This is a genomic window from Piscinibacter sp. PDB1-1 (genome assembly GCF_056675995.1).
Map to the genome: position 1 here is coordinate 1,807,566 of NZ_JBWVZJ010000001.1, position 222,676 is coordinate 2,030,241.

The 222,676-nt window shown below is 67.8% G+C and carries 210 protein-coding genes, 1 pseudogene and 1 riboswitch (2 of these 212 only partly in view); of the genes and pseudogenes, 101 read left to right on the forward strand and 110 right to left on the reverse strand.

What is annotated here, in order from left to right:
- Positions 1-402: the 5' portion of a ferric iron uptake transcriptional regulator gene (gene fur / locus AC1KAR_RS08355; RefSeq protein ID WP_480316398.1), read on the reverse strand. It extends 24 nt beyond the left edge of the window; the window shows 402 of its 426 coding nt (coding positions 1-402); it begins with the start codon at positions 400-402; its stop codon lies beyond the left edge, outside the window.
- Between the two features lie 107 nt (positions 403-509).
- Between fur and AC1KAR_RS08360 the strand changes: the two genes are divergently transcribed.
- The 4 genes from AC1KAR_RS08360 to AC1KAR_RS08375 are packed head-to-tail and all read left to right on the forward strand — an operon-like array spanning position 510 to position 2,969.
- Positions 510-1,046 (forward strand): outer membrane protein assembly factor BamE, encoded by a 537-nt coding sequence (locus AC1KAR_RS08360; RefSeq protein ID WP_480316400.1) that lies wholly within the window; start codon positions 510-512, stop codon positions 1,044-1,046.
- The gene (dapB, locus tag AC1KAR_RS08365; protein ID WP_480316402.1) at positions 1,043-1,858 is read left to right on the forward strand and encodes a 4-hydroxy-tetrahydrodipicolinate reductase; all 816 of its coding nucleotides are present in this window, start codon (positions 1,043-1,045) and stop codon (positions 1,856-1,858) included. Before AC1KAR_RS08360 ends, dapB begins: the two co-directional genes overlap by 4 nt.
- A 4-nt stretch (positions 1,859-1,862) precedes the next feature.
- Complete coding sequence (locus AC1KAR_RS08370; RefSeq protein ID WP_480316404.1) at positions 1,863-2,537, forward strand: MotA/TolQ/ExbB proton channel family protein; 675 nt, start codon at positions 1,863-1,865, stop codon at positions 2,535-2,537.
- A 3-nt stretch (positions 2,538-2,540) separates the two neighbouring features.
- On the forward strand, positions 2,541-2,969 hold the full coding sequence (locus AC1KAR_RS08375; RefSeq protein WP_480316406.1) for an ExbD/TolR family protein: 429 nt from the start codon (positions 2,541-2,543) through the stop codon (positions 2,967-2,969).
- 1 nt (position 2,970) lies between these two features.
- On the opposite strand, the gene thiE is transcribed toward AC1KAR_RS08375, so the two are convergent.
- The 5 genes from thiE to thiC are packed head-to-tail and all read right to left on the reverse strand — an operon-like array spanning position 2,971 to position 8,300.
- On the reverse strand, positions 2,971-4,437 hold the full coding sequence (gene thiE, locus AC1KAR_RS08380) for a thiamine phosphate synthase (protein ID WP_480316408.1): 1,467 nt from the start codon (positions 4,435-4,437) through the stop codon (positions 2,971-2,973).
- Positions 4,438-4,453: 16 nt separating this feature from the next.
- On the reverse strand, positions 4,454-5,248 hold the full coding sequence (locus tag AC1KAR_RS08385; RefSeq protein ID WP_480316410.1) for a thiazole synthase: 795 nt from the start codon (positions 5,246-5,248) through the stop codon (positions 4,454-4,456).
- 2 nt (positions 5,249-5,250) lie between these two features.
- Positions 5,251-5,487 carry a sulfur carrier protein ThiS gene (thiS, locus tag AC1KAR_RS08390; protein ID WP_480316412.1) on the reverse strand — a complete coding sequence of 79 codons (237 nt, stop codon included), beginning with the start codon at positions 5,485-5,487 and terminating at the stop codon, positions 5,251-5,253.
- A 3-nt stretch (positions 5,488-5,490) separates the two neighbouring features.
- Complete coding sequence (gene thiO, locus AC1KAR_RS08395; RefSeq protein ID WP_480316414.1) at positions 5,491-6,510, reverse strand: glycine oxidase ThiO; 1,020 nt, start codon at positions 6,508-6,510, stop codon at positions 5,491-5,493.
- Between the two features lie 11 nt (positions 6,511-6,521).
- Entirely contained in the window at positions 6,522-8,300 is a 1,779-nt protein-coding gene (gene thiC / locus AC1KAR_RS08400; RefSeq protein WP_480316416.1) for a phosphomethylpyrimidine synthase ThiC, read from the reverse strand.
- A 76-nt stretch (positions 8,301-8,376) separates the two neighbouring features.
- Positions 8,377-8,492: riboswitch (TPP riboswitch) on the reverse strand.
- Between the two features lie 301 nt (positions 8,493-8,793).
- On the opposite strand from thiC, the gene AC1KAR_RS08405 reads away from it, so the two are divergent.
- Positions 8,794-10,947, forward strand: a complete 2,154-nt coding sequence (locus AC1KAR_RS08405) for a TonB-dependent siderophore receptor (protein ID WP_480316418.1) — start codon at positions 8,794-8,796, stop codon at positions 10,945-10,947.
- A 111-nt stretch (positions 10,948-11,058) separates the two neighbouring features.
- Here the strand turns inward: AC1KAR_RS08405 and AC1KAR_RS08410 are convergent, their stop codons facing one another.
- The 9 genes from AC1KAR_RS08410 to phnG all read right to left on the reverse strand — a co-directional run bounded on the left by AC1KAR_RS08410 (position 11,059) and on the right by phnG (position 19,364).
- Positions 11,059-11,790, reverse strand: coding sequence for an alpha/beta fold hydrolase (locus tag AC1KAR_RS08410; protein ID WP_480316420.1), 732 nt, complete (start codon positions 11,788-11,790; stop codon positions 11,059-11,061).
- A gap of 366 nt (positions 11,791-12,156) precedes the next feature.
- Entirely contained in the window at positions 12,157-13,302 is a 1,146-nt protein-coding gene (locus tag AC1KAR_RS08415) for an alpha-D-ribose 1-methylphosphonate 5-triphosphate diphosphatase (RefSeq protein ID WP_480316422.1), read from the reverse strand.
- Between the two features lie 11 nt (positions 13,303-13,313).
- A complete protein-coding gene (phnL, locus tag AC1KAR_RS08420; protein WP_480316424.1) occupies positions 13,314-14,003 on the reverse strand; it encodes a phosphonate C-P lyase system protein PhnL in 690 nt (229 codons plus the stop codon).
- A gap of 148 nt (positions 14,004-14,151) precedes the next feature.
- Positions 14,152-14,931: a phosphonate C-P lyase system protein PhnK gene (gene phnK / locus AC1KAR_RS08425; protein ID WP_480316426.1), complete on the reverse strand. Its 780-nt coding sequence runs from the start codon at positions 14,929-14,931 to the stop codon at positions 14,152-14,154.
- Between the two features lie 859 nt (positions 14,932-15,790).
- Complete coding sequence (locus AC1KAR_RS08430; RefSeq protein ID WP_480316428.1) at positions 15,791-16,243, reverse strand: GNAT family N-acetyltransferase; 453 nt, start codon at positions 16,241-16,243, stop codon at positions 15,791-15,793.
- A complete protein-coding gene (locus tag AC1KAR_RS08435; RefSeq protein WP_480316430.1) occupies positions 16,233-17,078 on the reverse strand; it encodes an alpha-D-ribose 1-methylphosphonate 5-phosphate C-P-lyase PhnJ in 846 nt (281 codons plus the stop codon). Before AC1KAR_RS08435 ends, AC1KAR_RS08430 begins: the two co-directional genes overlap by 11 nt.
- Positions 17,075-18,250, reverse strand: coding sequence for a carbon-phosphorus lyase complex subunit (locus AC1KAR_RS08440; RefSeq protein ID WP_480316432.1), 1,176 nt, complete (start codon positions 18,248-18,250; stop codon positions 17,075-17,077). The genes AC1KAR_RS08435 and AC1KAR_RS08440 overlap by 4 nt, the downstream gene beginning before the upstream one ends.
- Positions 18,250-18,870, reverse strand: coding sequence for a phosphonate C-P lyase system protein PhnH (phnH, locus tag AC1KAR_RS08445; protein WP_480316434.1), 621 nt, complete (start codon positions 18,868-18,870; stop codon positions 18,250-18,252). The genes AC1KAR_RS08440 and phnH overlap by 1 nt, the downstream gene beginning before the upstream one ends.
- The gene (gene phnG / locus AC1KAR_RS08450) at positions 18,867-19,364 is read right to left on the reverse strand and encodes a phosphonate C-P lyase system protein PhnG (RefSeq protein WP_480316436.1); all 498 of its coding nucleotides are present in this window, start codon (positions 19,362-19,364) and stop codon (positions 18,867-18,869) included. The genes phnH and phnG overlap by 4 nt, the downstream gene beginning before the upstream one ends.
- 66 nt (positions 19,365-19,430) lie before the next feature.
- Between phnG and phnF the strand changes: the two genes are divergently transcribed.
- The 6 genes from phnF (at position 19,431) to AC1KAR_RS08480 (ending at position 25,315) form a co-directional block, all read left to right on the forward strand.
- Positions 19,431-20,201, forward strand: coding sequence for a phosphonate metabolism transcriptional regulator PhnF (gene phnF, locus AC1KAR_RS08455; RefSeq protein WP_480316438.1), 771 nt, complete (start codon positions 19,431-19,433; stop codon positions 20,199-20,201).
- Positions 20,198-20,899, forward strand: a complete 702-nt coding sequence (locus tag AC1KAR_RS08460) for a DUF1045 domain-containing protein (protein ID WP_480316440.1) — start codon at positions 20,198-20,200, stop codon at positions 20,897-20,899. The genes phnF and AC1KAR_RS08460 overlap by 4 nt, the downstream gene beginning before the upstream one ends.
- Positions 20,896-21,477, forward strand: coding sequence for a phosphonate metabolism protein/1,5-bisphosphokinase (PRPP-forming) PhnN (locus AC1KAR_RS08465; RefSeq protein ID WP_480316442.1), 582 nt, complete (start codon positions 20,896-20,898; stop codon positions 21,475-21,477). The genes AC1KAR_RS08460 and AC1KAR_RS08465 overlap by 4 nt, the downstream gene beginning before the upstream one ends.
- Before the next feature lie 408 nt (positions 21,478-21,885).
- Positions 21,886-23,160: a GTP cyclohydrolase II gene (locus AC1KAR_RS08470; RefSeq protein WP_480316444.1), complete on the forward strand. Its 1,275-nt coding sequence runs from the start codon at positions 21,886-21,888 to the stop codon at positions 23,158-23,160.
- 13 nt (positions 23,161-23,173) lie between these two features.
- Positions 23,174-24,394 carry a URC4/urg3 family protein gene (locus tag AC1KAR_RS08475; protein WP_480317801.1) on the forward strand — a complete coding sequence of 407 codons (1,221 nt, stop codon included), beginning with the start codon at positions 23,174-23,176 and terminating at the stop codon, positions 24,392-24,394.
- A 21-nt stretch (positions 24,395-24,415) separates the two neighbouring features.
- Positions 24,416-25,315, forward strand: coding sequence for an alpha/beta fold hydrolase (locus AC1KAR_RS08480; RefSeq protein ID WP_480316445.1), 900 nt, complete (start codon positions 24,416-24,418; stop codon positions 25,313-25,315).
- Here AC1KAR_RS08480 and AC1KAR_RS08485 read toward each other — a convergent pair.
- On the reverse strand, positions 25,312-26,469 hold the full coding sequence (locus AC1KAR_RS08485; RefSeq protein WP_480316447.1) for an ABC transporter substrate-binding protein: 1,158 nt from the start codon (positions 26,467-26,469) through the stop codon (positions 25,312-25,314). The genes AC1KAR_RS08480 and AC1KAR_RS08485 overlap by 4 nt on opposite strands.
- A 226-nt stretch (positions 26,470-26,695) precedes the next feature.
- Here AC1KAR_RS08485 and AC1KAR_RS08490 point away from each other — a divergent pair, with 226 nt between their 5' ends.
- Positions 26,696-28,330: an FMN-binding glutamate synthase family protein gene (locus AC1KAR_RS08490; RefSeq protein WP_480316449.1), complete on the forward strand. Its 1,635-nt coding sequence runs from the start codon at positions 26,696-26,698 to the stop codon at positions 28,328-28,330.
- Positions 28,331-28,430: 100 nt separating this feature from the next.
- The gene (locus tag AC1KAR_RS08495; RefSeq protein ID WP_480316451.1) at positions 28,431-29,078 is read left to right on the forward strand and encodes a LuxR C-terminal-related transcriptional regulator; all 648 of its coding nucleotides are present in this window, start codon (positions 28,431-28,433) and stop codon (positions 29,076-29,078) included.
- Between the two features lie 92 nt (positions 29,079-29,170).
- Here the strand turns inward: AC1KAR_RS08495 and AC1KAR_RS08500 are convergent, their stop codons facing one another.
- Both AC1KAR_RS08500 and AC1KAR_RS08505 read right to left on the reverse strand, forming a co-directional pair.
- Complete coding sequence (locus AC1KAR_RS08500) at positions 29,171-29,788, reverse strand: glutathione S-transferase N-terminal domain-containing protein (protein ID WP_480316453.1); 618 nt, start codon at positions 29,786-29,788, stop codon at positions 29,171-29,173.
- Positions 29,789-29,863: 75 nt separating this feature from the next.
- Positions 29,864-31,141, reverse strand: coding sequence for an amidohydrolase family protein (locus tag AC1KAR_RS08505; protein ID WP_480316455.1), 1,278 nt, complete (start codon positions 31,139-31,141; stop codon positions 29,864-29,866).
- Positions 31,142-31,206: 65 nt separating this feature from the next.
- Between AC1KAR_RS08505 and AC1KAR_RS08510 the strand changes: the two genes are divergently transcribed.
- On the forward strand, positions 31,207-32,181 hold the full coding sequence (locus AC1KAR_RS08510; RefSeq protein WP_480316457.1) for a Bug family tripartite tricarboxylate transporter substrate binding protein: 975 nt from the start codon (positions 31,207-31,209) through the stop codon (positions 32,179-32,181).
- 22 nt (positions 32,182-32,203) lie between these two features.
- Here AC1KAR_RS08510 and AC1KAR_RS08515 read toward each other — a convergent pair whose 3' ends face one another.
- Positions 32,204-33,796 carry an alkaline phosphatase D family protein gene (locus AC1KAR_RS08515; RefSeq protein ID WP_480316458.1) on the reverse strand — a complete coding sequence of 531 codons (1,593 nt, stop codon included), beginning with the start codon at positions 33,794-33,796 and terminating at the stop codon, positions 32,204-32,206.
- 193 nt (positions 33,797-33,989) lie between these two features.
- On the opposite strand from AC1KAR_RS08515, the gene AC1KAR_RS08520 reads away from it, so the two are divergent.
- Positions 33,990-36,203, forward strand: coding sequence for an acyl-CoA dehydrogenase (locus AC1KAR_RS08520; protein WP_480316460.1), 2,214 nt, complete (start codon positions 33,990-33,992; stop codon positions 36,201-36,203).
- Here AC1KAR_RS08520 and AC1KAR_RS08525 read toward each other — a convergent pair.
- The gene (locus AC1KAR_RS08525) at positions 36,157-37,086 is read right to left on the reverse strand and encodes a cation diffusion facilitator family transporter (protein ID WP_480316462.1); all 930 of its coding nucleotides are present in this window, start codon (positions 37,084-37,086) and stop codon (positions 36,157-36,159) included. The two genes, AC1KAR_RS08520 and AC1KAR_RS08525, sit on opposite strands and share 47 nt — an antisense overlap.
- Before the next feature lie 189 nt (positions 37,087-37,275).
- On the opposite strand from AC1KAR_RS08525, the gene AC1KAR_RS08530 reads away from it, so the two are divergent.
- The 3 genes from AC1KAR_RS08530 (at position 37,276) to AC1KAR_RS08540 (ending at position 39,546) form a co-directional block, all read left to right on the forward strand.
- The gene (locus AC1KAR_RS08530) at positions 37,276-37,935 is read left to right on the forward strand and encodes a hypothetical protein (RefSeq protein ID WP_480316464.1); all 660 of its coding nucleotides are present in this window, start codon (positions 37,276-37,278) and stop codon (positions 37,933-37,935) included.
- Between the two features lie 373 nt (positions 37,936-38,308).
- Positions 38,309-39,163 (forward strand): hypothetical protein, encoded by an 855-nt coding sequence (locus AC1KAR_RS08535; protein ID WP_480316466.1) that lies wholly within the window; start codon positions 38,309-38,311, stop codon positions 39,161-39,163.
- A gap of 86 nt (positions 39,164-39,249) precedes the next feature.
- On the forward strand, positions 39,250-39,546 hold the full coding sequence (locus AC1KAR_RS08540; protein ID WP_480316468.1) for a hypothetical protein: 297 nt from the start codon (positions 39,250-39,252) through the stop codon (positions 39,544-39,546).
- Between the two features lie 11 nt (positions 39,547-39,557).
- Here the strand turns inward: AC1KAR_RS08540 and upp are convergent, their stop codons facing one another.
- From upp to nikR, 3 genes are all read right to left on the reverse strand, one after another.
- Positions 39,558-40,193: a uracil phosphoribosyltransferase gene (gene upp / locus AC1KAR_RS08545; protein WP_480316469.1), complete on the reverse strand. Its 636-nt coding sequence runs from the start codon at positions 40,191-40,193 to the stop codon at positions 39,558-39,560.
- Positions 40,194-40,233: 40 nt separating this feature from the next.
- Complete coding sequence (locus AC1KAR_RS08550) at positions 40,234-42,339, reverse strand: TonB-dependent receptor (protein WP_480316471.1); 2,106 nt, start codon at positions 42,337-42,339, stop codon at positions 40,234-40,236.
- Positions 42,340-42,423: 84 nt separating this feature from the next.
- Positions 42,424-42,852: a nickel-responsive transcriptional regulator NikR gene (gene nikR, locus AC1KAR_RS08555; protein WP_480316473.1), complete on the reverse strand. Its 429-nt coding sequence runs from the start codon at positions 42,850-42,852 to the stop codon at positions 42,424-42,426.
- Positions 42,853-42,986: 134 nt separating this feature from the next.
- On the opposite strand from nikR, the gene AC1KAR_RS08560 reads away from it, so the two are divergent.
- Positions 42,987-43,154 carry an oxidoreductase-like domain-containing protein gene (locus AC1KAR_RS08560; RefSeq protein ID WP_480317803.1) on the forward strand — a complete coding sequence of 56 codons (168 nt, stop codon included), beginning with the start codon at positions 42,987-42,989 and terminating at the stop codon, positions 43,152-43,154.
- 12 nt (positions 43,155-43,166) lie between these two features.
- On the opposite strand, the gene AC1KAR_RS08565 is transcribed toward AC1KAR_RS08560, so the two are convergent.
- The 9 genes from AC1KAR_RS08565 to AC1KAR_RS08605 form a co-directional block, all read right to left on the reverse strand.
- Positions 43,167-43,391, reverse strand: coding sequence for a hypothetical protein (locus tag AC1KAR_RS08565; RefSeq protein ID WP_480316475.1), 225 nt, complete (start codon positions 43,389-43,391; stop codon positions 43,167-43,169).
- Positions 43,392-43,522: 131 nt separating this feature from the next.
- Positions 43,523-43,882: a DUF1428 domain-containing protein gene (locus tag AC1KAR_RS08570; RefSeq protein ID WP_480316477.1), complete on the reverse strand. Its 360-nt coding sequence runs from the start codon at positions 43,880-43,882 to the stop codon at positions 43,523-43,525.
- A gap of 89 nt (positions 43,883-43,971) precedes the next feature.
- Positions 43,972-44,400 (reverse strand): hypothetical protein, encoded by a 429-nt coding sequence (locus AC1KAR_RS08575; RefSeq protein ID WP_480316478.1) that lies wholly within the window; start codon positions 44,398-44,400, stop codon positions 43,972-43,974.
- A gap of 141 nt (positions 44,401-44,541) precedes the next feature.
- Entirely contained in the window at positions 44,542-45,321 is a 780-nt protein-coding gene (gene soxA / locus AC1KAR_RS08580) for a sulfur oxidation c-type cytochrome SoxA (protein ID WP_480316480.1), read from the reverse strand.
- Positions 45,322-45,323: 2 nt separating this feature from the next.
- Complete coding sequence (gene soxZ / locus AC1KAR_RS08585) at positions 45,324-45,647, reverse strand: thiosulfate oxidation carrier complex protein SoxZ (protein WP_480316482.1); 324 nt, start codon at positions 45,645-45,647, stop codon at positions 45,324-45,326.
- A 127-nt stretch (positions 45,648-45,774) separates the two neighbouring features.
- The gene (locus AC1KAR_RS08590; protein ID WP_480316484.1) at positions 45,775-46,224 is read right to left on the reverse strand and encodes a SoxY-related AACIE arm protein; all 450 of its coding nucleotides are present in this window, start codon (positions 46,222-46,224) and stop codon (positions 45,775-45,777) included.
- Positions 46,221-46,640 (reverse strand): sulfur oxidation c-type cytochrome SoxX, encoded by a 420-nt coding sequence (gene soxX / locus AC1KAR_RS08595; RefSeq protein ID WP_480316485.1) that lies wholly within the window; start codon positions 46,638-46,640, stop codon positions 46,221-46,223. Before soxX ends, AC1KAR_RS08590 begins: the two co-directional genes overlap by 4 nt.
- A complete protein-coding gene (locus tag AC1KAR_RS08600) occupies positions 46,640-48,868 on the reverse strand; it encodes a xanthine dehydrogenase family protein molybdopterin-binding subunit (RefSeq protein WP_480316486.1) in 2,229 nt (742 codons plus the stop codon). Before AC1KAR_RS08600 ends, soxX begins: the two co-directional genes overlap by 1 nt.
- The gene (locus AC1KAR_RS08605; protein ID WP_480316487.1) at positions 48,865-49,368 is read right to left on the reverse strand and encodes a (2Fe-2S)-binding protein; all 504 of its coding nucleotides are present in this window, start codon (positions 49,366-49,368) and stop codon (positions 48,865-48,867) included. Before AC1KAR_RS08605 ends, AC1KAR_RS08600 begins: the two co-directional genes overlap by 4 nt.
- 135 nt (positions 49,369-49,503) lie before the next feature.
- Between AC1KAR_RS08605 and AC1KAR_RS08610 the strand changes: the two genes are divergently transcribed.
- On the forward strand, positions 49,504-49,845 hold the full coding sequence (locus tag AC1KAR_RS08610) for a c-type cytochrome (protein WP_480316488.1): 342 nt from the start codon (positions 49,504-49,506) through the stop codon (positions 49,843-49,845).
- On the forward strand, positions 49,842-51,101 hold the full coding sequence (locus tag AC1KAR_RS08615) for an NAD(P)/FAD-dependent oxidoreductase (protein WP_480316489.1): 1,260 nt from the start codon (positions 49,842-49,844) through the stop codon (positions 51,099-51,101). Before AC1KAR_RS08610 ends, AC1KAR_RS08615 begins: the two co-directional genes overlap by 4 nt.
- Here AC1KAR_RS08615 and AC1KAR_RS08620 read toward each other — a convergent pair.
- The 13 genes from AC1KAR_RS08620 to AC1KAR_RS08680 form a co-directional block, all read right to left on the reverse strand.
- Positions 51,053-51,736: a PEP-CTERM sorting domain-containing protein gene (locus tag AC1KAR_RS08620; RefSeq protein WP_480316491.1), complete on the reverse strand. Its 684-nt coding sequence runs from the start codon at positions 51,734-51,736 to the stop codon at positions 51,053-51,055. The genes AC1KAR_RS08615 and AC1KAR_RS08620 overlap by 49 nt on opposite strands.
- A 34-nt stretch (positions 51,737-51,770) precedes the next feature.
- Positions 51,771-52,382, reverse strand: a complete 612-nt coding sequence (locus AC1KAR_RS08625) for a PEP-CTERM sorting domain-containing protein (RefSeq protein ID WP_480316493.1) — start codon at positions 52,380-52,382, stop codon at positions 51,771-51,773.
- A 90-nt stretch (positions 52,383-52,472) separates the two neighbouring features.
- Positions 52,473-53,129, reverse strand: coding sequence for a PEP-CTERM sorting domain-containing protein (locus AC1KAR_RS08630; protein WP_480316495.1), 657 nt, complete (start codon positions 53,127-53,129; stop codon positions 52,473-52,475).
- A 92-nt stretch (positions 53,130-53,221) separates the two neighbouring features.
- A complete protein-coding gene (locus AC1KAR_RS08635; RefSeq protein WP_480316497.1) occupies positions 53,222-53,857 on the reverse strand; it encodes a glutathione S-transferase family protein in 636 nt (211 codons plus the stop codon).
- Between the two features lie 59 nt (positions 53,858-53,916).
- A complete protein-coding gene (locus tag AC1KAR_RS08640; RefSeq protein WP_480316499.1) occupies positions 53,917-54,495 on the reverse strand; it encodes a flavin reductase family protein in 579 nt (192 codons plus the stop codon).
- A 108-nt stretch (positions 54,496-54,603) separates the two neighbouring features.
- Positions 54,604-55,245 (reverse strand): PEP-CTERM sorting domain-containing protein, encoded by a 642-nt coding sequence (locus AC1KAR_RS08645; RefSeq protein WP_480316501.1) that lies wholly within the window; start codon positions 55,243-55,245, stop codon positions 54,604-54,606.
- A 93-nt stretch (positions 55,246-55,338) separates the two neighbouring features.
- Positions 55,339-55,797, reverse strand: coding sequence for a protein tyrosine phosphatase family protein (locus AC1KAR_RS08650; RefSeq protein WP_480316503.1), 459 nt, complete (start codon positions 55,795-55,797; stop codon positions 55,339-55,341).
- Between the two features lie 94 nt (positions 55,798-55,891).
- On the reverse strand, positions 55,892-56,308 hold the full coding sequence (locus tag AC1KAR_RS08655) for a PaaI family thioesterase (RefSeq protein ID WP_480316505.1): 417 nt from the start codon (positions 56,306-56,308) through the stop codon (positions 55,892-55,894).
- 99 nt (positions 56,309-56,407) lie between these two features.
- Positions 56,408-56,599 carry a hypothetical protein gene (locus AC1KAR_RS08660; RefSeq protein WP_480316506.1) on the reverse strand — a complete coding sequence of 64 codons (192 nt, stop codon included), beginning with the start codon at positions 56,597-56,599 and terminating at the stop codon, positions 56,408-56,410.
- Between the two features lie 136 nt (positions 56,600-56,735).
- On the reverse strand, positions 56,736-57,275 hold the full coding sequence (locus tag AC1KAR_RS08665; protein WP_480316508.1) for a GNAT family N-acetyltransferase: 540 nt from the start codon (positions 57,273-57,275) through the stop codon (positions 56,736-56,738).
- A 135-nt stretch (positions 57,276-57,410) separates the two neighbouring features.
- On the reverse strand, positions 57,411-57,623 hold the full coding sequence (locus AC1KAR_RS08670; RefSeq protein WP_480316510.1) for a hypothetical protein: 213 nt from the start codon (positions 57,621-57,623) through the stop codon (positions 57,411-57,413).
- Positions 57,620-58,321, reverse strand: coding sequence for a hypothetical protein (locus AC1KAR_RS08675; RefSeq protein WP_480316512.1), 702 nt, complete (start codon positions 58,319-58,321; stop codon positions 57,620-57,622). The genes AC1KAR_RS08670 and AC1KAR_RS08675 overlap by 4 nt, the downstream gene beginning before the upstream one ends.
- A 58-nt stretch (positions 58,322-58,379) precedes the next feature.
- On the reverse strand, positions 58,380-58,895 hold the full coding sequence (locus AC1KAR_RS08680; RefSeq protein WP_480316513.1) for a DUF1697 domain-containing protein: 516 nt from the start codon (positions 58,893-58,895) through the stop codon (positions 58,380-58,382).
- 205 nt (positions 58,896-59,100) lie between these two features.
- Here AC1KAR_RS08680 and ggt point away from each other — a divergent pair, with 205 nt between their 5' ends.
- On the forward strand, positions 59,101-60,771 hold the full coding sequence (gene ggt / locus AC1KAR_RS08685) for a gamma-glutamyltransferase (protein WP_480317805.1): 1,671 nt from the start codon (positions 59,101-59,103) through the stop codon (positions 60,769-60,771).
- 86 nt (positions 60,772-60,857) lie between these two features.
- On the opposite strand, the gene AC1KAR_RS08690 is transcribed toward ggt, so the two are convergent.
- On the reverse strand, positions 60,858-61,007 hold the full coding sequence (locus AC1KAR_RS08690) for a hypothetical protein (RefSeq protein ID WP_480316515.1): 150 nt from the start codon (positions 61,005-61,007) through the stop codon (positions 60,858-60,860).
- A gap of 185 nt (positions 61,008-61,192) precedes the next feature.
- On the opposite strand from AC1KAR_RS08690, the gene AC1KAR_RS08695 reads away from it, so the two are divergent.
- The 5 genes from AC1KAR_RS08695 (at position 61,193) to AC1KAR_RS08715 (ending at position 63,647) form a co-directional block, all read left to right on the forward strand.
- Entirely contained in the window at positions 61,193-61,561 is a 369-nt protein-coding gene (locus AC1KAR_RS08695; RefSeq protein ID WP_480316517.1) for a DUF1428 domain-containing protein, read from the forward strand.
- Positions 61,562-61,749: 188 nt separating this feature from the next.
- Positions 61,750-62,109 (forward strand): hypothetical protein, encoded by a 360-nt coding sequence (locus tag AC1KAR_RS08700; RefSeq protein ID WP_480316519.1) that lies wholly within the window; start codon positions 61,750-61,752, stop codon positions 62,107-62,109.
- Positions 62,110-62,201: 92 nt separating this feature from the next.
- Positions 62,202-62,603, forward strand: coding sequence for a GFA family protein (locus AC1KAR_RS08705; protein ID WP_480316521.1), 402 nt, complete (start codon positions 62,202-62,204; stop codon positions 62,601-62,603).
- A gap of 6 nt (positions 62,604-62,609) precedes the next feature.
- Positions 62,610-63,185, forward strand: coding sequence for a dihydrofolate reductase family protein (locus tag AC1KAR_RS08710; protein WP_480316523.1), 576 nt, complete (start codon positions 62,610-62,612; stop codon positions 63,183-63,185).
- Between the two features lie 3 nt (positions 63,186-63,188).
- The gene (locus tag AC1KAR_RS08715; protein ID WP_480316525.1) at positions 63,189-63,647 is read left to right on the forward strand and encodes a GNAT family N-acetyltransferase; all 459 of its coding nucleotides are present in this window, start codon (positions 63,189-63,191) and stop codon (positions 63,645-63,647) included.
- A gap of 55 nt (positions 63,648-63,702) precedes the next feature.
- Here the strand turns inward: AC1KAR_RS08715 and AC1KAR_RS08720 are convergent, their stop codons facing one another.
- On the reverse strand, positions 63,703-64,485 hold the full coding sequence (locus tag AC1KAR_RS08720; RefSeq protein ID WP_480316527.1) for an IclR family transcriptional regulator: 783 nt from the start codon (positions 64,483-64,485) through the stop codon (positions 63,703-63,705).
- 89 nt (positions 64,486-64,574) lie between these two features.
- Here AC1KAR_RS08720 and AC1KAR_RS08725 point away from each other — a divergent pair, with 89 nt between their 5' ends.
- From AC1KAR_RS08725 to AC1KAR_RS08745, 5 genes are read left to right on the forward strand one after another with little or no spacing between them, the layout of a single operon-like run.
- Positions 64,575-65,444 carry an SDR family oxidoreductase gene (locus tag AC1KAR_RS08725; protein WP_480316529.1) on the forward strand — a complete coding sequence of 290 codons (870 nt, stop codon included), beginning with the start codon at positions 64,575-64,577 and terminating at the stop codon, positions 65,442-65,444.
- Positions 65,441-66,811, forward strand: a complete 1,371-nt coding sequence (locus AC1KAR_RS08730; protein WP_480316531.1) for a flavin-containing monooxygenase — start codon at positions 65,441-65,443, stop codon at positions 66,809-66,811. The genes AC1KAR_RS08725 and AC1KAR_RS08730 overlap by 4 nt, the downstream gene beginning before the upstream one ends.
- A complete protein-coding gene (locus AC1KAR_RS08735) occupies positions 66,811-67,737 on the forward strand; it encodes a bile acid:sodium symporter family protein (RefSeq protein ID WP_480316533.1) in 927 nt (308 codons plus the stop codon). The genes AC1KAR_RS08730 and AC1KAR_RS08735 overlap by 1 nt, the downstream gene beginning before the upstream one ends.
- Positions 67,737-68,732, forward strand: coding sequence for an SDR family oxidoreductase (locus AC1KAR_RS08740; RefSeq protein ID WP_480316535.1), 996 nt, complete (start codon positions 67,737-67,739; stop codon positions 68,730-68,732). The genes AC1KAR_RS08735 and AC1KAR_RS08740 overlap by 1 nt, the downstream gene beginning before the upstream one ends.
- Positions 68,729-69,694 (forward strand): EamA family transporter, encoded by a 966-nt coding sequence (locus AC1KAR_RS08745; protein WP_480316537.1) that lies wholly within the window; start codon positions 68,729-68,731, stop codon positions 69,692-69,694. Before AC1KAR_RS08740 ends, AC1KAR_RS08745 begins: the two co-directional genes overlap by 4 nt.
- Before the next feature lie 165 nt (positions 69,695-69,859).
- On the opposite strand, the gene AC1KAR_RS08750 is transcribed toward AC1KAR_RS08745, so the two are convergent.
- From AC1KAR_RS08750 to AC1KAR_RS08785, 8 genes and pseudogenes are all read right to left on the reverse strand, one after another.
- Positions 69,860-71,266, reverse strand: a complete 1,407-nt coding sequence (locus tag AC1KAR_RS08750; protein WP_480316539.1) for an ATP-binding protein — start codon at positions 71,264-71,266, stop codon at positions 69,860-69,862.
- Positions 71,263-72,933 (reverse strand): restriction endonuclease subunit S, encoded by a 1,671-nt coding sequence (locus AC1KAR_RS08755; protein WP_480316541.1) that lies wholly within the window; start codon positions 72,931-72,933, stop codon positions 71,263-71,265. The genes AC1KAR_RS08750 and AC1KAR_RS08755 overlap by 4 nt, the downstream gene beginning before the upstream one ends.
- A 44-nt stretch (positions 72,934-72,977) precedes the next feature.
- Positions 72,978-74,447: a type I restriction-modification system subunit M gene (locus AC1KAR_RS08760; RefSeq protein ID WP_480316543.1), complete on the reverse strand. Its 1,470-nt coding sequence runs from the start codon at positions 74,445-74,447 to the stop codon at positions 72,978-72,980.
- A gap of 25 nt (positions 74,448-74,472) precedes the next feature.
- On the reverse strand, positions 74,473-76,929 hold the full coding sequence (hsdR, locus tag AC1KAR_RS08765) for an EcoAI/FtnUII family type I restriction enzme subunit R (RefSeq protein WP_480316545.1): 2,457 nt from the start codon (positions 76,927-76,929) through the stop codon (positions 74,473-74,475).
- A gap of 136 nt (positions 76,930-77,065) precedes the next feature.
- Positions 77,066-77,404, reverse strand: a complete 339-nt coding sequence (locus AC1KAR_RS08770) for a translation initiation factor Sui1 (RefSeq protein ID WP_480316547.1) — start codon at positions 77,402-77,404, stop codon at positions 77,066-77,068.
- A pseudogene (locus AC1KAR_RS08775) lies at positions 77,401-77,993 on the reverse strand (3-deoxy-7-phosphoheptulonate synthase); the annotation flags it as partial. The pseudogene AC1KAR_RS08775 and the gene AC1KAR_RS08770, both read right to left, overlap by 4 nt.
- 128 nt (positions 77,994-78,121) lie before the next feature.
- The gene (locus AC1KAR_RS08780) at positions 78,122-80,374 is read right to left on the reverse strand and encodes a phosphocholine-specific phospholipase C (protein WP_480317807.1); all 2,253 of its coding nucleotides are present in this window, start codon (positions 80,372-80,374) and stop codon (positions 78,122-78,124) included.
- 46 nt (positions 80,375-80,420) lie between these two features.
- Positions 80,421-80,639 (reverse strand): hypothetical protein, encoded by a 219-nt coding sequence (locus AC1KAR_RS08785; RefSeq protein WP_480316549.1) that lies wholly within the window; start codon positions 80,637-80,639, stop codon positions 80,421-80,423.
- 204 nt (positions 80,640-80,843) lie between these two features.
- Between AC1KAR_RS08785 and AC1KAR_RS08790 the strand changes: the two genes are divergently transcribed.
- A complete protein-coding gene (locus AC1KAR_RS08790) occupies positions 80,844-81,650 on the forward strand; it encodes an HAD-IIA family hydrolase (RefSeq protein ID WP_480316551.1) in 807 nt (268 codons plus the stop codon).
- Here the strand turns inward: AC1KAR_RS08790 and AC1KAR_RS08795 are convergent.
- Complete coding sequence (locus AC1KAR_RS08795) at positions 81,587-82,420, reverse strand: MurR/RpiR family transcriptional regulator (RefSeq protein ID WP_480317809.1); 834 nt, start codon at positions 82,418-82,420, stop codon at positions 81,587-81,589. The two genes, AC1KAR_RS08790 and AC1KAR_RS08795, sit on opposite strands and share 64 nt — an antisense overlap.
- A gap of 388 nt (positions 82,421-82,808) precedes the next feature.
- On the opposite strand from AC1KAR_RS08795, the gene AC1KAR_RS08800 reads away from it, so the two are divergent.
- Complete coding sequence (locus tag AC1KAR_RS08800; RefSeq protein ID WP_480316553.1) at positions 82,809-83,906, forward strand: OmpA family protein; 1,098 nt, start codon at positions 82,809-82,811, stop codon at positions 83,904-83,906.
- Positions 83,907-83,987: 81 nt separating this feature from the next.
- Here the strand turns inward: AC1KAR_RS08800 and AC1KAR_RS08805 are convergent, their stop codons facing one another.
- Complete coding sequence (locus tag AC1KAR_RS08805) at positions 83,988-84,326, reverse strand: translation initiation factor Sui1 (RefSeq protein ID WP_480316555.1); 339 nt, start codon at positions 84,324-84,326, stop codon at positions 83,988-83,990.
- A 71-nt stretch (positions 84,327-84,397) separates the two neighbouring features.
- Here AC1KAR_RS08805 and AC1KAR_RS08810 point away from each other — a divergent pair, with 71 nt between their 5' ends.
- The 3 genes from AC1KAR_RS08810 to AC1KAR_RS08820 all read left to right on the forward strand — a co-directional run bounded on the left by AC1KAR_RS08810 (position 84,398) and on the right by AC1KAR_RS08820 (position 88,343).
- A complete protein-coding gene (locus tag AC1KAR_RS08810) occupies positions 84,398-85,060 on the forward strand; it encodes an ion channel (protein WP_480316557.1) in 663 nt (220 codons plus the stop codon).
- A gap of 74 nt (positions 85,061-85,134) precedes the next feature.
- Complete coding sequence (locus AC1KAR_RS08815) at positions 85,135-87,501, forward strand: fatty acid cis/trans isomerase (protein ID WP_480316559.1); 2,367 nt, start codon at positions 85,135-85,137, stop codon at positions 87,499-87,501.
- Between the two features lie 104 nt (positions 87,502-87,605).
- Positions 87,606-88,343, forward strand: coding sequence for a hypothetical protein (locus AC1KAR_RS08820; RefSeq protein ID WP_480316561.1), 738 nt, complete (start codon positions 87,606-87,608; stop codon positions 88,341-88,343).
- A 143-nt stretch (positions 88,344-88,486) separates the two neighbouring features.
- On the opposite strand, the gene AC1KAR_RS08825 is transcribed toward AC1KAR_RS08820, so the two are convergent.
- Positions 88,487-88,666: a hypothetical protein gene (locus tag AC1KAR_RS08825; RefSeq protein ID WP_480316563.1), complete on the reverse strand. Its 180-nt coding sequence runs from the start codon at positions 88,664-88,666 to the stop codon at positions 88,487-88,489.
- An 80-nt stretch (positions 88,667-88,746) separates the two neighbouring features.
- Positions 88,747-89,088, reverse strand: coding sequence for a PRC-barrel domain-containing protein (locus tag AC1KAR_RS08830; RefSeq protein WP_480316565.1), 342 nt, complete (start codon positions 89,086-89,088; stop codon positions 88,747-88,749).
- Between the two features lie 272 nt (positions 89,089-89,360).
- Here AC1KAR_RS08830 and metX point away from each other — a divergent pair, with 272 nt between their 5' ends.
- Together metX and metW are read left to right on the forward strand one after the other, a co-directional pair.
- Entirely contained in the window at positions 89,361-90,530 is a 1,170-nt protein-coding gene (gene metX / locus AC1KAR_RS08835) for a homoserine O-succinyltransferase MetX (protein ID WP_480316567.1), read from the forward strand.
- Between the two features lie 175 nt (positions 90,531-90,705).
- Positions 90,706-91,290, forward strand: a complete 585-nt coding sequence (gene metW / locus AC1KAR_RS08840; RefSeq protein WP_480316569.1) for a methionine biosynthesis protein MetW — start codon at positions 90,706-90,708, stop codon at positions 91,288-91,290.
- Between the two features lie 42 nt (positions 91,291-91,332).
- Here the strand turns inward: metW and AC1KAR_RS08845 are convergent, their stop codons facing one another.
- The 4 genes from AC1KAR_RS08845 to AC1KAR_RS08860 all read right to left on the reverse strand — a co-directional run bounded on the left by AC1KAR_RS08845 (position 91,333) and on the right by AC1KAR_RS08860 (position 94,016).
- Positions 91,333-92,532, reverse strand: a complete 1,200-nt coding sequence (locus AC1KAR_RS08845; protein WP_480316571.1) for an MnmA/TRMU family protein — start codon at positions 92,530-92,532, stop codon at positions 91,333-91,335.
- A 66-nt stretch (positions 92,533-92,598) separates the two neighbouring features.
- Complete coding sequence (locus tag AC1KAR_RS08850; RefSeq protein WP_480316573.1) at positions 92,599-93,036, reverse strand: PaaI family thioesterase; 438 nt, start codon at positions 93,034-93,036, stop codon at positions 92,599-92,601.
- Positions 93,033-93,449, reverse strand: a complete 417-nt coding sequence (locus tag AC1KAR_RS08855; protein WP_480316575.1) for a MerR family transcriptional regulator — start codon at positions 93,447-93,449, stop codon at positions 93,033-93,035. The genes AC1KAR_RS08850 and AC1KAR_RS08855 overlap by 4 nt, the downstream gene beginning before the upstream one ends.
- Positions 93,450-93,512: 63 nt before the next feature.
- Positions 93,513-94,016 carry an NUDIX hydrolase gene (locus tag AC1KAR_RS08860; protein WP_480316577.1) on the reverse strand — a complete coding sequence of 168 codons (504 nt, stop codon included), beginning with the start codon at positions 94,014-94,016 and terminating at the stop codon, positions 93,513-93,515.
- A 128-nt stretch (positions 94,017-94,144) separates the two neighbouring features.
- Between AC1KAR_RS08860 and AC1KAR_RS08865 the strand changes: the two genes are divergently transcribed.
- From AC1KAR_RS08865 to AC1KAR_RS08895, 7 genes are all read left to right on the forward strand, one after another.
- Positions 94,145-95,260 carry a Re/Si-specific NAD(P)(+) transhydrogenase subunit alpha gene (locus tag AC1KAR_RS08865; protein ID WP_480316579.1) on the forward strand — a complete coding sequence of 372 codons (1,116 nt, stop codon included), beginning with the start codon at positions 94,145-94,147 and terminating at the stop codon, positions 95,258-95,260.
- A 12-nt stretch (positions 95,261-95,272) separates the two neighbouring features.
- Positions 95,273-95,638 carry an aspartate 1-decarboxylase gene (gene panD, locus AC1KAR_RS08870; protein WP_480316582.1) on the forward strand — a complete coding sequence of 122 codons (366 nt, stop codon included), beginning with the start codon at positions 95,273-95,275 and terminating at the stop codon, positions 95,636-95,638.
- 33 nt (positions 95,639-95,671) lie between these two features.
- The gene (locus AC1KAR_RS08875; protein WP_480316584.1) at positions 95,672-95,992 is read left to right on the forward strand and encodes an NAD(P) transhydrogenase subunit alpha part 2; all 321 of its coding nucleotides are present in this window, start codon (positions 95,672-95,674) and stop codon (positions 95,990-95,992) included.
- Positions 95,989-97,410 (forward strand): NAD(P)(+) transhydrogenase (Re/Si-specific) subunit beta, encoded by a 1,422-nt coding sequence (locus tag AC1KAR_RS08880; RefSeq protein ID WP_480316586.1) that lies wholly within the window; start codon positions 95,989-95,991, stop codon positions 97,408-97,410. Before AC1KAR_RS08875 ends, AC1KAR_RS08880 begins: the two co-directional genes overlap by 4 nt.
- 165 nt (positions 97,411-97,575) lie before the next feature.
- Positions 97,576-99,249: a long-chain-fatty-acid--CoA ligase gene (locus tag AC1KAR_RS08885; RefSeq protein ID WP_480316588.1), complete on the forward strand. Its 1,674-nt coding sequence runs from the start codon at positions 97,576-97,578 to the stop codon at positions 99,247-99,249.
- Between the two features lie 177 nt (positions 99,250-99,426).
- Positions 99,427-99,921, forward strand: coding sequence for a hypothetical protein (locus AC1KAR_RS08890; protein ID WP_480316590.1), 495 nt, complete (start codon positions 99,427-99,429; stop codon positions 99,919-99,921).
- A 58-nt stretch (positions 99,922-99,979) separates the two neighbouring features.
- Positions 99,980-100,702: a 16S rRNA (uracil(1498)-N(3))-methyltransferase gene (locus tag AC1KAR_RS08895; protein ID WP_480316592.1), complete on the forward strand. Its 723-nt coding sequence runs from the start codon at positions 99,980-99,982 to the stop codon at positions 100,700-100,702.
- Positions 100,703-100,704: 2 nt separating this feature from the next.
- Here AC1KAR_RS08895 and AC1KAR_RS08900 read toward each other — a convergent pair whose 3' ends face one another.
- The 7 genes from AC1KAR_RS08900 to argS form a co-directional block, all read right to left on the reverse strand.
- A complete protein-coding gene (locus AC1KAR_RS08900) occupies positions 100,705-101,946 on the reverse strand; it encodes a THUMP domain-containing class I SAM-dependent RNA methyltransferase (protein ID WP_480316594.1) in 1,242 nt (413 codons plus the stop codon).
- Positions 101,946-103,472: an RNA polymerase factor sigma-54 gene (locus tag AC1KAR_RS08905; RefSeq protein ID WP_480316596.1), complete on the reverse strand. Its 1,527-nt coding sequence runs from the start codon at positions 103,470-103,472 to the stop codon at positions 101,946-101,948. The genes AC1KAR_RS08900 and AC1KAR_RS08905 overlap by 1 nt, the downstream gene beginning before the upstream one ends.
- Positions 103,473-103,493: 21 nt before the next feature.
- Positions 103,494-104,270 (reverse strand): LPS export ABC transporter ATP-binding protein, encoded by a 777-nt coding sequence (gene lptB, locus AC1KAR_RS08910; RefSeq protein ID WP_480316598.1) that lies wholly within the window; start codon positions 104,268-104,270, stop codon positions 103,494-103,496.
- Positions 104,267-104,890, reverse strand: coding sequence for a lipopolysaccharide transport periplasmic protein LptA (gene lptA, locus AC1KAR_RS08915; RefSeq protein ID WP_480316600.1), 624 nt, complete (start codon positions 104,888-104,890; stop codon positions 104,267-104,269). Before lptA ends, lptB begins: the two co-directional genes overlap by 4 nt.
- A gap of 89 nt (positions 104,891-104,979) precedes the next feature.
- The gene (locus AC1KAR_RS08920) at positions 104,980-105,630 is read right to left on the reverse strand and encodes a thiol:disulfide interchange protein DsbA/DsbL (protein WP_480316602.1); all 651 of its coding nucleotides are present in this window, start codon (positions 105,628-105,630) and stop codon (positions 104,980-104,982) included.
- Between the two features lie 69 nt (positions 105,631-105,699).
- Positions 105,700-106,371: an SPOR domain-containing protein gene (locus AC1KAR_RS08925; protein WP_480316604.1), complete on the reverse strand. Its 672-nt coding sequence runs from the start codon at positions 106,369-106,371 to the stop codon at positions 105,700-105,702.
- A 10-nt stretch (positions 106,372-106,381) separates the two neighbouring features.
- On the reverse strand, positions 106,382-108,070 hold the full coding sequence (gene argS, locus AC1KAR_RS08930) for an arginine--tRNA ligase (RefSeq protein ID WP_480316606.1): 1,689 nt from the start codon (positions 108,068-108,070) through the stop codon (positions 106,382-106,384).
- A gap of 123 nt (positions 108,071-108,193) precedes the next feature.
- Here argS and AC1KAR_RS08935 point away from each other — a divergent pair, with 123 nt between their 5' ends.
- Both AC1KAR_RS08935 and AC1KAR_RS08940 read left to right on the forward strand, forming a co-directional pair.
- Positions 108,194-109,552 (forward strand): serine/threonine-protein kinase, encoded by a 1,359-nt coding sequence (locus tag AC1KAR_RS08935; RefSeq protein WP_480316608.1) that lies wholly within the window; start codon positions 108,194-108,196, stop codon positions 109,550-109,552.
- A 124-nt stretch (positions 109,553-109,676) separates the two neighbouring features.
- Complete coding sequence (locus AC1KAR_RS08940) at positions 109,677-109,985, forward strand: PsiF family protein (RefSeq protein WP_480316610.1); 309 nt, start codon at positions 109,677-109,679, stop codon at positions 109,983-109,985.
- 124 nt (positions 109,986-110,109) lie between these two features.
- Here the strand turns inward: AC1KAR_RS08940 and AC1KAR_RS08945 are convergent, their stop codons facing one another.
- Complete coding sequence (locus tag AC1KAR_RS08945) at positions 110,110-111,021, reverse strand: LysR family transcriptional regulator (protein WP_480316612.1); 912 nt, start codon at positions 111,019-111,021, stop codon at positions 110,110-110,112.
- Between the two features lie 153 nt (positions 111,022-111,174).
- Here AC1KAR_RS08945 and AC1KAR_RS08950 point away from each other — a divergent pair, with 153 nt between their 5' ends.
- Positions 111,175-113,385, forward strand: coding sequence for a malate synthase G (locus AC1KAR_RS08950; protein ID WP_480316614.1), 2,211 nt, complete (start codon positions 111,175-111,177; stop codon positions 113,383-113,385).
- Positions 113,386-113,448: 63 nt separating this feature from the next.
- On the opposite strand, the gene AC1KAR_RS08955 is transcribed toward AC1KAR_RS08950, so the two are convergent.
- Both AC1KAR_RS08955 and AC1KAR_RS08960 read right to left on the reverse strand, forming a co-directional pair.
- The gene (locus AC1KAR_RS08955) at positions 113,449-113,736 is read right to left on the reverse strand and encodes a type II toxin-antitoxin system RelE/ParE family toxin (protein WP_480316616.1); all 288 of its coding nucleotides are present in this window, start codon (positions 113,734-113,736) and stop codon (positions 113,449-113,451) included.
- Positions 113,733-114,035 (reverse strand): CopG family ribbon-helix-helix protein, encoded by a 303-nt coding sequence (locus tag AC1KAR_RS08960; RefSeq protein WP_480316618.1) that lies wholly within the window; start codon positions 114,033-114,035, stop codon positions 113,733-113,735. The genes AC1KAR_RS08955 and AC1KAR_RS08960 overlap by 4 nt, the downstream gene beginning before the upstream one ends.
- Positions 114,036-114,156: 121 nt before the next feature.
- Here AC1KAR_RS08960 and AC1KAR_RS08965 point away from each other — a divergent pair, with 121 nt between their 5' ends.
- The 4 genes from AC1KAR_RS08965 to AC1KAR_RS08980 all read left to right on the forward strand — a co-directional run bounded on the left by AC1KAR_RS08965 (position 114,157) and on the right by AC1KAR_RS08980 (position 119,818).
- Positions 114,157-115,524, forward strand: a complete 1,368-nt coding sequence (locus tag AC1KAR_RS08965) for an 8-oxoguanine deaminase (protein WP_480316620.1) — start codon at positions 114,157-114,159, stop codon at positions 115,522-115,524.
- Between the two features lie 43 nt (positions 115,525-115,567).
- Entirely contained in the window at positions 115,568-117,049 is a 1,482-nt protein-coding gene (locus AC1KAR_RS08970) for a DHA2 family efflux MFS transporter permease subunit (protein ID WP_480316622.1), read from the forward strand.
- Between the two features lie 112 nt (positions 117,050-117,161).
- On the forward strand, positions 117,162-117,626 hold the full coding sequence (locus tag AC1KAR_RS08975) for a (2Fe-2S)-binding protein (RefSeq protein WP_480316624.1): 465 nt from the start codon (positions 117,162-117,164) through the stop codon (positions 117,624-117,626).
- A gap of 14 nt (positions 117,627-117,640) precedes the next feature.
- Complete coding sequence (locus AC1KAR_RS08980; RefSeq protein WP_480316626.1) at positions 117,641-119,818, forward strand: xanthine dehydrogenase family protein molybdopterin-binding subunit; 2,178 nt, start codon at positions 117,641-117,643, stop codon at positions 119,816-119,818.
- A 750-nt stretch (positions 119,819-120,568) separates the two neighbouring features.
- On the opposite strand, the gene AC1KAR_RS08985 is transcribed toward AC1KAR_RS08980, so the two are convergent.
- Positions 120,569-122,680: a PQQ-dependent dehydrogenase, methanol/ethanol family gene (locus tag AC1KAR_RS08985; RefSeq protein WP_480316628.1), complete on the reverse strand. Its 2,112-nt coding sequence runs from the start codon at positions 122,678-122,680 to the stop codon at positions 120,569-120,571.
- Positions 122,681-122,896: 216 nt separating this feature from the next.
- Between AC1KAR_RS08985 and AC1KAR_RS08990 the strand changes: the two genes are divergently transcribed.
- The 3 genes from AC1KAR_RS08990 (at position 122,897) to AC1KAR_RS09000 (ending at position 126,740) form a co-directional block, all read left to right on the forward strand.
- Positions 122,897-124,120, forward strand: coding sequence for an NAD(P)/FAD-dependent oxidoreductase (locus tag AC1KAR_RS08990; RefSeq protein ID WP_480316630.1), 1,224 nt, complete (start codon positions 122,897-122,899; stop codon positions 124,118-124,120).
- Between the two features lie 81 nt (positions 124,121-124,201).
- Positions 124,202-124,963 carry a class II glutamine amidotransferase gene (locus AC1KAR_RS08995; protein WP_480316632.1) on the forward strand — a complete coding sequence of 254 codons (762 nt, stop codon included), beginning with the start codon at positions 124,202-124,204 and terminating at the stop codon, positions 124,961-124,963.
- Between the two features lie 70 nt (positions 124,964-125,033).
- The gene (locus tag AC1KAR_RS09000) at positions 125,034-126,740 is read left to right on the forward strand and encodes a M14 family metallopeptidase (RefSeq protein WP_480316634.1); all 1,707 of its coding nucleotides are present in this window, start codon (positions 125,034-125,036) and stop codon (positions 126,738-126,740) included.
- A 14-nt stretch (positions 126,741-126,754) separates the two neighbouring features.
- On the opposite strand, the gene AC1KAR_RS09005 is transcribed toward AC1KAR_RS09000, so the two are convergent.
- From AC1KAR_RS09005 to AC1KAR_RS09020, 4 genes are all read right to left on the reverse strand, one after another.
- Positions 126,755-127,360 carry a dihydrofolate reductase family protein gene (locus AC1KAR_RS09005; RefSeq protein WP_480316636.1) on the reverse strand — a complete coding sequence of 202 codons (606 nt, stop codon included), beginning with the start codon at positions 127,358-127,360 and terminating at the stop codon, positions 126,755-126,757.
- A 141-nt stretch (positions 127,361-127,501) separates the two neighbouring features.
- Positions 127,502-128,236, reverse strand: coding sequence for an esterase (gene ypfH / locus AC1KAR_RS09010; protein ID WP_480316638.1), 735 nt, complete (start codon positions 128,234-128,236; stop codon positions 127,502-127,504).
- A 26-nt stretch (positions 128,237-128,262) separates the two neighbouring features.
- Positions 128,263-128,739, reverse strand: coding sequence for a VOC family protein (locus tag AC1KAR_RS09015; protein ID WP_480316640.1), 477 nt, complete (start codon positions 128,737-128,739; stop codon positions 128,263-128,265).
- Positions 128,740-128,852: 113 nt separating this feature from the next.
- A complete protein-coding gene (locus tag AC1KAR_RS09020) occupies positions 128,853-129,536 on the reverse strand; it encodes a hypothetical protein (RefSeq protein WP_480316642.1) in 684 nt (227 codons plus the stop codon).
- 427 nt (positions 129,537-129,963) lie between these two features.
- Here AC1KAR_RS09020 and AC1KAR_RS09025 point away from each other — a divergent pair, with 427 nt between their 5' ends.
- Complete coding sequence (locus AC1KAR_RS09025; protein ID WP_480316644.1) at positions 129,964-130,878, forward strand: DUF6929 family protein; 915 nt, start codon at positions 129,964-129,966, stop codon at positions 130,876-130,878.
- A gap of 22 nt (positions 130,879-130,900) precedes the next feature.
- Here AC1KAR_RS09025 and AC1KAR_RS09030 read toward each other — a convergent pair whose 3' ends face one another.
- Complete coding sequence (locus tag AC1KAR_RS09030; protein ID WP_480316646.1) at positions 130,901-131,947, reverse strand: porin; 1,047 nt, start codon at positions 131,945-131,947, stop codon at positions 130,901-130,903.
- A gap of 191 nt (positions 131,948-132,138) precedes the next feature.
- Here AC1KAR_RS09030 and AC1KAR_RS09035 point away from each other — a divergent pair, with 191 nt between their 5' ends.
- Both AC1KAR_RS09035 and AC1KAR_RS09040 read left to right on the forward strand, forming a co-directional pair.
- Complete coding sequence (locus AC1KAR_RS09035; RefSeq protein WP_480316648.1) at positions 132,139-132,630, forward strand: (2Fe-2S)-binding protein; 492 nt, start codon at positions 132,139-132,141, stop codon at positions 132,628-132,630.
- Positions 132,627-134,942 (forward strand): xanthine dehydrogenase family protein molybdopterin-binding subunit, encoded by a 2,316-nt coding sequence (locus tag AC1KAR_RS09040; RefSeq protein WP_480316650.1) that lies wholly within the window; start codon positions 132,627-132,629, stop codon positions 134,940-134,942. The genes AC1KAR_RS09035 and AC1KAR_RS09040 overlap by 4 nt, the downstream gene beginning before the upstream one ends.
- A gap of 39 nt (positions 134,943-134,981) precedes the next feature.
- On the opposite strand, the gene AC1KAR_RS09045 is transcribed toward AC1KAR_RS09040, so the two are convergent.
- The 3 genes from AC1KAR_RS09045 to purB all read right to left on the reverse strand — a co-directional run bounded on the left by AC1KAR_RS09045 (position 134,982) and on the right by purB (position 140,165).
- Positions 134,982-137,876 carry a PAS domain-containing hybrid sensor histidine kinase/response regulator gene (locus tag AC1KAR_RS09045; RefSeq protein WP_480316652.1) on the reverse strand — a complete coding sequence of 965 codons (2,895 nt, stop codon included), beginning with the start codon at positions 137,874-137,876 and terminating at the stop codon, positions 134,982-134,984.
- A gap of 84 nt (positions 137,877-137,960) precedes the next feature.
- On the reverse strand, positions 137,961-138,788 hold the full coding sequence (gene pyrF / locus AC1KAR_RS09050; RefSeq protein WP_480316654.1) for an orotidine-5'-phosphate decarboxylase: 828 nt from the start codon (positions 138,786-138,788) through the stop codon (positions 137,961-137,963).
- Between the two features lie 6 nt (positions 138,789-138,794).
- Positions 138,795-140,165 (reverse strand): adenylosuccinate lyase, encoded by a 1,371-nt coding sequence (gene purB, locus AC1KAR_RS09055; RefSeq protein WP_480316656.1) that lies wholly within the window; start codon positions 140,163-140,165, stop codon positions 138,795-138,797.
- Between the two features lie 243 nt (positions 140,166-140,408).
- Between purB and AC1KAR_RS09060 the strand changes: the two genes are divergently transcribed.
- From AC1KAR_RS09060 to AC1KAR_RS09080, 5 genes are all read left to right on the forward strand, one after another.
- Positions 140,409-142,001 (forward strand): esterase-like activity of phytase family protein, encoded by a 1,593-nt coding sequence (locus AC1KAR_RS09060; RefSeq protein WP_480316658.1) that lies wholly within the window; start codon positions 140,409-140,411, stop codon positions 141,999-142,001.
- A 164-nt stretch (positions 142,002-142,165) separates the two neighbouring features.
- A complete protein-coding gene (gene phnC, locus AC1KAR_RS09065; RefSeq protein ID WP_480316660.1) occupies positions 142,166-143,053 on the forward strand; it encodes a phosphonate ABC transporter ATP-binding protein in 888 nt (295 codons plus the stop codon).
- A gap of 55 nt (positions 143,054-143,108) precedes the next feature.
- Positions 143,109-144,086 (forward strand): phosphonate ABC transporter substrate-binding protein, encoded by a 978-nt coding sequence (gene phnD / locus AC1KAR_RS09070; RefSeq protein WP_480316662.1) that lies wholly within the window; start codon positions 143,109-143,111, stop codon positions 144,084-144,086.
- Between the two features lie 71 nt (positions 144,087-144,157).
- Entirely contained in the window at positions 144,158-144,931 is a 774-nt protein-coding gene (gene phnE / locus AC1KAR_RS09075) for a phosphonate ABC transporter, permease protein PhnE (RefSeq protein WP_480317811.1), read from the forward strand.
- 8 nt (positions 144,932-144,939) lie between these two features.
- Positions 144,940-145,542: an HD domain-containing protein gene (locus tag AC1KAR_RS09080; RefSeq protein WP_480316663.1), complete on the forward strand. Its 603-nt coding sequence runs from the start codon at positions 144,940-144,942 to the stop codon at positions 145,540-145,542.
- Between the two features lie 18 nt (positions 145,543-145,560).
- Here the strand turns inward: AC1KAR_RS09080 and AC1KAR_RS09085 are convergent, their stop codons facing one another.
- Genes AC1KAR_RS09085 through AC1KAR_RS09095 form a run of 3 tightly spaced genes read right to left on the reverse strand, consistent with a single transcriptional unit; the run spans position 145,561 to position 146,929 of the window.
- Entirely contained in the window at positions 145,561-146,058 is a 498-nt protein-coding gene (locus AC1KAR_RS09085; RefSeq protein WP_480316665.1) for a DUF1579 domain-containing protein, read from the reverse strand.
- 51 nt (positions 146,059-146,109) lie between these two features.
- Positions 146,110-146,505 carry a GFA family protein gene (locus AC1KAR_RS09090; RefSeq protein ID WP_480316667.1) on the reverse strand — a complete coding sequence of 132 codons (396 nt, stop codon included), beginning with the start codon at positions 146,503-146,505 and terminating at the stop codon, positions 146,110-146,112.
- 52 nt (positions 146,506-146,557) lie between these two features.
- Positions 146,558-146,929: a hypothetical protein gene (locus tag AC1KAR_RS09095; RefSeq protein WP_480316669.1), complete on the reverse strand. Its 372-nt coding sequence runs from the start codon at positions 146,927-146,929 to the stop codon at positions 146,558-146,560.
- Between the two features lie 149 nt (positions 146,930-147,078).
- Here AC1KAR_RS09095 and AC1KAR_RS09100 point away from each other — a divergent pair, with 149 nt between their 5' ends.
- Entirely contained in the window at positions 147,079-149,757 is a 2,679-nt protein-coding gene (locus tag AC1KAR_RS09100; protein WP_480316671.1) for a mechanosensitive ion channel family protein, read from the forward strand.
- Positions 149,758-149,902: 145 nt separating this feature from the next.
- Here AC1KAR_RS09100 and AC1KAR_RS09105 read toward each other — a convergent pair whose 3' ends face one another.
- From AC1KAR_RS09105 to AC1KAR_RS09120, 4 genes are read right to left on the reverse strand one after another with little or no spacing between them, the layout of a single operon-like run.
- A complete protein-coding gene (locus AC1KAR_RS09105) occupies positions 149,903-150,655 on the reverse strand; it encodes an META domain-containing protein (RefSeq protein ID WP_480316673.1) in 753 nt (250 codons plus the stop codon).
- On the reverse strand, positions 150,652-150,762 hold the full coding sequence (gene cydX / locus AC1KAR_RS09110) for a cytochrome bd-I oxidase subunit CydX (protein ID WP_480316675.1): 111 nt from the start codon (positions 150,760-150,762) through the stop codon (positions 150,652-150,654). Before cydX ends, AC1KAR_RS09105 begins: the two co-directional genes overlap by 4 nt.
- A 46-nt stretch (positions 150,763-150,808) precedes the next feature.
- Positions 150,809-151,954, reverse strand: a complete 1,146-nt coding sequence (cydB, locus tag AC1KAR_RS09115; protein WP_480316677.1) for a cytochrome d ubiquinol oxidase subunit II — start codon at positions 151,952-151,954, stop codon at positions 150,809-150,811.
- 13 nt (positions 151,955-151,967) lie between these two features.
- The gene (locus tag AC1KAR_RS09120; RefSeq protein ID WP_480316679.1) at positions 151,968-153,542 is read right to left on the reverse strand and encodes a cytochrome ubiquinol oxidase subunit I; all 1,575 of its coding nucleotides are present in this window, start codon (positions 153,540-153,542) and stop codon (positions 151,968-151,970) included.
- Between the two features lie 164 nt (positions 153,543-153,706).
- On the opposite strand from AC1KAR_RS09120, the gene cydD reads away from it, so the two are divergent.
- Both cydD and AC1KAR_RS09130 read left to right on the forward strand, forming a co-directional pair.
- Positions 153,707-155,455, forward strand: a complete 1,749-nt coding sequence (cydD, locus tag AC1KAR_RS09125; protein ID WP_480316681.1) for a thiol reductant ABC exporter subunit CydD — start codon at positions 153,707-153,709, stop codon at positions 155,453-155,455.
- Positions 155,452-157,098: an amino acid ABC transporter ATP-binding/permease protein gene (locus AC1KAR_RS09130; RefSeq protein WP_480316683.1), complete on the forward strand. Its 1,647-nt coding sequence runs from the start codon at positions 155,452-155,454 to the stop codon at positions 157,096-157,098. The genes cydD and AC1KAR_RS09130 overlap by 4 nt, the downstream gene beginning before the upstream one ends.
- 37 nt (positions 157,099-157,135) lie before the next feature.
- Here the strand turns inward: AC1KAR_RS09130 and AC1KAR_RS09135 are convergent, their stop codons facing one another.
- Positions 157,136-157,732: a helix-turn-helix domain-containing protein gene (locus AC1KAR_RS09135; RefSeq protein ID WP_480316685.1), complete on the reverse strand. Its 597-nt coding sequence runs from the start codon at positions 157,730-157,732 to the stop codon at positions 157,136-157,138.
- 119 nt (positions 157,733-157,851) lie between these two features.
- Here AC1KAR_RS09135 and AC1KAR_RS09140 point away from each other — a divergent pair, with 119 nt between their 5' ends.
- From AC1KAR_RS09140 to AC1KAR_RS09150, 3 genes are all read left to right on the forward strand, one after another.
- Positions 157,852-158,601, forward strand: a complete 750-nt coding sequence (locus AC1KAR_RS09140; RefSeq protein WP_480316687.1) for an SDR family NAD(P)-dependent oxidoreductase — start codon at positions 157,852-157,854, stop codon at positions 158,599-158,601.
- Entirely contained in the window at positions 158,598-159,683 is a 1,086-nt protein-coding gene (locus AC1KAR_RS09145) for an S-adenosylmethionine:tRNA ribosyltransferase-isomerase (protein ID WP_480316689.1), read from the forward strand. The genes AC1KAR_RS09140 and AC1KAR_RS09145 overlap by 4 nt, the downstream gene beginning before the upstream one ends.
- Positions 159,684-159,804: 121 nt before the next feature.
- Positions 159,805-160,359 carry a chalcone isomerase family protein gene (locus tag AC1KAR_RS09150; protein WP_480316691.1) on the forward strand — a complete coding sequence of 185 codons (555 nt, stop codon included), beginning with the start codon at positions 159,805-159,807 and terminating at the stop codon, positions 160,357-160,359.
- Between the two features lie 12 nt (positions 160,360-160,371).
- Here the strand turns inward: AC1KAR_RS09150 and AC1KAR_RS09155 are convergent, their stop codons facing one another.
- Entirely contained in the window at positions 160,372-161,286 is a 915-nt protein-coding gene (locus AC1KAR_RS09155; RefSeq protein ID WP_480316693.1) for a response regulator, read from the reverse strand.
- Positions 161,283-164,681 (reverse strand): hybrid sensor histidine kinase/response regulator, encoded by a 3,399-nt coding sequence (locus tag AC1KAR_RS09160; RefSeq protein WP_480316695.1) that lies wholly within the window; start codon positions 164,679-164,681, stop codon positions 161,283-161,285. Before AC1KAR_RS09160 ends, AC1KAR_RS09155 begins: the two co-directional genes overlap by 4 nt.
- A gap of 159 nt (positions 164,682-164,840) precedes the next feature.
- On the opposite strand from AC1KAR_RS09160, the gene AC1KAR_RS09165 reads away from it, so the two are divergent.
- The 10 genes from AC1KAR_RS09165 (at position 164,841) to AC1KAR_RS09210 (ending at position 175,205) form a co-directional block, all read left to right on the forward strand.
- Positions 164,841-165,881, forward strand: a complete 1,041-nt coding sequence (locus tag AC1KAR_RS09165) for an aliphatic amidase (protein ID WP_480316697.1) — start codon at positions 164,841-164,843, stop codon at positions 165,879-165,881.
- A 21-nt stretch (positions 165,882-165,902) separates the two neighbouring features.
- Complete coding sequence (locus AC1KAR_RS09170) at positions 165,903-166,712, forward strand: AAA family ATPase (protein WP_480316699.1); 810 nt, start codon at positions 165,903-165,905, stop codon at positions 166,710-166,712.
- Entirely contained in the window at positions 166,681-168,333 is a 1,653-nt protein-coding gene (locus tag AC1KAR_RS09175) for a nitric oxide reductase activation protein NorD (RefSeq protein ID WP_480316701.1), read from the forward strand. Before AC1KAR_RS09170 ends, AC1KAR_RS09175 begins: the two co-directional genes overlap by 32 nt.
- Before the next feature lie 254 nt (positions 168,334-168,587).
- Positions 168,588-169,787, forward strand: coding sequence for an urea ABC transporter substrate-binding protein (urtA, locus tag AC1KAR_RS09180; RefSeq protein WP_480317813.1), 1,200 nt, complete (start codon positions 168,588-168,590; stop codon positions 169,785-169,787).
- A 170-nt stretch (positions 169,788-169,957) separates the two neighbouring features.
- Complete coding sequence (urtB, locus tag AC1KAR_RS09185; RefSeq protein ID WP_480316702.1) at positions 169,958-170,872, forward strand: urea ABC transporter permease subunit UrtB; 915 nt, start codon at positions 169,958-169,960, stop codon at positions 170,870-170,872.
- A 35-nt stretch (positions 170,873-170,907) separates the two neighbouring features.
- Positions 170,908-172,098: an urea ABC transporter permease subunit UrtC gene (gene urtC / locus AC1KAR_RS09190; protein WP_480316704.1), complete on the forward strand. Its 1,191-nt coding sequence runs from the start codon at positions 170,908-170,910 to the stop codon at positions 172,096-172,098.
- A 20-nt stretch (positions 172,099-172,118) separates the two neighbouring features.
- A complete protein-coding gene (gene urtD / locus AC1KAR_RS09195; RefSeq protein WP_480316706.1) occupies positions 172,119-172,871 on the forward strand; it encodes an urea ABC transporter ATP-binding protein UrtD in 753 nt (250 codons plus the stop codon).
- Between the two features lie 28 nt (positions 172,872-172,899).
- Positions 172,900-173,589, forward strand: coding sequence for an urea ABC transporter ATP-binding subunit UrtE (gene urtE, locus AC1KAR_RS09200; RefSeq protein WP_480316708.1), 690 nt, complete (start codon positions 172,900-172,902; stop codon positions 173,587-173,589).
- 31 nt (positions 173,590-173,620) lie between these two features.
- Positions 173,621-174,850, forward strand: coding sequence for a formamidase (gene fmdA, locus AC1KAR_RS09205; protein ID WP_480316710.1), 1,230 nt, complete (start codon positions 173,621-173,623; stop codon positions 174,848-174,850).
- A gap of 13 nt (positions 174,851-174,863) precedes the next feature.
- Positions 174,864-175,205, forward strand: a complete 342-nt coding sequence (locus tag AC1KAR_RS09210) for an FmdB family zinc ribbon protein (RefSeq protein WP_480316712.1) — start codon at positions 174,864-174,866, stop codon at positions 175,203-175,205.
- A 48-nt stretch (positions 175,206-175,253) separates the two neighbouring features.
- Here the strand turns inward: AC1KAR_RS09210 and AC1KAR_RS09215 are convergent, their stop codons facing one another.
- Together AC1KAR_RS09215 and pdxR are read right to left on the reverse strand one after the other, a co-directional pair.
- Positions 175,254-175,691 (reverse strand): N-acetyltransferase family protein, encoded by a 438-nt coding sequence (locus AC1KAR_RS09215; RefSeq protein WP_480316714.1) that lies wholly within the window; start codon positions 175,689-175,691, stop codon positions 175,254-175,256.
- 140 nt (positions 175,692-175,831) lie between these two features.
- On the reverse strand, positions 175,832-177,274 hold the full coding sequence (gene pdxR, locus AC1KAR_RS09220; protein WP_480316716.1) for a MocR-like pyridoxine biosynthesis transcription factor PdxR: 1,443 nt from the start codon (positions 177,272-177,274) through the stop codon (positions 175,832-175,834).
- Between the two features lie 65 nt (positions 177,275-177,339).
- Here pdxR and AC1KAR_RS09225 point away from each other — a divergent pair, with 65 nt between their 5' ends.
- From AC1KAR_RS09225 to AC1KAR_RS09235, 3 genes are read left to right on the forward strand one after another with little or no spacing between them, the layout of a single operon-like run.
- Positions 177,340-177,789, forward strand: a complete 450-nt coding sequence (locus AC1KAR_RS09225) for an N-acetyltransferase family protein (RefSeq protein WP_480316718.1) — start codon at positions 177,340-177,342, stop codon at positions 177,787-177,789.
- The gene (locus AC1KAR_RS09230; RefSeq protein ID WP_480316720.1) at positions 177,786-178,250 is read left to right on the forward strand and encodes an OsmC family protein; all 465 of its coding nucleotides are present in this window, start codon (positions 177,786-177,788) and stop codon (positions 178,248-178,250) included. The genes AC1KAR_RS09225 and AC1KAR_RS09230 overlap by 4 nt, the downstream gene beginning before the upstream one ends.
- A gap of 13 nt (positions 178,251-178,263) precedes the next feature.
- A complete protein-coding gene (locus AC1KAR_RS09235; protein WP_480316722.1) occupies positions 178,264-178,911 on the forward strand; it encodes an FMN-binding negative transcriptional regulator in 648 nt (215 codons plus the stop codon).
- 31 nt (positions 178,912-178,942) lie between these two features.
- Here AC1KAR_RS09235 and AC1KAR_RS09240 read toward each other — a convergent pair whose 3' ends face one another.
- A complete protein-coding gene (locus AC1KAR_RS09240) occupies positions 178,943-179,695 on the reverse strand; it encodes a phosphatase PAP2 family protein (RefSeq protein ID WP_480316724.1) in 753 nt (250 codons plus the stop codon).
- Between the two features lie 90 nt (positions 179,696-179,785).
- Here AC1KAR_RS09240 and AC1KAR_RS09245 point away from each other — a divergent pair, with 90 nt between their 5' ends.
- Complete coding sequence (locus AC1KAR_RS09245) at positions 179,786-180,475, forward strand: response regulator transcription factor (protein WP_480316726.1); 690 nt, start codon at positions 179,786-179,788, stop codon at positions 180,473-180,475.
- Positions 180,472-181,920 carry a histidine kinase dimerization/phospho-acceptor domain-containing protein gene (locus AC1KAR_RS09250; RefSeq protein ID WP_480316728.1) on the forward strand — a complete coding sequence of 483 codons (1,449 nt, stop codon included), beginning with the start codon at positions 180,472-180,474 and terminating at the stop codon, positions 181,918-181,920. The genes AC1KAR_RS09245 and AC1KAR_RS09250 overlap by 4 nt, the downstream gene beginning before the upstream one ends.
- A 35-nt stretch (positions 181,921-181,955) precedes the next feature.
- Here the strand turns inward: AC1KAR_RS09250 and AC1KAR_RS09255 are convergent, their stop codons facing one another.
- Both AC1KAR_RS09255 and AC1KAR_RS09260 read right to left on the reverse strand, forming a co-directional pair.
- Positions 181,956-182,342 (reverse strand): hypothetical protein, encoded by a 387-nt coding sequence (locus tag AC1KAR_RS09255; RefSeq protein ID WP_480316730.1) that lies wholly within the window; start codon positions 182,340-182,342, stop codon positions 181,956-181,958.
- A gap of 74 nt (positions 182,343-182,416) precedes the next feature.
- Positions 182,417-183,238 carry a M90 family metallopeptidase gene (locus tag AC1KAR_RS09260; protein WP_480316732.1) on the reverse strand — a complete coding sequence of 274 codons (822 nt, stop codon included), beginning with the start codon at positions 183,236-183,238 and terminating at the stop codon, positions 182,417-182,419.
- Between the two features lie 289 nt (positions 183,239-183,527).
- Here AC1KAR_RS09260 and AC1KAR_RS09265 point away from each other — a divergent pair, with 289 nt between their 5' ends.
- Positions 183,528-184,337, forward strand: coding sequence for an IclR family transcriptional regulator (locus AC1KAR_RS09265; protein ID WP_480316734.1), 810 nt, complete (start codon positions 183,528-183,530; stop codon positions 184,335-184,337).
- A 30-nt stretch (positions 184,338-184,367) separates the two neighbouring features.
- On the forward strand, positions 184,368-185,153 hold the full coding sequence (locus AC1KAR_RS09270; RefSeq protein WP_480316736.1) for an SDR family NAD(P)-dependent oxidoreductase: 786 nt from the start codon (positions 184,368-184,370) through the stop codon (positions 185,151-185,153).
- Positions 185,154-185,174: 21 nt separating this feature from the next.
- Here AC1KAR_RS09270 and AC1KAR_RS09275 read toward each other — a convergent pair whose 3' ends face one another.
- Positions 185,175-185,939, reverse strand: a complete 765-nt coding sequence (locus tag AC1KAR_RS09275) for an SDR family NAD(P)-dependent oxidoreductase (protein ID WP_480316738.1) — start codon at positions 185,937-185,939, stop codon at positions 185,175-185,177.
- Positions 185,940-186,077: 138 nt separating this feature from the next.
- On the opposite strand from AC1KAR_RS09275, the gene AC1KAR_RS09280 reads away from it, so the two are divergent.
- Positions 186,078-187,025 (forward strand): GAF domain-containing protein, encoded by a 948-nt coding sequence (locus AC1KAR_RS09280; RefSeq protein WP_480316741.1) that lies wholly within the window; start codon positions 186,078-186,080, stop codon positions 187,023-187,025.
- A gap of 73 nt (positions 187,026-187,098) precedes the next feature.
- On the opposite strand, the gene AC1KAR_RS09285 is transcribed toward AC1KAR_RS09280, so the two are convergent.
- The 3 genes from AC1KAR_RS09285 to AC1KAR_RS09295 all read right to left on the reverse strand — a co-directional run bounded on the left by AC1KAR_RS09285 (position 187,099) and on the right by AC1KAR_RS09295 (position 190,311).
- Positions 187,099-187,404: a hypothetical protein gene (locus AC1KAR_RS09285; protein WP_480316743.1), complete on the reverse strand. Its 306-nt coding sequence runs from the start codon at positions 187,402-187,404 to the stop codon at positions 187,099-187,101.
- Positions 187,405-187,564: 160 nt separating this feature from the next.
- Positions 187,565-189,859 (reverse strand): patatin-like phospholipase family protein, encoded by a 2,295-nt coding sequence (locus AC1KAR_RS09290; RefSeq protein WP_480316744.1) that lies wholly within the window; start codon positions 189,857-189,859, stop codon positions 187,565-187,567.
- A gap of 20 nt (positions 189,860-189,879) precedes the next feature.
- Complete coding sequence (locus tag AC1KAR_RS09295; RefSeq protein ID WP_480316746.1) at positions 189,880-190,311, reverse strand: hypothetical protein; 432 nt, start codon at positions 190,309-190,311, stop codon at positions 189,880-189,882.
- Positions 190,312-190,387: 76 nt separating this feature from the next.
- On the opposite strand from AC1KAR_RS09295, the gene AC1KAR_RS09300 reads away from it, so the two are divergent.
- Positions 190,388-190,873, forward strand: coding sequence for an Lrp/AsnC ligand binding domain-containing protein (locus AC1KAR_RS09300; RefSeq protein WP_480316748.1), 486 nt, complete (start codon positions 190,388-190,390; stop codon positions 190,871-190,873).
- Between the two features lie 463 nt (positions 190,874-191,336).
- Here AC1KAR_RS09300 and AC1KAR_RS09305 read toward each other — a convergent pair whose 3' ends face one another.
- The gene (locus tag AC1KAR_RS09305) at positions 191,337-193,739 is read right to left on the reverse strand and encodes a DEAD/DEAH box helicase (protein ID WP_480316750.1); all 2,403 of its coding nucleotides are present in this window, start codon (positions 193,737-193,739) and stop codon (positions 191,337-191,339) included.
- A gap of 130 nt (positions 193,740-193,869) precedes the next feature.
- Here AC1KAR_RS09305 and AC1KAR_RS09310 point away from each other — a divergent pair, with 130 nt between their 5' ends.
- Positions 193,870-196,410: a putative bifunctional diguanylate cyclase/phosphodiesterase gene (locus AC1KAR_RS09310; RefSeq protein WP_480316752.1), complete on the forward strand. Its 2,541-nt coding sequence runs from the start codon at positions 193,870-193,872 to the stop codon at positions 196,408-196,410.
- Positions 196,411-196,599: 189 nt separating this feature from the next.
- Positions 196,600-201,429, forward strand: coding sequence for a putative Ig domain-containing protein (locus tag AC1KAR_RS09315; protein ID WP_480316754.1), 4,830 nt, complete (start codon positions 196,600-196,602; stop codon positions 201,427-201,429).
- Between the two features lie 117 nt (positions 201,430-201,546).
- Here AC1KAR_RS09315 and AC1KAR_RS09320 read toward each other — a convergent pair whose 3' ends face one another.
- From AC1KAR_RS09320 to AC1KAR_RS09330, 3 genes are all read right to left on the reverse strand, one after another.
- Positions 201,547-202,299: a glutathione binding-like protein gene (locus tag AC1KAR_RS09320; protein WP_480316756.1), complete on the reverse strand. Its 753-nt coding sequence runs from the start codon at positions 202,297-202,299 to the stop codon at positions 201,547-201,549.
- Positions 202,300-202,438: 139 nt separating this feature from the next.
- Complete coding sequence (locus tag AC1KAR_RS09325) at positions 202,439-202,708, reverse strand: GlsB/YeaQ/YmgE family stress response membrane protein (RefSeq protein ID WP_480316758.1); 270 nt, start codon at positions 202,706-202,708, stop codon at positions 202,439-202,441.
- A gap of 215 nt (positions 202,709-202,923) precedes the next feature.
- The gene (locus tag AC1KAR_RS09330; protein ID WP_480316760.1) at positions 202,924-203,214 is read right to left on the reverse strand and encodes a hypothetical protein; all 291 of its coding nucleotides are present in this window, start codon (positions 203,212-203,214) and stop codon (positions 202,924-202,926) included.
- 198 nt (positions 203,215-203,412) lie between these two features.
- Here AC1KAR_RS09330 and AC1KAR_RS09335 point away from each other — a divergent pair, with 198 nt between their 5' ends.
- From AC1KAR_RS09335 to AC1KAR_RS09345, 3 genes are all read left to right on the forward strand, one after another.
- Positions 203,413-203,748 carry an SMR family transporter gene (locus AC1KAR_RS09335; protein ID WP_480316762.1) on the forward strand — a complete coding sequence of 112 codons (336 nt, stop codon included), beginning with the start codon at positions 203,413-203,415 and terminating at the stop codon, positions 203,746-203,748.
- A gap of 98 nt (positions 203,749-203,846) precedes the next feature.
- Entirely contained in the window at positions 203,847-204,167 is a 321-nt protein-coding gene (sugE, locus tag AC1KAR_RS09340) for a quaternary ammonium compound efflux SMR transporter SugE (protein ID WP_480316764.1), read from the forward strand.
- Between the two features lie 108 nt (positions 204,168-204,275).
- Positions 204,276-204,971 carry a substrate-binding domain-containing protein gene (locus AC1KAR_RS09345; RefSeq protein ID WP_480316767.1) on the forward strand — a complete coding sequence of 232 codons (696 nt, stop codon included), beginning with the start codon at positions 204,276-204,278 and terminating at the stop codon, positions 204,969-204,971.
- A gap of 29 nt (positions 204,972-205,000) precedes the next feature.
- Here the strand turns inward: AC1KAR_RS09345 and AC1KAR_RS09350 are convergent, their stop codons facing one another.
- From AC1KAR_RS09350 to ssb, 3 genes are all read right to left on the reverse strand, one after another.
- Complete coding sequence (locus AC1KAR_RS09350; protein ID WP_480316769.1) at positions 205,001-207,463, reverse strand: hybrid sensor histidine kinase/response regulator; 2,463 nt, start codon at positions 207,461-207,463, stop codon at positions 205,001-205,003.
- Positions 207,464-207,737: 274 nt separating this feature from the next.
- A complete protein-coding gene (locus tag AC1KAR_RS09355) occupies positions 207,738-208,364 on the reverse strand; it encodes a DUF4136 domain-containing protein (protein ID WP_480316771.1) in 627 nt (208 codons plus the stop codon).
- A 169-nt stretch (positions 208,365-208,533) separates the two neighbouring features.
- Positions 208,534-209,049 (reverse strand): single-stranded DNA-binding protein, encoded by a 516-nt coding sequence (gene ssb / locus AC1KAR_RS09360; protein ID WP_480316773.1) that lies wholly within the window; start codon positions 209,047-209,049, stop codon positions 208,534-208,536.
- Between the two features lie 161 nt (positions 209,050-209,210).
- On the opposite strand from ssb, the gene AC1KAR_RS09365 reads away from it, so the two are divergent.
- Complete coding sequence (locus AC1KAR_RS09365) at positions 209,211-211,178, forward strand: RecQ family ATP-dependent DNA helicase (protein WP_480316775.1); 1,968 nt, start codon at positions 209,211-209,213, stop codon at positions 211,176-211,178.
- A 76-nt stretch (positions 211,179-211,254) separates the two neighbouring features.
- A complete protein-coding gene (locus AC1KAR_RS09370; protein ID WP_480316777.1) occupies positions 211,255-212,220 on the forward strand; it encodes a hypothetical protein in 966 nt (321 codons plus the stop codon).
- 83 nt (positions 212,221-212,303) lie between these two features.
- Here AC1KAR_RS09370 and AC1KAR_RS09375 read toward each other — a convergent pair whose 3' ends face one another.
- On the reverse strand, positions 212,304-212,921 hold the full coding sequence (locus tag AC1KAR_RS09375; protein WP_480316779.1) for a TetR/AcrR family transcriptional regulator: 618 nt from the start codon (positions 212,919-212,921) through the stop codon (positions 212,304-212,306).
- 436 nt (positions 212,922-213,357) lie between these two features.
- On the opposite strand from AC1KAR_RS09375, the gene AC1KAR_RS09380 reads away from it, so the two are divergent.
- A complete protein-coding gene (locus AC1KAR_RS09380) occupies positions 213,358-214,677 on the forward strand; it encodes a glycoside hydrolase family 5 protein (protein ID WP_480316781.1) in 1,320 nt (439 codons plus the stop codon).
- Positions 214,678-214,679: 2 nt separating this feature from the next.
- Here the strand turns inward: AC1KAR_RS09380 and AC1KAR_RS09385 are convergent, their stop codons facing one another.
- Positions 214,680-216,182, reverse strand: a complete 1,503-nt coding sequence (locus AC1KAR_RS09385) for a vWA domain-containing protein (RefSeq protein ID WP_480316783.1) — start codon at positions 216,180-216,182, stop codon at positions 214,680-214,682.
- A 161-nt stretch (positions 216,183-216,343) separates the two neighbouring features.
- On the opposite strand from AC1KAR_RS09385, the gene AC1KAR_RS09390 reads away from it, so the two are divergent.
- The 4 genes from AC1KAR_RS09390 to uvrA all read left to right on the forward strand — a co-directional run.
- Positions 216,344-216,976 (forward strand): sigma-70 family RNA polymerase sigma factor, encoded by a 633-nt coding sequence (locus tag AC1KAR_RS09390; protein WP_480316785.1) that lies wholly within the window; start codon positions 216,344-216,346, stop codon positions 216,974-216,976.
- Positions 216,973-218,151, forward strand: a complete 1,179-nt coding sequence (locus AC1KAR_RS09395; RefSeq protein ID WP_480316787.1) for a hypothetical protein — start codon at positions 216,973-216,975, stop codon at positions 218,149-218,151. The genes AC1KAR_RS09390 and AC1KAR_RS09395 overlap by 4 nt, the downstream gene beginning before the upstream one ends.
- Before the next feature lie 380 nt (positions 218,152-218,531).
- The gene (locus AC1KAR_RS09400) at positions 218,532-220,142 is read left to right on the forward strand and encodes a carboxypeptidase regulatory-like domain-containing protein (protein ID WP_480316789.1); all 1,611 of its coding nucleotides are present in this window, start codon (positions 218,532-218,534) and stop codon (positions 220,140-220,142) included.
- Between the two features lie 158 nt (positions 220,143-220,300).
- Positions 220,301-222,676 carry the 5' portion of an excinuclease ABC subunit UvrA gene (uvrA, locus tag AC1KAR_RS09405; protein ID WP_480316791.1) on the forward strand. It continues 549 nt past the right edge of the window, so the window shows 2,376 of its 2,925 coding nt (coding positions 1-2,376); its start codon is at positions 220,301-220,303; its stop codon lies beyond the right edge, outside the window.

Here is a 222,676-nt window from a genome sequence, read left to right on the forward strand (position 1 = left end):
ATCGCCACAGATCGCATACAGCGACAGCGCGTGGTCGTGCAGCAGGAAGCCGCGTGATTCAGCGATCTCGGATTGTCGGCGCTCGATCTCGGCGTCGTAGAACTCCTCGACACGACCGCAGTTGATGCACACCAGATGGTCGTGGTGCTTGCCTTCGTTCAGCTCGAACACCGCCTTGCCAGCCTCGAAGTGGTTGCGCGACAGGATGCCCGCCTGCTCGAACTGCATCAGCACGCGATAGACAGTGGCCAATCCGATGTCGGCACCTTCGTTCAGCAAGGCCTTGTAGACATCTTCGGCCGTCATGTGGCGCTGCGCGCTGTGCTGGAAGACGTCGAGGATCTTGATGCGCGGCAGGGTGGCCTTCAGGCCACTGCTCTTGAGGTCATCGGCGTTGGACATGGCGGGAGCTTTCGTCGAGGGTTTGCGGGCGGTCACGAGGGGGCCAACCGCTAGAATCGACGAATCATATCGAGGTTGGTGCGCAGTGCGCGCACCCTTCCCCCACCATGCGACACCCCCACTCCACCGCCGCCGCGGCCGGCCTGATCGCCGCCGTTTTGCTGGCCGGCTGCAGCTCCTTGCAATCAAGCGACAGCTCCGTCAGCCTGCTCACGCCCTACCGCGTCGAAGTGGTCCAGGGCAATGTGCTGACCAAAGAACAGGCGGCTCTCGTCAAGACCGGCATGGCCCGCGCCCAGGTGCGCGACATCCTCGGCTCGCCGATGCTCACCGACCCCTTCCACGCCGATCGCTGGGACTACGTCTTCACCATTCGTCGCCAAGGTACCGAGCCGCAGCAGCGCCGGGTGGTTGTGGTCTTCGAAGAGGACAAGCTGAAGACCATCAGCGCGATCGACCTGCCCTCGGAACGCGAATTCATCGATTCGATCGACCCCTACGGCGCCCCCCGCACGGTGCCCACCCTGGCCATGACGCCTGAACAGATCAAGAACCTGCCGCCCGTCGCGCCCCGCCCACCGGCGGCCGCTTCGGCGCCCGAAGGCCCGATCCGGTCGTATCCGCCGCTGGAGCCGCGTTCGTGAGCGCCGGCGCACCGATTCGCGTCGCCGTCACCGGCGCGTCGGGCCGCATGGGCCGCATGCTGATCGAAGCCATCGTGAACTCCGGTGACTGCGAACTGGCCGGTGCGATCGACATGCCGAGCAGCCCCGCCCTTGGCCAGGACGCCGCTGCCTTTCTCGGTGGAAACAGCGGCGTGCACATCACCGCCGACCTGAAGAGCGGCCTTGCAGATGCACAGGCGCTGATCGACTTCACCCGCCCCGAAGGCACGATGACGCACCTCGCGGCCTGCCGCGAGCTGGGCATCAAGCTCGTCATCGGAACGACGGGCTTCAGCGAAGCACAAAGGGCCGAGATCGCTGCGCAGTCCAAGCACATGGCCATCGTGATGTCGCCCAACATGAGCGTCGGCGTGAACGTCGTGCTGCGCTTGCTCGACACCGCCGCGCGCGCTCTCAGCGAGGGTTACGACATCGAGGTGATCGAGGCCCACCACCGCCACAAGGTCGACGCTCCCAGCGGCACCGCACTCGCGATGGGTGAAGTCGTGGCCGACGCACTCGGCCGCGACCTGAAGGAATGCGCCGTCTACGGCCGCGAGGGCGTGACGGGCGAGCGCGACCCCTCCACCATCGGCTTCGCCACGGTGCGCGGCGGCGACATCATCGGCGACCACACGGTGCTCTTTGCCGGCACCGGCGAGCGCATCGAGATCAGCCACAAGGCCAGCAGCCGCGCGGGCTACGCCCAAGGCAGCCTGCGGGCCGTGCGCTTCCTCGCAGGCCGTGACACCGGCCTGTTCAACATGGCCGATGTGCTGGGGCTGAACTGAGGCCATGCAGGGCTTCGCTCAGTTCTGGCATCAGGGTGACGGGGTCACCCGTGGCGTGGCTGGGCTGCTGCTGATTATGTCGATCAGCGCGTGGGTTCTGATCTTCTGGAAGGGATGGCTTCTGCGCCGCGTTCGCAGCGACATCGCGCGCGCCGTGCCGGCGTTTTGGACCGCAACGACGCTCGAATGCGGCCGCCAGGAGCTCAAATCACTCGACCGCGAGGGTGTGCTGCGGCCCTTGCTCGATGCGGCCATGACCAGTCCCCACGAGGGCACACTCGAATCACGCGGCCATATCGCCTCTCAGCTCACGAGGCGCCTGCGCGATGCGCTGCATCGCGTGCTGGCCCAACTGCAGTTCGGCCAAGTGGCACTCGCGTCGATCGGCAGCACCGCTCCGTTCATTGGCCTCTTCGGCACCGTCTGGGGCATCTACCACGCGCTGGCAAGCATCTCGGCGGCGGGCACCATCACCATCGAAAGAGTCTCCGGCCCGGTGGGCGAGGCACTGGTCATGACGGCGGCTGGTCTGGCGGTGGCAATTCCCGCCGTGATGGCATACAACATCTACAACAAGCGGGTAGCGGCCTGCGAGGCCGAGCTCGAAGGCTTTGCGCACGACCTGCGCGAGATGCTGCTCGACAGCAGCGGCCCTCAGCAACCGGCACCCAGCGCCTGAGTCATGGCATTCGGACGCCTCGAACGCAGTTCGGTGCCGCCGCCGATGAGCGACATCAATATGACGCCGCTGATCGACGTGATGCTGGTGTTGCTGGTGATCTTCATCATCACGGCGCCCTTGATGACTTCGAGCCTCAAGCTCGACCTTCCACGAAGCGAAGCGGCTACGTCGAGCGACCTGCCCGACTTCATCGCCGTGGCCATCGACCCGAAGGGGCAGCTCTACATTGCCGAACAGCCAGTGGACACACCCACGTTCGCCGAACGCATCTCCAAGGCGGCCCGAATCAACCCCCAGATCGAGGTTCAATTGCGCGCCGACAAGGCCGTGCCTTACGGACAGGTAGCAGAGTTGATTGGCGTTGTGCAGAAAGCCGGACTCAGCCGCATCGGCTTCGTGGCCGAACCGCAGACAGCCGTCAAACCCTAAGTCATATCACCGCGGGCGCGATCCGCAGAAGCGACTTCGCCGCTGCCCGCGGGTCTGCCGCCTGAGTGATCGCGCTGACCACCGCGACCGAATCGACGCCACACGCCCACACGTCGGTGGCGCGCTCCTGGGTGATGCCGCCGATCGCGACGGTCGGGTACCGCGGCTTCAGGCGCGCGGCCCAATCGCGCAGGCGCTGCAGGCCCAGTGGCTCGTAGCGCATGGCTTTCAATGTGGTGGGGTAGACCGGCCCGAGCGCCACGTAGGACGGCTGCACCGCATGTGCACGCGACATCTCGAGCGGTGTGTGCGTGCTGACGCCAAGCCGCAGGCCCGCCTCGCGCAGCGCGGCCAGGTCAGCGGTGTCGACGTCCTCCTGGCCCAGGTGCACGCCGTAGGCGCCGAGGTCGATGGCGTCGCGCCAGTGGTCGTTGATGAAGAGTTGTGCGCCCGGCACTTCGGCGGCAGCGCGCACCGCCGCGCGCAACTGCGCACGCCGTTCAACACCAGGCATTGCATCGGCCTTGATGCGCAGTTGCAGGCTGCGCACGCCCCAGGCCAACGCGCGCTCGATCCAGTCGGCGCTCGGCAGCACAGCATAAAAGCCGAGCGGTGCGGCCAGCGGCGCAAAGCCACGGGGCAGATCCGCCGCTGCCGCAAGAAGAGGCTCGCGGGCCAGCGGCAGGTGCTCGCTCGTCGTGCGCGCAGACGTGTGCGTGTTGGGCCGCCCAGGCCCCACGCGGCGCGCCTGATCGATGCCGGCAGACACACGCAGCTTGGCCTCGCACGCCGCGTCGAACACATCCCAGCCCTGCGCCAGCATGCCCGCCAGCGCCGAGGAGTACACGCAGCCCGTGCCGTGCGCCGAACCGGGCCATCGGGCGCCGCTCAGCAACACGCTGCGCTGCGCGTCGAAGACGCGGTCGTCGCTGCAAGCGCCCCCGGCGTGACCCCCTTTGAGCACGACCGCCTGCCGGCTCAGCGCCAACAGCGCGGGCAGGTGCGCCAGCACATCGGTCTCATTGCAGCCCACCAGGGCCGCGGCTTCGGGCCAGTTGGGCGTGATCACGTCGGCGTGGCGCATCAGCGACCACAGTGCGGTGAGCCAGGTCACGTTGTGCGTGTTGTACGCGGGCCGGCCGTTGGAACCGGCCAGCACCGGGTCGACGACCACCGGGCAGCGCCGCGCGGCGATGAACTCGCTCACCTCCTGCGCCACCGCCATCGAGCCGAGAATGCCGACCTTGATGGCCGCGGGCTCGCCGTCGGCAACCACCGCTTGCAGCGCGGCACGCAGCACGGCCACATCGACCGGCACAAGTTGATCCAGGCCATGGCTGTTTTGAACGGTCAGCGCCGTGACCACGCTGGCGCCGTGCAGGCCCATGGCCTCCCAGGTGGCGAGGTCGGCGGTGATGCCGGCGCCGTGCACCGGGTCGTGGCCGGCAATTGTCAGCAATCGAATCATCGTGGGAGAGGTCCTCTCATTCGGAATGCCAGAAGGGCATGCCCAGCACCGGCGTGGACGGCTGGGCACTCAACTGCGGCGGCATCGCGCCGGCCCCGAAGGCGGCGCGACCCGCAGCCACGGCGAGCGAAAAGCCTCGGGCCATGCCGACCGGGTCGGCGGCCTGGGCGACGGCGGTGTTGAGCAGCACGGCATCGAAACCCATCTCCATCACCTGTGCCGCATGCGACGGCAGGCCCAGGCCGGCATCGACCACCAGCACCGCATCGGGCAAACGAGCGCGCAGCGTCGCCAGCGCGTAGGGGTTGAGCACGCCGCGGCCGCTGCCAATGGGCGCGGCCCAAGGCATGATGGCCGCACAACCGGCATCACGCAGGCGCTGGGCGAGCACCAGGTCGTCCGTGGTGTAGGCGAAGACGGCGAAGCCCTCGCGCACCAGTTCACGTGCGGCTTCCAGCGTGGCGAAGGGATCGGGCTGCAGCGTGTGCTCATCCCCGATCACTTCGAGCTTGATCCAGTGGGTGCCGAAGATTTCGCGCGCCATGTGTGCGAGCGTGATCGCCTCGCGTGCGCTGTGGCAGCCGGCCGTGTTGGGCAGCACGTGGCAGCCGAGTGCCTTCACACGATCCCAGAATGCATTGCCGCCGCCCTCTTCGGGCGACTGGCGGCGCAGGCCCACGGTGAGCACCTGCGTGCCGCTGGCCGTCACGGCTTCTGTCAATACCTGCGGCGAAGGGTAGCGCGCGGTGCCGAGCATCAAACGGCTGTCCAGCGTGACACCGGCCACCGAGAAGGCTTGTGTGATGCCCATCGTCACCCCCCGGTGATGGGAGCGACCACATCGATATGGTCGTCGGCGCGCAGCGAACGCTGCGGCCATTGCGCGCGTGGCACGAACATCGTGTTGAGGGCACACGCGATGGCTGCGCGCAGGTCGTAGCCGCGTTCGATGAGCAAGTCCTGCAGGGTGGTCGCCGACGACTCGATCGCCTGCCCGTTGAACGAGAGCCGCCGTGGCAGGGGCTGCGGGAGGATGTCTTCGTAGCGCATCAGTCAGTTCAGGCGTTGCATCAGGTCGTCGACCAGCGCCGGCGCGCACAGGTAGCCATGCCGGTACAGGCCATTGAGTTGCCACACGCCCTCGTGCTGGCGCAGCGTGGGGCAGTGGTCGTCGAGCGCCGGGCGCAGCGCGGCGGCCGTGTGCAGCACGCGCGCTTCGCCGAAGGCCGGGTGCAGGCTGTGCAGTGCGCTGCCCAGCTCCAGCATCGAGCGCAGGCTGATCGGGCCGGCGTCTTCCGATTCGATCTCGGTCGCGCCGACCACGAAGCGGTGACCTGGCCGCGGGGCAATATAGAGCGGGTAGCGCGGATGCATCAGACGCACTGGGCGATGCAGGCTCGCCCCACGGCATTCGAGCGTGATGACCTCACCACGCACGCCACGCAGCGCAGGCCAGTCACCGCGGGCGCCCAAGCCGCGTGCATCGATCAGCAGGTCCGCCCCGTCGGCCACTCCGTGCAGCGAGCGCACGGCCTCGCCTTCGTGCCATCGCACCTCGCGGCGCGACAGAGCCACGGCGAGCGCGTGCAGCAGCTCGTCGTTGGCGAGTTGGCCTTCGTCGGCGAGATGGAGCGCGCGCGCGAAGCGGCCTGCCAGCATCGGCTCCATCTCGCCAAGTGCCTCGCCATCGAGCACCTGCACCCGCGCCAGTTCGGCCGGCGGCAGCTTGCATCGCAACTGCTGCTCGAACTGCGTGAGGGTCGTGGCATCCCGCGCGTGTGCAAGCACCAGCGTGCCGGCACGGCGGTGATAAACCTCGCAGCCGCTGTCGTGCTGCAGCTCGTCAATCCAGAGCGGCCACAAGGCCATGGCGCGCTGCGCGAGGTCGAACACCGCCATCTCGCCCGCAGCCAGCTCCGACAGCGGCGCCAGCATGGCTGCCGCCACGGCACTTGCCGAGCGCGCATCGCCGCGGCGTGCGGCGTCGTACAGGCTCACCTGCCACCCGGCGCGCGCGAGCCGCCAGGCGGTCAGTCGCCCGGCGAGACCGGCGCCGGCAATCACGGCTTTCATCGCGGCGCAGCTCAGAGATAGATCTCGCCGCCGCGGGCTCGGAACTCTTCGGCCTTGTTCGCCATGGCCGGCTGAATCGCGATCACCGGTTTCGCGCCCTCTTGCACTCCTCGCTGCGCATAGGCCCGCACCTCCTGCGTGATCTTCATCGAGCAGAACTTCGGCCCGCACATGGAGCAGAAGTGCGCCACCTTGGCGTTCTCCTTCGGCAGCGTCTCGTCGTGGTAGGCCATCGCGGTGTCGGGGTCGATGGCGAGGCGGAACTGATCTTCCCAGCGGAACTCGAAGCGCGCCTTGCTGAGCGCGTTGTCCCACATCTGCGCGCCCGGGAAGCCCTTGCCCAGATCGGCCGCGTGCGCCGCGATCTTGTAGGCGATGAGGCCCTGCTTCACGTCGTCGCGGTTGGGCAGGCCCAGGTGCTCCTTGGGCGTCACGTAGCAGAGCATCGCGGTGCCGTACCAGCCGATCTGCGCTGCGCCCATCGCAGAGGCGATGTGGTCGTAGCCGGGCGAGATGTCGGTCACCAGCGGGCCCAGCGTGTAGAAGGGCGCCTCGTAGCAGGCCTCCAGCTGCTTCTCGACGTTCTCTTTCACGAGCTGCACCGGCACGTGGCCGGGGCCTTCGATCATCACCTGCACGTCGTGCTTCCATGCCACCTGCGTCAGCTCACCCAGCGTGTGCAGCTCGGCGAACTGCGCTTCGTCGTTCGCATCGGCGATGGAGCCGGGACGCAGGCCGTCGCCGAGCGAGAAGCTGATGTCGTAGGCGAGCATGATTTCGCAGATGTCTTCGAAGTGCTCGTACAGGAAGCTCTCGCGGTGGTGCGCCAGGCACCACTTGGCCATGATCGCGCCGCCGCGCGAGACGATGCCGGTGAGCCGGTTGGCGGTGAGCGGCACGTGCGCGAGCCGCACGCCGGCGTGGATGGTGAAGTAGTCCACCCCTTGCTCGGCCTGCTCGATCAGCGTGTCGCGGAACAGCGGCCACGAGAGCTCCTCGGCCTTGCCGTGCACCTTCTCCAGCGCCTGGTAGATCGGCACCGTGCCAATGGGCACCGGCGAGTTGCGGATGATCCATTCGCGCGTGGTGTGGATGTCGTCGCCGGTGGAGAGGTCCATCACCGTGTCGGCGCCCCAGCGCAGCGCCCACACCAGCTTGTCCACCTCTTCTTCGATGCCCGAGCTGACCGCCGAGTTGCCGATGTTGGCGTTGACCTTCACCAGGAAGTTGCGGCCGATGATCATCGGCTCGCTCTCGGGGTGCTTGATGTTGGCCGGGATGATGGCGCGGCCCGCGGCCACCTCGGCACGCACGAACTCGGGCGTGATGTCGCGCGTGAGCCTCGCGCCGAAGGCCTGGCCGGCGTGCACCGGGCGCTCTTGCGCGAGGCGTTCGTGCAATTGCGCGCGCAGCAGGTTCTCGCGCACCGCCACGTACTCCATCTCGGGCGTGACGATGTTTCGCCGCGCGAAGTGCATCTGTGACTGGTTGATGCTGCTGCGGCGCTCGGCGATCCAGGGGGCGCGCAGCGGCGGCAGGCCGCGCGCGATGTCGATCTCGGCCTGCGGGTCGGTGTACGGGCCCGAGCTGTCGTACACCCGCAGCGGCGGGTTGGGCTCGCGCCGGTCCTTGTCGATCAAGGTGTCGGACAGCTCGATCTCGCGGAACGGCACCTGCATGTCCGGCCGCGAACCCTCGAGGTAGACCTTGCGTGAACCGGCGAACGGGGTGCGCGTGATGCGCTGCGACAGCGCGGCGGCATCGATGCCTGCGAGAGGGGTGGCGGCCATGGGAACTCCAGGTGTAAGGACGGGGTGCCTGCCTGGAGACCGCGGGGGCGCGTGCAACGGGTGCACGCACCCGGCGGTGGCCGAGTGCCTTGTTTCCTACGCGGGGATGACCCCAATCAGGTTCAACGGGTTAGGTGCAGAACACCCTCTCAGCCTTGGACGACATGGTCCGCGGCACCCCGACAAGCGGGCGGATTCTAAGCACGCGGCCACGCCACGCACAAGCCGGGACGATCCCGCGCGCTCAGCCGTCGAGCGCGCAGGTGCCGCATGCACCGCTGCACACCGGCGTTGCTCGCACGCCCTGCACCAGCCAATGAAATATGCGACGAATTACTCGATTTGTGCGCTAAGCGGTTGCCGCGCATAAACCATACGAGATAAACGCGAATCATTCTCATAAACTACGCATTGCAGTAGCAGTGCCCGCTTTCCGAAGGCTTGGTGCCACCGCCGCGCGTCATCTCCCTCCCTCTCCTTTCCGGTGACCTCCATGAACCAAAAGAACACCTTCGTGCTGAGCACACTCGCGCTCGCTGCCTGTACCGCCATGGCACAGCAAACCACCCCTCCCACGTCCGCCGCCCCTGCGGCCCCCGCCGCAGCGGCTTCCGCGGCCGACGCCACCTTGCAGCCGGTGGTCGTGACGGCCAAGCGCGCCAACCGCGTCTCGACCGGCGCGACCGGCCTGAACCTGGAGCTGAAGGAAACGCCGCAGTCCATCAGCGTGATCGACGCGCAGACCATCGAGGACTTCGGTTTCACCGGCTCCAACGATGCGCTTTTCCTCGGCACCGGCATCAACGTCGAGCAGTACGAAACCAACCGCGCGGTCTACAACATGCGCGGGTTCCCGGTGCAGAACACGCAGATCGATGGCCTGGGCGTCATCAACAGCTGGGGCACGGTGGTGGGCCAGATGGACACCTACCTGTTCGACCGCATCGAGATCATCCGCGGCGCCAACGGCCTGCTGACCGGCGTAGGCAACGCCTCGGGCACGATCAACTACGTGCGCAAGCGCCCCACCAACACCGACGGCGGCGAGGTGCTCGGCACCGTGGGCTCGTACGACGCCTACCGCGGTGCGGTCGACTACAACAAGCTGTTCACCGAAGACGGCCGCTGGGCTGGCCGCCTGATCGCAGTCTACGAAGACAAGGATTCATACCTGCGTGCGCTGCATGACCGCAACGCCACCATCTACGGCGTGGTCGAAGGCCAGATCGGCGACAACGGCACGCTGACCATGGGCTACACGCACCAGGACAAGAAGCAGAAGTCGCCGATGTGGGGCTCGCTGACGCTGAACTACCTCGACGGCAGCATGGTCGACTTCGACGTGTCCTCGTCGACCTCGCAGGACTGGACCTACTGGAACACCAAGTCCGACACCGTCTTTGCCGAGTACACCCACAGCTTCGGCCCCAATTGGGAAGTGAAGGGCACCTACAGCCACACCCAGACCGACGAGTCGACCAAGCTGCTCTATGCCTACACCTTGGGCGGCGGCCTCAACCCCGACAACACCGGCCTCGTGGGCTGGGCCTACCAGAGCGAAACAGCCACCAAGAGCGACGTGGTGGACGTCAACGTCAACGGCCGCTTCGGTGCCTTCGGCCGCGAACACGAACTCATCGCCGGCCTGAGCTACTCGGTTCAAAAGACCACCGCCGACAGCTATGCCATCACGGCCGGCAACTTCCTGGCGCTGCCCGCTTTCCCCTATGGCGGCAACGTCTACGCCGAGCCCACGTGGGGCGCCCTCGCACCGTACTCCGACGGCGAACAGCAACTGACCCGCTTCTACGGCGCCACGCGCCTGTCGCTGGCCGATGGCCTGAAGGGCATCGTCGGCATGAACGCCGTCAAGCTCTCGCGCAAGGGGGGCTCGCGCTACGGCTCCATCACGCCGCCGATCGAGTACCCCGACACCGACAAGGTAAGCCCCTACGCCGGCCTGACGTACGACTTCACGCCGAACCTCACCGGCTACCTGTCGTACTCCAACATCTACCAGAACCAGGATCAGTACGACGCCAACGGCCGCTTCCTCGACCCGACCGAAGGCGTGAACACCGAGGCCGGCGTCAAGGCCAACTGGCTGGACAAGAAGCTGTTGACCACCTTCGCGGTGTTTCGCAGCGAACAGAAAGGCCTTGCCGTTCAGGCCGGCGTGGACCCCGCCACCCAGCAGTATTTCTACGCTGCGCAGGACGTGAACTCCACGGGGGTCGAGTTCGAAGTCACCGGCCGTGTGGCCGAAGGGGCGCAGATCATCTTCGGTGCCACCCACATGAAGCTGGACGACCCCAGCGGCAACAACGAAACATTCGAGTGGATCCCCCGCACCACGTTCAACCTCGGCTTCGATACCCGCGTGCCCGGCCTGCCGGCGCTCAAACTGGGTGCTGCCGTCCGCTGGCAGTCTGACACCAGCAAGAAGAACGACGCGGGCCAGGTCGTCACGCACCAGGACTCCTTCTTCGTGGCCAACGCCTTCGCCTCGTACGACATCACCCAGCGCGCCACCCTGCGACTGAACATCAACAACATCTTCAACGAGAAGTACATCAACGGCATCCAGTACGGCGCGATCTACGGCGCGCCGACCAATGCCCAGCTGACCTTCAATTACGCGCTCTGATGCGCCCTGGGGCCGGCGCCGGGAGGCGCTGGGCCCATCCGTCTATCCATCCTCGTGGAGCGCGCTGCCGCTGCGCGAGCGCGAGTGCCACTTAGGCAACAACGCCGGCGGCTACTGCGCGGCTGCGTCGTCCACCCGTTTGAGCCAGCGTGCGACGGCCTCGGCCACCGCCGCCGGCTGCTCCAGCGTCGAGAGATGGCCGCTTTGCGGCACGATCACCCGCTCCACCTCGCCGGGCAGCAGGCCGGCCATCTCTTCGTTCAAGGTGGGTGGCGTCACCCGATCCTGCTCACCGCACAGCACCAGCGCCGGCGCGTGCACCGAGCGCAGCACCTCGCGGCGATCGGGCCGCGTCATTGCGGCCGTCTGCTGGCGTATGAACCCGTCTTGCCCGGCCTTGTGCGCCATGTCGAGCAGCAGCGAGAGCAAGGCCTCGTCTTCCGCGTGGTCGGGGTGCAGCAGCTTGGGCGCCATGCCACGCACCACCTTGTCGAAGGTCGCCATGCCGGTGTGGAGCGAGGTGATCATCTCGTGCCGGTTCTGTTGCGACTCTTCGGTGTCGGCTCGCGCGCCGGTGTCGAGCAGCGCCAGGCCGGCGATGCGTCTGGGCGCCTGGCGGCAGACCTCGAGCGCCACGTAGCCGCCCAGCGAGAACCCTGCTACCGCAAAGGGCCCGGGCGGCATCAGCTTGATCGCCGCAGCGGCGATCGCCGAGGTCGAATCCTGAAGATGCGTCTTGGCCACCACCACCTTGCGCTCGGCCACCAGAGGCTCGAGCGGCCGCCACACGCGGGCATCGTTCAGGATGCCGGGGAGGAGGAGCAGAGGCGTGGTGTGGGGCATGGCGAGTTTCCTTCGGGCGAGGTGGTGAGCGAGATGCGAAGCCGTTGGTTATAGCGATGCGGCGAGGTCACCGTCGGGGGTATGGGTATCCCGGGATGCGAAGGGCTGAGGGGTGGAGAAGTCTCCGTCAGACGGCGCGCAGGCATGCGGCGATGATGCAGCTGGCGAGTTGCCGCTTCAGTCTAGGCTCGGTTGCTTGGCGTTGGGACGCTGAGCGGCAGCCTTCGGCCGATCGCTCCCACCGAAGAGCGGCACCCACCGCAGAACGACCTCCCCCTGCCACCCTCCCCGGCGAGCCATCACGTTCGCCACGACTCACGCGCCGCATGCGGACGCGTTGAGATCGCACCGGCCCGCGAATGTGCGCTATGCGACCCGCCGCCCAGCCACCCAGGTCTCACGCACGAGCGGGAAGCCATCGAGCGCCTTTACGCGCAGCAGGTCGCCGCGCAGGCCGGGTGCGATCTCGCCGCGGTCTTGCAGGCCAACCGCTCGTGCCGCATTACGCGTCACCACGTTCACGGCCTGCGGCAGGCTGAAACCACCCTGTTCCGGCAACAGCCAGGCGGCGCGCAACAGGCTGGAGGGCACGTAGTCGGACGACAGCGCATCCAGCACGCCTTCGCGCGCCAGCGTCATCGCCGCCACGTTGCCCGAGTGCGAGCCACCGCGAATCACGTTGGGCGCGCCCATCACCGTGCTCAGGCCGAGCGCCTTGGCGCGCTGCGCCGCGGCCAGCGTGGTGGGGAATTCGCTCATGCTCGCGCCCAGGGCCTTGGCTTCGTCCACATGCTCCACGGTGGTGTCGTCGTGCGTGGCGAGCGCCACGCCGTGCGTGTGGGCGAAGTCGGTGAACCAGGCTCGGTTGGGCGTGGCGTATTGGCGCTGGCGTTCGGGTGCGATGCGCACCTCGTCCTCGAACTGCTGCGCGCTCCAGCCCTTCTTGCCGGTGTAGTAGATGCGGGCGTGCTCGATGTCGCTCCACTGGCGCTGGCCGGGCGTGTGGTCCATCAGTGAGATGAGGCGCAGGCGTGGGTGGCGGGCGAAGGGCTCGAACAGGGGGCGTGCGTTGTGCGCTGGCAGTTCGCAGCGCACATGGATCAGGTGGTCGGCGCGCAGCATGCCGGCTGTCTCCAGCCGGTCGAGCACGGTCAGCAACTCGCTCTGGTCGCGCGAGCGAAAGCCCTCGTCGTAGGGGTCGCCCACGCCGATGGCGTCGAGCACGGTAGTGATGCCGTTGGCGGCCACCTCGGCATCGTGCGCCTGCACGGCGCCCTGCATCGGGAAGTGCACCTTGGGCCGCGGCGTGACGTGGCGCTCCAGGTTGTCGGTGTGCACCTCCACCAGGCCGGGCAGCAGCCAGTCACCGTCGAGGTCGTGAGCTCCGGGCACGGCGGTGGGGCCGGGGGTGATGTCGGTGATGCGGCCGGCTTGCACGCGCACGCTGCCGTGCACCACCTCGTCGGCGAGCACGACGCGTGCGTTGCTGAAGATGAGTTCCTGGGTGTTCATTGGGATTCCTCTCACTGGATGGCCACGCAGCGGCTGGCCACGGCGTCGCGCACTTCTTCATCGTGGAAGATGCCGACCACGGCGCTGCCGGCGTCTCGCGCTTCGTGGATGAGCTCGATGACGACACGGCGGTTGGCCGCATCGAGGGAGGCCGTCGGCTCGTCGAGCAGCAGCAGGCGCGCGGGCTCGATGAAGCCCCGTGCGATGTTCACGCGCTGCTGCTCGCCGCCGGAGAACGTGGCGGGCGGTAGCGTCCACAGGCTCTCGGGCAGGTTCAGGCGGGCGAAGAGGCGGCGCGCTTCGTCGCGTGCGGCCTCTTGGGCCTCATCCGCATCCAGCTCGGGGCGTGCCTGCAGCCAGCGCTCGGCCACCACGTCGACCGCCGGCACGCGCGGCACGGCGCGCAGGAACTGGCTCACGTAGGCGATGTCGCGCTGTCGCAACGAGAGCATCTGCTGCGGCGTGGCCTGGGCGATGTCGACGCGGCCTGCGCTGGCATCGAACCAGATCGAACCTGCATCGGTTCCGTAGCTGCCGTAAAGGCATTTCATCAAGGTGCTCTTGCCTTGCCCTGACGCACCGAGCAGGGCCACGCATTCGCCGGCCTGCACGTCGAGCGACACGCTCTTGAGCACCGGCAGTTGCAGGCCGCCGCGAAGGTGGAGGGTGAAGTGCTTGGAGAGGGAGTGGATGTGGAGCATGGTTGTTCTCGTGCAAACGGGGAGCGGGCCTTCGATACCTCAGGCTGAGCGGGTGGTGGCACGCGAAGAAAGGGAAGCCATCACCGATCTCAGCCCGCTCAGCCTGAGGGATCGAAGGCCCACGCCAATCTCATGCATGCCCGAGCCCTTACGGCGCCACCACCGACGACACCAGCAACTGCGTATACGCATGCTGCGGATCGTCCAGCACCCGATCCGTCAGCCCCTGCTCGACGATGCGCCCCTCGCGCATCACCAGCGTGCGGTGCGCGAGCAGGCGCGCCACGCCCAGGTCGTGCGTGACGATGAGGGCCGAGAGGTGCAGCCTGGCCACCAACAGCCGGATCAGGTCGAGCAGCTTGGCCTGCACCGACACATCGAGCCCCGAGGTCGGCTCGTCCATCAGCACCAGGCGCGGGTGCGTGACCAGGTTGCGCGCGATCTGCAGGCGCTGGCGCATGCCACCCGAGAAGGCCCGTGGCGAGTCGTCGATGCGTTCGGCTTGCAGCTCCACGCGGCCCATCCAGTCGGTGGCGGCTTCGCGCAGGCGGCCGTAGTGGCGATCGCCCTGGCCCATCAGCCGCTCGCCGATGTTGGCGCCGGCGCTCACGTTCATGCGCAGACCGAGGGTGGCGTCTTGCTGCACGTGGCCCCACTCGGTGCGCTCAAGCTGGCGGCGCTCGCGCTCGGTGAGGCGGTGCACGTCGAGCACGCGGCCGTCTTCGGCGGTGTAGAGCACGCGGCCCTGCGTTGGTTGCAGGCGGCCGGCAATGCAGTTGAGCAGCGTGCTCTTGCCGGAGCCGGATTCGCCGACGAGGGCGACGACTTCGCCCGCGTGGAGGGTGAGGCTGGCGTCGGCGACGGCGGGGCGGGTGCCGAGGGGAAAGCGGTGGTGCAGGTGCTCGACTTGGAGGAGTGGGGTTGTCATGGTGTTGCTCCGTTGGGTCGCCCGGTTTGCTTGCGCGGCACAGCCCGTGCGACCTGATCGCACACCACCAACCGCTCAGCCTGAGGTATCGAAGGCCCACTCAGGTGGTGCCTCTTGTCGTGTGACTTGTTCACTGCGTGATGCCGTTGCCGGGGTTTCGGCCCGGCGGCCGAGTTACTTCTTTTGCTTCGCCAAAAGAAGTAACCAAGAAAAGGCGACCCTGCCTCCTCGGCCCTCGCTGCGCGAGGGCTGCCTTGCGCTGCTCGGTCTTTGGGGCCCGCGCCCAACACACTTCGCGGCCTGCGGCCGCTGCGTTCAGACAGGCGGCGCGAAGTCAGTTGACGAAGCGTGCTTCGCACGCTGCCCCAAAGCCCTGCGCTGCTCAGCTCGTCCGAAGGGGAAGAGCGAACGCCAGCCGGGCCTCGCTTCGCGTCGGCCCATACGCGTTCGATGGATTCGATGCCAGCAACGCTGGCGAGGCATTCCGGGGCCCCTGAGAGTCGTCGAGCAGCGCAGGGCTTGAGGGTGGCGCGTGCAGCGCGCTTCAACAACTGACTTGGGGCAGATGTTTGAGCGCAGTGAGCTCTGCTCACGGAGCGAGTTTCTGCCCCCACCCTCAAGCCCGAGCAGCGCAGAGCAGTCGGCCCTAGGCCGACCGGCGAACGGGGTGCCCTTTCTTTTGGTTCCTTTTCTTTGGGCAAGCAAAGAAAAGGGACTGCGCCGCCGGGCGCACATCCCGGCGCGGCCTCACGCAGTGAACAAGACCCGCCAAGAGCAGCACGGGGCTTCGATACCTCGGCCCGAGCGGGCCGAGGCATGCGCGAAGACGCGGACGCGGACAAGAAGCGAAGGCCAACCATCACAGCACCACCGCAAAGCTGAACCCATGCCGCTCAAACCCCAGCCGCTCATAGAACGCATGCGCCTGCGTACGCCGCTGGTTCGACGACAGTGCGAGCTTGTAGCAGCTAGCCTCACGCGCCAGCGCCATCGCATGCTCCATCATCGAGCGGCCGATGCCCTGCCCCTGCGCCTCAGGGTGCACCGCCACGTCTTCCACGATCGCCTCGGGCGCGCCCTTGTGCGCCAGCAGCGGCAGGATGAAGAGCGTGTAGGTCCCGACCGGCCGCCCACCCAGCGAAAAGAGGAACACGCTCGCCGACGGCACCGCAGCAAACAACCGATCCCACGCGGCCACCGTCTCCACCTCGCCGTGCGCACCGCGCGTGTCCAGCCCCGCCGCGGTGTAGAGCTCGATCAACGTACGGATGTCCTCGCGCATGGCTGGCCGCACTTCGAGTTCAGCGTGCATGCGCTGCACCCTCTTCTTGCTTCTCGCGGCACCAGTCGGTGTCGGAGCAGGTCCACAGCGTCTCGCCGCCATCGCGCACCACTTCGTCGAGGTAGCTCGTGGTGCAGCCGCACAGCGCACAGGCATGGCCTTGCGGCTCCACGCGGAAGGGGTGGTCCTCGAAGTCGAGGCTCTTCACGTCCGTGTAGGGTGGCACGGCGTAGATGCGCTTCTCGCGGCCCGCGCCGAAGAGCTGCAACGCCGGGTTGCGGTGCATCTTCGGGTTGTCGAAGCTCGGGATCGGTGAAGGCGACATCACGTAGCGCCCGTTCACCCGCACCGGGTAGTCGTAGGTCGTCTCCACGCGGCCCCAGTGCGCCAGGTCTTCGTAGAGCTTCACGTTGACGAGGCCGTACTCCTCGCAGGCGTGCAGCTTGAGCGTCTCGCTGCGGCGCGGTTCGAGCCGGTACAGCGCCTCGGGCTGCGGCACCTGGTAGACCAGCACCTGCCCTTCCTTCAAGGGCGCCTCGGGGATGCGGTGGCGCGTCTGGATCACGGTGGCCTCGCGCGTGCGCTCGGTGGTGGCCACGCCGGTGGTGCGCGCGAAGAACTGGCGGATGTTGACGGCGTTGGTCGTGTCGTCACTGCCCTGGTCGATGACCTTGAGCACGTCGTGCTGGCCGAGGATGGCAGCGGTGACCTGGATGCCGCCCGTGCCCCAGCCGTAGGCCAGCGGCATCTCGCGGGATCCGAACGGAACCTGGTGGCCGGGGATGGCGACAGCCTTCAGGATCGCTCTGCGAATCATTCGCTTCGAGCGCTCGTCCAGATAGGCAAAGTTGTAGCCCTGGATCATGTCTGCCCCTCGTCCGTCGAGTACGCCGGTCGATCCCCCGAGGGGATGCGGGCCGGCTCGGGAGCGGCCCAGCGCTCGGCCCGCTCTGCCTTGTCGAAGTCCTCGCGAAGCGTGCGGATCAGCTGCAGCTCCGACTCGAAGGTCACATAGTGCGGCAGCTTCAAGTGCTGCACGAAGCCCGAGGCCTCGATGCTGTCGCTGTGCGGCAGCACGAACTCCTGCTGCTGCACCGGTGCGGTGGCTTCTTCGCCGAACTCGTCGGCGCGCAGTGCGCGGTCCACCAGGGACATCGCCATCGCCTTGCGCTCGCCGTGGCCGTAGACGAGGCCGTAGCCGCGCGTGAACTGCGGCGGCGCGGTGGCCGAGCCTTCGAACTGGTTGATCATCTGGCACTCGGTGAGTTCGATCTCGCCGATCTCAATCGGGAAGCCCAGCTCGTCGGGCACGATCTCCACCGCCACGCAGCCGTAGCGAATGTCGCCGCCGAACGGGTGCGTGTGCGCGTAGCCGCGCTGGGTGGCATAGGCCATGCCGAGCACCCAGCCTTCGTCGGCGCGCGCGAGCATCTGCAGGCGTGCGCTGCGCGGCAGCGGGTAGACCGGCGGGTCGCGGGTGATGTCGGGTGGGGGCGGGTCGCCCTCGCTGGGTTGGGCGGGTTCGATCAGACCTTGCGCGGCCAGCGTGTCGAGCGCATGCGGGATGTGGTCGCTCTCCGGTGCGCCGGTCATCGAGGTGGTTTGGGTCATCTCGGTCGGCGGCGCACTGGCGTCGAGCAGAGAGAAGTCGATCAACCGCTGCGTGTAATCGTAGGTCGGCCCGAGCAACTGGCCGCCCGGCAGGTCCTTGAAGATCGCCGAGACACGGCGGCGCACACGCATGCGCTGCGTGTCCAGCGCTTCGGTTGCCGCCAGGCGGGGCAGCGTGGTGCGGTAGGCACGCAGCAAGAAGACGGCCTCGACCGCATCACCGCGCGCCTGCTTGAGCGCGAGCGCGGCCAACTCGGGGTCGTAGAGCGAGGCCTCGGCCATCACGCGGTCGACCAGCAGGCCGAGTTGCTCGCGGATCTGCGCCACCTCCAGCTCGCGCACGGCCGGGTCGCCACGGCGCGCGTCTGCGAGCAATCGGCGCGAGGCTTCGATGGCGGCTTCTCCGCCTTTGACTGCGATGTACATCAGGCTTCCTCGAAGGTGATGTGGGTGGAGCGCGGCACGCCGATGAGCTGCGAGCCGCACACCAGAAGCAGGTCGATACCGCGCGGGAACAGCGGCTGCATCGCGATGCGCTGTTGCCAGAAGACGCGCGACAGGCCACACACGCCGATGCGCTGCTCCTGTTCGATGCCCGGGCCGGCAAGTCGCAGGCCGTGGCCGCGCTCGTGCGCGAGGCTGGGCACTTCGACCAGCAGCGTGGCGCCGTCCTGCGGTGCCTCGTCGCTGCCGATCGACAGGCCATCGAGCAACGCATCGGCGGCGCGCACGGCCACGAAGCTCGCCTCGCCTGGCTGCGCGGCGCGCTGCACGCCGGTGTGGAAGCGGCAGTACATCCACGCGGCATCGCTCGCCAGCGGGCCCTGCAGATGCAGCGAGGTTTCGGCGTCGAGCAGGGTGAGCAACAGCGCGGTCAGGCCGCGCGAGAGCGGGGCCGGCGCTTGCAGGCCATCGCTCGCGGCGAGTGTTTGCAGGCGGCCGGGGCGCGAAAGCGCATCCAGGACGCTGCGGAACACGTCTTGGGCGTCGTGCGTGGCATCGGCCAGGCCGTGCGGCATGTCGGCCAGCAAGTGAGGGGCCGTCATGGCGCGAGCTCCGATTGCAAGGTGTAGAAAGACACGCGGCTCGCCGCATGGCGGGTGCGCTCGGCCGCACGCGCGGCATGGCATGCGCTGCGCAACGGCTCGATCACGTGGGTGAGCAGGTGCGCCTGCAGCGTGGGCTGCTGCAGCAAGGCATCGAGCTGCGCGACCCAGCGGGCGCGGTCGTCGTCGCGACCCAGCACGTGGCCGACGCCGGCCGTGGTGTGCTCGCCGAGGCGCACGCGGGCGATGCAGCGGGTGAGCGTGGCTTCTCCGAGGTTGAATCGGTCGCCCTGGTTGGCGATGCGCGCACGCACCAGTGCCAGGCCGGTCTCGGGTTCGCGCAGCCAGTCGAAGCGGTGCTCGCGCGCCGCGGCCTCGGCGTGGCGGGCCAGTTCGGCGCGCGGCGCATGGGCCAGCACGGCGAGCCAGTCCTGCCGCTTGCGTTGGGCCTCTGGCGCGGCGTGAGGAGCGTTGGAAGTGTGGGGTTCGGTCATGCCAATGTCATCTAGATGACTGTAGGATGGCCCAAGTATCAAACACCGCTGTGACGGTTTCTTGACATGACCCTGGATTCATCTTCACAACACGACGAAGGCCCCGCCACCCTGCCGAGCGGCGTGCGGCGCTGGGAGCTGATCGCCACCGAGTTGCGGCGCGACATTGCCGAAGGCCGCCTGAGCCCCGGCGAGCGCCTGCCCAACGAATCGTTGCTGGCGGCGCGCTTCGGTGTGAACCGCCACACCCTGCGCCAGGCCGTGCAGGCGCTGGCCCGCGACGGCTATGTGCGCGTGGCCCAAGGCAGCGGCACCTACGTGCGCGAACTGGTGCTCGACTACGCGCTGCGCCGCCGCACCCGCCTGACGCAGAACCTGGCCGCCGCCGGCGAGACCGCGCAGCGCGAGTTGATGGGCCATGAGCGCATACGTGGCTTGCACGAAGGCGAGCACTGGGCGCGCGATCTCGACCAGCCGCCGCAGGCCGAGGTGCAGATCATGTACACCCGCGCGAGCGTGCGCGGCCGCCCCGTGAGCCTGTGCACTGCGGCCTACCCGCTGCCGCGGCTGGCGGGCATCGTCGAGGCCTTCAACGACACCCGCAGCATCACCGCTGCGCTGCGCCAGCTGGGTGTGGCCGACTACACCCGCGCGCGCAGCGTGGTGTCGTGCCGCCTGCCCACCGCCGCCGAGGCCGATGCGCTCGCGCGCCCTGCCACGCAACCCGTGCTGGTGGTGCGCTATGTGAACGTGGATGCGAGCGGTGCGCCGGTCGAGGCCGGCCACACGCTCTTCGCAGCCGATGCCGTGCAACTCACGGTGGAGCCCGACGCGTGACCGCGCCCCCCGCTGCAGCCCCACGCTACGCCGTGTACTACGCGCCCGAGCCCGGCCACGCGCTGTGGTCGGCCGGCTGCGCCTGGCTCGGGCGCGATCCGGCAAGCGATGCCGCGCCCGCCGCACCGCGCCCGCACCGCGTCGAGCCGTGGCGCTACGGGTTCCATGCCACGCTCAAGCCGCCGATGCGCCTTGCGGCCGGCCACAGCGAAGCCGCCCTGCACAGCGCGTTGGCGCAGTTGGCCAGCGGCACGGCAAGGTTCGCGATGCCCGCGCTGTCAGTTCAGTGGCTGTCGGGCTTCCTGGCCTTGCAGCCCACGCAGGCGCTGAGTGGCGAACACCCGCTGCACCGCCTCGCCGATGCGTGCGTGATCGGGCTCGACAGTTTTCGCGCGCCCGCCACGCCCGAAGAGCTGCAACGCCGGCGCGCAGACTCGCTCAGCGACACCCAGCGCGACCTTCTGGCGCGCTACGGCTACCCGCACGTGCTCGCGCACTGGCGCTTTCACATGACCCTGAGCGACAGCCTGCCGCCCGACGCCGAACTGCGCAGCGATCTGCAGTGCGTGGCCGAGGCGCACTTTGCAAAGGCGCTCGCCGAGCCCTTGCGCTGCGACGCGCTCTGCCTGTTCATCGAACCTGGCCCCGGCGAGCCGCTGAGGCTGCTGCGCCGCTACCCTTTGCACCACGCGACATGAACACCTTGACCCGCATTCCCCATGCCGAGCGCCTGATCGTTGTCGTCGGCCCGTCCGGTGCCGGCAAGGACAGCGTGCTGCGCGCCTGGGCCGCCCTGCGCGAGCCGCAGCCCGAGGTGTGCCTGGCGCAGCGCGTAATCACGCGCGTGGCCGATGGCGGCACCGAAGACCACGAGCCCGCAAGCGAGGCCGACTTCGCCGCCTTGCAGGCGCTGGGCGCGTTCGCCACCACCTGGTCTGCGCACGGCCTGCACTATGGCGTTCGGCACCGTGCCTTCGCGCCCCTCGCCCGGGGCGCCTGGGTGGTCTTGAACAGCTCGCGCGAACACCTGCCCGTGCTGCGCTCGCAGGCGAGCGGCCTGCGCGTGGTCGAGATCACCGCGTCGAGCGCCTTGCGGGCGGCACGCCTGGCCGGCCGGGGGCGAGAAGACGCCACCGCGCTCGACGCACGCTTGCGGCGTGATCTGCCGCCGGTACAGGCCGACCTGCGGCTCGTGAACGACAGCGCACTCGCCGAAGTGGCGCAAGGCCTGCACCGCTGGTGGCGCGGCCTTGTCTCGGAGCAGGCCGTTCGCTGAAGGCGGCACGAACGCCGCGGCTCTGTGCATTAGGGCCTGTTCACACTAAATGAGCCCCCACGCCAAGGCCTGTGGGCGCGGACGGCAAGGCGCGGCCGAGGCCGTGTGCCCGCGGCACACAACGAGGCTGCAACGCCGCCGTGCGCGCCCACAGGCCTTGGCCCTTCGGGTGATCTCATCAAAAGCCCGCCCACAGCGTTGCAAATGCTCGCTGTAGCAAGTGCTACAGCTGCGCTTTGCGCCTCGTTGGCGGGCTTTTGATGAGTCACGTGGGGGCTCATTTGGTGTGAACAGGCCCTAGTTGCCGGAACGCGGCACGGGCTTTGCAAGCAGGGGCCACTGGCGTACAACACGCCGATGGCCCAGGCGTATGCTGGATCGCGCCGTGAGCCCCCACAGGAGCAGCACATGACCCCCGAGAAGACGGCCGAGCTCGCCAAGGCGGCCAAGCACATCCGATTGACCTCTCACCCCGGCCAGCAGGGGCCCAACGCCACGCCGCACATCCACTGGGGCGCCGCGACACCCGCCGAGCGCGGCCCGGTCATCGGCACGACCACGAACCGCGCGCACCGCAACGTGATCGGCACGCACAGCGGCAGCTATGGCGTGTACCGAGCACTGGCGGTGGCGGCCGGCAACCTGGTCAAGGGCCATCGCGCCGACCTCACCAACACCTCGCCCACCACGCCCATCGGCCCCTACCCGCAATGGGGCGACCCGCACAAGATCGTCTCGATCGACCCGTGGGGCGCGGCCGTCGGCGACGTATTCGCCGAGCAGATCGCACAGGGCTACGACATCCGCCCGACCATCGCCGTGACCCAGGCGCACGTGCACCTTCCCGAGATCAAGCAGGCGATCGCCTTCCAGCGGCTCAAGCCCGATGGCAAGTACCTGCTCGAAGATTCGTCGGCCATGGTCACCAAGATCGCGGTCGAACCGGTGTGGTGGATCGAAGGCGTGGCCAAACGCTTCAACGTGAGCGAGGCCGACCTGCGCCGGGTGATGTTCGAAGAGACCGGCGGCATGTACCCCGAGCTGGTCACGCGCAGCGACATCGGCATCTTCCTGCCGCCGATCGGCGGGCAGACGCTCTATATCTTCGGCAACCCGGCCGACCTGGCCAACCCGAATGTCACGCTCACCGCGCGCGTGCACGACGAGTGCAATGGCTCGGATGTGTTCGGCTCCGACATCTGCACCTGCCGGCCCTACCTCACGCACGCGATCGAAGAGTGCATCAAGGGCGCGCAGGCCGGCGGCGTGGGGTTGATCGCCTACAGCCGCAAGGAGGGCCGCGCGCTGGGCGAGGTCACCAAGTTCCTGGTCTACAACGCGCGCAAGCGCCAGGTGGGCGGCGACAGCGCCGACAAGTATTTCCTGCGCACCGAGTGCGTGGCCGGCGTGCAGGACATGCGCTTCCAGGAGCTGATGCCCGACGTGCTGCATTGGCTCGGCATCAAGAAGATCCACCGCCTGGTCAGCATGAGCAACGACAAGTACGACGCCATCACCGGCAGCGGCATCGAGGTCGGCGAACGCATCAAGATCCCCGATGAACTGGTGCCGGCCGATGCAGCGGTGGAGATCCAGGCCAAGATCGCGGCCGGTTACTTCACCGACGGCAGCGTGCCCGACGACGTGAAGCTCGCCGCCACGAAGGGCCGCAACCTTGACTGAGGTCAGCCTCAAGATGACTGCTGCGTCGTCCCCCCTGCTCTCGACGGCCACCATCCGCGAGCGCTGCAACAACATCCTGCGCGCCGCCGAGCAAGGCCACTCGCGCCACTTCACGCTGCACCTGAGCCAGCTCGACGAAGTGGCACGCCGCGTCGAGCAGGTCACGCGGCGCAACTACCCCGATCTGCGCATCCCGTACCACAGCCGCTGGCGCCACTTCGAGGCCGGTGGCGTGCCGCGCAAGGTCGAACTCGATGCAGCGCTGGCCGGCCGGCACCATGCCGCGCAGGCGCGCGCACGCATCGATCTCACACTCGTGAGCGTGCTGCTCGATGCCGGCGCCGGTGCGCAGTGGCGCTATGCCGAGGCCGAGACGGCGCAGGGCTTCACGCGCTCCGAAGGCCTGGGCGTGGCGAGCTTCCGCGCTTTCATGCAGGGGCGCTTCTCATCCGATGCCGGCGACCCATACCGGGTCGATGCACGGGCCTTGCAGCGTGTCGATGCGGCGCTGCTGGCCGAGGTGTTCCAGGTGCGTGACGACAACCCGCTCGTCGGGCTGGAAGGCCGCGCGACGCTGTTGCGCCGCCTGGCCGAGGTGATGCAGCAGCAGCCCGAAGTCTTCGGCGGTGAGGGCCGCCCGGGCGGCCTGTTCGATGCGCTCACCCAGCACGGCCACAGCCACCGCCTGGCCGCACCGCGCGTGCTGCAGGCACTGCTCGAACACCTGGGCCCGATCTGGCTTACCGGCAGCACGCTCGGCGGCGTGCCGCTCGGCGATTGCTGGCCACATCCGCAAGCCGGCGGCAGCGGCCTCACGGCCGGCTGGGTGCCGTTCCACAAGCTCAGCCAATGGCTCACTTACTCGCTGCTCGAGCCTTTCGAGTGGGCGGGTGTCACGCTGACCGAACTCGACGGCCTCACCGGGTTGCCTGAGTACCGCAACGGCGGGCTGCTGCTCGACGCACGCGTGATCGTGCCCAACGACGCGACGTTTGCCACGCGCACCCACCGCGCAAGCGACGAGGCCATCATCGAATGGCGAGCGCTCACCGTCGCCCTGCTCGACGTGCTCGCCCCGCGCGTGCGCGAGCGGCTGAACAAGACGGCCGAAGAACTGCCGCTGGCGTGCATTCTCGAAGGCGGCACCTGGGCCGCGGGCCGCGAGATCGCGCGCAGCCTGCGCGATGGCGGTGCTCCGCCTCTGGCCATCGAGAGCGACGGCACGGTGTTCTGAAACGCCATCGAGGCACGCGCAATGAACTGGTTCGCAGGCTTCGACGCCCAGGTGCACGAGGTGAACGGCCAGCGCATCTTTGCGCGCAGCGGCGGGCGCGCGGGTGCGCCACCGTTGCTGCTGTTGCATGGCTTCCCGCAGACGCACGCCATCTGGCACCGCGTCGCGCAAGCGCTCAAAGACCGCTTCTTTCTCGTGATGCCCGACCTGCGCGCCTACGGTCAGTCGTCGCAGCCGCCTGACGCGCCCGAGCACTCGAACCACAGCAAACGCGCGATGGCGGCCGACATGGTGGCCTTGATGCGCACCCTGGGCCACGATCGCTTCGGCCTCGTCGGCCACGACCGCGGCGGCCGCGTGGCACACCGGATCGCACTCGACCATGCGCAGGCAGTGAGCCGGCTGTGCGTGATCGACATCGCGCCCACGCTCGACATGTACGAAGCCACCGACATGCGCTTTGCTAGCGCGTACTACCACTGGTTCATGCTGATCCAGCCGGCGCCGGTGCCCGAGCGGCTGATCGGCGGTGACCCGCTGTTCACGCTGCACTGGACGCTCGGTGGCTGGGGCAGCCAAGGCCTGGGCTACATCGAACCCGAGGCTCTGGCCGACTACGAGCGTGCGTTCTCGCAGCCCGAGAACATCCACGGCTTTTGTGAAGACTACCGCGCAGCAGCCAGCATCGACCTCAGCCACGACCGCGCTTCGCGCGCGGCCGGCGAACGCATCGCGTGCGACACACTGGTGTTGTGGGGCGAGCGCGGCGTGGTGCATCGGCTGTTCGACCCGGTCGCGCTGTGGCAGGCGCAGTGCGGCGGCGTGGTCAGCGGGCAGGCGCTGCCGACGGGGCACTTCGTGCCCGAAGAGGCACACGCCGAGGTGGCGCGCGCCATCGATGGCTTCTTCGAGTGGCCTTAGGCCCGCAACACCCCGTCGGCGCCGAACACGCCGAGCTTGACGTTCGATGTGCCGACATAGGGGCTGGCATTGCCGAAGTCGATCACCACCTCGCCCACGGAGAAGTCGTGGATGCTTGCCAGCGCCGCGCGCAGCTTGTCGCGCGTGATGTCGCGCCCGGCGCGGCGGATGCCCTCGGCCATGACCTGCGCGTTGATCCAGCTCTCGAGCCCCAGGCTGAGTGGTGCCTTCTCGTCGGCCTCGGCGAGCGAGGCCTTGTAGGCGCGCACCACGGCGTACTTGGTGGCATTGCCATTCGGGAACACCGAGGCCGCAGCCAGGCCGGTGAGGTGCTTGCCCAGGCGCTTGGTGTCTGTGAAGCTGACCGACAGCCCGATCACCGGCAGGCCCGCCGCCTTCTCGCGCAGCGACAGGATCATGTCGGTCGTGCCGGTGCCCGTGGTGCCGAGGAAGGCCGCGCCGGCCTTGCTCTCGACGATGCGCTGCGCCACTTCTGCGTGGTTGCTGCCATCCACCGCGAGCGGGATCGCGGCGATCGCCGTCATGCCGTGCTCGCCGAGCGCGCGTTGCGCATTGCCGAGCACTTCTTTGCCGAACGGGTTGTCGAGGTAGACGACCGCGATGTCGTGCAGGCCCATGCGCACGAGCTGCTGCACCATGCGCGTGACTTCATCGGTATAGCTCGGGCGGATGTGGAACACCGAGCGGTGCTCCGGCTTGCGCAGCGAGGCCGCACCGGTGATCGGGCCCAGCAGCGGAATGCCGGCCTTCTCGGTCAGCGGCAGGATCGCGCCCGTGTTCGGCGTGCCGATGATGGACATGAGGGCGAACGCGCGATCGCCATCGATCAGCTTCTTCACGTTCTCGACCGTGCGGGCCGCCGCATAGCCGTCGTCGCTCGTGACGAAACGAAGCTCGCGCCCGTTCACGCCACCGGCCTTGTTGATCTGCGAGAACGCCGCGCGGATGGCCGCGTTGTGCTCCAGGCCCGCGTTACCCAGCGGCCCGGTCAGTGCGATCGAGTTGGCGATGGTGATGTGCTTCGCTCCGATGGCGGTTTCTGCTGCGGCATGTGCTGGCAGCCACCACGCGGCCGTGCCGATCGCGGCGGCGGTACCGCCCGCATGCTTGAGTAAATCTCGGCGCTTGATCATCGTGGTCCCTCCTGATGCTTTGACTGACGGGCCATGTGAGTGGCCCCGCTGCCGTCACGCAAGCCATTTGCTGGCGCGCCGAGCAGGGTACGCAGGCTAGTGGGTGTGCGCTCGCATGTCGACGAGGGTTTTGCCCAACAGGGTCGAGCCACCCTTTGGGCTGCAATGCGGAACGCCCCCTCACGCCTCCTTTCAAACCCACCTCACTGCCCGAGAAAGCCCGTTCATGCACGCCTGGATCCTCGCGCTCAACCGCCACTTTCCTGTCCGCTACACCGTGTGGCTGCTGTGCGCCGTGGCCGCCTTGCTGTGCGCCTTCACGCAGATCGCCTTCGGCACGGGGGGCGGCCTGGCACTGGGGTTCGTGCTGCTGGTGGGGCTGGGCGTGCGCGACGTGATCCAGACCAAGCACTCGGTGCTGCGCAACTACCCGGTGATCGGGCATGTGCGGTTTCTGCTCGAGTACATCCGGCCCGAGATGCGCCAGTACTTCATCGAGAGCGACAACGAAGCCGCGCCGTTCTCGCGTCAGCAGCGCTCGCTCGTGTACCAGCGCGCCAAGGGTGAGCTCGACAAGCGGCCCTTCGGCACGCAGATGGACGTGGGTGCAAACGGTTATGAATGGATCAACCACTCGCTCATGCCTTCGGCGCTGCCGTCGCACGACTTTCGGGTGACCATCGGCGCGGGCCGCGCGCAGCCCTATTCGGCCAGCGTGTTCAACATCTCGGCGATGAGTTTCGGCTCGCTGTCGGCCAACGCGATCCTCGCGTTGAATGCCGGCGCCAAGCGCGGCGGTTTCGCACACGACACCGGCGAAGGCTCGATCAGCCAGTACCACCGCGTGCACGGCGGTGATTTGATCTGGGAGGTGGCCTCGGGCTACTTCGGTTGCCGCAACGACGACGGCAGCTTCAGTGCGGAGCGCTTTGCAGCGAACGCGCGCGACCCGCAGGTCAAGATGATCGAGATCAAGCTCAGCCAGGGCGCCAAGCCCGGCCACGGTGGCATGCTCCCAGGCCCCAAGGTCACGCCAGAGATCGCGGCGGCGCGCGGCATCACGCCCTGGGTCGATTGCAACTCACCGGCCCGGCACAGCGCATTCAGCACACCGATCGAGATGCTGAACTTCATCGAGACCCTGCGAGAACTGTCGGGCGGCAAACCCACCGGGTTCAAGCTGTGCATCGGTCTGCCGTGGGAATGGTTCGCGATTGCCAAGGCCATGGTCGAGACCGGCATCACGCCCGACTTCATCGTGGTCGATGGCGCAGAGGGTGGCACCGGCGCGGCGCCGGTGGAGTTCACTGACCACGTGGGCGCACCGCTGCAAGAGGGCCTGCTGCTGGTGCACAACACGCTGGTGGGGCTGAACCTGCGCGACAAGATCCGTCTCGGCTGCGCCGGCAAGGTGATCAGCGCCTTCGACATCGCGCGCATGATGGCGCTCGGCGCCGACTGGTGCAATTCGGCGCGCGGCTTCATGTTCGCGCTCGGCTGCATCCAGTCGCAGTCGTGCCATACGGGCACCTGCCCCACGGGCGTGGCCACGCAAGACGCGCAGCGGCAGCGCGCGCTGGTCGTGCCGACCAAGGCCGATCGCGTCTACCAGTACCACCACAGCACCATGCTGGCGCTGCAGGAGCTGGTACAGGCCGCGGGCCTCACGCACCCGGGCGCGATCACCGCCTCCCACATCGTGCGCCGCTGCAGCGATCACCATGTGAAGGCGCTGTCGACGCTGCTGCCGTTCGTGAAGCCCGGCGAGTTGATGAACGGCGGCATGGTGAACCAGCGTGTGTTCGAGCTCTTCTGGCCGATCGCGAACGCCCACAGCTTCGCGGCCACACCACCCCCCTGAAACACGGGGAGGCCCGGCACGGGTTCATGGGGATGCCACGCCAAGGAGGCACCCCAACAATGGGGAACACGGCCCGCCCGTCTCGAACCCACCACGCCCCATGCCGTCCATCGTCCTGCTGCAACGTGACCACGAGGCCAGCCCGCGCCTGTGCAGCCTGATCGATGGATCCAAAGGCTTTCGCGTGGTCGGCATGGCCCACACCGTGGACGCCGCGCGACCCCTCGTCATGGCGTTGCGGCCCGACATCCTCGTCACCGACATGCGCGTGCAGGACGGCGAGGTACAGCCCCTCGTCACCGAACTGCGCCGCGGCGGCGGCGCACCGGTGCCGCACATCATCGTCACCATGCTGGCGCACGACGACTCGGCCCTGCTCGAAGCGCTGCGCGGCGGCGCCGACGGCTACTGGGTACACACCGAAAAACCTGGCGCACTGATCGGCGCACTGGAGCAGGTGTCGCGCGGCGAATCGCCGATATCGCCGACGATCGCGAGGCTCCTGCTCTCGCACTTCCGCGAAGCGGCCGCGACCCATTTCGACACCGCAACGCAAGCGCTCGACCCGCTCGTGCTCACCGACACCGAGCAGGAGATCTTGCAATGGGTGGCCCAGGGCTACCTCATCGACGAGATCGCCCAGCAGTGGCAATCCAGCGTGCACCAACTCGCCTGCGGCATTCGCCACGTGTACAACAAGCTTCAACTCGATCGCCGCGCAAGCGCGCTGAGCCTCAGGGCCGCGTAAGGCACTGCCTCCGGCAAAATCGAGGAGCCCGCGAGGGGCTAGGCCAACGACCCAGCGCGGCCTGCAAGGTGCGGCGAAACGACTGAGGGGCCCTACGCCACCGGCGGCGCGGTATCGATGAAGCTCTGGCGTTGCGCCAACTTCGCATCCAGCCGCGCCAGGTTGGGGTACTGGCTGCGCCAATCGATGTCCTTGAAGCGGAAATCGAGGTAGCCCAGCGCGCAGCCGGTGGCCACATCGGCCAGCGAAAAATGAATGCCGGCGCAGAATGGCTTGTCACCCAGCCCCAGGCTGATGGCCGCGAGCGAGGCATGCACCTTGTCCATCTGGCGGCTCACCCAGGCGGCGCTTCGTTGCTCTTCGCTGCGGCCGGCCCAGGTCTGTTCAAGCCGGGCCAGGATGAGCGCATCGCACACGCCGTCGGCCAAGGCCTCCCAGGTGCGCACCTCGGTGCGTGTGCGCCCGCGCTCGGGGATCAGCCGGCCCACGGGTGAGAGCGTGTCGACGTACTCGACGATCACGCGGGAATCGAACACCGCTTCACCACCTTCCATCACCAGGCAGGGCACTTTGCCCAGGGGGTTGGATTTGAGGATGGCATCGCGATTCCAGACGTCTTCCAGCTCCAGCTGGTACTCGAGCCGCTTCTCGGCCATGACGATGCGCACCTTGCGCACATAGGGGCTGGTGAGCGCGCCGATGAGTTTCATGATTTGGTTCCCTGTTTCAAATCATTCTAGGCCCAGCACCTGTGACGGAGCACCCGCGCACAGGGGTGGCCCCGCTCAGCGGGCCGGCGCCCAGTCGACACTCGCGGGCCGCCCCGGCAGCATGAGTTGCGCGGTGGCAGGCGGCGTGCGTGCCACCACCTCGCCACGGCGCACCACCGCGAGCCGCGTGGCCCGGCGGCGAATCGCATCCACGGTGGAGTGCGCCTGCAGCAGCACGAAGTCGGCATGGCAGCCCACCCCCAGGCCGTAGCCCTCCAGGCCCATGATGCGCGCCGCGTTCACCGTGACGGCCTCGAAACACGCATGCATCTGTTTCTGCGATGTCATCTGCGCCACATGCAGGCCCATGTGCGCCACCTCCAGCATGTCGCCACTGCCCATGGAGTTCCACGGGTCCATCACGCTGTCATGCCCGAACGCCACGGTGACGCCAGCGGCCATCAGCTCTGGCACGCGCGTCATGCCGCGGCGCTTGGGGTAGGTGTCGTGGCGGCCCTGCAGCACGATGTTGGCAAGGGGGTTGGCGATGGCGTGCACCTGCGCCTCGGCGATGAGCGGCAGCAGCTTGCTCACGTAGTAGTTGTCCATGGAATGCATGGACGTGAGGTGCGAGCCCGCCACACGGCCGTGCAGACCGAGTCGCTGGGTATGGAAGGCCAACGTCTCGATGTGGCGGCTCATCGGGTCGTCGGTCTCGTCGCAGTGCATGTCCACGCGCAGGCCACGCTCGGCGGCGATCTCGCACAGCAGCCGAACGCTCTCGGCGCCCTCGGCCATGGTGCGCTCGAAGTGCGGGATGCCACCGACCACCTCCACACCCATGTCGAGCGCGCGCTTGAGGTTCTCGAGCGCACGCGGTTTGCGCAGCACCCCGTCCTGCGGAAAGGCGACGAGCTGCAGATCGAGGTAGGGCTTGACCTGCTGCTTCACGTGCAGCAGCGCCTCGACGGCCAGCAGCCGGTCCTCGCACACGTCCACGTGCGAGCGCACCATCAGCAAGCCCTTGGCCACCGCCCAGTCGCAGTACTGCAGCGCACGCTCCACCAGCGCCTCTTGAGTCAGCAGCGGCTTGAGTTCGCCCCACAGCGCGATGCCTTCGAGCAGCGTGCCGCTCTGGTTCACCCGCGGCAGGCCGTGGCTGAGCGTGGCGTCCATGTGAAAGTGCGAGTCGACGAAAGGCGGGCTGAGCAACTGGCCCTGCGCGTCGATCGTCGGGATGCCCTCGGGCGCACTCAGCCTCGGGCCGATCGCCGCGATGCGGCCGTCTTGCGCGAGTACGTCGATACCGCTGCGGCCGTCGGGAAGCGTGGCATGGCGCACGAGCAGGTTCATGGGCGGCTCCTGGGGGTAGTTGATTCTGACTTACGCTCACGAGTCTCATTGCAAGAGGCGTTCCCATGATCAGCAAGCGACAGATCCTGGCGGCAATGGCGGCCGCTCCCTTCCTCGCCCGAACTGCCTGGGCGCAAGCGGCCTGGCCCACGCGCCCGGTGCGCCTGATGGTGGGCTTCCCCGGCGGATCAACACCCGACCTGATGGCGCGCGCCCTCTCCGACGGCCTGACGCATGCCCTCGGCCAGCCGATGGTGGTGGACAACAAGGCCGGGGCCTCGGGCAACATCGCCGCCGACCAGGTGGCGCGCGCCACCGACGAGCACACGCTGGGCGTGCTGATCAACGGCAACCTGACGGTGGCCAGGCTCATCAACCCGGCCACGCCGTTCGACCCGGCAAAGGATTTCGCACCCATCTCGCTGCTGGGCACCGCACCGCTCGTGCTCACCGCCGCCGCCAGCGCCAGCGGCAACACGCCAGCCGAGCTGCTGCAGTGGGCACGCTCCCTGGGCGACCAGGGCAACTACGGCACGCCCGGCAACGGCACGGTGGCGCACCTGGGCATGGAGCTGATCAAGAGCAAGGCCGACATTGCGGCGGTGCACGTACCGTTCGGTGGCAACCCGCAGGTCGTGAGCGCGCTGCTGGCCGGGCAGATCCACCTGTCTCTTCTGCCGCCAGGCCTGGCCATGCCTCAGGTGAAGGCCGGCAAGCTCAAGGCCATCGGCGTGACCTCACCCGCGCGCAGCCCGCTCGTGCCTGAGGTGCCCACGCTGCGCGAAGCCGATTTGCGCGGCGCCGAGCTGGAGGTGTGGACGGCGCTCGTCGGCCCGGCCTCGCTGCCCAAGCCGGTCGTCGCGCGCATGTCGGCCGCACTGGCCGAGGTGATCAAGCAGCCCGAGACGCAATCGCGCCTGCTCACCGCCGGCTGGCAGGCCGTGGGCAGCAGCCCCGAAGGGCTGGCGCAGCGCATGAAAGCCGACCTGGCCTTGCTCTCCGACATCATCACCACGCGCAAGATCAAGGTCGACAACTGAGGGGCCGCGCAGCCAAGGCCGTTCAGGTGCGCTGCGGCGCGATCTGCGTGCTCCACAGCGACTGCCCGGCCAGGCCGCGCAGATGCACCGTCATGGCGGCCGTGCGGCCGTCGATCTCCACCTCGCCGAAGAACTGCAGGCCCGCGCTCGGTGGCAGGTTGGTCTGGCCCGGTGCGGGTGCGTTGACGTAGCGCACCTCGGGGCCGAAGGTGTTGTCGAGCGGGTTGGGGCCGAAGCTGCCTGCGTGCAGCGGGCCGCTGACGAACTCCCAGAAGGGGTCGAAGTCGTGGAACTGCGCGCGCCGCGGGTCGTAGTGGTGGGCGGCGGTGTAGTGCACGTCGGCCGTCAGCCACACGGTGTTGCGGATGCGCTCGCGCTTGATGAACGACAGCAATTGTGCAAACTCCAGCTCACGCCCGAGCGCCGGTCCGTCGCCGTTGGCCACCGCCTCGAACTTCGGGCGGCCCTGGGCATCGTTGCCGTCTCCCACCTGCAGGCCGATCGGCATGTCGCTTGCGATCACCTTCCACACTGCCTTGCTCTGCTTGAGCTCACGGCGCAACCAGGCGAGCTGCTCGGCACCGAGGAACTGCGATTCGGCATCGATGGCGCCTTGCCGGTTGTGGGTGTTGGGCCCACGGTAGCTGCGCATGTCGATCACGAACACATCGAGCAGCGGGCCGTAGGGGATCTTGCGGTACACGCGCTGCTCTTCGGTCTGCGCGTGCCAGCGCATCGGCGCGTTCTCCAGAAACGCCCGCGAGCCGCGCGCGGTGAGCAGGGCGACGTTCTTCTCGGTATAGCGCTTGTCGGCAGAGAGGTCCTTGCTGTCGGACCAGTTGTTGGTGATCTCGTGGTCGTCCCACTGCCAGACCTGCATCACCTCGCTGTTGAAGCGGCGCAGGTGGGTGTCGAGCTGGTTGTAGCGGTAGTTGCCGCGGAACTCCTTCAGCGTCTCGGCGACCTTGCTCTTTTCTTCGGTGAGCACGCTGTTGCGCCAGACGCTGCCGTCGGATGCCTTGATCTCGGCGGCCACGACGCTGTCGGCGTAGATCGTGTCGCCGCAGTGGATGAAGAAGTCGGGGTTGCGCAGCCGCATGGCCTCGTAGATCTTCATGCCGCCGAACTCCTCGCTGATGCCGAAGCCCTGGCCGGCGGTATCGCCCGACCACAGGAAGCGCACGTCGCGGCGCTCGGTGGGTGCGGTGCGCAGGTGGCCGGCCATCGGCTCCGACAGCGCACCGCCGGCGAGGTCTTCCCACTGCACGCGGTAGAAGATGTCCTGCTGCGCCGGCAGGCCGGTGAGGTCGATGCGCGCGCTGAAGTCGCTCACGTCCAGCGCGTGGGGGCCGCGCACACGCTGCGCCTTGGCGAAGCTCGGCGTGGTCGACCACTCGACCCACATGCGCGCCGGCTTGTCGGCACGCGCCCAGACGACCGCGCGGTCGGCCAGCACGTCGCCGCTCTGCACGCCGGACGGGAAGCCCGGGCGCTGGCCGGGCGCGGCCACATGCGCCGGCGCCTGTGCGTTCGCCAGGATGGAAGGCAGGCCACCGGCAAGGGCAGCGGACGAAGCGATGACGAACTGTCGGCGGGGCTGGCAGATGCGGCTCATGGGCGGGTGATGCTTGACGGGAGTGGGAGGGGATGCGGCGTGGCTCATTCGGCAGGCCGCATCCTGGCGCTGTCACATGACACTGCTGCGACGCAAGAACTTGATTCACGCGGTCCAGGCGCCGCGTGTCCTACACGCGCTCGGGTTGCGGGACGACTTCACAGACCGGCTTTCGCGGCCTACCCTTGGTTGCATGGGAGTCATCAGCCGCTTCATCGGGCGCCATGCGTTCGGTCCGTTCTCCAAGGCCCTGCCGCCCATGGGCGACACCGAGCGCGCGGCGCTCGAAGCGGGCACGGTGGGGTTCGAGGGGCAGCTCTTCGCTGGCCAGCCCGACTTTGCGAACTTGCGCCACATCGGGCCCAACGAGCTGACGCCCGAGGAGCAGGATTTCATCGACGACGAAGTGGTCGAGCTGTGCTCCATGCTCGACGACTTCGCCATCGACCAGGCGCGCGACCTGCCTCCCGAGGTGTGGCGCTACCTGCGCGACAAGAAGTTCTTCGGGATGATCATCCCCAAGGAGTTTGGCGGCCTCGGCTTCGGCCACTACGCCCACGCGGCGGTGGTCACGCGCATCGCCACGGTGAACACGGCCTGCGCGGTGACGGTGATGGTGCCCAACTCGCTCGGCCCGGCCGAACTGCTGCTGCACTACGGCACCGACACCCAGAAGCAGCATTACCTGCCGCGGTTGGCCGATGGCCGCGACCTGCCCTGCTTCGGGCTCACCTCGCCCTATGCAGGGTCGGATGCCGCCTCCATCCCCGACCGAGGCGTGCTCACCGAGCGCGTGATCGACGGGCAGCGCGTGCGCGGCTTCATGGTGCGCTTCGACAAGCGCTACATCACGCTCGCACCCGTGGCCACCGTGGTGGGCCTCGCCTTCCAGGCCGTGGACGAGAGCCGCCCCGAGAACGAGCAGGAGCTGGGCATCACCTGCGCGCTCATCCCGGTGCCCACGCCGGGCATGACGATCGGGCGGCGCCACCGGCCCATGGACTCGGCCTTCATGAACGGCCCGATCCACGGCCACGACGTATTCGTGCCGATGGACTGGATCATCGGCGGCGAGAAGCAGGTCGGCCAGGGCTGGCGCATGCTGATGGAATGCCTGGCCGCGGGCCGCGCGATCTCGCTGCCTGCGCTGGGCGCGGCGATGCAGCAGACCGCGCTGTTCGTGATGAACGGCTATGGCCAGATCCGCGAGCAGTTTGGCCTGCCCATCAGCAAGTTCCACGCGATCGGCGGCCTGATCGCCCAGACCGCTGCGCGCCTGTACGCCACCGATGCAGCGCGCCGCTACACCGCCGCCGCGCTCGATGCCGGCCAGCGACCGAGCGTGGCCAGCGCGATGCTCAAGGTGCAGCTCACCGAGGCGGGGCGCAAGGCGGTGAACGACGGCATGGACATCCTCGGCGGCAAGGGGATCATCAGCGGCCCGAAGAACCTGCTCGGCGGCGCCTACCGGCAGGCACCGATCGCCATCACGGTGGAAGGCGCCAACCTGTTGTCGCGGGCGTTGATCGTGTTCGGCCAAGGCGCGACGCGCTGCCACCCGCACGTGCTCGAAGAGATGGCTGCCGTGCAGGCGCAAGACCCCGAGCGGCTGGGCCGCGCACTGGTGGGCCACGGCCTGCATGTGCTGCGCAATATCTGGCGCAGCATGGTCCATGCGCCGGTGATCGGCATGCCGCCCGAAGATCTGCTGAGCGAGGCGAAGCTGATTGCGCGCTTGTCGGCCAAGTTCGCGCTCAGCGCCGATCTGGCGATGGGCTTGCTCGGCGGCAAGCTCAAGCGCATGGAGTTGCTCTCGGCACGTCTGGGCGACGTGCTATCGCACCTGTACCTCGCCTCGGCCTGCGTGTGGCGCTACGAATGCGAGAACGACACGCGCCTGCTGCCGATCGCACGCGCGGCCATCCGCGTGCAACTCGACCTGGCCGCGGCCACGCTGCGCGACCTGTATGCCAACCTGCCCTCGCGCTGGGCGCACATCGCGGCACCCTTCGTGTTGAGCGGCACCAGTCACCTCGCGCCGCTGCGCGACCGCGAACTGCTGGCCTTTGCCGACGCGCTGCGCGATGACCCGTCACTCGCACGCCACCTGTGCCCCGACGTCTCGCGCCCCAAGAACGGCGGCCTGCTCGACCTGATGCAGGCGCTCGAGTTCGCGCAGGCGCTGGGCGACGAGGTACCCGAGTTGAACAAGGCATTGCGCCGAACCGGGTCGCTCGAAGCCGTCGCCCGGCAGTCGCGTCACCCCGCGGCGGCGCTCAACTACCTGCGCGCTGCGGACCGCGTGATCCAGGTCGACGACTTCGACGACCCGCGCGAGAACACCTGGCCCGAAGAACGAGTCACGGCGCAGCCGGCCGCCACGGGTCTACATGCGTCATCAGGCTGAGCACGCGATGGTGCTGCATCACGCGCTGGCGTGCGGCCACGGCGATCGCGTGGCCCGCCTCGACGCTGAGTGACGCATCGACCTCGATGTGCGCGTCGACCACGATCATGTCGCCCATCTTGCGCGTGCGCACATCGTGCGCGCCGCGAACGCCGGGGGTTTCGGCGAGGGTGCGGCGGATCGCCTCCACCTCTTGTGCATCGGCGGCACGGTCGACCAGGTCGGAGAGCGCGCTCCAGCCGAAGCGCCAGCCCACGCGCGTGATCAGCAGCCCCACGACGAGGGCCGCGATCGGGTCGAAGATCGGATAGCCCATCAGGTTGCCGGCGATACCCGCGCCCACCACCAGTGACGAGGCCGCGTCCGAGCGCGCATGCCAGGCATTGGCCACCAGCAGGCTCGACTTCACGCGCTGCGCCACGCGCAGCATGTAGCGAAACAGCAGTTCCTTCGACACCAGCGCCAAGCCGGCGATCCACAGCGCGCCTTCGTGCACCTGCTCGATCGACGAAGGGTCGCGCAACTTGACGAAGGCCGACGACAGGAGCGACAGACCCACGATCAGCAGCAGCAACCCGAGTACCAGCGAGGCTGCGTTCTCGAAGCGCTGGTGGCCGTAGGGGTGGTCTTCGTCGGCGGCCTTGCGGCTGTGGCGGTGGGCGAACAGCACGACGAAATCGGCCACCAGATCCGACAGCGTGTGCAGGCCATCGGCCACCAGCGCCTGTGATTTGGTCAGCACACCCACCACGACCTGCACGGTGCTCAGCACCAGATTCACCGCCACGCTGACCCAGGTGCTGCGCTGCGCCGCCCGGGCGCGCGCTTCGGCGTCGATCTCGGGCTGGGGCTCGTCGGCGGTGTCGGGGGCGATGCGCTTCATCGGGCGGCTCGGGTCTCGTGATGTGCGGCGAGTGTCCCTCACGCGCGGGCGGCAGCCTCGGGGCAACCGCGGCCTACGGCCAATCGGAACTTCTTACAGGTTGGGTTTTTTTGAGACTCTGGGAAGCCCGGGTGTTACTTAAGTCACATTTCATGCAATATTTGCACAGCAGTTCACATTGTCGCCGCCATGACCAAGTTGCTCCTTGTCTACGCCCACCTCATTGCCACCTGCCTGGCGCTCGGCCTGATCATCGCGACCGACCTGCGATTGATCGCCAAGCTGGTGCGCTACCGATGCGTCATCCGGCCGCCCAAGCGCTTCGAGCAACGCGTCATCTTCGGCGCGCTGATCGTCTTGTGTGTGACAGGCGCGGCGCTGATTGGCATCAATGTGAGCGAACACCCCAACTATCTTGCCGAGCACCCCAAAGTCGTCGGCAAGATGCTCTTGGTGGGCCTGCTGTGCCTGAACGCGATGGTGCTGCACCGGATCACGTTCCCCCGCCTGGCGCAACCGCACACCGTGGCCCACTGGACGCGGCGCGACTACCTCAGCGTGGTCATCCCGGTCGCACTGTCGAATTCGCTGTGGCTTTACTGCGCCTTCCTCGGGGTGGCACGCATCCTGAACAACCAGCCGGTACACATGGTGCTGCTGCCTGCGCTTGGCTTGTTCGCCCTGCTCGCGTTGGTGATCCTGGCCGGCCTGAAGCTGGCCGCGCGCGACGAACCGCTCTCGCCTCCCGACTGGATCGACTCGATGAAGGCACGCCTGAGCGACCACGCACCGCTCGGCGAGTACCGTCCCTCGTTCGACGACTCCACCGATTCCGTCCTGCCTTCCTGAGGCGGCGTCGCACCACCTGCGAGGCAGGCGCGAAGGCAATTCGCGCCCTTGCCACTGTGGTCCTCCGGTGCGATGTGCTCGCGAGACCGCGAGCGATCGAGGGACAGTAGGCGGCATTCAGCTGCGCCTGCTGATCGGCCGCGTTCGCGCCCACCTGGCGCTAGCGAAAGTCACGCGCACGAGCACGCCGAGCGAGACAGAGCCACTCCGTCTATCGCTAGCAGTCGGCGTGAAATGACACGCTCGCTTTGCACGTTATCACCACGCTCACCATAAAAGTTATTGACCACTTCGCAAAGAGGCGGATCGCTTCGATTCGAACTTTCCGTTCATAGACTCGGCGCCCCTGCAACCAACAGCAACGGAGTGCCAGATGAGTGACAACTTCACGAAGGAAGACCTCTCGTTCCTTGTCGACGCGATCGCGCGCAAGCACCCGCGACACGGAGGTCTGCTCCGGGGCGATCCCCCAGGCGGCGGGGCGGCCCCGGTAGGCGCTACCGACAAGGTTCCTCCCGGCCCGATGAGCATCCCGCAACCCGTCACCGTGGACCAGCAAGGCACGATGACCAAGGAAGACTACAAGGCGTGTTCGATGGTGATGGCTGTGTGCCAGAACATGGTCCAGAAGTCTCTCGTCGATGCCGCGCGTGAAGCCAAGATCGAGCCCGACAAGGCGCTGAAGAACATGAATGCCTGGCTGCAGGCCTACATGGATTTCCCGTTCCCGTTCTTCAACTTCAAGGACACCCAGAGCAAGGAAGTCCACCAGGAAGAGTTCGCGGTGAGCGCCAATCCGGAGGTCGTGGAAAGCATCGTCAACATCAAGAACATGGACGGGCTGAAGGACGCTGTCGTCGGCGCGCTCAAGAAGAGCGGCGGCCAGTTGGCGAAGTACGAGAACACCGATGAGAAGTTCAATTACTTCGGAATCATCACGGGCTACAACGAGACCGAGATCGCGGTACGCATCATCAAGTTCTCGATGAACCTGAAGAAGACCAAGGTCGAGACCTTGTGCGGTGGTGGCGGCAAGACGGTGCTCGACACGGTCTACGACACCTACCAGTTCGTCGGCGACAAGGAGCTCATCATCAAGATGCAGGCCAAGATGGGCGACAAGCTGGTCGACTACATGGCAGACAAGCTCCTGGATTTCATCAAGGACTTCTATGACCAGCAGCTCGCGGCCTACAAGAAGCGCCTGGCCGACATCCTGAAGCACTGAGCTTCGCAGCCCACGCCCGGGCTGCATGACCTAGCCCTGGCGCCAACCTCCTCGACCGCAGCCGTCACCCCATACAAAGGAAGATCATGCTCACACTCAACGCCAACCCCACGACCAACCAGCACCCGCTGCAGATCAGCTTGCTGGCGGCCGGCGTGATCCAGGCCACGCTTGCCCCTAACGGCGTGGCAGTGCTCACGACAAATTTCGACCAGATCATGCTGGTCAACCCGGGCCTCCCACCCGTGATTCGCAACCAGACAACACCGGGCAACTTCGCGTCCAACCCGGGCGACATCGCCGTCATCGAGGCGGCTCCTGGCGGCGGCGTCGAGGTGTCATACGCGCCCCCCGGTGGCGTCGCGCAGCGGGTGTTCTTCTAGGACCTGTAACGCTACTTCGTGCCAAACAAGCGATCGCCCGCGTCCCCGAGCCCCGGCACGATGTAGCCGTGGTCGTTGAGTTCGCGGTCGATCGCGGCCACGTACACCGGCACATCGGGGTGCGCGTCGGTGAAGTTCTTCAGGCCTTCGGGCGCGGCCAGCAGGCAGACGAAGCGGATCGACTTCGGGTTCGTTTCCTTCAGGCGGTCCACCGCTGCGACCGCCGAGTTGCCGGTGGCGAGCATGGGGTCGAGCACGATGGCGTCGCGCTCGTGCATGTCGGACGGCATCTTGAAGTAGTACTCCACGGCCACCAGCGTCTTCGGGTCGCGGTACAGGCCGATGTGGCCGATGCGCGCACCGGGGATCACGTTGAGCATGCCGTCCAGGAAGCCCGCGCCGGCGCGCATGATCGACACGAACACCGTCTTCTTGCCGTCGATCACCGGGCTTTGCATGGTTTCGAGCGGGGTCTCGATCTCGATCAGCTGCGTGGGCATGTCGCGCGTGACCTCGTAGGCCATCAGCATGCTGATCTCGCCCAGCAGGCGACGAAAGCTGTTGGTGCTGCGGTCCTTTTGCCGCATGAGCGTGAGCTTGTGCTGGATCAGCGGGTGGCTTACGTGGTGAATCTGGGGCGTGGTCATGGGCGCATCTCCTGTGCGGCCAGCATATCGCCAAGCGGGGCTAGAAGGCGAAGCTCAGCGTCAAGCGCACCGACCTCGGCTCGGCCGGGTGGACGATTCGGTCGTCCACCGGCGCGGCCTCGGTGGGCAGTTGCGAGGTGTAGTAGTACTGGATGTCGTTCACCTCGCGGTCTGTCAGGTTGAACACGTCGAAGGTCAGCGCCGACCCCTTGGGCAGGACGTCGCGCAGGTCGCGTGCGATGCGCAGGTTGAAGGTCGACGACGGCAGCGAGCGAACGCTGTTGTCCTCGATCAGCGCGGCGCTGCCGAGGTAACGCCACTGCAGGCTGGCCGACCAGAGGCCGAGGTCGCGCAAGGTGGCGCCCACCGAGGCGACCTTGTCGACGGCGTTGGGGATGCGGTCACCGTTGTCGAAGCGGGCGTGGCTCCAGGCCAGATCGGCGTCGAACAGCAGGTTCGGCGTGGGCAGCCAGCGCGTATTCCATTCGACCCCGCGGCGCTTGCTCGCCGCGCTGGGCTCGGTGGTGCCGGCGTCGCCCACGTAGACGAGTTCGGAGTCCGACTTGAGCTGCCACAGCGCGAGTGACGACTGCACGCCGGGCAACGCCTCGGTGCGCACACCGAACTCGAACCCCTGCGAGGGCACGATGCCCGGCACGCTGTCAACGGCATCGCCGCTCTTCGGATCGAAGCGGGCCGTGGTGCCCCGTGCGTCGTTGCTGTGGAAGCCTCGCCCTGCGTTGAAGAAGAACTCGGTGCTGGCCCAGGGGCCTGCGATGAGGCTCAGCTTGGGAGAGAACTGCTGCGCGCTCGCGCTGCCCGAGTTCGCCTGAGCGATCGCATCGCCTTTCAGGCTGTCGACCCGGAACTGCGCGGCATCGGCACGCAGGCCGCCGATGCCGCGCAGCCACGGCGTCAACTGCAGCTGCATCTGGCCGTAGAGGCTGGCCAGGGTCTCGCGCACGTCGTCGACGCGTGTCGTGTCGACGACGGCGCGGCGCTGCGTGTCGTACAGGCCGACACGGATCTTGTCGTGCCGCAACTGCACCCCCAGCTCGCTCTGCGCGCCCAGCCCGCCGAGCGTGTGGTTCCAGCTGCGGTACGCCTGCAGGCCATAGACCGTGCGCTCGTCCTGCTGAGAAAACTGGTCGCCGGTGGCGGGCCGGTCGAGTGCGTAGGTGAAGTTCGAGTACAGCGCCAGTTCGTAACGCATCACGTAGGCCGAGAGGGCCGCCTCGCCACCGGCATCACGCTGGTGCCACTCGCCGCCGAGGTTGATGCGGCGCGTGCTGCCGCCATCGCTGTCGTCCAGGCCGTCGAAGCGGCCGAAGGGTAATCCGTTGTAGGTGCCGGCCTCGATCAGTCGCTGGGGGATCTGGTCGGTGGCGGTCCACGACGCGTCGTAGCCCATGGCGGTCACCGACCAGCCTCGCGCCTGTGTGCCCTGCGCCAGGCTGATCAGGCCGTTGGTGCGCTTCAGGTCTTCGGGAACGGACCAGGGGCCGTCGTTGCGCATGGCCTCGAACACGCCGGTGAGGGCCAGGTCGGGCTGCGGCTCGAGCGACGCACCGAGCAGGCCGCGGCGGTAGCCGTTCTCGCCCAGCGTGAGTTGCCCGAAGGGCGCATCGAGCCGCGTGCGGTAGTGGATGTCGGCGGCGCCGGCAGACGCAAAGTCACCGTGCGTCGCGAAGTACGGGCCCTTGCGGTAGTCGATACGCTCGACCATCTCGGGGATCAGAAAGTTGAGATCCGAGTAGCCCTGGCCGTGGCCATTCGTCGGCATATTGACCGGGATGCCACCGACCGTGGTGGCGAAGTCGGTCCCGTGGTCGAGGTTGAAGCCACGCAGGAAGTACTGGTTGGCCTTGCCGTCGCCGGAGTGCTGCGTGACAAGCACGCCGGGCACGAACTCGAGCAGCTCGCCCGGGCGCAATGCGGGCCGACTTTTCAGTGCCTCGGCGCGCACTGCGCCTTGCGAGGCGGCATCACTCGATCCGACGGCGTTTTCGTAGTGCGCTCCCGTGACCTCGACCCGGCCGAGTTCGGCCTGGGCCGGCGCATCGGTCGCGGTCTGCGCCAGCACGACAGACGAGGCCGCGGCAGCAGCAAGCCCTGTGAGGATAGGAAGGCGACGAGCATGTCTCATGGTGGCTTGATGTGTATGACGAATGCCATTTTCATCATACAAGTTGCGTGCCAGCCGCCGCAGGTCACATCGGCTGAGGCGATCTCAGTGGGCGTGGCCGTGGCCGCGCGGCCGAGCCATCGGGATGATCTGCAGCGAGGCGTGCGACACACCCGGCTGCACCATCAGCGACTGCGCAAAGGCGCGAACGCGCCCGACCTGACCGCGCAGGATGACGGTCTCCAGGCAGTTGCCGTGGTCCAGGTGCGCGTGCATCGTGGAGACGGTGAGCTCGTGGTGCTCGTGCTGCAGGTCGTTCAGGCGCAGCGCCAACTGGCGCTGGTGGTGGTCGTACAGATACGTGAGCGTGGCCACGCAAGGCGACTTGGGATTCTCGTCTTGCTGCTTGCGGCTCAGATCGGCGCGCAGCAGATCGCGGAAGGCTTCGGATCGGTTCTCGTAGCCGCGCGAGGCGACCAGTTCCTCGAAGGCATCGGCCAGTTCGTCGTCGAGCGACATCGTCAATCGTTTCAAGGCAGGGCTCCACCAGTGCAGGACGCGATGCTGCCACCGAATCGACCGTGCGCGTCGGTCACACTACGCGCTTTCGCCCCGCTCCCGATCCCGTGTTCGACCCTGCCCTGAATCCCCGCGCCGCAGCACAAGCGATGTTCACCGAGCTGCAGCTTCGCGCCCAGGCGCGCGGCATCACGCTGCGCGCGCCACCTCCCGAGCCCACGAGTTGCTGTGAACGCGGCTGCAATGGTTGCGTGTGGGAGGGCTATTACGCCGCGGTGGACTACTGGCGCGAAGAGGCGCTGCTGATCCTGGACTGAGGGAGGCGATGCTTAGCGCACCCCGCCCTGGGTGACGACGATGGCGCGGCTGGCCACGTGGCGCCGGAAGTCGGCCATCGGAATGGCCGCGCTGCCGTTGGTGTCGCCATCGCTCCAGCTGATGGTCACGTCGAGCTCGGTTTCGTCGAGTTCCACCGGCCCCTTGGGAATGACGATGTTGGGGCCGTCGCCTTCACGGTAGGCGACTTCGCCCTGAATGCGTGCTTGCGTGGTCATGGCGGCGCTCCTTGCTGTGTTGAAGGTTCAGGAGTCGCCATTGTCCGAAGGCGGCCGCGCGCGGCCTGCCGGCCAATCACGGCTCGGCAGGTAGTCGATGTCCTACCGCAATCGTGCGGATCCGTGGCTCTTCAGAGTTTCACGATCATGGTGAAGCCGCCGAAAAACATGCGCGAAGGGTCGAAGGGCATGGAATCACGGCTCATGCTCTTGATGCGCGGGTCTTCCATCACCTTGGCGTTGATGCTGTCGCGCTGATCGCGCGAGGGGTAGGTGATCCACGAGAAGACCACGACTTCGTCGTCCTTCAACTGCACGGCCTGCGGAAACGAGGTCAGCGTGCCGGACTGAACGTCATCGGCCAAGCATTCGCGGTACTCCAGCGCGCCGTACTCCATCCACACCCGGCCGGCGTCTTCGGCCATCTTGCGATAGGCCTCGATGTTGGCGCGCGGCACGGCCAGCACAAATCCATCCACGTAGTGCGTCATGCCTGTCTCCAGTGTTGATGTGGCTGGAGCATGCGGCAATCCGAGTGCCCATGGCCGCGGTGCGGCACCACGGGCGCGTCAAGCGTGCATCAACGCGGCATCAATCGCCGGCGGCGCCGGCACCACGCGGCGGTGACGAGAAGGCCCGCAGCCGCGAGCAAGGGTGCGGGCACAGCGCTGAGCCGTGCCTCGAGGGTGGCCACGTCGGTGTCGCCCCCGACTGCGCTGCTGTCTTCGGCTCGGCCTACGGCAGCGTCGTTCGCAGGCCAGGCCGCGGCGCGGGGCTGCGTGCCGGCTGCCAGAGCGGGCGCACGATGGGGCGAGTCCCAGACCCAATCCGTGCCGGGCAGAAACTCGAACTGCGAAGTAGGTGCCGCCAACCCTCGGCCGCGCGCAGCGAAGGCATCGGCCTGCGCCGCGGTGCGTTGCAAATGGAGGCTGGCCAACACCGGCCGGCCTTGAGCAGCGGCGGCGTTGAAAGCCAACACCAGCAGCGCCGCCAGAAGCGTTCTGTTCATGATCCCTGAGTTCTTGTTTTTTGTGCCGCAAGGGTACGTGCGAACGCCCCCCACGCACTCAATGCCCGCCCCTTGGACTGAGGGGTTGCGGCACACGCCGCGCGGGCGGCCGCTCACTCTGCGCTTGTCAGGGCGCTGCACTCACGGCCGCACGGCCGGTGACTCGATGGCCATGCCGCGATCGCGCCAAGCCAGGTAGAGCTCCAACTCGACCAGCTCGCTCGCGCCGTAGGCCGGGACGTCGGCACGCACGCCGGTCAGGCAATTGCGCAGGCGGCGCTGAAGCGAGCCGAGCGATTGCCACTCCAGGCGATACAGCGGGTAGCCATTGGCATGGCCTTGCGGGATCAGGCTGCCGCCGAGGCGCCCGCCGGCGCGCTCGTCGTGGCACTGCGCGCATGACAAGTCGAGCTGCCCGATACGCTGGCGGTACAGCGCTTCGCCGCGGTCGCGGTGCGCTCGCAGGCGGGGGTCGTTCACCGGTGGCGCCACCGACAGGCCGCGCGACTGCAACGCAACGAAGCTTTCGAGTGCCAACAGTTCATGGCTCTCGGCGGCGAGCGGGCGCTGCTGCTGGTGGCGCTCTCGGCATAAGTTGATGCGCTGCGCGAGGTTCACAGGCCGCGCGCTGGCGGCATCGAAGGCCGGGTAGCGCGCTGCCACGCCGGGCATCGAATGGGCGGCATCACCATGGCAGGCGGCGCAAGCCTCACCGGTGCCAGCCGGCGCGCGCGACCACAGCGCCGCGCCGTCCTGCACCCACAGCATCGCCGGGTTCTGCGTGTCGTCGCGCTGCATGGCCTGGGTTTGCGGGCTCATGTCGGCGAAACCCGAGCGGCGCGCATCGGCCGCCGGCCCTGGTGCAGGCGGTGCGCAGGCCGCCACCGCGAGCAGCAGGCCGATCGCGGCGGCCCGCTTCATCATCATTCAGTGACCGTGATGGACACGCTCTCGCTTTGCCTGAAGCCGTTGTCGCCTTCCCACTCGAAGCTGATCGTGCCGCTCTCGGTGGCCACGGTATGAAAGGCGATGTACGGGTTGGCGGCGACGGCCGGGTAGAGCTGCGCGCTGAAGACGAGTTCGCCGTTGTAGCGGCAGCTGAATCGGTTGATGAGGTCGCGCGGCTTGATCTGGCCGTTGGCGTCGGGGCGAAAGCCGGTCTCCATCACGTGGGCGATGAGGGTCTTGATCTCGATGACGTCGCCGCGCTTGGCGGTCGGGGGGGCGGTGATGAGGGTGCGGGCCATGGGTTCTTGGGTCAGGGTGGAGCGGGCCTTCGATACCTCAGGCTGAGCGGTCGGAGAGCGTTTGATGACCCGCATGCCACCACCCGCTTAGCCTGAGGTATCGAAGGCCCACACCGATGTACATGCATCACTCCAGACAAGCCGCCAGCGTGACCAGCACATCGACGGCATGCGACCAGTAGCTGCCATCGCTCAGCCGCGCCACCGCCACCAGTTGCTGCGAGGTGGCAAGGCGAATGCGGGTGGACACCTCGGCCCGCCCCGCGCGGGGCCCGAGCGTGAATCGCACCACATCGCGTTGCGGGTTGCGGTCGTTGAAGACGGCGATGCCGGTCACATGCTCATCCGCGGTCATCGGGCTTTGCACCTTCACCGTGATCGGCACGGCGTTGCCGTTCTCGACCAGCGTGGACACCTGCAGCGTCACGCGCCCGGTCTGCAGCCTGCCGCCATTGGTGTAGCCGCGGATCGCCGCCTCCATCTCCGACGAGGTGGCGTGCGCGGGCCGCACGATCAGCGCCGCGCTCGCAGCCAGGCCGAGTTGCAGGAGTTCGCGGCGGTGCAGCGAGGCCGTCATTTCAGCGTGACCAGGTACGCGACCACGTCTTCCACCTGTTGCGCCTCGAGCAGCGTCTTGCCCTGCCAAGCGGGCGCCACGCGTTGCAGGCCCTCGCGGCGAAAGTAGGCCGGCATGATGCTCTGCGCGTTCAACTGGCGCGAGTCGACGATGCGCGCGCGCAGTTGCGCTGCCGACCAGCGCGCACCTGCACCGGCGAGGTCGGGTGCGAGCGTGCCCTGGAAGGCTTCTTCGGGGATGGGCGCCGTATGGCACAGCAGGCACAGGCCGGTCTGCCGGCTCGCGACGATCGCGCGGCCGCGCGCCGCATCGCCCGGCGTGGCGGTGAGCGGCGAGGGCAGCGCGTCACCGCCGGCACCCTGCGCCTGCACGGCACCGGCACACAGCGTGAAGACGATCCCGGCCAGCGAGCGCATCAGGCCTTCTTCAGGCCGTGGTTCTTCAGCGGCAGGTCGCGGATGCGCTTGCCGGTCGCCGCGAAGATCGCATTCAGCACCGCCGGCGCGGCCACCGCGATGGTGGGCTCGCCCACGCCGCCCCAGAAGCCGCCCGAGGGCATCACGATGGTCTCGACCTTGGGCATTTCGTCCATGTGCAGCACGTTGTAGGTGCTGAAGTTGTCCTGCTCGATGCGGCCGTCTTTCACCGTGCACTCGCCGTACAGCGCCGCCGACAAGCCGTACACGAACGAGCCTTCGACCTGCGCCTCGATCTGCTGCGGGTTGACGGCGTGGCCACAGTCGGTGGCCGCCACGATGCGGTGGATCTTGAGCTTTCCTTCGTCACTCACCGACACCTCGGCCACCGCGGCCACGTAGCTGCCGAAGCCCATGGTCTGCGCGAGGCCTCGGTACACGCCGGCCGGCGCCGGCGTGTCCCACCCGGCGCGTTCGGCGGCGGCGTTCAGCACGGCCAGGTGCTTCGGGCTCTTGCCCATCAGCTTGCGGCGAAAGGCCAGCGGGTCCTGCTGCGTGGCGTGCGCCAGCTCGTCGAGGAAGCACTCGAGGTAGATCGTGTTCTGGTTCAGGTTCACGCCGCGCCAGAAGCCCGGCGGCACGTGCGGGTTGCGCATCGCGTGGTCGATCAGCAGGTGCGGCACGGTGTAGCCGATCGAGGCCTCGGGCCCCCGTGGGTTGAGGCCCTGGAAGACCACCGGGTCCTTGCCGTCGCGGATCATCTGCGGGAACACGCCAGCCAGGATCGACTGGCCCGAGATGCGCATGTGCAGCGCCTGCAGCTCGCCCTGCGCATCGAGCCCCGCGCTCAGCTTGCACTGCGTGACGGGGTGGTAGCGGCCGTGCGTCATGTCTTCTTCGCGCGACCAGATCAGCTTGATGGGCGTGCCCGGCATCTGTTTCGCGATCAGCACCGCCTGCGTCACCCAGTCGTGGATCGCGCCGCGCCGGCCGAAGCCGCCGCCCAGCAGCAGCTTGTAGACCTCGCACTTCTCGGGCGGCAGGCCGGCGGCCTCGGCGGTGGCGGCGAGTGCGGCCTCGCCGTTCTGCGTGGGGGTCCAGACTTCGCAGCGCTCGGGTGTGTACGTCGCCGTCGCCGTCATCGTCTCCATCGTCGCGTGGTTCTGGAACGGGTACGAGTACACCGCCTCGATGCGCCTCGCCGCCGTGGCCAGCGCGGCCTTGGCGTCGCCATTGCTGTTGCCCACCGCGGCGGTGGGCGCGTCCAGCCCGGCCTTGAGCGTGGCGGCGATGTCGGCGCTCGCCACCTGGGCGTGAGGGCCTTCGTCCCACTCGATCGGCAGCGCGTCGAGCGCGGTCTTGGCGTGCCACCAGGTGTCGGCGATCACCGCGACGGCGCTCTCGCCCACGCGCACCACCTTCTTCACGCCGGGCTTGCCGGCGATGGCGGCGGCGTTGACGCTCTTCACCTTGCCGCCGAAGACCGGGCAGTCCTTGATCGCTGCGTTGAGCATGCCGGGCAGCTTGAGGTCGCTGCCGTAGACCTGCTTGCCGGTGAGCTTGTCGCGCGTGTCCAGGCGCGCCAGCGGCTTGCCGAGGAGCTTCCAGTCCTTCGGGTCTTTCAGCGCCACCTCGGTCGGTGGCGTGAGCCTGGCGGCGGCGAGTGCGACCTTGCCGTAGCTCGTCTTGCGCCCGCTCGGCGTGTGCGTGATCACGCTGGCGGCAGCGCTGCATTCGGACACCGGCACCTTCCATTGCCCGGCCGCGGCCTGCACGAGCATCGTGCGAGCCATCGCGCCGCCCTTGCGCGTGTAGTCGTGCGACTCGCGGATGCCACGGCTGCCGCCGGTCGAGAAGTTGCCCCAGGCGCGCTTGCGCGCGAGGTTCTGGCCGGGCGTGGGGTACTCGGTGGTCACCTTGGCCCAATCGCAATCCAGCTCTTCGGCCACCAGTTGCGCCAGGCCGGTGAGCGAGCCCTGGCCCATTTCGGAGCGAGCGATGCGGATCACCACGGTGTCGTCGGGCTTCACGACGACCCAGGCGTTGATCTCGGGCGTGCCGGTCGCCGCGGCAGCGGCGGTTGCGGCACCGGCGAATGGAATATGGAAGCCGACGACGAGACCGGCGCCCGCACCGATGAACTCGCGTCTGGACAGCGCGGCGCTCATCGACAGACCTTCGCGCTCCGCACTCCGGCATTCGCCCTTGGGGCGACGCGGCGAGCTCATGTTGTGCTCCCGTCGATGTGCTGGATGTGGATCGCAGCACGCTTGGTGTCGCCACCCGAGGCTGCCGCGTGGATCGCCGCACGCACGCGGTTGTAGGTGCCGCAGCGGCAGATGTTGGTCATGGCCTCGTCGATGTCGGCATCGGTCGGCTGCGGCTTGGCCTTGAGAAGTGCCGCCGCGGCCATGATCATCCCGGACTGGCAGTAGCCGCACTGCGGCACATCGAGCGCGGCCCAGGCCTTTTGCACCGGGTGGTCGCCCTGGGCCGACAGGCCCTCGATGGTGACGATCTTGCTGCCCGCCTCCACCGTGGACACCGGCCGCACACAACTGCGCGTGGGCACTCCGTCGAGGTGAACCGTGCAGGCGCCACACTGCGCGATGCCGCAGCCGTATTTGGTGCCGGTGAGGCCAAGTTGCTCGCGCAGCACCCACAGCAAGGGCGTGTCGGCATCGGCTTGGTACGTGAGTCGCTTGCCGTTGACGTTCAAGGTGGGCATGAGGGTCTCCGCGCGGGCCGAAGCCGGAGCGGGCAGCATGCGACAAGCCAATAACCCGCGCAAGCCGAGGGTTCCACCGCACCGGCGTCCACTTCTGCTTGGGCGCAAGATGCAGCCCCGCCCGAAGGAGACCGCATGACCTTCCCGCCCCTCGCGGCCCTGGCCGCAGCCGTGATGGCAACGCTCGTATCGCCCGCCGCGCAGGCCACCGACCCACCCGCCAAGGCGCTGCTGCAGCAGCGTTCGCTCGCCGCCACCTGCGCGGCCTGCCATGGCACCGACGGCGGCGCGCAAGCCGGCACGGCGATGGTCTCCCTGCGGGGTCGCGATCGCACCGAGCTGCTCGGCCTGCTCACCGCGTTTCGAGATGGCGCGCGCCCCTCGACGGTGATGCAACAGATCGCCCGCGGCTACACGTCGGCGCAACTCGAACAGATCGCCGACTACTTCGCCGCGCTGCCGAAGGGGGCGCCATGAAGCGACGCCATCTCGTGCTGGCCAGCGGCGCCACGGCCGCGCTGGCCGCCTGCGGCGCATTGCCCGGCGCGACCGCGCGCGCGCAGGTGGTCGTGATCGGCGGTGGATTCGGCGGCGCGACGGCGGCGCGCTACGTGCGCTTGTTGTCGGGCCAGACGATCGAGGTGCTGCTGATCGAGCCAGAGCCGAGCTTCGTCTCGTGCCCGGTGTCGAACCTGGTGCTGAGCGGCCGGCGCACGCTGGCCGACCTGACCACACCGTACGACGCGCTGGTCTCGCGCCATGGCGTGCGCTGGGTGCGCGACCGGGCGACGTCGATCGACACCGCGGGCCGCACGGTCACGCTCGGTGGTGGCGCACGCATCGGCTACGACAAGCTGGTGGTGTCGCCCGGTGTGGAGTTGATGTTCGACGAGATCGCCGGCCTGCGCGCAGCCCACGCGAGCGGCAAGGTGCTGCAGGCCTGGAAGGCCGGGCCCGAAACGCTCGCCCTGCGACGCCAGCTCGAAGCCATGCGCGATGGCGGCGTGGTGGCGATCTCGGTGCCCGAGTCGCCCTACCGCTGCCCACCCGGCCCGTACGAGCGCGCCAGCGTGATCGCCGCCTACCTCCAGCGTGCCAAGCCGCGCAGCAAGGTGCTGATCCTCGATGCCAACCCCGACGTCACCTCCAAGCCCGGCCTCTTCAAGAAGGCCTGGGCCGATCTCTACCCCGGCATGGTGGAGCACCGACCGCTGCACAAGGTGGTGGGCGTGGAGGGCGATCGCGCCAAGGTCGAGGTGCAAGACGACGTGCGTGCCGACGTGCTCAACCTCTTGCCGCCCATGCGCGCCAACACCATCGCGCAGCAGGCCGGGCTGATGAATGCCGGCCGCTGGTGCGGCGTGCACTGGCTCACGCTCGAATCCACCGCCGCGGCGCACGTGCACGTGCTCGGCGACGCCGTGCTCGCCGCCGGCGGCATGCCCAAGAGCGCGCACATGGCCAACGCGCATGCCAAGGTCGCGGCGGCGGCCATCGTGGCGCAGCTCGCGGGCCTGGCGATCAACCCGCAGCCCATGCTCACGAACACTTGCTACAGCTACGTGGCCGACGACAGCGCCATCCACGTGGCGAGCGTGCACGAGTACGTGGCGGCCGAGGCCACCTTCAAGCCGGTGGCGGGATCGGGGGGCGTGTCGTCGGCGCGCAGCGCGGCCGAGGCCGCCTACGCGGAGGGCTGGGCGCGCAACATCTGGGCCGACACGCTGGGCTGACGCCGCCGTCGGCGCGCCACGCCCAGCACACCGAGCCCGACCGCGGCGAGCACCAGCGCGCCGGGCTCGGGCACCGGCGCCACTTGGCCGAAGTACAGGTTGTCGATCTGGCCGATGTTGCGCGTGAGGGTGTAATTGAAGCGAAGCCCGGAGATGCCCCCAGGCGAATGGAAGTTCGCGACGCTGTGGAGGTTCATGGGCGTGTCGTAGGGCTGCCCGTTCTCATCCCAGTAGCGCCCACCGGTGGTGGCCACCACCCGGTAGCCGCCCGGTCCGATGGCGATGACCTCGGCCGGGAATGCCGCCGGGGTCGGGATCGTGAACGACAGGCTCACGAAGGTCGGCAAGGTCCTGTCGGTGAAGTCGATGCTGAAGGCGGGCCCGCCCAGCAGGTACTGGCTCTCTTTGTAGATGGAGAAGTCGCCTCGCGGCCGCACGTAGGCGTCCCGGATGTCCACGCCGAACGGGTCGTAGTAGTCGCCGAGCGGATCGGCGTACCAGGAGGTATCTCCCGGCGGGTGCGGGCTGTAGGGCCGCTCGTCGAAGCTGATGACTGTGGCCTGGGCCGCACCGGCCAGCGTGGCGGCGATGGCGGCCAGCGCGAGGCGGTGGCCGAAGCTTGGAGCGACATGCATGGTGGTCTCCGGTAGTCGACGGATCACGCCCTCGTCATTGCCCGCCCCGACGACGACGCCGCATCGCGACACCCATCGTGCCCAGGCCGGCGGCCCACAGCGCCAGCGTCGCCGGCTCGGGCACGGCCGCCACGTTGCCGAAGTAGAGGTTGTCGAGCACGGCCTCGTAGCGGAAATTGATCACGGTCGAGAACTGCAGCCGCGCGATCCCTGCAAGCGAACTGAACGAGGCCCGGGTTCGGTGGTTGTACGGCGTGTCCACCCAGTACGGGTAGTCGGGCAGGCCGATGTAGCTGCCGCCGGTGTTGGCCGTGCCCAGCACGCTGCCATCGGCGCCGTAGGCCGTCACGGTGGCGCGAATCGGGGCCACGGGCGAGCCGAACACGAAGCTCACGTGGGTGGGCAGGCTGGCCTCGGTGAAGCTGATGCCGAAGCTGTTGCTGCCGAGGAGGTACTGGCTGCCAACGTAGCCGCCGCCCGTGGCGGGCTGCAGGAATCCGATGTCGAAGCGCACGCCCAGGTGGGCGTACTGGTCGGTGATGAGGTTCGCGATGAAGGGATCGTCGGGACCCTCCAACCAGGGCCGCTCGTCGAAGGTGATGAGCGTGGCCTGGGCGACGCCGGCAAAGCCCAGGGAGACAGCCATGAGTGCAAGTCGAGGGCACAGGCGAGTGGTGTGCATGCTGACCTCCTGGTGCAAGCCCTTCAGGTGGGCAATCGGTATCCCGGCGGCGGCTCAGGCGTCGATGGCGTGGCTTCGCGCCTTGCGGCCCCGCGCAGCCACCCCCACCACGGTCAATCCAGCGGCCCACAGCGCGAGCGTCGCGGGCTCGGGGACCATGGGCACGCTGCCGAAGTAGAGGTTGTCGAACTTCGCATCCGTGCGCGAGATCGCATACGTGTCGAAGCTGATCTGCGAAATGCCTTGCGGCGAGTGGAAAGTCACCCACTGTCGATCGATGTACGGCGTGGTGACGAAGTCGCCAAGCTCCGGGTCGTAGCGGAAGCCGCCGGTGTCGGCCATCTGGCTGAACGATCCCGGCCCGGTGGCTGTGGCGGTGGCCTGAGTGCCAGCGAGGTTCGACGACAGCACCAGGCTCACATACGTGGGCAAGGTGGCGCTCGTGAACGAAAGGCTGAAGTAATTGCCGCCGATCACGTACTGGCTGTTGGGAAACGTGAGGTCGCCGTCGGCGGGCTGCAGGTACGCGCCGCTGAGGTCAACGCCGAGGTGGTCGTACACGCCGTCGAGCGGGTGGGAAGACCAGCCCTGCAGTGGATCGTTCACGTAAGGGAACTCATCGAAGGTGATGAGCGTGGCCTGCGCGGCGCCGGCGATCGTGACGGCGGCCAAGGCCAGCACGGCGCGCGGGATCAGGTGGGCATGCAGCATGGTGACCTCCCCTGCAGATGGTCAGTGGCAGGGCAATTGGCATTCCCTGCGCTGCTGCGCTTGGCTTTTAGTACATCCCAGGGCCCTGACTTCTATGGGCAGGTATAGGTGCTGTCCCCATGCGGCGCGGCGCGGAACTCCGGCAGCGCCTCGGCTTGCGCCGAAAGGCTCACCAGATTCGGGAAGTGCGCGCTGGGCAAATCCTGCTCGTTCAACATGTGTCGCGCGAAATACCAGGCCACCGCCGCGCTCACGCCGGCCTGGTTGATCTGGTCGCGGGCGGCCGAGAGCGGCACGCGGGCCAGCTCCTGTTCGAGCAGGCCGAAGGCGGCGTTGACCTGGCCCATCACGCGCTGGAGCCAGGGCTCGTGCCACTTCTCCTGCGGGCGCAGGCCACGCTCGTAGATGATCTGCACCGCCTTCTCGCAGGCCGCCTGTGCGAGCCCGATGAGGCGCAGTGCGTGGCGCAGCTCAGCCAGATCGGTGGGCATCAGGCTGCGCGGATTGGCCAGGGCCTGGGCGTACTCAAGGATCAACGGCGAATCCATCAGCACCGTGCCGTCGTCGCATACCAGCGTGGGCGCCTTCACGACCGGGTTGATCTGCTGGAACTCCTTGAAGGTGCGAAACACCGACAGTGACTGGTGCTCGAAGCGCAGCCCGAGCAGTTGCAAGGAGATCGCGACGCGCCGCACATAGGGCGAGTCGAGCATGCCGATGAGTTTCATGGTGCGCGCGGTGGAAAGGGTGAGTGCGAGGCGGGTGGGTGTGAAGTGTGCCGCCGGGTTCATCCGGAGTTGAGCACTCGGGCTTTGAGGCTCTCGCCGGGCGAGGCGAAGTGACCGCCGCCCAGGTGGTGCAAGGTGTGCAGTTCGGTGTTGTCGCCGCGAAACGACCAGTGCCCGCCCACGAACACGCGCGCATCGGCCCAGGCCGAAACCACCTCGCCGAAGCAGGTGTCATAGGCGTCTTCGGTGTGCGGCTCGCGGATCAGGCGGCACTCCAGGCCGGCCACGCAGCCATCGACAAACGGCAGGCCGAGCTGCGGCGAATCGAAGTGCGCCAGGCCGAAGCGCGCAAACTTGTCGGCCACCTCGGCGCCCGACACGCTGCCCACGGTGTAGGTCGCGTCGAGCAGCGCGCGGCCGGGCAGGCTGAGCGTGAAGCCGCCGCTTTTCATCATCAGCTCGCGGGTGTACGTCTTCTTGTCGACGACCACCGCCACGCGCGGCGGCACGAACTCCACCGGCATCGACCACGCCGCAGCCATCACGTTGCGGCGGCCGCCGTGCGCGCTGCCCACCAGCACGGTGGGGCCATGGTTGATCAGGCGGCAGGCATGGGCGAGGTCGACGGGCTGCTTCATGCGCGCAGTCTAGGCCCGCTGCATCGCGGGCCGGCCGAGCCGGGCATTCGTGCCGAACGTCTTACCGGCCGCAGGTACGGCGCACCGCCCCGCGTTCTGTCACATGAGTCACACGCCGCGCCTGCGCCGTGCCAGCGCCACCACCCCCAGCCCGGCCGCCAGCAACGCCAGCGACGCCGGCTCGGGCACGGGCGGCACGCTGCCGAAGTACAGGTTGTCGATCAAGCCGGTCGTGCGCGTGATGGCATAGGTGCTGAAGCTCAGAGAGGAGATGCCGCTGGCCGAATGAAAGGACGCCAGGCTGTTGGGGTGGTAGGTCGTCTGGATCAGGCCGATGTCGGGCCCACCCCAGGACACGCCTCCCGTGCCGAAGGTGGCGCCGTAGCCGGGGCCGCCGGCGTCGACCCATGCCTCGTTGGGTGGCACCGGCGAGCTGAACCTGAGGCTCACATAGGTTGGCAGCACACCGGTGAAGCTGATGTGGAACGCCGGCCCGCCCAGCACAGACTGCGCGCCCGGGGCGCCGACGAGGTAACCCTCGCTGATGTGCACGCCGAGCGCGTCGTACTCGTTGGTGATGGGATCGGCGTCCCAGGTATCGCCCCAGGGCTCTGTCCCTGGAACACGTGCGCGCTCCTCGAAAGTGATGAGCGTGGCCTGGGCGCTCAGGCTGGCGGCCGCCAGCAGGGCGAAAACGCCCAGGTGGCGCAGGTAGCTCAGGAAGCTCGGGCGGCTCGGGCGGCTCTGCATGGCGCTCTCCTTGCGTGTTGACAGCAAGGGGCGCCGGCAAGTCGCGTTCCTGTTCGTTCTTCTGCGCCCTTGCGGTATGACCTGCGCTGCCGCTCAGGGCGGGCTGGCCACGGCCTCATCGATGAAGGCCACCCACACCGCATCGGGAGTCCAGATCCCGTCCATCAGTTCGAACGCGCTCCCTCGCGGAGCGCCCTGCCGCAGCATGCGATACAGCCCGATGAAGGCCGAGACGCGGATGTTGGCAGCGCAGTGAACCCACAGCTTCTCGCCGCCGTGCGCGTCCATCGCATCGAAGAAGGCATGCAGGTCGGCGCGCGTGGGCGATGCGAACTGCACCGGGATGTGCACGTACCGCATGCCGAGCGCTTGCACGGTGCCGGCTTCGTCGGGCAGCGAGTAGCGCGGGTCGTCGTGCAGCGCGAGGTTGATGACGGTGGTGTAGCCCGCGGCAGCGATCTCACCGAGCTGCGCCACCGAGGGTTGCCCCGAGGTGGCGAGCGTGTCGTTGACGGCGCGGTACTTGTGGATGGCGTGAAGCGGGTTCGTCATGCATTGCATGGTGAGGGAGTGCGCGTTGGCGCTCAAGCGAAACCTCTTCACGCGCACATGAAGCCCGTTCATGAACGAAGGGCCAAGGCGCGGCTCACTTGCCGTAGAGAACCATCTGCGTGCAGCGAAAGAGCGCGATCGTCTTGCCCGTCTCGCGGTGCGTGACCACCGAATCCCACACCTGCGTGGTCTTGCCCAGGTGCACCGGCTTGGCGATCACCTCCACCGTGCCGTTGCGCGCCGTGCCGAGGTGGTTGGACTTGAGCTCGACGGTGGTGAAGCCCGCCGCACTCTCGGGCAGGTTGACCACGCAGCCATAGCCCGCCGCGGTGTCGGCCAGCGTGACCACGCTGCCAGCATGCAAGAAGCCGTTGGGCGCCATCAGGTGCTGCACCACCGGCATCTCGGCGCGGATCTCACCCGGCTCGGCCAGGGTGATGACGATGCCCAGATGCCCCGGCAGGTTGTCCGCGCCGCGCTGGTTGAGGTTGTCCGCGGTGATCGAGGTCATGAGCAGGCTCCGTGCACTGTTGGGTGTGCAGGCGATTCTGCCCAAGCGCGGCCAGGCGTGCCGGGCCGGCCGCGCAGCATGCGGCTCAACGCTCGACGGTCAGGAATTCGCGGGTTTGAAATAGCGCGCTTCGAGCGCCTTGGCGTTGGTCAGGTGCAGCGTGACCATCACGCGCTCCCAGAACGTCAGCGGCTGGATGCGGCCATCGGGCAGCGCCAGTACCGCGCCCAGGATGGGCTCGTCTTCGATCCTGGATTCTTGATAGGCCGGGGCCCTCAGTGCGTCACCCATGCTGTTCCCCTTTCACGGTGTGCGGCAGACAGATCTGGTGCGGGCCGACCCGCGTGTAACCAGTTGTAGCCAGGTGCAGTCTAGAGCGCGCGAGACGCCTTGAACAGAGGGGAAGCAGCCCCCCGCCTGCGGGCCGCTAATCGAGAAAGCCGGAATCGTCGGCGTCGGTGTCGTCATCGCGCCGCAATGGCTTGAGCATGTTCATGCCGGTGATGCCGTAGCCACTGGAGCGGTACAGCGCCTGCGCGCTGGTGTTGAAGCTGAACACGTGCAGGCCCATGTTGGGCAGGCCGAGGTCGGCAGCGATGCTCTCGATCTGATCGAGCGCTGCCTTGGCATGGCCGCGGCCGCGGAACTCGGGGCGGATGCGGATGCTGTAGACGTAGCCCATGCGGTGCTCGCCACTGCCGAGTACGCCGAACCACAGGGTGCCGATGGGCTCCTGGGTGGCGTCGTGCCAGACCTCGTAGAAGTGGTGCTCGGGCGTGGCGATGCCCTGGGGCAGCAGCCGCTCGAACTCCATCCGGGCCCGCGCCTTCGCACCCTTGCGCGGCCAACGCCCGGCCTGGGAGTTGTCCTGCGCATATTCGGCGATCGCGATCTCGGCAAAGCCATCGAATTGCTCGGCCCGCATGGGCGTCAATCGCGTCTTGTGAAGGTCGGGCAGGCGGTTCATGAACTGGCGAGCATATCGGGATGCACAAGGCCGAGCGAAAGCGTCAGTGAACATCGTGCCACGCCACACAGGGGGCGGCGAGCCCCTGATGCGATGCCCGCGCGTGCGCGGCGGTATCGCAGCGCGGCGCTTTCGTCACGGCAGGGGGCCGATGCGCATCAGCAGCGAGGCACGCTTGCGCCGCGCGCTGACCAGCGCCTCCACCCCAAGGCCGCCGAGCACGAGTGCCAGCAGGCCCCCGCCGATCGAGCCGGCACCCCAGGCCTCCACCAGGATCACCAGCGCGATCGCCACGAAGAACCACCCGCCGACGATGTTCACGATGCGTTGACTGCGCGGCGGGTTCATGCGGCCCCCGCAGCGGCGGCCATCTCGGTTGCGCTCAGGCTGTGCCCCAGCGCATAGCAGGCCGAGAGCGTCACGGTCGCGCCCCGCGCCGCGATGTCGTGAGCAAGTGAGGGATCGGCTGCGAGCCGCGCCACGGCATCGGCGGCGTAGCCGGTCACGATCAGCGCAGCGTCCACCCCGGCGTCCGCGCCGCGAATGCGTTGCTCCTTGGTCATGGTCGACGTGGCCGCCGCTTCGAGGAGGTGAGCGCTGCCAAGCCCCGGCTGCATCACCAGGGCTGGCAGGCACTCGTCGCGCAACCAGCTGCGAATGGCGGTCGCCGCGCCTTCAGTGGCCGGCGTGTAGCGCAGCAACAGGGAAGTCGACCCGAGCCCGAGGCCGGCACTGGCGCGCACCGCGCACAGGCCGCGCGTCATGCCGCGGTAATGCGGCATGACCCGGGTCGTCCAGTCGCTGGGGGCGTTCAGGCGCTCCAGGTAGGGGGCCGAGGTGAGCGTGCCCAGCTGCGCCACCTCGTAGATCACCATGTAGCGCGGTGCGGCCGGCTGTGTGGCGAGCCAGCGGCTGCCGCGCAGGAAGCCGGGGATCGACAGGCGTTCGGGCAGGTGCTCGTGGGTGTGCCAGTCGTCGTGCTCGACGAGCATCTCGTCTGCCACATCGAAAGACAGCAGCATGGCGGCGGGGCCGAGCAAAGGCATGGCGTCAACTCCAGTCAGGCCAAACGATGGCGCAGATTGTGCGCGAGCACCGGCCCGCTCACGCCCCTGCGCAACGCTTCACGGTGTCGAGCGTGCGGGTCGTGATCTCCTTGCCGAACCGGCTCTCGATGAAGCGCATGAACGCCGCCGGCTTGTCGACCGGCACATAGGCGGTGTAGAGCTCGGCGTCGATCAGTGCGAGGAGTTGCGCGCCGTCACGCTCCTGCGGCAACGCGATGGGCGATACCGCAGGGCGGCGCAAGAAGGTGACGACGCGCTTGGCACCCGCCGGCAGCGTGAACCGCGCATACGGGTCGCGCTCGATCAGCGCGCGCAGGTGCGATTGCGGCCGCACGATGGTGCTGAAGCTGTGGCCCAGGCCGGCAAGCATCGCGCGCTCGGCGGATTGCTCCAGCTCGATGACCGAAGCGGCCTCGGCGTCGAACACCAAATTGCCGCTGGCCAGCAGCGTCTTCACGTTCGCGAAGCCGGCCGACTCGAAACAGCGCTTGAGCTCCGGCATCTTGGCGTTCATCGGGCTGATCCCGCGCAGGAAGGCAGCGTATCGCGTCATCGGTAGAGCCTCGGGCAGTGAGTCGACAGGGCAATCGCCGCCCCAGGCGTGACGCGCATTGTGCGCACCGAGTCACCGCGCGCTGGAAAGGGTCGGCGGCTTCGTGGTGACATGTGCGCCACACCAGTGACGGGAGCGTGCGATGAATCCAGCGATGGTCAGGCGGGCCACCGCCTTGTTGACGGCGGCGTGCCTGGCGTTGGCGATGCAGGCCGCGCAGGCGGCGTCGCAGGCACCGGTGGCGGCCAGGAACGGCATGGTCGTCACCGCGCAGCACCTGGCCACGCACGTGGGCGTGGATGTGCTCAAGGACGGCGGCAACGCCATCGATGCCGCGGTGGCGGTGGGCTACGCGCTCGCGGTGGTCTACCCGGCGGCAGGCAACCTGGGCGGCGGCGGCTTCATGACGCTGCAGTTGGCCGATGGCCGCAAGACCTTCCTCGACTTCCGCGAGAAGGCGCCGCTGGCCGCCACCGCCAACATGTACCTCGGCGCCGACGGCAACGTGGTCAAGGGCCTGAGCACCAAGGGCTACCTCGCGGTCGGTGTGCCGGGCACGGTGTCGGGCCTGGAGTACGCGCTCTCGCGCTACGGCAGCATGAAGCGCGCCGCGCTCATCGCGCCCGCCATCCGCTACGCCAGGCAGGGTTTCGTACTCGACCAGGGCGATGTGGACATGCTGGCCACCGCGACCGAAGACTTCCGCAAGGACTCGCCCTCGGCCGAGATCTTCCTGAACAAGGGCGAGCCCTTCGCGGTGGGGCAAAAGCTGGTGCAGTCCAACCTGGCGCGCACGCTGCAGCGCATCAGCGACCACGGCATGGACGGCTTCTACAAGGGCCCGGTCGCCGCCGAGCTGGTGGCCGCCAGCACCGCCGGCAAGGGCATCCTCACGCAGGCCGATCTCGACCAGTACAAGACCCGCGAACTCGCGCCCGTGGAGTGCGACTACCGCGGCTACCGCGTCATCTCGGCGCCGCCCCCCAGCTCGGGCGGCGTGGTCATCTGCGAAATGCTCAACGTGCTCGAGGGCTACCCGCTGAAAGACCTGGGCTACCGCTCGGCGCAGTCGGTGCACTACCAGATCGAGGCCATGCGCCATGCGTATGTCGACCGCAACAGCTACCTCGGCGACCCCGACTTCGTGAAGAACCCGCTCGATCGCCTGCTCGACAAGGGCTACGCCGCCAAGATCCGAGCCGCGATCGACCCGTCCAAGGCCGGCGTCTCGAAAGACATCAAACCCGGCGTCGCGCCCCACGAAGGCAGCAACACCACGCACTACTCCATCGTCGACAAGTGGGGCAATGCGGTGTCGGTCACGTACACCATCAACGACTGGTTCGGCGCCAAGGTCACGGCCGGCAAGACCGGCGTGCTGCTCAACAACGAGATGGACGACTTCACCGCCAAGATCGGTGTGCCCAACCTCTACGGCCTGGTGCAGGGCGAGGCCAACGCCATCGCGCCGGGAAAGCGCCCGCTGAGCTCGATGAGCCCGACCATCGTGAGCCGCGACGGCAAGCCGGTCATGGTGCTGGGCACGCCGGGAGGCAGCCGAATCATCACGGCGGTGCTGCACACCATCCTGAACGTGATCGACTACGGCATGGACATCCAGGAGGCGGTCGACGCGCCGCGCTTCCACCAGCAGTGGCTGCCCGATGTCACCAACGTCGAGAACTACGCACTGAGCCCCGACACGCGCAAGCTGCTCGAAGGCATGGGGCACCAGCTCGGCGCACCGCAACCGGCGAACCACCTGGCCGCAATCATCGTGGGGGCGCCGCGGCTCGGCGGCAAGCCGGCGGGCGAGAACAGGTACTACGGGGCCAACGATCCGAGGCGCAACTCGGGGCTTGCGTTGGGCTACTGAATTTGGGCTATTGAACCTGGGCTACTGAAGCGAGAGCGGCCAAGCCGCGGGGGCTTGGCGCTCGATCCTCCGGCTGCCCCGAGGGGTCAGGACGCGGCGGGCGCCGGTGTCGGGAACAGCACCTTCGGCGGCTGTGTGCCGTCGGCCTTGCGGCGCTTTCTGCCGCTGGCCGTCTTTCTGACCTGCTTGGCCGAGATGGTCCGCTTGCCGACGCGCTTCTTCTTTGACAGTGCCATGACGATCCTTTCGAGTAAAGAGGCTGAGGATACATGCGGCGCGCAGGGTCGGGCCACGGGGTCAGGCCCTCTCGCCGGGCAGGTCATGTCGATCTGATGTCGATCTGGCGTGCTGTCGTTCGTCGTTGAGATACGAGGTGCCCACAGTCGGGTGCACTTGCGTTCAACCCAACTGGAGTGAAGACATGTCCTACATCGATGGTTTCGTGATCGCGGTCCCCACCGCCAACAAGCAAAAGTTCATCGACCACGCGCGCACGCTCGACCCGATATTCCTCGAGCTCGGCGCCATCCGCGTGATCGAGGGCTGGGGCGACGATGTTCCCGACGGCAAGGTCACCGATTTCCGCCGCTCAGTCCAGGCGACGGCCGAGGAGACGGTGGTCTTCTCGTGGGTCGAATGGCCGGACAAGGCCACGCGCGACGCCGGCATGAAGAAGATGATGGAAGACCCGCGCATGGACCCGTCCACCCCCGGCAACCCGCCCATGCCCTTCGACGGCAAGCGCATGATCTTCGGCGGGTTCGTGCCGGTGGTCGAAGTGAAGGCTTGAGCGGCGGGGCGGCGAGCGTCTGGCGTTAACCTGCTTGCACCCGACGCTCGGCGCACGCCTTTCATACCGCCATCAATCGAGAGCGCGTCACCCGGGAGACCGGGCGCCGCCTCTCGATCAAACACCGACCGACCTCCATGCCTTCTTCCCTGAACCGTCACTGCAGCGTCGCAGCGCTCTGCCTTCTGATGAGCCACCCGGCAATGGCGATGACCGAGAGAGAGGCGTCCGAGAACCTGATGTACTTCGCCTTCGCCATGAAGCAGGGCGAGTTGTGCGAGAAGCTCGGTTTCCCTGGGATGGGAACGCTGCGCCCCTGGGAGAAGAAGAACGCCGACGTGCTCGTCAAGTCGATGCGCAGGATCGAAGACTTTGCAGCGGCCAGCAAAGAGGTCACTCGCGCGCAAGCCACAGATGTGTCACTCGGCCTCTTTGTTCGGCACAAGGAGACATTCGACAGGGAGATGGCGCCCTCGATGGGCAAGGCCTCTTGCATGCGATTCGGAGAAACGCTGCGCTTCTACGAGACCAAGATGATCAAGGAGTGAGGCCGCACCCCGGCAGCACCATGGAGCGGTTTGACCCGCACACCGCATGCCAAACCATAGGCGCAGGAGAATCTCGCCGTCGAGGAGCCGAAATGATCAAACGTGTCGGAGCAACGCAGATTCAGCCGAAGCATCGTTCGTCGTGCCATTGCGGCACGGTGGTGCTGGAGCTTGACCTGCCGGATGGCATCGTCAATCCGCTGCGGTGCAATTGCTCGATGTGCCGGAGAAAGGGCGCCATCATGGCCACCGTGTCGAAGGGTGGCCTCAGGGTCGTGCAGGGCGAAGCGTCACTCAAGACCTACCAGTTCAATACGAACGTGGCCCGTCACTACTTCTGCTCGAACTGCGGCATCTACACGCATCACCAGCGCCGCTCGAACCCGAACGAGTACGGCTACAACGTGGGGTGCCTGGATGGCGTGAACCCCTTCGATCTGGAGCCCGTTCGTCTCAGCGATGGCGCGAACCATCCGCTCGATCGCACGGGGTAAGGCAGCATGGGGCTCCTGACCTTCAGCATCAACGTCACGCTCGACGGCTGCGTCGACCACCGGGAGGGCGTCGCCGATGACGAGACACACGCCTTCTTCACCCGCCTCATGGACGAACACGGGGCCATGCTGTGGGGACGCGTGACCTACGAAATGATGGAGAGCTACTGGCCGGCGGTGGCCCGCGGTGAGGTGGAGGCGCCGCCTGCGCTGCGCGAGTGGGCGGTCAAGCTGGAGGCGAAGCCGAAGTACGTGGTCTCGTCGACGCGAGAAGACTTTTCATGGACGAACACTCACCACATCGCCGGCGACCTTCGCGCAGGGGTGCAGAACCTGAAGGACGCGTACCCGACCGGTGTGCTCTTTGGCAGCGGCCTGCTCGCGGCCGAGTTGGATCGGCTGGACCTGATCGACGAGTACGTGTTCCTCGTGCACCCCCGGATCGCCGGCCACGGCCCGACGCTGTATGAGAGCGGGCTGCCCGGCACGCGGCGGCTCGATCTGGTCTGCGCGAAGCCGTTGCGCTGCGGTGCGGTCGCCATGCAGTACCGGCGCGAGAGCAATCAACAACACGACCACTGAACCATGCGAATCGAGATCGACGACCTCTCTCGCCCTGACGTGCATGCACTCCTGAGCGAACACCTGGCGAACATGCATGAACTGAGCCCGCCGGAACAGGTTTTTGCGTTGGATCTATCAAAGCTGAAGTCTCCCGACATCACCTTCTGGACCGTCTGGCAAGACCACGTGCTGCTCGGATGCGGCGCACTGAAGGAGCTGAGCGCCACGCACGGCGAGATCAAGTCGATGCGCACACCGGCAAAGCTTCGCGGCCGCGGGGCCGGCCGCGCCGTGCTCGGTCGAATCATCGAAACCGCACGGCAGCGTGGCTACACGTTGCTCAGCCTTGAAACCGGCACGCATGCGAACTTCGGGGCGGCACAGCAGTTGTACCGGAGCGCAGGCTTTCAGGAATCAGGCCCGTTCGCCAGCTACAAGGAAGACCCGCACAGCCTGTTCATGGAACTGCGCTTGTCCTAAGTCGACGCTGAGTAAGCCCCCGCGAGCCTGCGCTCACCGGCTCATTGGCCCTGCCCTACAAACTGCGCGCGATCGCCGTAGCCGCTTGTCGCAAGCGCGGCACCAGCGTCAGCGCCTGCGCCAAGGGCATGCGCGCGGTGGGTGCCTGCAAGGCCACCGCGCAACGCAGTGACCCCTGCTGGCCCGAGCCGCTTTCGCGCACCGGCACGGCCACACAGTTGAGGCCTTCGACGAACTCCTGGTCGTCGACCGCGTAGCCGTCTTGGCGGATGCGCTCCAGCTCGGTCTCCAGCGCCTCGCGCGTGGTGAGGGTGGTGCCGGTATGCCGGCTCAGGTCGAGCCCGTCGAGCAGCGGCTTGCGCTGGCGTGCGGGCATGAAGGCGAGGAAGAGCTTGCCGCTGGCCGAGCAGTGCAGCGGCACGCGGGTGCCGGGGCGCAACTCCAGGCGCAGCGGGAAGGCGGCCTCCACACGATCGAGGTAGATCACCTCGGCGCCCGACATGGCGGTGAGGTTGCAGCTCTCGCCCAGCTCGGCCACCAGGGCGCGCAGCACGGCATGGCGCACGCCCTGCTGCGCGCTGCCCGCCAGCGCCGACTCGGCCATGCGCAGCGTGCGCGCGCCCAGCGCGTAGCGGCGGCCGTCGGGCTCGCGTTGCAGCAGGCCGGCGGCCTCCAGCTGCTGCAGCATGCGGTGCAGTGTGGGCTTGGGCCAGGGCGTGCCCTGGGCGAGCAGGTCGGCCAGGCTTTGCGGGCGCCCCAGGGCAGCCATGCGCTCCAGTAGATCGAGCAGGCGAAGGCTGGGAGCAGAGACGTCGGCGGCGGTCAGATTTGGCGGCATGTGGGGCGGCGAGTGCGCTTATGTCTCGTTATTTGAGACGAAAAGCTGATATGAATGAGATTGTATGCCGCCTCGGGTAAGCTGGCCGCATGGAAAAGGCACCCCCCTTTCGCAACGCGGTCGTCACCGGCGCCTGTGGCGGCCTCGGCCAGTCACTGGCCCGGCGCCTGCTGGCCAGCGGTGCGGCCGTGGCGCTGGTCGGCCTGAACCGCGAGGCGCTGGAGGCGTTGCACCGCACCGCGCCCGAGCGCAGCCGCATCTACACGCCCGACATCACCGACAGCCAGGCCATGCGCGCCATGGCGCGCGATTGGCTGGCCCTGCACGGCGCGCCCGACCTGGTGATCGCCAATGCGGGCGTGGCCGGTGGCTATGACACGGCCGATGCTGGGGATCTGGCGGTGTTCCGCCGCATGCTGGAGATCAACCTGCTCGGGGTGGCCACCACCTTCCAGCCTTTCGTGGAGCCGATGCGCTCGGTGCGCGCGGGCGCACTGGTGGGTGTGGCGAGCCTCGCCGGCTGGCGCGGGCTGCCGGGCAACGGCGCCTACTGCGCGAGCAAGGCCGGGCTGATCGCTTACCTGCAAAGCCTGCGCGCCGAGCTGCGGGGCAGCGGCCTCACGGTCAGCACGATCAGCCCGGGCTACCTGCGCACGGCGCTCACCGCCGGCAACCGCTTCACCATGCCCGGCCTGCTGGAGCCCGATGACGCCGCTCGCCAACTGCTTGCGCGCGTCGCCAAGGGCCATGAACACATCGTGCTGCCGCGCCGCATGGCGTGGCTGGCCCGTGCCCTGGGCCTGCTGCCCAGCGCCTGGCACGACCGCCTGCTGCTGGCGCAGCCGCGCAAGCCGCGCGCCGGCGAAGCCGGTGCCACGCCCATCCCCGGTTTGGCACCGCGCGCCGACGAGAGCAGGCTCCCCACAAACACAGAACGAGACAAGTCGACCACACCATGAACGCACTCAGCACGGCTCAGGTGAGCCTCCACGACGTGGCGCCCACGCCCTCGCCCACGGTGATGCAGGTGGCCTTGATAGGCGCCGGCCCCTCGGGCTTGGCGGCCGCACGCAACCTGCAGAAGGAGGGCATCCCCTTCCAGGGCTTCGAGGCCTATTCGGATGTGGGCGGGTTGTGGAACATCGCCAACCCGCGCAGCACGGTGTATGAATCGGCGCACCTCATCTCCAGCAAGCGCACCACCGAGTTCGCCGAGTTCCCGATGGACGACTCGGTGGCCGACTACCCGAGCCACCGCGAGCTGTGCCGCTACTTCGCGCGCTTTGCCGATCACTTCAAGCTGCGCCAGCACTACCACTTCAATGTGCGGGTGCTGCGCGTACAGCCGCTCGGCGAAGGCCCGAGCCCGCTGTGGCGCGTGGAGTGGCTCGATGCCAACGGTCAGTTGCGCCAAGCCGATTTCAAGGGCGTGGTGATCGCCAACGGCACGCTGGCCGAGCCGAGCATGCCGCGCTTCAAGGGGCAGTTCTCGGGTGAGCTCAAGCACACGAGCGAATACAAGTCGGCCGAGCTGTTCAAGAACAAGCGCGTGCTGATCGTGGGCGCCGGCAACTCGGGCTGCGACATCGCGGTCGATGCGGTGCACTACGCGCAAAGCGTCGACATCTCGGTGCGCCGCGGCTACTACTTCGTGCCCAAGTACATCTTCGGCAAACCGGCCGACACGCTGGGCGGCAAGCGGCCGCTGCCCGCGTGGCTCAAGCAGCGCGTGGACAGCACCGTGCTCAAGTGGTTCACCGGCGACCCGGTGCGCTTTGGCTTCCCGAAGCCCGAGTACAAGATGTACGAGTCGCACCCGGTGGTCAACTCGCTGATCCTGCATCACATCGGCCACGGCGACATCTCGGTCAAGGCCGACATCGATCGCTTCGACGGCCACACTGTTCACTTCAAGGACGGCAGCCACCAGGACTACGACCTCGTGCTCGCCGCCACCGGCTACAAGCTGCACTACCCGTTCATCGATTCGGCCCTGCTCAACTGGCAGGGCATGGCACCGCAGCTGTACCTCAACATCTTCGCGCCGCGCTTCGACAACCTGGCCGTGATCGGCATGATCGAAGCCAGCGGCATCGGCTGGCAGGGCCGCTACGAGCAGGGCGAGTTGGTCGCGCGCGCCTTCAAGGCCGCCGGGACCGAGCGCGGCCGCGCGTTCGCTGCCGCCAAGGCCGGCCCGCCGCCTGACCTGAGCGGCGGCTACAAGTACCTGAAGCTCGAACGCATGGCGTACTACGTGCACAAGGACACCTACCGCGCCGCCGTGCGCGCGGCCAGCGCCTCGCTCGGCGCGGGGGCCGCTAAGTGATGCCATCGGTCGACGAGATCCGGCTGAACTTCAACCCGGCCTCGCTCGCCGCGTTGAACGCGGTGCTCGCCTTCCTGATGTTCGGCATTGCGCTGGACACGCGCATCGACGACTTCAAGCGCGTGCTCAAGCTGCCCGTGGCCATGGCCGCCGGTATCGCCGCGCAGTTCCTGCTGCTGCCGGCCATCACCTTCGGCCTCACGCTGCTGCTGCAACCGGCGCCGAGCATTGCGCTGGGCATGATCCTCGTGGCCTGCTGCCCGCCGGGCAACATCTCGAACATCCTGACCCACCGCGCAGGCGGCAACGTGGCGCTGTCGGTGTCGATGACCGCCATCTCCAACGCACTGTCGATCGTGCTGATGCCGCTCAACCTGGCCTTCTGGGGCGCGCTGCACCCCACGGCCGCGCCACTGCTCAAGACGATTGCGCTCGACCCGCTCGAGATGGGCCTGCACATCGTCATCATCATCGGCGCGCCGTTCGTGGCGGGCATCCTCTTCGCGCGCCACCTGCCGCGCCTTACCGAACGCATCAAGAAGCCGGCGCGCGTGCTGAGCTTTCTGTGCCTGGTGGGCTTCATCGTGGGCGCCATCGCCGGCAACTGGCGTTACTTCGTCGACTACCTGGGCCTGGTGCTGCTGGCGGTGATCGCGCACGACGTGCTCGCCTATGGCCTGGGCTACGCCACGGCCCGCCTGGCCGGCCTGCAGGAGTACGACCGCCGCGCCGTCTCGATTGAGGTGGGCGTGCGCAACGCCGGCCTCGGCCTGGTGCTGATCTTCAGCTTCTTCGGCGGCTTGGGTGGCATGGCCGTGGTGGCCGGTGCCTGGGGGTTCATGGACATCGTGATCGGCCTGCTGCTCGCAGGCTGGTGGGCACGGCGGCCGCCGCTGCCCGTGGGCAGTGCTGAAGGAAAGTTCTGATGAAGCGGGTTTTGATCACCGGGGCCGATGGCTTCCTGGGGCGCAGCCTGGTGGCTGCGCTGGCGCAGTCGGGCGAGTGCGCCGTGCTGCTGGCACAAGACGTGCGCGACGTACCCGAAGAGCGGCGCCTGCCCGGCGTCGTCTACGAGCGGCAAGACGTGCGCGACCCCCAACTCGCCGAGTCGCTGCTGCGCTACCGCATCAACACCGTCATCCACCTCGCGTCCATCGTCACGCCGGGGCGCGGCTCCAGCCGCGAGTTCGAGTATTCGGTCGATGTGCTGGGCACGCAGAACCTGCTGCAGGCCTGCGTGAACGCGCACGTCGAGCACCTGCTCGTGAGCTCCAGCGGCGCGGCCTACGGCTATCACGCCGACAACCCGGCGTGGATCACCGAGAACGCGCTGCTGCGCGGCAACCAGGTGTTCGCGTACTCGTACCACAAGCGCCTGGTGGAGGAGTCGCTCGCGCTCTACCGCGTGGCACAACCACAGATCAAGCAGACGGTGTTTCGCATCGGCACCATCCTGGGCGAGTCGGTCGACAACCAGATCACCGCGCTGTTCGAGAAGCGCCGCCTGATCGGCATCCGAGGCAGCGACAGCCCCTTCGTCTTCATCTGGGACACCGACGTCACCGGCGCGTTCCTGCACGCACTGCGCACCGGCCGCGAAGGCATCTACAACCTGGCGGGTGATGGCGCGCTCTCCATCCACGAGATCGCCGCGCTGCTGGGCAAGCGCGTGCAGGCCTTCCCGGCCTCGGTGCTGACCATGCTGCTGCGAGTGGGCTCGCGGCTCGGCATCAGCCGCTACGGCCCGGAGCAGCTCGACTTCCTGCGCTACCGCCCGGTGCTCGACAACGCGCGACTCAAAGCCGAGCTCGGCTACCAACCCGGCAAGACCAGCCGTGAGGCCTTCCTGAGCTTCGTGGCCGCGCGCGCGGCGGCCGGGCGGCCCATCTCGGTGGCACCCAGCGCGGCTACAACATCATGAGCAGCGGCACCCTGACCCGCGGCGACGCAGCGCGGCTCGCCGCGGTCATCCTCATCTGGGGCCTGAACTTCGTCGTGATGAAGATGGGCCTCAGCGGCCTGTCGCCCTTCGTGATGGGCGGCCTGCGCTTTTGCGTGGCCGCACTGCCGCTGCTGCTGTTGATCAAGCCACCCAAGCTGCCCTGGCGCTACATGCTCGCCTACGGCCTGGCGCAGGGCCTGGGCCAGTTCGGCCTGCTGTTCCTGGGCCTGCAACTCGGCATGACCGCCGGCATGGCCTCGGTGGTGATGCAGACGCAGGCCTTCTTCACCCTGCTGCTGGGCATGCCCATCCTGCGCGAGCGCACCCAGCCGCTGCAGTGGGTGGGCCTCACCGTGGCCCTGGGGGGCCTGGTCGCCATCGCCTGCGCGCACGGCGAAGGGCCGGGGCAGATGACGCTGATCGGCTTCGTGCTCACCGTGGGCGCGGCGCTGATGTGGGCCCTCTCGAACCTGGTGGGCCGCCTCGCGGCCCGCGTGTCCGACTACGAGCCCTTCAACTTCATCGTGTGGACGAGCCTCGTGCCCATCGTGCCCTTCTTCGCATTGGCCGTGTGGCAGCAAGGCAGCGGCGAGGTCATCGCGCAGATCCAGCGGATCGACCTCGCCGGCGCCGGCGCCGTTCTCTACCTCGGCCTGCTCGCCACGCTGCTGGCCTACAGCCTGTGGACACGCCTGCTCAAGCGCCACCCAGCCGCCAAGGTCGTGCCGTGGTCACTGCTGGTGCCCGTGGTGGGGCTGTGGGCAGCCGCGGTGGCGTTCGGGGAGCGGCCTTTGCCGTTGCAGTGGGCGGGGACGGCGGCGGTGCTGCTGGGGTTGTTGATCAACCAGGGGGCGGGGTGGTGGCGGGGGCGGGCGGTGAAGGCCCTGCACACGCAGCCATTGAGGCCGAATCAAGCACCCGTCAAACACCTAAACCATTGATTCGCATAGGTTTGTCTTGCGTTTGTTGCGAGGATCACTCGGATCCATCAAGCAATCTCACCGCCCGCCGGCCCCATTCGATCAAGCATCCATCAAGCAAATAATCATTGCAAATCAACAGCTTGAAGCAATTCATCCGAACTGGGTGGCCACTGCATCAAGCAATCACGCCCAGTACGGCACATAGCGCATCAGCTTGGTGCCAACCTTTGCATCCACCGCCTTGATGCGCCCGGCCTCTTGCGCTTCGCGCAGCAGGCGCGAGGCCTGCGCGGCGTTCTGCTTCTCGATCTGAAATCGCTCGCGGATCGACTCGTTGTTGGTGATCTGGTTGGTCACGAAACGCAGGCAGCAGTGCTGATAGACCGCCTGCGCGCGCTCGTCGGGCGCCAGCTTGCTCAAGGCCTTGTAGCGAGACAGGATCACCGTCGTGTGCCGGCTGCCCAGGCGGCACTGGTACGGCGGCAACTGGTGGGCCTCAATGTGGGTCACCACCGCGTCCATGCCGTGGCCTCGTTCGTCGCACACGCCCAGCAGGCGCAGTGCATCGGCCAACCTCTCGTTGCGTGATTGGTTCTCGTCGATGAAGCGGTCCACGTCCAGCAGGGGCCGCCCCGGGTTCACCACCTCCACGCGGTCGTCGTAGATCTCCACCACCACCCCGGTGCCGCGCTCGGCCAGGTCCTGGTGCACCAGTGCGTTGCCCAGGATCTCGCGCAGCGCCTTCTTCGGGTAGGCGTGCGTGGTCTGCCGAAGTGCCGCGCGGATCTCCTCGCTGGCCGGCGTCTCCGCGTGAATCTGGTCCACCAGCTTCACGAAGCTGACCGCATAGCCACCGTCGGCGACCCAGTCCTTGCCGTCTTTCACCTGCAACTTGGTGATGCCGTCGTAGACGATCACGCGCACGCCCTTGCGGGCCACACTGTCGAAATCGCTCAAGCGCTTGGCCAGCACCAGCGCACCCAGGTTGGTGATGGCCAGCCCATCACCCTGCCGCGCCACGAAGCGCCGGCTTACCAGTGCGTCGATGATCTCGGTGCGGGTGGAGGGAAGCGGGCGGTCGCGCAGGTCGTACCAGCCCTGCACGTCGAGCAAGGCCACCACGCGCGCTTCGTCCAGGCCGGTGGCGGCGTGCTGGTCGATGAAGTCGGCCTCGCCTTCCGCAAAGATGGCGCGCAGCCGGTCGGGCGACATCGGCACCAGCTCGTCACCGGCGCGCATCAGGTAGCGGCCCTCGACGTGCAGCGCATGCCCGCGCGGCCGGCCCGGCACCTCGAACACCAGCACACGGCCATCGGGGTGCGCCACCTCGTGGCACACCACCTTGAGCTGCAGCCGCTCGTGCAGGCCGCCGCAGGTGCGAGCGGGCAGTTCGAAGGCCTGCGTGCCGACCACGCGCCGCGGCGGCTTGTCGCTCACACCCAGCACGATGCGCCCGCCGCCCTCGTTGGCCAGCGCCACGCAGTAGTCGACGAGCTTCTCGAAGTGGAAGTTGTTCTTGGCTTCCTTGAACTCGACGCGCTCGTTCTCTTCGGGCAGCGCGAGCAGGGCGTCGAGGTCTTGCGGGTTCATGCGAGGGCCTGTTCGACGAGGGCGTCGGCGAGCTGGGATTGCACGGTCTGCTGCGCGGTGAGGCGCTGGCGCAGGTCGGCGCAGATGCGGCGGAGTTCGGTGACGCGAGTGACGATGCGGTGTTGCTCCGCGATAGGTGGCAACGCGACTGGGATGCTGCGGAAGTTGCCCAACCCGATCCGCGTCAACGTCAGGCCGTGATGATGAACGGACGCGAACTCATGAGCGAGCTCTGAGCTGAGATACAGACAAACATAAGCGGTACTCACCTCCGGATGCACTGCGAACCGATAACAGTCGGCTTTAACAACTGCAGGGCCAAGACTCTCTGGAACGACACAGCATCTGATGGACTCATCCACCAGTCCCGCGACGACGATATCTCCTGCGACGACCTCGTGCCGGCGCAGACGCTCGAAGTGCTCCTTGGCGATGTAGGCGCGGTGCTCATCTCGGAACGAGCCAAAGCCGATGTTTTGCAAACGAACAACGCGATAGCCGTCGGTTTCGATGTAGTGCTCAGTTTTGAGGTTGGCCCCAAACGGGCCATCAGCGATTGCCGTTTCAGAGTCAGCGGAGAGTTCATCGATTGAAGCCCACCGCCAACTATGTGGCAACCGGTAGCCTGCAGTGGCGCACAGCTCGCTGTCTGCGGTTTCGATCTTGCGTCGGCACTTCCGCTGACGTTGAATTCGTGACCACAAATATTCCGCTGGGGCATCGTCTGGGTCTCGCCCTGTCACCATGCCGCGAACCGCGAGTTGCAGAACGGTCTGCTCCAACGCATCCACCGCCTCGGGCCGGTCGAGCAGCAGGTCGAAGTGGGCGGCCACGCGTTGCCAGTTGGTGGCCAGTTCCTCGGGCGTGGTGCTGTCGGTCAGCGTACCCAGCAGGGTGTCGAGCAGGCGGGCATGCTGCTCCGCTTCGAGCCGGCCCTTGGCTTCGAGGGCATCGCACAGGCTCATCAGTTCGTCGACGCGGGCGACGATGCGGGCTTGCTCACTAAGTGGCGGAAGCGCGATCACAATGCTGTTCAGCTTTGCTTGGTTCATCTTCGGCTGCGCGGTGCCAGTGACGTAGGGCTCCAGCGAGATTGCGTTGATGAACATCTGCAGGTACAGCATCAGCCGGGAATCGGTTGTGTCGATCACGTGGGCATGGTTGTTCACCCAGTACTTGCCATGAGCCAAGAATGCGATTGGTGTCGATCGATTGAGAAGATTGGCCCCGTCCTCGCCGATCAGCAAGAGAGTTTTGTCGAAGAGATAACCGTCGATCTTGTCGATGACGCCAGAGGCACCGTAGTAGTCGTAAGTCTTGGCTTTGCGCTCCCGATCGGTGGAAGAAACAGGAACGCGCTCCCCGTCGCGGTTGATGGTGATGTCACCGAATCGAGCCCATACCCATCCGCTCGGCAATGTGAAAGGCAACTCGTTGTCTTCAATCTCTAGCGCCGAACCCGACACATTGCGGGTCCGGGTGGTGACCAAGCGAAGCTTGTCTTCCCGAATCTGCGTCAGGAGCGCACTCGCTGGTACGTCGTTGCGATCTTGCGGAACCAGCCTTCCACGAATCGCCAATGATTGAATGAGCTGACGAAGGGCCGCCAAGCCGGCGCCTGTGCTCGTGGCGAGATCGAAATGAGCGACGAGTGGTGCGTGCGGCATCTCAAAATCTCGTACGCTCGGCTCGCCTACCTCCACAACCGCACTCACACCCGCGCCCCCAAGGACTCCGCCAGGATCTCCTTCAACTGATCCCGCAGCCCCTGCGCCTCTCCCTGCAGCCGCGCATAGTCGCGCAGCAACTCATCCGGGTCATGGCTCACCTCGTCCGCCGCATGAGGGTTCTTCTGGTCCAGGTTGTAGCCCGCGGCCTCGATCGCCTCGATGCCCACCTTCCACGCCCGCTCGTTCTCCACCCGCGTCGCAAAACCATCGGCCTCGCTGCCCCACCACGCCTTCTCGGCATCGAACTCGTCGATGCGAATCGGCTTGGTCTTGTTGTAACTCTTCACGCCCGGCGGGTAGGGGTGCTCGTAGTACCAGACCTCTGACGTCGGACGCCCCTTGGTGAAGAACAGCAGATTGGTCTTGATGCCGGTGTAGGGCGCGAACACGCCGTTGGGCAGGCGCACGATGGTGTGCAGGTTGCACTCGGTGAGCAACTGCTCCTTGATGCGGGTCTTTACGCCTTCGCCGAACAGCGTGCCGTCGGGCAGCACCAGCGCGGCGCGGCCGCCGTCTTTCAGGATGTGCTTGATCAGCACGAGAAATAGGTCGGCCGTCTCCTTGGTGCGCACGTCGGCCGGGAAACCCTGCTCGATGCCCGGCTCTTCGATGCCGCCGAAGGGCGGGTTGGTCATCACCACCTCCACGCGCTCGGCCGGTGTGTAGTCGCGCAGCGGGCGGCGCAGCGTGTTGTCGTGGACGACGAGGCTGGGCACCTCCACGCCATGCAGCATCAGGTTGGTCACGCACAGCATGTGCGGCAGCTGCTTCTTCTCCACGCCGCCGATGCTTTGCTGCAGCAGGGCTTCGTGTTCGGTGTTCTTCACCTGCTTGCGCAGGTGCTCGATGGCGCACACCAGAAAGCCGCCGGTGCCGGTGGCGGGGTCGAACACCTTCTCGCCAAGCTGCGGGTTGACCATGTCGACCATGAACTGGGTGACGGCGCGCGGCGTGTAGAACTCGCCCGCGTTGCCGGCGCTCTGCAGGTCGCGCAGGATCTTCTCGTACAGGTCGTTGAACTGGTGGCGTTCGGCCTGGCGGTTGAAGTCGATCGCGCCCAGCTTGTTGATCACCTGGCGCAGCAGCTGGCCGCTCTTCATGAAGTTGTTGGCGTCTTCGAACACGCCACGCACCACCCAGCCGCGTGGGTTGCGCACCGGGTCGGCCGCCAGGCTCTTCAGCTTGGGGAAGAGCTGGTTGTTGACGAAATCGAGCAGCGCATCACCGGTGATGCCCTCGGGGTCGGTGGCCCAGTGGCGCCAGCGCAGGTGCTCGGGGATGGGGCTCTTGTAGTCGTCGCGGGTGAGTTCGAGCTCTTCTTCCTGGGCGTCGAACACCTTCAGGAACAGCAGCCAGACCATCTGCTCGATGCGCTGCGCGTCGCCGTTGATGCCGGCGTCTTGGCGCATCACATCCTGGATGCTCTTGATGGTGGGGGTGAGGTTGGACATTCAGTGGTGCGAGAGAAAGGGGGCGTCAGTTCGGGCCCGGCGCGTTGGCGTAGAGCTCGTGCTCCAGCGTGCGCAGGGCTTGCAGGTATTGCGGGCGGCCACCGAAGGCGCGGATCAGCTCCACCGGCGAGCCGAGTTCAGAGAAGGGCTGCACGCGCAGCACCTCGTTGCTTTCGATGGTCTCGATGCCTTCGTCGGCGTACTTGTCGAGCAGGGCGTCGAGCACCTTGCGCGCGACCGGGCCGTACTGGGTGAAGACGTTGCGCTTCTTCACCCGCTGGGCGCGCTCGCGGCGGGTGAGGGGCGGCATGTCGTAGGCCACGTGCAGCAGCAGGTCGAAGGGGTCGAGGTCGGGCTGGCCGGTGCGCGCCACTTCTTCGGCCAGTGCGCCGAGCAGCACGCCCTGGCGCTCCAGCTCGTCGATCAGCGCGGCCTTGCGATCGGCGCCGTTCCAGGCTTGCAGGAACTGGTCGAGCGAGGTGTAGGCCTTGCCGAGATTGATGCGGGTGTAGTCGCGCAGGCTCTCGGTGACGAGCTTGCCTTCGGCGTTGAGGTACTGCACGCGCTCGCGGGCTACCGCCACATTGACGGTGCCGCCCACCACGTAGCGGCGTGGGGTGTCGGCTCCACTGCCTACGTCGATGGGGGTGATGAGCAAGCCGTCTTCGCCAGACGTGCCGTCGGGGTCGGCGTCCGGCGGAGGCGGGGGCACGACCGGGTCGCTGCCACCGGGCTCGTAGATCTGCACCGGGTCGCCGTCGAAGGCCGGGTCGGCAAAGAGTTCGGTGGCGCGCTTGAAGTCGAGGATGGTGAACCAGCTCTTGCCCAGGTCTTCGCGCAGCCGGGTACCGCGGCCGATGATCTGCTTGAACAGCGTCATCGAGCGGATGTTCTGGTCAAGCACGATGAGCTTGCAGGTCTGTGCATCGACGCCGGTGCTCATCAGCTTGGAGGTGGTGGCGATCACCGGGTAGGGCTTCTCGGGGTCGATGAAGTTGTCGAGCTCGCGCTTGCCTTCGGCGTTGTCGCCGGTGATCTGCACCACGTAGTTGGGCCGCTGGGCGCAGATGTCGGCGTTGGCGTTGGAGAGCGCCTGCCGCATGCGGGCGGCGTGGTCGATGTCTTCGCAGAAGACGATGGTCTTGTCGTGGCGGTTCGTGGCCTTCAGGTACTCGGTGATCTTGGCGGCCACCACCTCGTCGCGCTTCTCCAGCACGAGGTTGCGGTTCATGTCGGTGCCGGTGTAGATGCGGTCTTCGATCAGGTTGCCGAGCTTGTCGGTCATGCCGGCGGTGGGGCGCCAGCCGAAGGTGTCTTTGTCGAGGTCGACACGAATCACCTTGTAGGGGGCGAGGTAGCCGTCTTCGATGCCTTGGCGCAGGCTGTAGGTGTAGACCGGCTCGCCAAAGTAATCGATGTTGGACACGTCGGCCGTTTCCTTGGGCGTGGCCGTGAGGCCGACGTGCGCGGCATTGTTGAAGTAGGTGAGGATGGACCGCCAGGCCGAGTTCTCGGCGGCGCTGCCGCGGTGGCACTCGTCGATGATCACGAGATCGAAGAAGTCTGGCGAGAACTGGCGGTAGATGTCGTCGGCCTCGTCGGTGCCGGTCACCGCCTGGTAGAGCGAGAGGTAGATCTCATAGCTCTTGTTGACCAGCTTGCTGGACTTGTTGATGGCGAGCGCCACGTCTTCGACCGTCACCTTGCCCAGCGCATCGACCACCTCGACGCCCTTGGCGTTGGGGCTGAGCTTGGCCATCGCGCCCTTGAAGGGGCGGAAGTCGTTGACCATGGTCTGGTCGATCAGGATGTTGCGGTCGGCCAGGAACAGGATGCGCTTCTTGGCGCCGCTCTTCCACAAGCGCCAGATGATCTGGAAGGCGGTGTAGGTCTTGCCGGTGCCGGTGGCCATGACCAGCAGCGCGCGGTTCTGGCCGCGAGCAATGGCCTCGACCGTTCGGTTGATTGCATTGAGTTGGTAGTAGCGGGGGGTCTTGCTCGGGGCGTACTCGTACTCGGTGATCTGCTCAACCTCAGGTGTCCAGCCCTTCCAGACACACAGGCGGCGCCACAGTTCAGAGGGCGAGGGGAACTCTTCCAAAGTGAGGTTGCGCTCAAGCACACCGTCGGTCAGGGTGGCGTCGCGGAACACGAAGCCGTCGCCATTGCTGGAGAAGCTGAAGGGCACGTCGAGCAAGCTGGCGTAGTTGATCGCCTGCGCCATGCCAGCGCCCACGGCTTGGCTGTTGTCTTTGGCCTCGACCACGGCCAGCGGGATGTTGGGCTTGTAGAAGAGTGCGTAGTCCGCGCGCAGCACTGTGGTGGCATCGCGGCGGGCCTTGCGACCGCGAACGACGACGCGACCGGCGCGCAAGGGGTACTCGCGGTAGATCTGCGACGTGCCATCCCAGCCAGCCGCTTCGAAGGCTGGGCGGATGTACTTATCGCAAAGGTCACTCTCTGACAGGGTTTTCTTGCTCATGCTTTCCCTGAGCCGGTTGTCGGTGTCGTCGAGCCTGCACCGCCCGTGTTGCAGGCGCTGATGGTGCCATCTTTCCAAGCACGAACTCTGAGGCGAAGGCGCTCGCAACGCCCAAGTGCCAAAGAAGCACGAGAGCTCAGCCGCCGCTACGCAGCACCGTCCAGCCGCCAGCCTTGAGACTGGTCATCACGCGTTCGACGTGATCGCCCTGCAACTCGATCACCCCGTCCTTCACCGTGCCGCCCGTGCCGCAGGCGGTGCGCAACTGCTTGCCCAGGGTGGCAAGTGCATCGGCATCAAGCGGCAACCCGCGCACCAGCGTCACAGCCTTGCCGCCGCGCCCTTTGGTCTCTCGGCTGACTCGCACCTTGCCATCCCCAACCGGCACCTTCGCCTGCTTGCAGGTGCAAGCCGCCACCGGACGCCGACACACCGGGCACATGCGCCCGCTGTCGGTGGAATAGACAAGACTCATCGCTGCCGCCGCGCCCGCACCGCCGCGGCCAGCCCCTGCAGCACCGGCACCGTCTGCGCAAACCCGATGCACGCATCGGAGATCGACACCCGGGCTTCAACGGCACCCCCGGCTTCAGGTCCTGCCGCCCTTCCTCGAGGTGGCTCTCGATCATCAGCCCGGTGATGCGTCGCTCGCCACCCGCGACCTGCTCGGCCACCTCGTTCGCCACCACGATCTGCCGCTGGTGCTGCTTGCTGCTGTTCCCATGCGACACATCGATCATCACCTGTTCGCGCAAGCACGCCGCACGCAACGCATCGCAGGCCGCAGCCACGTGCGCCGCGCTGTTGTTGGACTCCTTGCCCCCACGCGGGATCACGTGGCAGTCGTCGTTGCCGCGCGTCTCGAAGATCGCGGCCACGCCCATCTTGGTCATGCCCATGAAGGCGTGCGGCGCCTGCGCGGCGAGCACCGCGTCGGCCGCGACCTTGATGCTGCCGTCGGTGCCGTTCTTGAAGCCCACCGGGCAGCTCAGGCCCGAGGCCAGTTGCCGGTGGCTCTGGCTCTCGGTGGTGCGCGCGCCAATGGCGCCCCAGGCGACTGCATCGTTGAAAAGCTTGCCAGGAGCGCCCGCCGACAACGGCCGGCCGGCGCTCTTCTGGCGACGACTTGCGGTCGCATTCGCAGCCCCTGAGAGGCGCGGCGCCCCGCTCGCTCAGATGGGGCGCCGCCGGTTCAGGCGCGCAGATGCAGCGCCATGGCCGGATCGCTCACGCCGGGCCTGCCGGTTTCGACACGACCGGCAAACCGGCGCTCGAAGTTCTCGGACTTGACCGTGAAGTCATACCAGTCGCCGCTCTTCTTGAGCTCCCAGTGCTGGTGCTCGGTCTCGCCGGGTTTGATGTGCTTCATCGTCCACGGGCCATCCCTGCGGTAAGCGTTGGACGTGATCGTCACGCTGCCGGTCTTCCTGCCGCTGTTGCGGACCCTCAGGTGGAGGTCGCCACTGTGGGCGTGGTAACCCACCTGGATCTCGGGCTGGAACGACGCGGTGTCGTGGAACAGCGCATCGCCCTTGAAGCTGCGCACGAAACCATTGGGGCCGTAGACCCAGAGGTCGTACTTGCCGCTGTCGGACAAACCCGTGTTCCAGGTATCGCTCAGCGTCTTGCCGGCCTCGACGGTGTAGCGGCGCGGAATGCGGTCCAGGTGCAGCTTGTCGTAGACGTGGAAGACGGCGCCCTGCCGGCCGCTGTTGGCGAACACCAGCGACAGCATGCCGCGCCCTTCCAGCCGAGCACTGGTGTGCAGCTCGTAGGGCAGTGCACGCGAGAAGCGAACGCCTGCCTCTTGGAACAGCGGCTGCGGCGTGGCTGGCGCCGTCGTGATGGGCGCCGTGGGCAGAAGCCTCTGCGCTGCATTGACCGCGGCGAAGTTGCTCGTGTCGGGCAGCTTGGGGAAGACCGGGTCGTTCGGGTTGACGAAGTCGAAGCAGGAGGTGAGGTCGCCGCAGACGGCGCGGTGCCACGGGCTGATGGCGTCCACCGTAATGCCGAAGCGCTTCTCGAGGAATCGGGCCACGGAGGTGTGGTCGAACACCTGCGAATCGACCCAGCCGCCCTTGCTCCACGGCGACACCACGTACATCGGCACGCGTGAACTCAGACCCCACGGGCGAAGCTTGCCGCTGGTGGTGTCGTTGGCGCTCAGGTAGTTGCCCACGGAGGCATCGAAGTACTCGCCGTCCAGCGGCACGGTGGACTTGCCCATCAGCTTGCCATCGGCGTCATACGATGGCACCGCGGGCATCGGAAGATGGTCGAAGAAGCCGTCGTTCTCGTCGAAGGTCACGAACAGGGCCGTCTTGCTCCAGACCTTCGGGTTGGCCGTCAGCGCCTCCAGAACGTCCGCGATGAAGTCGGCGGCGCCGGCCGTGCCTTCGCTGCTGCCGGGATGCTCGGCCAGGGCTTGCGTGGGCAGCACCCATGAGACCTGCGGCAGCTTGTCGTCGATCACATCCTGCTTGAGCTGGGCAAGGAAGTTGACAGCGCCGTCAGCCGCCGCGGGGCCGCCCGTCAGGCCGTGCTCATAGAGCGGCGACCCCGGCTGCGCCGTGCGGAAGCTCTGGAAGGCCAGGCAACCGTGCATGGCGCCCGTCCAGTTGTTGTTCATGTTCTGGTAGATGTGCCAGCTGATGCCCGCCTTTTGCAGCACATCGGGCAAGGTGTCCCACTTGAAGGGGGTGTTCGTGTACTTGTAGTTGTAGGCCCCGGTGACGGGGTCGATCTGCCCCGACCCGTCTGCCTGCTGCGACCTGCCCGCAACCCAGTTCGACGGGTTAGGCCAGCAGCGCGAGTTCACCGGCTCGGAATCGGTGTGCGTGCTGTTGATGCCCTGCTTGCGCAGTTCCGGGTTGAAGTTGGTGCCCGACCAGAACACGATGCGGTTCGGGTCCGTGCCGGTGAGGATGGAGCAGTGATAGCTGTCGCAGATCGTGAAGGCATCGGCCAGCGCGAACTGGAACGGAATGTCCTCGCGCTGGAAGTAGCCCATCGTCGCCTGGTTCTTGAACTGAATCCAGCGATCCATCTTGCCCTGGTTCCACGCCGCCTGTTGATCGGGAAAGTTGTGCGGCGTGCCAGATCCGATCAGCGCCCTGCCGATCGTGGAATCGCGGCGAAAGGGCGGGATCTCCGCGCCGCCGGTCGGGTTGGGTTGGAAGTACACCGACTTGCCGCTCGCGAGTGGGATCGGGAAGCGGTCGCCGAAACCCCGCACACCCTTCATCGTGCCGAAGTAGTGGTCGAAGCTGCGGTTCTCCTGCATCAGGATGACGATGTGCTGGACGTCCTCGATGCTGCGCTTCTTGACGTGCGCCGGGACCGCGAGTGCGCGCTGGATGGAGGGCGGCAGCACGGTCAGGGACGTGGCGGCGCCCAGGGAGCCAGCGGTCTTGCGAAGGAAGTCGCGACGCGGCGGGGAGCTCATGGTCATGGTGTCACTCCGGTAGGTGAATGAAGAGGATGTGGAGGCGTCAGGGCGCCCAACTGACGGACGAGGCCGCTGGGGATTCACTCCCCGCCGCCTCGTCAGCTGTCGAGCCATCGGGCTTGCGCACGGTCAACGCGGAGTCGCCGGACGCCTTTGCGCCCGATGCGACGGTGGTGGAGTCAGTGCTGCCACCGCCGCACGCGGCAAGGCTCAGCACGAGCGTGGCGGCGCCGAGGCCGCGAATGAGAAAGACAGGATTCATGGCGGTTTCCTTTGAGGAGAGGATCGACAGGGGGCGCGAGATCGGGATGCGTGGCGTGTCGATTCATGAGGTTAGGGAGCGCACATGACAGGCAAGTGAATGCTGCTCAATGAGATCAAATTGCTGATTGAATAACACTCAATACAATTCGAAGCCATCGCATCGAATGCTCGACGCGAGCGCACGGCACCTCATCGCACCGCCATGAAAATTGAAAGCACGTTCGCCCACCTCCTCGTCGATCTCGACGGCACCCTGATCCGGGAAGACGGGCCGATCGATGGCGCAGCCGATCTGCTGGCGCGATTTCGCGGCCGCTACGTGATCGTGTCGAACAATTCCACGCACACTGCGCGCGGCATGGCCCGTCGGCTCGGGCGCATGGGGCTGAAGGTCGATCCCGAGCGCATCGTGTTGGCCGGCGAGCAGACCATCAACTACATGGGCCGTGAGCATCCGAACGCGCGCATGCTCTTGGCCGCTGGCCCCGCCATGCAGCGGTATGCGAGATCGATCGGATGCGCGCTGGTGGAAACGGATGCCGACTTCGTGGTGCTTGCACTCGATCGGAACTTCAACCCTTCGCGCCTGCACTCAATGGCCAATCAACTGCGCAAGGGCGCGCGCCTCGTGGTGACCAATGGTGACGACAACCATCCCGGTCCGGGGGGCACGGTGGTTCCGGAGACCGGGGCGTTGATGGCGGCCCTGGTGGCCGCGAGCGGCGTGCAGCCCTGGAGGATCATCGGCAAGCCCGGCTCGCTGTTATTCGAGGAAGGCCTGCGCCGGTTGGGTGCGCAGGCAGACAGCACCATCGTGATCGGCGACAACCCCATGACCGACGCACTTGGTGCGGCTCAGTTGGGCATGCGCTGCGTGATCGTCGGAAACGCGCCTGCTGCCGATGCGGCATCGCTGACGGCGCTGCTGCGCGCCGGCGCACCGCGTCAGTACCGCTTGAGCGAGAGCACGTCGAATGTCTGCCGGAGCGTCTTGACCGACCTGTCGTAGTCGCTGAGAGCGAGGCAAGCGATCAGCACGTCGATGATGGCAAGCTGCGCCAGCCGACTCGTCATGGCCTCGGTGCGAAAACTGGTCTCTCGAGCCATCGTGAAGAGAACCACGTCAGAAAACGCCTGAATCGGCGACTTCCCGAAATTGGTGATGCAGATGGTGGACGCCCCCGACTCCTTGGCGAGGCGTGTTGCGGTCACGGTCTCGTGCGTGCTCCCCGAGTGCGAGATCGTGAGGGTCGCCACGCCGGGGCCGGTGAGCGAGGCGCTGATCGCCTGAACGTGCGAATCGACCACCACCTTGACGTCGAGCCCGATGCGAAGCATGCGGTAGTGAGCGTCCTCTGCAATGGTGGCCGCGCTTCCGATGCCATAGATCTCGATGCGCCGGGCCTTCTTCAGAAGGAGCACAGCTTTGTTCATGGCGCTGACATCCAGCGCCGCCTGCGTGTCGTGCAGGGTCTGGATGTTGCTCTGGAAAATCTTGCGGATGGCAAGGTCGACGCTGTCGCCCGGCTCCAGGTCTTCGTGGATGAACTGCACTGGCTGCACGATTTCCTGTGCCAGTGCGATCTTGATCTGCTGGAATCCGGAGGCCCCCAGGCTCTTGCAAAAGCCGACGACGCTGCCTTCGCTCGAACCGGTTCGCTCCGCGACCTCGCTCACGGACATGTGAACCACGTCCTGTGGCTTCTTGACGATGAAGCTGGCAATCCGCTGACCCACCGGGCCGAGCGACGGCCACATCGCCTCGATACGCGCCAGCACGGCCGATAGCGGGGCCGGCGCTACAGGCGCCTTGGCCGAGCGTGCGGCGCTCTTGCGGGGTTTCGACTTGCTGGCGTGCGTCATGGGCGCCGAGCTTACTTCGAAGCAGGTGGCGACTCACGCTGAGCCAACTCGCTGGACCCAGGCGGCCGCACTTGGCTAGCCGTTCCTGGCACGGTTGCAGCGCCACCGCGCGGTAGTCTCAATGGCGCGCCTCGCCGGCAGGCTGGCATGTGCTAACGAACGATCCGAAGTGACTGCTCGCGCGCCTGCTGGCGTGGTCACCCGTTGAGTTGGCTCAGCCGCATCCGGTAACACTGGAGCGGTATGGAGGGCGAGTTGATGCTGGCATCATCTCGCCTCACCTCTTTACTGCCCCAGCAAGTTCATGCTCAGCCTGTCTCGCAAACTTCTCGCCGCCACCCTGTGCGCCGCCTTCTCGCTGACCGGAGCCCTCTCGGCCCGTGCAGGCGAGTCCGGCTCGGATCACCGGCTGGTAAACCGCTACCCAGGCGCCACCATCTCCCACTACGACTTCAAGGAGTTCGAGGAGTACCAGCTGATCCTGAGCCGCCCGAAAGAGGTCGGCGGCAAGACGACGGCCGACAAACTGCTGCCGCTGGAAGGTCAGGTGACCTACATCCACTACACGCTCCCCCAGGGCGTTTCAACGCTGCAGGCCTTCCGCAACTACCAGAGCGCGCTCAAGCGCAGTGGCTTCAACGAGCTGTTCGTCTGCGAGCGGACTTGCTTCAACGGCAACCTCGGGGCCATTTCGGAGCTGACGAAGGCGCGCCAGCTGTACCTCAACGGCTGGCAAGATAACCAGTACGTGGCGGCACAACGCGGTGACACGTATGTATCACTGTGGGTGAACATGCTCGGCGACAGCACCAACGCCTGGCTGTTCGTGGTCGACAAGCAGAAACTCAATGATGAGCGTATCGGCATCAGCGGCGCGAGCCCGCTGGCCAAGGCGCTCAACGACAGCGGCAAAGCCGACGTGTATGGTTTTCAGTTCGATACGGGCAAGGCCACGCTCAAGCCAGCTTCGCGTTCCACCGTGGGCGAACTGGCTCAGGTGCTCACAGACAACCCCAGGCTGCAGCTCGAATTGATTGGTCACACCGACAACGTGGGTGGCGAGGCCACCAACCAGAGTCTCTCCGAAGCCCGCGCGCAGGCCGTGGCGGCCGCGCTGGTCAATGACAAGGGAATCGACGGGACGCGCCTGATGAGCAGTGGTCGCGGCCAGTCCGAACCGGTTGCGGCCAACGACAACGAAGCCGGGCGGTCGCGGAACCGCCGCGTCGAAGTCCGGGTCATCCAGCCGGTAGCAGCCGTCGCCACAGGCAACGCTCAAGCCCCTGCCGCAACGACGCCGGCGCCGGAAAAGCAGGGCACCGACAACGGCGGCGGCACCAAGATGACGGTGGACGACGTTCTCAACACAGTCAACAAGCTCAAGGGCCTGCTCGGCCGGTAACCGACAGCACCGAACCGGCAGGCTCGCTGATCCGCAATTTTTTCTTCGCCCCCGAGTGCCGCAGAGAACTCCGCTCGCGCCTCAACCGCCACTGCGCAGCACCGTCCAGCCACCGGCCTTGAGCTCCGCCATCACCCGCTCGGCGTGATCGCCTTGCAGTTCGACCACGCCGTCCTTCACGGTGCCACCCGTGCCACAAGCCGTGCGCAATTGCTTGCCCAGCGCCGCAAGCGCGTCGGCGTCGAGCGGCAGCCCGCGCACGAGCGTCACCGCCTTGCCGCCGCGCCCCTTGGTCTCGCGGCTGACGCGCACCTTGCCGTCGCCGACCGGTGCCTTGGGCTGCTTGCAGGTGCAGCTCGCCACCGGCTGGCGGCAGGTGGGGCACATGCGGCCGCTGTCGGTGGAGTAGACGAGGCTCATCGCGGGTGAATGGCTGGCACAGGGGAACGGCGATTGTCTGGCCGATCGCGCGGCATCGCAGAATGCCGGGCATGCGCTACGCCAGATTTCTCGCGCTCACGCGCCGTCACCCGTCTGCCTTTCTGCTGCTCGTGCAGCTTGTCGGGCTGCTGCTCTATCCCTTTCTCGAATCGACCCAGGCGGGGCCGCTGGTGCTGGGTGCGTTCGGCGTGATCGTGCTGGTGTTCACGACGCGCATGGTGCGCAGCACGCCGGGGCTGACCTGGCTCAGCGTGTGCATCGCGCTGCCGGCCATCGTGCTGCTGGTGCTGCAGGCCGTGTTCGGCATGGCGTGGCTGCTGCCCTGGTCGTCGGGGCTGGAATCGGTCTTCTACTTCTACGCGGCCGGCAGCCTGATCGCCTACATGATGGAAGACTGGCGCGCGAGCGCCGACGAGCTCTTTGCCGCCGGCGCCACCTTCACACTGCTGGTGTGGGCCTTCGCGCATGCGTTTGCGGTGCTGCAGTGGCTGCAGCCCGGCAGCTTTGCGGGCATCACCAACCCCGACCAGCCGCGCACCTGGACAGAGCTGATCTTCCTCAGCTTCGCGCTGCTTTCCAGCACGGGCATCGGCGACGTGATCCCGATCAAGGGGCCGGCGCGGGCACTCGCCAGCGTGGAGATGTTCGTGGGCGTGATGTACCTTGCCGCGGTGGTGTCGCGGCTGATCGGGCTCACGCTGCAACGCCGCTGACGGGGCCTCGAGCAAGGGGGATCGCATCACGGCGCTGGGCTATGCTGCCCGGGCCTCGACTCTTTGCGAACCCCATGCGCTTCACCAGCCTGGTCTTGATGGCCACCTGCCTTGCAGGTTGCGCCGTGCTCAAGAAGGATGCGCTCGACGAGCGCTTCGGCCCCGCCGACCCGACCCGCTACGACCGGCCCGCGCTCACCGCGCCCGGTGGCGTGTCGTACCGCAAGGATGTGCGGCCGATCCTGGAGCAGCGCTGCGTGGTCTGCCACGGCTGCTATGACGCGCCGTGCCAACTCAAGCTCGGCGCCTGGGAGGGCGTGGCGCGCGGCGCCAGCAAGCAGCCGGTATACGACGCGGCACGGCTGCTGCAAGCGCAGCCCACGCGGCTGTTCGTGGATGCACCGCTCGCGTCGCAGTGGCGTGAGCGCGAGTTCCACACCGTGCTCAACGATCGCACGCCCACGCCCGAGAACAACCTCGCGGCCAGCGTGCTCTACCGAAGCCTCGCGCAGAAGCAGGCCAACCCGCTGCCGGCCACGCCGGTGCTGCCGAAGAAGGATTTCGACTTCTCCCTCGACCGCGAACAAAGCTGCCCGCGCCTCGACGAGTACGACGCCTACGAACGCGCGCACCCGCTCGCCGGCATGCCCTACGGCCTGCCCGCCTTGAGCGAGCACGAGCACGGCGTGCTGACACGCTGGATCGCCGCCGGCGCGCCCGACGATGCGCCGCCACCGCTCGCGCCCGCGCTGCAACGCCAGGTGCAGGAGTGGGAGCAGTTCCTGAATGGCCGCTCGAACAAGCAGCAGCTGATGAGCCGCTATCTGTATGAGCACCTGTTCCTGGGCCACCTGGTGTTCGAGGGCGATGCGGCGAATACCTCGTTCCGGCTCATCCGTTCGGCAGATGCTCTCGGCACACCCGCCCAACCGCTCGCCACGCGCCGCCCGTTCGACGACCCGGGCGTGCCGCACGTGTACTACCGGCTGGTGCCTGAGCGCGAGAGCATCGTCGCCAAGACGCACATGCCCTACCTGCTCTCGTCCGCACGCATGGCGAAGATCCGAGGCTGGTTCCTCGATGCCGACTACCGCGTCGACAGCCTGCCCGGCTACGAGGCCGAGCAGGCGTCGAACCCCTTCATCACCTTTGCGGCCATCCCGCCCGACTCGCGCTACCGCTTTCTGCTCGACGAGGCTCAGTTCTTCATCATGAACTTCATCAAGGGCCCGGTGTGCCGCGGCCAGATGGCGCTCGACGTGATCGAAGACCGCTTCTGGGTCTACTTCGCCGCCCCGGACGCGCACGCGCCGGAGGAGAGCGCCGACTGGCTGCGCCGTGAGGCCGACAACATGCGCCTGCCCGCCGCCGACGGCAGCAACTCGACGGTGGTGGCCGCTTGGGGCCGGCTGGCCGAGCGCGAGAACGCGCTGCTCGTGTCCAAGAACGAGTTGCTGAAGCAGCGCTTCGGCGGCGCGCGCAAGCTCGAACTCAAGGATGTGTGGGATGGCGCCGGGGGCAGCGCGGGCCGTCACAACCCCAACGCCGCGCTCACGGTGTTCCGCCACTTCGACAGCGCATCGGTGGTGCAGGGGCTGGTGGGCGAGCCGCCCAAGACGGCGTGGGTGATCGGCTATCCGCTCTTCGAACGCATCTACTACCTGCTGGTGGCCGGCTACGACCCATACGGCAATGTCGGCCACCAACTCAACAGCCGGCTGTACATGGATTTCATGCGCATGGAAGGCGAATCCAACTTCCTCGCCTTGCTGCCGCAGGGCTCGCGCACAGCCATCCGCGACCACTGGTACCGAGGCGCGAGCGAGCGGACCAAGGCCTACGTGGGCGGTGAGCGCAACCGCATCGCGGCGGACACCGGCATCGCCTACCGCAGCAACGACCCGCAGCGAGAGCTGTACGGCCTGCTGCAACAACGGCTCGCGCCGGCGCTCGACACGCGATTCGATCTGAGCGGCGTGCCCGACGCCGCGCTGCGCCGCGCGCTGCAGTCGCTCTCGGCGGTGCGCGGTGCGGCGCTCAGCTGGCTGCCGGAGGCCACGGTCCTGCGCATCGATGCGCCCGGCCGCGAGCCGCGCTATTTCAGCCTGCTACGCGACACCGGCCACTCGAACGTGGCAAACCTGCTGGAGCAGATGGACGTACTTCTGCCCGCCGAAAACGAGCTGACCGTGGTGCCTGGCTTCATCGGCGCGTACCCGAACGCGATCCTGCGCACCACGCCCGCCGAGCTGCCGGCATTCACCACCGCGCTCGCGGCACTCTCTTCCGAGGCCGACTACCGCGCCTTCGCCGATCGCTTCGTGATCCGCCGCACCGACCCGGCCTTCTGGACCGCGAGCGACGCGTTGGCCGAGGCATACCGGAAGTGGTCGCCGCTGGAGGCGGGGCTGTTCGACTACAACCGGCTGGAGAACCGCTGAGCGAACTGCATCGTGAAGGAATGCGCGGCACGACGACTCGCTTGACTTGGTGACCCCGAGTGAGGCTCTAGACTTTCTTCGCCTCGACTACGCATGCCAATTCCATGAATCTGTTCGTCCGACTGATCGCTTGCGCCGCGTTGTGCTCGGCTTTCAGCGCCTGCACCACCCTTCCCGAAACCGCCAAGCCCGAAGCCACGCGGCAAATCAAGCGTGTAGCAGTTGTGTCAACGATCGGCGACGTGTTCTTTCGCAGCTACATCGGCGCGACCGTGTTCGGCAACGAGTGGTCCGAGCGTCCGGTCTCGCAGTGGGGCATCAACCAGATCTACCAAGAGCAGTTGGGCACAGAGCTGCGCAACACCTACGGCATGACGGTGGTTGCGCCTCCGTATGCCGAATCGGTCGCGAGTAGCCTGCGCGCCATCGGGATCAAGCACGACGCCCCCGACATGGGCGCATTGGCCGCCACCTTGAAAGCTCACTGCGCAGACAACTCGCTGGACGGCGTGTTCGTGCTCGTGCGCACTGACAAGGTGAGCGGAATCGGTGTGGACGCTGTCCGCAACCCGCAGATCGGCTGGAGAGCGCTACTCCTCGTCAAAGCGAAGCTGGCCCTCTACGATTGCTCGAAGCAGACCTACCTCGCCTCACGGGAGGTGAGGTATGCGGACAAGGCATCGAACAAGCAGGTTCCTCCGCAAATGAACCTGCCGGAAGGTTGGCCCTGGTACCGCGATTGGCAGCCTGAGATCTACGAGCAGGCGCGCGTGGCCCTTATCCCGCTCCCGAAAGACGCTTGGTCGCAAACGCTGGCGGCCATGCTCAGGCCTTCGAACTAGGGCGGCGCGCGCCGCTCGACCACAACGTCGATCGGCACCCGTACCTGCTGCGGCATGTAGCCGCTGGCAGGTAGATCAGCGAAGAAGGGCAGCGTGCAGCTGCCGTGCTCCTTCAGCACTTCTTTCGAGCAGCTGGCGGCGGCTCAGCGAAAGTGACCGGACTTGTCGACCGCCCGTCGCGTCTGCTTCTGGTTGGTGCTGCCCATTTGCGATTCGCGATCGTTGCGGCTCTCGGGCGTGCGTTTGGCTTGATTGCGCTGCGTAGGCTGCGCACTCGGCTTGTTGTGCTCGGGATGGCGCTGCTTGTTAGGAGAGTTGGACATGGTGACCTCCTTCCAGGATCGATCTCTGAGGGGCCAACCGCGGCGAGCAATCCGCCGCGGCTAGCGGGCGTCGGACTGGCTTACTGCCAGGCCACGCCGTAGTAGTCGTACACCTTGCGGCCGTACTCGTCGTTGTATTCCGGCGCTGCGGCGCGCTCGTAGTGCGGGGCGCTGTCGAGCTGCTCCTTGGCCAGCGGCACCACGTACCCATCAAGGTCGGTGTCGTAGGTCAGCATGTTCCAGGGCAGCGGGTAGCGGTCGGTGCCCATGCCCAGGAAACCGCCGAACTCCAGTGCCGCGTATTTCACGTGGCCGGAGCGCTTGTCGATCACGAGGTCGTCGATCGAGCCGAGCTTGTCGCCGCTGGGGTTGTAGACCGGCGTGCCTTCGACCTTGTTGGAAGAGATGCAGGGATGGCTCATGGTGGAACTCCTTTCGGGGGTTGCCGGGGCGGCGACTTGCCGCCCGGTAGGTATTCGTTTATCCGCCCCCCGCCGCACCTCGGCCATCGGCGTAGCGCGCCCATGGCGGTAGGACTGCCCCTACCCGTGCCGGCCCCGGCGCCCGCTGGCTATACTGGCGGCCCAGCGCTGATTTGTTCCGGATTGCGAGCGCTCTATAAATTCTGCTAAAGACAGGACGCACACCCGGTGTCCCGCTTTGGCGGCGCCGGGTTTTTTCATGGTGCGTTGCAATGAATTCCTTGGGTGATGTGACACCGCAGGCGATGCATTTCGCCGACCCACTGCCCCTGCGCAGTGGCGCGTTCCTGCGTGACTACACGCTGGCCTACGAGACCTACGGCACGCTCAACGCCGACAAGAGCAACGCGGTGCTGGTGTGCCATGCGCTGAATGCATCGCACCATGTGGCCGGCACCCACGCAGGCGTACCCAGGAGCGAAGGCTGGTGGGACAACCTGGTCGGCCCCGGCAAGCCGCTCGACACCAACCGCTTCTTCGTGATCGGCGTGAACAACCTGGGTTCATGCTTCGGCTCCACCGGCCCGATGCACACCAACCCCGACACCGGCAAGCCTTATGGCGCCGACTTCCCGGTGGTGACGGTCGAAGACTGGGTTGACGCGCAGGCCCGCCTGCTCGACCGCATGGGCATCACGCAACTGGCGGGCGTGCTGGGTGGCAGCCTGGGTGGCATGCAGGCACTGAGCTGGTCGCTGCGATACCCGCAGCGCCTGCGCCACTGCATCGCGGTGGCCACGGCGCCCAACCTGTCGGCACAGAACATCGCCTTCAACGAGGTGGCACGCCGCGCCATCATCACCGACCCCGAGTTCCATGGCGGCCACTTCTACGCGCATGGCGTCGTGCCCAAGCGCGGCCTTCGCGTGGCGCGCATGATCGGCCACATCACGTACTTGAGTGACGACTCGATGGAGGCCAAGTTCGGCCGCAACCTCAAGGGCGCGCAACCGAGCTACAGCACGCAGGACATCGAGTTCGAGATCGAGAGCTACCTGCGCTACCAGGGCGACAAGTTCAGCGAGTACTTCGACGCGAACACCTACCTGCTCATCACCCGCGCGCTGGATTACTTCGACCCCGCGCGCGAGCACGGCGGCAACCTGAGCGCGGCCTTCACCGCCGCGCGCTGCAAGTTCCAGCTTGTGAGCTTCACCACCGACTGGCGCTTCTCGCCCGCGCGCTCGCGCGAGATCGTCAAGGCCTTGCTCGACAACCGCTTCGACGTGAGCTACGCCGAGATCGACGCCCCACACGGCCACGATGCCTTCCTGCTCGACGACCCGCGCTACCACGGCGTGATGCGCGCGCGGTTCGACCACATCGCCAGGGAGTTCGAGGCCTCTGCGGCAACCGGGGCGCTGAAGGGGGTGGCGGTATGAGCGACAGAGCGCCGGGCCGCCCCAAGCCGGTCGCCATCCCCTCCGGGGGATCGGCCGGCGTACCCGACGGACGAGGGGCCAACCCGATGAGCGACAGAGCGCCGGGCCGCCCCAAGCCGGTCGCCATCCCCCCGGGGGATCGGCCGGTGTACCCGACGGACGAGGGGCAGACATCATGAGTGACCGCAAGGACATTGAACAAATTGCCGAACTCGTGCCGCCGGGCTCGCGTGTGCTCGATCTCGGCTGCGGCAACGGCGAGCTGCTCGCCCACCTGCGCGACAAGCGGCAGTGCACCGGCTATGGCATCGAGATCGACGACGCCAACGTGCTGGCCTGCACGCAGCGCGGCGTGAACGTGATCCAGCTCAATCTCGAAGACGGCCTCGCGATCTTCGAGGACCAGAGCTTCGACGTGGTGCTGCAACTCGAGACCATGCAGCACCTGCGCCATACTGAGCGCCTGCTGCGCGAGACGGCGCGCGTCGGCCGCATCGGCGTCATGAGCTTCCCCAACTTTGCCCACTGGCCCAATCGATTGCGTGTGTTCACGGGGCGCATGCCGGTGACCAAGACACTGCCTTACCAGTGGTACGACACGCCCAACATCCGCGTGGGCACCTACACCGACTGCGAGGTGCTATTGCGCAAGGAAGGTTTCGAGGTGCTCGACTCGTTCGGTCTGCAAGACGGCCAGGCGGTGCGACGCTTTCCGAACCTGATGGCGAGCGTGGCGGTGTTCAAGTTCCAGCGGGGGTGACGTCGGCCGAGGGCCTGCCCTCGCCGCTTCAGGCAACGGGTGTCAGCCCTGCGCGCCTGCGATCACACCGCCGCCCAGGCAGACCTCGCCGTCGTACACCACCGCTGATTGGCCCGGCGTCACCGCCCATTGGGCCTGTTCGAAGCGCAGGGTGAACTGCGCGTCACCGTTGACGATGTCGCAGCCCGCATCGGCCTGGCGATAGCGCGTCTTTGCGGCCACCGCGCGGTCGGCCGGCGGCGCGCCGGCGACCCAGCTCACATCGTCGGCCACCAGGGCGTGCGAGAGCAGCCACGGGTGGTCGTGCCCCTGCACGATGTAGAGCGTGTTGGTCACCATGTCCTTGCGGGCCACGAACCACGGCGCGTGCTCGCTGCCACCCCTGACCGCGCCGCGCTCCTTCAGCCCGCCGATGCCGATGCCCTTGCGCTGGCCGAGCGTGTAGAACGACAGACCCACATGCTCGCCCACGGTGCGGCCCCGGTCGTCCTTGATCGGGCCGGGCGTGTTCGCGAGGTAGCGATTCAGGAAGTCGCGGAACGGCCGCTCGCCGATGAAGCAGATGCCGGTCGAGTCCTTCTTCTTCGCGTTCGGCAGGCCGATCTCGGCGGCGATGCGCCGCACCTCGGTCTTGGGCAGCTCGCCCACCGGGAACAGCGTCTTGCTCAGTTGTCCTTGCGTAAGGCGGTGCAAGAAGTAGCTCTGGTCCTTCAGCGGGTCGAGGCCCTTGAGCAACTGGAAGCTCGTGGCAGACGTGGTCGGGCCGTCGCCGGGCCGCCCCGAGACGGCCCGCGGCGCGCCCTCGCGGGGCAGGAGCGAAGCGACAGGGGGGCACGCTCGGACCCGAGCGTAGTGGCCGGTCGCGATCATCTCGGCACCGAGCCGCATCGCATGATCGAGAAATGCCTTGAACTTGATCTCGGCGTTGCACAACACGTCGGGGTTGGGCGTGCGCCCGGCCTGGTACTCGCGCAGGAACTCGGCGAACACGCGGTCCTTGTAGTCGGCCGCGAAATTGACGTGCTCGATCTCGATGCCCAGCACATCGGCCACGCTCGCGGCGTCGAGAAAGTCTTGCCGCGTCGAGCAGTACTCGTCGTCGTCATCGTCTTCCCAGTTCTTCATGAAGATACCGATGACTTCATGGCCCTGCTGCTTGAGCAGGTGCGCACTGACGGCCGAATCGACGCCGCCGCTCAGGCCGACGACGACGCGCTGCTTGGAAGAAGAAGGCACTGACATGGAGGCACCGATTCTATGAACCGGGCCCTGCCGCTGCCGGCGGCGGGGCTTGTGCCTGGGTGCCCGTCAGCCGGCGGCCCGGGCCTCCAGGTTGCGCGCGGTGCCCAGCAGCGTGGCGCACAGCGTCTCGCGCCCCTGGCCGTCCACCGCATAGACCTCGGCGGCACACACCGTGAGGAGTCGGCTCGCGCTGATCACGCGGCCGCGCGCGCGCAGGCACTCGCCCGCCGCCGGGGCGACCAGCTTCAGCGTGGCATCGATCGTGGCGTTGGCGCTGCCGGGTGGCAGCAAGGTGCCGGCGGCCGACACGGCCGCGAAGTCGGCAGCGGCGAACACCGCCGTGGCCTGCAATTGGCCTGGCGTGAAGCACCAGTCGGCCTGCACCGGCAGTTCAATCTCGACCTGGCCGGGTGCGAGCTGGGTGAACTGCAGCTTCAGCGTGCGCGCCATCGGCATCGCCAGCACGGCAGCTCTCACGCGTTCGGTTTGCGGGGTGTCGGTCATGCGCGTTCCTTTCGGGTTCGGGGCCAGGTACTGGCGCCGTTTCGGGCCTGCAGCGTCTTCAACTTCGACGCTTGCTTGTGCAACCAGGCGATGTGCGCGACGAGGCGCTTGCGCAGTTCGCGCTGTTCGGCGATCAATGCATCGACCTGCGCGATGCGGCCGCGCATCGACTCGACCACATGCTCGAAGCCGAGCGCGCCGCTTCGATAGCGGGGCAAGGCCTCGGCCAGATCCTTGAGCGAGAAGCCGAGGTCGCGCCCCATCGAGATGAACACCACTTCGCGCACCGCGTGCTCGCTGAACTCGCGGTAGCCCGAGGGCTGGCGGTCGGCGCGGATCAGGCCGTCGAGTTCATAGCGACGCAGCCGGTGTACCGAGACACCGGTGCGCGCAGCCAGCTCCGAAATCTTCATGGGATCGGACCTTAGCAAGCCTCGCACTGTGCGAGGGTCACCCGGGCGACCGGTGCCGGGGGGTCAGCGCTTGATTTCCGGGTTGAAAAGCGTGCCGTCGGCCTTGACCGCCGACAGCGGGTAGCGCTGGCCGGCGAGATAGTCCTCGATGCACGTCAGCACCAGCGCGCTGCGGTGCCGCTCGCGCGAAGCGTGCAACTCTTCCAATGTCATCCACAGCGTGCGTTCGATACCGTCGTCGAGCGGCAGGGCCGGATCGCGCTCGCCGGCACTGCCGCCGTAAGCGATGCGCAGGTAGGTCACGTCTTCGCCCGTGGCGGGCCGCTGAAATCGCGACAGGTACACGCCCACCACGCACTGCGGCGTGAAGTGGCAGCCGGTTTCCTCCAGGGCCTCGCGCACCACTCCTTGCTCGGGGGATTCGCCGAGTTCCAGGTGGCCGGCCGGGTTGTTGAGCTTCAGGCCCTCGGCCGTGCGCTCCTCGACGAGCAGGAAGCGGCTCTCGCCACCGACCCGGCGCTCGATGATCGCGGCGACCGTGACACTGGGCTTCCAACGTTCACTCATCTTCCGATGGTAGGTGTCGTGGCGAGGCGACGTTGCCCCTGGGGCGCTCATCACAATAGGTTACCCTCGCGTGTTTTGTAAGTTGGGCGCAAGCCATGGGCTGCGCCGGTGACTCAGGAGTCAGTTCCATGTTGATTGGGGTACCGCTCGAGACGGTGGCCGGCGAGACGCGCGTGGCCGTCACGCCAGAGACCGCCAAGAAACTCAAGGCCCAGGGTCACACCCTGCGCATCCAGTCGGGGGCCGGCGTGGCCGCCAGCGTCACCGACGACGCCTATGTGGCTGCCGGCGCCGAGATCACCGACCAGGCCGGCGCATTCGGTGCCGATCTTGTGCTCAAGGTGCGCTCGCCGCTCGACTCCGAGCTGTCGCTGATGAAGACCGGCGCCAACCTCGTGGGCATGCTCAACCCCTTCGACACCGCCGGCCTGCAGCGCCTGGCCGGTGCCGGCCTCACGAGCTTCGCGCTCGAAGCCGCACCGCGCACCACGCGCGCACAGAGCATGGACGTGCTCTCGTCGCAGGCCAACATCGCCGGCTACAAGGCCGTGATGATCGCCGCCGACAAGTACCAGCGCTTCTTCCCGATGCTGATGACGGCCGCCGGCACCGTGAAGGCCGCGCGCGTGGTGATCCTCGGCGTGGGCGTGGCCGGCCTGCAGGCCATCGCCACCGCCAAGCGCCTGGGTGCCGTCATCGAGGCGAGCGACGTGCGCCCCTCGGTGAAGGAACAGGTTGAGTCACTCGGCGCCAAGTTCATCGACGTGTCGTACGACACCGCCGAAGAGAAGGAAGCCGCCGAAGGCGTGGGCGGCTACGCCAAGCCCATGCCGCAAAGCTGGCTCGACCGCCAGAAGATCGAAGTGGCCAAGCGCGTGGCCGCCGCCGACATCGTGATCACCACCGCCCTCATCCCCGGCCGCGCCGCGCCCGTGCTGGTGACCGAAGAGATGGTCAAGGCGATGAAGCCCGGCTCGGTGGTGGTCGACCTGGCTGCCGCGCAGGGCGGCAACTGCCCCTTGACCGAAGCCGGCAAGACGGTCGTCAAGCACGGCGTCACGCTGGTCGGCGAGACCAACCTGCCGGCCCTCGTGGCGGCCGACGCGAGCGCGCTTTACGCGCGCAACGTGCTCGACTTCCTCAAGCTCGTCGTCACCAAGGAAGGCGGCTTCAACGTGCCGATGGACGACGACATCGTGGCCGCCTGCCTGATGACTCAGGGCGGCGAAGTGAAGCGGAAGTAAGAAGAGAAGCGTATGAACAACCGAGTGATGCTGCGGGCGAAGTTGCACCGCGCCACCGTCACCGAAGCCGACCTGCACTACGAGGGCTCGTGCGGCATCGATGAGGACCTGATGATCGCGGCCAACATGGTGGAGTACGAGCGCATCGAGCTCTACAACATCAACAACGGCGAACGCTTCTCCACCTACATCATCAAGGCGCCCAAGGGCTCGGGGACGATCTCCCTGAACGGCGCCGCAGCCCGCAGGGCGCATGTGGGCGACCTGCTCATCATCTGCACCTACGCGACGATGAGCGAAGTCAACTCCGCCACCTACAAGCCGACGGTCGTGCTGCTCGACGAGGGCAACCGCGTCAAAGAAATCCGCAAGCTTTAAATCCGCAAGAACCCAATCCAAGGAGAACGTCGGATGGACATCATCTCGCCGACCATCACCAACCTCATCATTTTCGTGCTGGCCATCTACGTGGGCTACCACGTCGTGTGGACCGTGACGCCCGCCCTGCACACGCCGCTGATGGCCGTGACCAACGCCATCTCCGCCATCGTGATCGTGGGCGCCATGCTGGCTGCGGCCGGCACCGAAACGCCGCTGGGCAAGACCATGGGCGTGCTTGCCGTGGCGCTGGCTGCCGTCAACGTGTTCGGCGGGTTCCTCGTCACTCGGCGCATGCTCGAGATGTTCAAGAAGAAAGACAAGAAGCTGGCGGTCAAGGAGGAGCCGAAATGAGCATGAACCTGGTCACGCTGCTGTACCTGATCGCCAGCGTCTGCTTCATCCAGGCACTCAAGGGCCTGAGCCACCCCACCACCTCGATCCGCGGCAACCTGTTCGGCATGGTCGGCATGGCCATCGCCGTACTGACCACCGGCGCGCTGATCGTCAAGCTGGGTCACACCGGCGGCCTGGTCTGGGTACTGATCGGCCTCTTGGCCGGTGCGGCCTACGGCGCCTACCGTGCCAAGACGGTCGAGATGACCAAGATGCCGGAACTGGTGGCCTTCTTCCACAGCATGATCGGCCTCGCGGCCGTGTTCATCGCGGTGGCAGCCGTCGCCGAGCCGGCGGCCTTCCAGATCGTGGCCAAGGCGGGCGACCCCATCCCCACCGGCAACCGGCTGGAGCTGTTCCTGGGCGCGGCCATCGGCGCCATCACCTTCAGTGGCTCAGTGATCGCGTTCGGAAAGCTGTCAGGCACCTACAAGTTCCGCCTGTTCAAGGGCGCGCCGGTGGTCTTCCCCGGCCAGCACATGCTCAACCTGGTGCTGGGCCTGGCCACCATCGGCCTCGGCCTGGTGTTCATGTTCACCGGCAGCTGGCCGGCGTTCTTCGCCATGCTCGCCCTGAGCTTCGTGATGGGCGTGCTGATCATCATCCCGATCGGCGGCGCCGACATGCCGGTGGTGGTGTCCATGCTCAACAGCTACTCGGGCTGGGCGGCGGCGGGCATCGGCTTCTCGCTCAACAACAGCATGCTGATCATTGCGGGCTCGCTGGTCGGCTCGTCGGGCGCAATCCTCTCGTACATCATGTGCAAGGCGATGAACCGCTCGTTCTTCAACGTGATCCTGGGCGGCTTCGGCGGTGACGCTGCCGCAGCCACGGGGGGCGCCACCGAGCAGCGCCCGGTCAAGAGCGGCAGCGCCGACGACGCGGCCTTCGTGCTCGGCAATGCAGAGACGGTCGTCATCGTGCCGGGCTACGGCCTGGCCGTGGCCCGTGCGCAGCACGCGGTGAAGGAACTCGCCGCCAAGCTCACCGAGAAGGGCATCACCGTCAAGTACGCCATCCACCCGGTGGCCGGCCGCATGCCGGGCCACATGAACGTGCTGCTGGCCGAGGCCGAAGTGCCCTACGACCAGGTGTTCGAGATGGAAGACATCAACGGCGAGTTCGGCCAGGCCGACGTGGCGATCATTCTGGGCGCCAACGACGTGGTGAACCCGGCAGCGCACACCAAGGGCAGCCCGATCTACGGCATGCCCATCCTGGAAGCGTACAAGGCCAAGACCATCATCGTGAACAAGCGCTCGATGGCCGCAGGCTATGCCGGCCTGGACAACGAGCTCTTCTACATGGACAAGACCATGATGGTCTTCGGCGACGCGAAGAAAGTTGTCGAGGACATGGTCAAAGCGGTCGAGTAATTCGACCGCCACCAGGAAGGCCGCGCAGAGCAATCCGCGTGGCCTTTTTTTCGAGAACTCAGAAAACGAACGCTCGTTCGACGCTCGAAAGCCCTGATGTTTCGGGTGTCAGCTATACGTCAGAATCGCCCATTTCTCAAAAAGTAAGTGCACCGGAGAACCTAGATGGAAAAGACTTGGCTCAAGCAATACCCTGCCGGCGTGCCTGAGCAGATCAACATCAACGAATACCCTTCGCTGACTGCGTTGATCGAGGAGGCGCTCAAGAAGCATGCTTCTGCCACCGCCTACAAGTTCATGGGCAAGAGCTTCAGCTTCGCCCAGGTCGACGAACAGTCGCGTGCCTTCGCCGCCTATCTGCAATCGCAGGGCCTGGAGAAGGGCGACCGCGTCGCCATCATGATGCCCAACGTGCCCCAGTACCCCGTGGCCGTGGCCGGCATCCTGCGCGCCGGCATGGTGGTCGTGAACGTCAATCCGCTCTACACCGCTCGCGAACTGGAGCATCAGCTCAAGGACTCCGGCTCCAAGGCCATCGTCATCATCGAGAACTTCGCCGCCACGCTGCAGGCCTGCTACGCCGCCGTGCCCGCCAAGAAGGTGATCCTCGCCTCGATGGGCGACATGCTCGGCTTCCCCAAGGGCACGATCGTCAATTACGTCGTGCGCAACGTGAAGAAGATGGTGCCGGCTTTCGCGCTGCCCGGCATCGTGCGCTTCAACGACGCGGTGGCGGCTGGCCGCAAGGCCTCGTACCGCGCGCCTGATCTCAAGCCCACCGACATCGCTGTGCTGCAGTACACCGGCGGCACCACCGGTGTCAGCAAGGGTGCCGTGCTGCTGCATCGCAACCTGGTGGCCAACACGCTGCAGTGCGAAGCCTGGTACCAGCCCGCACTGCGCAAGATCCCCGCAGGCGAGCAGTCCATGACCGTCTGCGCCCTGCCGCTGTATCACATCTTCGGGTTCACCTCGAACATGATGCTGTCGATGCGCACTGGGGGCTGCAACATCCTGATCCCGAACCCGCGTGACATCCCTGCATTGTTCAAGGCGATAGCGAACGAAGGCATTCACAGCTTCCCGGCCGTCAACACGCTGTTCATGGGCATGGTCAACCACCCTGAGTTCAACACGGTGGATTGGAGCAAGCTGAAGATCTCGGTCGGCGGCGGCATGGCCGTCCAGCAGGCCACAGCGAAGCTGTGGCTCGAGAAGACCGGCTGCCCGATCTGCGAAGGGTACGGCCTGTCGGAGACCTCGCCGTCGGCCACCTGCAACCCGACGGACAGCGAATCCTTCACCGGCACCATCGGCCTGCCGCTGCCCAACACCGAACTGGCCCTGCTGGACGAAGAAGGCAACGAAGTGGCGGCGGGCGCAGCCGGCGAGATCGCCATCCGCGGCCCGCAGGTGATGGCCGGCTACTGGCAGCGCCCTGATGAAACCGCGAAGGTGATGACCGCGAACGGCTTCTTCCGCACCGGCGACATCGGCACGGTGGATGAGCGCGGATTCTTCCGCATCGTCGACCGCAAGAAGGACATGATCCTGGTCAGCGGCTTCAACGTCTACCCGACCGAGATTGACGACGTCGTGACGCAGATGCCCGGCATCCTCGAATGCGCGGCGGTCGGCGTGCCCGACGCCAAGACCGGCGAGGCCGTCAAGCTCGTGATCGTGCGCAGCAACCCCGCCGTGACCGAAGACGACGTGCGTGCCTACTGCGACGCCAACATGACCGGCTACAAGCGGCCGAAGATCATCGAGTTCCGTACCGACCTGCCCAAGACACCTGTAGGCAAGATCCTGCGCCGCGAGCTGCGCGACAAGGCTTGACCGGCGGCGCTCTTGTATCGTGTGAACCGACGTGCACAGTGCGGGCTTTGTGAAGTATTGCCCGCATCGCCGGTTCAAATCGCGAACGAAGCCTCACTTCGGCGGTCGAATCGGTTCAGATTCGCGAAAGAGCAGTGAGCTGCTGATTTCGCGCGGTAGGTCATTGACGGGAGGTCGATGGTGATCTGGTCCAAGACAGATGCAGGCAGAGCGGAGATGCAGACCCGGGCGCTCGTGAAAGAGCGCTCGCAACGCAATCTGCTGCTGCTGATCGACGGCGTGAAGACCGAAGAGATGCTGCTGGCCAACGTGGCCGGCAGCAAAGCCGAAGACTTTCAGTTGCTCGAGTCGCTGCAACTCATCGCACAGGTGCAAGGCGGCAGCAGCAGCCGCTCCTCGGGCAGCATCACGGTGCCAGCGCCCTTGGTTGCTGATGAACCTGAAGCGGCGGCCCCCGAGCAGGCGCTCGATTACGGCCAATTCACGGCTGCATTGACCAAGCTCATCTCGGCTGAACTCGGACTGCGCGGCTTCCCGCTCACGCTGGCTGTCGAGAAGGCCGGCACGATCGAGGAGTTGCGCAAGGTCGCCGACCGCGCACTCGACCAGATTCGCGATCGCAAAGGCCTGCCCGCTGCCGAGAAGGCGCGGCGCACCCTGTTCGGCGCCTGAGCCGCACGGGGCGCTCTGCCCCGCTATGCCCCCCGTCGGGTGAGGCAAACTCGCCGCCATGCCGGTACGCCTCTACCTCGAACATCCGCTGCAGGCGGACACGCTCATCACCCTGCCCCCCGGGCCCGCGCGCCATGTGCAGGTGCTGCGCCTTCAACCCGGCTCCGACCTCGTTCTCTTCAACGGCCACGGCGGCGAGTGGCGCGCCACGGTGCAACAGATGGGCCGCAGCGAGGTGCAGGTTCAAGTGCACGAACACGACGCTGTAGAGCGCGAGCTCGCCCACCCCGTCACCCTCGCGATCGGGATGCCGGCCAACGAGCGCATGGACGCGCTGATCGAGAAAGCCACCGAGTTGGGCGTGGCTGCGATCCAGCCGCTGCTTACCGAGCGATCGGTGCTTCGCCTGAGCGGTGAGCGCGCCGAGCGGCGCCAGGCGCATTGGCAAGGGGTGGCCGTCGCCGCAAGCGAGCAGTGCGGGCGCACGCGCGTCCCGCACGTGGCCGCCATTCGCGGCTTGCCCGATTGGCTACGCACGCTGCCGTCGGCATCAGGCGAACAACGCCGCTGCCTGCTCAGCCCGCGCGCGGGCACGCTGCTGGCCGCGAGCCCGGGGCCGGTGCTGTTCGTGAGCGGGCCCGAAGGGGGTTTGAGCGAGCAGGAAGAAGCACTCGCGCAACGTGCCGGTTTCGAAGCGATCGGACTCGGCCCACGCGTTCTTCGGGCCGACACGGCACCGCTCGCGGTGCTGGCATTCCTGGGTCTGTCGAGCCTTGCGTGAGCTCAGTCGCGGGCCGACCCGGCGACGAGATCGAAGCGGAACAAGCGGCATTCGATGGGGCCGTTCCACATCGGCACGCGCCGAGTGGCCTTCAGGCGCATCGCACCGGGGAGCTTCATGTCGGGGCTGAGCACCCACGCCGTCCAGCCGGCAGCGTGGCCGGTGTAGCTGCGCTTCCAGTGGGCTGACAGACGCGGAAAGAAATCGTCGGGAGCGGCCCGGTTGTCGTCGCTGCGGTCAAGGGCAGGCGCGCGCGCGGCGGCCTTGCCGGCGACTTCGATGCGTTCGCCATAGGGCGGGTTGATCATCAGCGTGCCGGGCAGGTCGGCCGGCAATTCGGGCGCGGGGCGCTCGAGTGCGTCGCCACCATTGAACTGGATGACGTGCTCGACCCCCGCGCGCTGCGCGTTGCGGCGCGCGAAGTCGACCATGCGGAAGGACACATCGCTGGCAAAGATGGGCACGGCACTCGCGTGGACGCGCGACTGCGCATGGCTCTTCATGCGCTGCCATTGAGCGCGCGAATCGGTGTCGGCGAAGGGCAGCAGGCGCTCGAAGGCAAAGCGGCGCTTCAGGCCCGGCGCGATGCCGCAGGCGAGTTGCGCCGCCTCGATCGCGATGGTGCCGCTGCCGCAACACGGGTCGTGCAACGCGCCGCCTTCATCGGCTGTGCCGCGCCAGCCGGCGGCGGCCAGCATCGCGGCGGCGAGCGTTTCTTTCAATGGCGCATCGCCCTTGTCCTCGCGCCAGCCGCGCTTGAAGAGCGATTCACCCGAGGTGTCGACGTACAGCGAGGCATGCGTCTCGCCCAGGTGCAGCACGAGCTGCAGGTCGGGCCGTTGCGTGTCGACGCTCGGGCGCTCGCCGGTGGCCCCGCGCAACTGGTCGCACACGGCGTCTTTCACGCGCAGGGCGGCGAAGTTCAGGCTGCGCAGCGGGCTGCGTTGCGCGGTGGTGTCCACGCGCAAGGTGTGCTGCGGCGTGATCCATTGCTGCCAGTCGACGCTGCGCGCCAGTGCGTAGAGATCGTCTTCGCCCTGGTAGGGGCCGGACGCCACCTCGGCCAGCACGCGCTGCGCGAGCCGGCTTTCCAGGTTGAGTGCCATCACATCGGCCGGGTCGCCATCGACACCCACGCCACCGCGGCCCGGATAGATGCGGCTGCTCGGAAGAATGCGCTGCACTTCTTCGCTCAGCCAGGCCTCGACACCGGCGGCACAGGGAAGGAACAGGGGCAGTGCCATTACATCGTCCGCCGCAGGTTGGCAGGCGCGATGCGCAGCGCTTCGCGGTACTTGGCCACCGTGCGCCGCGCCACCTGGATGCCTTGCTCTTCGAGCATCTTGGAGAGCTGGCTGTCCGACAAGGGCTTGGCCGCATCTTCGGCCGCCACGAGCTGCTTGATCAACGCGCGTACCGCGGTGCTCGATGCATTGCCACCGGCCTCGGTGTTGAGCGACGAGCCGAAGAAGTACTTGAGCTCGAAGGTGCCGAACATGGTCGCCATGTACTTGGCGGTGGTCACGCGCGAGATGGTCGACTCGTGCAGGCCGAGTTCGTCGGCGATCTCGCGCAGCACCAGTGGCTTCATCGCGATCTCGCCATGCGTGAAGAAGCTCTTCTGCCGCTCGACGATCGCCTGGCTCACGCGCTGGATGGTGTCGAAGCGCTGCTGGATGTTCTTCATGAACCAGCGCGCCTCCTGCAGGCGAGAGCTGAGCGCGCCGTTGGCGCCGCCCGAACCGCGGCTGCCGCGAATGGCCTGTGCGTAGAGGTCGTTGATGCGCAGCTTGGGCATCACCTCGGGGTTGAGCACGACCTTCCAGTTGCGGCCCGACTTCTGCACGATCACGTCGGGGACGATGATGTTCGCCTCGGCGCGCGTGAAGGGCCGGCCGGGCTTGGGCTCCGTCGAGACGATCAGCACCTGGGCCTCTTTGATCAGCTCTTCGTCGGCGCCGGTGGCCGACATCAGCTTCTTCATGTCGCGCTTGGCCAGCAGCTCCAGGTGGCTCTTGCAGATCAGGATGGCGATCATCTGCGCCTCGCTGCGCTCCATGGCGCGCAGCTGCAGGATCAGGCACTCGCTCAGGTCGCGTGCGCCGACGCCGAGCGGCTCCATGTTCTGCAACCACTTGAGAGCGCACTGCAGGCGTTCGAGCAGTTCTTCGCGCTGCTCGTCGGTGCTGGCGAGTTCGGCGGCGATGTCGTCCAGTGCGTCGGCCAGATAGCCGTCTTCGTTCAGCGACTCGATCAGCACCGTCACAGCCGCCGCGTCTTCAGGGCTCAGGCGCATGCCCAGCAGTTGGCGGCGCAGGTGCTCCTGCAGGCTCACGTTCTCGCTGTTGCGCTCGGCGGGGTCGAAGTCGTCGTCGCTGTCGTTGTTGGTGCCCGTGCCACTACCAGAAGGCAATTCGCGGATGCCGTCGAAATCGTCGCGCTCGGTGCCGTTCTCCCAGTCGTCGCGTTCGGCGCTGAAGTCGGTGCTGTCGAGGCTGGGCGTGTCGTCACTTCCGGCATCGGCGACCGACTCGGTGGCCCGCTCGGCCTCGCGCTCGCCTTTCTGCTCGGCCGCGGAGAGGCGCTCGCTGAGCGGCTCGAAGACGGCCGCGTTGTCTTCTTCGGCTTCGAGAAACGGGTTCTGCTCCAGCATCTGCTCGACTTCCTGGTGAAGCTCGAGCGTGGAGAGTTGCAGCAGACGGATCGACTGCTGAAGCTGGGGCGTGAGCGCCAGATGCTGCGACAGCCGTACTTGCAATGACGGTTTCATACGGCGTGGTCCGTCACGGGGTCACATCCTGAAGTGTTCGCCGAGGTAGACCTTTCGAACGTCGGCGTTCTCCACGATCTCACCGGGTGTGCCTTCGGCCAGCACCCGCCCCTCGCTGATGATGTAGGCGCGGTCGCAGATGCCCAGCGTCTCGCGCACGTTGTGGTCGGTGATCAGCACGCCAATGCCACGCGCCTTCAGAAAGCCGATGATGCGTTGGATCTCCAGCACCGCGATCGGGTCGACACCCGCGAAGGGCTCGTCGAGCAGGATGAAGCGCGGCTGCGTGGCCAGTGCACGGGCGATCTCCACCCGGCGGCGCTCGCCACCTGACAAAGCCGGGGCCGGGCTCGCGCGCAGCTTCTGGATGCTCAGGTCTTCGAGCAGATCATTGAGCATCTTGTCGATCGTGGCCTTCGGCAGCGCACGGCCGTCGGGGCCGTGCTGCAGTTCGAGCACGGCGCGGATGTTCTCCTCGACCGTGAGCTTGCGAAAGATCGACGCCTCTTGCGGCAGGTAGCTCAGGCCGAGCCGCGAGCGCTTGTGGATGGGCAGCCGCTCGACGCGCTGGCCATCGATGCTGATCTGGCCCCCGTCGGATCGCACCAGGCCCACGATCATGTAGAAGCTGGTGGTCTTGCCGGCACCGTTCGGGCCCAGAAGGCCGACCACCTCGCCGCTGTGCACCGCCAGGCGCACGTCCTTGACCACCATGCGCGCGCCGTAGCTCTTCTGCAGGCCGATGGCTTCGAGCTGGCTCGTGGCGGTCAACACCTCGGAAGGCGGCCCTCCGTTCATCGGGAGGCCCCCGAGGCCGCGGCTTCGGCCGCAGCAGGCGTGCCCGATCGGGGCGTCAGCACCGCGCGCACGCGGCCCGTGGGGTTGCCTGGCGTGGCGGCCGACGGCCCGCCCGACACCGTGAACAGCTCGGCCGTGTTGTCGTAGGTGATGACGGCACCGGTGACCTGATCGGCCACGGTCGTGCCGCGCAGGCGCTGCACCGAGGCGCGGTTGATGAAGCGGATGGAATCGTTCTTGCCGTCGTACTCCAGGCGCTCGGCCTCGCCTTCGACGAATTCGTTGACGTTGTCGCGCTTGGTGCGGAAGGTGGCGAGATGGCCGCCCCCGGACGTGGCCGTGGCGTACTGATAGCCCTCGGGGCTTTCGCGCACCTCGATGCGGGCAGCGCGAATGACCATCGTGCCCTTGGTGACCACGACGTTGCCGTTGAAGACGACGGTCTGGGTCTGCAGATCCACCTTGCCCGGAAGGTCGGATTCGACCTCCAGCGGCTTGAGCCGGTCGGCCTTCTCAGCCTGCGCCAAGCCCGATGCCAATGCCAGGAGCACGGCGCATGCGATCGCCCGTGGAGGCCGGCGCGGCAATAGGGAGGGGGTCGGTGGGGTCATTGGCGGCATGAAACTTGCAGGCCATTCTAGCCTCAAGATGCATGCCGCCGGGCGCTTTCGCTGCACTTTACCGCTGAGCAATCAGCGGTTTGCGGGGCTCAGCTTTTGCGCTGCGTCCCGATCAGGTACTCGGTGACGCGCAGGGCGTTGTCCATCGAGCCGGCGAGCGTGCCCGAGGTGAAGAACCGGCCGTTGACGCCCATGGCGGGCACGCCGTCGATCTTGTAGGCATCGGCCAGGCGCGTGGCCTGCTTGGACTTGGTCACGACCGAAAACGAGTTGTACACCTCGTTCCACTTGGCCTTGTCGATGCCGTTCTTCTCCATGAACGCGGCGATGTCGTCGGGCTTCTCGAGACGCTGGCGGTCGTTGTGGATGGCGTAGAACACGCGGCGATGCAGCGCCTCGACCTTGCCCAGCGCTTCCAGCGAGTAGTAGATCTGCTGGTGCGGCATGAACGCCTCGCGGAAGGCGACCGGCACGCGGCGGAACGCCACGTCGGCCGGCAGCGTCTTCAACCAGGACTCCAGCGTGGGCTCGAAGGCGTTGCAGTGCGGGCAGCCGTACCAGAAGAACTCGACGACTTCGATCTTGCCGGCAGGCGCATTCACCGGGGCGGGCGTGCCCAGGCGAACGTAGTGCTTGCCTTCGACAGGCTTGTCCTGGGCGTGGGCGTGCAGGCCGGTCGTCAGGGCCGCAGTACCCAGGCCGAAGCTCACCAGCTGGGCAGAAAAGTCGCGTCGGTTCATGTTGTGTCGATTCCCAAAGGCTAATGACAGGGGGAGTGGAGTGTGTTCAGACCGGTTTGGTTCAGCGCGTCACTTCTGGACCTGAACCAGCGCGGATTCGACGCCCACGCCGTCCAGTCGTTCTTTCATCTGTGCGGCGTCGTCCTTCTTGTCGTAAGGACCCAGCCGCACGCGGTAGACCGTGCGGCCGGACTGCTCGCGTTCCGTGACCTTGGCCGCCCAGCCCGACATCGCCAGCTTGGCGCGTTGGGCTTCGGCGTCTTCGGGCCGGGCGAACGCGCCGGCTTGCACAAAGTAGGTGAACGCATCGGAGCCCGGTTTCGTGGACACGGGCGGCGGCTCGTTCGCCGGTTTGCCCGCGAGGATGGCCGCTGGATCGGGCTTGGCGCCGGGGGCGGCACCCGCATTTGCTGCCGGGGGCGGCAAGGTCGGTGGCACCGCGGGCGGCGGCGGCGCGACCACGCCACTGGCCATCGAGGTAGGCGGGCGCGGGGCCGACGTCTTGCCGTAGAGCGAACTGTTCGGGTCCCAGTTCTTGTTCTTCTCGACCTCGGCAGCGTCTTGCTCGGCGGTGCGCTGCGGCACCTTGTTGATGAAGGGCACCGGCACCTTGGCGATGTACAGCGCCACGCCCAGGGCGAGTGCCAGCCCGACGAGCAGGCCGACGATCAGCCCGATGACGAAATTGCCGTACTGGCGGCGTGGGCTGTTGCGCGGGCTGTTCCGAGGCGTCTTCTTCATTCGGTCTCCATCACATCTTGTCGGGGGCACTCACGCCGAGCAGCGCGAGGGCGTTGCGCAACACCTGCCGCGTGGCGGCGAGCAGGGCCAGGCGGGCGGCGGTCAGTTCAGCGTTGTCGTCGATCAGGAATCGCTCGGCGGCATAGTAGCTGTGGAACGCGGAGGCCACGTCGCGCAGGTAGAAGGCCACGTCGTGCGGCGCCAGATCGGCGGCGGCGTGGCTCAGCATCTCGGGGTACTCGCCGAGCTTGAGCATGAGCGCGGCCTCGCTGGGCGCGGTCAGCAAGCTGAGGTTGGCGTCGCGCAGGTCTGCCGAATTGGAGGTCAGCGCAGGCCGCTGCGCCAGCACCGAGTTGATGCGGGCATGCGCGTACTGCACATAGAACACCGGGTTCTCGTCGTTCTGCTTGAGCGCGAGGTCGACGTCGAAGGTGAACTCGGTGTCGGCCTTGCGGCTGATCAGGAAGAAGCGCACCGCGTCCTTGCTGGTCCAGTCGATCAGGTCGCGCAGCGTCACGTAGCTGCCGGCGCGCTTGCTGATCTTCACCTCGGCGCCGCCACGCATCACGCGCACCATGGTGTTGAGCACATAGTCGGGGTAGCCGGCCGGGATGCCCATGTCGGCCGCCTGCAGGCCGGCGCGCACGCGGGCGATGGTGCCGTGGTGGTCGGTGCCCTGTACGTTGATGACCTTGGTGAAGCCGCGCTCGAACTTGTTGAGATGGTAGGCAACGTCGGGCACGAAGTAGGTGTAGGTGCCGTCGGACTTGCGCATCACGCGGTCCTTGTCGTCACCGTAGTCGGTGCTGCGCAGCCACAGCGCGCCGTCCTTCTCGTAGGTCTTGCCGTTGGCGACCAGGCGTGCCACGGTCTGCTCGACGCGGCCGGTGGTGTACAGGCTCGATTCGAGAAAGTAATGGTCGAAGCGCAGGCCGAAGGCTTGCAGATCCAGATCCTGCTCGTGGCGCAGGTAGGCCACGGCGAACTGGCGGATGCCGTCCAGGTCGTTCGCCTCACCCGAGGCGGTGAATTCGCGGTCGTCGGCCTTGACCGTCTTCTTCGCCATGAAGTCGTCGGCGATATCCTGGATGTAGTCGCCGTTGTAGGCGGACTCGGGCCAATCGGCGTCGCCGGGCTTGAGGCCCTGAATGCGCGAGTGGGTCGAGGTGGTGAGCGTGGCGATCTGCACGCCAGCATCGTTGTAATAGAACTCGCGCTGCACCTTCCAGCCCTGGGTCTGGAACAGGTGGCAGATCGCGTCGCCCAGCGCGGCCTGGCGCGCGTGGCCCACGTGCAGCGGGCCGGTGGGGTTGGCCGACACGAACTCGACCATCACCTGCTGGCCAGGCTGCGGCGGCTGATGACCGAAGCGTTCGCCGGCGTCGAGCACGGCCGACACGATGGCCTGCTTGGCCGCCGCCTTCAAGCGCAAATTGATGAAGCCGGGGCCGGCGATCTCCATCGCCTCGACCCATTGCTGCACCGCGGCGCGGCGCGACAGGGCGTCGACCAGGGCCTGCGCGAGTTCGCGCGGGTTCTTCTTGAGGGGTTTGGCGAGTTGCATCGCCGCAGTGCAGGCGAGGTCGCCGTGGGCCGCCTGCTTGGGCAATTCGAAGGCCGCGGCGGGCGTGTTCTCGGGGCTGAGTTCGGCGAGAGATTCCTGCAGCGCGCGCAGCAAATCCTGTTTGGCTTGGATCATCGGCAGATTCTAAGTGGCGCACTCCGAGCCATCAGGGGATGCACCTAGACGCGGATTGGGCCTGCTTTTCGTGCGCTATTTGGCGTGCGAGGGCCTTGCGGGCGTGCCAAGATGGCATCTCCCATGTCGTCGTCGCCCCCCTTCAGCCCCAGTTCATTCGGCGCCCAGCCGCTGCCGGCGCAGATTGGCAAGTACCCGGTGCTGCGCCGCCTGGGCGAGGGTGCGACCAGCGAAGTCTTCCTGGCGCGCGACGACTTCCATCAGCGCGACGTGGCCATCAAGCGCGTGCGGGCCGGGGCCACCAACGACCCCACCGACGGTCGCTACTTCGAGCGCTTCTTCGCCGCCGAAGCCTCGCTGGTGGGGCGCCTGAAGCACCCGAACGTGGTGCAGATCTACGACGCGGTGGTCAATCCCGACGAGTCGTACCTGGTGATGGAGTACGTGGCCGGCAACACGCTGCGCCCCTATTGCCGCGCCGACCAGTTGCTGCCGCTCGAACTCATCGTGGAAATCGGCTTCAAGTGCGCGATGGCGCTGGGCTACGTGTACCGCCAGGGCCTGATCCACCGAGACGTGAAGCCGGCCAACCTGCTGGCGGTGATCCACAACGGCAACATCACCGACGTGAAGATCAGCGACTTCGGCAGCGCACTGAACATGGCGTCGGAGACCACGCAAGTGCACCGCGTCGGCTCGCTGGCCTACATGTCGCCCGAGCAGCTCGACGGCGGCACGCTCGATTGCCGCGCCGACATGTACTCGCTCGGCGCCGTGCTCTACCACCTGATCGCCGGGCGGCCGATGTTCGACTCGACCTCGCAGTCGGCCATGATGAACCAGATCTACACCGCAGAGCCCACGAGGCTCTCGACGCTGCGCTCGGGGGTGAATGCGAGCGTCGACTGCGCGATCCTCGGGGCCATCGCCAAGCGCCCCGAAGACCGTTACCCGACCTGGGACGACTTTGCGCAGGCGCTCTCCGGCCTTATCACCAACCAGCAGGTGCCGCGCGGGCAGTTGCAGGGCGTGCTCGATTCGGAGCGCTTCAACCTGCTGCGCTCGCTGGAGTTCTTCTCGAACTTCGGCGACGTGGAGCTATGGGAGGTGGTGCACCGCGCCAAGTGGCAGCGCTTTCCGTTCGGGCATGCGCTGTACACCAAGGGCGAAGAGGGCAACACCTTCCACATCATTGCGCAGGGCGAGGTCGAGGTGTACCGCGATGGCGAGAAGGTTGCGCAACTCGGCTCCGGCACCTCGGTGGGCGAGATGGCCTACCTGGCGCCGAGCCCCGAGCTGCGCCGCCACAGCACCAACGTGGTGGTCACCGACCCGGCGACCACGATCTCGTTCACGCCCGAAACACTGGCCCAGGTCAGCCCCAACTGCCGGCACCTGTTCGACGAAGCCTTCATCCGCGTGCTGGTGCGCAGGCTGCATGCCGCGCACGAAGCCATCGCGCACCCGCGGCGCATTCTCTGATCGCAGGCTGAATCTGTCGGCGCCGCTGCATGCCGCGGCGTTGAGCACTTGCTGGCGGCTTGGCGTGATGCTTCAATCCGACCCGGCGCAGTCACCCCCTCACACTCACTGGAAGGATGCCTCCATGAAACACCTGATCAGCGTTCTGGCACTCGCGGCCGTGGCTTTCGCAGGCTCGGCCCAGGCTGCCGACCCCGCCGCGTCTGCTCCCAAGGCGAACACGGCGCAGCAAGAGAAGATGAAGAGCTGCAATGCCAACGCCGGTGACAAGAAAGGCGACGAGCGCAAGGACTACATGAAGAAGTGTTTGTCGGCCAACGCCACGCCCTCGCAGCAGGAGAAGATGAAGAGCTGCAACAAGGATGCTGGCGAGAAGAAGGGCGACGAGCGCAAGGCGTTCATGAAGACCTGCCTGTCTAGCAAACCAGCTTGATAGGGGCCCCCCAGTCGCTTTCGCTCCTGCCACCGGGGGGCGCCGCCCAGAGGACCGGCAAAGCCGGTTCCTCGGGCGTTGTTTGAGGGGCACTTCGCTTCGCTGGTGCTAGTGGGCGCGGTCGTCAGCTCTTTTGCTGCCAATAGGATGCATCGCCGTACTGCTGCTTGAGGTAGTCGACCCACAAGCGCACGCGCAGCGGCAGGTGCTTGCGTTGCGTGAACATCGCGTAGATGCCGTTGGGCGGGGCGGCGTAGTCGGCCAGCACGCTCACCAGTTCGCCGCTGGCGAGCTGGCCTTCTACCTCCCACATCGAGCGCCAGGCCAGCCCCAGGCCGGCGAGGCACCAGTCGTGCAGCACCTGGCCATCGTTGCAGTCGAGCCGGCCGTTCAGGCGCATGTGCGTCGCCTCGCCGCCGATGGTGAAAGCCCAGCCGCGGGTCTGGCTGGCGTCGCTGCTGAGGATCAGGCAGTCGTGGTGGGTCAGCTCGTGCGGGTGCGTCGGGGTGCCTGCGCGCGCCAGGTATTCCGGCGTGGCCACGCACACGCGCCGGTTGTCGGCCAGGCGCACGCTGATGAGGCTGCTGTCGGGCAGGTCGCCCACGCGCACCGCGCAGTCGAAGCCCTCATTGACGATGTCGACCAGACGGTCGGAAAGGTTCAGCGACACGTTCACATCCGGATGCTGGGCCACGAAGGCCGGCACCAGCGGTGCCACGTGCCGCCGCCCGAAGCCGGCGGGTGCGGTGATGCGCAGGTAGCCGCTGGCCTTCACGCCGCCGGCGCTGACGCTGGCCTCGGCATTGGCCAGGTCGGCCAGCAGGCGCTGGCAGTCTTCGAGAAAGGCGCTGCCTTCATGGGTGAGGGTGATCCGCCGGGTGGTGCGCAGCAACAGTTTCACGCCCAGGCGTTCTTCGAGCGCGTCGATGCGGCGCCCCACCACGGCGGGGGCGATGTCCTCGGCCGCCGCGGCGGCGGTCAGGCTCCCCTTGGCCGCCACGGTCACGAAGGACTCGATCTGCTTGAGTTTGTCCATGACGCTAGATTACCTGCATCAAAGTTCCGAATCTTTGCCTTCTCGGGTACTTAATAAACGCCCACCCATCGAATAGATTCATGCTTTCGCGCGGGCGCGCGCATTGCCCGCACCTGCCCGACCCTCCATTCCTGAACCACAAGGCCTTCTCCAATGACCGCACGCACCACCGTCCACAGCCTGCAAGTCGCCAACGTGCTGCATCGCTTCGTCGAAGACGACGTCCTGCCCGGCCTTGGCATCGACAGCGCCCACTTCTGGAAAGGTTTCGACGCCATCGTGCGCGACCTCGCCCCGAAGAACATCGCCCTGCTGGCCGAGCGCGACCGCCTGCAGATCGAGATGGACACCTGGCACCAGGCCAACCCGGGCCCCATCACGAACATGAAGGCCTATCGCAAGCACCTGGAGAAGATCGGCTACCTGGTGCCGCAGCCCAAGAAGGCCAAGGCCACGACCAAGAACGTCGACGCCGAGCTGGCCCTGCAGGCCGGCCCGCAGCTGGTGGTGCCCATCCTCAACGCCCGCTACGCGCTCAACGCCGCCAACGCCCGCTGGGGCTCGCTGTACGACGCGCTGTACGGCACCGACGCCATCTCCGAAGCCGGTGGCGCCACGCGCGCCGGCGCCTACAACCCGGTGCGCGGCGCCAAGGTCATCGAGTACGCGCGCTACGTGCTCGACCGCACCGCGCCGCTGAAGAAGGGCTCGCACATCGACTCCGTCAACTACCACGTGGTGGGCGGCAAGCTGCGCGTGGAACTCAAGGACGGCAGCACCAGCTCGCTCGAAGACAACGGCCAGTTCGCGGGCTACCAGGGCGACGCGCTGGCGCCGTCATCGGTGCTGCTGCAGCACAACGGCCTGCACCTCGACATCCGCATCGACCGCAACACCCCGATCGGCTCGACCGACCCGGCCGGTGTGTGCGACCTGGTGCTCGAAGCCGCGCTCTCGACCATCCTCGACCTCGAAGATTCGGTCGCCGCGGTGGATGCCGAAGACAAGGTGCTGGCCTACAGCAACTGGCTGGGCATCCTCAAGGGCACGCTGACCGAAGCGGTGAGCAAGGGTGGCAAGACCTTCACCCGCGGCCTCAACGCCGACCGCGTCTACACCAGCCCCAAGGGCAAGGAAGTGGCCCTGCACGGCCGCTCGCTGATGTTCGTCCGCAATGTCGGCCACCTGATGACCAACCCGGCCATCCTCTACACCGGCAAGGACGGCAAGGAGCGCGAGATCCCCGAAGGGATCATGGACGCGGTGATCACCACCACCATCGCGCTGTACGACCTCGCCCGCACGAGCAAGAAGGGCGTGATCAAGAACTCGCGCACCGGCTCGGTCTATATCGTGAAGCCGAAGATGCACGGTCCGGCCGAAGTGGCCTTCGCGGCCGAGATCTTCACGCGCGTGGAGAAGCTGCTCAAGCTGCCCGACAGCACCGTCAAGCTCGGCATCATGGACGAGGAGCGCCGCACCAGTGTGAACCTCAAGGCCTGCATTGCCGCGGCCGCCTCGCGCGTGGCCTTCATCAACACCGGCTTCCTCGACCGCACCGGCGACGAGATGCACACCGCCATGCTGGCCGGCCCGATGATGCGCAAGGGCGACATGAAGAGCAGCGCCTGGATCCAGGCCTATGAGAAGAGCAACGTGCTGGTCGGCCTGGGCATGGGCCTGCGCGGCCGCGCCCAGATCGGCAAGGGCATGTGGGCCATGCCCGACCTGATGGCCGCCATGCTCGAGCAGAAGATCGTGCACCCGCGCGCCGGCGCCAACACTGCCTGGGTGCCCTCACCCACCGCCGCCACGCTGCATGCGCTGCACTACCACCAGGTCAAGGTGGCCGATGTGCAGAAGCAACTCGAAAAGACCGACGCCGATGCCGCCCGCGAATCCCTGCTCAAGGGCCTGCTGCAGGTGCCGGTGGTCAAGGAAGCCACCTGGACGCCGGCCGAACGCCAGCAGGAGCTCGACAACAACGTGCAGGGCATCCTCGGCTACGTCGTGCGCTGGGTCGACCAGGGCGTGGGCTGCTCCAAGGTACCCGACATCCACAACGTGGGCCTGATGGAAGATCGCGCCACGCTGCGCATCAGCAGCCAGCACATAGCCAACTGGCTGCACCACGGCGTGGTGACCGAGAAGCAGGTCAAGGAGACGTTCGAGCGCATGGCTGCAGTGGTTGACAAGCAGAACGCCGGCGACCCGGTCTACAAGAAGATGGCCGGCAACTTCAAGACCTCGGCCGCCTACCAGGCCGCGCTGGATCTGGTCTTCGAGGGCAAGGAGCAACCGAGCGGCTACACCGAGCCGCTGCTGCACGCCTGGCGCCTGAAGGTGAAGGCGGCCGCGCGGTGAGCGGTCTTCGCGTGAGGTAAACGACGGCGCCTGCGGGCGCCGTTTTTCGTGGCGGATTGCCGCTCAGTGCGGCGTGCCTCGCGGCCGGTTGCGTGCGAGGTGCCACACCTGCAGGACATGCACCTCGCTGCCACGCACGCGGTAGGTGACGAGGTAGTTCCTGTGCACGACGAGTTCGCGCGTGTCCTGATACGCCCCGACGCGCCCCAGCAGAGGGAACGTCTCCAACCGCGCCACCTTCTCTGCAACGGCGCGCACGAACGCCTCGCCGGCAGTGGGCTTGTCGAGGGCGATACGGTCGGACAGGCGATTCAGGTCCGCCAAGGCGCGGCGCGTCCAGCGAACTTTCACTTCCCGCGTTGCCGGCGCGCCGGCTTGGTGGCTGCGCCGCGTGCGACAGGCTTGCCGGCGCGTCGGCCAAGCGCTTCGGCCACTTCCTCGTCGGACGCGAACTCACCCTGGTCGGCTGCCTGGACGGCAAGCTTCAGGTCTTCGATCTGCGGAATACGGGCATCCAGGTACGTACTCAGAGCTTCCATGGCGACGTAGCTTCGGCTTCGGCCGGTGAGCTCGGCGTACGCCTCCATTCGGTCCTTGAGCTCGTTGGGCAGGCGCAGACTGACCTGGGCATCCTTCGGGCTTGTGGGCATGGTGCGGCTCCTGCAATGTCTGACACTGTGATGCAGTGTATTACATTGAATCACGTCGAGCGCCCCGACCAAGCACTCCCGCACTGGCCGCTGCGGCCTGCTTCTTGCACACTGCGCTGGCATGAAGACGCTCCTGATCCGCCACGCCCGCCTGCTCGTCACCATGGACGACGCACGGCGCGAGATCGCCGATGGCGCGGTCTTCGTGCGCGGACATGCCATCGAGGCCGTCGGCCCGAGCAGCGCGTTGCCCATCACGGCCGATGAAGTGATCGACGCGCGCGACCAGATCGTGATCCCCGGCCTGGTCAACACCCACCACCACATGTACCAGACGCTGACGCGCGCGCTCCCCGCCGCGCAGGACAGCGAGCTCTTCGGCTGGCTGCGCGCGCTCTACCCGGTGTGGGCCGGGCTCACGCCGGAAATGGTGCACACCTCCACGCAGACGGCGATGGCCGAGCTGCTGCTCTCGGGCTGCACCACCACCAGCGACCACTTCTACATCTACCCCAACGGCGTGACGCTCGACGACTCCATCGAAGCCGCCGCCGAGATCGGCATGCGCTTCCACGCCGCACGCGGCTCGATGAGCGTGGGCCAGTCGCAAGGCGGCCTGCCGCCCGACCGCGTGGTCGAGCGCGAAGACGCCATCTTGAAAGACACGCAGCGTCTGATCGAGCGCTGGCACAACCCGGGGCGATTTGCGATGCAGCGCATCGTGGTCGCGCCGTGCTCGCCCTTCTCGGTGAGCCGCGAGTTGATGCGCGATGCCGCCCTGCTCGCACGCCAGCACCGCGTGTCGCTGCACACCCACCTGGCCGAGAACGACAACGACATCGCCTACACGCGCGAGAAGTTCAATTGCACGCCGGCCGAGTACGCCGAGCAACTGGGCTGGCTGGGCCGCGACGTGTGGTGCGCGCACTGTGTGAAGCTCGATGCGGCCGGCATCGCGCTGTTCGCCAAAACGGGCACCGGCGTCGCCCACTGCCCCTGCTCCAACATGCGCCTGGCTTCGGGCATCGCGCCCATCCGTGCGATGCGCGACGCCGGCGTGCCGGTGGCGATCGGCGTGGACGGCAGCGCCTCCAATGACAGCGGCCACATGCTGGCCGAGGTGCGCCAGGCCATGCTGCTGCAGCGCGTGGCCTACGGGGCCGAGAAGGGGCCGTCGTCGATGGGTGCGCGCGAGGCGCTGGAAATCGCCACGCGCGGCGGCGCGCAGGTGCTCAACCGCGACGACATCGGCGCGCTCGCGCCCGGCATGGCGGCCGACATCGTGACCGTGCCGCTCGACGACATCGGCATGGCAGGCGCACTGCACGACCCACTGGCCGCGCTGCTGTTCTGCCACGTGCCGCGCGTGCGACACAGCATCGTCAACGGACGGGTGGTGGTGCGCGACGGGCAGATCACCACGCTCGACCTGCCGCGGCTGGTGGAGCGGCACAACCGACTCGCTCGCGACCTGGCCGATGCAGTCTGAGGGTCGACGAGCACGACCGCCCGCAGGTCGCTAAAGTCGCGCGATGCCGTCGACCGACCCGCACCCACACAGCCTGCCCAGCCTGAACGAACGCCACGGCCCGAACTACCGCTGGTGGGTGCTGATCACGGTGATGGTCGGCACGATGGCGTCGATCATGGCTTCGACCATCGTCAATGTGGCGCTGCCCGACATGAGCCATGTCTTTGCGCTCGGCCAGGAGCGCGCGCAGTGGCTGTCGGCGGGCTTCATGGCGGCGGTCACGGTCTCCATGCTCGTCACGCCGTGGTTGCTGGGCCGTTTCGGCTACCGCCGCACCTACTTCGGCGCGGTGCTGTTGTTGCTCCTCGGCGGCATCAGCGGCGGTCTGGGCCGCAGCTTCGAGTGGGTGCTGGCGATGCGCGTGGTCGAGGGGCTGGCGGCCGGCGTGATGCAGCCAATACCGCCGGTGATCATCCTGCACATCTTCGGCCAGAAGGAGCAGGGCAAGGCCATGGGCATCTTCGGCTTCGGCGTGGTGCTGGCACCCGCGCTCGGGCCGACCATTGGCGGCGTGCTGGTCGAGCACTTCGGCTGGCGCTCGATCTTCTTCGTGGTGGTGCCGTTCTGCCTGGCGGCGTTCGCGCTCGGCCTGCGCTACTTGCCGCACAGTTCGCCCGGGGCCGGTCGCGTGAACGAAGGCGCCCGGCGCTTCGATTTCATCGGCCTGGCCTTGCTGTCGGTCGCTGTGGTCAGCGGCATGAACGGGCTGGTGGAGCTGCATGCGCCCTCGGCCATGACCTATGCACTGCTGGCGATGTGCGTCGTCACCACGGGCATCTTCATCTGGCGCCAGCGGCATGCCGCGCACCCGCTGATGGAGTTCAAGCTCTTCGACCTGCGGGCCTTCCGCATGGGCGGTTGCGTGGCGTTCATCTACGGCATGGCGCTGTTCGGCTCCACCTACCTGGTGCCGGTGTTCATGCAGATCGCACTCAAGCTGCCGCCCTCGCAGGCTGGCGCGGTGCTGCTGCCGGCAGGGATCGTGCTCGCCTTCGTGCTGCCCATCGCCGGCCGCCTCGCCGACCGCTACCCCTTCAACGTGCTGGTGGCAACCGGCATCGCGCTGCTCACGCTGTCGTTCTGGTTGATGGCTTTCGTGGGCCTGGGCACCTCGCTGTGGGTGATCGCGGCGTTCGCGGTCATCGGCCGCATCGGCCTGGGCACGGTGTTGCCTTCGCTCAACCTGGGCGCTGTGCGGCGCCTGCCGATGCACCACCTGGCGCATGGCTCCAGCACCATCAACTTCCTGCGCCAACTCGGCGGGGCGGTCGGCGTGAGCCTGGCCGGCATCGTGCTCGAGTGGCGCCTGCAAGTGCACGCCGATGCACCTTTGCGCGCCTTCCACGAGACCTTCGTGCTGCTGGGTGCCATCTGCGCGCTGGCGGTCGTGGCCGGCTGGCGCATGCAGCCGCGCGGTAGCTCGGCCGCCAAGCCGCGCGACGAAGCGCCGGCCAGCGAGCACCAGCCGACCGACATCACCTGACACCCTGGGGTTTGCCCAGGTTGGACTTCGCCGTCGACTCGGCGGATGCTGCGATTCGGCCTTGTGCTGAGTCCATCGCTGCGCGGGCCCTTCCGACAAAGGAGACACCAACGTGAGCACCAGCCTGAAGATCAACGGCAAGACGATGACCGTCAAAGCCGAACCCGATACGCCCCTGCTGTGGGTGATCCGAGACGAGATCGGCCTGACCGGCACCAAGTTCGGTTGCGGCATGTCGCTGTGCGGCGCCTGCACCGTGCACCTCGACGGCCAGCCCGTGCGCTCCTGCCAGACGCCGTTGTCGGCCGCGGCCGGCAAGTCGGTCGCCACCATCGAAAGCCTGCCGCGCAACAACAGCCACCCGCTGCAAAAGGCGTGGATTGCGCACGACGTGCCGCAGTGCGGCTACTGCCAGAGCGGCCAGTTGATGAGCGCCGCGGCGCTGCTCAAGAACAACAAGAACCCGAGCGATGCCGACATCGACGCCGCAATGAGCGGCAACATCTGCCGCTGTGGCACCTACCCGCGCATCCGCGCCGCGATCAAGACCGCGGCCGCCGAGCTGCGCAAGGCATGAGGAAGGAGACCGCCATGAGCACTTCCACCTCGTCTTCCTCCAAGTCCACCGGCGTGCGCCTCAACCGGCGCGGCTTCCTGCAAGGCTCGGCCATCGCCAGCGGCGGGCTGATGCTGGGCGTGAACATCGGCGGCATGGGCCAGGCCCTGGCCGCCGGCACGGTGTACACGCCGAACGCCTGGGTGCATATCGCCGACGACAACACCATCACCCTGCTGTCGGCCCGTTCCGAAATGGGACAGGGCGTGTACACCTCGATGCCCATGCTCATTGCCGAAGAGCTGAACGTCGACATCAAGCAGATCAAGGTGGCCATCGCGCCGCCCAACGGCAAGATCTACGGCAACGCCCTGCTCGGCGGCCCGCAGCTCACCGGCGGCTCGACCTCGGTGCGCGATGGCTGGGACAAGCTGCGCGTGGCGGGTGCCCAGGTGCGCGAGATGCTCGTCAGCGCCGCTGCGCTGAAATGGAACATTCCTGAATCCGACCTGCGTGCCGAGAACGGCATGGTGCTGGGCCCCAAGGGCAAGAAGGCCACCTACGGCCAGCTGGCCGAAGAGGCTTCGCACCTGCCAGTGCCGCAGAGCCCGAAGCTCAAGGACCCGAAGGACTTCCGCATCGTCGGCAAGCCCACCAAGCGGCTCGACACCCCCGCCAAGACCAATGGCACGGCCGAGTTCGGCATCGACGTAAAGGTGCCGGGCATGGTCTACGCGGCGCTCGAGCAGTGCCCGGTGATCGGCGGCACGGTCAAGAGCTTCGACGCCAGCGCGGCCAAGAAGATGCCCGGCGTGATCGACGTGGTGCAGATCCCCGACGGCGTGGCGGTGGTGGCCGACACCTGGTGGCACGCCAACAAGGCTCGCACGGGAATCAAGGTCGAGTGGGACGAAGGCGCGGGCGCCAAGCTCACCGAGAAGACCATGCTCGACAGCATCAAGGCCGCGGCCGTGGACAGCAAGGCCGCACCGCTCGAGTTGCCCAAGGCCGGCGACGCCGATGCGGCGATCAAGGGCGCCGCGAAGGTCTTCAAGGCCGAGTACACGATGCCGCTGCTCTCGCACTCGCCGCTGGAGCCGATGAACTTCACCGCCTGGTACCACGACAACCGGGTCGACCTGATCGGGCCCACGCAGTGGCAGGACGCCGCCGCCGGCACCGTGGCCAAGGTGTGCGGCGTGCCGCCCGAGAACGTGTCGCTGCGCACCACCTTCCTGGGCGGCGGCTTCGGGCGTCGCATCGACATCGACTTCATCATCCAGGCCGCGCAGATCAGCAAGGCGGTGGGCAAGCCGGTCAAGCTCGTGTGGACGCGTGAAGACGACATGACGCACGACTTCTACCGGCCGCAGTCGGTGCACCACCTGGCCGCGGCCCTTGGTGACGATGGCAAACCGACGGCGATGAGCTTCCGGCTCACCAGCCAGTCCGTCACCGGCCGCGTGTTCGGCCTGCCCGGCACCGTGCAGGATCCGCTGATGACCGAAGCAGCCATGGCGGCCTACGAGATCCCGGCCACGCGGCACGACATCGTGAAGCACGACGCCGGCCTGCGCGTGGGCTACTGGCGCTCGGTGAGCCACATGCTCAACGCGTTCGCCAACGAGACCTTCATCGACGAGCTGGCCGCCAATGCCAAGGCCGACCCGTATGCCTACCGGCTGTCGCTGCTGCCGAACAAGCCGCGCTTCGCCAACGTGCTCAAGCTCGCGGCCGAGAAGTCGGGCTGGGGCAGCACGCCACCGGCCGGCCGCACCCGCGGCATCGCGCTGATGGAGGGCTACGACACCTACATGGCGATGGTGGCCGAGATCTCGCTCGACAAGAACAACGAGGTCCGCGTGCACAAGGTGACCACCGTGGCCGACCTCGGCCGCATGGTCAACCCCGACACCGTGGAGGCGCAGATCCAGTCCAGCGTCGTGTTCGGCCTCACCGCGGCACTGTGGGGCGAGATCACGCTCGACAAGGGCCGCGTGCAACAGACCAACTTCCACCAGTACCGGCTGATGCGCATGCACGAGGCGCCGGAGTTCGTGACGGTGCTGGTGCCCAGCACCGAAAAGCCCGGCGGCGTGGGCGAGCCGGGCACGGCGCTCATCGGCCCGGCGGTGGGCAACGCGATCTTCGCGGCCACCGGCAAGCGGTTGCGCAAGATGCCGTTCTCGCCGGAGAACATTGCCGCGGCGTGAGGGTGCTGTGAGGTGATGGCAACGGCCGCCTTTGAGTGGCCGTTGTCCGTTCTCACTCCGTTGAGCCTGAAGTATCGAGGGCTCGCTCCTTTTGTGGCGCTTCGCGTGGCTTGTTCTTCGTACTTCGCGCGGGTGCGCCGGGAGTCCGCCCCGGCGGGCGGGTCACTTTCATTTGTCGCGCCAAATGAAAGTAACCAAAGCAAAGGCGCTCTCATTTGGCCGAACTGCGTGGCGGCTAGACGCGACTTGTCTTTGCCATGCCACCGCGAGCCGCCGAACACCTGCTGCGATTTCTTCGCCACTCGTCTCGCTGCGCATCGGCATGCTCGGGCGCGAGCGCAGCGACGCGCCGTGCCGGTTGGCCCTTCGGACGAGCTGAGCAGCGCAGGGCTTGGTGGGCGCGCGCGCAGCGCGCATCCACAACTGACTTGGGGCAGATGTTTGAGCGCAGTCGCCGCAGGCGACGGAGCGAGTTTCTGCCCCGCCCACCAAGACCGAGCAGCGCAAGACAGCCCTCGCGCAGCGAGGGCCGAGGAGGCAGGGTCGCTTTCTTTGCCCCCTTTCTTTGTCGACACAAAGAAAGGGGGTCGGCCGCCGGGCCGAACACCCGGCGCGGCCTCACGCAGTGAACAAGCCATGCGAAGAGCGGCACGCGCCTTCGATACCTCAGGCCGAGCGGACTGAGACGCACGAGCCGGTCGAGCGGCCCGTCGCGTGCGGGCAATCAACCCGACGAAGTAACCGGGATCGTCACTTCGGCCGGATCGAATCCGCCACGCCCTGGATGAACGCCTTGATCTTCGTCACATCCTCAGGCTTGAGGCGCCCCGTGAAGTCGGGCATGCCGCGCTCCTTGGCGGCGCCATGGAACACGTAGGCATCGAGGTTGTTGATGATGTCGGGGTGCGCGTAGCCCAGGTTCGGGATGTTGCCGCCCCGGTCGACGCCCGGCACGCCGTGGCACAGCACGCAGCTCGCCACATACAGGCCCTGGCCCTCGGGCACGTCCTTCGGGTCATAGGGCACGCCCTTCACCAGCGCGTTCATCTGCACCTGCGCGAATGCCGGCAGCGGCGCCTTGCCGCCCACCGCGAAGGTGTAGACCGTGCCGGGGCCGACCTTCTCGCTGGCGCGCGAGGAGACGCCATACGAGCCGCCCCAGCCCACCGCGATCGACACGTACTGCTTGCCGTCGACGAGATAGGTCGACGGCGCGGCGATCACGCCGGTGCCGGTGGGGGACTCCCACAGCTTCTCGCCCGTCTTGGCGTTGAAGGCCATGAAGCGCCCGTCTGCCGTGCCCTGGAACACGAGGTTGCCGGCGGTGGCGAGCGTGCCGCCATTCCACGGCGAGACATGCTCATGCCGCCACGCCTCTTTCTGCGCCACCGGGTCCCAGGCCACCAGGCGACCGAAGGGCTTGCTGGTGGCCGGCACCGGGTTGATGAAGGTGCCGGTGTTCCAGCCCTGGTTGGACCCCGGTTCGCCCGGCGTCATCTGGTTCATCTTCCAGTTCTTGTTGTCCATCAGCGAGAGCGGGATGTTCTGCGCCGGCAGGTACACGAGGCCGGTGGCGGGGCTGTACGACATCGGGTGCCAGTTGTGCGCGCCCAGCGGGCCGGGGATGGCGTCGTAGGGTTTGTCGAGCGTGCGGGCGATGGGGGTTTCGATTGGGCGGCCCTTGGCGTCGTAGCCGGTGGCCCAGTTCACGTCGACGAAGTTCTTGGCCGAGATGAACTTGCCGGTGGCGCGGTCGATCACGAAGAAGAAGCCGTTCTTCGGTGCGTGCAGGATCACCTTGCGCGGCTTGCCGCCGACCTTGATGTCGGCCAGGATCATCGGCTGCGTGGAGGTGTAGTCCCAGTTGTCGCCCGGCGTCTCCTGGTAGTGCCACACGTACCGGCCGGTGTCGGGGTTGATGGCCACGATGGAGGCGAGGAAGAGGTTGTCGCCGCCGCCCGGGCTGCGCCGCGCACGCGACCACGGCGAGCCGTTGCCGGTGCCGATGTACATCAGGTTCAGCTCGGGGTCGAAGGTGATGCTGTCCCACACCGTGCCGCCGCCGCCCGCCTCCCAGTACTTGGCGCTCGGGTCCCAGGTCTTGGCAGCGCGGGCCAGCTCGGGTGTTTCGTACGGCTTGGCCGGGTCGCCGGGCACGGTGTAGAAGCGCCAGAGCTGCTTGCCAGTCTCGGCGTCGTAGGCGGTGATGTAGCCGCGAACGCCGTACTCGGCGCCGCCGTTGCCGATGATCACGCGGCCCTTGTAGACGCGCGGCGCACCGGTGATGGTGTAGGGCCGCCTGCGGTCGATGGAGGTGTCCTGCTCCCAGGCCACCTTGCCGGTGGCGGCGTCGAGCGCGATCAGGCGCGCATCGAACGAACCCACGTAGACCTTGCCGCGGTAGACCGCCACGCCACGGTTGACCACGTCGCAGCAGCCGTTCACGCCCACCGAGCGCGGCACCTTGGGGTCGTAGGTCCAGAGGCGCCTGCCGGTGCGCACGTCGACCGCATGCACCACGCTCCAGGAGGCGGTGACGTACATGATTCCATCGACCACCAGCGGCGTGGACTCGACACCGCGCGTCGACTCCAGGCTGTAGCTCCAGACGAGGCCCAGATCCTTCACGTTCGATTCAGTGATCTGCTTGAGCTGGCTGAAGCGCGTCTCGGCGTAGTCGAGCCCGTAGCTCGGCCAGTCTTTGGAGCTCGCCTTGTTGGCGCGCATGCCGGCGGCGTCGACGCTCGCGGTGGCCGCGCGGATGTGCGCCTCGGAGCCCTTGGTCGAGGCTTGCGCGCAGACCGGGGCTTGAAGGCACAACAGGCCAGCCGCGGCCAGCGCGGCAATCCATGGTTTGCTCATGTGGGTCTCCAGGTTTGTGTTGTGGGCGTCGCACGAGCGAGCCACCCGACACCGGTGTCGAGACAGGTGTGCCGGGCCATCATCTGGAGATCGCCGGGTGCCCACAACAAGGTGTTTTCCCGCAGGCAGCGCAGCATGCTGCGCCAGGCTGACACAGCCGCCGCGTGCCGTTTCGCACCGCGGCACACGAGGGCCCGGCGGTATGCTTGCCCCCCTATGAACCTGCCTTTCTCCGAGCTGCCCGCGCGCTGCGATGTGCTGATCGTGGGCGCCGGCCCGGCCGGGGCCTCAGCCGCCACGGTGCTGGCGCGCGCCGGTGTCGATGTGGTGCTGATCGACCACAAGACTTTCCCGCGCGAAAAGATCTGCGGCGATGGCCTGATCCCCGACGCGCACGCCGCGCTCGCGCGGCTGGGCGTGCTCGACGAAGTGATGTCGCACGCGCAGCCGGCGCAGCACGTGGCCTGCATCGGCCCGAGCGGGCGCCGCATCGACGTGCCGGGCACTGTGGCCGTGCTGCCGCGCCGCGAGCTCGACGAGATCGTCTGCCGCAACGCCGTGCGCGCCGGGGCGCGCATGCATGCACCAGTGCAGTTCGAGTCGCCCTTGCGCGAGGCCGATGGCCGCGTGTGCGGCGTTCGCGTCTCGCACGGCAGCGGGGCCGAGCAGGCCACGCACGAGATCCGCGCCGATTGGGTGCTGCTCGCCACCGGTGCCTCGCCCCAGGCACTGAAGGCCGCCGACATGTGCGAGACCCAGGCGCCTTCGGCCGTGGCGCTGCGCACCTATGTGAAGAACGACGCCATGGTGGGCCGCATCAAGGCGCTCGAAGTGGTCTGGCACCGCAAGCTGCGCCCCGGCTACGGCTGGATCTTTCCGTGCCGCGACGGTGTCTTCAACATCGGCGCGGGTGTGTTCGACAACGGCAGGCACGACACGAACCTCAAGCAGGTGTTCAAGAGCTTCTGCGAAACCTACGCCCCCGCCCGCGAGCTGATGGCCGGTGGCACGCAGCTCGGCGGCCTGAAGGGTGCGCCGCTGCGCTGCACGCTGAAAGGCGCTCGCTACAGCGCCCCCGGCATGCTGGTGACGGGCGAGGCGGCGGGCAGCACCTACGCCTTCACCGGTGAAGGCATCGGCAAGGCATTGGAGACCGGCATGCTCGCCGCCGACGCCGTCCTGCGCGGCCGCGCCGACTCGCTCGCCGACGACACCGTGCGCGCCCACTACGAGGCCGGGCTGCATGCGCTCAAGCCGCGCTTCGCGCTCTACGAGAAGGCCAATCGAGTCAACGCCCACCCGTGGCTGGCCGACCTGGTGATCTGGCGCGCGAGCAAGAGCGAACGCATCATGCGGCGCGTGAGCGGCGTCCTCAACGAAACGGCCAACCCGGGCCAGTTGTTCAGCTTCAAGGGCGTTCGACGCCTGTTCACCGAGTAGCACGAACCATGAAGACGCGCACCCGCCCGAGGGGGCCGCTGCTCCGAAGCCGCGGTCGACGCGGCGCGCCGGGGGGCTGACATGTGCCAGCTCCTGGGCATGAACGCCAACACGCCGACGGATCTGGTGTTCAGCTTCACGGGCTTCTCCAGGCGCGCCGAGGAGCACAAGGACGGCTTCGGCATCGCCTTCTTCGAAGACGCCGGCGTGCGTCTGTTCGTCGATGCACAAAGCGCCGCGCTCTCGCCGGTGGCCGACATGGTTCGCAACTACCCGATCCGCAGCGCCAACGTCATCGCCCACATCCGCAAGGCCACGCAGGGGCGCATCGCCTTGCAGAACACCCACCCGTTCCAGCGCGAGCTGTGGGGCCGGTACTGGGTGTTTGCGCACAACGGCGACCTGAAAGGCTTCAAGCCGCGCCTGCACGGCGCCTTCCGCCCGGTGGGCGACACCGACAGCGAGCACGCCTTCTGCTGGCTGATGCAGGAGCTGGCCAAGGCGCATGCGGGCGTGCCCTCGATCGCCGAACTCACGGCCACACTGAACGAGCTCGCCCCGCGCGCGGCCGCGCACGGCACCTTCAACTTCATGCTGAGCAACGGCCAGGCGCTGTGGGCGCACTGCTCGACCAAGCTGCACTACATCGTGCGGCAGCACCCGTTTCGCAGCGCGCGCCTGCACGACGAAGACATGAGCGTCGACTTCGCGAGCCTCACCACCCCACACGACCGCGTGGCCGTCGTCGTGACCGAGCCGCTCACCACCGACGAAGCCTGGCACCCGCTCGCGCCGGGCGAGTTGAAGGTGTTCGTGGACGGCGCCCCGGTCGCTATGCCCTGATCCCGGGGGGCAGCGGCAGGCACGGGCTTGCGGCAAGATCGGCGCTGGCATCCACCACCCATCCGCCACCATGCCCTACCAGCCGCCGGCCCAGCGCTTCGATGTGTTCTACCCCTACGAGGCGCTGACCCGGCTGTTGCTGGACTACGCCGACGCCTATCCGCACCTCGTGCAGGTGGCTTCCATCGGCAAGAGCCATGAGGGCCGCGACATCTGGGTGGCCACGCTCACGAACACCGCCACCGGTGCGGCCGACGACAAGCCCGGCTTCTGGGCCGACGGCAACATCCACGCCGCCGAACTCACCGCGAGCACCGCGGTGCTGTACTACCTGCAGCAGCTCGTCGAGGGCCACGGCCATGACCGCGACATCACGCACCTGCTCGACACCCGAGTGATCTACCTCTGCCCGCGCCTCAACCCCGACGGCGCCGAGCTGGCACTGGCCGAGCGGCCGCGGCACATCCGCTCGTCCACCCGGCCGTATCCGTTCGACGAAGCGCCGGTCGACGGCCTGACCATGGAAGACGTAGATGGCGACGGCCGCGTGCTCTTCATGCGCATCCCCGACCCGGCCGGCACCTACAAGAAGCACGACCAAGAGCCGCGGCTGATGGTGCCGCGCGAGCCGGGCGAGTTCGGTGGCGAGTACTACCGCGTGATCCCGGAAGGCACGCTCACCAACTTCGACGGGCTCACCGTCAAGGTGAACAAGGATCTCGAAGGCCTGGACCTCAACCGCAACTTTCCGAGTGGCTGGCGACAGGAGCACGAGCAGATGGGCGCTGGCCCCTACCCGACCAGCGAGCCCGAGGTGCGCGCGATGGTCGACTTCATCGTCAAGCACCCCAACATCGGCGCGGCCATCAGCTACCACACGCACAGCGGCGTGATCCTGCGGCCCATGGGCACGCAGAGCGATGACGACATGACGCCCGAAGACCTGTGGGCCTACAAGCAGTTCAGCGCGCTGGGCGAGAAGCACACCGGCTACCCGGCCATCAGCATCTGGCACGAGTTCAAGTACCACCCCAAGCAGGTGATCACCGGCACGCAGGACTGGGTCTACGAGCATCTGGGAGCGCTGTTCTGGGTGGTGGAGATCTGGTCGCCCAACAAGGAAGCCGGCATCACCGAGTACAAGTGGATCGACTGGTACCGCGAGCACCCGGTCGAAGACGACCTGAAGCTGCTGAAGTGGAGCGACGAGCACTGCGGCGGCCAGGCGCATGTGGAGTGGAAGCCCTTCCAGCACCCGCAACTCGGCGCGGTCGAGATCGGCGGCTGGGACAAGATGAACTACTGGCGCAACCCGCCACCGCACCTGCGCGAGCGCGAGGCCGCACGCTTTCCGAAGTGGATGACGCAGATCGGGCTCAGCCTGCCCAGGCTCGAGGTGCTGCGCACCGAGGTGCGCGCGCTCGGCCCCGACACCTGGCGCGTGCGCTTCGCGGTGTGCAACAGCGGCTGGCTGCCCGCCTACGTGTGCAAGCGCGCTCTGGAACGCAAGACGGTGCGTGGCCTGGTGTTCGAGATCCACCTGCCACCGGGTGACGCGAGCATCTCGCTGGTGAGCGGCAAGCCGCGCACCGAAGGCCCGCACCTCGAAGGCCATGCCCCCAAGGGCTCGCTGCAGGCGTTCCTGCCCAACAGCGACATCACCGCCGACCGTGCGGTCGTCGAGTGGGTGGTGCGTGCGCCCAAGGGAACGCACCTCGCGCTGAGTGCGCGCGCCGACCGCGCGGGGGCGGTCAAGGCGGAAGTGACGCTCGACTGAGGCAGCCGCGCGCGTCAGCCAAGCGGCACGCCGTGCGCGGCTGCCAGAGCCTGCGGCGACAGGTGGTACTCGAGCACCATCAGGCCGCTGGCGAACGATTGCGCGCGGGCGAGCACCATCTTGCGCAGGCCGAGGTCAGGCGGCGCGAATGACCGGCCGCGCCCGAGCAGCAGCGGCAGCACGCGCAGGCGCAGAACGTCCACCTCGCCGGCACGCAGCAGGGCGTCGCTCAGGCTCAGGCTGCCCCAGACGATCAGGTGGCCGGTGTAGCGTTGCCGCAGGTCTCGCACGGCGGCCACGGCGTCGCCCCGCAGGACCTGCGCCGCATCGTCCGGCCCCCAGGGGGCCGAGCCCAGCGTCGAGGAGACGACGAACTTCGGCAGTTGGCTGATCGGCCCGGCCACTGGCTCGGCCACCGGGTCGGCACGAGGCCAGTAGGCCGCGAACATGCGGTAGGTCTTGGCGCCGAGCACGATGGCCTCGACTTCGGACAGCATGCGCAGCTGCTCGGTGTCGGCGTCGTTGATCCAGTTCGCGTTGACGAAGAAGTCGATGCTGCCGTTCGCATCTTCGGCATAGCCGTCGGCGCTGACGATCTGTTCGACGATGACCTGGCCCATGTGCGTGCTCCTGCGTTGAACGAGACCGGGAGCGGCCTCTTCCGTACGACGAAGCAAGGGGTGGTGAATCGACAGCGGGCGGATCGACGAGAAGAGAGTTGACGACACAAAGGCAATGCGCTGAGCGCCACGCCGCTCGCGTCAGTCTTCGGGCGTGTCGCGCCCCAGCTCGCCGCTCGACGCCAAGCGCGGCACCAGCGGCGCTTCGCTCATCGCCTCGCGCCAGGCCTTGCGCGGCAAGAAGGTACGCAGTTGCTCGATGGCCTTGTCGATCAGCTCGGAGTGCAGCTCGTGGCCGATGCCGGGCAGCACGTCGGCGGTGACATCGGCCCCCAGCGCGATCAGCCGCTTGGCCGAATCGACCGCGGGGGCGTAGGGGATGACGCTGTCACCCAGCCCGTGAAAGAAGTGCAGGGTGGTGTCCCTGGGCGCATGCACGGGGGGCTTGGCGTGGCGGCCCGAGAACGCCATCACGCGCCCGGCCAGCTCGGGCTCGGCCTGCACGGCTTCGAGCGACATGATGGCGCCCTGCGAGAAGCCGGCCAGCGCCGTGCGCTCCCAGGCCATGCCGAACTGGCTCTGCAGGGTGCGCACCATGCCCACGAAGCGCGGCAGCGCGCCCTGGACGCGCTCGGCACGGTTGTCGTCACCGATGCCGCGCACCGAGAACCACTGCCGGCCGCTGCCACCGGTGGGCACGGCGTCGAAGGCATCGGGCGCATCGACGCAGATCACCGCGGCCTGCGGGTACTCGCCCACCAGGCGCTGGGCCAGCGGGGTCATGTCGGCCGCACTCGCGCCCACGCCGTGGAACAGAAGGAACAACAGCTCGGGCGAGCCGGTGGCGGGCAGGTGGGCGAGTGCGGTGGCGGGCATCCGGGGTGCGTTCTGGTGCTGTGCTGTCAGCAGGGGTTGTTCGGCATCTTCGCCATGTTCTGCTGGATCTGCTCGACGGAGTAGTCGTGCTGGTGCGTGGCGATCGCCCACATGTGGCCGAACGGGTCCTTCACCTGGCTGTAGCGGTCGCCCCAGAACATGTCGGTGGGTGGCATCGTGCCCGTGCCGCCGGCGTCGACCGCGCGCTTGAACGCTGCGTCGACATCGGTCACGTACAGGTGCAGCGTCACCGACGTGCCCTTCAGGCTGTTCGGGCCGAGTGCGCCCATGTCGGGCCACTCGTCCGTCAGCATCAGCGCCGAATCGCCGATGCGCAGCAGCGCATGCATGATCCGGCCGTCCGGGCCGGGCAGGCGCGATTCTTCGACCGCGCCGAAGGCCGCCTTGTAGAAGTCGATGGCCTTGGCCGCGCCGCCGCACACCAGGTGCGGTGTCAGCACGTGCATGCCGTCGGGGATGGGCTTGGCAGGGGTCGTGGGCATGGCGTTCTCCAGGTTGGGGTGGTTGGATGGAACGACGCGGTGCCGGGCCAGGCCGGTGCCGCGCCTCCATCCCCTCGACGAACCAGGGGCTCGGGCTTCGACAGCGAAGCGGCTCAGTTCGTTGCGAAGCAGTACAGATAGCCCGCACCGCCGGTGGTCGCCAGGGCGCCCTGACCGCAGCCGCGCGTGGGGTGCGAGGAGTTCCACGACTTGGCCGCCGCCGAGTCATCGAGCCCGGTGCGGTCGGAGTGGCCGACGATGGCCGCGCCATCGGTGCTGCTCGTCCAGTTGCTGCAGGTCTGGGCGTCGGCCAGGCCGTCGGGGGTGGAGCCGGTCAGGATGTCGTGCTGATTGGGCGTGTCGCCGCGGCCCTTGACCACGTCGCCCTTCTCGGTGAGGGCGGTCTGTTTGGTGATCTTGTTGTTGGCGCTGTGCAGGTCGGCCACGCTCGTGGCGATGACCACGCCCTTGGCGTTTTGCCACGGGCCGGTGCCGATGCGGTCGCGGGCGTTGACGGTCGGGGCTTGCGATGTGGCGCGGGCGCTCAGGTACGCACGCCAGGTGCGGCCCGTCGGGCCCGCGGCGTCGGCGAGCGCCTGGCAATGGTTGTCGGCGCCGGCCAGCCCGCCGAAATCGGCCCCCTTGGCGTTGCCGGTGCTGGTGACGAAGAAGGTCATCGGGTTGCTGGGGGGCGACCCAGGCGCGGCGGGTGTCGAGGAGGACGACATGTTGCCGCAGGCCACGGCCCCGACGGCAACAACGGACAAGACGAGCGACAGGCGGAATCTGTTGTTCATGGGTTCTCCTGGGTGGTGAGGCCGGGAGGCGCGCGCAGCGCTGGCTCCCGGGGCCGAAGGGTACGCCGGCCGAGGCTGGTAGCCTAGGGGTCTGTTCGCACTGAATGAGCACCCGCGTGACTCATCAAAAGCCCGCCAACGAGGCGCAAAGCGCAGCTGTAGCACTTGCTACAGCGAGCATTTGCAACGACGAGGGCGGGCCTTTGATGAGATCACCCGAAGGGCCGGGCCATGGCGAGGCGCAGGGCGGCGTTGCGGGTTCGTTGTGTGCCAACGGCACACGGCCTCGCCCGCGCCTTGTCTGCACCTCGCCATGGCCCGGCGCGGGTGCTCATTCAGTGTGAACAGACCCCCAGGGCCTGTCGGCTTGGCGGGAAGCCTTCCCCCCGGTGCCGGCAGGCCCTCCGGGTCTCACGAGACCGCCCGCATGAACTTCACCCCGCTGGCCGCCACGGCGCTCGAAACGCACCGGTTGCGCGAGTTGTCCATCGACCCCGATGCGCACCCGCGCGGGCAGCCGCATGTCAGCGCCGCCAGCGGCCTGGTGTGCGCGCACGGGCGGGCCTACGTGGTCTCCGACGACGAACATCACCTCTCGGTTTTCAGCGACCTGCACACGCCGGGCAGCCTGCACCGCATCCTGCCGGGCGACCTGCCGAACGCCAAGCAGGCGCGCAAGCGGCTCAAGCCCGATCTCGAATCGCTCTTCTTCTGGCCGACGCCCCATGCGCTCGTCGCGCTGGGCTCCGGCTCACGCCCGAACCGGGACACCGCGGTGCTGATCAGCCTGCGTGCCGACGGCCAGCCCAAGCGCGTGCAGCGCTTCGACCTGAAGCCGATGTACGACCCGCTGCGCGCGCTGCTGGGCGAGATCAACATCGAAGGCGCGATGGTGCTGGCCGATGAATTGGTGCTGCTCAACCGAGGCGTGCATGCGCGCACCGAGAGCGCGGCCATCCACTACCGATTGGGTGAGTTACAGCAGATGGTCGAGGGGCGGCGGCACCGGGTCACGCCGCGATCGCTGCGGCCCTACCGCATCGGCATGGTCGATGGCGTGGAACTGGGCTTCACCGACGGCTGCCCGCTGCCGGGCGGTGGCTGGGTCTTCTGCGCGGCGGCCGAGAACACCGACGACAGCTATGCCGATGGCCTGTGCCACGGCGCCGCGGTGGGCGTGGTCGATGGCGCCGGCGCGATCGTCACGCTGCGCCCCCTGGCCACGCCGCTCAAGGTGGAAGGCATTGCCGCCCGCCAAAGCGAAGGGGCCATCGACATCTGCCTCGTGACAGATGCCGACGACCCCTTGCAAAGCTCGCAGTTGCTGCGGGCGCGGCTCTGAGCCGAACCCGCCGGGCCCGCGATCAGTACTTGTGGCGGATGCCGATGGCGTAGGTGTTGCCGTCTTCCAGGCCGGTGAAGCGGTCGTTCATGTACACCGCGTAGATGTCGGTGCGCTTGGACAGGTTGTAGTCGTAGCCGATCGTGCCCGTCTTGCTCTTGCGATCGAAGCTCGGGAACTCCGACGTGCCTTCGCCGTACTGCGCCAGGATCTTGCCGGCCCCGATGGGCACCGAGACGCCCGCGCCCCACACCGTGTACTTGGTGTCGGCAGCGGCATCGGTTTCCTGCACGCTGTACTGGCCGAAGAACTTGGCGAACTTGATGTCGAACGACGCGCCGATCTGCCAGGAGTCCTGCGCCTCGAAGCCTGCGGCCTGCACGGCCGGCGTGAACGCGCTCACGCCGTGCTCGACGTGCTGGTAGGCCACGGTGGCCGCGAACGGGCCGCCGAAGTACAGCACGTTGCCGCCATAGCTGGCGCCCGTGGTCCCCGGGTTGCCTTCACCCAGCGCACCTTGCAGGTTGAAGCTGAAGCCACCCCACTTCGGGCTGCTGTACAGGATGGAGTTGCTCCAGCCGGTGTCGCCCAGGAAGGCGAGCGATTGCGGGTGGTTGGTGCTCGGGGTCAGCACCTGGCGGATGGCCGGCGAGAAGCCGAACGAATCGCCAAAGGCATTGAAAAGCAGCGTGGAGACGAACATCTGGTTGGTGGTGCGGCCGAGCGAGGTCTGGCCGAAGTCACCGGCCAGGCCCACCCAGGCGGCGCGCGCCCAGAAGGTGTCGCCGTTGAAACGGCCGAAGTTGCCGTCGTCGGCGCGCAGGAAGCTCTCAATGGCGAACTTGGCCTTGATGCCGCCGCCGATTTCTTCGGTGCCGGCGAAGCCGAAGTAGCTGGTGGACATGCCGCCGCTTTGCGCCTTCTTGATCTCGGGCGCACCGGCGTCCTGGTACTGGCCGGCGCCCATGTCGAGCAGGCCATAGGCGGTGACGGACGATTGCGCCTGCGCGGCCGCCGAAAGGCCCAGTGCGGCGGCAGCGAGAGCTGCGGACTTGATGATTCGAGTCATGAGTGCATTACTCCAACGGTTGTGTGATGTTTGTGATCGTGTGGACAAAAGAGAGAACAAAAACCGCGCCAGCTTGTATGCAAGGTCCATACCCGCCTGGGTTTCCCTCGCACCAGCGGGTCGCCCTCGCCGACCCTTGCAGGGGCATTCCGCGATTCCCGGACAATCGGGGCACCAGATTGGAGACCCGCATGGACCTGAGCGTCAACGGCCAGACCCACAACCTCCCCGATGGCGAGGTGGACGCGAGCATGCCGCTACTCTGGGTACTGCGCGATGTATTGAACCTGACAGGCACCAAGTTTGGGTGCGGCGTCGCGGCCTGCGGTGCCTGCACGGTGCACGTGGATGGCCGCGCCACGCGCTCGTGCGTGGTCCCGCTGTCGCAGGTGCAAGGGAAGTCGGTGCGCACTATCGAGAGCCTCGGCACGGCCGACAAACCCCATCCGCTGCAGCGGGCCTGGGCCATGCACCAGGTGCCGCAGTGCGGCTACTGCCAGAGCGGCATGCTGATGGCGGCGGCCGAGCTGCTGGTGGCGCAACGCGAGCTGACCGACTTCGACATCGACAAGGCCATCACCAACATCTGCCGGTGCGGCACCTACCCGCGAATCCGCGAGGCCATCAAGACGGCCGCCCGCCTGCTGCACGGTGAGCCGGTCACGAACCGGGCCCTCGGGTGAAACGCCGCAGCCTGCTCCTGCTCGGCCTGGGTTCGGCCGGCGCGCTGCTGGTCGGCTGGGGGGTGATGCCGCCGCGCAGCCGCCTGGGTGGCGCCGACCGGCCGCCGCCCCCGAGCGGCCCCATCGGCCTGAACGGCTGGATCAAGATCACGCCCGACGGCCAGGTGCAGCTCGCGATGAACCGCAGCGAGATGGGCCAGGGCGTGCACACCGCGCTGGCCATGCTGGTGGCCGAAGAGCTCGACATTTCGCTCGCCAAGGTGATCCTGGTGCAGGCCGCACCCGATGCGATCTACGGCAACGTGGCGATGTTCGTCGGCAGCCTGCCGCTGCACCCGCACGACACCGAGCCCGGGCGCGAAAGCACCGGCGCGCGCACCGGCCGCTGGGTGGTGAGCAAGGTGGCACGCGAACTGGGCATCAGCGTGACCGGGGGTTCGTCGAGCGTCGCCGACGCCTGGGACGTGCTGCGACTGGCCGCCGCGACCGCGCGGGCGCAGCTGCTGGGCGCCGCCTCGCTGCAATGGAAGCTGCCGCGCGAGGACCTGAGCATCCGCGACGGTGTCGTGCACCACCACGACGGGGGCCAGCAGGCGCATTTCGGCGAGCTGGCGCGCAAGGCGGCCGCCACGCCGGTCAGCAATGTGCGCCCCAAGCCGCGCGAGAGCTGGCGACTGATCGGCACCGCCGCGCCCCGCATCGACCTGCGCGGCAAGTCCGACGGCAGCGCGCGCTTCGGCATCGACGTTCGCCTGCCCGGGCAGGTCTACGCCGCGGTGCGCCACAGCCCGATGCTGGGCGGCGCGCCGGGGCGTGTCGACAGCACGGCGGCGATGCAGCTGCCCGGCGTCGAACGCGTGGTGCACCTCGGCCCCTACGGCGGCTCGACCGCCGCCGTGGCCGTGATCGGCCGCAGCACCTGGCACGCCCAGCGCGGCGCGCAGGCGCTCGAGATCGAGTGGCGTGCGCCGCCCGCCGGTGCGGCCGACAGCCAGCGCATCGCCACCCAGCTCGAAGCCGCGGCGCGCCACGCCGCGGGCACCCTCGGGGGCTACGCCTTCCACGCGCAAGGCGATGTGAAAGCCATGTTCGATAGTGCCGCGCGGCGCATCGAAGCCGTGTACCACGCGCCCTACCTCGCCCATGCGGCCATGGAGCCCATCAACTGCACCGCGCAGGTGAAGGACGGCCGCGTCGACGTGTGGGTGCCGACCCAGGTGCCCGACATGGCGCGTGCCATGGCCGCTCGCGCGGCCGGCGTGCCGCTCGAGGCGGTCACGCTGCACGTGACCTACCTCGGCGGCGGGTTCGGCCGCCGACTGGAGGTGGATGCCATCGGCCAGGCCGTGCGCATCGCCGTGGAGACCAACGGGCGCCCGGTGCAACTGGTGTGGTCGCGCGAGGAAGACTTCACGCATGACTTCTACCGCCCCGCCGCGGCGGCCGTCATGCAAGCGAGCCTGGACGACAAGGGCACGCTCAGCGGCCTTGCGATCACCAGCGCAGGCGACGCCATCACGCCGCGCTGGATCGAGCGTGGCCTGCCGGCGCTGGCCGGCCCGGTCGACGCGCCCGACAAGACCGCGAGCGAGGGCCTCTTCGACCTGCCCTACGCCATCGCCCACCAGCGCATCGCGCACGTGGCCACGAAGAGCGGCGTGCCGGTGGGCTTCTGGCGCTCGGTCGGGCACTCGCACAACGCGTTCTTCAGCGAGAGTTTCATCGACGAACTGGCGCAGGAGTTGAAGCAGGACCCGGTCGCATTCCGCCTTTCGCTGCTCGGCGACATGCCGCGGCATGCCGCAGTGCTCAAGCTCGCCGCCCAGCAGGCCGGCTGGGGTACGACGCTGCCGCCAGCGCGCGCGCGCGGTGTGGCACTGCATGAGAGCTTCGGCAGCATCGTGGCCGAGGTGGCAGAGGTCTCGCTGATCGACGGCAAGCCGCGTGTTCACCGTGTGGTGTGCGCGGCCGACATCGGCACGGTCGTCAACCCGGGCATCGTGGCGCAGCAGATGGAAAGCGCGGTGATCTTCGGCCTGAGTGCGGCGCTGTACGGGCGCGTGGACATCGTGGGCGGGGTGGTGCAGCAGACCAACTTCCCGAACCACCAGGTGCTCAAGCTGGCGGAGTGCCCGCGCATCGAGACCCACCTGGTTGCGAGCAGCAACCCGCCGGGCGGCGTCGGCGAACCCGGTACGCCGCCTTTGGCACCCGCTCTGGCGAATGCCTTGTTTGCCTTGACGGGCAGGCGCGTTCGGGCCTTGCCTTTGCTCGCTGGCTGGGGGCCCGACACCGCCACCCGCTCGGCCTGAGCACCCCGCGGCCCCGCAACAGGCCTCAGAAGCGCGCGGTCACGCCACCGCGCGCAGCAAGGCCTGCCGCAGGCGGTGCACGTCGATCGGCTTCGTCAGGAAGTCGTTCATCCCCGCGGCCATCGCCTCTTCGCGCTCGGACACCAGCGCCGCGGCCGTCAGCGCAATGATCGGCAGCGACTCCTTGGTGTGCGTCGAGCGCAGCCGGCGCGCCGCTTCGTGACCGCTCAGGCGCGGCATCTGAACGTCCATCAGCACGGCGTCGAAAGGCTCACCCTGAGCTGCCGCGCGCTCGACGATGGCCACGGCCTCGGCGCCGTCGCGGGCCTGTGCCACGTCCATGCCCCACTGCTCGAGCATGGCCACGCCGATCATCATGTTGACGGGGTTGTCTTCCACCAGCAGCACGCGGTGCCCTGACAGTCGTTCGGCGTCGCGGGCTTCGCTGCTGGCGTCGACCACCGGCGCGGTGGCCTCGGGCAGGGGCAGGTCGGCCCAGAAGCGGCTGCCCTGGCCGGGGCTGCTGTGCATGCCCACCGCGCCGCCCATCAGCGTGGCCAGCTGCTTGCAGATCGACAAGCCAAGGCCGGTGCCGCCGTACTGCCGGGTGGTTGATTCGTCGGCCTGCGTGAAGGGCTGGAAGAGCCGGCTCTGCGTGGCCTCGTCGATGCCCGGCCCGCTGTCGATCACGCTGAAGCGCACGCCGTGCTCGCACGCGGGGTCGGGCGAGCGCGTGACTTCGATCTCCACCTGGCCGCGCTGCGTGAACTTGAGGCCGTTGGTGATGTAGTTGCTCAGGATCTGGCGCAGGCGCACCGGGTCGCCGCGCACGGTGGGCGGTACGTCGTCGGCGATGCGCAAGCTGAGGTCGAGCGAGCGCACCTGCGCGAGCGACAGGTAGGCGTGGTGTACCGCTTTCAGCAGGCCGTGCAGGTCGTATGGCACGGATTCGATGTTGAACTTGCCAGCTTCGATCTTCGAGAGGTCGAGGATGTCGCTGATGATCCCCGAGAGGCTTTGCGCGCTGTCGGCGATCTGCTCCAGGTAGCGCTGGCGGCGCGTGCTCGGCAGCGCCGGCTGAAGCGCGAGACGGGCGAGGCCGAGCAGGCCGTTGAGCGGCGTGCGGATCTCGTGGCTGGTGTTGGCCAGGAAGGCGCTCTTGGCACGGTTGGCCGCCTCGGCGGTATCGCGCGCCGCGGCGAGCGCCTGCTCGATGTGCCGGCGCTCGGTGATGTCTTCGGCGATCCAGATGGTGCCATCCATGCTCGGGTGCACAGGGTCGACCACCTGCGCGAGCAACCGGCACCAGAAGGGGCTGCCGTCGCGGCGCATCAGCTGGCGCTCCTGCTCGATCACCTGGCCGCGCGCCAGCAGAGGCCCGGCGGCTTCGGTGAAGGCGCGGTACTCCTCGTCGCTGGCCCACACCACGCGGCCGGACTGCCCGAGCAGCTCGCCCGGCTCCCAGCCGAGCATCTGCTCGAAGCGCGGGTTGGCCTGCATGAAGCGCTGGTCGCGCGTGAGCGCGATGCCGATCGATGCGTTCTTGAGGATGGCCTCGTGCTCCAGCCGCGCACGCTGCGACTCGGTCACGTCGCGGCCGTTGACCACCAGGTAGTCGCGCCCGTCCATCGAGAACATGCCGGCCGACATCAGAAGCGTGACGGGCCGGCCCGACTTGTGCACGAACAGCGTCTCGACCTCGTTCACGCCACCGCGTGCGCGCAACTCGGAGACCATCTTCAGCCGGTCGGCGCGGTCGTACCAGATGCCCAGGTCGAGCGCGCTTCGGCCCACCACCTCGGACGCGGCGTAGCCGAACATGCGCTCGAAGCTCACATTGACCATCACGTACACGCCGGTCTCCACGTCGCTGAGCGTGATGAAGTCGGGGCTGGTGGCGAACAGGTGCGACAGCATGGCCTGCGAGCTGCGTGCAGCGGCTTCGCTGGCGGCGAGCGCCTCGCGCGCCTGCACGTCGGCGGTCACGTCGCGCGACACCCCCCAGTAGCCGACGAAGTGGCCGCCTTCGTCGAAGCGCGGTCGCGCGCTCACGCTGAAATGCTGCGTGTGCCCGCTGGGGGATCGGTAGGTCACGCTCACGTCGCTGAACGGGCGGCGCTCCTCGAAGGCGATGCGACGGTCGGCATCGGAGAGGGGGTCGACCACGATCATGTCGGTGGCCTCCCACGGTCGCATGCCAATGCGGCCCTGCGCGATCAGGTTGACCCCCGCGCCCGGCTGGTTGCTGATGATCTGCGTGAAGCGCAGCTCGGCATCGAGTTCCCAGTACCAGTCGGCCGCGATCGACAACAGGCTGGCGAAGCGCTGCTCGCGCTCGTTCGACTCGGCCATCGAGCGCGCCAGCATGCGCGCGATCTGCGTGCCGGCGATCACCGCGGCCACCAGCAGCATGCCATGCAGCACCACCGTCAGCAGGTGCGGATTGCGCGGGACCGCCACGGCCCCCGGCAGCACCCCACGGCTCTCGGCCAGCGCGAGCGCCACGATGGCCAGGCCGCAGGCGAGGGCGAGCGCCGCGCCGGCACGCTGGCTGGTGAGCACAGTCACCAGGCACACCATCAGTGCGCAGAAGGCGAGGCTCATGCTGTGCACGCCTTCGCCAATGCCCACGGCGGTGAGGGTCGTCACGCCCACGCCGATCCAGCCGACGGTGAGCATCACGCGGTCGACCGGCGCGTGGCGCAGCATCAAAAAGCCACCGAAGAACGCCGCCGCCAGCAGCACGCAGCCCCACACGAGCAGGGCGTGCATGCCGGGCTGCAGGTTCAGCGAGGGGATGCCATAGAGCGCGGCCACGGCCAGCGACATGCCACAGCCCAGACCGAACAGACGCTTCGCGATGGACTGGTTCAAGCCCATGCGGTACGGGTAAGCGGCTGGCCCCGCAACATGCGGGTCGGGGATCTGTTTCATCAGTGCACCTGCGTGCAAAAAACGCAGGTGCTCAGTGTCGCGGGCCGCGGCGGGGGTCTGGGGTAGGCGTTTCCCGGGAAGCGCTCAAGCTGCGGAAGAAGACCGTGCGGCATTTAACGCCGCACGCGTTTGCAGCGCGGCCTGCCGGGCGGCGCTCGCGAAATCGCTTCCTGACGAGGCGTACAGCACCGCACGCGAGGAGCTCACCGCGATCGGCGCATCCGGCCGCCAGCCGGCCTTCACCGTGGCGTCGGCGTCACCGCCTTGCGCGCCGATGCCGGGGATCAGCAAGGGCAGCGTCGGCGCCAGTTCGCGCACCCGGGCGATCTCGCCCGGGAAGGTTGCGCCCACCACGAGGCCGAGCTGGCCAGTGGTGTTCCATGGGCCTTGCGCGAGCTTGGCAACGTGTTCGTAGAGCATGTCACCCGAGCCGAGCCGTTGGGCCTGCAGATCGGAGCCACCTGGGTTGGAGGTGCGGCACAGCAGGATCAGCCCGCGGTCGGTGTAGCGCAGCCAGGGCTCCAGCGAATCGAAGCCCATGAAGGGCGCGAGGGTGACCGCGTCGGCCTGGTAGCGCTCGAAGGCCTCGCGCGCGTACTGCTCGGCGGTTGCGCCGATGTCGCCGCGCTTGGCGTCGAGGATCACCGGCACGTTGGGCGCCACGCGCTTGATGTGCGCCATCAGCCGCTCGAGCTGGTCTTCGGCACGGTTGGCCGCAAAGTAGGCGATCTGCGGCTTGTAGGCGAGCACCAGGTCCTTGGTGGCGTCGACGATGGCCGAGCAGAAGTCGTAGATGCGGCTCGCGTCGCCCTTCCACGCGCCCGGGAACTTGCCCGGCTCGGGGTCGAGGCCGACGCACAGAAGCGAGTCGTTGTTGCGTTGGGCTTGCGCGAGCTGGTCGGTGAATTTCATCGCGCGTCAGCCGATGCGTTTGGCCAGCTGTGCGCCGATGCCGGTGTAGCTGCCCGGCGTCATCGCCAGCAGGCGCGTCTTCTCGGCTTCGGGAATCTCCAGCGTGCCGATGAATTCCTGGATGGCTTCGCGGGTGATGGTCTTGCCGCGCGTGAGTTCCTTGAGGCGCTCGTACGGGTTGGCCAGCTTGTAGCGGCGCATCACGGTCTGGATGGGTTCGGCCAGCACTTCCCAGGCGGCGTCGAGGTCGGCGGCGAGCGCGTCGCGGTTCACTTCGAGCTTGCCCAGGCCCCGCAGCAGGCTGTCGTAGCCGAGCACGGCATAGCCGAGCGCCACGCCCATGTTGCGCAGCACGGTGCTGTCGGTCAGGTCGCGCTGGAAGCGGCTGATGGGCAGCTTCTGGCTCAGGTGCGTGAGCAGCGCGTTGGCGAGGCCGAAGTTGCCTTCTGCGTTCTCGAAGTCGATCGGGTTGACCTTGTGCGGCATGGTGGACGAGCCGATCTCGCCCGCCTTGGTGCGCTGCTTGAAGTAGCCCAGGCTGATGTAGCCCCACACGTCACGCGACCAGTCGATCAGGATGGTGTTGGTTCGTGTGACCGCGTCGAACAGCTCGGCCATGTAGTCGTGCGGCTCGATCTGGATGGTGTACGGGTTGAACTCCAGGCCCAGCTGACCCTCGATCACCTTGCGGCTGAACGCCTCCCAATCGAACTCGGGGTAGGCCGAGAGGTGGGCGTTGTAGTTGCCGACGGCGCCGTTCATCTTGGCAAGCAGCTTCACGCCCGCGATGCGCTCGCGCGCGTTGGCCAGGCGGTACACCACGTTGGCGACCTCCTTGCCCACCGTGGTGGGGCTGGCCGTCTGGCCGTGCGTGCGCGCGAGCATGGGCACGTCGGCGAGGTCCTTCGACAAGGCCGAGAGGGTCTGGATGATCTTGTCGAGCGTAGGCAGCAGAACGTCCTGTCGTGCGGCCTTGAGCATCAGGCCGTGGCTGGTGTTGTTGATGTCTTCGCTGGTGCACGCGAAGTGCACGAACTCGCCGGCGGCCTTCAACTCGGCGCTGTTCTCGAAGCGGCTCTTGAGCCAGTACTCGACCGCCTTCACGTCGTGGTTGGTGGTCTTTTCGATGTCCTTGATGGCCTGTGCATCGGCCTCCGAGAAACGCGACACCAGCCCGCGCAACAGGCCGCGCCCTGCGCCGGTGAGCGGCTTGAACTCGGCAAAGCCGGCGTCCGACAGGGCGATGAACCACTCCACCTCGACCTGCACGCGCCGATGCATCAGCCCGAACTCGGACAGCAGGGGTCGCAGCGCCGCCACCTTGGGGGCGTAGCGGCCATCGAGCGGAGACAGGGCGGTGAGTGCAGAGAGGTTCATGCGTGGAGCGGCCAGCGGGCCGTTGTTCTTGGGGGGCGACGACGAAGTGGGTACGCCTCGGGCGGGCGCTTGCTGGGGGAGGGCGACAGCAGCCCGCGATTTTAGTCGCCCGGGTGGGGGCGGGCGGCGGCGCCCACGCCGGCGTCATGCGGACGTCACGTTGCCGTCACGGGGCTTACACAGAGCCCACGTCCAATCGCCGCGCCCCGCGCATCTCGCGCGGATCACCCCACTCATATGAACATGACCCACCCGAAGACCTGGGCCGCGATCGCAGCGGCCGCCCTGCTGATGTCTGCCTGCGGCGGCAGCGATGACGACACGCCCACCCCGCCCGCCAGCACCACGCCACTGGCCACACCCCCGCCCGAGACCTCGTCGCAAGCCAATGCACTGGGCAGCGTGGGCGTGGCGATCACCAAGTACGAGGTGCAGGCTGCCGCGGCGGACCACATCGCGTACGAAGGCAGCAACGCCACCATCCGCACCGAGTTCACGGGCGGCTTCCTGCCGGCCTACGGCTCGGGCCTGGCCTTCAAGAGCCGCGCCGCCGACGGCACGCTCGAGTTCTACGCCATCACCGACCGCGGCCCCAACGGCGACGGCCCGGTCGCCCCGGTGCCCGGTGCGGCCTCGGGCGTGACCAACATCAGCAAGGTGTTCCCGGCGCCCTCGTTCGCACCGAGCTTCGGCGTGATCCGCGTGGCAGGCATGACCGCCTCGCTGGTGTCGACCACAGCGCTGCGCCAGAACGCGCAGCAGAAGATCACCGGCCTGCCCCCGCAGGCGGGCGTGGGCTCGACCGGCGAGACGCCGCTCAACGACGCCTACACCTTCGACGCCGCCCGGGCCAACTACGACGCGAACGGGCTCGACCCCGAGTCGCTGGTGGTCGACAGCGCACGCGGCGTACTGTGGGCAAGCGATGAATACGGCCCCTTCATCGTCAAGATCAATACGGCCACCGGCGTCATCGAGAAGAAGTACGGGCCCGGCACCGGCGCGGCCGACCTGCCCGCGGTGCTGGCCAAGCGCCGCGTGAATCGCGGCATGGAGGGCCTGACGCTCGACACTGCCAGCGGCCGGCTGCATGGCTTCCTGCAAAGCCCGATCGACCCGAAAGATGCCGACGGCAAGTCGCTCAAGGCCCGCCCACCGGGTGGCAGCAACACCGATATCCGCCACATCGCGCGCTTTGCCCGCTGGCTGGAGTTCGACCCCGCCACCGAAACCTCCAAGCTCTACGCCTACCCGATCGATGGCAGCCAGTACGACCGCGATCGCACCGGCAACGCCAAGCTGGGAGACGTGGTGAGCCTGGGCAACGGCAAGTTCATCGTCATCGAGCAGGGCGCACGCAAGAGCGACGCCCGCGTATTCAACAAGCTGATGCTGGTGGAGATCCCGGCCAACGCGACCAACATCGCCGCGCAGGATCACAACCTCGAGATCAGCAGCATCACGCAGGCGGTCGCGGGCACGGCCGACTATTCGACCGTCGTCACGATGAAGAAGACCGAGTTGCTCGACCTCAACACCGCCGGCTGGGTGGCCGAAAAGGCCGAGGGCCTGACGCTGGTCGATGCCAACACGCTGGCACTCACCAACGACAACGACTTCGGCCTGCGCACCCAGCTCTTCGACGCCGCCGGCACCGCCGTGGCAGGCAGCATCGAAGACTGCACGGTCGACGCCCTGGGCGCGATCGTGTCAGGCTGCCCGGCCGGCGTGGTGTCGTCGCGCCTGGTGCGCGGCACCGATGCCGAACGCCCTTCGCGGCTGTGGTTGATCCGATTCGACCGCCGCTTGAGCGAGCTGGCCGTGCCGGCGCAGTAAGCACTTCCGCGCCGAGCGAACGCCTCCTTCGGGAGGCGTTTTTCGTGGCGAGCAGGACACGGCCGAAGCGTTTCAAATGATCTAGATCATTCAAGGTCTTCGTCACGAAGACGTCACGCCCGCTCACCAGAATCCCGCCCATCGTCTGGATGCGAGGAACGGCCATGGCCGATGTGGTGATCGATGTGGTGCAGCTGCGCAAGACCTTCGGCCGCAATGTCGCTCTGCGCGACGTGTCGCTGCAGGTCGAGCGCGGCCAGATGGTGGCGCTGCTGGGGGCCTCGGGCTCCGGCAAGTCGACGCTGCTGCGCCATCTCAACGGCTTGCATCGGGCCGATGCGGACAGCCACTCCGAGATCACCGTGCTCGGCAGCCGCGTGCAACGCAACGGCCGCCTGGGCGAGGGCATCCGCGCCACGCGCGCCAAGGTGGCGGTGATCTTTCAGCAATTCAACCTGGTCGAACGGCTGTCGGTGATGAACAACGTGCTCGCGGGCGCCCTGCACCGCCTGCCGCTGTGGCGCGGGCTGCTCGGTCGCTTCCCGCAAGGCGAGCTGCAACGGGCCTACGGCGCGCTGCAGCGCGTGGGCATCGAACGCTGCGCGTGGCAGCGCGCCTCGACGTTGTCGGGCGGCCAGCAGCAACGTGCGGCCATCTCGCGCGCGCTGGTGCAAGGCGCGCAGGTGATCCTGGCCGACGAGCCCATCGCCTCGCTCGACCCCGAATCCAGCCGCCGCGTGATGGAGTTGCTGGCCGAGGTCAACCGTGAGTTCGGCGTCACGGTGGTGGTCTCGCTGCACCAGGTCGACTACGCCTTCGCCTACTGCCCGCGCACCATCGCATTGCGGGCGGGCGAAGTCGTGCATGACGGCCCCACGCAGGAACTCACGCCCGACAGACTGCGCGAGCTCTACGGCACGCAGATCGACGAACTGCTGCCGCAGCGCGCGCTGGCGCCCGACGCCGGCGCCACGGCTGCCCATGCAGAAGGCCAGCCTTCGCCAGAACCCACCCCCGAAATCTCAACCGACGAACAACGCCTGGCCGCCTGAGGCGCGCCGGGCGTCGATCCGCTGACCCAGCCACCACCTCTTACGGAGTACCACCATGAACCGCAGACCCGTTCTTCTCATGCTCGCCACCACCGCCTCGCTGTGGCTCGGTGCCACGCAAGCGCAGCAGCCCACCGAACTGCAGATGGGCATCATCGCGACCGAATCGTCGAGCAACCTGAAGACCGCCTGGCAGCCTCTGCTCGAAGACATGCAAAAGGCCACCGGCATCAAGGTGACAGCCTTCTTCGCGCCCGACTACGCCGGCGTGATCGAAGCCATGCGCTTCAACAAGATCCAGCTCGCCTGGATGGGCAACAAGTCGGCCATGGAAGCGGTGGACCGCGCACAAGGCGAGGTGTTCGCCAAGGCCATCAACGCCGACGGCTCGCAGGGCTACTGGAGCCTGATGATCGTGCACAAGGACAGCCCGCTCAAGACGCTGGACGACGTGCTCAAGGCCCGCTCCGACCTCACGCTCGGCATGGGCGACACCAACTCCACCAGCGGCACGCTCGTGCCCGGTTTCTATGCCTGGGGCCAGAACAAGGTCGACCCGATCAAGGATTTCAAGCGCTCCATGCGTGCCAACCACGAGAGCAACATCCTCGCGGTGGCCAACAAGCAGATCGACGTGGCCACGGTGGCCAGCGACGGCGTCGAGCGCATGAAGATCAAGCAGCCCGAGAAGGCCGCCGAGCTGCGCGAAGTGTGGCGCTCGCCGCTGATCGCCAGCGACCCGATGGTGTGGCGCCGCGACCTGGATGCCGGCGCCAAGAAGAAGGTGCGCGAGTTTCTGGTGGGCTATGGCCGCGACGCGCGCGAGAAGGAGATCATGAAGAACCTCACCTGGTCGGGTTTCCTGCCTTCGGACAACAACCAGCTGAACCCGATCCGTCAGCTCGAACTCGCGCGCGAGCGCAGCAAGGTCGAAGCCGACGCCGCCATGTCGGCCGACGACAAGAGCAAGAAGCTGCAAGACATCGAGCAGCGCCAGGCCGAACTGGCCCGCCTGGTCGCGGTCGCCAAGTAAGCCGGCTTCCAACGCAAGGCTGCATCACCGTGTCGACCACCGCCACCACGCCGCTCGGCCTTCCCGCACCGATCGGCCGGATCGAGCCACCCCGCACGCCGCTCGTCGCCTACCTGGCGTGGGGCGTGCTGCTGGCGGTGCTGATCGGGAGCTGGAAGGGCGCCGACATGCGTCCGCTCGACCTCTTCCGCGACGCGGGCAACATGGCGCAGTACGCGGGCGGCTTCTTCCCGCCTGATTTCAGCGACTGGCGCCACTACCTGAGCGAGTTGATCGTCACGCTGCAGATCGCGGTCTGGGGCACGGCGCTCGCCATCTCCTGCTCGGTCCCGCTGGCGCTGCTGGCTGCCTCGAACATCACCCCGTGGTGGGTGCACCAGCCGGTGCGCCGTGTGCTCGACGCCTGCCGCGCCATCAACGAGATGCTGTTCGCACTGCTGTTCGTGGTGGCGGTCGGCCTCGGGCCCTTTGCGGGGGTGCTCGCCCTGTGGGTGCACACGACCGGCACGCTGGCCAAACTCTTCTCCGAGGCCGTCGAAGCCATCGACCCGCAGCCGGTCGAAGGCATCCGCGCGACCGGCGCCCACCCGCTCGCCGAGATCGCCTACGGCGTGATCCCGCAGGTGATCCCGCTGTGGATCTCGTTCGCGCTGTACCGCTTCGAGTCGAACGTGCGCTCGGCCTCGGTCGTGGGCATGGTGGGCGCGGGCGGCATCGGCATGGTGCTGTGGGATGTGATCCGCGGCTTCGAGTACGCACAGACGGCCGCCGTGCTGCTGATGCTGGTCGCGGCCGTCACGCTGATCGACATGGCCTCGTCGCGCCTGCGCAACCGGGTGATCTGAGGCTTGCGATGGCCAGCCTGTCGATTGCCGATATCGAGGCGCTCTTCGCGACGCACGGCGACGCGAGCTACGACGACAGCCGGCGCGAGCCGGTGACCGCCACGCAGCATGCGCTGCAATGCGCGCAGCTTGCCGAATGGGCCCATGCCGACGACGCGCTGGTGGCCGCGGCCCTGCTGCACGACATCGGCCACTTCCTTGCGCCGATCGAGGGCAACACCTGCGACGATCGCCACGACGACCGCCACGAGGTGATCGCGTTGCCGCGCCTGGCAGGCAGCTTCGACGCGCGGGTGCTGGAGCCGATCCGCCTGCACGTGGCGGCCAAGCGCTACCTGGTGGCCACCGATGCGGCGTACCTCGCCGGGCTGTCACCGGCGTCGGTGCATTCACTCGCCCTGCAGGGCGGGCCGATGACCGGCGATGAGCTCACGCAGTTCGAATCCACGCCTTACGCGATGGATGCGGTGCAGCTGCGCCGCTGGGACGACCTCGCCAAGACACCCGGCCAAGCCACCCCGTCGCTGGGCTACTACATGGCCCTGCTCGACGACCTGCAGCGCGCCGACGCAGACCGGCAGAAGCTGGGCATCGGCCCGACCACGATCTGACGCGTCGGCGTCATGGGCTCACACGCCTCGAGCGACGCGGCTGAAGCGCATGGTCCAGTTGGTTTCCCAACTCGCGCCGCCATCTGGCGAGAAGGCCTGCTCCCAGCGCGGGTCTTCGCCAGGCGTGGCGATCCAGGTGAAGCGCACCCGGATCGGGCGGCCCTCCAGTGCGTCGTCCGCATAGAACAAGCCGGTGCTGCCCTCGAAGCGCCCGACCACGGGCTTGTCGATCTGAGTGGGGTTGCGCCCATCGAGCCACCAGATGGACCAGGCTCGGTGGCTCGGGTCGTAAGCGCGCATCGCGATTGCGCGGAACGCGCCGCCCGGGTGGTCCAGCAGGTTGTCTTCGAGGTTGCCGAAGCCACCGAGCGTCATGTGCGTGGACGAGCGCCCAGTGAACTCCGTCCACTCGGTGCAGCCGACCAGGCGTGCGTTCAATCGACGGTGCGTGACGGTCCAGTCGCCGATGATGAAGTCGAAATCAGTGGGCGCGTTCGAGTCGGGCGGGAGAGCCATCGGTCTGCTTTCGTGGGGGCCGGAGGATGAGTCGGCGGCGGTTGAGCCCACTCACGGAATGTGCTGTGCTCCCGGCGGCGGGGTCACCCAGCCATGCATGCGGTCCTCGTAGACCGAAACCGTGGGCGGCGGGAAGCCCGGGTCGGCGAAGGCGCCCACGGGGATTGCCAGAAATTCGTCCAGCCCTTCGGGCTCGTAGTAGACGGTGGCGCCGCACGCCGGGCAGAAGTGAAAGGTGATGCGCGAACCTTCATCACCCACGCGCACGTAGGCGGTCGAGTCGCCCGCCAGCGAGACCTGGCCCCGGCCAAACCTCGCCTGCTGGCCGAACACGCTGCCAGTGCGGCGTTGGCAGGCCAGGCAGTGGCAGATCGAGACCCGAACCGGGTCACCCACCACGCGGGCCCTGAGCTGGCCGCAACTGCAGGAGGCGAGGCGTTCTGTCATGGCGCGTGCTCCCGCGTCTGCTGAGATCAGGCGGCGCCGCCGGCCCGGCCCGTCACTCCGGCGTCTTGCGCTTGGGCGGGGCCTTGCGGCCCGCCGCTTCGGGGCGGGTGGTCTCGCCGGGTGCCAGGGTGAACAGCTTGGCCGCGCGGCCCTTGAGTTCGAGCAGTTCGTTCGGCGTGACCGAATAGGCGCCGGTGGCCAGGTTGACCTGCACGCCGAACTCGACTTCCTTCTTGCCATTGGAAAGCGCGCCGCTCGTGAACTCGTAGTCGTCGCGCTCGGCCGGCAGGCCCTGCAGCGAGGCGTCGTAGTCGTCGTACTCGACCTGGCGGATCTCGCCGCTGGCCAGGTCGAGCAGGCCGGTCGCGGTGATGACGGAGTCGCTCAACTCGTCGGTGAGGGTGATCGGCAGTTGCAGGTCCAAGGTGGTCTTCCGTCGAGGGTGGCGTGGGCAGAGGGCGGATTCTAGGAGCGCGGCGTGCCCAGCGGCACACCCCCACGACGCGTTCGCGGTCGAGCGTTGGCCGTGAGAACATCCCGGCCACCCCGCGCGCCCGCCCGTCGCACCTACACATGAACCCCGCCGAGTCCACGCTTCGCACCCGCTCCCCGTCGTTCGGTCGGTCCCTGTGCGCATTGCTGCTGCTCACCCTGCTCGCATCATGGTTCGCGCCCAGCGTGCAGGCCCAGACCCCGGTGCCCGCCGAGGCGGCCGCCGACCCCGATCGCCCGAAGCCGGGCCCGGTGACGCCGATCCCGATTGCCGACATCCTCACCCACGCCGACGAAGACCAGCGTGTCATCGAGCGCGCAACGCGCAAGGCCCTGGAGCCGAACCCCAGCGGCCCGCTGAGCGAGACGCTGGCCGACATCACGCGGTCGGTGAACGAGAAGCGCGGCGACTTCAATACCGAGGAGCTGCGCAGCCTGCCGGTCATGCGACTGGAGAGCCTCGACCGGCATTGGCGCTTCGACCTGCGTCGCTTCGAGCGCTGGCAGGAAGACATGCGCCAGGCCTTGTTGCCGTATTCCGACCTGGCGGCCGACCTCGCACGCCGCCGCGCCGAGTGGGACGCCACGCGCGCCTCCATGAGCCTCGAAGGCGTGCCGGCCGCACTGGTCCAGCGCATCGACGGCATCCTGATCGAGATCGGGGCAGCCGAGGGGAAGCTCTCCGAGCCGATGTCGCAGCTGATCGACCTCGGCAGGCGCGGCAACGCAACCAACGCCCGCATCCAGGCAGGCCGCAACGATGTGGCGGCGGCGATCGAGAACGTGGACCGGCGGCTGATCAGGATGGATGCTCCGGCGCTGTGGAACGTGCCGCTCGCGCGCGCCTTCGGAGAAGACTCGGTGCAGACCCTTCAACAGGGCATCGAAGTGGAAGGCCGCTTTGCACGCGACTACAGCAACACGATGCTGGTGCGCGGCCTGCGCGTGCTGATGCTCCTGCTGCTTCCGTTCTTGCTGTGGCTCGCGTGGTCGCACAAGCGCAACCCGGTGCCCGGCGAAGACGAGAACACGCAACAGGTGCTCAGCCGGCCCATCTCGTCGTGGTTGCTGTTGTCCACGCTCTTGACGATGGGCCTGGAGACAGACGCGCCGCTGTTCGTGGCCGAGCTGGCCATGCTGATCGCCCTCGTCCCCTTGCTGCGCCTGCTGCCTCGCGAGGTGTTGCGCGCACTGGGTGCGTGGCCCTACGTGGCCATCGGACTGTTCGCGCTGGACCGCGCGGGCGTGGTGTTCATGGCCAACAGCTATCTGTACCGCCTCTACCAACTCGGCCTCGCGGGCATCGGCGTGGCACTCACGGGCTGGCTGCTGTGGAGGGGGTACAAGCGTGAGCGCGATGCCCTCGCGGCGGTGGCGAACGAGCCAGGCGCGGCGGCCACGCCGAGCGGCGGCGCAAGCACTGCGGCGTCGGTGGCCGCAGCCATCGCGAGCGACACCGGCCTGCGCCTGCGCGACTGGGTGCGTGGCGTCAGCTGGATCTGGGTGGGCGTGCTCGCCATCTCGATCGTGCTGAACCTGGTCGGCAACGTGTCGCTGGCCGAAACACTGAACGCCGGCCTGATCGACAGTGGCTACATCGGGCTGCTGGTCTATGCCGGCGCCACGGTGTGCATCGCATTGCTGCGTGCCCTGCTGGCCCAGCCGGCGGTTCTGAAGCTGCGTTTCGCAAAGGCCAATGCGCAGAGCATCGAGCGCCTGCTGTCGCGGGGCTTCATCCTGGCCGCGCTGGTCGCGTGGTCCATCTACACGATGCAGTCGTTCCGCGTGCTGAGGCCGTTCATGGCGGCGCTCACCGAACTGCTCGGCAAGCGCTACGAGATCGGCGAGTTGTCGATCAGCCTGGGCAACGTGCTGATCTTCGCGCTGTCGGTGGTGCTGGCCATGTGGGCCGCACGCCTGATCCAGGTGCTGCTGCGCGACGAAGTCCTCGCCCGCATGTCGCTCCCGCGCGGCGTGAGCAACAGTGTGTCGTCGCTCACCTACTACGCCGTTCTGGTGCTGGGCTTCCTGGTGGCGCTGTCGGCGGCGGGCTTCAAGGTGAGCCAGCTGGCCCTGGTGTTCGGCGCGCTCGGCGTGGGCATCGGCTTCGGGCTGCAGAACGTGGTCAACAACTTCGTCTCGGGCTTCGTGCTGATGTTCGAGCGGCCCATTCAACCGGGTGATGTGATCGACATCGCCGGCGTATCGGGCGAAGTGCGCGAGATCCGCATGCGCGCCACCATCATCCGCACTTTCGACGGCGCGGACGTGATCGTGCCCAACGGCTCGCTGCTGTCGGGCAACCTCGTCAACTGGACGCTGATGGACCAGAGCCGCCGCTTCGAGATCGCGGTGGGCGTGGCCTACGAGTCCGACCCGGCCCAGGTGATCTCGCTCCTGACCGACGTGGCCCGCGAGACACCGGGCGTCGCCACGCGGCCCGCGCCCTATGCCTTGATGCGTGACTTCGGCCCGAGCGCCCTGCAGTTCGCGGTGCGTGCCTGGACCTACGACGCCGACAACTGGCTCATGATCCGCAGTGACATGGTCACGCGCATCCTGGCCGCGCTGCGCGCCGCGGGCATCGAAGTGCCCTTCCCGCAGACCGATTTGCACCTGCGCACCGTCACCGAGGCTGCCGGCAACACACTGCACCCGGCAACGGCGGCCGGCGCGACGCCCACCGGAGTCGCGGCCGCGGCGCAGGCACCTGCCGTGCCCATGCAGCCCGTGGCAGTACCCCCCACGCAGCCGCGCTGAAGCGGGCCGGGCGCTTGCGTCCGCTTCACCGTCGCACACCCTCTTTCACTGGCTCATCGCACCAAGCAGTGGCTGGTGGCGATCATGGCCCTCGGCACGAGGTTCGATTCGTTCTGAGCGCGGCGGTCGTCGAACCGTCGCCAGGTCAGCGCTCGGTGCAGCGCGCCACCGTCTTCACGTCCGACGGCTTGCGCGCGTCGGACAGCGGCGCCTCGGTCAGCACGCCTTCCTTGCCCTGAGTGAACCACTCGAGCGACATGTCGGTCTGCCGGCCCTGTTCGATCGCGTAACGCGCACCGGAGGCCGATTTCACGTGGTACATGAGGTAGCTCTTGCCCTCGTAGCTGACAAGCGCCTGCAGTCGGCCGGGGTTGCTGTTGTCGTAGTGTGCGAACAGGGCCTGTCCACCGGGCTTTGCGTTGTCGCACTGGTAGCGAATCGAGCCGGGGCTGAACTCGGCGACAGGCTGCTGGCGCGCATCCAGAAGCTGGAGCGTGTCACCGGTGATGCGCCATGACGCGGTGGCGCCGAGCGCCTTCATGTAGGCCTGCTCGACGTCCATGCCCTGGGCGCAGGCCATGCGCGTGGCGGCCACGGGCTTGAAGCGCAGCGCCTCGGTCTGGCGCTCGTAGGCCGCGCTGAAGCGGTTGCAACCGTCGAAGCCGCTGGCGCGGGCGTCCTTGGGTTGCAGGACGAGCGTGGCCTCGCGTGCGCCGTTGGGCGGCGTGGCGCCGCTGCCAGGCAGGGCGACTAGCTTCCAGGAGATGCCTTCGACAGGCCAATCCGAGCTGCTCGCCGCGCTGGCCGTGCTGGCGGTTGGCGACGGGGCCGCGCAGGCGGCCACCGCCACCAAGGCCGGCAGCGCCGAGGCCAGCGCGAGCGACGTGCGTGGTGTCATTCGGGTTGATCTCCGGGGTCGGGCAGATGGAACTCGTGCCACATGCCATTCAAGATGCCGAAGCCGACCGCCAGGCCCAGGCCGAGGATCCAGGTGAAGTACCACATGGTGTCTGACTCCTTGTGTGCTCGAGCAGTGTGGGGGCCGCGCGGATCAGTAGCGATCCGGATGTGTGGCCATCTCCTGCGTGGTCACGGTGCCGCGCATCACTCGCAGAGCCCACGCGGTGTAGGCCAGCACGATGGGCAGGAAGACCACGGTGCAAAACAGCATGATGCCCAGCGTGGTCTCGGTCGACGATGCGTTCCACACCGTGAGCGTCGAGCGCGGGTGGATGCTCGACGGCAGCATGATCGGGAACATCGAGACGCCCACGGTCGCGATGATCCCCGCGGCCGACAGCGACGAGCCGGTGAACGCCAAGCCGGCGCTCGCGCGGCGGATGCCAACGAAAGCGAGCACCGCACCCGCGAACCCCGCAATCGGCGCCAGCAGCGTGAGCGGTGCGGCCGCGTAATTGGCGAGCCAGGCGCCGGCCACCGGGAGCACCTCGGTCCGCAAGGGGTTCGAAGCGCCGAAGTGATCGCCGGGCGCCTTCAGCTGGTAGCCCATGCCGCCGAAGGCGACGAACAGCCCGCCGGCCGCGAACAGCACCACCGAGGCGATGGCCGCCACGCTGCCAATGCGCCGCGCGCGCACCTGCACCGGGCCGGGCTCGACCTTGATCGTGAGCCATGCGCTGCCGTGCAGCACCAGCATCGAGACCGAGAGCAGGCCGCACAAGAGCGAGAAGGGCGTGAACAGCGCGAAGAAGCTGCCGTCGTAGAACGCGCGCAGGTCGCTGTCGAAGCGGAAGGGCGCGCCCAGCAGCACGTTGCCGACCGCCACGCCGAACACGAGCGCCGGCACCAGCCCGCCGACGAAGAGCGCCCAATCCCAGCGCGTGCGCCAGGCCGCGTCTTCATGCTTGGAGCGGTACTTGAAGCCCACCGGCCGCAGGATCAGCGCGGACAGCACGACGAACATCGCGAGATAAAAGCCCGAGAAGCTCACCGCATACACGAGCGGCCAGGCCGCGAAGATCGCGCCGCCCCCGAGGATGAACCACACCTGGTGGCCCTCCCAGTGCGGGCCCACGGAGTTGATCACCATGCGGCGCTCGGCATCGGTCTGGCCGACGAAGGGCAGCAGGGCGCCCACGCCGAGGTCGTAGCCATCGGTGAGCGCGAAGCCGATCAGCAGCACACCCAGCAGCAGCCACCAGATGAAGCGCAGCGTCTCGAAGTCGAAGAAGGCCATGGTCGTGTCTCCTTCAGGCGGTGGCAGCAGTGGAGGCAGGCACGGAGCCGGGCGGCGGCTGCATCTCCCCCTGGTGTTCGTACGGGCCTTTGCGGATCGCACCGAGCATCAGGCGCACCTCCACCACGGCCAATGCACCGTAGAGCGCGGTGAAGCCGACGAGGGTGATCCACAGCGAGGTTCGGCTGAGGGACGAGGCCGCGAGGAAGGTCGGCAGCACGCCGTCGATCGCCCAGGGCTGGCGGCCCATCTCCGCCACCACCCAGCCCAGCTCGATCGCGATCCACGGCAGCGGCAGCGACCACAAGGCGATCTTCCAGAACCAGCGTGCGTCGCCATGCTTGCCAAGCGAGCACAGCAAGAAGGCGGTGGCGAAGAGGGCGATCATCGCGAAGCCGATGAAGGCCATGATGCGAAAGCTCCAGAACATCAGCGGTACGCTGGGCACGGTGTCCCACGCGGTGGCGGCGATCTGCTGCGGCGTGGCCTGGCGCGGGTCGGCCATCGTGCGCTTGAGCAGCAGCGCGTAGCCGAGATCGGCCTTGTGCTTCTCGAAGCTCGCACGCGCGGCCATGTCCTTGGGTTCGAGCTTGAGCTTCTCGACCGCGTCGTAGGCGATCACGCCCGAGGCGATGCGCTCCTCGGCGCGGCGCACCAGCTCCGACATGCCCGCCACCTCGCCGGTGAGGCTGCGTGTGGCGATCAGGCCCATCACCCAGGGGATGTGCACCGCGTAGTCGGTGGTCTTGGTCTCGGTGTTGGGGATGCCGAAAAGCGTGAGGCCCGCCGGTGCGGGCTCGGTGTGCCAGGCGGCCTCGATCGCGGCGAGCTTCATCTTCTGGTTGTCGGTGAGCGCGTAGCCGCTTTCGTCACCGAGCACCACCACCGAGAGCGACGAGGCGAGGCCGAAGGCCGCCGCCACCGTCATCGAGCGCAGCGCCACCTGGCGGAAGCGCCCCCGCAGCAGGTAGAAGCTCGACACGGCCAGCACGAACACCGACGCCAGCACGTAGCCCGCGCTCACCGTGTGCACGAACTTGGCCTGCGCGATCGGGTTGAAGAGCACGGCCACGAAGTCGACCACCTCCATGCGCATGCTCTCGGGGTTGAAGGCGGCGCCGGTCGGGTTCTGCATCCAGCCGTTGGCGATGAGGATCCACAGCGCCGAGAGGTTGGTGCCGAGCGCCACGAGGAACGTGACAGCCAGGTGACCGAGCTTGGAGAGCCGGTCCCAGCCGAAGAACATGATGCCGACGAAGGTGGCTTCGAGAAAGAAGGCCATCAGCCCCTCGATGGCCAGCGGCGCGCCGAAGATGTCGCCCGCGTAGTGCGAGAAGTACGACCAGTTGGTGCCGAACTGGAACTCCATCGTCAGCCCCGTCGCCACGCCGAGCGCGAAGTTGATACCGAAGAGCTTGCCCCAGAAGCGCGTGATGGTGCGCCAGATGGGGCGGTTGGTCATCACATAGATCGACTCCATGATGACCAGCATGAACGACATGCCCAGCGTGAGCGGCACGAACAGGAAGTGGTACAGCGCGGTGAGCGCGAACTGCAGTCGCGCGAGGTCGACGGAGCCTGTGTCCATGCGGAGCCTTCCTGTCTATGTATGCCGGGCCTGCCACAGGTGTGGCGGGGTGGGGAACAACAGTTGAAGCGTCAGCGCATCGGGAGACTGCAAGCGCGCTGCTCCGAACCTCGGAGGTGCTGCGAAGAATATAGGATTCGCGCCACATGGCAAGCCCATCACCGATGCCGAAACTGAGCCCGACCGCGCCTGAAGTCGGTGACCCCGAGCAAGCCTTGAAGCAGGCCGTGCGCAGCACAGCCGCGTGGCGATCCGCCGGCCTGTGGACCGCGCTCGATGCGCTGGCGGGCATCGGCCTGGCGGCCGGGCTGGCGGGTTCGGTGGCGGCCCTGGCCGACGCGGGGCCAAGCGCTTCGGCGCTGCAGGCGGCCCTGCCTTGGCTGGTGTTGATCCTTGCGAGCGCAATCGCCCGCGGGGCGCTGGCACATCAGGCGAGTGGTGCGGGGCTGCGCGCCTCGCAGGCGATCAAGCGCAAGTGGCGCAGCCGCATCGTGGCCGCGGCGTTGCGGCATGGCGGGCGGCGCGTGGACAACAACGGCGTCAACAACAGCACGCAGATCGGCAACGGCTGGGCCGGTCTCGCCGTCGAAGAGATCGAGGCACTCGGCCCGTATGTCGAGCGCTATCTGCCGGCGCGCCAGGCCGCGGTGTGGGCGCCCGTGGTGGTGCTGGCGGCCACGGCGTGCGTCAGCCCGTTCACTGCGCTCATCCTCGTGGCCACGCTGATCCCGTTCGCAGTGTTGATGGCGCTTGCGGGGCGGGCGTCGGCCGCTGAATCGCAGCGCCAGTTCGAGGCGCTGGCGCGGCTGTCGGGCCTGCTCGCCGACCGCGTGCGCGCGCTGCCCGTGGTGCTGGCCCTGCGAGGCGCAGCGCACGAGCGACGCCAACTCGCCGCGGCGGCCGACGACGTGGCACGCCGCACGCTGCGCGTGCTGCGGCTCGCCTTCATCTCGTCGGCCGTGCTGGAGTTCTTTGCCGCGCTCAGCGTGGCCATGGTGGCGGTGCACTGCGGCTTCGGCCTGCTGGGGCTGCTGCCGTTCCCGGCGCCCGAGCGCTTTGAACTGGGCCGCGCCTTCTTCGTGCTGGCGCTGGCGCCGGAGTTCTACCTGCCGATGCGCCGGCTGGCCGCGGCGTACCACGACCGTCAGGCCGCGTGGACGGCCACCGAGCGGCTGCTCGCCTTCGAGGCTGAGTTCGACTCCGATGCGCCTGCGCCCGCACCCACGCCGGCGATCTCGTCGCCGGCCGCGCCCAGCCTGCGCTTCGACCAGGTGGCGCTTGCTCACGGCACCGGCCCGCCCGTGCTGCGCGGTCTGCGCATCGATCTGCCAGCGCGCCACAGCCTCGCGCTGCGCGGCCGCTCGGGCAGCGGCAAGACCACGGTGCTGCGCGCGCTGCTCGGCCTGGCACGCCTGCGCGAAGGCGCGATCCTCATCGACGGCCACGCGCTGCCCGCAGCCGGGTACCCCGCGGACCGCGTGGCGTGGATCGGCCAGCAGCCGCTGATCGTGCCCGGCACGCTGCGCCACAACCTTTTGCTCGCCGCGCCCCACGCCACGCCCGACCAACTGGCCGAGGCGATCGAGCGCGCCGGCCTGAAGCACCTGCTGTCGCAGCGCAATGGCGGGCTCGACGCGCCCATCGACGCTCGCGGTGGTGGCCTCTCCGGTGGCGAGCGCCGCCGCCTCGCGCTCGCCCGTGCACTGCTCAAGAATGCCCCGCTGTGGTTGCTCGACGAGCCCACCGCCCACCTCGACGCCGCGGCCGAAGGCGCGTTGATCGACACGCTGCGTGCGGCCTGCCTGGGGCGCACGGTGCTCATCGCCACCCACAGCGCCCGCCTCGCGGCCCTGGCCGATCACGCGATCGACCTCGATGAACTCGCCGTGCTCGACACCGCCGCGGCCGCATGAGCTTGCACAACGACACCCCACTCCGCCGTTTGCTCGCGGAACAGCGCGCGAAACACGCCACAGCATTCACCGTGGCGGGCGTATTCGCTGCATTGCTCGGTTGGGCCACGGTGTGCCTGCTCGGCCTGTCGGGCTGGTTCATCACCGCAGCGGCGGCGGCCGGCCTGGGCGGCGCGCTGGCGGTGCAGGCGTTCAACTACCTGTTGCCGAGCGCCGGCATCCGCCTGTTCGCGATCACGCGCACCGCGGCGCGCTACGGTGAGCGGCTGATGTCGCACGAAGCCGCGCTGCGCAGTGCGGCGCAACTGCGCCCCGCGCTCTTCGGCGCGCTGTGCCAGGCGCCAGCGCCGCGCGCACTCGCGGTAGGCGGCGGCGAGGCGGCCGCCGCGATGCTGCAAGACATCGCCAGCATCGAGGCGCAACTCGTTCGCCGCAGCACCGCCTGGACCGGGATCGCGGGCGGCCTCAGCAGTGTGGCCTTGCTGGCGCTCGGCGGCTGGGCCGCGACGGCGGGCGTGCTGGCCTGGGCGGCCGTGCTCGTCGCGCTCACGCGCAGCGTGGCCGGTGCGGCGCGGCGAGCGGCACTCGCGCAACGCGAGTCCATGGGCGCCATGAAGGATGAACTGGCGTGGCTCTCGGCCTGCGATGCCGAGCTGCGCTGCCACGCACTTGAATCGTGGGCGGCCGAACGCGTGACCGCGCGCGAGTCTGAACTGCACCACGCGCAGCAAGGCCACCAGCGCGCGCTCGATCGCCTGGATGCCTTGCTCGCCTGCACCGGCGGCGCCGCCGCGGTGACCGCGCTCGCGCTGTCGCACCCCAGCGGCGCGGCCATCGCGGCCCTGTGTGCCTTGGCCGCCCTCACCGGCATCGAATCGCTCGCGCCGTGGCTGCGGCACACGGTGCTGCGCGGCACCGCGCAAGAAGCCGAGCGCCGGCTCGATGCAGTGCTGGGCATGGCCGATGCGGCACCGGCAGCGCCGCCCGAGGGCCGCGCCGTGCCTGTGGCCGCGCAACTCACGCTGTCGGCGTGGTCGGCCCTGCCGCTGCAGGCCGGCGAGCGCGTCGCTCTCGTCGGCCCCTCGGGCTGCGGCAAGACCACGCTGATCGAAACCCTGCTCGGCCTGCGCGAGGCCACGCCCGGCGTTGCATTGATCGATGAGCGAGACATCCGCTCGCTCGATGCCGACACGTTGCGCCGCCAGTTCTCATGGTTGCCGCAAGACGCGACCCTGCTGGCCGGCACCGTGCGCGAGAACCTGCTGCTGGCCGCGCCTGCCGGATGCGGCGACGACACGCTGTGGAGCGCGCTGCGCCGCATGAGCCTCGATCGGCGCGTGCGAGACCTGCCTCAGGGCCTGGACACCTGGCTCGGGCCGGACGGCGCCCGCCTCTCCGGTGGCGAGCGCCGCCGCCTCGCATTGGCACGCGCCTGCCTGTTGCCGGCCCCCTGGCTCTTGCTCGACGAACCCACCGAAGGGCTGGACGCCGAGACCGAGGCGCGCGTCATCGACGGGCTTCGTGAGCACCTCGCGGAGCGCCAGCAGGGCCTGATCCTGATCAGCCACCGGCCCGCACCGCTGGCCTTGTGCCAGCGAGCGATCGAGGTCGGCGGCACCAGCCGGCGCGTGCCGGCAACGTGATTCCAGGCCAGCCCCGGCGTGACTGGCCCGATCCGGCCTACACGCCGGCCTTCGCGAGCACCACCACCGATACGCCGCGAGCCGGCAACACCGCATCGGCGTTCTGGTACGAGTGCGGCAGGTTGCCCGGGAAGGCGAGCACCTCGCCTTCGGCGAGCGTGTAGCGCTCACCCGCCACACTGAGCGTGACGCTGCCGCCCAGGCAGGTGAAGAACTCGCGCGTGCCCGGCAGGTGCGGCGTGCCGGCCATGACGGCGCCGGGCGCGAAATCCATCACCTCCATCATCTCGTCGGGCACCGGCTCGGGCACCAGGTCGCGGATCGTCACGCCGCGGCCTTTCTGGCGCAACCCCACGTCACCCGCCAACCAGCGCCGCACCATGGCGCGCGGTGAGGCAAGCAGCTCGTCGATGGGCACGCCGAGCGCGCCGGCCACCTTCACCAGCACCGCGAGCGACGGGTTTCCCTCACCGGATTCGAGGTGGGCCACGGTCGAGCGCGGCACCCCGGCGGCCTTGGCCAGGCCGTCCTGCGTGAGTGCGCGCGTGTGGCGCAGGCTCACCAGGTTGCGGGCCAGGTGGGCCGCCGTGGTGGGCGGATCGGTGGGTTCTTGGCTGGCAATGGGTGCGGGCATGGCGGCCATTGTGTCCGCGCCATCAACCATGTGCCAATGCGCTGGACAGCGTGCTCGCCGCATCGCATGGGGATGCCTATCGTGAACCCGTCACAACAAGTACTCACGAAAGGCAGCCCATGAACACCACCACCACACACCCTCACCCGACCCATGCCCTGGCCGGCCTGCGCGTGGCCCTCACGGGCGGCACCTCGGGCCTGGGGCTCGCACTGGTGCAGCAACTGCATGTGGCCGGCGCGCAGGTGGCCTTTGTCGCACGGCACGCCCAGCGCGTGGCCGAGGTGGCGCGTGCGCACCCCGGCACGCACGGCCTGGTGGGCGATGTCTCGCACAAGGCCGACACCTACCCGCTTGCGCTGCAGATCACCGCCGCGCTCGGCGGTCTCGATGTGTTGATCCACAACGCCTCGCATCTCGGCCCGGTACCACTGCGCCTGCTGGCCGACACCGACTGCGAAGCATTCGAGGCCGCGCTGGCCACCAACGTGCTCGGACCCTTCCGACTGACGAAGGCCTTGCTGGGCGCGCTGGGCGCGTCGGCACGCGCCGGGCGTGCGCCACAGGTCGTGCACATCACGAGCGACGCGGCCGTGTCGGCCTACCCCGGCTGGGGTGCATACGGCGCGAGCAAGGCGGCGCTCGCGCACATGGGCCGCATCTGGCACGAAGAACTGCGCGAGCACGGCGTGCGCGTCATCAACATCGACCCAGGCGACATGGACACCCCGCTGCACGCGCTGGCCGTGCCCGACGCCGACCCCGCGCAGCTCAAGCGCCCTGCGCAATCGGCACGCGAGTTGATCGAGGTGATCGCACGGGGCGCTGCGCACCCCGATGCAGTTGCGCACGATCCGGAGGCCGCATGAGAGCCGCCCACCACCCCGCGCAACGCCCGCATGACGCAAAGCTTCTGGTGTTCGACGCGCACGGCGCCGTGCACCATGCTCAGCGCACCGATCTTCCTCGCCACCTGCGCCCCGGTGACCTGCTTATCGCCAACGACGCAGCGACGCTACCCGCGAGTTTGAGCGGCGTCCACGAACGCAGCGGTGAAACGATTGAACTGCGCCTGGCCGGCCGCCGTTCACTTGAGGTGAGCGAGGTGCGCGAATTCACCGCCATCGCGTTCGGCGCCGGCGACCACCGCACGCGCACCGAGGACCGCATCGCACCGCCCGCCTTGCGGGCAGGAGACATGCTGCGCCTGGGCCCACTGAGCGCCGCCGTTTTGCGCACGATGGACCACCCCCGCCTCATTGCACTGCGGTTCGACGGCACCCCTGACGACATCTGGGCCGGCATCGCCCGGCACGGCAAGCCGATCCAGTACGCGCACATGCACGCGCCGCTGGCGCTGTGGGATGTGTGGACGCGCGTGGCGGCGCTGCCGGTGGCCTTCGAGCCGCCATCGGCCGGGTTCGTGCTCGACTGGCAACTGCTGCGCGCATTGCGCGAACGCGGCATCGGCTTTGCGACGCTCACGCACGCGGCCGGCATTTCGTCGACAGGCGACGCCGCGCTGGATGCACGCCTGCCCTTCGACGAGCCCTACCACCTGCCCGCCAGCACGCTGGCCGCCATCGACGCCACACGTGCACGTGGCGGCCGCGTGATCGCTCTCGGCACCACGGTCACGCGTGCGCTCGAGCACGCGACCGCGCAGCCTGGCGGTTCGCGCGCCGGCTTCGGGCTGGCCACACAGCGCATCGGCGCGCGCACGCGCTTGCGTGTAATCGACGCCATCGTCAGCGGCACGCACGAGCCCGGCAGCAGCCACCACGACCTGCTCGGCGCGTTCGTCGATGCGCCGGTGCTGCAACGCATCGACCATGCGTTGGAATCACATGCTTACCGAACGCACGAGTTTGGCGACTCGGTGTTGATCGAACGATCGTTCGCATCGGTGCCGACAGTCCACCCCGTGTGCGCCATTTCGCACGCCGTGTGACTTCGACTGTGGCTCTGGGGGGTTGTGGGGCGCGCGCATCCCCCCGAATAATCCACATACCGAAAACTCGAAACCCAGTGGAGACCCGAAGATGCGCCGTTCTACCGCCCTCGCCCGTGCCATGGCCGCACTGACCCTGACCCTGGCGGTGAGCACGACGCTCGCGGCACCCAGCTCCAAGTTCGAACCGAACATCCAGGTGCAAGGCACCGCCCTGCTGCTCAACGGCGCGGGCACGCGCTACAAGGCGATCTTCCAGGTCTACGACATGGGCCTGTACACCACCAAGAAGGTCACCACGGCCGATGCACTGCTCGCGCTCGACGGCCCCAAGGCCTTGCGCTTCGTCGCGCTGCGCGAGCTTCCGGGCACCGACCTCGGCCGCCTGTTCATCAAGGGCCTGTCCGAGAACTCGCCCAAGGAGACGGTGCAGAAGCACACGCTGTCGAGCACGCGCTTCATCGAGATCTTCTCTGGCAAATCCAAGCTGCTGCCCGGCGAAAGTTTCGCGATGGAGTACGTGCCGGGCAAGGGCACGCAGTTCTACATCGCCGGCAAGCCCCAGGGCACGCCCGTGGGCGACGCCGAGTTCTTCTCGATGGTGTTGAAGATCTGGGTCGGCCAGTCGCCTGCCGACAACATGCTGAAAGACTCGCTGCTGGGCAACGACAAGTAGCAGCCGCAGCGCTCAGTTCAGCCCGCGGCTGGCCAGGGCGGCCGCGGCGGCACGTGTTTCAACGCCGAGCTTCTCGAACACATGCTCGAGGTGCTTGTTCACCGTGCGCGGGCTCAAGCCCAGAATGTCGCCCACGTCGCGGTTGGTCTTGCCCTTGGCCACCCATGACAGGACCTCGGCCTCGCGCGGCGTCAAGGCCGCCGCGCTGAGGCGGCTGGGGGTCGCAGCAGCGGCATCGCCCCGGGGCTGCAGCAGGAGCATCTGCTCGCCCAGGCCCACCGCGCCCAGGTTTCGCACCAGCAGGCTTCGGCCCCCGGCGCCCACGCTCGCGTGATCGCGGGCGTGGCCGGCGGCCAGCCACTGCTGCCAATCGGGCGGCAGAGCGGCATCGCTGCCCGGGTACAACTCGCGCATCCAGGTTGCCGCCTGCGGTGAGCGCCATGCAATGCGCTGCTGCGCGTCGATCATCAGTACGCCGTGGCCTCCGACATCGAGCGCTTCGCGCGCCAGCCGCACCGTGCGCGCGTTGCGCAAGTGGGTGGCCAGCCGGGCGAGCACCTCTTCGGCACGCACGGGCTTGACGACGTAGTCGACCCCGCCGCTCGCGAAACCCTCGACGATGTGCGTCGTGTCCGACAGGCCCGTCATGAAGATCACCGGCACGTGCGCCAGTGCCGGGTCGGCCTTCAACCTGCGGCACACCTCGAACCCCGACAAGCCTGGCATCAGCGCGTCGAGCAGGATGGCATCGGGCGTCACGAGTTCGAGCCGGGCGAGCGCGGATTCGCCGTCGCGCGCCATGACCACGCTGTAGCCGTGCTCCTCGAGCGCCATGCAGACCGGGCCGAGCGATTGAGGCGCGTCGTCGACGACCATCACGACACCAGCCAGGCGTGTGCTGCCAGTGCCACCCGGCATGTCGCTCATTGGGGCACCTCTTCTGCGGTGTCGCGCCCTTGCAGGTTCTTCACGAGCTGTTGCAGCACGCCATCGAGGTCGTAGCGGTCGATCAGTTCGGCCAGGCGCTGCAGTTCAGGCGCGCACTCGGCATGCGTGAGCGACGCACTGGCAACGGCCGACTTGAGACCCTGCACATGGCCGAGGCGCGCAAGGCGCATCAGGTCGCTCACGAGTTGCATGGGCAGCGAGGCCTCGACGTCGTCGGATACCACCGACCCGGTCCACGCCGGCAGCGCCAGTTCGGCCAGCCACTCGATCTGCAGTTGGCGCTGCAGCAGGTCGAGCAGTTCAGACTCGATCACGGGCTTGTCGACAAACCCCTGGACGCCCGCCCCTGCCAGCTTGTCCGGTTGGTTCTCGAACGCATTGGCCGACACCATGACGATCGGCACCTTGTCGAACCCTGCTGCACGAACCTCCCGGGCCGTCTGCCAGCCGTCCAGATCATCCATCGAGATGTCGAGCAGCACGGCGTCGGGGCACTGCTCGCGCACGCTCTCCAGACACTCTCGGCCGCTCGCGGCCTCACGGATATGGAAGCCCAGCGGTACCAGCATGCCCACCAGCATCTGCCGCTGGGTCGGTTGGTCGTCGACGACCAGCAACGTGCGCCGGGGCCCGGCGTAGCCGGTGACCGGCCGGTGCGCGAACCGCGTGTTCGAGGGCGCGTTCATCTCGCGCAGATAGAGCCTCACGGTGAAGGTGCTGCCCTCTCCGGGCGCGCTCTTGAGCGTGAGATCGCCGCCCATCAACTGCGTGAGCAGGTGCGTGATCGTGAGACCGAGGCCCGTGCCGGAGTCGCCCGTTCGACGGCCTGCACTGCCACGCTCGAAGGGCAGGAAGATGCGCTCCTGGTCTTGCACGGCGATGCCGATGCCGGTATCGATCACCTCGAAGCGCGCCACCTCGCGGCGGTGGTCGAGGCGCAGCGTCACGGCGCCGTGGTCGGTGAAACGTACCGCGTTGCCGAGCAGGTTGATGAGGATCTGACGCAGCCGGCGCGCGTCGGCGTTCACGTAGGTCGGAATGCGCCCGCTCGTCTCCAGCTTGAACGCCAGGCCCTTGGCTTCGGCCTGCGGCGCCACCATGCGCACCACATCGCCGAGGAACTCATGCATCGGCAGCGGAGCCGGGTCGAGGCGCAGACGGCCGGCCTCGATGCGCGCGAGGTCGAGCAGGCCGTCGATCAGCCCGTGCAGGTGCTCGCCGCTGCGGTGGATGGTGGCCACCGACATGCGCCGCGCCCCCTGCACCTGCTCGTCCTTCAAGAGGATCTGCGCGTAGCCGAGGATGCTGTTGAGCGGCGTGCGCAGTTCATGCGTCATGCCGGCCACGTAACGCGTCTTGGCCTGGTTGGCCGCCTCGGCCACGTCCTTGGCCTGTTGCAATGCGGCGTCCGTGCGCTGGTGGGCCTCGATCTCGCGCGTGAGCAACTGGTTCTGGCGGTTGGATTCGTCTTGCGCCATGTGGCGGCTCTCGCTGCCGAGCACGATCCACCACGCGCCCACCGCCGCGATGAGTGACAGCAGCGCAAACACCTTGAGCATGGGCGCCTGCAGCGTCGCCTGCACGCGCGGGTCGAGCACGACCTGCTGGTCGTACACGACTCCGAGAATCACCGCGACGAGGCCGATCAACGACGCGAGCACCACCAGGTAGTGCGCCACGCGCGAGTTCACCCGCGAGGCCAAGCGCTCGGGCAGCACGGTGGCGAGCGCCGCGCTCACCTGCTCGGCAGCGCGTGAATTGGTCTTGCAGCGGTCGTGGCAACGCGACTCCAGCGTGCAGCACAGCGAGCAGATGGGCGCGTCGTAGGCGGGGCAGTGCGCCATGTCTTCCGATTCGAAGGCGTTGTCGCACACCGAGCAGGTGACGGTTTGGCCTGGCAGCCAGCGCGTGACACTGCGTCGCGCGATGTAGTAGCGCCCACGCGTGGCCCAGGCGATCAGCGGCGAGAGCACCATGGCCGTGGTCAGCGCGATGAAGGGCGAGAAGGCCTCGGCCACCGGCCCCAGCGCACCTGCATACGCCACGACGGCGAGCAGTGCAGCCGCGAGCATCGCGCCGAGCCCGACGGGGTTGATGTCGTAAAGGTGGGCGCGCTTGAACTCGATGGGCTTCGGGCTCAGCCCGAGCGGCTTGTTGATCACGAGGTCGGCGACGAGCGCCCCCACCCACGCGATGGCCACGTTGCTGTACAGACCCAGCACTCGTTCGAGCGCCTCGAACACGCCCAGTGTCATCAGCAGCACGGCAATCAAGACGTTGAACACCAGCCACACCACGCGACCCGGGTGGCTGTGCGTGAGCCGGGCGAAGAAGTTGCTCCACGCCAGCGAGCCGGCGTAGGCGTTGGTGAGATTGATCTTGACCTGCGAGACCACCACGAAGAGCGTGACGGCAGCCAGCAACCAGGCCGGGTCGTCGAACACGTAGGCGTAGCCGGCCAGGTACATCTGCGTGGGCTCGATCGCCTTCTCGGTGCTCACCTGGTGCTGCAGCGCCAGGAACGCGAGGAATGCGCCACCCACCATCTTCACCATGCCCGGCACGATCCAGCCCGGCCCGGCCACCAGCACCGCGGCCCACCAGCGGCGTTTGTTGGCGGCGGTCTTCTCGGGCAGGAAGCGCAGGTAGTCGACCTGCTCGCCGATCTGCACGACGAGCGAGAACGCCACCGTGGCCGCCGCGCCGAACATCAGCCAGTTGAACTCGCTGCTGTTGGAGCTGCGCCCGATCAGGCCACCGAAGTCGGCAAAGACCTCAGGGTTCTTGTGCAGGACGGCGATGTAGGGCAGCACCCACAGCACGATCCAGATCGGCTGGGTCCAGAGTTGCAGACGGGAGATGAGCGTGATGCCGTACATCACGAGCGGCAGGATGCCGAGCGAAGACAGCAGGTAGCACAGGGGCAAGGACCACCCGAAGTACATCTGCAAGGCGAGCGCGAGGATCGCCGCTTCGAGTGCGAAGAAGATGAAGGTGAAGCTCGCGTAGATGAGCGAGGTCAGCGTGGAGCCGAGGTAGCCGAAGCCGGCCCCGCGCGTGAGCAGGTCCATGTCGACGCCGTACTTCGCGGCGTACACGCTGATCGGCAGGCCGGTCAGGAAGGTGATGAGGCCCACCACGAGGATCGCCCACAGTGCGTTCGAGAAGCCGTAGTTGATCGCGATGGCACCACCGATGGCCTCGAGCGCGAGGAACGAGCAGGCGCCGAAGGCCGTGTTCGCGACGCGGAACTCGCTCCACTTGCGAAAGCTGCGCGGCGTGTAGCGCAGCGAGTAGTCCTCCAGGGTCTCGTCGGCGACCCAGGCGTTGTAGTCGCGGCGGATGCGGAAGATCTTCTGGGTGGCGGCGGACACGGCAGAACCCGCGCGCGGCGAGTAGAACGGCTGATCCAGTGGATTAGCAAGAACCGCTCCAACCTGCACTGCCGTGCGCGATACGTTGATTGACGTATTCGCGTGCGCTGGAAGAGTTCTTAACGTGGCACCTGTCCGTACTCACGCAGGAGCACCAGCATGCTGCATGGCGACATCTCGAGCAGCCTCGACACCGTCGGCGTGGCCGTCGTCAACTACAAGATGCCGCGGCTGCACACCAAGGCCGAAGTGATTGCCAACGCGCGCAAGATCGCCGAGATGGTCGAAGGCATGAAGCTCGGCCTGCCGGGCATGGACCTCGTCATCTTCCCGGAGTACAGCACCCACGGGATCATGTACGACAGCCAGGAGATGTATGACAACGCCGCCACGGTGCCGGGCGAAGAGACCGAGATCTTTGCCGCCGCCTGCCGCAAGGCCAAGGTCTGGGGCGTGTTCTCGCTCACCGGCGAGCGCCACGAGGAGCACCCGTACAAGGCGCCCTACAACACGCTCATCCTGATGAACGACCAGGGGGAGATCGTTCAGAAGTACAGAAAGATCATGCCCTGGGTGCCCATCGAGGGCTGGTACCCGGGCAACTGCACCTATGTGAGCGAGGGCCCGAAGGGCCTGAAGATCAGCCTCATCATCTGCGACGACGGCAACTACCCCGAGATCTGGCGCGATTGCGCCATGAAAGGCGCCGAGCTCATCGTGCGCTGCCAGGGCTACATGTACCCGGCGAAGGACCAGCAGGTGCTGATGGCCAAGGCCATGGCCTGGGCCAACAACGTCTACGTGGCCGTAGCCAACGCCGCCGGCTTCGACGGTGTGTATTCGTACTTCGGCCACTCGGCCATCGTCGGCTTCGACGGTCGCACGCTGGGCGAATGCGGCGAGGAGGAGATGGGCATCCAGTACGCCGCGCTCAGCAAGACCTTGATCCGCGACTTTCGCAAAAACGGGCAGAGCGAGAACCACCTCTTCAAGCTTCTGCACCGCGGCTACACCGGCAAGATCAATTCGCACGAAGGCGCCCAGGGCGTGGCCAACTGCCCGTATGACTTCTATGCCAAGTGGATCAACGACCCCGAGGGCACACGCCAGATGGTCGAGGCCATCACGCGCCCGACGGTCGGCACCGAGGAGTGCCCGATCCCGGGCATCCCGAACACCGGCGCGGGCGCGCACCGCTGAGCGACGCACCGGCCGCGCGGCGTGGTGGACCCACTGGCCGATTGGCGCCTGCGCGAGGCGCCCTACTACCAGTCCAGCGGCGACGAGATCGCGCTCTTCGAGGCGGCTCACGCCAGCAGCCTGCCCCTGCTGCTCAAGGGGCCCACCGGATCCGGCAAGACGCGCTTCGTGGAGCACATGGCCTGGCGGCTGGGCCGCCCCCTGGTCACCATCGCCTGCCACGACGACCTGAGCGCCTCAGACCTGGTGGGCCGTTGGCTGCTCGACGCCCAAGGCACGCGCTGGCAGGACGGGCCACTGACACTCGCCGTGCGCCACGGCGCGATCTGCTATCTCGACGAGGTGGTGGAGGCGCGCGCCGACACGACAGTGGTGCTGCACCCACTGGCCGACAGCCGGCGCGTTCTGCCGCTGGCGGCGTGCAACGCGCTCGTTCCGGCGCATGCCGACTTTCGGCTGGTGGTCTCGTACAACCCGGGCTATCAAGCTGCCTTCAAGGAACTGAAGATGTCCACGCGGCAGCGTTTTTGCGCACTGGATTTCGACTACCCGCCGCCGGCGACCGAGGCCGCCATCGTCGCGCACGAAAGCGGCGTGCCCCTGGTTCAGGCCGAGCAGCTGGTGCAACTGGCCGTTCGCACGCGCCGCCTGCGCGGCCAGGGGCTGGACGAAGGCGCATCGACCCGCATGCTGGTGCATGCCGGCCGCCTGATGAATGCCGGCATGCGCGCAGCCCCCGCCTGCCGCGCGGCAATCACCGGCCCGCTGACCGACGAATCCGAACTGCAGGACGCGCTCGATGCCATCGTCCGGGCCTTCCACGCCGAATGAGCTGACGCTCGCGCGCGCTCGGCCGGTGCTGCGGCACTACCTGCAAGGCCTGTGGGGCTTCGCGCCGGTGCTCCATGCCTGGCCCGACGCGGGCCATGACTCGCCCCCGTCACTGCGGCCTGCAGCAGCCTCGCCCACCCTGTGGCTGCCTGCACAGGAGCGCGGTGCGCGCTGGTACGAAGCTGCCGCTGCGCATGCCGCGGCCCACGCGGCGCACAGCCGCGGCGGCTTCGATCCCCGCGGTATCCACCCGCTCACGCGCGCGCTCGTCGGGCTGCTCGAAGACGCTCGCGTGGAGCGTCGGGCCACGCAGGCCCTGCCCGGGTTGTGGGCCTTGTGGCACGCGCAACACTCGGCGGGCGCCGAGAGCGGCACCAGCCTGCCAGCGCTGATGGCCCGGCTGGCCCGCGCACTGCACGACCCGCACTACGACGACCCGCACGCCTGGGTGCGCAAGGGGCGAGCGCTCTTCATGGAGGCGGTGGCGGAAGGCGCCGGCGACGCCTCGACCTTGCGCCACACCGCCTCGCGGCTCGGCCACGACATCGGCCAGATGCGGCTGCGCTTCGACGATCGCGCTTATCGCCCAGCGCCGTCGTACCGCGATGACCACGCCTGTCTCTGGCAAGTCGAAGCCCTGTCGGCCGACCCCGCACCCGCGCGCGAAGAGCATGCGGCGATGGAGCTGCCGGCCTCGGCCGCGCCATCGATCTCGACACCCGACGAACCCGAAGGCGAATACCGATACCCCGAGTGGGATCACCGCATCGGCGCCTACCGGCGCGGCTGGTGCCGGCTGCGAGAGAGGGACGCAGGCCTTGGCGATGCGCAGGCCGTGCATGCCTTGCGTGCCTGGGGCGAGGCGTGGCAAGGCGGCCTGCAGGCTCTGGTGCGCCTGGCGCGGCGCAGCGCGCCCGCTGGCACGCCGCGGCCCTCGCGGCGCCGCCTGCAGCGCCAGGGCGCGGATCTCGACCTGGATGCCGCGCTGCGCGAGGCCGCACAGCGCCGCGCTGGGTACGCGCCCGAGGCGCGCATCTACCGTGACAGCGAGCCCCGAGCCGTACGCGCCGCATGGCTGCTGGTGCTCGACCTGTCGGCCTCGATGGCCGAGTCGGGGCGGCTCGAGCTCGCGCGGCGGGCCGCTTGGTGCCTCCACATCGTCGCCACCGCCTCGGGGAGGCGATGCGCGCTGCTGGGCTTCCACTCCGACGGCCGCGAGCGGCAGCACGCCGTGGTGCTGCAGCGCTTCAACCAAAACGCATCGCGTGGCGAGTTGCTGTCGCGCCTGGCCGGTCTGAACGCCCAGGGCTCCACGCGCCTGGGCGTCGCATTGCGCCACGCGCGCCGGCAGATCATGTCGCAGCCCGCCGAGCGACGCGTGGTGCTGATGCTGAGCGACGGCGAACCCCACGACATCGACGTTCACGACCCCACGCACTTGCTCGCCGACGCACGCCGCGCCGCCGGCGAAGCGCGGCGCCGAGGCATTGCGGTGCACGGGCTCGCGATGGGGGCCCAGGCCGAGCCGGCCGTCCGCCGGGTGCTGGGCAGCCGCCACGTGCGTCTGCTTCGCCAGCCCGACGACCTGGGCCCGTGGCTGGCAAACCTGCGCGACATGTGAATCGTGCGGCTTCGCTCTGCGCACGCGCTCTACGTTGATTGACGTATGTGCTGCGCAGGCGAGCGTCCCTAGTCTTGCATCAACGGATCGCCACGAAGCGCATGCACGGGCGGCGTGGCACTCCGCAGATCGACGAGCCCCTGAACCTACGTACCCCGCCAATCCCCACGAGTCACCACGAACCAACGGAGCGAGAAATGACTGATCGACACGACGACCTTCCTTCCCGGCATCGCCGCACGCTGCTCGCCGGCATGGCCGCCGCACCGCTGGCCGGCCTGCCGACGATGGCGAACGCGCAGGCGTTCCCGACCGCGAAAGTGAACACCACGAAGCTCGCGATCACCGACACCGAAGTCACGGTGGGCCAGCTGCACTCGGCCACCGGCACCATGGCCATCAGCGAGACCGGCTCGATCCAGGCAGAGCAGTTGGCCATAGACCAGATCAATGCGATGGGCGGCATCCTCGGCCGCAAGATCAAGGTCATCAAGGAAGACGGCGCCTCCGACTGGCCCACCTTCGCCGAGAAGAGCAAGAAGCTGCTCGTCAACGACCGCGTGGCCTGCGTCTTCGGCTGCTGGACCAGCGCCTCGCGCAAGGCGGTGCTGCCGGTGTTCGAGAAGGAGAACGGCCTGCTCTACTACCCGACCTTCTACGAAGGCCTGGAGCAGAGCAAGAACGTGATCTACACCGGCCAAGAGGCCACGCAGCAGATCATCTACGGCCTGGATTGGGGTGCGAAGGAGAAGAAGGCCAAGACCTACTTCCTCATCGGCTCCGACTACATCTGGCCGCGCACCTCGATGAAGATCGCGCGCAAGCACATCGAGACGGTGGGCAAGCTGGGCAAGGTGGTGGGCGAGGAGTACTACCCGCTGGGCCACACCAACTTCAACTCGCTCATCAACAAGATCAAGGTCGCCAAGCCCGATTGCATCTTCGCGGCGGTGGTGGGCGGCTCCAACGTGGCCTTCTACAAGCAACTCAAGGCTGCGGGCATCACCGGCGACAAGCAGTTCCTGCTGACGCTGTCGGTGACGGAAGACGAGATGACCGGCGTGGGCGGCGAGAACTTCAGCGGCTTCTACTCGTCGATGAAGTACTTCCAGTCTCTCGACAACGAGAACAACAAGAAGTTCGTCGCGGCCTTCAAGGCGAAGTACGGCAAGGACGCCGTGATCGGTGACGTGACCCAGGCCGGCTACCTCGGCCCGTGGCTGTGGAAGGCAGCGGTCGAGAAGGCCGGCAGCTTCGATGTGGACAAGGTGGTCGCCGCTTCGCCCGGCATCGAGCTCAAGACCGCGCCTGAGGGCTACGTGAAGCTCGACCCGAACCACCACCTGTGGAGCAAGTCGCGCATCGCGATGGGCATGCCGGATGCGACGTTCAAGGTCGTCGCCGAATCGCCGGAACTGATCAAACCGGACCCCTTCCCCAAGGGCTACCAGTAAGCCCGGCTCGACCCGCGCAGGCTGGGCACGGCCTGCGCGGGCCTTCGATACCTCAGGCTGAGCGGTCTATTTGTGTTCGATGGCCCTCGCATGCCACCACCCGCTCAGCCTGAGGTATCGAAGGCCCGCTCGACAAGACGCACGCACACCACCGCACGAAAGCCACGCCCATGACCTTCTCCGACATCATGAACATCGGCCTGATGCAAGGCTTCGCCGGGCTCAGTCTCTTCTCGGTGCTGCTGCTGATGGGCCTCGGGCTGGCCATCATCTTCGGCCAGATGGGCGTCATCAACATGGCGCACGGCGAGTTCATGACGATCGGCTCGTACACCATCTTTCTCGGCTCCACGCTGACCGAGAAGCTCGCACCGGGCTTGATCGCCTACTACTTCCCGATCGCGATCTGCGTGGCCTTCGTCTTCGCATTCATCGCGGGCTGGCTCGTGGAGTGGGGGCTGATCCGCTTCCTCTACAAGCGCCCGCTCGACACCCTGCTCGCCACCTGGGGCGTGAGCCTCGCGCTGCAGCAATGCTTTCGCAGCTTCATCGGCCCGAAGGAGGTGAGCCCCACGCTGCCCGACTGGCTGATGGGATCGTGGTCGCCGCATGAAGGCCTCGACATCCCGATCAACGGCCTCTTCGTGCTCGCGCTCACGCTGGTCGTGACCGGTGGTGTGATGCTGGCCCTCTACAAGAGCCGCTGGGGCCTGCGCGTGCGCGCCACGGTGGCCAACCGCCAGATGGCCAATGCCATCGGCATCAACACCAAGAAGACCGACCGTCTCACGTTTGCCATCGGTTGCGGCATCGCCGGCGTCGCAGGTGCGGCATTCACCACCATCGGCTCCACCGGGCCCACCAGCGGTTCGCTCTACATCGTCGACGCGTTCCTGGTCGTCACGTTCGGCGGAGCGGCCAGCTTGCTGGGCACGGTGGCCTCGGCCTTCGGCATCGCACAGACGCAGTCGATCAGCGAGTTCTTCATGACGGGCTCGATGGCCAAGGTGCTCACGCTGTCGCTCATCGTGCTGATCCTGATGGTGCGGCCGCAGGGGCTCTTCGCGTCCAAGGTGCGTCGCTGAGCCATCCGAATCGCTGACTGATCTGGAGTACCTGAATGATTGCGTTCAAGAAGTGGTTCATGAAGCCCGGTGCGGGCAGCACCATCCTGCTGGCGATCGTGCTGCTGGCCGTGTTGCCGATGTGCCTCGACATCTTCCGCCTCAATCTCGTCGGCAAGTACCTCACCTATGCATTCGTCGCCATCGGCCTGGTGATGGTGTGGGGCTACGGCGGCGTGCTCAGCCTGGGCCAGGGCGTGTTCTTCGGCCTGGGTGGCTACGCGATGGCGATGTTCCTGAAGCTCGAAGCCTCTGACCCCGAGAGCACCAAGATCCAGAGCACGCCAGGCATTCCCGACTTCATGGACTGGAACCAGCTCACCGAGCTGCCCACCTTCTGGCTGCCCTTCAAGAGCCTGCCGTTGACGCTGATCCTGGTGATCGCCGTGCCCACGCTGCTGGCCTTCATCATCAGCTACGCGATGTTCAAGCGGCGCGTGGGCGGCGTGTACTTCGCCATCATCACGCAGGCCGTGGCGCTGATCCTGTCGGTATTGATCATCGGCCAGCAGGGCTACACCGGCGGCGTGAACGGCATGACCGACCTCAAGACCCTGTGGGGCTGGGACATCCGCACCGACAGTGCCAAGTACATCCTCTACTACGTGTGCTGCGGCCTGATTCTCGCCAGCATCGTGTTGTGCGCCTGGATCCAGCGTAGCAAGCTCGGCACGCTGCTGCTGGCCATGCGCGACAAGGAAGACCGCGTGCGCTTCTCCGGCTACGACGTGGCCATGTTCAAGGTGGCTGTGTTCTGCCTGGGCGCGGCGCTGTCGGGCATCGGCGGCGCGATGTTCGCGTTGCAAGTCGGCTTCATGTCACCGAGCTTCGTGGGCATCGTTCCCTCGATCGAGATGGTGATCTACGCCGCGGTCGGCGGGCGCATGAGCCTGGTCGGCGCGGTGTACGGCGCACTGTTGGTGAACGCCGGCAAGACGCTGTTCTCGGAAACCTTTCCCGAGCTGTGGCTCTTCCTGATGGCCGCGCTCTTCATCGGCGTGACCATGGCCCTCCCCAACGGGCTGGCCGGCCTGGTCGAGAGCCACATCAAGCCGTGGTGGAACCGCAGGCTCGCCGAGCGCGTGGCGATTCGCGAACAAGTGGCCGCCGCGCAAGCCTCCTACCCCGAGCCGCCGCCGAAGGCACCGCCCTCGATGCCGATGGGCATCAGCAGCCAACGCGCCTGACCTCACCGGGAGCCTTCACCATGACCGTTGCCAGCAATACAGACTTCGCCCTCGCGGTCGAGGACCTCACCGTCAGCTTCGACGGCTTCAAGGCCATCGACGCCCTCACCCTCTACATCGACAAGAACGAGTTGCGCGTGATCATCGGCCCCAACGGCGCCGGCAAGACCACGCTGCTCGACCTGATCTGCGGCAAGACGAAAGCCAGCGGCGGAAGCATCAAGTTCAAGAACGAAGAGCTCACCAAGCTGGCCGAGCACACGCGGGTGCGCCGCGGCATCGGCCGCAAGTTCCAGACGCCCTCGATCTACGAGAACCTCAGCGTCTTCCAGAACCTGGAGGTCTCGTTCCCCAAAGGCCGCTCGGTGCTGGGCGCTCTCTTCTTCAAGTGCAGCGACGAGGTGAAGGCGCGCGTGCAGGTGGTGGCCGAAGAGGTGGGCCTGGCCGAGCTGCTGTCGCTCGAAGCCGGCTTGCTCAGCCACGGGCAGAAGCAATGGCTGGAGATCGGCATGTTGCTGATGCAGGAGCCGGAGCTGCTGATGCTCGACGAACCCATCGCCGGGATGAGCGCTCGCGAACGTGAACTCACTGCCGAACTGCTCAAGCGCATCTGCAAGAACCGCTCGGTGATCGTGATCGAGCACGACATGGACTTCGTCAAGCAGATCGCCCACAAGGTCACCGTGATGCACCAGGGAAAGATCCTCGCCGAAGGGTCGATGGAGAAGGTGCAGAACGACCCGAAGGTCATCGACGTCTATCTCGGCCACTGAACTCTCGGCCACTGAAGGAAGCACCAGCATGTTGAGTGTCAAAGACCTGTTCGTCGCCTATGGCCAGAGCGAGGCGCTGCATGGCATCTCGTTCGACGCAGCCAGCAAGGAGACCGTGGCCATCATGGGCCGCAACGGCATGGGCAAGACCACGCTCTTCAAGAGCCTGATGGGCGTGCTGCCCACCAAGAGCGGCTCCGTCACCGTGGGCGGCAGCGAGATCAGCAAGGACGAGAGCTACCGCCGTGTCGCCAAGGGCATCGCCTACGTGCCGCAGGGCCGCATGATCTTCCCGACGCTCACGGTCGAGGAGAACATCCAGACGGGCCTGGAGAACGCCAAGGTCAAGAAGATCCCCGAGGAGATCTACGCGCTCTTCCCGGTGCTCTTCGACATGAAGCGACGCAAGGGCGGCAACCTCTCCGGCGGCCAGCAGCAGCAGCTCGCGATCGCCCGCGCGCTCGTCACCAACCCCAAGGTGTTGCTGCTCGACGAGCCCACCGAAGGCATCCAGCCTTCGATCATCAAGGACATCGCGAAAGCGCTGAACGAGATCCGCAAGCTGCGCGAGATCACGATCGTCGTGAGCGAGCAGGTGCTCAGCTTTGCGATGGATGTCGCGGACCGCCTCTTCGTCATCGAAGGTGGGCGGCTCGTGCACGAGACCAAGCGCGCCGACACCGATGTCGCACACATCAAGCAGTACTTGTCAGTCTGATCACATCCACCACCCGCGAGGAGCGCAAGCCATGCCCGAAACACTCATCAAGGTCGATCTCACCAAGCCAGCCCCTTCCAACGAAGGCGTGCACAACCGCTGGCACCCCGACATCCCCATGGCCTGCTGGGTCAAGCCGGGCGACGACTTCGTGCTCGAGACCTATGACTGGACGGGCGGCTTCATCAAGAACAACGACTCCGCCGACGACGTGCGCGACATCGACCTCACCACCGTGCACTACCTCTCCGGCCCGGTGGGCGTGAAGGGTGCCGAGCCCGGTGACCTGCTGGTGGTGGACCTGCTCGACATCGGCGCCAAGGACGACAGTCTGTGGGGCTTCAACGGCTTCTTCAGCAAGAACAACGGCGGCGGCTTCCTCACCGAGCACTTCCCGCAGGCGCAGAAGTCGATCTGGGACTTCCACGGCATGTTCACGAGCAGCCGTCACGTGCCGGGCGTGAAGTACGCCGGCCTCATCCACCCTGGCCTGATCGGCTGTCTGCCCGACCCGAAGATGCTGGAGATGTGGAACACGCGCGAGCAGGCGCTGATCGATTCCGACCCCGCCACCAGCGGCCTGGCCAACCCGCCCTTCGCCGGCACGGCCCACATGGGCAAGCTCACCGGCGATGCGCTCACCAAGGCCGCCGCCACCGGCGCGCGCACCGTGCCGCCGCGCGAGCACGGCGGCAACTGCGACATCAAGGACCTGTCTCGCGGCTCGAAGATCTACTTCCCGGTCTACGTGGACGGTGCCGGCCTGTCGGTGGGCGACCTGCACTTCAGCCAGGGCGATGGGGAGATCACCTTCTGCGGCGCCATCGAGATGGCCGGCTGGGTGCACATGAAGGTCAGCCTGATCAAGGGCGGCATGGCCAAGTACGGCATCAAGAACCCGATCTTCAAGCCCAGCCCGATCACGCCCACCTACAACGACTACGTGATCTTCGAAGGCATCAGCGTCGACGAGAGCGGCAAGCAGTACTACCTCGACGTGAACGTGGCCTACCGTCAGGCCTGCCTCAACGCCATCGAGTACCTGAAGAAGTTCGGCTACTCCGGCGCGCAGGCCTACTCCATCCTCGGGACGGCACCGGTGCAGGGCCACATCAGCGGCGTGGTCGACGTACCCAACGCCTGCGCCACGCTGTGGCTGCCGACGCAGATCTTCGAGTTCGACATCAACCCGAACGCGAGCGGGCCGACCAAGTTCATCGACGGCTCGGTGCAGATGCCCCTCTCTCCTGATCTCGTCTGAGGAAGGGCAGGCCATGCCGACCTACGACTACGCCTGTCCCGACTGCGGTGGCTTCGATGCCTTTCGCACGCTGAGCCAGCGCAACGAGCCGGCCGAGTGCCCCGATTGCGGGGCTGGCTCGCCGCGCGTGTTTGCCACTGCACCGCGGCTCGCGCTGCTGGAGGGCAGCACGCGCCGCGCGATGGATGTCAACGAACGCGCGCGGCACGAGCCCAAGCGTTCTGGCGACTACGTGCGCATGAAGCACCCGGCGGGCTGCGGCTGCTGCTCGACGGGAAAGCGCGGCGCCACCGTCACCACGCCCAACGGCGCCAAGGCCTTCCCGAGCAAGCGGCCCTGGATGATCAGTCACTGATGAGAGAGGTGAGGCGAGCGAAGGCACACCTGCCGCTGCGCGGGATCCTCAGTCGCGCAGCGGCAGGCGCTCCAGCATGACCGCGTAGTCCTGGTAGCCCATGCGCCGCCAGAATGCCAGTGCGCGGGCGTTGCCGGCGAGCACGTCGACGGCCAGGCGCTTGTCGGGCCAGCGCTCGAAGACGCTGAGCGTGAGGTGGCGCGCCGTGCCCTGGCGGCGGTAGTCGGGCAGCACATAGATCTGACGCAGGTAGACGCACTCGGGCTCGTCGCGCCAGAGCACGTAGGCCACGGGCGTGTCACCGTCCAGTCCGATCAGGGACTCGTAGCTCTCGTGCGCGAGCCAATGGCGCATGCGCTCGACGAGCTCGGCCTCGCTCATCGGGTTGCGGTGGCCCTCGTCCTTGATCAGGCGGTGATTGAGCCGGCCCAGCACCTCGGCATCGGCCACGGTGGCGAGGCGGTATGTCAGCGTGTCGTCGACCATGCGGCATCGTAGCCAGTTGGCGCTCGCTCCCGCCCTTCGGGTCAACCCGCAACGAACTGGCGCACCCAGCCGGCGAAGGCTTTGCGCAGGCCCCACCGCTCGATGCGTCCACCACGCCGCGCGGGTCGGCCGGGCCCTCGTCAGCGACGACCGCTGATCACCGGCCCGATCTCGCGCGCCGCCCGCCGCAGCGCAGCGTCGTCGAAACCCGCGTAGCCGAAGAGCCAGCCGCGCCGAGGTGCAGACACGCAGTACATCGACAGCGGTGCGAGGTAGACGCCCGCCCCGGCCGCGCGCTGGCTGAGTTCGGTGTCGCGTACCCGCTCGCCGACCTCGTGCACCAGGTGCATGCCCTGCCCGGCCGGCTGCAGCATGAGCGCGCCGCCGCTCGCCTTGCGCAGCGACTCGATCAGCACCGCCTGACGCCCCTGGTAGAGCTCGCGCATGCGGCGCAGGTGCCGCAGCAGATGGCCCTCGCCGATGAAGCGCGCCAGCACCTCCTGCGCCACACCCGGGCTGTGGCGATCGCTCAGCCCCTTGGCGCTCGCGAAGGCATCGACCAGCTCGGGGGGCAACACGATGAAGCCCAGCCGCAACCCTGGGTGCAGCGTCTTGGAGAAGGTGCCCACGTAGATCACACGTTCGCTGTGCGGCAGGCTGCACAGCGCGGGGATGCGGTGCGCTCCGTACTGGAACTCGCCGTCGTAGTCGTCCTCGACCACCCAGGCCTTGCGGGCGCGCGCCCATTCGAGCAACTCGATGCGCCGCGTGAGCCCCATGTGCACGCCAAGCGGGAACTGATGCGTGGGCGTGACGACCGCCATGCGCGCATTCGGCCAGCGCGCCGCGCCTTCGGCGATCGCCAGGCCCTGGGCATCCACCGGCACCGGGCAGGCCTGCACGCCGTGGCCGAGCAGGCAGGCACGAATGCCCAGGTAGCCCGGGTCTTCGACCAGCACCTCGTCGCCGGGGTCGAGCAACAGGCGTGCGATGAGGTCGATCGCCTGTTGCGAGCCAGAGGTGACCACCACCTGCGCCGCCTCGCAGCGGATGCCGCGCGACACCAGCAGCCACTGCGCGATGGCCTCGCGCAGCGGTGCGTGTCCCTCGGGTGCGAGGTACTGCGCGGTGTGGTGGCGCACGCGGGGCGACAAGCCGCGCTCGATGCGCGACCACAGCGCGAACGGAAACGCATCGACCGCGGGCGTGCCGATGCGGTAGGCCGTGACGGCGCTCAAGGGCGGGCGCCAGCGCAGCGCCGTCTCGGCGATCAGCCGCCCGCGCCGTGACAGCCCCGCGTTCGGCGAGGCCGGCCCTTGAGCCTTGCGGCTTGAAGCCGACGGCAGGCCGGCCATGTCCGGTGCGACGTAGCTGCCATCGCCCACACGCGCCACCACGTAGCCCTCGGCCTGCAGACGCTCCAGCGCCCACAGCACGGTGTTGCGCGATACGCCGAGCGCCAGCGCATGCTCGCGCGAGGGCGGCAGCTTGCTGCCCGGCGCGAAGGTGCCCTGCTCGATGGCGGCGCGCAGGCGCAGGTAGACCTGCTGGCGCAGCGGCGTCGGATTGGTTCTGGCATCCATCTCGAATTGGCTCCTTCGATGTTCATCGACCTCTCTACGATGAAGAACCAATTATCCGACCCGCCATGACGCCCACCATCGCCCCGCTCCGCCCCGAAGACCGCGCCGCCTGGGAGACGCTGGCGCGCGGCTACAAGGCCTTCTACGACACCGAGGTCTCGCCCTCCGGCTACGAGACCGCATGGCAGCGCCTGCTGCAGCGCAACGAGGTGTTCGGCCTGGGCGCCTTTGCCGACGGCCGGCTGGTCGGGATCGCCCACTACCTGTTCCACACCAGCACCTGGTCTCGCCGCCAGTGCTACCTGCAAGACCTCTTCACCGACCCGTCGATGCGTGGCCGGGGTGTGGGTCGCGCGCTCATCATCGCGGTGGGGGAGGCCGCGCTGTCCGCGAACGCCACGCGCTGCTACTGGCTCACCCACGAAAGCAATGCCACGGCGCGCACGCTGTACGACAAGGTGGCAAAGTGCCATGGCTTCATCCGCTACGACCTGCCACTTGAGGAGCTCGCATGAGCCACAGCTACACCGCCACCACCTGCTGGGCCCGCGGCGAGCAGGACTTTCTCGACAAGAAGTACAGCCGCCGCCACGAGGTCCACTTCGACGGCGGGCACGTGATGCCGGCCTCGTCGTCGCCGCTGTCGGTGCGTGAGCCCTACTCCGACCCGCGCGGCGTCGACCCCGAAGAAGCCTTCGTCGCCTCGATCTCCAGTTGCCACATGCTGTGGTTCCTCGACATCGCGTGCCGCGCCGGCTGGCGCGTGGACAGCTACCGCGACGAAGCCCTGGGCGTGATGGACCGCAATGCGCAGGGCCAGATGGCGATCACTCTCGTCACCCTGCGCCCTGCGGTGCGCTTCGACGGCAAGCAGCCGACGCACGAAGAACTCGACCACCTGCACCACCGCGCGCACGAGGAATGCTTCATCGCCAACTCGGTGAAGAGCGACGTGCGCTGCGAGCCGGTGCGCTGAGCAGGGCCACGCCGTGTACACGCCCAAGCATTTCACCGAAGAGCGGCCGCAGGTGCTGCACGAACTGGTGCGCGAGCACCCGCTGGGCCTGCTCGTCACGCAGGACGCGCACGGCACGCTCGACGCCAATCCGCTGCCCTTTCTGCTGGACACCGACAGCGACGGCAGCCAGGTGCTGCGCGCCCACGTGGCGCGCGCCAACCCGCTGTGGCACGAAGCGCGTGGCGATGTCGAGACGCTCGTCGTCTTCCAGGGCCCGCAGGCCTACATCTCACCCAACTGGTACCCGAGCAAGGCCGAGAACGGCAAGGCAGTGCCCACGTGGAACTACATCACCGTGCAGGCCCGCGGCCGCCTCGTGGTGCGCGACGACACCGAATGGCTGCGCGCGCTGGTCACGCGACTCACCGAGCGGCACGAGGCCGCTCAGCCGCGGCCGTGGGCGGTGAGCGACGCGCCGCCCGAGTACATCGAGGCCATGCTGAGCGCCATCGTCGGCGTCGAGATCCCGCTGCGCTCGCTCACCGGCAAGTGGAAGATGAGCCAGAACCAGGCGCCCGCCAACCGCGCGGGCGTGGTGCAGGGCCTCCAGCAGCAAGGCGGCGAGGCGGCGCACGCGGTGGCGCACTGGGTGCTGGGCGCCGCTCCCCGCGCCGACTGACGACGCGACCACACGGCACTCCACGGCGCCATCAGAAGCTGATCGGCTCTGTCTCGCCGTGGTAGGCGGGCGTTGTCGACGGCGCCTCGGTCACCGCGGGCAGGCTTCGTGTGCGCCGGCCCCAGGCGGCATGCCGCACCGCATCGGCAGCCCAGGCCAGGGCCCAGCAGATCCAGGCGGTCCACAGCGTGTGGCTCATGAAGTGCGCGCCGCGCAACTGCTGCGACACGCCCAGCAGCAGGCCTGCCCCCCAGGCAGCGGCCAACCACCAGCGTGCGGCACGAGCGGCATGGCGGCGCAAGGCAAAGTACCCGCCCACAAAGGCGAACCCTGCCGAGGCGTGGCCACCGGGGAAGCAGTGGCCACTGCCACCGTCCGCGCCAGGCTGCCAGTGCGACACATGGCGCGCCACGCCGCCGAACTCGGCCAGATCCCATGGGCAACTGGTGACGCTGAACGACTTGAGCACGCCGACCAACGCAACCGACACGAGCACCAGCACCGCGAGCTGCGCACGCTCGCCCTGCGGCACCCGCCGCAGCACGCCCACCGGCCACCACACGGCCAGCGTGAGCAGCAGGGCCAGCAACCAGCTCAGGCGCCGACCGCCTTCGTGCAGGACGTCGTAGAGCAACCAGTGCTCGCGCCACGGAAAGCCCGACGCCCCGCCGAAGGGGCGCGCGAGCCACAGGTCGAGCGGGGTGGCATCGAAGCCAAGCAGCAGCGCCAGCGCCACGAGCGTGACGATCGCCAGGCGGCGCGAGAGGGAGTCCAGGTACAGCATGCGCCGCACTGTGGGCGAACCACCTTAAGCCGGTCTTAAGGAGATCTCACGCGGCCCGCCAGGCGCTCAGCGTGGCCCACAATGCGCCGAATGCGAGTTCTGGTTGTCGAAGACGATGACGGCATCGCCGCCGGCCTTCAGGGCCATCTGCAACGCCAGGGCGATGCGGTGGACATTGCGCGCAGCCTGGGCCAGGCATGGTCGGCGCTGGGCGTGGAGGCCTACGACATCGTGCTGCTCGATCTCGGCCTGCCCGATGGCGATGGCGAGGCGTTGTTGCGGCGCTTGCGCCGTGCGACCGGCACGCTCCCACCGAACCCCGCCACGCCCGTGCTCGTGATGACGGCCCGCGACGAGGTGGCTTCGCGCATCCAGGCACTCGACCTCGGCGCCGACGACTACGTCACCAAGCCCTTCGATGCGGACGAGCTCGCGGCGCGCATGCGGGCCTTGCGCCGCCGGGCCGCCGGGCGCGCGCAGCCGCGGCTGCGAAGCGGCGCCGTCGAAGTCGACCCGGCGGCCCGAACGGCCACGCTCGACGGGCGGCCCATCGAGCTCTCGGCACGCGAGTTCGCGGTGTTGCTCGCCTTGATGGAGGTGCAGCCGCGCGTGCTGTCGCGCGAGCAGATCGAGGCGCGCATCTCCGGTTGGAGCAGCGCGCTGGAGAGCAATGCGATCGAAGTCCACATCCACCGCCTGCGCAGAAAGCTCGGGGATGCGCTGATCCGCACCGTGCGAGGCGTGGGCTACTTCGTGCCGGCAAACGAGACAGAACGATGAACGGCACGCCCCCCTTGTCACCTCGCTCGCCACCGCCCTTGCCACCGCGACACGACCGCCGTCGCTCGCTCACCCGCCAGTTGCTGGCCTGGGCGCTCGGGGCCCTGGTGCTGGTGTGGGGGAGCTTCGTCGCCATCGGCTACCGGACCGGCGAGGAGGAGGCCGATGAACTCACGGACGGCCACCTCGCCAGCGCCGTGCACCTGCTGCTGCAGCAACGCGACGCCAGGTTCAACGAACCCTCGGCAGAGGCCCTCGGGGGCGGCCGACCCGACCTGCGCAGCCACGACTATCAGCAGTCGCTCAGCGTGGTGATCTGGAACGCCCAGGGCGACGTGCTCACCCGCACCGGTGAAGCGCCCCTGCCCGCCTTCGACACCACTGACGGCTTTGCCGACCTGAGCCTGGGCGCGCCGCCGGCCATGTGGCGAACCTTCTCGCGCTGGGACCCCAACGACCACGCGCGCAAGGTGATGGTTCTCTTGAGTGCACAGGAGCGAGACGATCTGGCGCAGGACATTGCCGGCCAGGTCGCCGCGCCCGGCTTCTGGCTGTTGCCGGTGGTGGCACTGGCGCTCGGCTGGGCGATCCGGCGCGGCCTGCTCCCACTGCGCGATCTGTCGGCCGACGTGGCTGCGCTCGACGTGACCGACGGCAAGCCGCTGCGCACGCGGCCGGTGGCCGAGTTCCGCCCGGTGGTCGACGCCATCAACACGCTGGTGGCACGCCAACACGCCGCACTCACGCGCGAGCGCGAGCTCAGCAGCGAATTGGCGCATGAGCTGCGCACGCCGCTCGCGTCGCTGCTGCTGCACACCGATCTGCTGCGCGGTGCGGGTGCGGGTGCGGATGACGAGGCAGCACGCGCCGATGCCATCGCCCGCATCGAACACGACGCCCAGCGGGCCCATCACGTCCTGACCGACCTGCTGGCGCTCGCCCGCGCGAGCCGAACCGAACTCGCCGAACGCGCGCAGCCGCTGGACCTGGCCGAGCTGGCACGGCGCGTCGTCAGCCAACTCGCGCCAACGGCGCATGCGGGTGGCCACGAACTGGCGCTCGTGCAACACGGCGCGATGCCGACAAGCCACGCCTTCCTGGTGAACGGCCACGCGGTGCTGCTGGAGCTCGCGCTCGGCAACCTCGTCACGAACGCCCTCAGCCACACCGCACCGGGGACCTTGATCGAGGTGCAGCTCGACTGCGACGCTCGCTGGATGCAGGTGTGCGATGGGGGTCCGCAGACGGACAACGCGCCGACAGCGGCAGCGACGACAACGGGGGCAACAACGGGCGGGCAGATCGCCATGCCCCTCAGCCTCGGGCTGGGCCTGGGTCATCGCGTGGCCGACAAGGTCGCCGCGATCCACGGCGCACGTTTCGAAGCGGTCGCCCCGCCGGCGGGTTTTCGCAGCTGCTACCGCATCAGCTTCCCTGGGGCTTGATCGATCAAGGGCTCACGGGCAGGGGCCTGCCGCCCTCAGTGCTTCTTCTTTCCCTTGCCGTGGTCGTCGTGGTGATCGTGATGGTCGTGGTGGTCGTGTTCGTAGCGATCACGCACCCAGCTTTCCTTCACGAAATACACGGGTTGCCCGCAGGCGTTGTACTTGCGGCAGTGCTTGGACCAATGCTTCTGGTGGCCGGGCGGCACGTACAGGTAGACCGGTTGCGCAGGCACGACCACCGCCGGCTGGGCGATGACGACCGGCTGGGCGTAGACCACCTGCGGGGGCGGCATGCCGCCGATGTCGATGCGCCCATACACCCCCGGCTGCACCACCGAGACCGACACGCCCACCTGGGCGCTCGCGCTGGCTGCCACGGCGGCCAGACCGGCGGCGACCATCAAATGCTTGATCTTGTTCATGTGACTGCTCCATCAGATTCGGGCTGGCGCCCGCGGCGCCCAGCCCACATCGTGACAGGGCAAGGCACGTGCCTTCACCAGCTGAGCGGGTTCAATCGGTAAAAGGCCGCAAGCTCCTGATACAAGTTCGGGTGCTCGTGCAACATGCGCTGCGGCTGCTCGAAGAACACCTCGGAGGCGACTGCGAAAAACTCCGCAGGGTTGGTGGCACCGTAGGGGCTGAGCAGCGTCGGCAAACCGTGTTCGGCGTGCGATTGCAAAGCCGCGAACTCGGCCGCCATCACCTGCGCCCAGCGCTCGCGCCGTGCTCGCCCAGCCAGCGGCGGCGCCCCGTTGGCGGCGCCGTTCTCCTGGTCGAGCTGATGGGCGAACTCGTGGATGACGACGTTCTGTCCGTCGTCGGTAACCGCCGCGCCGTCGAGCGTGTCCTGCCACGACAGGATCACCTGCCCCTGCTGCCACGACTCGCCCGACAGCGCCCGGCGGTGGTCTTGCAGCACCCCCGCGGCATCGGCATGCACGCGATCGACGAGAAAGGCACCGGGGTACATCAGGATCTGGCGCAACTGCGGGTAGTAGGCGCTCGTGCGCTGGTTGAGCAGCAGCAGGCAGGCCTGCGCGGCCACCGTGATGCGCATCTCGTCGGTCACCTCGAGGCCCGCGCAGCCGATGAAAGGCTTCTCGGCCACGAACACCTGGATGTGCTTCTTGAGTTGCAGCTGAAGATCGGCCGGCAGGTGCCGCACGTAGGGCACGCGGCGGCGCAGCACCTCGCGCCATTCGGGCGGGAAGGCCTGTCGGCGCACGCGGCTCCGGCGCCAGGCGGTGTAGAGCGGCTCGCCGGCGATCCAGCCCACCAGCACGACCATCAGGCCCAAGGCAATGAACAGGAACATGGCGGCGGCGGCAGAGAGTGGCTGGGTGGGGCGAGAGGGGTGCGCAAGACGTGGGTGCCCGAACGCTGGATTCAACCCGTAGCCACCCGCACCGATGCGCAGGGGTCATTGCAGGCATCGGGCGGATCCAGCAGGGGTAAATGCCCGCATGGGTAAATGCCTATGTGTCGTTCTGCGCCCCGAAACTATTGTTTTGACTCCCCGTGCTATTTGTATCGGGGCAGATGCCGCGCCCGGGCTTGGCCCCGGGAGCAGGCACGGAGACAGTCACGACAACAGGGATTCCACAATGCAGAACATCACCGACACCTTGCCCCCGGCCACCCACCCCAGCCACGCTGCCCACGGCGTCGCGAGCTCCGCAGGCGAGAAAGCGGCCGACGGCGCCGGCGGGAGCGATGGCGTCGCCGCCGTCGACCGGGCCCTGGTGGTGGCCACCACGCTCGCGCGCACGGCCTCGCCGCTCACGTTGGCCGACCTGGCCCGCCATACCGGCATGTACAAGAGCACGCTGCTGCGGTTGCTGGCCTCGCTGTCGCGCGCCGGCCTCGTCGTGCACCGCAGCGACAAGCGCTATGCGCTCGGGCCGCTGGCGTTTCTGTTCGGGCGCTCGTTCGAGCTGACCTACGGCCTGAAGGAAGGCATCCAGCCGGTGCTCGAATGGCTGGTGGACAAGGGGGCGGAGAGCCCGTCCTTCCATGTGCGCCACGGGCGGGACGCGCGGCTGTGCCTGTTCCGCATCGATTCACCCCACCCCACGCTCGACCGCGTGCGCACCGGCGACCTTCTGCCGTTGGACCGCGGCGCGGCGGGCAAGGTGCTGCACAACTTCGCCGGCGGCCTGCCCGGCAACGCGACGGAGCCGCCGCTGCTCTACTGCTCCTTTGGCGAGCGCGACCCGGTGTGCGCGGCCGTGGCGGCGCCCGTGTTCGGCCCGGCGGGCATCCTGCTGGGTGCGCTGTCGCTCTCGGGCCCGCGCGAGCGCTTCTCCGACGACGCCGTGCAGCGCATGAACGGCCTCCTGTTCACCGCCGCCGAGCGCGCCACCCGCACGCTCGGCGGCCAGTGGCCGGCACGCGCGGCGGTGCCCTATGCTTGAGGGTTTGGAAACCTCGGTATGGAGCCTCGCATGAAACGTCTCGAAGGCAAGTCGGCCGTCGTCACCGGTGCCGCCAGCGGTATCGGCCGCGCCACCGCACAACTGTTCGCTGCCCATGGCGCACGGGTGGTGGCTGTCGATCGCGCACCTGAAGTCGAAGCCACGGTGGCAGCGATCCGCGCGCAGGGCGGCGAGGCGTTGGCGCTGCAGCGAGACACGTCCCAAGAGGCCGACGTGGCCGACTACATCGAAACCGCGGTACGCACCCACGGCCGGCTTGATATCGTCTACGCCAATGCCGGTGTGAGCGGCGGCGCACGCGCGTTTGATGACTGGAGCGTGGACGACTGGACGCGCATTCTCTCGATCAACCTGATCGGCACCTTCCTGGCCATCAAGTACGCGGCCCGCGTGATGGTGCCGGCCGGTGGTGGCTCGATCATCTGCACCGCCTCGGTGGCAGGGCTGCGCTCGGGTGCCGGCGGCGCGCCCTACAGCGCGAGCAAGGCAGGCGTGGTGAGCCTGGTGCAGACCAGCGCCAACCAGTACGCCGGCACGGGCATCCGCATCAATGCGATCTGCCCGGGGCTGATCGAGACCGGCATGACGCAGGCCATCTTCGACCGCGCCCGCGAAAAGGGCACGGAGCAGAAGATCGGCCAGCTCAACCCGCTGCGCCGGGGCGGCCTGCCGCACGAGATCGCCCACGCGGCGCTGTTCCTGGCCTCCGATGACGCGTCGTACGTGAACGGGCAGGCGTTGCCGGTGGACGGCGGCCTCACCAGTTCGCTGCCGGTGGTGCCGCCGAAGTTCTGACGCGCCGAACCCGCGCGGCGCTCAGGCCTTGGTGATGCGCAGGCCGGCGTCCACCAGCAGCACCTCGCCGGTGGTCTTGGCAGCGCTGGCCCCCAGGTACCAGGCGGTCTCGGCCACGTCTTCCGGCGAGATCACCTCTTCGAGCGCAGCGCGGCCCTTGTACCAGTCCACGCCGCGCTGGTAGGCCTCGGCGCCCAAGCCTTCTTGCAGCCAGGGCGTCTCGACCAGGCCCGGCGCGATGGCGTTCACCCGCACGTTCGGCGCGAGCGCGCGCGCCATGCCCGCGGTGAGCGCGTTCAGCGCGCCCTTCGAGGCCATGTAGGCGAGCGAGGAGCCGCGCCCCATCATCGAGGCCACCGACGACACGTTCACCACGCCCGAGCCGGCGTGGCGGCTGAGCAGCGGCGCGAACGCACGCGTCATCTGGTAGGTGCCGATCACGTTCACTGAATAGATCTTGTGGAAGTCATCGGCCTCCAGGCCGTCGAGGTTCTTCAGGTCGACGAACTTGGTGGTGCCGGCGTTGTTCACCAGCACGTCGGCCCGGCCGAAGCGCTTTTCGGTCTCGGCGGCGAGGCGGCGGCAATCGGCGTCTTGCGACACATCGGCCTTGACGACCAGCACCTCGGCCCCGATCGCCTCGCACTGCGCGGCCACCGCTTCGGCGGGCGCCGGGTCGCGCGAGTAATTGATGACGACGTTCCAGCCCTGCCGCGCGTACAAGCGCGCGGTGGCCGCGCCGATGCCGGAAGACGACCCCGTGACCACACACACCTTCTTGCTCATGGTTCAAGCCCTTGTCTGACAGGCCAGGCACGGCCCTCGGCGGATGGTACGGCGACACCACCGCGGCGGGTGTCGCCATGGAGGCTGGCGCGAAACATGCTGTTGGCCCTGGACCTTGACGCTTGCAGACACTCCGCCATGAACACCTTGATCAAAGCCGTCGAAGTCTGGTTGCCCACCCCGGATCACACGCTGCTCGAGTTCGGGGGCGGCCTGTTCGGGCCCGCGGTCCGATTTGGTGCGAGCAGCCGAGACATGTGCTTCGGTCGCGGTGAAGGCCTGCCCGGCCGCGCGTGGTTCGACGGCCGCCCGATCGTGCTCAAGCAGTTCGAGGGCAGCTACTTCCGCCGCGTCGATGCTGCGCGCGAGGCCGGCTACACCTGCGCCATCGCCGTGCCGGTATTCGTGGGCGAGCAGCTCACCGCGGTGATGGTGTTCTTCTGCGGTGCCAACAGCAGCGAAGCGAGCCTGCACGAGGGCGCCGTCGAACTTTGGCGCAACAACGCCCGCGTGACGAGCGACATGACGCTCGTCGACGGCTACTTCGGGCTGGAGGCGGCCGAGGCCTTCGAGTCCGTCAGCCGGGAGACCTTTCTGCCGCGCGGCAGCGGCCTGCCGGGCATCGCATGGCAGAAGGGCACGGCCGTGCTGATCGACGACCTGGGCCAGGCCGGCAAGTTCATGCGCGCCGACACGGCGGCCGAGGTCGGCATCAACCGCGGCCTGGCGTTCCCGTGCAGTTCGTCGTCGAACGATGCCTATGTGCTGGCGCTGCTGTCGACCACGCAGACCCCGATCGCCAGGCGCATCGAGTGCTGGGCGCCGGACGACTCGCGCCATGGCCTGCTGCGCGTGTTCGGCTTCTGCGAGAAGGACGGCGCGCTGCGCTCGTCGGAAGGCGGCACCGTGCTGGCCGGCTCGATCGGCAAGGCCTTCGCGAGCGGTGTGCCGGTGATCAACGAACACGCCGACACCGAACCGGGCAGTGTGGGCGCCGCGGCCAAGAGCGCCGGGCTCACCTCGCTCGCGGCCTTGCCGGTGGTGAGCGACGGGGCGGTCTCGGAGGTGGTGGCGCTGTACTTCTGAGCGCTGCGCTTCTGGGCGACGCGCTTGTGACCGCCAGGCACGCGCGCATGGCCGCGCGCCTGGGTCGATCGCCTCAGGCGAGCAGCTCGAACGCGCGCAGCGACAGCAGCAAGCCCACGCCGATCACGGCGGCGAGCTGCTGGCCTTGCTGCCACAGCGCAGCGCGCGGCAACGGCCTGCGCTGCTGGCCGAGCACGAACAGCACGAACGAGGCCGAGGCGGCTGCCACGAAGAGCGTGGCGAAGGCAAAGCCGAGGTGGGAGGAGTCGTCACGCTGAGCCATCAGGCTCACAGCCTGGCCGAGCGCAAGCCCGAGGCCGAGCGCCATGGCGTGGCGCGCGCGCGAGACGAAATGGGGAAGGGGGGTACCGCTGTTCATGGGGTCGCATCCTGACATGGATGCCTTGTATCCAGGCGCTCGAAATCGTGCGAATTTCGTGCCAATCCGCATTGATACGAACTGATGCGAAATGGGGCGCGGCGATACACGCCGCACGCACCGGCAACTCGCACCGGCAACTCACACCAGACACACGCGCTCAGGGCTGGCCGAGGAAGAAATACGCCGCACGGTTGCCACCGTCGGCCACGCCGAGGGCCAGGTAGAGCGGGCCGATGGGCGTGTCGATCGCGAAGTACACCGAGCCGCCATGCCGCCTGCGCTGGCTCGCAAAGCCCGCCTCGTCGTCCCGGTCGCCGATGCGACCGGCTTCGAGCGACATGCCCGCCAGCATGCCCGAGAGAAACCCGGGGCCGGAGAGGCGGTACGAGTAGACGAGGCGACCGAACTGCATCTCGGTGCCCAGCAGCTGGTCGGTCTTGTAGCCCGACAGGCGCAGGAAACCACCGAGCTTGAAGAGCTCGTAGTACGGCAGCGAGTCATCGCGCAGGTTGCCACCGCCCATCACGGCCGCGCGCAGCGCGTGGTTGCCCTTGTGGACGGCGGCCTGCAATTCCAGCTCGGCCTTGAAGTAACTGTCGGTCGCACCCAGAGTCGGGTCCGAGACATAGAGCTTCGCGTCGGCGTAGTAGCCCGAGAGCGGGAAATTGCGGTTGTCGAGCGCATCGAAGCGCACGCGCGCCTGGACACCGCCGAGCCGGGCATCCGAATTCAGGGCGTCGGCGGGAACGGCGCTGGTGTCGTTCGAGAGCTGCGCCTTGCCGGTCACCAAGCCCAGGCGCATTTCGCCGGGTAACCCCAGCGGCACGCCCACATCGATCGCGGCGAGCGCGGCCTGACGGCGGAACCGTGCCAGACGCAGGTCGCTGTCGGGGTCGAAGATGTCGAACGGCTCGTCGGAATACTCCACGCGCGGCGCCACGAACACACGCTGGCGCGTGGTGAGGGGCTGGTACCACTCCGAGCGCACGAGGTTGGTCTGGCCCACCTGCAGGTCGTTGCGCCATTCCGCACCCAGCGAATTGAGCCAGGTCCAGCGGTGGCTGGCCAGCAGGTTGAAGAACGAATTGCCTTCGAGGTCGGACGACAGCGACAGGCCGAAGCGCAGGTAGTTGGGCCCCCACGACTTTTCGGTCACCTCGGTCACCAGCACGTTGCCGACGTCGGGCTCGCTCGTGAGCGTGTAGTTGACGGACTCGAAGTCGCCACGGCTGAAGACGCGGCGCAGATCGGCGTTGACGACCTCTGGATCGAAGGTGGAGCCCTTGGTCGTGTCCATGGTGGCGAGCACCACCTCCGGGTTGACCGCCTGGGCGCCGACCACGCGCACCTCGTCGATCACGACCGGCGCGTCGCTCGCAGCCAGCCGCCTCGAGTTCAGCAGTGCCGCATACACGCCCTCGCTCACGCTGTAGCGCGCCAGCTGATCCATCACCGCCTCGGCCGCCTTCTTGCCCTGCGCACGCGCAAGCGGCAGGCGGTCGAAGTCGGACGACGAGACCTCGCTGAGTTCGGGCGTGATCAACACGTCGCGCGGCGTGAGTTCCTTGAGCGAGACCGCCACGTTCTGCTCGGTGAGGATGCGCAACACCTGGTCGGACACCGACAGGATCGAGGACACCTGCTCACGCTTGAGCAGCGGCGTGCCCACGTTGACGGCGATGACGACATCGGCACCCATGGCGCGCGCCACATCGATCCCGAGGTTGCGCTTGAGGCCGCCGTCAACGAGCAGTCGGCCATCGATCTCCACCGGGTTGACCGCACCCGGGATGGCCATGCTGGCGCGCGCCGCCATGGCGAGCGAGCCGCTCGACAGCACCACCATCTCGGCGCTCGCCACATCGGTGGCGATGGCGCGGAACGGAATCGGCAGCTTGTCGAAGTTGAGCGTGGTCTGGTGCTGCGTCAGGCGGCGCAGCACCGCCTCGAGCGCCACGCCGGCCACGGCCCCCTTGGGGAGCACCAGGCCGGTCTTGTTCACGCCGATCTCGGGGCCGATGTAGTTATTGGCGTCGTCGTTCCTGTTGCGAAAGGGCTCGTCGATACGCAGCACGTCGTGGAAGAGGGACGAGGTGCTCAGCCCCTCCATCACGGTCCCGATCTCGTGCAGCGGGGCGCCGCTCGCGTAGGCCGAGCCGACGATGGCGCCCGCGCTGGTGCCCACGATGTAGTCGATCGGCACCCGCATCTCTTCGAGCACCTTGATCACGCCCAGGTGCGCGCCACCGCGTGCGCCGCCGCCCGAGAGCACAAGGCCGATGCGTGGGCGCGAATGGTTCGGCGCCTGGGCCGCAAGCGCGGCGCTCGCCGCCGGTTTGGGCGGGGGAGCCGAAGCGGGTGCGACCTGGGCCCGCGCCGCCTGGCCGACCGTGAGCCCGAAGCCGGCCGCGAGGGCCAGCAGGGCGATGGCGGGCAGGCGTGCGTGCTTCACGGGATCAAACGATCACGGCATCACGGGCCGGAAGCCGGCGCCGACGCCGGCGCAGGAACCGGCATCGGCACGGTCACGCCCGGCAGCAGCGAGACCTCGTCCTGGCGCTGCACGCCCACGACATAAGAGCGCGTGTCGCCAAAGCACGAGGTGGGCAGCCCCACCTTCACTTCGTAGTTGAGCGAGACCCGCTTGCCCATCACGGCCTGGATGTCGGCCGCAATCTTGTCGTCCCACACGGTGAAGTAGAACTTCTCGGGGGTCGTGCCGGGCATCGACACCAGCACCAGCTCGCCTTCCCAGGTCTTGCAGATCCAGCCCTTCTTGTCGAGCCGCTGCACCCAGCCGGCACGATCGCCGCGCGAGTACGACCAGTTCATCACCACCAGGATGTACACCCCGCCCAACAGGATCAGGATCAGCAACCCCAGCAACCACCTCGTCGCACGCATCAGAATGTCCTCCACCCCCTCAGGGTAATCCCGGTTTATAACCCAGCCTCGACGAGGTCCCGCGAGGAACATGCGCATGAAACCAGCCGATGCCGGCAGCCCGCTCGGGCTCGACAAGATCGACACCAGGATCCTGCGCCTGCTTCAGGCCGATGGGCGCATCTCCAATCTCAAGCTGGCCGATGAGGTGCACCTCTCGCCCACGGCCGTGCTGGAGCGCGTGAAGCGGCTCACGCGCGACGGCTTCATCCTCGGCTACGAGGCCCGGCTCAACCCCGACAAGCTGCGCGCCGGGCTGATGGTGTTCATCCAGGTGGTGCTCGACCGCACCACGCCGGATGTGTTCGAGAACTTCAAGGCCGCGGTACAGGTGCGCCCGGAGATCATGGAGTGCCACATGGTGGCAGGCGGCTTCGACTACCTCATCAAGACTCGGGTGGCGGACATGGCGGCGTACCGGGAACTCGTCGGGGCGGTGATCTGGACGTTGCCCGGCGTGCGCGAGACGCACACGTATGCGGTGATGGAAGAGGTGAAGAACACGACGGCATTGCCGTTGTAGGTGACTGCCGGATCTCCACCCGCTCAGCCTGAGGTATCGAAGCCTTGTGCTGCTTGTCGCTGGGGTTTTTCACTGCGTGAGGCCTTGATTCGATGCCAGCGAAGCTGGCGAGGTATTCCGGGGCCCCTGAGAGCCGTCGAGCAGCGCAGCGCTTGGTGGGCGCGTGCGCAGCACGCATCAACAACTGACTTGGGGCAGATGTTTGAGCGCAGTCGCCGCAGGCGACGGAGCGAGTTTCTGCCCCGCCCACCAAGACCGAGCAGCGCAGAGAAGTCGGCCCTAGGCCGACCGGCGAACGGGGTGCCCTTTCTTTTGGTTCCTTTTCTTTGGGCAAGCAAAGAAAAGGGACTGCCCCGCCGGGGGCATATCCCGGCAACGGCCTCACGCAGTGAACAAGCCACCCGAAAAGCAGCGCAGGGCTTCGATACCTCAGCCTGAGCGGAAAGTGATACGCGAAGAATGCTCAACCCGCCAGCGGCGCCAACAACCCCTGCAGATCCTCTGCCGTGAACTTCGACGCGCCCTCACCATCGTGGCCGAGCACGCCGTCGGCCAAAGCCGCCTTGCGGCGCTGCAGCTCCAGCATGCGCTCCTCGATGCTCCCCTCCACCACCAGCTTGTAGACGAAAACCGGCTGGCCCTGCCCGATGCGGTGGGCACGCGCCGTGGCCTGCTCTTCGACCGCCGGGTTCCACCACGGGTCCATGTGGATCACCGTGTCGGCCGCGGTGAGGTTGAGCCCGAGACCGCCGGCCTTCAGGCTCACCAGCAGGATCCGCGCCTCGCCCGCCTGAAAGCGCTGCACCAGCGCGCCACGCTGCGCCACTGGCGTGCGCCCGGTGAGCGCGAGCCAGGGCAGGGCGAGCGCATCGAGTTCGTCTTCGATCAGCCCCAGGAACTCGGTGAACTGCGAGAACACCAGCACACGCCGCCCCTCGGCAACGAGGGCGGGCAGCATGTCGCGCAACAGCTCCAGCTTGGCGCGCTCCATGTGGCGCGGTGTCTTGGCGCCTTTCAGCAATCGCGGATCGCAGCACACCTGGCGCAGCTTGAGCAGCGCGTCGAGGATCGTGATCTGCGCACCCTCGAAGCCGCGCCGCGCCAGCAGGCGCCGCACGATCTCGTCGGAGGCCACACGCACGCTCTCGTACAGCTCGCGTTGCCGGCCTTGCAGCTGCACGCGGCGGATCACCTCGCTGCGCGGTGGCAGCTCCGTGGCCACCTCGTCCTTGCGACGGCGCAACACGAAAGGGCGCACGCGCTGGCGCAGCAGTTCGGCGCGCAGGGTCTCGCCGTTCTCTTCGATGGGCTTGCGCCACTGTCGCGTGAAGCTGCGCGCATCGCCCAGAAAGCCGGGCATCAGAAAGTCGAACTGCGCCCACAGCTCTCCCAGGTGGTTCTCCAGCGGTGTCCCGGTGAGGCACAGCCGGTGGCGCGCCTGCAGCCGGCGCACGGCACGCGCGGTGCGGCTACCCGCGTTCTTCACGCTTTGCGCCTCATCGAGGATCAGCAGGTGAAAGGGCTCGGCCGCCAGCGATTCGATGTCGCGCCACAGCAGCGGGTAGGTGGTGAGCACCACGTCGTGCGCAGCGATGCGCGCGTGCTCCTGCGCGCGCCGCGGCCCCTGCAAGGTGAGCACGCGCAGCGCGGGCGCGATGCGCCGCGCCTCGGCCTGCCAGTTGAAGAGCAGGGAGGTCGGCAGCACCACCAGCGCGGGCCGGTCGAGCCGCCCGGCCTGCTGCTCCACCAGCAGGTGCGCCAGCGCCTGGGCGGTCTTGCCCAGGCCCATGTCGTCGGCCAGGATGCCGCCGAGTTGCTGCGCGCGCAGGTACTGCAGCCATGCGAGGCCGTGCAACTGGTACGGGCGCAGGCTCAGCCCGAGACCGGGCGGTGATGCCACGGGCGGCGGCGTGCCGGCCTCGCGCAGCCTCTGCGCGAGCGCGTGCAGCGCGGCGTCGCCTTCGAGTGCCCGCTCACGCGGGTCGTGCAGGCCGATGCGCAGGGCCTCGACGCGCTGCGCCTCCCACGACGAGAGCGCGATGGGGCCGGCCTGGCGGCGCGGGTCGGTGAGCAGGTCCACCATGGCGCCGACGATGGCCTTGATCGGCAGCGCGGGCGCGTCGATGCGCCGCCCGCCCGGTGCATGCAGGCGCACCCGTGCACGGTCGTCGACGGCGGCGATGTGACGCGCGTCGAGCCAGCGGCTGTCGCGCTTGAGCAGGTCAGCCAGCAGGGGCACGAGATCCCAGCGCTCACCGTCGATCTCGATGCCGAGCGAGAGCATCCACGAGCCTTCTCGCTCGGGCAGTTGCAGCTTGATGGCCGATGCATCGGCCTGCAACGTCCCGTGCGCGAAACCGGGTTCGGCGACCACCTGCCAGCCTTGCTCGCGCCAGCGCGGCACGCACTCGGCCCAGAACTCGCCGAAGTGATCCTCCTGCACCAGGCTCCACACGGGGCCGTCGATCGCTGCGCCGCCGCGCCACTGCAAGGCGTCTTCGGGCACCGGGTGCAGGCCGGCGGCCCAGACGGCATCGAGCGCATCGGCCTCGGCACCGCGGCGGCGGCGCAGGTCGCGCGGCCTGCCCTGTGTGTCATCCACCACCTGCAACACCGGCGGGCGCGCCTGCAGCACCGAGGTGGGCGCCGCGATCTCGCAGCGCCAGCCCGCCGCACTGGTGTAGACCCAATCGATCCACGCCAGCGTGATCTGCGGCCCGCGCGGCCCAAAACGGCCGAAGGGCTTGAGGCCCAGCAGGCCCTCGCCGCGGCCGAGCGTGCGCAGGCGCAGGCGTGGCTGGAAGTGAACCGACGCCCCTTCGGAGGCGTCGGAGGCCTCATGGGCCTGGGGCTGCGGGGCAGTCATGCGCGGCATTGTGAGCGCGCGCCGGGTCGGGCTTGCCTGCCCGCAGCAACAGGCACGCCCCGGCGGCTTTGCGCCAATCCGTCACGAACGCCGCGCGGCCCACCCGCCGGGCTGCCTTTAAATTGAGCGGATGCACAGGTTGCTGCTCGTCGAATCCTCGCCCACGCTGCGACGTGGCATGGAGAAGCTGTTGCTGCGCCACGGATTCAGCGTGGTGGCGGCACCGGTCGACGCGGCGGCGCTCATCGCGCTGGAGCAAGAGATCAGCCGCGGCCTGTGCGCGGTGGTGGTCGGGTGGTCGAGCACGCCGGGCGCCGTCTGCGAGGCGCTCGCGCACCGATTGCGCAAGGCCGACTGCCGACAGATCGCGCTGCTGGTGCTGGCGGCCGAACCCCCGCGCGTGAACGCGGCCCTGGGTGCGCCGCGCAAGCACACGCTCGTCAAGCGCCTGCAGCGGCCCTCCGAGGTGCCGAGGCTGCTGCGCGCCCTGCTCGCGCAGGTAGCACGCGAGACACGTCCCGACGCCGAATCGCCTGCCGCCTGCAAGGTGCTGCTGGTCGACGACTCGCGCACCAGCCGCACCAAGTACCAGCGGCTGCTGCGCCATCACGGCTATGCGGTGGTCGTGTGCGAGCACGCCGAAGCGGCGCTGGCCAAGGTGCAGGGCGAGCGCTTCGATCTCGCGGTGATCGACTACTACATGCCCGGCATGAACGGCGCCGACCTGTGCCGCGCGCTGCGCGAACTGCCTGCCACGCAGGAGCTGCTGCTGGCAGTGCTCACCGGCTCGTATGACGACGGCCTCATCAGCGACTGCCTCGAAGCCGGCGCGATGGAGTGCATGTTCAAGAACGAATCCGACGAACTCTTCATCGCGCGCATCGACAGCATGACGCGGCTGCGCGAGCGTGAGCAGAGCCTGCGCGTGGAGAGCCAGCGGCTCGAACTCATCCTCGCCTCGGTGGGCGACGGCGTGTACGGCGTCGACCGCAACGGGCGCATCACCTTCGTCAACCCGACCGCGCTGCGCCTGCTGCAATGCACGCACGAAGACGAGTTGGTGGGCCTGTCGGCGCACGAGCGCATCCACCACACCGACGAACGTGGCCGCATCGTGCCGGCCGAGACCTGCTTCCTGCAGCAAGCCTACGAGCTGGGCGATTCGCTGAGCAACTGGGAGACGGTGTTCTGGCGCGCCGATGGCGAGGCGCTGCCGGTCGAGTGCACGGTGCGCCCGCTCCACGCAGGCCCGCGCGATGGCGGCTCGTGCGTGGGCGTGGTGGTGGCCTTTCGCGACATCGCCGAGCGCAAGCGGCACGAGGCCGAGACGCAGTGGCAGCTGCGCCACGACCACCTCACCAAGCTGCACAACCGCCGGCACTTCGAGTACATGCTGGAGCAGGAGGTGTTCCGCCTGCGACGCAGCGCCGAGCAGAGCGCACTGCTGTTCATCGACCTCGACCGCTTCAAGCACATCAACGACACCGCCGGCCACGCGGCCGGCGACGCGCTGCTGGCGGGCATCGGGCGCAAGCTGAAGGCGCGCTCGCGGCAATCCGACCTGGTCGCGCGGCTCGCGGGCGACGAGTTCGCGGTGCTGCTGCGCAACGTGGACGACGGCAGCATGCTCGCGCTGGCCGAGAAGTTCCGCGCCGTGCTCGACGAATCGCGCTTCAACCATGCGGGCCGCGAGTTCGAGGTCTCAGGCAGCGTGGGCATCAGCCGCCTGAACCGCCACACGCTGTCGCCGGCCTACGCAATGAACTGCGCCGACGCGGCCTGCCACGTCGCCAAGCGGCAGGGGCGCAATCGCATTCACATGTTCGACCTGGGCGACGACGCCGGCGCGCTGGCCGCGCTGCAGCAGAGCTGGTCAGAGCGCCTGGGCAGCGCGCTGGCGGCCGGGAACTTCGCGCTGCAGTTCCAGCCCATGCTCGACCTGCGCCGCCTGCGCGACGACGCCCTGCGGGGCGAGGCGTGGCACGGCCGACTCGAACACACCGCGCCCGAGGCCCTCTACGGCCACGAGGCCTTCCTGCGGCTCGACGACGTGGACACCCCGCTACCGCCGCGCGCCTTCCTGGCGCAGGCCGAGCGCTTCGAGCTGCTGCCACAACTGGACACCTGGGTCCTCAACCACCTCGCCTGGCTGATCGCCGAGCGCGGTGCCACCGCCCCGGCGCGTATTCACATCAACGTGGCATCGGCCTCGTTGCTCGACGCGGGTTATCTCGAACGCATGCACACGCTGCTGCACGCGGGCGCCTTCTCGCCAGGGCAGGTGTGCATCGAGCTGAAGGAGAGCGAGCTCGCCGGCCACTTCGCCGCGCTGCTGCCGGTGCTCAACGAACTCACCGAGCAGGGCGTGCTGCTGATGCTCGACGAATACGGCCGCGGCTTCAGCGGCCTGGGCCACCTGCGCAGCCTGCCGCTGCACGCCGTGAAGCTCGACGCCAGCGTGGTCCAGTCACTGGGCCGCGACGATGTCGGGCTGATGATGGTGCGCGCCATGACCGAGCTGGCGCACGCGATGAAGGTGCTGGTGATCGCACCCCAGGTCGAAGACCCGGCGACGCTGCCGTTGCTGCGCGAAGCAGGCATCGACTGCGCGCAAGGCTACGCGTTGGGCGAACCGCGCGACATCGGCGCGGAGCTCGAGACGCAGCTCTGACACGCCGCCTTCGGGCCTGCGCTGGCCGACATCACGGCGTTCATCGCCAGTCAAAGCCACCGCGCAACAGTGTGCGCACACAACACCTTGTGTTGCCTCGCGCGGCGCGGTGTTGTCCTACAGCAGATCACGAAAGCGGCTGACGATTGCCGAGGGAACTCGCTCGCCCAATCATGGCGGAGGTGAGTCGTGGGCAACAACCATTCGGGCTTGAAAGCAGCCATCGCATCGATGGTCCTGGTGTTGATTGCGGGGTGCGGAGGAGGGGGCGGCGACGACGATCACCGCTCGCCCGTGCCCCTGCCCGAGCCGGTCGAACTGGCGCCGGCGCCAGCCGGGCCGACGGTGGCGATCGAAACCCGCGAGCAGGCACTGGCCGTGTCGGGTGTGCTGTCGGGGAGCGTCAGCAGCGCAGCCACCGCCGTCAACCTGAGCAGCGTGGGCACCAGCGACTGGGCGCATTGGGGCGACGGCGTACCGGGTCTCGTCCGCAGGGCCGGTGGCGGTGCGCAGATCGGTGCTTATACGGTGGTCGACAGCGGCACGCCAATGGCCTTCAACAATTCGCCGCGCCCGCTGAGCTGGACCGGTGGCACGCCCACCACCAGCAGTACCAGCAGCAACAACACCAACGGCCTGTACCTGCCCGGCGGCGGCTTCTCGGTGACTGTGCCCGCCAGCACCGTGCCTCGCACGGTCACGCTGTACGTCGGCGGCTGGAACTCGGGCGGCACGCTCACTGCGCACCTGTCCGACAGCTCGGCGCCCGACTACACGCACGTCAACGCGACCGTCACCGGCCAGTACGTGCGCAGCTACACGCTCACCTACAGCGCTGCCTCGGCCAGCCAGACGCTGCGACTCACCTGGGCACGCAGCTCGGGCAGCGGCAACGTCGACCTCAATGCGGTGGCCCTGGCCATGGCGACGGTCACCAACCAGCCCCCGGTCATCCAGTCACCCGGCGCCCAGACCAGCACGCAAGGCCAGGCGGTATCGCTCGCCATGGCGGCCAGCGACAGCGACGCCGACCCGCTGAGCTTCAGCGCAACCGGCCTGCCCGCGGGCCTGTCGATCAGCGCCTCGACCGGCGTGATCAGCGGTACGCCCAGCACTGCGGCCAACTACTCGACCAGCGTCACCGTCACGGATGGGCGCGGCGGCAGCGCCAGCACCAGCTTCGTCTGGACCGTGCGCGCCGGCAGCACGAGCCCCACCGGCAGCCTGAGCGGCAGCGTCAACAGCGCCACGTCTGCATTGAACCTTGGCACAGTCGGCAGCACCGACTGGGCGCACTGGGGCGACGGCGTGCCGGGCATGGTGCGCAAATCGGGTGGGGGTTCGCGCATCAGCGCATACACCGTGCTCGCGGGCGGTACACCGGCGAGCTACGACAACGACCCGCGCGGCATGTCGTGGGCCGGCGGGACCCCCATCGCCAGCGCCAGCGCGAACACCCGCGGCGTGTTCGTCGCCGGTGCGGGCAGTGGCTTTCGGATCAGTGTGCCGGCCAGCACGACGGCGTCGACGGTGACGCTCTACGTCGGCGGCTGGGCGTCGTCGGCCACGCTGCGTGCCCACCTGTCCGACAGCTCGGCGCCAGACTACGTGAACACCACGGCGGTGGCCTCGGGGCAGTACGTTCGGGCCTACACCTTGAGCTTCGCGGCCGCCTCGTCGGGCCAGAGCCTGGTGCTGACCTGGACGCAGGTTTCCAGTGGCGGCAACGTCACACTCAACGGCGCGGCGCTCGCCGCCACGGCCCCCGCCAACCGCGCCCCCACCATCGTGCAGCCTGCTGCGCAGACCAGCACGCAAGGCCAGGCGGTGTCGCTCACCGTGGCCGCGAGCGATGCCGACGCCGATGCACTGAGCTTCAGCGCAAGCGGCTTGCCTGCCGGGCTCTCGATCAATGCCACCACGGGGGTGATCAGCGGCACGCCGAGCACCGCCGCCAGCTACACCCCGAGCATCACCGTCAGCGATGGCCGGGGCGGCAGCGCCAGCACCAGCTTCGGCTGGACCGTGACAGCTCCCCCGGTCGCCAACGCCAACCTGAGCGGCAGCGTCAGCAGCACAACGGCCACCGTGAACCTGAGCAGCACCGGCAGCGCCGATTGGGCGCACTGGGGCGATGGCGTGCCAGGGTTGGTGCGCAAGTCGGGCGGCGGCGCACGCATCAGCGCCTACACCGTGCTGCAAGGCACGACACCGGCGAGCTACGACAACGACCTGCGCGGCATGTCCTGGTCCGGTGGCAGCCCCTCGGCCAACGCTACCAACAACACGCGCGGCGTCTTCGTCGACGGTCTGGGCAACGGCTTCCGGCTGACCGTGCCGGCCAGCACCACGCCATCCACGGTGACGGTCTATGTGGGCGGGTGGGCCTCGTCGGCCACGCTGCGCGCGCATCTGTCCGACAGCTCCGCGCCCGACTACGTGAACACCACGGCACTGGCCTCGGGGCAGTACGTGCGTGCCTACGCGCTCACCTTTGCTGCGGCCTCCGCCGGGCAGACACTGGTGCTGACCTGGACGCAGGCGTCCAGCGGCGGGAACGTCACGCTCAACGGCGTGGCGCTCGCCACTACGGTCGCCCCCGCCAACCGGGCCCCCACCATCATCCAGCCCACCGCCCAGTCGAGCACGCAGGGGCAGCCAGCCTCGCTCAGCGTGTCCGCGAGCGATGCCGACGGCGATGCGCTGAGCTTCATCGCCAGCGGCCTGCCCGCGGGGTTGTCGATCAATGCGAGCACCGGGGCCATCACCGGCACGCCCAGCACCGCGGCCAGCTACACCACCAGCGTCACGGTCAGCGACGGCCGTGGCGGCAGCGCCTCGACCAGCTTCGGCTGGACGGTGGCCGCCGCGCCCAGCGGCAACCCCTCGGGCCTGGACAGCCGCCCGAGCAACACGAGTTGCGTCGCGCCACAGCGCCCGCAGGCGGGCACGGGGGTGACGCTCGCGCGTGTGTTCCCGAACCTGAGCTTCAACATGCCGGTGGGGATGTTCCAGCCACCCGGCGACAGCTCGCGCTGGTACGTGATCGAGCAGCAGACCGGCCTCGTGCGCAGTTTCCCCAACAGCCCGACAGTGCAATCCAGTCAGGTGAGCACCTTCCTCAACCTGGGCGGGCGCATACAGATCGATTCGGAGATGGGCCTGCTCGGCCTGGCGTTCCACCCGCAGTGGCCTGCCACGCCGCAGGTGTTCGTCTACTACACGCTTGCCGGGAGCAACCCGCCCGAGAACCGCGTCTCGCGCTTCAGCAGCAGCAACGGCGGCACCTCGCTCGACCTGGCCAGCGAACAGGTGATCCTGCGCCTGGTCAAGAACCAGGGCGACCACAACCACAACGGCGGCCACATCGCCTTCGGGCCCGATGGCTACCTCTACATCGGCACGGGCGACGGCGGCGGTGGCGGCGACCCGAGGAACAACTCGCAGAACCCCAGCGTGCTGTTTGGCAAGATGCTGCGCATCGACGTGAGCGCGGCCAGCGGCTACGCCATCCCGAGCAGCAACCCCTGGGCCAGCAACGCGCGCTGCACCAATGGCACGGGCTCCGCGCCGTGCCCGGAGATCTTCGCCACCGGCTTGCGCAACCCCTGGCGCTGGAGCTTCGATCGCAGCACCGGCGACCTGTGGGCGGGCGACGTGGGCCAGGATGCCCGCGAAGAGATCGACGTGGTACGCCGCGGCGCCAACCACGGCTGGCGCGTGCGCGAGGCCAGCCTTTGCTACAACGCCAGCACCTGCGCCACCACCAGCGCCAGCGGCGAACCGCTGGTCGACCCGGTGTTCGAGTATGGGCGCGACGCCGGCATGGCCGTGACGGGCGGCTTTGTCTATCGGGGCAGCAAGGTGCCGGCGCTGGCCGGGCGCTATGTGTTCGGTGACTACGTGAGCAGCCGCATCTTTGCCGTCACGCCACCGAATCCCTTGGTGGCGGCCACACCGCGGGTGGTTCTGTCGCCGAACTCCGCATTGCTCAATTCGCCGCAGAACATCACCTCATTCGCGCAGGACAACGACGGTGAGCTGTATGTGGTGGGCTACAGCGGCGCGCTGTACCAGCTGCAGGCGGCCTCGGCCACCGTGGACACCATCCCCACCCTGCTGTCGCAAACGGGCTGCGTGTCGGCCAGCAACGCCACGCAGCCCGCCACAGGCCTGATCCCCTTCGGCGTGAACGCGCCGTTCTGGTCCGACAACGCGGTGAAGCAGCGCTGGATGGCCTTGCCCAACGGGACGTCGCTCACTCCGCAGACACCCGGGCGCTGGACTGCGCCCAACGGCACGGTGCTGATGAAGAACTTCCGGCTCAACAACCAGCTGATCGAGACACGGCTGCTGATGCGCCATCCGGATGGCGTGTGGGCGGGCTACACCTACGAGTGGAACGCCGCGCAGACTGACGCCACGCGCGTGGCGGGCGGCAAGACGAAGACGATCGGCGCCCAGACCTGGGTCTACCCGAGCGAGAGCGATTGCCTGGTGTGCCACACCAGCGTCGCCGGCCGGGTGCTGGGGCTGGAGACGGCGCAGCTCAACGGCAATCTGCTCTACCCGCAGACGGGCCGCACGGCGAACCAGATCACCACGCTCAACAGCATAGGTGTGCTGAGCCCCACGCTGGCCGGCACACCGGCGAGCTGGCCGGCCTACGTCGACCCGCATGGCAGCGCCGGCACGGTGGAGCAGCGCGCCCGCGCCTTCCTGCACGCGAACTGTTCGCAGTGCCACCAACCCAACGGGCCCACACCGGTGGCGCTGGACCTGCGTGCCACGACACCGCTGGCGCAGACCGGGGCGTGCAACGTGGTGCCCACCTCCGGTTCGCTCGGATTGACCAACGCGCGCATCGTCGCACCGGGCGCGCCCGACAGCTCGGTACTGCTCGCACGCGTGAACCGCCGCGACAGCTTCGCGATGCCACCCATCGGCAGCACGCTCGTCGATGCCACGTCGGTGGCGGTGCTGCGGCAGTGGATCCAGGGGCTGACCGGTTGCCCCTGACGCAGAGGCGAGCCTAGGCGACGGGCGCGTCGCCGATCAGCTCGGAACGTGCCCACGCCGCGGCGGCCGCCCGGGCTCAGCGCAAGCGCTGCGGCACGGGCAGCGCGATCGCCGCCATCACGCAGGCCGCTTCGGGATCTCCAGCCCGCGCGCCACCGCAGGCCGCGCCACGAAGGCCTTCAGCACGCGCTGCACCTCGGGGAAGTCATCGATGCCCACCAGCTCGCCCGCGCCATAGAAACCGATGAGGTTGCGCACCCACGGAAAGATGGCGATGTCGGCAATGGTGTACTCGTCGCCCATGATCCAGCGGCGGCCCGAGAGCTGGCGCTCGAGCACGCCGAGCAGGCGCTTCGATTCATCCACGTAGCGCTTGAGCGGGCGCTTGTCTTCATACTCCTTGCCCGCGAACTTGTGGAAGAACCCGAGCTGCCCAAACATCGGGCCGATGCCGCCCATCTGGAACATCACCCACTGCAGCGTCTCGAAGCGCGCGGCCGTATCGGCCGGCATGAGCTGGCCCGACTTGCTGGCCAGGTAGACGAGGATCGCCCCCGATTCGAACAGCGCCAGCGGTTTCCCGGCGGGCCCGTGCGGGTCGATGATGGCGGGGATCTTGTTGTTGGGGTTGAGCGAGATGAACTCGGGCGAGAGCTGGTCGTTGCTGCCGAAATCGACCAGGTGCGGCTCATAGGCCAGGCCGGTTTCTTCGAGGCAGATCGACACCTTCACGCCGTTCGGCGTGGGCAGCGAGTAGAGCTGGATGCGATCGGGGTGGCGGGCCGGCCACTTTCGCGTGATGGGGTAGTCGGCCAGCGAAGTCGCAGGTGCGCTCGGCGCACGCAAGGCGGGTGCGGACAGGTCGGTCATGGGAGCCTTTGCGGTGAGGGGAAAGCAGAACGGGCGGATTCTGCGTTCGATCCCGCAGTGCCCGCCCGGCTCCCGCCGCAAAGCCGCACCCAAGGTGGGGCGGCTGCCAGCGCGTCGACGAAAAGTCTTGTGTCTGTGCTCAGCGCACGCTGCCGCGGCGCACCAGGTTGACGATGGCCAGCAGGATGACCGCGCCCAACAGCGACACGCCCAGGCCTGCGAGGCTGAAGTCACTGCTGTTGATGGTGCCGGTGCCAAGCATCGGCGCCAGCAACCAGCCACCGAGCAAGGCACCGACGATGCCGACCACCACGTTGAGCACCACGCCTTGTTGTGCGTCGGTCTTCATGATCATGCTGGCGACCCAGCCGATGAGCCCACCCACGATCAACCAAATAATGAAATTCATGCGCTTTCTCCGTTGTTGACAGGACGCGGGCAGGAAACCGGCACAGACGACCGAACACCCGAGGAGAAAACTGCTGGCGACGCAGGCCCGCACCTGCGGCACCGCGTCGGCACCGACACGCGCAGGATGCGCGCGGAGCGCACCGGCTGTCAATCACAGCGCGCACGAAGGGGCCGGCGCCATATGCGGCGCCGATTGATGCTAGAGGTTCGGCCTCAGCCCGCCGCGATCGCCCATGCGCCCTGGTACGCGCCCAGCAAGGCGGCCATCACGACCACGTTGGCCAGCAGGTGGCGATGCCCGTGGCCGATGCGGATGCCCACGCGCACCGAGACGCACGCCCACAGCATCACCACCAGCAGCGCGCCGGCATCGACCAGGCTCAGGTCGAGCTTCAGCGCGTGGGCCAGGCCGACGGCCAGCACCCACAGACCGGCACCCATGATGGTGGCGGCGGTGAGTTCGTTGAAGGCGGGCTTGTGCAGGGGGATACCGAGGAGATTCATGGCGGGGCAGAACAGTGAAACGACAACTGCAGCCAGTGTCCGCGCTGGCAGCCGCCACGATCGGCGTGATGCGGTCGAAGCAGCCGACTTTTCCCGCTTTCGCCCGGCTTTTGCGCAGTCATTTGCGCCGACCGGCAGCCGCGAAGGCCTGTCGGCGGGCGCTGGTCAAGCGGCTGGCGGCTGACCACAATCGCGCCCATGAACAAAGCCTACGTGTACCTCGCCATCGCCATCGTCACCGAAGTGATCGCCACGAGCTGCCTGAAGGCGTCGAACGGGTTCACGCGCGCGGTGCCCAGCGTGGTCACTGTGCTGGGCTACGCCACCTCGTTCTACTTCCTGTCGCTCACGCTCGCCAGCATCCCCACCGGCATCGCCTACGCCATCTGGTCGGGCGTGGGCATCGTGCTGATCTCGCTGGTGGGCTGGGTGGTCTTCAAGCAGACGCTCGACACGCCCGCGCTCATCGGCATGGGGCTCATCGCCGCGGGCGTGATGGTGATCAACCTGTTCTCGAAGGCGGCCGCGCACTGACAGGGCTGGCAGCGCGCGGCTCGCCTTGTTCTCCCACGCCGGCACGGGCATGCGCCGGCGCCTACGATGGGCGCCCCGTCACCTGCACCTCTTCTGCCATGAACTGGATCATTCTTGTCGTCGCCGGCCTGTTCGAGATCGTCTGGGCCATCGGTCTCAAGTACACCGACGGCTTCACCCGCTTCTGGCCCTCGGCGGGCACGGTGGCGGCGATGGTCGTCAGCGTGGTGCTGCTCGGCTACGCCATGCGAGGCCTGCCCGTAGGCACCGCCTACGCGGTGTGGGTGGGCATCGGCGCGGTGGGCACGGCGATCCTCGGCATCTACCTGTTCAATGAGCCGGCCAATCTGGGGCGCATCCTGAGCCTGGGCCTCGTGATCGCCGGCATCGTGGGGCTCAAGCTCAGCACCGCGACCTGATCCCCGCCGGCCTCCCATGCCGTTCACGCATACCAGCTAGCCGGGCCGATCGCTTGGAACACCGGGTGCAGCCGCCCAGAATCTCTGCACCGAACTCGGCGAGCCGACATGAGCACCATCCCCTTGCATGCAATCTCTTCGATGGCCACGCGCCAGGTGCTGGCCGAGCTCGCCGAGGCTTGGCGCGCGGCGCAGGGCTCGTCGGTGCAGATCGAATCGGTGGGCGGGGTGGATGCCGCCAAGCGCGTCGAGGCCGGCGAGGCGTTCGACCTCGTCTTCCTCGCGAGCGACGCCATCGACAAGCTCGCCTTCGCCGGCCATGTGCGCGCCGAGAGCCGCCACGCCATCGTGGACTCGTCGGTGGCCATCGCTGTGCGCGCGGGCACGCCACCACCCGATGTGAGCACCGAAGCCGCGCTGCGCGAGAGCGTGCTCGCGGCGAAATCCATCGGCTACTCCACCGGGCCCAGCGGCACGGCGCTGCTCAAGCTCTTCGAGCGCTGGGGCCTCGCCGATCAAGTGAAGCCCAAACTCGTGCAGGCGCGCCCGGGTGTGCCGGTGGGCTCGATGGTGGCGAGCGGCGAAGCGGAACTCGGCTTTCAACAGCTCAGCGAGTTGATGAACCTGAGTGGCATCACCCTGCTTGGGGGCATGCCGCCGGGCCTGGCAATCACCACCACGTTCATGGGCGCGCTCACGGCGGGCACTCGGCACGCCGATGCCCAGGCCCTGCTCGACTTCATGGCGTCTCCTGCGGTGGCCGACGTCAAGCGACGGCACGGAATGGAGCCGCCGCGCGGCTGAGACGCCTCACATCAGCGCCAGCCCAGGCGCTAGAGATCGAGCATCGCCTGGATCTTGGCGGACAAGGCATCGAGCGCGAATGGCTTGGTCACCAGCGCCATGCGGTCGTCGAGCAAGCCGGCCCCGATGACCGCGTTCTCGGCAAACCCGGTGATGAGGAGCACCTTCAGGCCTGGCCGGTGCTGCCGGGCCGCTTCCGCGACCTGCCTGCCGTTCATGCCACCGGGCAGGCCGATGTCGGTGACCAGCAGGTCGATCTGGGGCACGCTCTCCAACAGCCGCAGGCCTGAGGGCCCGTCGGCCGCCTCGAACACCGTGTAGCCGTTGTCGCGCAGCAGCTCGACAACCAGCATGCGCACGGTGGCATCGTCGTCGATGACCATCACCACCTCGCCGCTGCCCTCGTGCACGGGAGAGGCCTTCGGCTCGCGCACCACCGCGGGCTCTGCGGGCGGATCATGGCGAGGCAGGTAGATGCACATCGTGGTGCCCTTGCCGGCCTCGGAGTAGATGCGCACCTGGCCGCCCGACTGGCGCGCGAATCCGTACGTCATGGACAAGCCAAGGCCGGTGCCCGCACCCAGCGGTTTGGTGGTGAAGAAGGGGTCGAAGGCCTTGGCCACGACCTCGGGCGGCATGCCCACGCCGGTGTCGGTGACGCACAAGGAGACGTACTGCCCGGGCGGCAACTCGTGCTCGCGCGCGGTGCGCTCGTCGAGCCAGCGGTTGGCCGTCTCGACGGTCAGCCGCCCGCCGTCGGGCATGGCGTCGCGCGCGTTGATGCACAGGTTGAGCAGGCTGTTCTCAAGCTGGTTCCTGTCGACGAGCGTCCACCACAGCCCACCGGCTCCGACCACCTCCACCTCGACCGACGGGCCCACGGTTCTGCGGATGAGATCTTCGATGCCGACGATCAGGCGATTGATGTCGACCGGCTTGGGCTCCAGGGGCTGCTGACGCGAGAACGCGAGCAAGCGGTGCGTCAACGCGGCGGCTCGCTTCACGCCGCCCTTGGCGCTGGTGATGAAGCGATCGAGCTTGTCGGTCTGGCCACGCGCGATGCCGCGCGCGATCAGTTCAAGGCTGCCACTGATGCCCGCCAGCAGGTTGTTGAAATCGTGCGCGATGCCGCCCGTCAATTGGCCGACCGCTTCCATCTTCTGTGCCTGGCGCAGCGCCTGCTCGGCATCGCGCAACGCCTCTGACTGCACGCGCTCGTCGGTGATGTCGCGCCCGCTGCAGTACACGAACCGCCCCTCGGGCACGCCCACCCAGGAGATCCACCGGTAGCTGCCGTCCTTGTGACGATAGCGGTTCGGGAAGCGGATGGCCGGCTGCCCGATCTGCGTGAGATTGAATCCGCCTCGCGTGCGCTCCACATCGTCGGGGTGCAGCAGCTCCCAGATCGACTGGCTGGCCACCTCGCGCTCCGACCACCCCAGCACCACGCCCCACGCAGGGTTCGATGTCTCGAAATAGCCCTCGCTGTTCAGCGCGCCCAGCAGATCGGGGCTCAAGTGCCAGGTCATGGCGCGCTCCTGCGCCTTCTCGAGAACCTGCTGCTCAAGGACCGTGTTGAACGCGCGCAATTCGTCTTCGATCGCCTTGCGGTCGGTGATGTCGAAGCTCACACCCGGGAAGCGCGTGGGTCGGCCCTCGGCGTCGCGTTCGCAGCGCCCCTCGGCCAGTACCCAGCACTGCGTGCCGTCGGCGTAGCGGAGCCGGTACTCCTCGCTGAAGGGTTCGCCCGTCTCCAGAGCCTGCGCGATGCTCGCCTGCACCCTGGGCAGATCCTCGGGGTGCATGGCCTTGAAGAAGCGTGCAATCGGTGCACCGCGCCGCGCGTCGTGCGGGTCGACCTCGTACAGCCGCGCGAATCGCTCGTCGACGACGACGGTGTCGGTCTCCACATCCCAATCCCAGGTGCCGATGCCGCGCCCCGCCGACAGCGCCAACGCCAGCTGCTCTTCGCTCGCCGCAAGGTCGCGCGCCATCTCGACCTGCCGCGTGGTTTCGGTACAGACGACGAGCACGCCGCCCACGCCATTGGGCGCGGCCTCGTCGTCGATCGGGCCGAAGCTGTAGGTCCAGTAGACGTCTTCACGAACGCCGTTGCGCGTGATCGGCACGAGCGCGTTCTCGTGCCAGGTGGCCCCTTCGCCCGCCAGGACCTGCGCAATCTGCGGGCCGATGATGGGCCAGATCTCGGCCCACACCTCCTGCGCCGGCCGACCCAACGAGCTGGGGTGACGCTCGTTGCCGATCGAGAGTCGGTAGGCATCGTTGTAGAAGCACGCCCCGTCGGCACCCCAGAAGATGTACATCGGATGCCGCGTGTTGAGCAGCAGGCGCACCGCGGTGCGGAGCGCCTGCGGCCACTGCGCGGGCGGGCCGAGCGGCGTGCTGCCCCAGTCGTGCGCGCGCATGAGGCCGGCCATCTCGCCACTACCGCTCAGGAAAGGCAGGCCGCTGCCATCGAGTGTTGCCGCCATGATCTCCGGTCGTCGTGCGCAAAGCGCTCGGCACCGCACGGCGTCGAGTCGCAAAGCAGAATAGCGCATCGGCGCGGACGCTGTCGGAGTGGGAGCCGGCAACTCGCACCCGGTGTCAGCGCCTACGGCGAGCTGGGCCCCCTGTGGGGGCGTTCCGCCAGCACCCCGATCGGCAGCGCGTTGGACGTGAGCGTCGGCATCCGGCTCGGGTGGCAGGCAACACCACGGCGCGCCGCGGACACCGGAGTCGCCTCGCTCGCAGGCGACGGGCGCTTCAGATCATGCCGTCGGCCTTCAGGCGCGCAACCACCGCCTCCGACAAACCCTGCGTGGCCTTGGCCACATCAGAGGTCTCGAAGGTTTCGGTGGTGCCCGTCCAGATCGGCTTGTCGGCCTTGGCGTCGAACAAGGTCGTCTCGATCGTCAGCACGTTGTAGGTGTCGATGCTCATCGGCGGCGTGGCCCAGGCCGCGCCGTACCAGCCATAGAACCCGCGCCCGTAGTAAGTCGGCCCCATCGGCATGGCGCTCACCTGCTTGTCGACCCGCAGCACGCGGGTGACGATCACGGCATCGACACCCGTGCGCGCGATGGCCGCCTTGATGTCGGCGTCGGGAATCTGGCCGCGCTGCGGCAGCAGCGGGTAGGAGGGCTTGGCATCCTTGCCGGCCGTCTTCAAGGTCTGCGCGAAGCCGTCTTCGAAGATGCGGCGGTGCACGTCGCTCTGGCTCACGCCGATCACCAACACCGAGCGCACGGGCGGGCCCTTGAACGCCGGCTCTTTCCAGACGTTGTTCAGTGAATAGCTGCTGCAGCCCGTGAGCAATGCGCCCCCTGCCAGCAGAGCGGCCAGCAGATGGCGGCGGGGAAGGGCGGTGGCCGAAAAAAGGTGGTCTGACATGACGCGGCTCCCTGCGTTGATGGATGCGCGCAAGCATGCGCGAATCAGGCGCCATCGTCCATTGCACCTTGGTGATACGGGGCCACCGGACGAGCCGAACGCGCAGGTGGCGCCGCCCAAGAGAAACGCCCCGGCGAGGCGGGGCGCGGCAAGTTGGGTGGGAGCCGGGTCAGAACGGGATGTCGTCGTCCATGTCGTCGAAGCCGGTCGACGACTTCGGCGCCGGCTTGCTGGCGGCCGGGCGCGCTGCCGGTGCGCTGCGTTGTTCGCTGCGCTCTCCACCGCCGCCGCCGCCACTGCGGCTGTAGCCACCGCCGCCGCCTTCGTCACCACCGCCACCGCCGCCGCCTTCACGGCCGCCGAGCAGCTGCATGTTGTCGGCCATGATCTCGGTGGTGTATTTCTCGACGCCGTCCTTGTCGGTCCACTTGCGGGTCTTCAAGCGGCCTTCGACGTACACCGAGCGGCCCTTCTTCAGGTACTCGCCGGCAATCTCGGCCAGGCGGTCGAAGAACACCACGCGGTGCCACTCGGTTTCTTCCATCTTCTCGCCGGAGTTCTTGTCCTTCCAGTTGCGCGAGGTGGCAATGGTGACGTTGCAGATGGCCGCGCCGTTGGGCGTGTAGCGAACCTCGGGGTCGCGCCCCAGGTTGCCGATGAGGATGACTTTGTTGATCGAGGCCATGGGGCGCTCCAGGTAAATCGGGTGGGGGATGCCTCAATTATGCGTTGGGGGCGCTCGCGCGGCCCCCCGCGTATTCATGCACCCGCAAGGGTCGGGCGGGGTGCGAAGCGGGGGGGTCGGGCAGGTCGCTCGCGTACCATGCGGCGTTCTGCTGCGCCGCCATGTCTCCCGCCTTCTCGACGACCGCTCCCCCCACCGATCCGCTGCGCATCCTGCAAGAGGTCTTCGGCTACCCGGCGTTCCGCGGTCAGCAGCAAGCCATCATCGAACAGGTTCGCCAGGGCGGTGACGCGCTGGTGCTCATGCCCACCGGCGGTGGCAAGAGCCTGTGCTACCAGGTGCCCGCCATTGCGCGGCACCGTGCGGATCAGGGCGTGGCCATCGTGGTGAGCCCCTTGATCGCGCTGATGCACGACCAGGTGGGCGCGCTCGAAGAGGCCGGCGTGCATGCGGCCTTCCTGAATTCGACGCTCACCCTCGACGACACGCAGAAGATCGAGCGCGAGATGATGAGCGGCCGCCTGGTGCTGCTCTACGCGGCGCCCGAGCGCGTGACCACGCCGCGCTTTCTGGCGCAGCTCGATTCGCTGCACGAGCGCGGCCTGCTGAGCCTGTTCGCGATCGACGAGGCGCATTGCGTGAGCCAGTGGGGGCACGACTTCCGCGAAGACTACCTGCAGCTCAACGTACTGCACGAGCGCTACGCGGGCGTGCCGCGCATCGCGCTCACCGCCACCGCCGACGACCTCACGCGCGCTGACATCATCGAGCGGCTGCAGTTGCAGGACGCACAGGTCTTCATCAGCAGCTTCGACCGCCCGAACATCCGATACAGCATCGTCGAGAAGGACAACGCACGCGCGCAGTTGCTGCGATTCATCGGCGACGAGCACGAGGGCGACGCGGGTGTCGTGTACTGCCAGTCACGCAAGAAGGTCGAAGAAACCGCCGAGTGGCTCAAGAGTGAGGGGGTCAACGCGCTGCCGTATCACGCGGGCCTCGACACCGAGGTGCGCAGCCGGCACCAGAACAGGTTCCTGCGCGAAGAGGGCGTGGTGATGGTGGCCACCATCGCCTTCGGCATGGGCATCGACAAACCCGATGTGCGCTTCGTCGCCCACCTCGACCTGCCCAAGAACATCGAGAGCTACTACCAGGAGACCGGCCGCGCCGGCCGCGACGGCCTGCCCGCCGACGCCTGGATGACCTACGGCCTGGCCGACGTGGTGAACCAGCGCCGCATGATCGACGACAGCCCCGCGGGCGAAGAGTTCAAGCGCGCGCAGATCGGCAAGCTCAGCGCACTGCTGGCGCTGGCCGAAGCGCACGATTGCCGCCGCGTGCGGCTGCTGCACTACTTCGGCGAGACCTACCGGCGAGTCGCGCCCGACGCCGGGCCGCCCCAAGGCGGGCGACGCGCCCTCGGGGGGCAGGGAGAGCACGACGTGCCGACCGTGGGGGCCTCATGCGGCAATTGCGACAACTGCATCAACCCGCCCGCGACGTGGGATGCCACCGAAGCCGCGCGCAAGGCATTGAGCTGCGTCTACCGCTTCCACCAGAACGGCGGCCAGCGCTTCGGTGCCGGCCACCTGATCGACGTGCTGCGCGGCAAGGCCACCGACAAGGTGGACCAGTACCGGCACCAGTCGCTGTCGACCTTCGGCATCGGCGCCGACCTGAGCGAGGCGCAATGGCGCGCCGTGCTGCGCCAGTTGATCGCGCTCGGACACCTGCGCACCGAAGGCGAGTACCAGACGCTCGAACTCAGCGCGAGCGCACGCGACGTGCTGCGCGGTGGGGTCACCCTGATGCTGCGCGTGCCGAGCGAGGCACCCCGCCGCGGCAAGGCCGGCAAGATCACGCGCAGTGGCGCCGCCAAGCCGCCGCCGGTGGCGCTGGACGCACACGCAAGTGAGCGCTTCACCGCACTCAAGGCCTGGCGCGCCGAGGTGGCCAAGGAACACGGTTTGCCAGCGTACGTGATCTTCCACGACGCCACGCTGGCCGAGATGGCTCGCAGCCAGCCGGGCTCACTGGACGATCTGTCGCAGATCAGCGGCGTGGGCGCCAAGAAGCTCGAGGCCTATGGCCGAGAGATCCTGCGGGTGCTGGACACAACGGCCTGACGGGTTCGCCTGACACACACTGAAACGCGGCGGCGCCCACCTTGCTGCACATTCAGAAAATCAGGAGACGAACACCATGAACACCGCCCCACGCCACTTGCGAACCGCCCTCGCCTGCGCCGCGCTCGCCACATTGCTCGGCGCCTGCGGTGGTGGCGGCGCAGACGACAGCACCAGCAACAACGCGGCCCCTGCGAGCGGCACCGGCGGCTCGGACACCAGCCGCGACACCGCCCAGTCGGCCAGCGCCAACTCGATGGTCGTGGCCGATGACAGCGCGCGTGCTCAGGCGAGCACCTTGCGCACCGCACGGGCGGTGATCGCCGCGGGCAATGCCAGCCAGACCGTCAGTTGCGCGGGCGGTGGCACGGCGGTGTACACGGCCAGTGGCGCGAGCCTCGCGCAACTGGGCAACCACATGCTCGACGCCGGCGAGAGCTACCAGATCGTGTTCACCAACTGCCGCAGCGCTGCCGGTGCCGACAGCGTGACCGGCCGACTCGACCTGAGCGTGGTGTCGGCCAACGGCGAAGACGTTTCGGTCACCACCAATTCGCAGCTCGAGGTGATGCTGCCGCGCCGCAAGCTGGCCTACAACGGCAGCGCCAGCCTGACCCACAGCGTGCAGACCAGCGGCGCAACCCAGACCGTGACCGACCGATGGGTCTCGCCGAGCATCAGCCTGGTGAACACGCGAGGCGTGCGCGTCGCAAGCCTCACCCTGAGCAGCGTGGACCTCACGCGCAGCGTGACGACCACCAACGGCGCGCTCGCCGGCAGCACCAGCGCTGGCCAGATCACGATGAGCTACAGCGGTCTCTTCGGCAGCTGGTCAGCCACGGTCGCCACGCAGGGCACCGCCAGCTTCGACGCCAACGGCACGGCACTCGCGGGCAGCTGGAACATCACGCTGCCCCACGACGCCATCAGCCTGCAGGTGGTCAGCCAGACCGCCACGGCCACGGTGGACTGGGGCCGCAATGGCAGCATCGATCGCACCTACACCTGGCCGGTGCTGACGTTGGCCGACGAGGCCGAATAGTTCGAGGCGGAGAGTGATCGGGGCCTGGAGCAAGGCCGGCCGCGACGAAGCGGGCTTGCGCCCGGCAGGATTGCGCCGCGCGCTCAGCCCGCGAAGCTGCGGTAGGTGGACATCAGCCGCGAGTAGGCCGACATCACGCGCTCGTAGCACTTCGGGTCGCGCTTCACGTGCGCGTCGTACAGGAAGCCGCTGAGCAGCGAGAAGATCTCGAACACCAGTTGCTCGGGGTCGCTGTCGGGGCGGATGTGGCCGCGGTCGAGCGCCTGCTTGACGGTGCGCTGCAGCGTCTCGCGCCAGGCCATCATCCCGTTGATGAGGCGCGCGCGCAGCACATCGGGGTGGGCGTCGGGGTCGTCGTCGTAGGTGTTGACGGAGTAGTGCGAGGCGATCAGCGCCGTGAGTTCGTTGCCGTGGTGCACCCAGCGGTCGACGATGGCGTTGAGGCGCGGCAGGCCCGGCGCCTCGGAGAGGGTGGGCATGAACACGGTGAGCGCGAAGATCCGCTCGTACTCGTCGAGCACCAGGATCTGCAGGCTCTCGAGCGAGCCGACGCGCACGAACACGCCGCTCTTGCTGATGCCGAGCTTCTGGGCGATGGAGTTGAGGGTGAGCTTTTGCAGGCCTTGGTGGACGGCAATGTCCATGCCTGCCGAGACGATGGCGGCCAGTGTCTGCTCGCTTTTCTCACGCTTCCTGACCATGCCGTGCTCGCTACCCGTGTGCCAATTCAAGCTTTGCAGTATACGAAGCACCCCCGGGAAAACCTCCCCCAAAGGTACGTGCAGCCCGCATCCGCGGGTATGTCGTGAGTTATCACCAGTTTCTGACAAATCGCACTGCAGCATTCTTGCGAAGCGCCTGAAATTCAAGCTGCATCCGCAAGTAAGCGCTTCTCTCGCTCCGGTGCGTTGTTCCGCGCGCCCCGAACCGGGCGCCTGGCCCACCGAAATGGGCGGTCAAGACCCACACCTGTTGCTGCATGCAACCCGGCGCCCATATGAACTGCGCACCCGCGCCCGGGAAACCAGCGCCGTTCGCCAACTAAATCACGAACACCGGCTTACGAGCGCTCACTGCAGGAATCGGCGGGGTTCTGAGAATCCGAGCCTTCTGATTTGCCGATTCCGAGATATTCATTTGCCAAGCCACACCCGATACAAGACCGAAGCCGGTCCGTCCGACGCCATTTCGCATTCCTTCTCACGCGCCGCAGGCGGCCGACTCGGCCTGCTGGCCCTGGCGAGCATCGTCGCCCTCTCGGCCTGTGGCGGCGGAGATGGTGACGCGCAAGACGCCCCCGCGGGGATGTCGGCGAGCGCCGACGCCGCGGAAGCCGACATCGCGCAAGCCGACGCCCAGGCAGCCGAATCGGCCCTGCCCGCCGCAACGCTGGCAGGCACGGCCGAAACCGCGCCCGCGAACTCACCCGTCGGTGACACCGACAACACGTCGCCCGCTGCCACCACCGTGGCGCCCGCACGCGGCATGGAAACCACGGCTGCTGCGAGCCCGCCCGCACCGCTGATCAAGTGGCGCGGCGTCAACCTCGCCGGTGCCGAGTTCACCTCCAGCGCGTTGCCGGGCCAGTACGGCTACCAGTACATCTACCCGAGCGTGACCTCGGTTGATTACTACCAGGCCAAGGGCATGAACCTCGTGCGCCTGCCCTTCCTGTGGGAGCGCATCCAGCCGACGCTCAACGGCGCGCTCGACCAGACGGAGCTGACGCGCCTGCGCAGCTTCGTCAACGGCGCCACGGCCAAGGGCATGACGGTGCTGATCGACGTGCACAACTACGCGCGCTATCGCAACCAGCTGATCGGCTCGGCGGCCGTCTCGAACTCGGCCTTCGGTGACCTCTGGTCGCGCCTGGCGGGCGTGTTCAAGTCGAACCCGAAAGTGATGTTCGGGCTGATGAACGAGCCCCACACCATGGCCACCGAGAACTGGGTGAACGCTGCCAATGTGGCGATCCGCCGCATCCGCGCCACCGGCGCCACCAACACGATCACGGTGCCCGGCAATGCCTGGAGCGGCGCGCACAGCTGGGCGTCCAACTGGTATGGCACGCCCAATGCACAGGCCATGCTGCAGGTGGTCGACAGCGGCAACAACATGCTGATCGAAGTCCACCAGTACCTCGACGCCGACAGCTCCGGCACCTCGCCGGTGTGCACGAGCGCGACGATCGGCGCGCAGCGCTTGGCGGCCTTCACCACCTGGCTGCGCACGAACGGCAAACGCGCACTGCTGGGCGAGTTCGGCGCGGCCAACAACGCGACCTGTCACCAGGCGCTGGCCGGCATCCTCGCCCACATGGAGGCCAACAGCAGTGTGTGGGCCGGCTGGACATACTGGGCCGGCGGCCCGTGGTGGGGCGGCGACATGTTCAGCATCGAGCCGAGCGCCGGCGCCGACAAGCCGCAAATGGCAACGATCCAGCCCTACCTCGACTGAGATCACGTGCGCGGAAGGCGCGCCAGTTCTTCGCCGACCAGCCGCACTACGAGCTTGTCGAGCGTCTGCACCGAGTACGCCTTCACGTCGTGCACGGTCTGCGCGCCCGGCCCGCTGCCGGGGTTGGATGCATCGCGGTACGTGAGGAAGACGAAGCGCCCGGCGGTGTATTGCGCCATCTGCCGGTAGATGTATTCGCCGGCTGGGTCGAGCCCGCTCGCGCCCACCGCGAACAGCTTGATGCCCTTCGCGAGCGCGGCCTGCATGTCGCGGTCGTACTGCGGGCCCTCGTAGTCGAGGTGCGGCGGCGCATCGGCCACCAGCACCACCATGCGTGCGGCATCGGCGCGCCAGCTCAGCCCGTGAACGGCCTCGTGCAGCGCCTCGTTCAAGGCCTCGGGCGTGTCGCCGCCGCCCTGCGCCTGCAAGGCCGCGAGTTGCTGCTGGAACGAAGCAAGCGAATCGACGAGATCGTGCGTGCGCGTGAGAAAGGCATCGCCACGGTCGCGGTAGGCCACCAGGCCCCAGCAGATGTCGGGCTGGCCGGGCAGTTGAGAGATTTGCTGCGCCATCGCGCGCATCGAGTTCTTCAGCTTGGCGATCTCGTCGCCCATCGAACCGGTGGCGTCGATCAGGAATACGAGGTCGAGCCGCACCGGTGCCGTGGCCACGGCACCCAGCCTCACCTGCACCGCGTTCGCCTGGCCGCGCAGCAGCATGGCGCGACCCTGCACCCCGCCCTTGCGCACGGCCACGCCGAGCGAGCGATCGCGGCTTGCATCTGCTGACAGGAACGCGCGTGGATGCAGCCACACCCGCCCCGCCGTGTCGGTGCGCGCCCAGGCCACCGGCGCCGCGATGCCGGCGCGTTGCACGGCCACCTCGGCGTCGTGCACCGGGCGGCCTTGCGCGTCGGTCACTTCGAGCAGGTAGCGCTCAGTGATGTCGCGCTCGCGCACCGGCAGGCGCGCATGGCGTTGGCGGTAGGCGAGGTACTCGCCGAAGTCGGCGTTGTCGTCCACGACGCCGGCGGTCACGGGTTCGTGTGCGGGGCGCGCCGGCATGCGCTGCTCGCTTGGGGCGCGAGGGGCAGGGGGCCAATGCGGCGGTGGGGCCGACGATGGCTTGGCTTCGCTGCGCTTGGCGGCGGCGTCGCGCGACAGGTCGCTCGGCCGGTCGCTGGCCTCCTCGGCGGCCACCCCGGCCGCCAGCTCGGCGGCGAGAAGCGCCGGCTCGCCGCGCGCGCCAGGCCGGCGCAGGGCACGTTGCTCGCCCCCGCCGCCGGGCACCTCGCGCACGCTCGGCAGGCGGCGGCAATGCCCCGCGGCCGGTGGGTCGAAACGGGGCGGGCCGTCGGTCTCGGCGGCGCGCGGTGGCGGGTCTTGCCAGGCCGGCGGCCAGGGCGCGGGTTCGGCCGACTGGGCGCAGGCGGTGAGGAGCGGGCCCGCCACGAGGGCGAGCAGAACGTGGCGCAAGACAGGGTGCAAGGCAGGGCGCGTGGTCATGGGGTTCTCCGTGCGGGGTCAATGAATGGGCAGGCCATGTCACTGACACGCGCGACACCGCGCGATGGGGTGAAAACATCTCGCCCACCCGGGTGGCGAACACCTCACCCCGTTCGTCCGCGCCGCACGTATCAATCGGAGTGAGGCAGACTTCCCACCCCATGACGCCGCCTACCGACGCCCCCGACGACGAACTGATGAACGCCTACGCCCGCGGCGAAGCCGCTGCCTTCGAGCGCCTGTATGCGCGGCATCAGGCGGGGCTGTACCGGTTCGTCCGCCGCCTGCTGGGGCAATCTCTTGCGGCCCAGACCGACGAGGTCTTCCAGGACACCTGGCTCAAGGTGGTGAATGCACGCGCGCAGTGGCAGCCGCAACGTGCCGCGTTTCGCACCTGGCTCTACACGCTGGCACACCACCGCGTGATCGACATCTGGCGGCGCAGCGGCCGCGAGGTGTCTGCCCCTACCGACGACGACACCCCGTGGGAGCCCGGCGACCAGGCCGCCTGGGCCTTGTGGCCGGCCGCCGCGAGCCCGTCGCCGCACAGCGAAGAGCTCGCCTTCTGGCGCCGCGCCGGAGAGCGCCTGCTGGCGTGCCTTGACGAGTTGCCGCTCCCGCAGCGCAGCGCCTTCTTGCTGCATCACGAAGACGAATTGCCGATGGCCGAGGTGGCGCGCGCACTCGAAGTGGGCTTCGAGACCGCGAAGACAAGGCTGCGCTACGCGATGAGCAAACTGCGCACCTGCATGGGCGCTTACCTCGCGCCATTGCAGCAAGGAGACGTGCGATGAGCGACGACACCCGCGAGCCCCCGCGCGACGCGCACTTGCGCGAAGCGCTGCGCCACGCACCCGATGCGCAGGTGCAGGCGCCGGCATCGGTGAGCGAGTTCATCCTGAAGGAGGCGCAGGCCAAGGCGCGCGATCCGGGGGTCACGTCGTCTTCTTCTCAATCGACGTCGCACCCGGCACGCCGGTTCTGGAATTGGCTCGCCCGCCCCACGGTGGCCACTGGGTTCGCCGGTGTGATGGCCGCCACCCTGGTCGGCGTGATGTGGTGGGACCAGCCGATGGACGTGGCCATGCCGCGGCCGCCTGCCACGCAGCATGAAGCGCCGATGGCTTCGCCTCGCTCTCTACCCAAGACTGAATCCACGCCCGCGACCCCGCCCGTGCCAGCAAGACCCGCCCCACGCGAAGACGCTGCGCGTGGCATCGCGGCCCCGCCGGTCACCGAAGCAAAGCCGGCCGCGCAGGCGCCGCTCGTGCCCCCCGTGGCGCCCTCCCCCGCAAACGAAGCAGCGGCCCGACAAGCCCAGCGCGATCAGCGCGAGTTGGAGAAGAAGCGCGCCGAGTCGGCCCGCGCCGCACACTCCACGCCATCTGTCGCTCCCGAGGCGACCGCCGACCGCGCACCGGCACCGCCTGCCGCACCCGCACCCACCTCCGCAGAGGCCCTGCGCGCAGCCACGGCCGATGCGGACCGCCTGGAGAAGTCTTTCGCCGGTGCGCCCGCACACGCCACGGCGTCGGTCACCGCGCCCCCGGCCGAAGCCGCGAGCCGCCGCGCACTCGCACGCACGCAACTCAACGAGGCACGCCGGCAGCAGGAGGCGCAGGCCTTCGCCCCCATCGCCGCACTGCGCGCCACCCTCGCCGCCGAACCGGAGCGCTGGTCCTGGAAACGCGGTGAGGGCACGCCGCAGCCCCTCACCGACGGCGTGGCGCAATGGCTTGCGCAACTCGACGCCGCCAGCGGCAACGCCTGGCAGACGCGCGGCACCGCCGACGCCGCATCGCCCATCGGCCGCACGCTGAGCCTGCTGCGCAGCGGCGAGCTACAGCACCGCTGGCAGCTCACCGAACGCGGCGTGGTGTGGCAGCGCGGCGCGAGCCGCTGGCAGGTCGACCTGCCAGCCGATCAGGTGGCTGCGCTGCGCGCGGCGCTCGAGGTTGCAGCGCCATAACCAATCGAAGGAAGGGCAGGGGCATAAGGCGCCTTGAGAGATCAGGCCCGCGCGTCCCACCCGTCGATAGCGCGTAATCCGTGAATTCCTTCACCCGGATCAGCAGGCGAACTCGCACATGCTTTGACTACATTCCTCCATGTCACGGCACGCCCGCAAACGAACGGGTCGCGAGGCTTTCGACAGTCTGCAAAGAGGGGGGAGTCGTTCGCGTACGGCGAACTGGTGCCGACCACGGTACCCGACATGAACTCCGTTGCCCCCTCGTGGACTGCTGGGCTTCAGGTGGGCGAGCCAAGACACTGTTTCCATGCCGTGACGCTGCCGTATGGTGCCGCAGGCCATGGTTGTGCTGGATTGCATTTGCCTTTGGAGGCTCATTGAACAACGCTCGCACCCTCACTTTGGCCGCGCACTCTGCGCTGCGCTTCCCGACATTCGCCGCACTCGCACTCGCCGCCGCGTTGGCCGCCTGCGGGGGCGGTGACAGCAGCAGTGGCGGTGGCAGCAAGCCCTACACCCCGCCGGCACAGCCGGAACCCCAGCCAGGTGGCTTGGCGGGCCGCGTGATCTCGTCGGCAAACGGCCAGCCCGTAGCGGGCGCCACGGTCGAGGTCGGCGGTGTCACCGTCACCACGGGGGCCGATGGCTCCTTCTCCTTCTCCGGCCTGACACAGTCCGACCGCGTTTCGGTCACGATCGCAGCCCCAGGCTTTGCCCGGAACGTGCGCTACGCGACGGTCAGCAATGACATCGTCACGACGGTGCCCGCGCAATTGCAGCCTGTTGCCACATCCGGCACCATCGACGCGGCGGTCGGCGGCACGGTCACTGTTCCTGGGTCAACCGCCCAGGTGACCTTCCCTGCCGGCGCCATCGTCACCGCGGCCGGCGCGGCACCCACGCAACCCGTACTGGTGCAGGTTACGCCGGTGAGCGTGGCACAAGACGCCAACCTCGCCACCGGCGACTACCGAAGCGCGGACGCGAGCAACCCCACGTGGCTCGAAAGCTTCGGCGCTCTGAGCGTCGTGCTGACCGATGCAGCAGGCGGCACCTACAACCTCGCCAGCGGCCAGAGCGCCTCCATTCGCGTTCCGGCGTCAACCCGCGCCAGCACTCTGCCGCCCAGCGTGCCGTTGTCCTGGTTCAATGAAGCCGCAGGCGTATGGGCGCAGGACGGCACCGCCACATTGGCCGGGACCGCGCCCAACCAGTACTACCAGGGCACGGTCACTCACTTCACCACTTGGAACGCCTCCGCCGCGCTGAACACCGTGCAGGTGACGGGCTGCGTGCGGACCCCGGAGGGCAGACGCGTGGCCCGCGCACGCATCGAGCTCGACGGTGTGACGTACTCGGGCAGCACCAACGCACTCACCGATGCCAGCGGCAACTTTTCGGTACCGATGCGGCGTGACGCCACGTCCGTGGTGATCGCCCGCGCCGGCGCCCGGTTGTCAAACGCTCGCGCAGCGACCGCGACCGTCAACAACGTGCCGCTTGGCGATTGCCTCGTGCTGTCGGACGCCGCCATCAGCATCCGCCTCACCTGGGGTCAACTGCCGCTGGACGTGGACTCACACCTGCTCACGCCGCAGGGCACGCACATCGACTACACCAACAAGGGTTCGCTCTCGGTCGCGCCGTTCGCCAATCTCGATATCGACGACATCACCTCGTTCGGCCCGGAGATCGTCAGCATCCGGCGCATCGCTCGCGGCACCTACCGCTACTTCCTGCACAACTTCTCGGGCACCTTCAACCCCGGTATGACAGGTTCACCGGTCAAGGTCGAGGTGACTCACAACGGCAACATGAATGTGTTCACGCCGGGTGCCGGTGAAGGCACGACCAACGAGTACTGGCATGCCTTCGACATCGTGGTCGACAGTCAGTGCGCCGTCACGGTCACGGGGGCGAACACCTGGTCGATCGCCGAGCCGAGCAACCCCAACCAGAACGGCGGCGCGGTCACGTACTGCGAGTGAACCGGCCGATCGTGAACTGACGCTGCGCCACGGCGGCTGACAGGGCGGGCCCACAGGTCCGCCTCTTTTCATGGGCGCGCGTGCCTGCCTCATCTGTCAGCGGGTGTCACCCCCTGCCGGATGGCGTCGCTATCATGGGCAGTTTCCCGCCCCGCCCGATGCCCGCACGCCGCCCCGCCCCTCCTGAGGCCACCATCGAGGCCCCGATGCTCCGGGTCCGCGGCGCGCGTACCCATAACCTCAAGAACATCGACCTCGACATCCCGCGCAACCAGCTCGTGGTGATCACCGGGCTTTCCGGTTCGGGCAAGTCGAGCCTCGCGTTCGACACGCTGTATGCCGAGGGCCAGCGGCGCTATGTCGAGAGCCTGTCGGCGTATGCGCGGCAGTTCCTGCAGTTGATGGACAAGCCCGATGTCGACGTGATCGAAGGCCTGTCGCCGGCGATCAGCATCGAGCAGAAGGCGACCAGCCACAACCCGCGCTCCACCGTGGGCACGGTGACCGAGATCCACGACTACCTGCGCCTGCTCTACGCACGCGCCGGAACGCCTTTCTGCCCCGAGCACAAGTTGCCGTTGCAGGCGCAAAGCGTGAGCCAGATGGTCGATGCGGCACTCGCGCTGCCCGAAAGCACCAAGCTGATGGTGCTCGCGCCGGTGGTGCGCGATCGCAAGGGCGAATTCACGGAGTTCTTCGCTGACATGCAGGCGCAAGGCTACGTGCGCTTCCGCGTCGACGGCACGACCTACGACGCGACCGATGTGCCTAAACTCAAGAAGGCCGAGAAGCACGACATCGACGTGGTGATCGACCGCGTGAAGGTGCAGCCGGGCTTGCAGCAGAGATTGGCCGAGAGCTTCGAGGCCGCGTTGCGCATCGCCGAGGGCCGCGCGATGGCGCTGGAGATGGACGCGGGCCGCGAGCACCTGTTCAGCAGCCGCTTCGCCTGCCCCATCTGCAGCTATTCCTTGAGCGAGCTGGAGCCGCGCCTCTTCTCGTTCAACTCGCCGGTCGGCGCCTGCCCGAGCTGCGACGGCCTGGGCCAGGTGACGGCGTTCGATGCCGAGCGGGTGGTGGCCTTCCCGTCGCTCAGCCTGGCCAGCGGCGCGGTCAAGGGCTGGGACCGCCGCAACCCCTATACCTTCTCGCTGCTGGAGAGCGTGGCGCGGCACTACAAGTTCGACATCGACACGCCCTTCGAGGATCTGCCGAAGAAGGCGCGCGAGGTGCTGCTGCACGGCTCGGGCGAAGAGGAGATCAGCTTCGTCTACGAGGCCGGGAGCGACAAGGTCAGCAGTGGCAAGGGCGGAAGCGGCAAGAGCGTGCGCAGCGTAAAGCGCAAGCACCCCTTCGAAGGGATCATCCCCAACCTGCAACGCCGCTACCGGGAGACCGACTCGGCCGCCGTCCGCGAAGACCTGGCGCGCTACCAGGCCGCGCGGCCCTGCCCCGATTGCCACGGCACGCGCCTGCGCAGCGAGGCGCGGCATGTGTTCCTGCAAGGCCCCGATGACGCCCCGGGCGAACCGATCTACCGCGTCGAGCACTTCACGCTGCGCGATTGCCTGGCGTACTTCGAGACGCTGCAGCTCAAGGGCGCCAAGGCCGAGATCGCCGACAAGGTGATCCGCGAGATCCGCTCGCGCCTCAAGTTCTTGAACGACGTGGGCCTGAACTACCTGAGCCTCGACCGCAGTGCCGACACGCTCTCGGGCGGCGAGTCGCAGCGCATCCGCCTGGCCTCGCAGATCGGCTCGGGCCTGACCGGCGTGATGTACGTGCTCGACGAGCCCAGCATCGGCCTGCACCAGCGCGACAACGACCGCCTGATCGGCACGCTGCGCCACCTGCGCGACATCGGCAACTCGGTGCTGGTGGTCGAGCACGACGAAGACGCGATCCGCGCTGCCGACTACGTGATCGACATGGGCCCCGGCGCCGGCGTGCACGGCGGGCGGGTGATTGCGCAGGGCACTCCCGCCGACGTGGCCGCCAGCGCCGAATCACTGACTGGCCGCTACCTCTCGCAAGTGCTCAAGATCGCCGTGCCAGGCAAGCGCCACCGTCTGGCCGACATGCCCGAGCCGCAGGTGCTGCGCATCGTCAACGCGCGCGGCAACAACCTGAAGGACGTGACGGCGGAGATCCCGGTCGGTCTCTTCACCTGCGTCACGGGGGTGTCGGGCTCGGGCAAGTCGACGCTCGTGAACGACACGCTCTACGCCGCGGTCGCGCGCAAGCTCTACAACAGCCACGCCGAGCCGGAGGCGCACGACGAGATCAGCGGCCTGGATCTCTTCGACAAGGTCATCAGCGTCGACCAGAGCCCGATCGGGCGCACGCCGCGCAGCAACCCGGCCACCTACACCGGTCTCTTCACGCCCATCCGCGAGTTGTTCGCCGAGGTGCCCGCCGCACGCGAGCGCGGCTACGGCCCGGGCCGCTTCAGCTTCAACGTGGCCGGTGGGCGCTGCGAGGCCTGCCAGGGGGACGGCGTGCTGAAGGTGGAGATGCACTTCCTGCCCGACGTG

Bases quoted from the DNA above. Each gene is read 5' to 3' on its own strand.
- AC1KAR_RS08360 (WP_480316400.1), top strand. From the start codon at position 510: ATGCGACACCCCCACTCCACCGCCGCCGCGGCCGGCCTGATCGCCGCC.
- AC1KAR_RS08370 (WP_480316404.1), top strand. From the start codon at position 1,863: ATGCAGGGCTTCGCTCAGTTCTGGCATCAGGGTGACGGGGTCACCCGT.
- AC1KAR_RS08375 (WP_480316406.1), top strand. From the start codon at position 2,541: ATGGCATTCGGACGCCTCGAACGCAGTTCGGTGCCGCCGCCGATGAGC.
- thiE (WP_480316408.1), bottom strand. From the start codon at position 4,437: ATGATTCGATTGCTGACAATTGCCGGCCACGACCCGGTGCACGGCGCC.
- AC1KAR_RS08385 (WP_480316410.1), bottom strand. From the start codon at position 5,248: ATGGGCATCACACAAGCCTTCTCGGTGGCCGGTGTCACGCTGGACAGC.
- thiS (WP_480316412.1), bottom strand. From the start codon at position 5,487: ATGCGCTACGAAGACATCCTCCCGCAGCCCCTGCCACGGCGGCTCTCG.
- thiO (WP_480316414.1), bottom strand. From the start codon at position 6,510: ATGAAAGCCGTGATTGCCGGCGCCGGTCTCGCCGGGCGACTGACCGCC.
- thiC (WP_480316416.1), bottom strand. From the start codon at position 8,300: ATGGCCGCCACCCCTCTCGCAGGCATCGATGCCGCCGCGCTGTCGCAG.
- AC1KAR_RS08405 (WP_480316418.1), top strand. From the start codon at position 8,794: ATGAACCAAAAGAACACCTTCGTGCTGAGCACACTCGCGCTCGCTGCC.
- AC1KAR_RS08410 (WP_480316420.1), bottom strand. From the start codon at position 11,790: ATGCCCCACACCACGCCTCTGCTCCTCCTCCCCGGCATCCTGAACGAT.
- AC1KAR_RS08415 (WP_480316422.1), bottom strand. From the start codon at position 13,302: ATGAACACCCAGGAACTCATCTTCAGCAACGCACGCGTCGTGCTCGCC.
- phnL (WP_480316424.1), bottom strand. From the start codon at position 14,003: ATGCTCCACATCCACTCCCTCTCCAAGCACTTCACCCTCCACCTTCGC.
- phnK (WP_480316426.1), bottom strand. From the start codon at position 14,931: ATGACAACCCCACTCCTCCAAGTCGAGCACCTGCACCACCGCTTTCCC.
- AC1KAR_RS08430 (WP_480316428.1), bottom strand. From the start codon at position 16,243: ATGCACGCTGAACTCGAAGTGCGGCCAGCCATGCGCGAGGACATCCGT.
- AC1KAR_RS08435 (WP_480316430.1), bottom strand. From the start codon at position 17,078: ATGATCCAGGGCTACAACTTTGCCTATCTGGACGAGCGCTCGAAGCGA.
- AC1KAR_RS08440 (WP_480316432.1), bottom strand. From the start codon at position 18,250: ATGTACATCGCAGTCAAAGGCGGAGAAGCCGCCATCGAAGCCTCGCGC.
- phnH (WP_480316434.1), bottom strand. From the start codon at position 18,870: ATGACGGCCCCTCACTTGCTGGCCGACATGCCGCACGGCCTGGCCGAT.
- phnG (WP_480316436.1), bottom strand. From the start codon at position 19,364: ATGACCGAACCCCACACTTCCAACGCTCCTCACGCCGCGCCAGAGGCC.
- phnF (WP_480316438.1), top strand. From the start codon at position 19,431: ATGACCCTGGATTCATCTTCACAACACGACGAAGGCCCCGCCACCCTG.
- AC1KAR_RS08465 (WP_480316442.1), top strand. From the start codon at position 20,896: ATGAACACCTTGACCCGCATTCCCCATGCCGAGCGCCTGATCGTTGTC.
- AC1KAR_RS08470 (WP_480316444.1), top strand. From the start codon at position 21,886: ATGACCCCCGAGAAGACGGCCGAGCTCGCCAAGGCGGCCAAGCACATC.
- AC1KAR_RS08475 (WP_480317801.1), top strand. From the start codon at position 23,174: ATGACTGCTGCGTCGTCCCCCCTGCTCTCGACGGCCACCATCCGCGAG.
- AC1KAR_RS08480 (WP_480316445.1), top strand. From the start codon at position 24,416: ATGAACTGGTTCGCAGGCTTCGACGCCCAGGTGCACGAGGTGAACGGC.
- AC1KAR_RS08485 (WP_480316447.1), bottom strand. From the start codon at position 26,469: ATGATCAAGCGCCGAGATTTACTCAAGCATGCGGGCGGTACCGCCGCC.
- AC1KAR_RS08490 (WP_480316449.1), top strand. From the start codon at position 26,696: ATGCACGCCTGGATCCTCGCGCTCAACCGCCACTTTCCTGTCCGCTAC.
- AC1KAR_RS08495 (WP_480316451.1), top strand. From the start codon at position 28,431: ATGCCGTCCATCGTCCTGCTGCAACGTGACCACGAGGCCAGCCCGCGC.
- AC1KAR_RS08500 (WP_480316453.1), bottom strand. From the start codon at position 29,788: ATGAAACTCATCGGCGCGCTCACCAGCCCCTATGTGCGCAAGGTGCGC.
- AC1KAR_RS08505 (WP_480316455.1), bottom strand. From the start codon at position 31,141: ATGAACCTGCTCGTGCGCCATGCCACGCTTCCCGACGGCCGCAGCGGT.
- AC1KAR_RS08510 (WP_480316457.1), top strand. From the start codon at position 31,207: ATGATCAGCAAGCGACAGATCCTGGCGGCAATGGCGGCCGCTCCCTTC.
- AC1KAR_RS08515 (WP_480316458.1), bottom strand. From the start codon at position 33,796: ATGAGCCGCATCTGCCAGCCCCGCCGACAGTTCGTCATCGCTTCGTCC.
- AC1KAR_RS08520 (WP_480316460.1), top strand. From the start codon at position 33,990: ATGGGAGTCATCAGCCGCTTCATCGGGCGCCATGCGTTCGGTCCGTTC.
- AC1KAR_RS08525 (WP_480316462.1), bottom strand. From the start codon at position 37,086: ATGAAGCGCATCGCCCCCGACACCGCCGACGAGCCCCAGCCCGAGATC.
- AC1KAR_RS08530 (WP_480316464.1), top strand. From the start codon at position 37,276: ATGACCAAGTTGCTCCTTGTCTACGCCCACCTCATTGCCACCTGCCTG.
- AC1KAR_RS08535 (WP_480316466.1), top strand. From the start codon at position 38,309: ATGAGTGACAACTTCACGAAGGAAGACCTCTCGTTCCTTGTCGACGCG.
- AC1KAR_RS08540 (WP_480316468.1), top strand. From the start codon at position 39,250: ATGCTCACACTCAACGCCAACCCCACGACCAACCAGCACCCGCTGCAG.
- upp (WP_480316469.1), bottom strand. From the start codon at position 40,193: ATGACCACGCCCCAGATTCACCACGTAAGCCACCCGCTGATCCAGCAC.
- AC1KAR_RS08550 (WP_480316471.1), bottom strand. From the start codon at position 42,339: ATGAGACATGCTCGTCGCCTTCCTATCCTCACAGGGCTTGCTGCTGCC.
- AC1KAR_RS08560 (WP_480317803.1), top strand. From the start codon at position 42,987: ATGTTCACCGAGCTGCAGCTTCGCGCCCAGGCGCGCGGCATCACGCTG.
- AC1KAR_RS08565 (WP_480316475.1), bottom strand. From the start codon at position 43,391: ATGACCACGCAAGCACGCATTCAGGGCGAAGTCGCCTACCGTGAAGGC.
- AC1KAR_RS08570 (WP_480316477.1), bottom strand. From the start codon at position 43,882: ATGACGCACTACGTGGATGGATTTGTGCTGGCCGTGCCGCGCGCCAAC.
- AC1KAR_RS08575 (WP_480316478.1), bottom strand. From the start codon at position 44,400: ATGAACAGAACGCTTCTGGCGGCGCTGCTGGTGTTGGCTTTCAACGCC.
- soxA (WP_480316480.1), bottom strand. From the start codon at position 45,321: ATGAAGCGGGCCGCCGCGATCGGCCTGCTGCTCGCGGTGGCGGCCTGC.
- soxZ (WP_480316482.1), bottom strand. From the start codon at position 45,647: ATGGCCCGCACCCTCATCACCGCCCCCCCGACCGCCAAGCGCGGCGAC.
- AC1KAR_RS08590 (WP_480316484.1), bottom strand. From the start codon at position 46,224: ATGACGGCCTCGCTGCACCGCCGCGAACTCCTGCAACTCGGCCTGGCT.
- soxX (WP_480316485.1), bottom strand. From the start codon at position 46,640: ATGCGCTCGCTGGCCGGGATCGTCTTCACGCTGTGTGCCGGTGCCGTG.
- AC1KAR_RS08600 (WP_480316486.1), bottom strand. From the start codon at position 48,868: ATGAGCTCGCCGCGTCGCCCCAAGGGCGAATGCCGGAGTGCGGAGCGC.
- AC1KAR_RS08605 (WP_480316487.1), bottom strand. From the start codon at position 49,368: ATGCCCACCTTGAACGTCAACGGCAAGCGACTCACGTACCAAGCCGAT.
- AC1KAR_RS08610 (WP_480316488.1), top strand. From the start codon at position 49,504: ATGACCTTCCCGCCCCTCGCGGCCCTGGCCGCAGCCGTGATGGCAACG.
- AC1KAR_RS08615 (WP_480316489.1), top strand. From the start codon at position 49,842: ATGAAGCGACGCCATCTCGTGCTGGCCAGCGGCGCCACGGCCGCGCTG.
- AC1KAR_RS08620 (WP_480316491.1), bottom strand. From the start codon at position 51,736: ATGCATGTCGCTCCAAGCTTCGGCCACCGCCTCGCGCTGGCCGCCATC.
- AC1KAR_RS08625 (WP_480316493.1), bottom strand. From the start codon at position 52,382: ATGGCTGTCTCCCTGGGCTTTGCCGGCGTCGCCCAGGCCACGCTCATC.
- AC1KAR_RS08630 (WP_480316495.1), bottom strand. From the start codon at position 53,129: ATGCTGCATGCCCACCTGATCCCGCGCGCCGTGCTGGCCTTGGCCGCC.
- AC1KAR_RS08635 (WP_480316497.1), bottom strand. From the start codon at position 53,857: ATGAAACTCATCGGCATGCTCGACTCGCCCTATGTGCGGCGCGTCGCG.
- AC1KAR_RS08640 (WP_480316499.1), bottom strand. From the start codon at position 54,495: ATGAAGCAGCCCGTCGACCTCGCCCATGCCTGCCGCCTGATCAACCAT.
- AC1KAR_RS08645 (WP_480316501.1), bottom strand. From the start codon at position 55,245: ATGCAGAGCCGCCCGAGCCGCCCGAGCTTCCTGAGCTACCTGCGCCAC.
- AC1KAR_RS08650 (WP_480316503.1), bottom strand. From the start codon at position 55,797: ATGACGAACCCGCTTCACGCCATCCACAAGTACCGCGCCGTCAACGAC.
- AC1KAR_RS08655 (WP_480316505.1), bottom strand. From the start codon at position 56,308: ATGACCTCGATCACCGCGGACAACCTCAACCAGCGCGGCGCGGACAAC.
- AC1KAR_RS08660 (WP_480316506.1), bottom strand. From the start codon at position 56,599: ATGGGTGACGCACTGAGGGCCCCGGCCTATCAAGAATCCAGGATCGAA.
- AC1KAR_RS08665 (WP_480316508.1), bottom strand. From the start codon at position 57,275: ATGAACCGCCTGCCCGACCTTCACAAGACGCGATTGACGCCCATGCGG.
- AC1KAR_RS08670 (WP_480316510.1), bottom strand. From the start codon at position 57,623: ATGAACCCGCCGCGCAGTCAACGCATCGTGAACATCGTCGGCGGGTGG.
- AC1KAR_RS08675 (WP_480316512.1), bottom strand. From the start codon at position 58,321: ATGCCTTTGCTCGGCCCCGCCGCCATGCTGCTGTCTTTCGATGTGGCA.
- AC1KAR_RS08680 (WP_480316513.1), bottom strand. From the start codon at position 58,895: ATGACGCGATACGCTGCCTTCCTGCGCGGGATCAGCCCGATGAACGCC.
- ggt (WP_480317805.1), top strand. From the start codon at position 59,101: ATGCAGGCCGCGCAGGCGGCGTCGCAGGCACCGGTGGCGGCCAGGAAC.
- AC1KAR_RS08690 (WP_480316515.1), bottom strand. From the start codon at position 61,007: ATGGCACTGTCAAAGAAGAAGCGCGTCGGCAAGCGGACCATCTCGGCC.
- AC1KAR_RS08695 (WP_480316517.1), top strand. From the start codon at position 61,193: ATGTCCTACATCGATGGTTTCGTGATCGCGGTCCCCACCGCCAACAAG.
- AC1KAR_RS08700 (WP_480316519.1), top strand. From the start codon at position 61,750: ATGAGCCACCCGGCAATGGCGATGACCGAGAGAGAGGCGTCCGAGAAC.
- AC1KAR_RS08705 (WP_480316521.1), top strand. From the start codon at position 62,202: ATGATCAAACGTGTCGGAGCAACGCAGATTCAGCCGAAGCATCGTTCG.
- AC1KAR_RS08710 (WP_480316523.1), top strand. From the start codon at position 62,610: ATGGGGCTCCTGACCTTCAGCATCAACGTCACGCTCGACGGCTGCGTC.
- AC1KAR_RS08715 (WP_480316525.1), top strand. From the start codon at position 63,189: ATGCGAATCGAGATCGACGACCTCTCTCGCCCTGACGTGCATGCACTC.
- AC1KAR_RS08720 (WP_480316527.1), bottom strand. From the start codon at position 64,485: ATGCCGCCAAATCTGACCGCCGCCGACGTCTCTGCTCCCAGCCTTCGC.
- AC1KAR_RS08725 (WP_480316529.1), top strand. From the start codon at position 64,575: ATGGAAAAGGCACCCCCCTTTCGCAACGCGGTCGTCACCGGCGCCTGT.
- AC1KAR_RS08730 (WP_480316531.1), top strand. From the start codon at position 65,441: ATGAACGCACTCAGCACGGCTCAGGTGAGCCTCCACGACGTGGCGCCC.
- AC1KAR_RS08735 (WP_480316533.1), top strand. From the start codon at position 66,811: ATGCCATCGGTCGACGAGATCCGGCTGAACTTCAACCCGGCCTCGCTC.
- AC1KAR_RS08740 (WP_480316535.1), top strand. From the start codon at position 67,737: ATGAAGCGGGTTTTGATCACCGGGGCCGATGGCTTCCTGGGGCGCAGC.
- AC1KAR_RS08745 (WP_480316537.1), top strand. From the start codon at position 68,729: ATGAGCAGCGGCACCCTGACCCGCGGCGACGCAGCGCGGCTCGCCGCG.
- AC1KAR_RS08750 (WP_480316539.1), bottom strand. From the start codon at position 71,266: ATGAACCCGCAAGACCTCGACGCCCTGCTCGCGCTGCCCGAAGAGAAC.
- AC1KAR_RS08755 (WP_480316541.1), bottom strand. From the start codon at position 72,933: ATGCCGCACGCACCACTCGTCGCTCATTTCGATCTCGCCACGAGCACA.
- AC1KAR_RS08760 (WP_480316543.1), bottom strand. From the start codon at position 74,447: ATGTCCAACCTCACCCCCACCATCAAGAGCATCCAGGATGTGATGCGC.
- hsdR (WP_480316545.1), bottom strand. From the start codon at position 76,929: ATGAGCAAGAAAACCCTGTCAGAGAGTGACCTTTGCGATAAGTACATC.
- AC1KAR_RS08770 (WP_480316547.1), bottom strand. From the start codon at position 77,404: ATGAGTCTTGTCTATTCCACCGACAGCGGGCGCATGTGCCCGGTGTGT.
- AC1KAR_RS08780 (WP_480317807.1), bottom strand. From the start codon at position 80,374: ATGAGCTCCCCGCCGCGTCGCGACTTCCTTCGCAAGACCGCTGGCTCC.
- AC1KAR_RS08785 (WP_480316549.1), bottom strand. From the start codon at position 80,639: ATGAATCCTGTCTTTCTCATTCGCGGCCTCGGCGCCGCCACGCTCGTG.
- AC1KAR_RS08790 (WP_480316551.1), top strand. From the start codon at position 80,844: ATGAAAATTGAAAGCACGTTCGCCCACCTCCTCGTCGATCTCGACGGC.
- AC1KAR_RS08800 (WP_480316553.1), top strand. From the start codon at position 82,809: ATGCTCAGCCTGTCTCGCAAACTTCTCGCCGCCACCCTGTGCGCCGCC.
- AC1KAR_RS08805 (WP_480316555.1), bottom strand. From the start codon at position 84,326: ATGAGCCTCGTCTACTCCACCGACAGCGGCCGCATGTGCCCCACCTGC.
- AC1KAR_RS08810 (WP_480316557.1), top strand. From the start codon at position 84,398: ATGCGCTACGCCAGATTTCTCGCGCTCACGCGCCGTCACCCGTCTGCC.
- AC1KAR_RS08815 (WP_480316559.1), top strand. From the start codon at position 85,135: ATGCGCTTCACCAGCCTGGTCTTGATGGCCACCTGCCTTGCAGGTTGC.
- AC1KAR_RS08820 (WP_480316561.1), top strand. From the start codon at position 87,606: ATGAATCTGTTCGTCCGACTGATCGCTTGCGCCGCGTTGTGCTCGGCT.
- AC1KAR_RS08825 (WP_480316563.1), bottom strand. From the start codon at position 88,666: ATGTCCAACTCTCCTAACAAGCAGCGCCATCCCGAGCACAACAAGCCG.
- AC1KAR_RS08830 (WP_480316565.1), bottom strand. From the start codon at position 89,088: ATGAGCCATCCCTGCATCTCTTCCAACAAGGTCGAAGGCACGCCGGTC.
- metX (WP_480316567.1), top strand. From the start codon at position 89,361: ATGAATTCCTTGGGTGATGTGACACCGCAGGCGATGCATTTCGCCGAC.
- metW (WP_480316569.1), top strand. From the start codon at position 90,706: ATGAGTGACCGCAAGGACATTGAACAAATTGCCGAACTCGTGCCGCCG.
- AC1KAR_RS08845 (WP_480316571.1), bottom strand. From the start codon at position 92,532: ATGTCAGTGCCTTCTTCTTCCAAGCAGCGCGTCGTCGTCGGCCTGAGC.
- AC1KAR_RS08850 (WP_480316573.1), bottom strand. From the start codon at position 93,036: ATGACCGACACCCCGCAAACCGAACGCGTGAGAGCTGCCGTGCTGGCG.
- AC1KAR_RS08855 (WP_480316575.1), bottom strand. From the start codon at position 93,449: ATGAAGATTTCGGAGCTGGCTGCGCGCACCGGTGTCTCGGTACACCGG.
- AC1KAR_RS08860 (WP_480316577.1), bottom strand. From the start codon at position 94,016: ATGAGTGAACGTTGGAAGCCCAGTGTCACGGTCGCCGCGATCATCGAG.
- AC1KAR_RS08865 (WP_480316579.1), top strand. From the start codon at position 94,145: ATGTTGATTGGGGTACCGCTCGAGACGGTGGCCGGCGAGACGCGCGTG.
- panD (WP_480316582.1), top strand. From the start codon at position 95,273: ATGAACAACCGAGTGATGCTGCGGGCGAAGTTGCACCGCGCCACCGTC.
- AC1KAR_RS08875 (WP_480316584.1), top strand. From the start codon at position 95,672: ATGGACATCATCTCGCCGACCATCACCAACCTCATCATTTTCGTGCTG.
- AC1KAR_RS08880 (WP_480316586.1), top strand. From the start codon at position 95,989: ATGAGCATGAACCTGGTCACGCTGCTGTACCTGATCGCCAGCGTCTGC.
- AC1KAR_RS08885 (WP_480316588.1), top strand. From the start codon at position 97,576: ATGGAAAAGACTTGGCTCAAGCAATACCCTGCCGGCGTGCCTGAGCAG.
- AC1KAR_RS08890 (WP_480316590.1), top strand. From the start codon at position 99,427: ATGGTGATCTGGTCCAAGACAGATGCAGGCAGAGCGGAGATGCAGACC.
- AC1KAR_RS08895 (WP_480316592.1), top strand. From the start codon at position 99,980: ATGCCGGTACGCCTCTACCTCGAACATCCGCTGCAGGCGGACACGCTC.
- AC1KAR_RS08900 (WP_480316594.1), bottom strand. From the start codon at position 101,946: ATGGCACTGCCCCTGTTCCTTCCCTGTGCCGCCGGTGTCGAGGCCTGG.
- AC1KAR_RS08905 (WP_480316596.1), bottom strand. From the start codon at position 103,472: ATGAAACCGTCATTGCAAGTACGGCTGTCGCAGCATCTGGCGCTCACG.
- lptB (WP_480316598.1), bottom strand. From the start codon at position 104,270: ATGAACGGAGGGCCGCCTTCCGAGGTGTTGACCGCCACGAGCCAGCTC.
- lptA (WP_480316600.1), bottom strand. From the start codon at position 104,890: ATGCCGCCAATGACCCCACCGACCCCCTCCCTATTGCCGCGCCGGCCT.
- AC1KAR_RS08920 (WP_480316602.1), bottom strand. From the start codon at position 105,630: ATGAACCGACGCGACTTTTCTGCCCAGCTGGTGAGCTTCGGCCTGGGT.
- AC1KAR_RS08925 (WP_480316604.1), bottom strand. From the start codon at position 106,371: ATGAAGAAGACGCCTCGGAACAGCCCGCGCAACAGCCCACGCCGCCAG.
- argS (WP_480316606.1), bottom strand. From the start codon at position 108,070: ATGATCCAAGCCAAACAGGATTTGCTGCGCGCGCTGCAGGAATCTCTC.
- AC1KAR_RS08935 (WP_480316608.1), top strand. From the start codon at position 108,194: ATGTCGTCGTCGCCCCCCTTCAGCCCCAGTTCATTCGGCGCCCAGCCG.
- AC1KAR_RS08940 (WP_480316610.1), top strand. From the start codon at position 109,677: ATGAAACACCTGATCAGCGTTCTGGCACTCGCGGCCGTGGCTTTCGCA.
- AC1KAR_RS08945 (WP_480316612.1), bottom strand. From the start codon at position 111,021: ATGGACAAACTCAAGCAGATCGAGTCCTTCGTGACCGTGGCGGCCAAG.
- AC1KAR_RS08950 (WP_480316614.1), top strand. From the start codon at position 111,175: ATGACCGCACGCACCACCGTCCACAGCCTGCAAGTCGCCAACGTGCTG.
- AC1KAR_RS08960 (WP_480316618.1), bottom strand. From the start codon at position 114,035: ATGCCCACAAGCCCGAAGGATGCCCAGGTCAGTCTGCGCCTGCCCAAC.
- AC1KAR_RS08965 (WP_480316620.1), top strand. From the start codon at position 114,157: ATGAAGACGCTCCTGATCCGCCACGCCCGCCTGCTCGTCACCATGGAC.
- AC1KAR_RS08970 (WP_480316622.1), top strand. From the start codon at position 115,568: ATGCCGTCGACCGACCCGCACCCACACAGCCTGCCCAGCCTGAACGAA.
- AC1KAR_RS08980 (WP_480316626.1), top strand. From the start codon at position 117,641: ATGAGCACTTCCACCTCGTCTTCCTCCAAGTCCACCGGCGTGCGCCTC.
- AC1KAR_RS08985 (WP_480316628.1), bottom strand. From the start codon at position 122,680: ATGAGCAAACCATGGATTGCCGCGCTGGCCGCGGCTGGCCTGTTGTGC.
- AC1KAR_RS08990 (WP_480316630.1), top strand. From the start codon at position 122,897: ATGAACCTGCCTTTCTCCGAGCTGCCCGCGCGCTGCGATGTGCTGATC.
- AC1KAR_RS08995 (WP_480316632.1), top strand. From the start codon at position 124,202: ATGTGCCAGCTCCTGGGCATGAACGCCAACACGCCGACGGATCTGGTG.
- AC1KAR_RS09000 (WP_480316634.1), top strand. From the start codon at position 125,034: ATGCCCTACCAGCCGCCGGCCCAGCGCTTCGATGTGTTCTACCCCTAC.
- AC1KAR_RS09005 (WP_480316636.1), bottom strand. From the start codon at position 127,360: ATGGGCCAGGTCATCGTCGAACAGATCGTCAGCGCCGACGGCTATGCC.
- ypfH (WP_480316638.1), bottom strand. From the start codon at position 128,236: ATGCCCGCCACCGCACTCGCCCACCTGCCCGCCACCGGCTCGCCCGAG.
- AC1KAR_RS09015 (WP_480316640.1), bottom strand. From the start codon at position 128,739: ATGCCCACGACCCCTGCCAAGCCCATCCCCGACGGCATGCACGTGCTG.
- AC1KAR_RS09020 (WP_480316642.1), bottom strand. From the start codon at position 129,536: ATGAACAACAGATTCCGCCTGTCGCTCGTCTTGTCCGTTGTTGCCGTC.
- AC1KAR_RS09025 (WP_480316644.1), top strand. From the start codon at position 129,964: ATGAACTTCACCCCGCTGGCCGCCACGGCGCTCGAAACGCACCGGTTG.
- AC1KAR_RS09030 (WP_480316646.1), bottom strand. From the start codon at position 131,947: ATGACTCGAATCATCAAGTCCGCAGCTCTCGCTGCCGCCGCACTGGGC.
- AC1KAR_RS09035 (WP_480316648.1), top strand. From the start codon at position 132,139: ATGGACCTGAGCGTCAACGGCCAGACCCACAACCTCCCCGATGGCGAG.
- AC1KAR_RS09045 (WP_480316652.1), bottom strand. From the start codon at position 137,876: ATGAAACAGATCCCCGACCCGCATGTTGCGGGGCCAGCCGCTTACCCG.
- pyrF (WP_480316654.1), bottom strand. From the start codon at position 138,788: ATGAAATTCACCGACCAGCTCGCGCAAGCCCAACGCAACAACGACTCG.
- purB (WP_480316656.1), bottom strand. From the start codon at position 140,165: ATGAACCTCTCTGCACTCACCGCCCTGTCTCCGCTCGATGGCCGCTAC.
- AC1KAR_RS09060 (WP_480316658.1), top strand. From the start codon at position 140,409: ATGACCCACCCGAAGACCTGGGCCGCGATCGCAGCGGCCGCCCTGCTG.
- phnC (WP_480316660.1), top strand. From the start codon at position 142,166: ATGGCCGATGTGGTGATCGATGTGGTGCAGCTGCGCAAGACCTTCGGC.
- phnD (WP_480316662.1), top strand. From the start codon at position 143,109: ATGAACCGCAGACCCGTTCTTCTCATGCTCGCCACCACCGCCTCGCTG.
- AC1KAR_RS09080 (WP_480316663.1), top strand. From the start codon at position 144,940: ATGGCCAGCCTGTCGATTGCCGATATCGAGGCGCTCTTCGCGACGCAC.
- AC1KAR_RS09085 (WP_480316665.1), bottom strand. From the start codon at position 146,058: ATGGCTCTCCCGCCCGACTCGAACGCGCCCACTGATTTCGACTTCATC.
- AC1KAR_RS09090 (WP_480316667.1), bottom strand. From the start codon at position 146,505: ATGACAGAACGCCTCGCCTCCTGCAGTTGCGGCCAGCTCAGGGCCCGC.
- AC1KAR_RS09100 (WP_480316671.1), top strand. From the start codon at position 147,079: ATGAACCCCGCCGAGTCCACGCTTCGCACCCGCTCCCCGTCGTTCGGT.
- AC1KAR_RS09105 (WP_480316673.1), bottom strand. From the start codon at position 150,655: ATGACACCACGCACGTCGCTCGCGCTGGCCTCGGCGCTGCCGGCCTTG.
- cydX (WP_480316675.1), bottom strand. From the start codon at position 150,762: ATGTGGTACTTCACCTGGATCCTCGGCCTGGGCCTGGCGGTCGGCTTC.
- cydB (WP_480316677.1), bottom strand. From the start codon at position 151,954: ATGGCCTTCTTCGACTTCGAGACGCTGCGCTTCATCTGGTGGCTGCTG.
- AC1KAR_RS09120 (WP_480316679.1), bottom strand. From the start codon at position 153,542: ATGGACACAGGCTCCGTCGACCTCGCGCGACTGCAGTTCGCGCTCACC.
- cydD (WP_480316681.1), top strand. From the start codon at position 153,707: ATGCCGAAACTGAGCCCGACCGCGCCTGAAGTCGGTGACCCCGAGCAA.
- AC1KAR_RS09130 (WP_480316683.1), top strand. From the start codon at position 155,452: ATGAGCTTGCACAACGACACCCCACTCCGCCGTTTGCTCGCGGAACAG.
- AC1KAR_RS09135 (WP_480316685.1), bottom strand. From the start codon at position 157,732: ATGCCCGCACCCATTGCCAGCCAAGAACCCACCGATCCGCCCACCACG.
- AC1KAR_RS09140 (WP_480316687.1), top strand. From the start codon at position 157,852: ATGAACACCACCACCACACACCCTCACCCGACCCATGCCCTGGCCGGC.
- AC1KAR_RS09145 (WP_480316689.1), top strand. From the start codon at position 158,598: ATGAGAGCCGCCCACCACCCCGCGCAACGCCCGCATGACGCAAAGCTT.
- AC1KAR_RS09150 (WP_480316691.1), top strand. From the start codon at position 159,805: ATGGCCGCACTGACCCTGACCCTGGCGGTGAGCACGACGCTCGCGGCA.
- AC1KAR_RS09155 (WP_480316693.1), bottom strand. From the start codon at position 161,286: ATGAGCGACATGCCGGGTGGCACTGGCAGCACACGCCTGGCTGGTGTC.
- AC1KAR_RS09165 (WP_480316697.1), top strand. From the start codon at position 164,841: ATGCTGCATGGCGACATCTCGAGCAGCCTCGACACCGTCGGCGTGGCC.
- AC1KAR_RS09175 (WP_480316701.1), top strand. From the start codon at position 166,681: ATGCCATCGTCCGGGCCTTCCACGCCGAATGAGCTGACGCTCGCGCGC.
- urtA (WP_480317813.1), top strand. From the start codon at position 168,588: ATGGCCGCCGCACCGCTGGCCGGCCTGCCGACGATGGCGAACGCGCAG.
- urtB (WP_480316702.1), top strand. From the start codon at position 169,958: ATGACCTTCTCCGACATCATGAACATCGGCCTGATGCAAGGCTTCGCC.
- urtC (WP_480316704.1), top strand. From the start codon at position 170,908: ATGATTGCGTTCAAGAAGTGGTTCATGAAGCCCGGTGCGGGCAGCACC.
- urtD (WP_480316706.1), top strand. From the start codon at position 172,119: ATGACCGTTGCCAGCAATACAGACTTCGCCCTCGCGGTCGAGGACCTC.
- urtE (WP_480316708.1), top strand. From the start codon at position 172,900: ATGTTGAGTGTCAAAGACCTGTTCGTCGCCTATGGCCAGAGCGAGGCG.
- fmdA (WP_480316710.1), top strand. From the start codon at position 173,621: ATGCCCGAAACACTCATCAAGGTCGATCTCACCAAGCCAGCCCCTTCC.
- AC1KAR_RS09210 (WP_480316712.1), top strand. From the start codon at position 174,864: ATGCCGACCTACGACTACGCCTGTCCCGACTGCGGTGGCTTCGATGCC.
- AC1KAR_RS09215 (WP_480316714.1), bottom strand. From the start codon at position 175,691: ATGGTCGACGACACGCTGACATACCGCCTCGCCACCGTGGCCGATGCC.
- pdxR (WP_480316716.1), bottom strand. From the start codon at position 177,274: ATGGATGCCAGAACCAATCCGACGCCGCTGCGCCAGCAGGTCTACCTG.
- AC1KAR_RS09225 (WP_480316718.1), top strand. From the start codon at position 177,340: ATGACGCCCACCATCGCCCCGCTCCGCCCCGAAGACCGCGCCGCCTGG.
- AC1KAR_RS09230 (WP_480316720.1), top strand. From the start codon at position 177,786: ATGAGCCACAGCTACACCGCCACCACCTGCTGGGCCCGCGGCGAGCAG.
- AC1KAR_RS09240 (WP_480316724.1), bottom strand. From the start codon at position 179,695: ATGCTGTACCTGGACTCCCTCTCGCGCCGCCTGGCGATCGTCACGCTC.
- AC1KAR_RS09245 (WP_480316726.1), top strand. From the start codon at position 179,786: ATGCGAGTTCTGGTTGTCGAAGACGATGACGGCATCGCCGCCGGCCTT.
- AC1KAR_RS09250 (WP_480316728.1), top strand. From the start codon at position 180,472: ATGAACGGCACGCCCCCCTTGTCACCTCGCTCGCCACCGCCCTTGCCA.
- AC1KAR_RS09255 (WP_480316730.1), bottom strand. From the start codon at position 182,342: ATGAACAAGATCAAGCATTTGATGGTCGCCGCCGGTCTGGCCGCCGTG.
- AC1KAR_RS09260 (WP_480316732.1), bottom strand. From the start codon at position 183,238: ATGTTCCTGTTCATTGCCTTGGGCCTGATGGTCGTGCTGGTGGGCTGG.
- AC1KAR_RS09265 (WP_480316734.1), top strand. From the start codon at position 183,528: ATGCAGAACATCACCGACACCTTGCCCCCGGCCACCCACCCCAGCCAC.
- AC1KAR_RS09270 (WP_480316736.1), top strand. From the start codon at position 184,368: ATGAAACGTCTCGAAGGCAAGTCGGCCGTCGTCACCGGTGCCGCCAGC.
- AC1KAR_RS09275 (WP_480316738.1), bottom strand. From the start codon at position 185,939: ATGAGCAAGAAGGTGTGTGTGGTCACGGGGTCGTCTTCCGGCATCGGC.
- AC1KAR_RS09280 (WP_480316741.1), top strand. From the start codon at position 186,078: ATGAACACCTTGATCAAAGCCGTCGAAGTCTGGTTGCCCACCCCGGAT.
- AC1KAR_RS09285 (WP_480316743.1), bottom strand. From the start codon at position 187,404: ATGAACAGCGGTACCCCCCTTCCCCATTTCGTCTCGCGCGCGCGCCAC.
- AC1KAR_RS09295 (WP_480316746.1), bottom strand. From the start codon at position 190,311: ATGCGTGCGACGAGGTGGTTGCTGGGGTTGCTGATCCTGATCCTGTTG.
- AC1KAR_RS09300 (WP_480316748.1), top strand. From the start codon at position 190,388: ATGAAACCAGCCGATGCCGGCAGCCCGCTCGGGCTCGACAAGATCGAC.
- AC1KAR_RS09305 (WP_480316750.1), bottom strand. From the start codon at position 193,739: ATGACTGCCCCGCAGCCCCAGGCCCATGAGGCCTCCGACGCCTCCGAA.
- AC1KAR_RS09310 (WP_480316752.1), top strand. From the start codon at position 193,870: ATGCACAGGTTGCTGCTCGTCGAATCCTCGCCCACGCTGCGACGTGGC.
- AC1KAR_RS09320 (WP_480316756.1), bottom strand. From the start codon at position 202,299: ATGACCGACCTGTCCGCACCCGCCTTGCGTGCGCCGAGCGCACCTGCG.
- AC1KAR_RS09325 (WP_480316758.1), bottom strand. From the start codon at position 202,708: ATGAATTTCATTATTTGGTTGATCGTGGGTGGGCTCATCGGCTGGGTC.
- AC1KAR_RS09330 (WP_480316760.1), bottom strand. From the start codon at position 203,214: ATGAATCTCCTCGGTATCCCCCTGCACAAGCCCGCCTTCAACGAACTC.
- AC1KAR_RS09335 (WP_480316762.1), top strand. From the start codon at position 203,413: ATGAACAAAGCCTACGTGTACCTCGCCATCGCCATCGTCACCGAAGTG.
- sugE (WP_480316764.1), top strand. From the start codon at position 203,847: ATGAACTGGATCATTCTTGTCGTCGCCGGCCTGTTCGAGATCGTCTGG.
- AC1KAR_RS09345 (WP_480316767.1), top strand. From the start codon at position 204,276: ATGAGCACCATCCCCTTGCATGCAATCTCTTCGATGGCCACGCGCCAG.
- AC1KAR_RS09350 (WP_480316769.1), bottom strand. From the start codon at position 207,463: ATGGCGGCAACACTCGATGGCAGCGGCCTGCCTTTCCTGAGCGGTAGT.
- AC1KAR_RS09355 (WP_480316771.1), bottom strand. From the start codon at position 208,364: ATGTCAGACCACCTTTTTTCGGCCACCGCCCTTCCCCGCCGCCATCTG.
- ssb (WP_480316773.1), bottom strand. From the start codon at position 209,049: ATGGCCTCGATCAACAAAGTCATCCTCATCGGCAACCTGGGGCGCGAC.
- AC1KAR_RS09365 (WP_480316775.1), top strand. From the start codon at position 209,211: ATGTCTCCCGCCTTCTCGACGACCGCTCCCCCCACCGATCCGCTGCGC.
- AC1KAR_RS09370 (WP_480316777.1), top strand. From the start codon at position 211,255: ATGAACACCGCCCCACGCCACTTGCGAACCGCCCTCGCCTGCGCCGCG.
- AC1KAR_RS09375 (WP_480316779.1), bottom strand. From the start codon at position 212,921: ATGGTCAGGAAGCGTGAGAAAAGCGAGCAGACACTGGCCGCCATCGTC.
- AC1KAR_RS09385 (WP_480316783.1), bottom strand. From the start codon at position 216,182: ATGACCACGCGCCCTGCCTTGCACCCTGTCTTGCGCCACGTTCTGCTC.
- AC1KAR_RS09390 (WP_480316785.1), top strand. From the start codon at position 216,344: ATGACGCCGCCTACCGACGCCCCCGACGACGAACTGATGAACGCCTAC.
- AC1KAR_RS09395 (WP_480316787.1), top strand. From the start codon at position 216,973: ATGAGCGACGACACCCGCGAGCCCCCGCGCGACGCGCACTTGCGCGAA.